At 61.0% G+C, this 230,686-nt stretch carries 187 protein-coding genes and 6 pseudogenes (2 of these 193 running past the window's edge); 98 read left to right on the top strand and 95 right to left on the bottom strand.

The features are described 5' to 3' along the window. From AC1RZR_RS31295 to AC1RZR_RS31265, 7 genes and pseudogenes are all read right to left on the bottom strand, one after another. Positions 1-998 (bottom strand): annotated as a pseudogene (locus AC1RZR_RS31295) (ABC transporter ATP-binding protein) (it extends 522 nt beyond the left edge of the window). A 2-nt stretch (positions 999-1,000) separates the two neighbouring features. Further along, positions 1,001-2,095, bottom strand: a complete 1,095-nt coding sequence (locus tag AC1RZR_RS31290; RefSeq protein ID WP_477272060.1) for a BMP family ABC transporter substrate-binding protein — start codon at positions 2,093-2,095, stop codon at positions 1,001-1,003. A gap of 34 nt (positions 2,096-2,129) precedes the next feature. Beyond that, the gene (locus tag AC1RZR_RS31285; RefSeq protein ID WP_481827037.1) at positions 2,130-3,509 is read right to left on the bottom strand and encodes an amidohydrolase; all 1,380 of its coding nucleotides are present in this window, start codon (positions 3,507-3,509) and stop codon (positions 2,130-2,132) included. Position 3,510: 1 nt separating this feature from the next. Continuing rightward, the gene (locus tag AC1RZR_RS31280; RefSeq protein WP_481827036.1) at positions 3,511-4,170 is read right to left on the bottom strand and encodes a glutathione S-transferase family protein; all 660 of its coding nucleotides are present in this window, start codon (positions 4,168-4,170) and stop codon (positions 3,511-3,513) included. Next, positions 4,167-5,012 (bottom strand): aromatic ring-hydroxylating oxygenase subunit alpha, encoded by an 846-nt coding sequence (locus AC1RZR_RS31275; protein WP_481827035.1) that lies wholly within the window; start codon positions 5,010-5,012, stop codon positions 4,167-4,169. The genes AC1RZR_RS31280 and AC1RZR_RS31275 overlap by 4 nt, the downstream gene beginning before the upstream one ends. Continuing rightward, positions 5,009-5,659, bottom strand: a complete 651-nt coding sequence (locus AC1RZR_RS31270) for an aromatic ring-hydroxylating oxygenase subunit alpha (RefSeq protein ID WP_481827034.1) — start codon at positions 5,657-5,659, stop codon at positions 5,009-5,011. The genes AC1RZR_RS31275 and AC1RZR_RS31270 overlap by 4 nt, the downstream gene beginning before the upstream one ends. A gap of 160 nt (positions 5,660-5,819) precedes the next feature. Beyond that, positions 5,820-6,089, bottom strand: coding sequence for an acylphosphatase (locus AC1RZR_RS31265; RefSeq protein ID WP_353019029.1), 270 nt, complete (start codon positions 6,087-6,089; stop codon positions 5,820-5,822). Positions 6,090-6,317: 228 nt separating this feature from the next. Here AC1RZR_RS31265 and AC1RZR_RS31260 point away from each other — a divergent pair, with 228 nt between their 5' ends. From AC1RZR_RS31260 to AC1RZR_RS31235, 6 genes are all read left to right on the top strand, one after another. Next, the gene (locus tag AC1RZR_RS31260; protein WP_477271038.1) at positions 6,318-7,244 is read left to right on the top strand and encodes an ArsR/SmtB family transcription factor; all 927 of its coding nucleotides are present in this window, start codon (positions 6,318-6,320) and stop codon (positions 7,242-7,244) included. A gap of 182 nt (positions 7,245-7,426) precedes the next feature. Next, positions 7,427-8,938, top strand: coding sequence for an arabinosylfuranosidase ArfA (gene arfA / locus AC1RZR_RS31255; RefSeq protein WP_481827033.1), 1,512 nt, complete (start codon positions 7,427-7,429; stop codon positions 8,936-8,938). A 47-nt stretch (positions 8,939-8,985) separates the two neighbouring features. Beyond that, positions 8,986-10,077 carry an ABC transporter ATP-binding protein gene (locus AC1RZR_RS31250; RefSeq protein ID WP_481827032.1) on the top strand — a complete coding sequence of 364 codons (1,092 nt, stop codon included), beginning with the start codon at positions 8,986-8,988 and terminating at the stop codon, positions 10,075-10,077. A 1-nt stretch (position 10,078) separates the two neighbouring features. Then, positions 10,079-11,014, top strand: a complete 936-nt coding sequence (locus AC1RZR_RS31245) for a carbohydrate ABC transporter permease (RefSeq protein ID WP_477271032.1) — start codon at positions 10,079-10,081, stop codon at positions 11,012-11,014. Continuing rightward, a complete protein-coding gene (locus AC1RZR_RS31240; RefSeq protein ID WP_477271030.1) occupies positions 11,011-11,859 on the top strand; it encodes a carbohydrate ABC transporter permease in 849 nt (282 codons plus the stop codon). The genes AC1RZR_RS31245 and AC1RZR_RS31240 overlap by 4 nt, the downstream gene beginning before the upstream one ends. Before the next feature lie 101 nt (positions 11,860-11,960). Next, positions 11,961-13,274, top strand: a complete 1,314-nt coding sequence (locus AC1RZR_RS31235) for an ABC transporter substrate-binding protein (protein ID WP_477272058.1) — start codon at positions 11,961-11,963, stop codon at positions 13,272-13,274. A gap of 536 nt (positions 13,275-13,810) precedes the next feature. Here the strand turns inward: AC1RZR_RS31235 and AC1RZR_RS31230 are convergent. The 3 genes from AC1RZR_RS31230 to AC1RZR_RS31220 form a co-directional block, all read right to left on the bottom strand. Then, positions 13,811-14,641 (bottom strand): SDR family NAD(P)-dependent oxidoreductase, encoded by an 831-nt coding sequence (locus tag AC1RZR_RS31230; protein WP_477271028.1) that lies wholly within the window; start codon positions 14,639-14,641, stop codon positions 13,811-13,813. 171 nt (positions 14,642-14,812) lie between these two features. Continuing rightward, a complete protein-coding gene (fabF, locus tag AC1RZR_RS31225) occupies positions 14,813-16,081 on the bottom strand; it encodes a beta-ketoacyl-ACP synthase II (protein ID WP_481827031.1) in 1,269 nt (422 codons plus the stop codon). A 46-nt stretch (positions 16,082-16,127) separates the two neighbouring features. Continuing rightward, a complete protein-coding gene (locus AC1RZR_RS31220; RefSeq protein ID WP_481829162.1) occupies positions 16,128-16,706 on the bottom strand; it encodes a TetR/AcrR family transcriptional regulator in 579 nt (192 codons plus the stop codon). Between the two features lie 130 nt (positions 16,707-16,836). Between AC1RZR_RS31220 and AC1RZR_RS31215 the strand changes: the two genes are divergently transcribed. Both AC1RZR_RS31215 and AC1RZR_RS31210 read left to right on the top strand, forming a co-directional pair. Then, complete coding sequence (locus tag AC1RZR_RS31215; RefSeq protein ID WP_481829161.1) at positions 16,837-17,901, top strand: efflux RND transporter periplasmic adaptor subunit; 1,065 nt, start codon at positions 16,837-16,839, stop codon at positions 17,899-17,901. Continuing rightward, on the top strand, positions 17,901-21,029 hold the full coding sequence (locus tag AC1RZR_RS31210; RefSeq protein WP_481827030.1) for an efflux RND transporter permease subunit: 3,129 nt from the start codon (positions 17,901-17,903) through the stop codon (positions 21,027-21,029). The genes AC1RZR_RS31215 and AC1RZR_RS31210 overlap by 1 nt, the downstream gene beginning before the upstream one ends. 160 nt (positions 21,030-21,189) lie before the next feature. Here AC1RZR_RS31210 and AC1RZR_RS31205 read toward each other — a convergent pair whose 3' ends face one another. The 5 genes and pseudogenes from AC1RZR_RS31205 to AC1RZR_RS31185 all read right to left on the bottom strand — a co-directional run bounded on the left by AC1RZR_RS31205 (position 21,190) and on the right by AC1RZR_RS31185 (position 23,803). Further along, positions 21,190-21,444: an SDR family NAD(P)-dependent oxidoreductase gene (locus tag AC1RZR_RS31205; protein WP_481827029.1), complete on the bottom strand. Its 255-nt coding sequence runs from the start codon at positions 21,442-21,444 to the stop codon at positions 21,190-21,192. Positions 21,445-21,458: 14 nt separating this feature from the next. After that, a pseudogene (locus tag AC1RZR_RS31200) lies at positions 21,459-21,792 on the bottom strand (uracil-DNA glycosylase family protein); the annotation flags it as partial. Then, entirely contained in the window at positions 21,732-22,343 is a 612-nt protein-coding gene (locus AC1RZR_RS31195; protein WP_481827028.1) for a glutathione S-transferase, read from the bottom strand. The pseudogene AC1RZR_RS31200 and the gene AC1RZR_RS31195, both read right to left, overlap by 61 nt. Before the next feature lie 68 nt (positions 22,344-22,411). Further along, positions 22,412-22,885, bottom strand: a complete 474-nt coding sequence (locus tag AC1RZR_RS31190) for a methyltransferase family protein (protein WP_481827027.1) — start codon at positions 22,883-22,885, stop codon at positions 22,412-22,414. 24 nt (positions 22,886-22,909) lie between these two features. After that, a complete protein-coding gene (locus AC1RZR_RS31185; protein WP_481829160.1) occupies positions 22,910-23,803 on the bottom strand; it encodes an NAD(P)/FAD-dependent oxidoreductase in 894 nt (297 codons plus the stop codon). A gap of 278 nt (positions 23,804-24,081) precedes the next feature. Here AC1RZR_RS31185 and AC1RZR_RS31180 point away from each other — a divergent pair, with 278 nt between their 5' ends. Both AC1RZR_RS31180 and AC1RZR_RS31175 read left to right on the top strand, forming a co-directional pair. Further along, complete coding sequence (locus AC1RZR_RS31180) at positions 24,082-24,729, top strand: TetR/AcrR family transcriptional regulator (protein WP_481827026.1); 648 nt, start codon at positions 24,082-24,084, stop codon at positions 24,727-24,729. A 35-nt stretch (positions 24,730-24,764) separates the two neighbouring features. Next, on the top strand, positions 24,765-25,628 hold the full coding sequence (locus AC1RZR_RS31175) for a class I SAM-dependent methyltransferase (protein WP_481827025.1): 864 nt from the start codon (positions 24,765-24,767) through the stop codon (positions 25,626-25,628). 85 nt (positions 25,629-25,713) lie between these two features. On the opposite strand, the gene AC1RZR_RS31170 is transcribed toward AC1RZR_RS31175, so the two are convergent. The 7 genes from AC1RZR_RS31170 to AC1RZR_RS31140 form a co-directional block, all read right to left on the bottom strand. Then, positions 25,714-26,526, bottom strand: coding sequence for an SDR family NAD(P)-dependent oxidoreductase (locus AC1RZR_RS31170; protein ID WP_481827024.1), 813 nt, complete (start codon positions 26,524-26,526; stop codon positions 25,714-25,716). Positions 26,527-26,546: 20 nt separating this feature from the next. Next, positions 26,547-27,524 (bottom strand): sugar phosphate isomerase/epimerase family protein, encoded by a 978-nt coding sequence (locus tag AC1RZR_RS31165; RefSeq protein WP_481827023.1) that lies wholly within the window; start codon positions 27,522-27,524, stop codon positions 26,547-26,549. A gap of 26 nt (positions 27,525-27,550) precedes the next feature. Beyond that, positions 27,551-28,318, bottom strand: a complete 768-nt coding sequence (locus AC1RZR_RS31160; protein WP_481827022.1) for an SDR family NAD(P)-dependent oxidoreductase — start codon at positions 28,316-28,318, stop codon at positions 27,551-27,553. A 12-nt stretch (positions 28,319-28,330) separates the two neighbouring features. Further along, on the bottom strand, positions 28,331-29,437 hold the full coding sequence (locus AC1RZR_RS31155; protein ID WP_481827021.1) for an ABC transporter ATP-binding protein: 1,107 nt from the start codon (positions 29,435-29,437) through the stop codon (positions 28,331-28,333). Between the two features lie 82 nt (positions 29,438-29,519). Next, on the bottom strand, positions 29,520-30,425 hold the full coding sequence (locus tag AC1RZR_RS31150) for a carbohydrate ABC transporter permease (protein ID WP_481827020.1): 906 nt from the start codon (positions 30,423-30,425) through the stop codon (positions 29,520-29,522). Continuing rightward, positions 30,418-31,353 (bottom strand): carbohydrate ABC transporter permease, encoded by a 936-nt coding sequence (locus tag AC1RZR_RS31145; protein ID WP_481827019.1) that lies wholly within the window; start codon positions 31,351-31,353, stop codon positions 30,418-30,420. The genes AC1RZR_RS31150 and AC1RZR_RS31145 overlap by 8 nt, the downstream gene beginning before the upstream one ends. Before the next feature lie 79 nt (positions 31,354-31,432). Beyond that, positions 31,433-32,701 (bottom strand): ABC transporter substrate-binding protein, encoded by a 1,269-nt coding sequence (locus tag AC1RZR_RS31140; protein ID WP_481827018.1) that lies wholly within the window; start codon positions 32,699-32,701, stop codon positions 31,433-31,435. 205 nt (positions 32,702-32,906) lie between these two features. Between AC1RZR_RS31140 and AC1RZR_RS31135 the strand changes: the two genes are divergently transcribed. Then, positions 32,907-34,052, top strand: a complete 1,146-nt coding sequence (locus AC1RZR_RS31135) for an ROK family transcriptional regulator (RefSeq protein ID WP_481827017.1) — start codon at positions 32,907-32,909, stop codon at positions 34,050-34,052. 27 nt (positions 34,053-34,079) lie between these two features. Here the strand turns inward: AC1RZR_RS31135 and AC1RZR_RS31130 are convergent, their stop codons facing one another. Together AC1RZR_RS31130 and AC1RZR_RS31125 are read right to left on the bottom strand one after the other, a co-directional pair. Next, on the bottom strand, positions 34,080-35,147 hold the full coding sequence (locus tag AC1RZR_RS31130; protein ID WP_481827016.1) for a LacI family DNA-binding transcriptional regulator: 1,068 nt from the start codon (positions 35,145-35,147) through the stop codon (positions 34,080-34,082). Between the two features lie 81 nt (positions 35,148-35,228). After that, positions 35,229-36,419, bottom strand: a complete 1,191-nt coding sequence (locus tag AC1RZR_RS31125; protein ID WP_481827015.1) for a hypothetical protein — start codon at positions 36,417-36,419, stop codon at positions 35,229-35,231. 183 nt (positions 36,420-36,602) lie between these two features. Between AC1RZR_RS31125 and AC1RZR_RS31120 the strand changes: the two are divergent. Beyond that, positions 36,603-37,058: pseudogene (locus tag AC1RZR_RS31120) on the top strand (carbohydrate ABC transporter permease); the annotation flags it as partial. Positions 37,059-37,118: 60 nt separating this feature from the next. Here AC1RZR_RS31120 and ctlX read toward each other — a convergent pair. Further along, positions 37,119-38,048: a citrulline utilization hydrolase CtlX gene (gene ctlX, locus AC1RZR_RS31115; protein WP_481827014.1), complete on the bottom strand. Its 930-nt coding sequence runs from the start codon at positions 38,046-38,048 to the stop codon at positions 37,119-37,121. Positions 38,049-38,064: 16 nt separating this feature from the next. Further along, entirely contained in the window at positions 38,065-39,114 is a 1,050-nt protein-coding gene (gene ocd / locus AC1RZR_RS31110) for an ornithine cyclodeaminase (RefSeq protein WP_481827013.1), read from the bottom strand. Between the two features lie 138 nt (positions 39,115-39,252). On the opposite strand from ocd, the gene AC1RZR_RS31105 reads away from it, so the two are divergent. Beyond that, positions 39,253-39,696, top strand: a complete 444-nt coding sequence (locus tag AC1RZR_RS31105; RefSeq protein ID WP_477270990.1) for an Lrp/AsnC family transcriptional regulator — start codon at positions 39,253-39,255, stop codon at positions 39,694-39,696. A 67-nt stretch (positions 39,697-39,763) separates the two neighbouring features. Here AC1RZR_RS31105 and AC1RZR_RS31100 read toward each other — a convergent pair whose 3' ends face one another. The 7 genes from AC1RZR_RS31100 to AC1RZR_RS31070 form a co-directional block, all read right to left on the bottom strand. Further along, entirely contained in the window at positions 39,764-39,988 is a 225-nt protein-coding gene (locus AC1RZR_RS31100; protein WP_477270988.1) for a MarR family winged helix-turn-helix transcriptional regulator, read from the bottom strand. A 242-nt stretch (positions 39,989-40,230) separates the two neighbouring features. Then, positions 40,231-41,568, bottom strand: coding sequence for an HlyD family type I secretion periplasmic adaptor subunit (locus AC1RZR_RS31095; protein ID WP_481827012.1), 1,338 nt, complete (start codon positions 41,566-41,568; stop codon positions 40,231-40,233). Between the two features lie 19 nt (positions 41,569-41,587). Next, positions 41,588-43,261, bottom strand: coding sequence for a type I secretion system permease/ATPase (locus tag AC1RZR_RS31090; RefSeq protein ID WP_481827011.1), 1,674 nt, complete (start codon positions 43,259-43,261; stop codon positions 41,588-41,590). Positions 43,262-43,454: 193 nt separating this feature from the next. After that, the gene (locus AC1RZR_RS31085; protein WP_481827010.1) at positions 43,455-51,701 is read right to left on the bottom strand and encodes a beta strand repeat-containing protein; all 8,247 of its coding nucleotides are present in this window, start codon (positions 51,699-51,701) and stop codon (positions 43,455-43,457) included. Positions 51,702-52,391: 690 nt separating this feature from the next. After that, on the bottom strand, positions 52,392-53,216 hold the full coding sequence (locus AC1RZR_RS31080; RefSeq protein ID WP_481827009.1) for an alpha/beta hydrolase: 825 nt from the start codon (positions 53,214-53,216) through the stop codon (positions 52,392-52,394). Next, positions 53,213-54,694, bottom strand: a complete 1,482-nt coding sequence (locus AC1RZR_RS31075; RefSeq protein WP_481829159.1) for an NAD-dependent succinate-semialdehyde dehydrogenase — start codon at positions 54,692-54,694, stop codon at positions 53,213-53,215. Before AC1RZR_RS31075 ends, AC1RZR_RS31080 begins: the two co-directional genes overlap by 4 nt. 25 nt (positions 54,695-54,719) lie before the next feature. After that, a complete protein-coding gene (locus tag AC1RZR_RS31070) occupies positions 54,720-55,949 on the bottom strand; it encodes an iron-containing alcohol dehydrogenase (RefSeq protein ID WP_481827008.1) in 1,230 nt (409 codons plus the stop codon). A 172-nt stretch (positions 55,950-56,121) separates the two neighbouring features. Between AC1RZR_RS31070 and AC1RZR_RS31065 the strand changes: the two genes are divergently transcribed. From AC1RZR_RS31065 to AC1RZR_RS31050, 4 genes and pseudogenes are all read left to right on the top strand, one after another. Further along, positions 56,122-56,820 carry a GntR family transcriptional regulator gene (locus AC1RZR_RS31065; RefSeq protein WP_477279311.1) on the top strand — a complete coding sequence of 233 codons (699 nt, stop codon included), beginning with the start codon at positions 56,122-56,124 and terminating at the stop codon, positions 56,818-56,820. Positions 56,821-56,985: 165 nt separating this feature from the next. Further along, a complete protein-coding gene (locus AC1RZR_RS31060) occupies positions 56,986-57,579 on the top strand; it encodes a DJ-1/PfpI family protein (protein WP_477279313.1) in 594 nt (197 codons plus the stop codon). A 68-nt stretch (positions 57,580-57,647) separates the two neighbouring features. Continuing rightward, positions 57,648-57,828: pseudogene (locus AC1RZR_RS31055) on the top strand (dehydrogenase); the annotation flags it as partial. A gap of 257 nt (positions 57,829-58,085) precedes the next feature. Then, the gene (locus AC1RZR_RS31050) at positions 58,086-58,982 is read left to right on the top strand and encodes an aminoglycoside phosphotransferase family protein (protein ID WP_481827007.1); all 897 of its coding nucleotides are present in this window, start codon (positions 58,086-58,088) and stop codon (positions 58,980-58,982) included. Positions 58,983-59,371: 389 nt separating this feature from the next. On the opposite strand, the gene AC1RZR_RS31045 is transcribed toward AC1RZR_RS31050, so the two are convergent. The 6 genes from AC1RZR_RS31045 to AC1RZR_RS31020 form a co-directional block, all read right to left on the bottom strand. Beyond that, positions 59,372-60,112 (bottom strand): ribonuclease activity regulator RraA, encoded by a 741-nt coding sequence (locus tag AC1RZR_RS31045; protein WP_481827006.1) that lies wholly within the window; start codon positions 60,110-60,112, stop codon positions 59,372-59,374. A 23-nt stretch (positions 60,113-60,135) separates the two neighbouring features. Beyond that, complete coding sequence (locus AC1RZR_RS31040; RefSeq protein WP_481827005.1) at positions 60,136-61,299, bottom strand: mandelate racemase/muconate lactonizing enzyme family protein; 1,164 nt, start codon at positions 61,297-61,299, stop codon at positions 60,136-60,138. Positions 61,300-61,331: 32 nt separating this feature from the next. Next, on the bottom strand, positions 61,332-62,429 hold the full coding sequence (locus AC1RZR_RS31035; RefSeq protein ID WP_481827004.1) for an ABC transporter ATP-binding protein: 1,098 nt from the start codon (positions 62,427-62,429) through the stop codon (positions 61,332-61,334). Positions 62,430-62,439: 10 nt separating this feature from the next. Further along, entirely contained in the window at positions 62,440-63,330 is an 891-nt protein-coding gene (locus tag AC1RZR_RS31030) for a carbohydrate ABC transporter permease (RefSeq protein WP_481827003.1), read from the bottom strand. Next, on the bottom strand, positions 63,327-64,286 hold the full coding sequence (locus AC1RZR_RS31025) for a carbohydrate ABC transporter permease (RefSeq protein ID WP_481827002.1): 960 nt from the start codon (positions 64,284-64,286) through the stop codon (positions 63,327-63,329). The genes AC1RZR_RS31030 and AC1RZR_RS31025 overlap by 4 nt, the downstream gene beginning before the upstream one ends. Positions 64,287-64,365: 79 nt before the next feature. After that, the gene (locus AC1RZR_RS31020; RefSeq protein ID WP_477279485.1) at positions 64,366-65,844 is read right to left on the bottom strand and encodes an ABC transporter substrate-binding protein; all 1,479 of its coding nucleotides are present in this window, start codon (positions 65,842-65,844) and stop codon (positions 64,366-64,368) included. A gap of 215 nt (positions 65,845-66,059) precedes the next feature. On the opposite strand from AC1RZR_RS31020, the gene AC1RZR_RS31015 reads away from it, so the two are divergent. The 5 genes from AC1RZR_RS31015 (at position 66,060) to AC1RZR_RS30995 (ending at position 71,037) form a co-directional block, all read left to right on the top strand. Further along, positions 66,060-66,770 carry a GntR family transcriptional regulator gene (locus tag AC1RZR_RS31015; protein ID WP_477279327.1) on the top strand — a complete coding sequence of 237 codons (711 nt, stop codon included), beginning with the start codon at positions 66,060-66,062 and terminating at the stop codon, positions 66,768-66,770. A 54-nt stretch (positions 66,771-66,824) separates the two neighbouring features. Then, entirely contained in the window at positions 66,825-67,991 is a 1,167-nt protein-coding gene (locus AC1RZR_RS31010; RefSeq protein ID WP_481827001.1) for a mandelate racemase/muconate lactonizing enzyme family protein, read from the top strand. A 49-nt stretch (positions 67,992-68,040) separates the two neighbouring features. Next, positions 68,041-69,399 (top strand): mandelate racemase/muconate lactonizing enzyme family protein, encoded by a 1,359-nt coding sequence (locus AC1RZR_RS31005; protein ID WP_481827000.1) that lies wholly within the window; start codon positions 68,041-68,043, stop codon positions 69,397-69,399. Positions 69,400-69,501: 102 nt separating this feature from the next. Then, complete coding sequence (locus tag AC1RZR_RS31000) at positions 69,502-69,828, top strand: NIPSNAP family protein (protein ID WP_481826999.1); 327 nt, start codon at positions 69,502-69,504, stop codon at positions 69,826-69,828. Between the two features lie 9 nt (positions 69,829-69,837). After that, a complete protein-coding gene (locus tag AC1RZR_RS30995; RefSeq protein WP_477279335.1) occupies positions 69,838-71,037 on the top strand; it encodes a mandelate racemase/muconate lactonizing enzyme family protein in 1,200 nt (399 codons plus the stop codon). 49 nt (positions 71,038-71,086) lie between these two features. Here the strand turns inward: AC1RZR_RS30995 and AC1RZR_RS30990 are convergent, their stop codons facing one another. After that, positions 71,087-72,097, bottom strand: a complete 1,011-nt coding sequence (locus AC1RZR_RS30990; RefSeq protein WP_477279337.1) for an AI-2E family transporter — start codon at positions 72,095-72,097, stop codon at positions 71,087-71,089. A gap of 975 nt (positions 72,098-73,072) precedes the next feature. On the opposite strand from AC1RZR_RS30990, the gene AC1RZR_RS30985 reads away from it, so the two are divergent. The 4 genes from AC1RZR_RS30985 to AC1RZR_RS30970 all read left to right on the top strand — a co-directional run bounded on the left by AC1RZR_RS30985 (position 73,073) and on the right by AC1RZR_RS30970 (position 78,119). After that, complete coding sequence (locus AC1RZR_RS30985; protein ID WP_481826998.1) at positions 73,073-74,221, top strand: extracellular catalytic domain type 1 short-chain-length polyhydroxyalkanoate depolymerase; 1,149 nt, start codon at positions 73,073-73,075, stop codon at positions 74,219-74,221. Between the two features lie 1,027 nt (positions 74,222-75,248). Next, complete coding sequence (locus AC1RZR_RS30980; protein ID WP_481829158.1) at positions 75,249-76,232, top strand: SMI1/KNR4 family protein; 984 nt, start codon at positions 75,249-75,251, stop codon at positions 76,230-76,232. A 408-nt stretch (positions 76,233-76,640) separates the two neighbouring features. After that, a complete protein-coding gene (locus AC1RZR_RS30975) occupies positions 76,641-76,811 on the top strand; it encodes a hypothetical protein (RefSeq protein WP_477279341.1) in 171 nt (56 codons plus the stop codon). Between the two features lie 945 nt (positions 76,812-77,756). Beyond that, on the top strand, positions 77,757-78,119 hold the full coding sequence (locus AC1RZR_RS30970) for a hypothetical protein (protein ID WP_481826997.1): 363 nt from the start codon (positions 77,757-77,759) through the stop codon (positions 78,117-78,119). A 547-nt stretch (positions 78,120-78,666) separates the two neighbouring features. Here AC1RZR_RS30970 and AC1RZR_RS30965 read toward each other — a convergent pair. Next, positions 78,667-78,876 carry a hypothetical protein gene (locus AC1RZR_RS30965; RefSeq protein WP_481826996.1) on the bottom strand — a complete coding sequence of 70 codons (210 nt, stop codon included), beginning with the start codon at positions 78,874-78,876 and terminating at the stop codon, positions 78,667-78,669. Positions 78,877-79,048: 172 nt separating this feature from the next. Between AC1RZR_RS30965 and AC1RZR_RS30960 the strand changes: the two are divergent. Then, positions 79,049-79,658 (top strand): annotated as a pseudogene (locus tag AC1RZR_RS30960) (cysteine hydrolase family protein). Between the two features lie 722 nt (positions 79,659-80,380). Beyond that, a complete protein-coding gene (locus AC1RZR_RS30955) occupies positions 80,381-81,781 on the top strand; it encodes a phospholipase D family protein (protein ID WP_481826995.1) in 1,401 nt (466 codons plus the stop codon). Between the two features lie 93 nt (positions 81,782-81,874). On the opposite strand, the gene AC1RZR_RS30950 is transcribed toward AC1RZR_RS30955, so the two are convergent. Then, positions 81,875-82,357 carry a pyridoxamine 5'-phosphate oxidase family protein gene (locus tag AC1RZR_RS30950; RefSeq protein ID WP_481826994.1) on the bottom strand — a complete coding sequence of 161 codons (483 nt, stop codon included), beginning with the start codon at positions 82,355-82,357 and terminating at the stop codon, positions 81,875-81,877. A 363-nt stretch (positions 82,358-82,720) separates the two neighbouring features. On the opposite strand from AC1RZR_RS30950, the gene AC1RZR_RS30945 reads away from it, so the two are divergent. The 11 genes and pseudogenes from AC1RZR_RS30945 to AC1RZR_RS30895 all read left to right on the top strand — a co-directional run bounded on the left by AC1RZR_RS30945 (position 82,721) and on the right by AC1RZR_RS30895 (position 91,907). After that, positions 82,721-83,239, top strand: a complete 519-nt coding sequence (locus AC1RZR_RS30945; RefSeq protein ID WP_481826993.1) for a hypothetical protein — start codon at positions 82,721-82,723, stop codon at positions 83,237-83,239. A 15-nt stretch (positions 83,240-83,254) separates the two neighbouring features. Further along, positions 83,255-83,668: a phage holin family protein gene (locus AC1RZR_RS30940; RefSeq protein WP_481826992.1), complete on the top strand. Its 414-nt coding sequence runs from the start codon at positions 83,255-83,257 to the stop codon at positions 83,666-83,668. Then, complete coding sequence (locus tag AC1RZR_RS30935) at positions 83,649-84,323, top strand: hypothetical protein (protein ID WP_481826991.1); 675 nt, start codon at positions 83,649-83,651, stop codon at positions 84,321-84,323. Before AC1RZR_RS30940 ends, AC1RZR_RS30935 begins: the two co-directional genes overlap by 20 nt. A 228-nt stretch (positions 84,324-84,551) precedes the next feature. Then, positions 84,552-85,556: a YihY/virulence factor BrkB family protein gene (locus AC1RZR_RS30930; protein WP_481826990.1), complete on the top strand. Its 1,005-nt coding sequence runs from the start codon at positions 84,552-84,554 to the stop codon at positions 85,554-85,556. Positions 85,557-85,855: 299 nt separating this feature from the next. Further along, positions 85,856-86,494: a DUF1326 domain-containing protein gene (locus AC1RZR_RS30925; protein ID WP_481826989.1), complete on the top strand. Its 639-nt coding sequence runs from the start codon at positions 85,856-85,858 to the stop codon at positions 86,492-86,494. Positions 86,495-86,503: 9 nt separating this feature from the next. Continuing rightward, entirely contained in the window at positions 86,504-87,211 is a 708-nt protein-coding gene (locus AC1RZR_RS30920) for a copper chaperone (RefSeq protein ID WP_481826988.1), read from the top strand. Beyond that, positions 87,208-87,366, top strand: coding sequence for a copper chaperone (locus AC1RZR_RS30915; protein ID WP_481826987.1), 159 nt, complete (start codon positions 87,208-87,210; stop codon positions 87,364-87,366). Before AC1RZR_RS30920 ends, AC1RZR_RS30915 begins: the two co-directional genes overlap by 4 nt. 531 nt (positions 87,367-87,897) lie before the next feature. After that, positions 87,898-88,107, top strand: a pseudogene (locus AC1RZR_RS30910) (Arm DNA-binding domain-containing protein); the annotation flags it as partial. A gap of 146 nt (positions 88,108-88,253) precedes the next feature. After that, positions 88,254-89,468: a glycosyltransferase family protein gene (locus tag AC1RZR_RS30905; RefSeq protein WP_477279365.1), complete on the top strand. Its 1,215-nt coding sequence runs from the start codon at positions 88,254-88,256 to the stop codon at positions 89,466-89,468. Between the two features lies 1 nt (position 89,469). After that, positions 89,470-90,714 (top strand): glycosyltransferase, encoded by a 1,245-nt coding sequence (locus AC1RZR_RS30900; RefSeq protein WP_481826986.1) that lies wholly within the window; start codon positions 89,470-89,472, stop codon positions 90,712-90,714. Continuing rightward, positions 90,711-91,907 (top strand): glycosyltransferase family protein, encoded by a 1,197-nt coding sequence (locus tag AC1RZR_RS30895; RefSeq protein WP_481826985.1) that lies wholly within the window; start codon positions 90,711-90,713, stop codon positions 91,905-91,907. Before AC1RZR_RS30900 ends, AC1RZR_RS30895 begins: the two co-directional genes overlap by 4 nt. A gap of 93 nt (positions 91,908-92,000) precedes the next feature. Here AC1RZR_RS30895 and AC1RZR_RS30890 read toward each other — a convergent pair whose 3' ends face one another. Beyond that, entirely contained in the window at positions 92,001-92,675 is a 675-nt protein-coding gene (locus AC1RZR_RS30890; protein WP_477279371.1) for a class I SAM-dependent methyltransferase, read from the bottom strand. Between the two features lie 80 nt (positions 92,676-92,755). On the opposite strand from AC1RZR_RS30890, the gene AC1RZR_RS30885 reads away from it, so the two are divergent. The 4 genes from AC1RZR_RS30885 (at position 92,756) to AC1RZR_RS30870 (ending at position 97,446) form a co-directional block, all read left to right on the top strand. Beyond that, complete coding sequence (locus AC1RZR_RS30885) at positions 92,756-92,983, top strand: hypothetical protein (RefSeq protein ID WP_481826984.1); 228 nt, start codon at positions 92,756-92,758, stop codon at positions 92,981-92,983. 17 nt (positions 92,984-93,000) lie between these two features. Continuing rightward, positions 93,001-95,715 carry an ABC transporter transmembrane domain-containing protein gene (locus AC1RZR_RS30880; protein ID WP_481826983.1) on the top strand — a complete coding sequence of 905 codons (2,715 nt, stop codon included), beginning with the start codon at positions 93,001-93,003 and terminating at the stop codon, positions 95,713-95,715. 303 nt (positions 95,716-96,018) lie between these two features. After that, positions 96,019-96,468, top strand: coding sequence for a cyclic nucleotide-binding domain-containing protein (locus tag AC1RZR_RS30875; RefSeq protein ID WP_477279377.1), 450 nt, complete (start codon positions 96,019-96,021; stop codon positions 96,466-96,468). A gap of 123 nt (positions 96,469-96,591) precedes the next feature. Beyond that, positions 96,592-97,446, top strand: coding sequence for an MBL fold metallo-hydrolase (locus AC1RZR_RS30870; RefSeq protein WP_477279379.1), 855 nt, complete (start codon positions 96,592-96,594; stop codon positions 97,444-97,446). Position 97,447: 1 nt separating this feature from the next. Here AC1RZR_RS30870 and AC1RZR_RS30865 read toward each other — a convergent pair whose 3' ends face one another. Further along, on the bottom strand, positions 97,448-98,212 hold the full coding sequence (locus AC1RZR_RS30865) for a polysaccharide deacetylase family protein (protein WP_481826982.1): 765 nt from the start codon (positions 98,210-98,212) through the stop codon (positions 97,448-97,450). Then, a complete protein-coding gene (locus tag AC1RZR_RS30860) occupies positions 98,209-99,297 on the bottom strand; it encodes a glycosyltransferase family 4 protein (protein WP_481826981.1) in 1,089 nt (362 codons plus the stop codon). The genes AC1RZR_RS30865 and AC1RZR_RS30860 overlap by 4 nt, the downstream gene beginning before the upstream one ends. A gap of 69 nt (positions 99,298-99,366) precedes the next feature. Here AC1RZR_RS30860 and AC1RZR_RS30855 point away from each other — a divergent pair, with 69 nt between their 5' ends. The 8 genes from AC1RZR_RS30855 (at position 99,367) to AC1RZR_RS30820 (ending at position 110,297) form a co-directional block, all read left to right on the top strand. Beyond that, positions 99,367-100,545 carry a DUF3095 domain-containing protein gene (locus AC1RZR_RS30855; protein WP_481826980.1) on the top strand — a complete coding sequence of 393 codons (1,179 nt, stop codon included), beginning with the start codon at positions 99,367-99,369 and terminating at the stop codon, positions 100,543-100,545. Positions 100,546-100,659: 114 nt separating this feature from the next. Further along, positions 100,660-102,003, top strand: coding sequence for a nucleotide sugar dehydrogenase (locus AC1RZR_RS30850; protein WP_481826979.1), 1,344 nt, complete (start codon positions 100,660-100,662; stop codon positions 102,001-102,003). A 253-nt stretch (positions 102,004-102,256) separates the two neighbouring features. After that, entirely contained in the window at positions 102,257-103,597 is a 1,341-nt protein-coding gene (locus AC1RZR_RS30845; protein WP_481826978.1) for an adenylate/guanylate cyclase domain-containing protein, read from the top strand. A gap of 145 nt (positions 103,598-103,742) precedes the next feature. Then, positions 103,743-105,638 carry an ABC transporter ATP-binding protein gene (locus AC1RZR_RS30840; protein WP_481826977.1) on the top strand — a complete coding sequence of 632 codons (1,896 nt, stop codon included), beginning with the start codon at positions 103,743-103,745 and terminating at the stop codon, positions 105,636-105,638. Further along, the gene (locus AC1RZR_RS30835) at positions 105,635-107,533 is read left to right on the top strand and encodes an ABC transporter substrate-binding protein (RefSeq protein WP_477279393.1); all 1,899 of its coding nucleotides are present in this window, start codon (positions 105,635-105,637) and stop codon (positions 107,531-107,533) included. The genes AC1RZR_RS30840 and AC1RZR_RS30835 overlap by 4 nt, the downstream gene beginning before the upstream one ends. Positions 107,534-107,535: 2 nt before the next feature. Further along, positions 107,536-108,534, top strand: coding sequence for an ABC transporter permease (locus tag AC1RZR_RS30830; protein ID WP_477279395.1), 999 nt, complete (start codon positions 107,536-107,538; stop codon positions 108,532-108,534). Next, positions 108,531-109,712 (top strand): ABC transporter permease, encoded by a 1,182-nt coding sequence (locus AC1RZR_RS30825; protein WP_477279397.1) that lies wholly within the window; start codon positions 108,531-108,533, stop codon positions 109,710-109,712. The genes AC1RZR_RS30830 and AC1RZR_RS30825 overlap by 4 nt, the downstream gene beginning before the upstream one ends. A 105-nt stretch (positions 109,713-109,817) precedes the next feature. Continuing rightward, the gene (locus AC1RZR_RS30820; RefSeq protein ID WP_477279399.1) at positions 109,818-110,297 is read left to right on the top strand and encodes a class I SAM-dependent methyltransferase; all 480 of its coding nucleotides are present in this window, start codon (positions 109,818-109,820) and stop codon (positions 110,295-110,297) included. Between the two features lie 37 nt (positions 110,298-110,334). Here AC1RZR_RS30820 and AC1RZR_RS30815 read toward each other — a convergent pair whose 3' ends face one another. Then, positions 110,335-111,750 carry an adenylate/guanylate cyclase domain-containing protein gene (locus tag AC1RZR_RS30815; protein WP_481826976.1) on the bottom strand — a complete coding sequence of 472 codons (1,416 nt, stop codon included), beginning with the start codon at positions 111,748-111,750 and terminating at the stop codon, positions 110,335-110,337. 189 nt (positions 111,751-111,939) lie between these two features. On the opposite strand from AC1RZR_RS30815, the gene AC1RZR_RS30810 reads away from it, so the two are divergent. The 3 genes from AC1RZR_RS30810 (at position 111,940) to AC1RZR_RS30800 (ending at position 114,795) form a co-directional block, all read left to right on the top strand. After that, on the top strand, positions 111,940-112,764 hold the full coding sequence (locus AC1RZR_RS30810) for a hypothetical protein (protein ID WP_481826975.1): 825 nt from the start codon (positions 111,940-111,942) through the stop codon (positions 112,762-112,764). Between the two features lie 74 nt (positions 112,765-112,838). Then, positions 112,839-113,363 (top strand): GNAT family N-acetyltransferase, encoded by a 525-nt coding sequence (locus AC1RZR_RS30805; RefSeq protein WP_481826974.1) that lies wholly within the window; start codon positions 112,839-112,841, stop codon positions 113,361-113,363. 43 nt (positions 113,364-113,406) lie between these two features. Next, complete coding sequence (locus AC1RZR_RS30800; protein ID WP_481826973.1) at positions 113,407-114,795, top strand: hypothetical protein; 1,389 nt, start codon at positions 113,407-113,409, stop codon at positions 114,793-114,795. Between the two features lie 88 nt (positions 114,796-114,883). Here the strand turns inward: AC1RZR_RS30800 and AC1RZR_RS30795 are convergent, their stop codons facing one another. Continuing rightward, the gene (locus AC1RZR_RS30795) at positions 114,884-116,653 is read right to left on the bottom strand and encodes an adenylate/guanylate cyclase domain-containing protein (RefSeq protein ID WP_481826972.1); all 1,770 of its coding nucleotides are present in this window, start codon (positions 116,651-116,653) and stop codon (positions 114,884-114,886) included. Between the two features lie 228 nt (positions 116,654-116,881). On the opposite strand from AC1RZR_RS30795, the gene AC1RZR_RS30790 reads away from it, so the two are divergent. Further along, entirely contained in the window at positions 116,882-120,181 is a 3,300-nt protein-coding gene (locus AC1RZR_RS30790; RefSeq protein WP_481826971.1) for an ATP-binding protein, read from the top strand. 19 nt (positions 120,182-120,200) lie between these two features. Further along, entirely contained in the window at positions 120,201-120,881 is a 681-nt protein-coding gene (locus tag AC1RZR_RS30785) for a peroxiredoxin-like family protein (protein WP_481829157.1), read from the top strand. 29 nt (positions 120,882-120,910) lie between these two features. Here AC1RZR_RS30785 and AC1RZR_RS30780 read toward each other — a convergent pair whose 3' ends face one another. Further along, complete coding sequence (locus AC1RZR_RS30780) at positions 120,911-121,213, bottom strand: glycosyltransferase family 2 protein (protein WP_477279414.1); 303 nt, start codon at positions 121,211-121,213, stop codon at positions 120,911-120,913. Continuing rightward, on the bottom strand, positions 121,210-124,125 hold the full coding sequence (locus AC1RZR_RS30775; protein ID WP_481826970.1) for a trifunctional glycosyltransferase/class I SAM-dependent methyltransferase/polysaccharide deacetylase: 2,916 nt from the start codon (positions 124,123-124,125) through the stop codon (positions 121,210-121,212). The genes AC1RZR_RS30780 and AC1RZR_RS30775 overlap by 4 nt, the downstream gene beginning before the upstream one ends. A gap of 670 nt (positions 124,126-124,795) precedes the next feature. Between AC1RZR_RS30775 and AC1RZR_RS30770 the strand changes: the two genes are divergently transcribed. Continuing rightward, positions 124,796-127,024 (top strand): mechanosensitive ion channel family protein, encoded by a 2,229-nt coding sequence (locus AC1RZR_RS30770; RefSeq protein WP_481826969.1) that lies wholly within the window; start codon positions 124,796-124,798, stop codon positions 127,022-127,024. A gap of 400 nt (positions 127,025-127,424) precedes the next feature. Here AC1RZR_RS30770 and AC1RZR_RS30765 read toward each other — a convergent pair whose 3' ends face one another. The 11 genes from AC1RZR_RS30765 to AC1RZR_RS30715 all read right to left on the bottom strand — a co-directional run bounded on the left by AC1RZR_RS30765 (position 127,425) and on the right by AC1RZR_RS30715 (position 141,524). Continuing rightward, the gene (locus AC1RZR_RS30765; protein ID WP_481826968.1) at positions 127,425-129,044 is read right to left on the bottom strand and encodes a GMC family oxidoreductase; all 1,620 of its coding nucleotides are present in this window, start codon (positions 129,042-129,044) and stop codon (positions 127,425-127,427) included. After that, positions 129,041-130,555, bottom strand: coding sequence for an FGGY-family carbohydrate kinase (locus AC1RZR_RS30760; RefSeq protein WP_481826967.1), 1,515 nt, complete (start codon positions 130,553-130,555; stop codon positions 129,041-129,043). Before AC1RZR_RS30760 ends, AC1RZR_RS30765 begins: the two co-directional genes overlap by 4 nt. A gap of 22 nt (positions 130,556-130,577) precedes the next feature. Further along, on the bottom strand, positions 130,578-131,420 hold the full coding sequence (locus AC1RZR_RS30755; RefSeq protein WP_477279424.1) for a class I fructose-bisphosphate aldolase: 843 nt from the start codon (positions 131,418-131,420) through the stop codon (positions 130,578-130,580). Next, positions 131,411-133,123: a glycerol-3-phosphate dehydrogenase/oxidase gene (locus AC1RZR_RS30750; RefSeq protein ID WP_477279426.1), complete on the bottom strand. Its 1,713-nt coding sequence runs from the start codon at positions 133,121-133,123 to the stop codon at positions 131,411-131,413. Before AC1RZR_RS30750 ends, AC1RZR_RS30755 begins: the two co-directional genes overlap by 10 nt. A gap of 21 nt (positions 133,124-133,144) precedes the next feature. Beyond that, positions 133,145-134,140, bottom strand: coding sequence for an aldo/keto reductase (locus AC1RZR_RS30745; protein ID WP_477279428.1), 996 nt, complete (start codon positions 134,138-134,140; stop codon positions 133,145-133,147). After that, complete coding sequence (locus AC1RZR_RS30740) at positions 134,137-135,117, bottom strand: sugar-binding transcriptional regulator (protein ID WP_481826966.1); 981 nt, start codon at positions 135,115-135,117, stop codon at positions 134,137-134,139. The genes AC1RZR_RS30745 and AC1RZR_RS30740 overlap by 4 nt, the downstream gene beginning before the upstream one ends. A 23-nt stretch (positions 135,118-135,140) precedes the next feature. After that, on the bottom strand, positions 135,141-136,064 hold the full coding sequence (locus AC1RZR_RS30735) for an ABC transporter permease (protein WP_481829156.1): 924 nt from the start codon (positions 136,062-136,064) through the stop codon (positions 135,141-135,143). A gap of 82 nt (positions 136,065-136,146) precedes the next feature. After that, positions 136,147-137,682, bottom strand: coding sequence for a sugar ABC transporter ATP-binding protein (locus AC1RZR_RS30730; protein ID WP_481826965.1), 1,536 nt, complete (start codon positions 137,680-137,682; stop codon positions 136,147-136,149). 98 nt (positions 137,683-137,780) lie between these two features. Then, positions 137,781-138,812 carry a substrate-binding domain-containing protein gene (locus AC1RZR_RS30725; RefSeq protein WP_481826964.1) on the bottom strand — a complete coding sequence of 344 codons (1,032 nt, stop codon included), beginning with the start codon at positions 138,810-138,812 and terminating at the stop codon, positions 137,781-137,783. 381 nt (positions 138,813-139,193) lie between these two features. Beyond that, positions 139,194-140,081, bottom strand: a complete 888-nt coding sequence (locus AC1RZR_RS30720) for an ATP-dependent DNA ligase (protein WP_481826963.1) — start codon at positions 140,079-140,081, stop codon at positions 139,194-139,196. Between the two features lie 300 nt (positions 140,082-140,381). Beyond that, complete coding sequence (locus AC1RZR_RS30715) at positions 140,382-141,524, bottom strand: helix-turn-helix domain-containing protein (RefSeq protein ID WP_481826962.1); 1,143 nt, start codon at positions 141,522-141,524, stop codon at positions 140,382-140,384. 305 nt (positions 141,525-141,829) lie between these two features. On the opposite strand from AC1RZR_RS30715, the gene AC1RZR_RS30710 reads away from it, so the two are divergent. Together AC1RZR_RS30710 and AC1RZR_RS30705 are read left to right on the top strand one after the other, a co-directional pair. Further along, positions 141,830-142,132 carry a hypothetical protein gene (locus AC1RZR_RS30710; RefSeq protein ID WP_477279440.1) on the top strand — a complete coding sequence of 101 codons (303 nt, stop codon included), beginning with the start codon at positions 141,830-141,832 and terminating at the stop codon, positions 142,130-142,132. A gap of 116 nt (positions 142,133-142,248) precedes the next feature. Further along, the gene (locus AC1RZR_RS30705) at positions 142,249-142,479 is read left to right on the top strand and encodes a hypothetical protein (RefSeq protein WP_477279442.1); all 231 of its coding nucleotides are present in this window, start codon (positions 142,249-142,251) and stop codon (positions 142,477-142,479) included. Positions 142,480-142,574: 95 nt separating this feature from the next. Here the strand turns inward: AC1RZR_RS30705 and AC1RZR_RS30700 are convergent, their stop codons facing one another. The 7 genes from AC1RZR_RS30700 to AC1RZR_RS30670 form a co-directional block, all read right to left on the bottom strand. Beyond that, positions 142,575-142,913: a slr1659 superfamily regulator gene (locus AC1RZR_RS30700; protein WP_379092880.1), complete on the bottom strand. Its 339-nt coding sequence runs from the start codon at positions 142,911-142,913 to the stop codon at positions 142,575-142,577. 18 nt (positions 142,914-142,931) lie between these two features. Next, positions 142,932-143,492, bottom strand: coding sequence for a slr1658 superfamily regulator (locus AC1RZR_RS30695; protein WP_477279445.1), 561 nt, complete (start codon positions 143,490-143,492; stop codon positions 142,932-142,934). Between the two features lie 3 nt (positions 143,493-143,495). After that, the gene (locus AC1RZR_RS30690; protein ID WP_477279447.1) at positions 143,496-145,862 is read right to left on the bottom strand and encodes a SpoIIE family protein phosphatase; all 2,367 of its coding nucleotides are present in this window, start codon (positions 145,860-145,862) and stop codon (positions 143,496-143,498) included. After that, positions 145,859-146,992, bottom strand: coding sequence for a methyltransferase domain-containing protein (locus AC1RZR_RS30685; RefSeq protein WP_481826961.1), 1,134 nt, complete (start codon positions 146,990-146,992; stop codon positions 145,859-145,861). Before AC1RZR_RS30685 ends, AC1RZR_RS30690 begins: the two co-directional genes overlap by 4 nt. Positions 146,993-147,033: 41 nt before the next feature. Beyond that, positions 147,034-147,558: a ubiquinone biosynthesis methyltransferase UbiE gene (locus AC1RZR_RS30680; protein WP_481826960.1), complete on the bottom strand. Its 525-nt coding sequence runs from the start codon at positions 147,556-147,558 to the stop codon at positions 147,034-147,036. A 59-nt stretch (positions 147,559-147,617) separates the two neighbouring features. Then, positions 147,618-149,327 (bottom strand): putative bifunctional diguanylate cyclase/phosphodiesterase, encoded by a 1,710-nt coding sequence (locus AC1RZR_RS30675; RefSeq protein WP_481829155.1) that lies wholly within the window; start codon positions 149,325-149,327, stop codon positions 147,618-147,620. 290 nt (positions 149,328-149,617) lie between these two features. After that, positions 149,618-150,418, bottom strand: a complete 801-nt coding sequence (locus AC1RZR_RS30670; protein ID WP_477279453.1) for an IclR family transcriptional regulator — start codon at positions 150,416-150,418, stop codon at positions 149,618-149,620. A gap of 293 nt (positions 150,419-150,711) precedes the next feature. Here AC1RZR_RS30670 and AC1RZR_RS30665 point away from each other — a divergent pair, with 293 nt between their 5' ends. The 4 genes from AC1RZR_RS30665 to AC1RZR_RS30650 are packed head-to-tail and all read left to right on the top strand — an operon-like array spanning position 150,712 to position 155,170. Continuing rightward, positions 150,712-151,713, top strand: coding sequence for an ABC transporter substrate-binding protein (locus tag AC1RZR_RS30665; RefSeq protein WP_481829154.1), 1,002 nt, complete (start codon positions 150,712-150,714; stop codon positions 151,711-151,713). Positions 151,714-151,740: 27 nt separating this feature from the next. Continuing rightward, complete coding sequence (locus AC1RZR_RS30660) at positions 151,741-153,240, top strand: sugar ABC transporter ATP-binding protein (protein WP_481826959.1); 1,500 nt, start codon at positions 151,741-151,743, stop codon at positions 153,238-153,240. Continuing rightward, positions 153,237-154,202, top strand: coding sequence for an ABC transporter permease (locus AC1RZR_RS30655; protein WP_481826958.1), 966 nt, complete (start codon positions 153,237-153,239; stop codon positions 154,200-154,202). The genes AC1RZR_RS30660 and AC1RZR_RS30655 overlap by 4 nt, the downstream gene beginning before the upstream one ends. Beyond that, a complete protein-coding gene (locus tag AC1RZR_RS30650; RefSeq protein WP_477279459.1) occupies positions 154,199-155,170 on the top strand; it encodes an ABC transporter permease in 972 nt (323 codons plus the stop codon). The genes AC1RZR_RS30655 and AC1RZR_RS30650 overlap by 4 nt, the downstream gene beginning before the upstream one ends. On the opposite strand, the gene AC1RZR_RS30645 is transcribed toward AC1RZR_RS30650, so the two are convergent. Then, complete coding sequence (locus AC1RZR_RS30645; protein ID WP_481826957.1) at positions 155,144-156,085, bottom strand: amidohydrolase family protein; 942 nt, start codon at positions 156,083-156,085, stop codon at positions 155,144-155,146. The two genes, AC1RZR_RS30650 and AC1RZR_RS30645, sit on opposite strands and share 27 nt — an antisense overlap. A 76-nt stretch (positions 156,086-156,161) precedes the next feature. Here AC1RZR_RS30645 and AC1RZR_RS30640 point away from each other — a divergent pair, with 76 nt between their 5' ends. Genes AC1RZR_RS30640 through AC1RZR_RS30625 form a run of 4 tightly spaced genes read left to right on the top strand, consistent with a single transcriptional unit; the run spans position 156,162 to position 160,126 of the window. Then, positions 156,162-157,487, top strand: coding sequence for an alanine racemase (locus AC1RZR_RS30640; RefSeq protein WP_481826956.1), 1,326 nt, complete (start codon positions 156,162-156,164; stop codon positions 157,485-157,487). A gap of 48 nt (positions 157,488-157,535) precedes the next feature. Continuing rightward, a complete protein-coding gene (locus tag AC1RZR_RS30635; protein WP_477279465.1) occupies positions 157,536-157,880 on the top strand; it encodes a RidA family protein in 345 nt (114 codons plus the stop codon). A gap of 3 nt (positions 157,881-157,883) precedes the next feature. Further along, positions 157,884-158,894 carry a succinylglutamate desuccinylase/aspartoacylase family protein gene (locus AC1RZR_RS30630; protein WP_481826955.1) on the top strand — a complete coding sequence of 337 codons (1,011 nt, stop codon included), beginning with the start codon at positions 157,884-157,886 and terminating at the stop codon, positions 158,892-158,894. A 50-nt stretch (positions 158,895-158,944) separates the two neighbouring features. Beyond that, positions 158,945-160,126: a hypothetical protein gene (locus AC1RZR_RS30625; protein ID WP_481826954.1), complete on the top strand. Its 1,182-nt coding sequence runs from the start codon at positions 158,945-158,947 to the stop codon at positions 160,124-160,126. 265 nt (positions 160,127-160,391) lie between these two features. Here AC1RZR_RS30625 and AC1RZR_RS30620 read toward each other — a convergent pair whose 3' ends face one another. The 4 genes from AC1RZR_RS30620 to AC1RZR_RS30605 form a co-directional block, all read right to left on the bottom strand. Further along, a complete protein-coding gene (locus tag AC1RZR_RS30620; RefSeq protein WP_481826953.1) occupies positions 160,392-161,363 on the bottom strand; it encodes a hypothetical protein in 972 nt (323 codons plus the stop codon). Positions 161,364-161,491: 128 nt separating this feature from the next. Then, positions 161,492-162,103, bottom strand: coding sequence for a class I SAM-dependent methyltransferase (locus AC1RZR_RS30615; protein ID WP_481826952.1), 612 nt, complete (start codon positions 162,101-162,103; stop codon positions 161,492-161,494). Between the two features lie 33 nt (positions 162,104-162,136). Then, on the bottom strand, positions 162,137-163,573 hold the full coding sequence (locus tag AC1RZR_RS30610; RefSeq protein ID WP_481826951.1) for a glycosyltransferase family protein: 1,437 nt from the start codon (positions 163,571-163,573) through the stop codon (positions 162,137-162,139). 275 nt (positions 163,574-163,848) lie between these two features. Beyond that, a complete protein-coding gene (locus AC1RZR_RS30605) occupies positions 163,849-166,653 on the bottom strand; it encodes a glycosyltransferase family 2 protein (protein WP_481826950.1) in 2,805 nt (934 codons plus the stop codon). A 530-nt stretch (positions 166,654-167,183) separates the two neighbouring features. Here AC1RZR_RS30605 and AC1RZR_RS30600 point away from each other — a divergent pair. From AC1RZR_RS30600 to AC1RZR_RS30545, 12 genes are all read left to right on the top strand, one after another. After that, a complete protein-coding gene (locus AC1RZR_RS30600; RefSeq protein WP_481826949.1) occupies positions 167,184-167,315 on the top strand; it encodes a hypothetical protein in 132 nt (43 codons plus the stop codon). Positions 167,316-167,746: 431 nt separating this feature from the next. Beyond that, positions 167,747-168,061 carry a hypothetical protein gene (locus AC1RZR_RS30595; RefSeq protein WP_481826948.1) on the top strand — a complete coding sequence of 105 codons (315 nt, stop codon included), beginning with the start codon at positions 167,747-167,749 and terminating at the stop codon, positions 168,059-168,061. Between the two features lie 91 nt (positions 168,062-168,152). Then, positions 168,153-173,174 (top strand): DUF4347 domain-containing protein, encoded by a 5,022-nt coding sequence (locus tag AC1RZR_RS30590; RefSeq protein WP_481826947.1) that lies wholly within the window; start codon positions 168,153-168,155, stop codon positions 173,172-173,174. A gap of 189 nt (positions 173,175-173,363) precedes the next feature. Further along, entirely contained in the window at positions 173,364-175,664 is a 2,301-nt protein-coding gene (locus AC1RZR_RS30585) for a peptidase domain-containing ABC transporter (protein ID WP_481826946.1), read from the top strand. Then, a complete protein-coding gene (locus AC1RZR_RS30580; RefSeq protein ID WP_481826945.1) occupies positions 175,661-177,091 on the top strand; it encodes an HlyD family type I secretion periplasmic adaptor subunit in 1,431 nt (476 codons plus the stop codon). The genes AC1RZR_RS30585 and AC1RZR_RS30580 overlap by 4 nt, the downstream gene beginning before the upstream one ends. A gap of 47 nt (positions 177,092-177,138) precedes the next feature. Beyond that, positions 177,139-178,872, top strand: a complete 1,734-nt coding sequence (locus AC1RZR_RS30575; protein WP_477273132.1) for a tetratricopeptide repeat protein — start codon at positions 177,139-177,141, stop codon at positions 178,870-178,872. 273 nt (positions 178,873-179,145) lie between these two features. Then, complete coding sequence (locus AC1RZR_RS30570; protein WP_477273134.1) at positions 179,146-179,766, top strand: cupin domain-containing protein; 621 nt, start codon at positions 179,146-179,148, stop codon at positions 179,764-179,766. 178 nt (positions 179,767-179,944) lie between these two features. Further along, a complete protein-coding gene (locus tag AC1RZR_RS30565; RefSeq protein WP_481826944.1) occupies positions 179,945-180,826 on the top strand; it encodes a substrate-binding periplasmic protein in 882 nt (293 codons plus the stop codon). A 116-nt stretch (positions 180,827-180,942) separates the two neighbouring features. Continuing rightward, positions 180,943-181,782 (top strand): amino acid ABC transporter ATP-binding protein, encoded by an 840-nt coding sequence (locus AC1RZR_RS30560; protein ID WP_481829153.1) that lies wholly within the window; start codon positions 180,943-180,945, stop codon positions 181,780-181,782. After that, a complete protein-coding gene (locus AC1RZR_RS30555) occupies positions 181,779-182,456 on the top strand; it encodes an amino acid ABC transporter permease (protein ID WP_477273140.1) in 678 nt (225 codons plus the stop codon). Before AC1RZR_RS30560 ends, AC1RZR_RS30555 begins: the two co-directional genes overlap by 4 nt. After that, positions 182,453-183,130, top strand: coding sequence for an amino acid ABC transporter permease (locus AC1RZR_RS30550; protein WP_477273142.1), 678 nt, complete (start codon positions 182,453-182,455; stop codon positions 183,128-183,130). The genes AC1RZR_RS30555 and AC1RZR_RS30550 overlap by 4 nt, the downstream gene beginning before the upstream one ends. Positions 183,131-183,193: 63 nt before the next feature. Beyond that, positions 183,194-184,516 (top strand): NAD(P)/FAD-dependent oxidoreductase, encoded by a 1,323-nt coding sequence (locus AC1RZR_RS30545; RefSeq protein WP_481826943.1) that lies wholly within the window; start codon positions 183,194-183,196, stop codon positions 184,514-184,516. A gap of 537 nt (positions 184,517-185,053) precedes the next feature. Here AC1RZR_RS30545 and AC1RZR_RS30540 read toward each other — a convergent pair. The 5 genes from AC1RZR_RS30540 to AC1RZR_RS30520 form a co-directional block, all read right to left on the bottom strand. Next, complete coding sequence (locus AC1RZR_RS30540; protein ID WP_477273146.1) at positions 185,054-185,296, bottom strand: hypothetical protein; 243 nt, start codon at positions 185,294-185,296, stop codon at positions 185,054-185,056. A 277-nt stretch (positions 185,297-185,573) separates the two neighbouring features. Then, complete coding sequence (locus AC1RZR_RS30535) at positions 185,574-186,293, bottom strand: Crp/Fnr family transcriptional regulator (RefSeq protein WP_379092791.1); 720 nt, start codon at positions 186,291-186,293, stop codon at positions 185,574-185,576. A 187-nt stretch (positions 186,294-186,480) separates the two neighbouring features. Beyond that, positions 186,481-186,762, bottom strand: a complete 282-nt coding sequence (locus AC1RZR_RS30530; RefSeq protein WP_477273148.1) for a hypothetical protein — start codon at positions 186,760-186,762, stop codon at positions 186,481-186,483. Between the two features lie 341 nt (positions 186,763-187,103). Further along, on the bottom strand, positions 187,104-189,410 hold the full coding sequence (locus AC1RZR_RS30525; protein ID WP_477273150.1) for a mannose-1-phosphate guanylyltransferase/mannose-6-phosphate isomerase: 2,307 nt from the start codon (positions 189,408-189,410) through the stop codon (positions 187,104-187,106). Positions 189,411-189,437: 27 nt separating this feature from the next. Next, the gene (locus tag AC1RZR_RS30520) at positions 189,438-190,958 is read right to left on the bottom strand and encodes a phosphomannomutase/phosphoglucomutase (protein ID WP_481826942.1); all 1,521 of its coding nucleotides are present in this window, start codon (positions 190,956-190,958) and stop codon (positions 189,438-189,440) included. A 216-nt stretch (positions 190,959-191,174) separates the two neighbouring features. On the opposite strand from AC1RZR_RS30520, the gene AC1RZR_RS30515 reads away from it, so the two are divergent. The 3 genes from AC1RZR_RS30515 (at position 191,175) to AC1RZR_RS30505 (ending at position 194,490) form a co-directional block, all read left to right on the top strand. Continuing rightward, entirely contained in the window at positions 191,175-191,510 is a 336-nt protein-coding gene (locus tag AC1RZR_RS30515) for a hypothetical protein (protein WP_379092779.1), read from the top strand. Positions 191,511-191,684: 174 nt separating this feature from the next. Continuing rightward, positions 191,685-193,526, top strand: coding sequence for a GumC family protein (locus AC1RZR_RS30510; RefSeq protein ID WP_481826941.1), 1,842 nt, complete (start codon positions 191,685-191,687; stop codon positions 193,524-193,526). Positions 193,527-193,695: 169 nt separating this feature from the next. Next, positions 193,696-194,490 carry a sugar transferase gene (locus AC1RZR_RS30505; RefSeq protein ID WP_477273157.1) on the top strand — a complete coding sequence of 265 codons (795 nt, stop codon included), beginning with the start codon at positions 193,696-193,698 and terminating at the stop codon, positions 194,488-194,490. Between the two features lie 13 nt (positions 194,491-194,503). Here the strand turns inward: AC1RZR_RS30505 and AC1RZR_RS30500 are convergent, their stop codons facing one another. The 3 genes from AC1RZR_RS30500 to AC1RZR_RS30490 all read right to left on the bottom strand — a co-directional run bounded on the left by AC1RZR_RS30500 (position 194,504) and on the right by AC1RZR_RS30490 (position 197,203). Then, entirely contained in the window at positions 194,504-194,740 is a 237-nt protein-coding gene (locus AC1RZR_RS30500; protein WP_477273159.1) for a hypothetical protein, read from the bottom strand. 265 nt (positions 194,741-195,005) lie between these two features. After that, positions 195,006-196,316 carry a polysaccharide biosynthesis/export family protein gene (locus AC1RZR_RS30495; RefSeq protein ID WP_477273161.1) on the bottom strand — a complete coding sequence of 437 codons (1,311 nt, stop codon included), beginning with the start codon at positions 196,314-196,316 and terminating at the stop codon, positions 195,006-195,008. A gap of 14 nt (positions 196,317-196,330) precedes the next feature. After that, positions 196,331-197,203 carry a glycosyltransferase family 2 protein gene (locus AC1RZR_RS30490; RefSeq protein ID WP_477273163.1) on the bottom strand — a complete coding sequence of 291 codons (873 nt, stop codon included), beginning with the start codon at positions 197,201-197,203 and terminating at the stop codon, positions 196,331-196,333. Between the two features lie 243 nt (positions 197,204-197,446). Between AC1RZR_RS30490 and AC1RZR_RS30485 the strand changes: the two genes are divergently transcribed. After that, positions 197,447-198,679 (top strand): glycosyltransferase, encoded by a 1,233-nt coding sequence (locus AC1RZR_RS30485; RefSeq protein WP_477273165.1) that lies wholly within the window; start codon positions 197,447-197,449, stop codon positions 198,677-198,679. Here the strand turns inward: AC1RZR_RS30485 and AC1RZR_RS30480 are convergent. After that, positions 198,672-199,706 (bottom strand): glycosyltransferase family 4 protein, encoded by a 1,035-nt coding sequence (locus tag AC1RZR_RS30480; RefSeq protein ID WP_481826940.1) that lies wholly within the window; start codon positions 199,704-199,706, stop codon positions 198,672-198,674. The two genes, AC1RZR_RS30485 and AC1RZR_RS30480, sit on opposite strands and share 8 nt — an antisense overlap. 532 nt (positions 199,707-200,238) lie before the next feature. Here AC1RZR_RS30480 and AC1RZR_RS30475 point away from each other — a divergent pair. The 4 genes from AC1RZR_RS30475 (at position 200,239) to AC1RZR_RS30460 (ending at position 204,994) form a co-directional block, all read left to right on the top strand. After that, positions 200,239-201,276, top strand: a complete 1,038-nt coding sequence (locus tag AC1RZR_RS30475) for a glycosyltransferase family 4 protein (RefSeq protein ID WP_481826939.1) — start codon at positions 200,239-200,241, stop codon at positions 201,274-201,276. A 267-nt stretch (positions 201,277-201,543) separates the two neighbouring features. Further along, entirely contained in the window at positions 201,544-202,998 is a 1,455-nt protein-coding gene (locus AC1RZR_RS30470) for a polysaccharide pyruvyl transferase family protein (RefSeq protein ID WP_481826938.1), read from the top strand. Between the two features lie 3 nt (positions 202,999-203,001). Continuing rightward, the gene (locus tag AC1RZR_RS30465; RefSeq protein ID WP_477273173.1) at positions 203,002-203,979 is read left to right on the top strand and encodes a glycosyltransferase family 2 protein; all 978 of its coding nucleotides are present in this window, start codon (positions 203,002-203,004) and stop codon (positions 203,977-203,979) included. Positions 203,980-204,064: 85 nt separating this feature from the next. After that, positions 204,065-204,994, top strand: coding sequence for a glycosyltransferase family 8 protein (locus AC1RZR_RS30460; protein ID WP_477273175.1), 930 nt, complete (start codon positions 204,065-204,067; stop codon positions 204,992-204,994). Between the two features lie 178 nt (positions 204,995-205,172). On the opposite strand, the gene AC1RZR_RS30455 is transcribed toward AC1RZR_RS30460, so the two are convergent. Continuing rightward, positions 205,173-206,630 carry an oligosaccharide flippase family protein gene (locus tag AC1RZR_RS30455; protein ID WP_481826937.1) on the bottom strand — a complete coding sequence of 486 codons (1,458 nt, stop codon included), beginning with the start codon at positions 206,628-206,630 and terminating at the stop codon, positions 205,173-205,175. Between the two features lie 202 nt (positions 206,631-206,832). Between AC1RZR_RS30455 and AC1RZR_RS30450 the strand changes: the two genes are divergently transcribed. The 6 genes from AC1RZR_RS30450 to AC1RZR_RS30425 all read left to right on the top strand — a co-directional run bounded on the left by AC1RZR_RS30450 (position 206,833) and on the right by AC1RZR_RS30425 (position 213,830). Next, a complete protein-coding gene (locus tag AC1RZR_RS30450; RefSeq protein WP_481826936.1) occupies positions 206,833-207,951 on the top strand; it encodes an acyltransferase family protein in 1,119 nt (372 codons plus the stop codon). A 286-nt stretch (positions 207,952-208,237) separates the two neighbouring features. Further along, a complete protein-coding gene (locus AC1RZR_RS30445; protein WP_481826935.1) occupies positions 208,238-209,668 on the top strand; it encodes a DUF4214 domain-containing protein in 1,431 nt (476 codons plus the stop codon). Positions 209,669-209,688: 20 nt separating this feature from the next. Next, positions 209,689-211,020, top strand: a complete 1,332-nt coding sequence (locus tag AC1RZR_RS30440) for a glycoside hydrolase family 140 protein (RefSeq protein ID WP_481826934.1) — start codon at positions 209,689-209,691, stop codon at positions 211,018-211,020. A gap of 20 nt (positions 211,021-211,040) precedes the next feature. After that, the gene (locus AC1RZR_RS30435; protein WP_481826933.1) at positions 211,041-211,304 is read left to right on the top strand and encodes a hypothetical protein; all 264 of its coding nucleotides are present in this window, start codon (positions 211,041-211,043) and stop codon (positions 211,302-211,304) included. Positions 211,305-211,443: 139 nt separating this feature from the next. Beyond that, entirely contained in the window at positions 211,444-212,505 is a 1,062-nt protein-coding gene (locus tag AC1RZR_RS30430) for an NAD-dependent epimerase/dehydratase family protein (RefSeq protein WP_481826932.1), read from the top strand. Positions 212,506-212,510: 5 nt separating this feature from the next. After that, positions 212,511-213,830, top strand: a complete 1,320-nt coding sequence (locus AC1RZR_RS30425; RefSeq protein ID WP_481826931.1) for a DUF4910 domain-containing protein — start codon at positions 212,511-212,513, stop codon at positions 213,828-213,830. Here the strand turns inward: AC1RZR_RS30425 and rfbC are convergent. Then, positions 213,825-214,376 (bottom strand): dTDP-4-dehydrorhamnose 3,5-epimerase, encoded by a 552-nt coding sequence (gene rfbC / locus AC1RZR_RS30420; protein WP_477273191.1) that lies wholly within the window; start codon positions 214,374-214,376, stop codon positions 213,825-213,827. The two genes, AC1RZR_RS30425 and rfbC, sit on opposite strands and share 6 nt — an antisense overlap. 344 nt (positions 214,377-214,720) lie before the next feature. On the opposite strand from rfbC, the gene AC1RZR_RS30415 reads away from it, so the two are divergent. The 4 genes from AC1RZR_RS30415 to AC1RZR_RS30400 all read left to right on the top strand — a co-directional run bounded on the left by AC1RZR_RS30415 (position 214,721) and on the right by AC1RZR_RS30400 (position 217,938). Next, positions 214,721-216,016 (top strand): methyltransferase domain-containing protein, encoded by a 1,296-nt coding sequence (locus AC1RZR_RS30415; protein ID WP_477273193.1) that lies wholly within the window; start codon positions 214,721-214,723, stop codon positions 216,014-216,016. Beyond that, positions 216,013-216,828 (top strand): sugar phosphate nucleotidyltransferase, encoded by an 816-nt coding sequence (locus AC1RZR_RS30410; protein ID WP_477273195.1) that lies wholly within the window; start codon positions 216,013-216,015, stop codon positions 216,826-216,828. Before AC1RZR_RS30415 ends, AC1RZR_RS30410 begins: the two co-directional genes overlap by 4 nt. Then, positions 216,825-217,478, top strand: a complete 654-nt coding sequence (locus AC1RZR_RS30405) for a PIG-L deacetylase family protein (protein WP_481826930.1) — start codon at positions 216,825-216,827, stop codon at positions 217,476-217,478. Before AC1RZR_RS30410 ends, AC1RZR_RS30405 begins: the two co-directional genes overlap by 4 nt. Before the next feature lie 181 nt (positions 217,479-217,659). Further along, positions 217,660-217,938: a hypothetical protein gene (locus AC1RZR_RS30400; RefSeq protein WP_379092710.1), complete on the top strand. Its 279-nt coding sequence runs from the start codon at positions 217,660-217,662 to the stop codon at positions 217,936-217,938. A gap of 219 nt (positions 217,939-218,157) precedes the next feature. On the opposite strand, the gene AC1RZR_RS30395 is transcribed toward AC1RZR_RS30400, so the two are convergent. The 4 genes from AC1RZR_RS30395 to AC1RZR_RS30380 form a co-directional block, all read right to left on the bottom strand. Continuing rightward, complete coding sequence (locus tag AC1RZR_RS30395; protein WP_481826929.1) at positions 218,158-219,579, bottom strand: glutamate-1-semialdehyde 2,1-aminomutase; 1,422 nt, start codon at positions 219,577-219,579, stop codon at positions 218,158-218,160. Between the two features lie 398 nt (positions 219,580-219,977). After that, on the bottom strand, positions 219,978-220,736 hold the full coding sequence (locus tag AC1RZR_RS30390; protein WP_481829152.1) for a LuxR C-terminal-related transcriptional regulator: 759 nt from the start codon (positions 220,734-220,736) through the stop codon (positions 219,978-219,980). 489 nt (positions 220,737-221,225) lie between these two features. Next, positions 221,226-222,005 carry a Crp/Fnr family transcriptional regulator gene (locus AC1RZR_RS30385; RefSeq protein WP_481826928.1) on the bottom strand — a complete coding sequence of 260 codons (780 nt, stop codon included), beginning with the start codon at positions 222,003-222,005 and terminating at the stop codon, positions 221,226-221,228. Positions 222,006-222,437: 432 nt separating this feature from the next. Continuing rightward, the gene (locus AC1RZR_RS30380; RefSeq protein WP_477273206.1) at positions 222,438-222,662 is read right to left on the bottom strand and encodes a hypothetical protein; all 225 of its coding nucleotides are present in this window, start codon (positions 222,660-222,662) and stop codon (positions 222,438-222,440) included. A 435-nt stretch (positions 222,663-223,097) separates the two neighbouring features. On the opposite strand from AC1RZR_RS30380, the gene AC1RZR_RS30375 reads away from it, so the two are divergent. Further along, positions 223,098-224,525 carry a hypothetical protein gene (locus AC1RZR_RS30375; RefSeq protein ID WP_481826927.1) on the top strand — a complete coding sequence of 476 codons (1,428 nt, stop codon included), beginning with the start codon at positions 223,098-223,100 and terminating at the stop codon, positions 224,523-224,525. Positions 224,526-224,924: 399 nt separating this feature from the next. Here the strand turns inward: AC1RZR_RS30375 and ccoS are convergent, their stop codons facing one another. The 8 genes in view from ccoS to ccoN are tightly spaced (at most 46 nt apart) and all read right to left on the bottom strand, a layout consistent with a single transcriptional unit that may run on beyond the window. Beyond that, complete coding sequence (gene ccoS / locus AC1RZR_RS30370) at positions 224,925-225,071, bottom strand: cbb3-type cytochrome oxidase assembly protein CcoS (protein WP_477273210.1); 147 nt, start codon at positions 225,069-225,071, stop codon at positions 224,925-224,927. Next, positions 225,068-227,362 (bottom strand): cation-translocating P-type ATPase, encoded by a 2,295-nt coding sequence (locus AC1RZR_RS30365; protein ID WP_481826926.1) that lies wholly within the window; start codon positions 227,360-227,362, stop codon positions 225,068-225,070. Before AC1RZR_RS30365 ends, ccoS begins: the two co-directional genes overlap by 4 nt. Positions 227,363-227,367: 5 nt before the next feature. Continuing rightward, on the bottom strand, positions 227,368-228,174 hold the full coding sequence (locus AC1RZR_RS30360) for a DUF2189 domain-containing protein (RefSeq protein WP_481826925.1): 807 nt from the start codon (positions 228,172-228,174) through the stop codon (positions 227,368-227,370). Positions 228,175-228,220: 46 nt separating this feature from the next. Then, on the bottom strand, positions 228,221-228,433 hold the full coding sequence (locus AC1RZR_RS30355; protein ID WP_477273216.1) for a hypothetical protein: 213 nt from the start codon (positions 228,431-228,433) through the stop codon (positions 228,221-228,223). After that, positions 228,430-229,311 (bottom strand): cytochrome-c oxidase, cbb3-type subunit III, encoded by an 882-nt coding sequence (ccoP, locus tag AC1RZR_RS30350; protein ID WP_481826924.1) that lies wholly within the window; start codon positions 229,309-229,311, stop codon positions 228,430-228,432. The genes AC1RZR_RS30355 and ccoP overlap by 4 nt, the downstream gene beginning before the upstream one ends. Next, complete coding sequence (locus AC1RZR_RS30345; protein ID WP_379092680.1) at positions 229,302-229,472, bottom strand: cbb3-type cytochrome c oxidase subunit 3; 171 nt, start codon at positions 229,470-229,472, stop codon at positions 229,302-229,304. Before AC1RZR_RS30345 ends, ccoP begins: the two co-directional genes overlap by 10 nt. Beyond that, positions 229,469-230,209, bottom strand: coding sequence for a cytochrome-c oxidase, cbb3-type subunit II (gene ccoO, locus AC1RZR_RS30340; protein WP_481826923.1), 741 nt, complete (start codon positions 230,207-230,209; stop codon positions 229,469-229,471). Before ccoO ends, AC1RZR_RS30345 begins: the two co-directional genes overlap by 4 nt. A gap of 5 nt (positions 230,210-230,214) precedes the next feature. Beyond that, positions 230,215-230,686, bottom strand: the 3' end of a protein-coding gene (ccoN, locus tag AC1RZR_RS30335) for a cytochrome-c oxidase, cbb3-type subunit I (RefSeq protein WP_477273223.1). It continues 1,181 nt past the right edge of the window; the window shows 472 of its 1,653 coding nt (coding positions 1,182-1,653); the start codon falls outside the window, past its right edge; it ends in the stop codon at positions 230,215-230,217.

The raw sequence follows: 230,686 nt of genomic DNA, 5'->3' as shown, positions 1-230,686 counted from the left end.
AAGCCCAGCCGGCGGCGGGCCGCCGCATTGAGCGCGCCAACATCCTTTCCCATCATGTGGATGCGATCGGACTTCTCGCGCGGCAGCATCGTCTCGCCTGAGATTAGCGCGGCGAGCTCGCTCTGCCCGTTGCCCGAGATGCCAGCGATTCCGAGAATCTCGCCCGCCCGGACCGTCAGGCTGACGTCGGAAAGCTCGGCGGCGAAGGGATCGTCGGGCCGATGGTCGAGGCGGACGATTTCAAGGCGCTTTTCCCCGCCGGAATGTGCAATGGCCGGCATGGGCTTCGGCATGTCGCGGCCGATCATCATGCGGGCGAGGTCGTGTGCGTCGTGGCCGCGGGGATCCACATTTCCTGTGATGCGACCGCCGCGCAGGATGGTCGCGCGGTCGCATACCGCGCGGATTTCCTCCAGCTTGTGCGAGATGAAAAGAATGGACACGCCGCCGTCGCGCAGCCGCCGCAATGTCTCGAAAAGCTTCTCCACCGATTGCGGTGGCAGGACGGAGGTCGGTTCGTCGAGGATCAGGAGCTGCGGTTCGGTCATCAGGCAGCGGATGATTTCCACCCGCTGCCGCTCTCCAACCGAGAGCGCGTGCACATGAGCGAACGGATCGACCTCCAGGCCGAAGTCGCGACCGAGCTTGCGGATGCCTTGCGCAAGGTCCGATTTCCTCCCGGGCACGACCAGCCGGACGTTCTCCACAACCGTCAGCGTCTCGAACAACGAGAAATGCTGGAAGACCATGCCGATCCCCTTGCGCCTCGCATCCGCCGGGGACGCGAGCGCAAGGGACTCTCCTTTCCAGATCGCTGTTCCCGCGTCCGGCTGCTCGACGCCGTAGATCAGCTTCATCAGCGTCGACTTGCCCGCTCCGTTTTCCCCAAGGATCGCATGGATCGAGCGCGGAGCCACATCCAGATCGATGCCTCGATTTGCATGGATCTGGCCGTAGCTCTTGGAGATGCCGCGCAGCGACAGCAGCGGGACGGTCATTGTCACTTCGGCAGTGGCGTGGTGACACCCTTGACATGCCAGTCCATGGCGACGATCTCGGCCACGGTCATCGTCTTACCGGCGGGGACGCCTTCGCTGCCGTCGGCCCTCGCGATCGGACCGGCAAAGGGCGAGAAACTGCCGTCGGCGATCTTAGCTTCGACTTCCTTGATCTTGGTCATGATGTCTGCCGGGATGCCCGGGTTCCAGTCGACGACTTCGACGACCTTGTCGCCGACACCCAAGAAGGCGCTGGCGCCCTTGAAGGTACCGGCAAGGTGGGCGTCGACCGAGGCTTTGAAGAAGGGCGACCAATCGGTCGCCACGCAGCCGAGATAGGTCTTGGGCGCGTATTTCTTCATTGACGAGTTGAGGTTGAAGGCGGGGATGCCGGCTTCCTCGCAAGCCGCAACGACCGAAGGCGTGTCCTGCGCGTTGGAGAAGATGACGTCGCATTTCTGCGCCAGCAGCGCCTTGGCGGCTTCCTGCTCCTTGGCCGGATCGAACCAGGAGTTCACCCATACGATCGAAACCTCGACATCGGGCTTCACGGCTTGCGCACCCAATGTGAACGCGTTGATTGATGTGATCAGTTCGGGAATGGCGAAGGCGGAAACGGAGCCGAGCTTGCCGGTCTTCGAAAGCGCGGCTGCCGCCATCCCCATCAGATAGGTGCCCTGGGAGTATTGTGCCGCGAAGGGCGAGAAGTTCGGCGCCACCTCGAAACCGGAAGCATGCAACACGGTGACGTCGGGATTGCGGCGCGCGATCTGCAGGGCGCCGTTCTGATAGCCGAAGGAGCCGGCGATGAGGACCTTGTTACCGTCCGCGACCGCCTTGTTCATGATGCGGTCGGCGTCGGGACCTTCCTGAATGTTTTCGAGGATGGTGACCTTCACCTTGTCGCCGTAGGCCGCCTTGACCGGATCGAGCCCGTCGGCCAGCGCACGGCCCCAGCCAACGTCGCCAACCGGCGAGGGGACCACCAGCACGATGCCCAGTGGTCCGTCGGCGGCGAGCACGCGGCTGCCCACCGCGGCGACAAGCCCGGTAGCGGCAGCGCCCTTCATCAATGTTCTGCGGGTAAGATTTGTCAGCATGTCGGTTCCCCTTGCTTTTGGTTTTTGGTTGCTAGAATTCCACGGTGGCGAGCGCCGCCTCGGCTTGCGCGAACAGCCTTGCCTCGTCGAGCCCCGGGAACTCTCCCCGTGCCCAGACGATGCGGCCGTTGATCATCGTCATGTCGGTCGGCGCGCCGATGCCTACCTTGGCCAGCAGGCTCAGCGGATCGTGCCGCGTGCCGACATAGTCCATGCGCCGCGTGTCGATGGCGAACAGGTCGGCGGCCATGCCAAGCGACAGCCTGCCGATGTCGCTGCGCCCGAGCAGCGCCGCGCCCCCGGTCGTTGCATAGCCGAGAAAATCGCCAGGCGGCGGAACCGGGTGGTCACGTGTCGACGCCGACAGGCATTGCAGCATGTAGGCGGAATGGATGCAGTGCATCAGGTTGGAATTGTCATTCGAGGCTGCACCGTCGCAACCCAGCCCCACTCTGAGCCCGAGGGCCGACATCGCCGGTATGTCGGTGATTTCGGCGCCGACGAGATAGACCGGCTCCGGGCAGTGCGCGACGCCGGTGCCAGTGGCAGCCAACTTGCGCAGTTCGTCATGGGTCAGCTCCCAGCAATGGGCATAGAAGGCATCCGACCCGCAGAAACCTATCTCCGCGCAATAGTCCACCGTGCGCAGGCCGTGGCGGGCTTGCATCACCGGGCTTTCGCCTTCGCCGACATGGGTGTGCATGCGCACCTTGCGGTCGCGCGCGAGGGTCACCGATTCCACGAATGTCTCGCGATAGCAGTTGACCGGCTGGCACGGCGCGACGACGACCTGGCGCATGCTGAACCTACCGTCATCGTGATAGGTATCGATCAGCCGGGCGCAGTCGGCGATGAACTCGTCCGTCGTTTCCAGCATGGCGTCGGGAATGGTCGAGCCTTCCGACTTCGGCAGCGTGTTGCCGCCACGTCCGGCATGGAAGCGCATGCCAAGCAGTTCGGCCGCCTCGAACTGCCGGTCGATGAGCCTTTTGCCGGCATGCCGCGGAAAGCAATACTGATGGTCGAAGGCCGTGGTGCAGCCGTGCTTTATCAACTCCGCCATGGCCGTGACCGATGCGTGATAGAAGCACTCCTCGTTCAGCCGAGAAAAGATGGGATAGATGCGGTCGAGCCATTCGATGACCGACAGCTTCGTCCAGTCCAGGTCGGCGCGGTTGCGCACGAAACACTGAAAGAAGTGGTGATGGGTGTTGACGAGGCCAGGATAGACGAACCAACCGGTGGCGTCGTGGGCGACGGTCCCGACAGGCAGTTCCCCTTTGTCCAGGCCCTCGCCGATGGCCCGTACAGCCGCGCCGTCGGTCAACACGTCGACGTTGCGGCGGATGCGCGGACCGTTGCCATCGTCCACGATCACCGCGGCGCAGTTCGTCAACAAATAGCCCGCCACGTCAGGCCTCGTCTACTTCAGGGACGGGCTCGGGCTTGAGCTCGTGCAGCCGATGGATGCCGGGCATCTCGATGAAACCCTCGATGGCGCGGATCGCCCGCGACCAGAGCCGGATCGCGGGATAGGGATCGAGCGAAACGCCCCCGTCGGGCGCCAGCGCCACATAGGGAAAACAGGCGATGTCCGCGACCGTCGGCCGGTCCAATGCGAGGAAGCGCTGGCCGCGGATACTCTGTTCTACGAGACCAGCTTCCAATTCGCGCAGGGCCGCCGTTCCCTGTCCCTGAAGGGCATCGATGTTGCCCGGGCGCAGCAGCATCTCGTGCAGGCGCGCCGCCCCCAGGCTTGCGGTCAGCCGATGCGAGAAAGAAATCCACTGCTGGACGCGCGCCGCATGCATGGCAGTATCGTTGCCCAACCATTGCGGTGCCGCCGTCGCGGCAAGGTAGACAAGCATGGCCGAAGATTCGGTCAGGACGAGGTCGCCGTCCTCGAGGATCGGGATCGAACCCGCCGGATTTAGTGTCATGAGTTCCGGACCGCGATGCTCGGCGCCGGGATGAAAATCGACGGGCCGGAGGCTGAGCTTCACTCCTGCCAGCGCAGCCATCAGGCGCACCTTGTAGCAGCTTGGCGACAGCACGTAATCGTAGAGCTTCATTGCGCCACCAGTTGCGCGCCGTAGGTGTAGCCATGGCGCTTCAGCCAGCGCCGGTAGGCAACCGAAGTCAGGTCGGCTCGCGTGGGTATCTCCATGCCGGGGTCGAGCGGCAGCAGCCCTGGTATCTGGTTTTCGAGGATCGACCGGTCCTGGACAAAGATCGTCTGCTGGAAATGGATCAGGTCTGTCATCGGCGTCTCGTCGTCGAACAGCGCCATCCATGGCCACACGTCGCACAGGTCTTCGGCAAGCGGCTGCACGAAAAGCGTAATGACGTCCCATTCGCCCGGGCGCGGCGGGCAGGTCTTGTAGAGGATTGAGCAGGTCGGCGCGGGCACGCGATACATATATTCCGTCGTTATGCCGCCTTCCGCCGATTTGGCGGCCTGCGGCTGGTAGAACTTCACCTGGGTCGCCCAAACCTCGTCTTCGTCCTCCCGGATCTCGACCTTGTAGTTCTGGACCTCTGTGTGCGGTTCGGAGCCCAATATATCGGTATGGACGAACGGAAAATGAGCAATGTCCAGGAAGTTCTCCACGGCGCGCAATGGCGAGCAGCGCACGCGAACCACCCCGACGTCGACGAGCCGGCGGCCGGGCTGATCGGCCTCGGGGATCGCAAACAGCGGCTTTTGCGGATCACCGAGCGATGACCAGACATGACCATAGCGGATGCAGGCCGGCAGCGCGCGTTCGTTGCGGCCCGTGACCTTCGCGTTTCCGTCTTCGCCGCGCCTCACCACGATCGGCTCGCCCATCAGGGCCGTCTTGCGTCCATGCACATCAAGCTGGCTGGCGAGGCCGACCGGATACCATTCGTCGATCATCGCGTTACGGGTCATTGGGCGATCCCGCTGCGCGAAATATGCTCGGCCGCCCGTCGCAGCGCCTCGGCGGCCCTCGACGCGGCGATACGCTGGGTCGGATTGCTGTCTTCGTCCACCAGAACATGCATCAGCGTCCGCGCTTGCCCTTCGGGGGCAAGCAGCAGCTGGACGGTCTGGGCATTGTGCGTGTAGTCGAGCAGGCCTGCGGCGGACTTCGTGCCCGCGGCCGCCTCCAGCGCCGCGATGTCCGTTTCCGCCATCATCGAGCGCAGGGGGGCAAGGCCGTCGAACCGCGGCGGCCCGGCGGCGGGTTCGCCAGCGGAAATCCATATGATACCGTCGCCCTCCTCAACGGGCTGCATCGCGACACGAATCGTGTCCGGCGGCGTCAGTCCCGGATGGGCCGGGATGCGCAGGCAGTTTCCCTCCTGGGCATAGCTCCAGCCGTGATAAATGCAGGACAGGGTCTCACCGCGCACGAAGCCGTGGGAAAGGCGCATGCCGCGATGGGGGCATCTGTCGGCAAAGGCCGCCGCACGGCCGGAGCGGCTTCGCCAAAGGGCAACTGGTCCGGCTGGCGATTGCGCCGGCATTACGGTTCCCGCCGGCAAGTCCGCAGAGAGGGCAATAGGCATCCATGAGCCGGTCGGATAAGGCGGCATACATCAACTTTCAAACAACACCAGTATCTTCCCGCGCGCAGCTTCGCGGTCAAGGATATGCTAATAGACCGGGTTACGTTTGCACAACATTTCCTCACTGGCAACAATGCCCAAAAAAGGTGCATGGTGCCTTTGGCGGGCAGAGGCCGCAGGCCGGAAACTAGGCCGATTCGCTCTCGATCGGCGCCCGGCGGATGGCTTCGACCCAGACATCGATTGGTCCAAGAGAGCACCCCATCTCCATCATGTCGATGAGCTCGGCCGGACCGGCAATGTCGAGTTCGATGCGGTCGGGACCGGCAACGCATATTGCCTGCGCGAGCCCGAGCTTGGCGGCGTGACGCTCGATCCACGGAAGGAAGGATGCCGCCTCGACATCGCCGAGGATCGTCATGCGCTCTCGCCACGAATAGCGATTTTGCTCGCTCATAGAACCTCGGCAATGAAACAGATTAATCATATACCTATCTACATTGTGCTCAATCGCTGAAGCACCTTTGGGCGCGAGTAGGGGAAGCGGCGGCAATGGCGCCGTTTCGATGGCTGCAGCCGCTTATCAACTAAAGTGACATTGGTTCAGTCAGCGCATTGATTAAATCAGATATCCCGATATACAAGATAATTTCGGGTACAGATTTTAGCGTAGACTGGCAAATCAATGAGTCGCAATTTTCTAGTGATCGAGCCTGAGGAGGGCATCGCCGTCCTCAAGGGGCTGGCCTCTTTGGCACGCATCTCCATGCTGAAACTGCTGCATGAGAAGGGGCCGATGAATGTCAACGACATCGCTGCCGTGCTGTCGCTGCCGCAATCGACGGTCTCGACCAATATCCAGGTGCTCGAGGATGCGGGCCTGATCCGCACCGAGAACCAGAAGGCGAAGAAAGGCAGCCAGAAGATCTGCTATCCGACCGCCGAGGAAGTGCTCGTGGTGTTCAAGAGCGAGTATCGCGCGGTCAAGAACAATGCCATCGAAGTGTCGATGCCGATCGGGCTCTACACCGGGTTCGAGGTGACGGCGCCCTGCGGCCTGTGTTCTCCGGACGGCATCATCGGCCTGCTCGACGTGCCGAACACTTTCCTCGATCCGGACCGTATGAAAGCCGGGCTTTTGTGGTTCACGCGCGGCTTTGTCGAATACCAGTTCCCCAACAATGCGAAGCTCGCCAATGCCGAGATCACCGAGCTCGAAGTGGTGATGGAACTGTCCTCGGAAGTGCCGGGCACCAGCGCCGACTGGCCGTCCGACATCACGCTGACGATCAATGGCGTAGATGTCGGCACCTGGACGTCGCCCGGCGATTTCGGCGACAAGCGCGGCGTCTTCACGCCCGCCTGGTGGAAGCTCAAGGGCTCGCAATATGGCAAGCTGAAGAACTGGCGAATTTCCACCGACGGCACCTATGTCGACGGCGTCAGGATTTCCGAAACCAGCCTCGCCGCGCTCGATCTCAAGGGCCATCATTCAATCCGCATCCGCATCGGCGTCAAGGACGACGCCAAGCGCCCGGGTGGAATTAATATTTTCGGCAAGGGATTTGGAAATTACGATCAGGACATCCTGCTCAGGATCAAAACCGGTTGATATCATCAAACCGGGTTTCGAAGATAGCGCAGCAATTTCAGCCTCTTGCTTCTATTGACAGCCAATGCCTCCGTTCAATTGTCAGACATTTGGCTGTTTTTGACTTGACGAATAGCCGTTGCTTCCCTTTGATATCGAACAAGATGATTTAAATCATAATTTGTGATATATGGGAGGAATGCATGAAGGCAGCCGTCACGGCGCATCCGCACTATGTTGTCTCGAAAATCGATCCTAGGCTCTATGGATCCTTTATCGAGCATCTCGGGCGTGCGGTTTACACCGGCATCTATGAGCCGGGGCACCCGACGGCAGATGCCAATGGCATGCGTCAGGACGTCATCGATCTGGTCAGGGAACTCAATGTTCCGATCGTCCGCTATCCCGGCGGCAATTTCGTGTCCGCCTACAATTGGGAAGACGGCATCGGCCCCAAGCAAGAGCGCCCGGTGCGCCTCGACCTCGCCTGGCACACATCGGAAAGCAACGAAGTCGGTCTGCATGAATTTGCCGACTGGTGCGCCTCCGCCAACACCGAGATGATGCTTGCCGTCAATCTCGGTTCGCGTGGCCTCGATGAGGCCCGCAACTTTCTCGAATACGCCAATCATCCCGGCGGCAGCAAATGGAGCGACAAGCGCATCGCCAACGGCCGCAAGGAGCCCTTCGACGTCAAGCTCTGGTGTCTCGGCAACGAAATGGACGGCCCCTGGCAGATCGGCCACAAGACCGCCGACGAGTACGGCCGCCTGGCCCACGAGACCGCCAAAGCGATGCGCGCCTTCTCCAAGTCGCTGCAACTCGTGGTCTGCGGCTCTTCCAATGCCAGGATGCCGACCTATCCCGAGTGGGAAGCGACGGTTCTCGACCACACCTACAACGAGGTCGACTACATCTCGCTGCACATGTATTTCGACAACGAAGCCAATGATGCGCCGAACTACCTCGCCATGAGCGAGAAGCTCGACGATTACATCGTCGCGGTCTCAGGCGTCATCGACTACATCAAGGCCAAGAAGCGCTCCAGCAAGCAGGTCTACATCTCGTTCGACGAATGGAACGTCTGGTACCATTCCAAAGAGCAGGACAAGAAGATCCTCGGCGGCAATGATGGCTGGCCCTTTGCCCCGCCACTGCTCGAAGACATCTACAATTTCGAGGACGTGCTGCAGGTCGGCCTGATCCTCAACACCTTCATCCGCCGTTCCGACGTGGTCAAGATCGCGTGCATGGCGCAGCTGGTCAACGTCATTGCGCCGATCATGACCGTTCCCAATGGCCCGGCATGGCGCCAGACGATCTACTATCCCTATCTCTATGCGTCGATCTACGGCCGCGGCAATGCGCTGGATCTCAAGGTGGAAAGCCCGACCTACAAGTCCACCGTCGCGGGCGACGTTTCCTATGTCGACGTCACCGGCGTGCATGACACGCAAACCGGGCATGTCACCTTCTTCGCCGTCAACCGCCATTCGAGCGCGGCAATCGAAACCGTGATCGACATCAATGGCTTCGGCGAGGCCGATATCGTCGATCACCAGGTGATGACGCATGCGGATCTGAAAGCCGTCAATTCGGCCGGGAACCCCGGCAATGTCGGCCCCAGGAAGGGGGAGGGCGCCTCAGTGGCTGGCGGCAAGCTCCGCCTGTCGCTGCCGGCCTATTCCTACCAGATGATCCGCCTGAAGCTCTGACTTCAGGCGATCATCGGAAAGTGCATGCGCCGAGGAGGAGCGTCGACGTGACAGCCGATATCGAGATCAGGAATGTGAGCAAGCATTTCGGTGCCATGTCGGTGCTGGAGGACCTGTCGCTTTCCATCAAGGCACGCGAATTCATCGTGTTCCTTGGACCGTCCGGCTGTGGGAAGTCGACGCTGCTGCGCATGATCGCCGGCCTCGAAACCGTCGACAGCGGCGAGATCGCCATCAACAACGAACGCATCGATCATCTGCCGCCGGGCAAGCGCGGCATTGCCATGGTGTTCCAGTCCTACGCGCTCTATCCGCATATGAGCGTGCGCGACAACATGGCCTTCGGGCTTGAGAATATCGGCATGTCGCGCGAGGTCATCGATGCGCGGATCAACGAAGCCGCCCGCATCCTCGAAATGCCGCATCTGCTCGAGCGCAAACCTGGCCAGCTCTCGGGCGGCCAGCGCCAGCGTGTCGCCATCGGCCGTGCGATCGTCAAGGAACCGAAGGCCTTCCTGTTCGACGAGCCGCTCTCCAATCTCGATGCGGCTCTGCGCACCCGCACCCGTCTCGAACTTGCCCAGCTTCACCAACGCCTGCAATCGACGATGATCTTCGTCACCCACGATCAGGTCGAGGCGATGACGCTCGCCGACCGCATCGTCGTCATGAACGACCGCAGGATCGAGCAGATCGGCTCTCCGATGGAGATCTACGAACGCCCCGCGACCAAGTTCGTCGCCGGCTTCGTCGGCGCCCCGGCGATGAATTTCGTCGAGGCGACGCTCGACAGATCGGGCGGCAACGCCGCGGCCAAATTCGCCGACGGCATATCGGTCCAGACCGGGATCGACTCCAGCCAGTTGGCCGATGGCAAGTACAGCTTCGGCATCCGTTCGGAGGATGTCCGCATCGTTACCGCCGGACAGGGCAATGCCGACGGCGTGGTCGATGTGCTGGAGCGGCTCGGCGAACGCACCCTGGTCTACGCACGGCTGGGTGACGGCCGGCAGATCGTCGGCTCCGATGCCGGTAACAGCCGCGTCGCGGTCGGCCACAAGGTCGGGCTCGCGTTCGACGGCCAGAAATCACATCTGTTCAACGAGACCGGCCGCGCCTGGCACGCGAGGGAGGCCTGATATGGCTGACCGGCTGACGATACCGCAGACCGCGACGCCGGCCGCGAGCGCCAGGGCGCCAAGCATCGATATCTATGCGCCACAATGGCGAAACTTCATGTTCGTCGCACCATTCCTGTTCTTCTTCACGACGCTGCTCGTCTTCCCGCTCCTCTGGGGAATGTGGCTGAGCTTCCACAAGGCCGACACCTTCTCGTCCGGAAATTTTGTCGGGCTCGGCAACTATGTCAGGTTGTTCCACGACAAAGTGTTCCTGCAATCGGTCTGGAACACCTTCTACTTCGTGCTCCTCACGGTGCCGACGCTGGCGCTGATAGGCCTTTTTCTGGCACTTTGCCTCAACCGCCGCACCCGTACTGCAGCAGTGCTGCGGACCCTGTTCTTTTCCTCCTCCGTGCTGTCGGTCACCATCGTCACACTGATCTGGCGCATCGTGTTCATTCCGAATGTCGGTCTGCTGTCGACGATCTACGGATGGTTCGGCGCCACCGCTCCGGCTTTCATTTCCGATCCCAGCCTTGCGATGATCGGCATCGCCATTGCCACCATCTGGTGGTGCATCGGCCTGCCGATGATGCTCTTTCTCTCGGCCCTGCAGCAAATCCCGCAGGATATTTACGAAGCAGCAGCGCTGGACAATGCCAATCGCTGGCAGACGCTGCGCTCGATTACGCTGCCGTCGATCAAGCGCACCTTCATCCTGGTGATCATTGTCCAGATCGTGCTGCAATTTCAGCTGTTCGGCCAAGCTTGGCTGATGACACGCGGCGGCCCGAACAACCTGACCAAGCCGATCGTGCTCTACATCTACGATACCGCATTCCGGCGCTGGGATCTGGGCTTGGGTGCCGCGGCATCGGAGGTCCTGTTCATCCTCATTCTGATCGCGGCCATGGCCCAGTATCTCGTCACGCGCAACAGGGCGGATCAGGCATGAGAGCGCCAGCCATTTCCACCAAGGGACGTGCATTTGGCGACCGCGTGTTGTTGGCTCTCGTCATCCTGCTTTCGATCGTCATGATCGCGCCGGTGCTGTGGGTGATAGGCCTGTCGCTGAAGGAAAATGTCGAGCTGATGGCCGATCCCAATTCGGTCTTTCACGCGCCCTATACGCTCAAGAACTACCTCAATACCATTGGCACCTCGTCGGTATTCGTCTGGGTGCTCAACAGCATCATCGTCTCGGGCGGATTGACACTTGGCACGCTGGTTTTGTCGTCGCTCGCCGGCTACGGTTTTGCACGGCTGAACTTCCCCGGCCGAAACATCCTGTTCGTCATCGTGCTGTTCGGCCTGGCGGTTCCCGAACAGGCCGTGCTTGTCGCCCGCCACCAGATCTTCAGCATACTGAAGTTCCACAACACCTATCACGGGCTCGTCCTCCCCGGCCTGTCGGCTTCGTTCGGCGTCTTCCTGATGACCCAATATTTCAAGGCCATCCCGAAGGAGCTGGACGAAGCCGCCTTGCTGGACAATGCCAGCCGGTTCAGGATTTTCTGGAAGGTGCTGCTGCCGCTCACGGTGCCTGCACAGGCAACGCTCGGCATCTTCACCTTCCTCGGCGCGTGGAACGACTATCTGTGGCCGCTGATCTCGGCGACCAAGAAAGACATGTACACGCTGACCGTTGGCATGGCCTCGACGCAGACCAATTTTGCCCAGTCCGAAGGCATCGGTTTCCTGATGGCGCAGGCGGTGTTCGCCGGCGCGCCGATCCTGATCGTCTACCTGTTTTTCCAGAAATACATCGTCACGGCCGTCTCCGGCGCTGCGGTGCGATGACGGGATTGCCTCACGGCGAGGGAGTGCGCCGCGGCGATGGAAAGCATGACGCCAATCCAGGGTGGAGTGGCGGAAATTCAGTAGGAGGAACTGACATGAATATGAAGAGAATGCTATTTGCCGCGGTCTCCGCGGGGGCAATGATGCTGGCCAGCCCGAGCCTGGCGGCGACGGAACTGACTGTGCAGCGCTTCTTCGGTGCCTGCGATGCCGATTTCGGCACCAACACCGATGTCACCAAGGCTGTCGGCGAATGCGGCATCATCACTTCGCTGATCAACAAGTTCAATGCTGACAATCCCGATGTGCACGTCAACGTCTCCACCGTGGAATGGCCGGGCTATGACCAACTGACGGCGCAGTTCGCTTCGGGCGATGCTCCCGACATCGTCACGATCCATGAATCGGCGCTTTCCGACTACCAGTCCAAGGGCCTGCTGATGCCCCTCGACGATCTCTTGAAATCCGTCGGCGTCACGCCTGACGCCTTTACCGATGCAGCGCGTGAAGGCGCCACGAAGGACGGCAAGATCTACGGCTTGCCGATCGACAGTTGGACGATGCTCTATCACATCAACATGGATCTCTTCAAACAAGCCGGCCTCGTCAATGCCGACGGCACCCCGATGCTTCCGAAGTCGCCCGAGGAACTGCTCGCCCAGGCCGAACAGTTCAAGCAGAAGACCGGCAAGCCCTACTTCGTCCAGAACCTGGCCAATGAGACCGCACTCTACACGCGCAATCTCTACACCTATCTCTTCCAGCAGGATTCCGACTTCTTTGCCGACCCGAAGCATGTGAAATTGAACACGCCGGAGGCCAAGAAGGTCGTGGAGATGTACAAGGCGATCTTCGACAAGGGCTACACCACCAAGGACCTCGACTACGGCGGCGCGATCAATGCTTTCCTTGCAGGTGACGGTGGCGTCCAGCTCAACGGCACCTGGGTTGTCGGCGACAACAACGCCCAGTCGGAAACCAAGGGCACGGCGCTCAACAAGGGCGGCTATGCGGTCTACCCGTATCCGCAGCTGTTTGGCGGCGCCCATGCGCAATATGCCGACGGCCACACCTGGGCAGTCTCGCAGAAGGACCGCACGCCTGAACAAACCGCAGCCATCGGCAAGTTCCTGAAGTTCTTCGCCGACAACGACTTCGAATGGTCGCGCACCGGCCACCTGCCGGCATACAAGGCCATCATCACCTCTGACGCCTTCAAGGCGCTGCCGCATCGCAACACGATCGCCGCCGTCGCCGATCTCGGCAGGCCGCTGCCGTCAGCGGTGCAGCGCCAGTTTGCGATCCAGGACATTGTCGGCGAAGAGATGAGTGCCGCAATCACTGGCCAGAAAGACGTCGACGCCGCGCTTGCCGACATGGAAAGCCGCGTCAACGAATTGCTCGCCAACATTTGACCGCGGAGGCGAATGCACCGCTCCACCCCACGGCTGGAAACAGTCATGGGGTGGAGCGAGCAGTCCCCCTTGTCCACGCAGGGCCATTCCAGCCTTCCGAAAGCCCGCGCAATGAGATGCAGCCAGCACGCTGGCGCCAAGGACGCGTTGCGATGCCCGAACTGACGGAGACAAAAGCTCGTTGAATTCTACGAGGTCGGATTGCCTTGCTACTCGGCCCATGCCGCGATCCATTCCGCGATCGCCTCGGGGCCTCGATGTGTGGGAAGTGACCGACGTCGGGGACGACCTCCATCGCGTGCCGGGCGGCGAACCGATGTCGGTCGTCGACCTGCGCGGGGAGGATGCAGCCGTCGAGGGGCTGAGACATGCGGCGCGTCGCCCCAAGCATGCCGGGTCGCAGGATCGCCCGGTAGTACTTTAGAGGCGCCGGCATACTCGCCCGCAGGTGCTCGTGTAGCTCCGCCCATCGCACACCGTCGGAAGGGAGATCGCGCGCTGGTCGGCATAGTGTGAGGTGACGACCGACATCAATTCTATCCCAGGATTGTTTTCATGGTGGCCCGCTGCATTGAACGTGGCGTCAGGCGATTTGAAAATGCAACGATGTTGTTCATGAACCCGGCAACCACGGACGCTTTCCCTTGTGACAGCGCTCGGAGGCCGATTTCGGCGACAGGACGGGGCTTCATCGTCAGAAGGCGCAGCATGGGCGAGACGGGAGCGCCGGCCGCCGCATCGAAGCCCGTTTCGGTGTGTCCTGGGCAAAGACTGGTGACGACCACCCCTTGCGGACGAAGTTCGTCGTGCAGAGCTTCTCCAAAAGCCAGCACATAAGACTTTGTCGCTGCGTAAGCAGCAAAGGTGGGAACAGGCTGGAGCGCCAAGAGACTCGCAATGAGAAGGATCTGCCCGGATCCCCGGGCTGCCATGGCCCGCCCGAAAACATAGCTTAGTTCGGTGAGCGCCGTGATGTTGAGCTGAATCATATCGGTGGTGCGCTCAAGTGGCGTTTCTAGAAATTCGCCATGCAACCCGTATCCGGCATTGTTCACCAGAATGTCGATCTGTAATGCCCTCTCATCCAGGCTTTTTTTCAAACCGGCCGCGGCGCCAGGCGCGGCAAGATCGATTGGCTCCACAAGAATATCGACGCCGTATTTTCGGCGAAGGTCGACGGCGAGGTTTTCCATTGGCTCCTTTCGCCGGGCTGCGAGCACGAGATTGACCTTCTGCGCTGCCAGAAGTTCAGCGAATTCGAGACCAAGGCCGCTTGATGCGCCTGTGATCAAGGCCCGTTTTCCCGGCGCGCCGTCCAACCTTCCAACAGAGGAGGTTTGTGTTTTCGTATCAGCAGCGTGTTGCATCTGTTCTCCTATCAATTGAGGGGGAGCCTACGGCGATGCTGGCTCGCCTTTGGCATTGCTTTCGTGTGAAGAAATTCGGAAGTCTCGCCGCAGCAGGACAGTCGTCGGATTGCCAAGCGGTCCGCGGTAAAATTTCAATCACCGGTCACTCCGGTGCTCGCGCCGGTCTGATCATCCCGTCCAGCGCCTGAACAAGGCGCTGGCGTTCACACCGCCGAAACCGAAGCCATTGGAGATTGCATACTCCATCTCCAATGGCCGGGCCTCGTTTGCGACGAAGTCGATGCCGTCGGCGGCCGGATCGGGAGCGCTCAAATTGAGTGTCGGCGGTGCCACCTGGTCCCTGATCGCCAGGATCGAGAAGATGGCACCAAGCCCGCCGGCCGCGCCAAGCAGGTGTCCGGTCGCGGATTTCGTTGCGCTGACGGCTATCGCGAAATCGCGCCCGAATACGCTCTTGATCGCTTCGATCTCACCCAGGTCGCCGACTTGCGTGGAGGTCGCATGCGCATTGAGATGACGAACCTCGCGCGCCGAAATCCCTGCTTGCGCAATCGCGATGTCCATGGCCCGGCGCGCGCCGTCGCCGTCCTCAGGCCCGGAGGTGACGTGGTGGGCATCCGCCGTCGTGCCGTAGCCGACGAGCTCGGCGAGCGGCGTTGCACCGCGCGCCAGAGCGTGGCTCAACGCCTCGATGACCAGCACGCCGGCGCCTTCGCCCATGACGAAGCCGTCCCGCGACATGTCGAAGGGACGCGAGGCTTGAGCCGGCGCCCAATTGAAGCCGGTTGAAAGGGAGCGTGCGGCAGCAAACCCACCGAGACTGACGATGTTCATGCATGCTTCCGTGCCGCCGCACACGGCAATATCAGCCTCGTTCGCGCGGATGAGACGGGCCGCGTCGCCGATCGCCTGGATACCGGCCGCGCACGCCGTCACCGGTGCGCCGAGCGGACCTTTGAAGCCGTAACGAATCGAGATGTGGCCCGCCGCGAGGTTCACCAGGAAGGAGGGCACCGTGAAGGGTGAAAGACGCCGAACACCGCGCTGATCAACTGTGCGCACGGCCTCGGTTATGGCCGGGAATCCTCCGACCCCCGAAGCGATAATTGTCGCGGTGCGAAGCCGATCCTCTTCCGAGACTGGCTTCCATTTCGCCTGCGCAAGCGCCTCTTCCGCCGCCGCCAGCGCAAAGACAATGAACCGATCTACCTTGCGCTGATCCTTCGCGGACAGGATGACATCAGGATCGAAGCCGGCTTCAGGGTCCTCTTCCCGGGAAAGAACTGTTCCGCCGATCTTCGCCGGCAGGCTTTCCACCATTTCGTCAGGAAGCCTGCGGATGCCCGAACGACCGGCCAGCAGGCGCGACCATGACGCTTCGACATTGGCAGCAAGGGGCGTGACCGCCCCCATGCCGGTAACAACAATCCGTCGCATCTATTCTCCTATCACTTGGGTGCGCGGACAGCGCTGCCGACGCCGTTCAAGCGGCGACTGCTTCGCGAACCTGATCGGTTGCCGCATCCAGAAAGCTCTGCGCGAGGTTGGGGTCGTTGACGACCCGCGAGACGAGCACCGCGCCGACCATCGTCGAGAGAATGGCCATGGCCTTGGCGCTGGCTTCCTCGCCGTCGGCTTCGCCAACCCAACCGCTGAGCATCTCGAGGTATTCCCTGATCCCGGCCTCGAATGACGCCTTCACCTCGGCGCCCTGTCTGGCAGCATCCGAGCCAAGCGCAACGACCGGGCAGCCGTCCATCCTTTCTTCGCGATGTCCCTTGCTGAGGTAAAAGTCGATCACCGCGCCAAGCGGATCCTCGGGTTTCGCCGCGACCGCAGCCGACCATCGGTTGGTGGCGCTCGCCATTGCACGCCTGGATGCCTGCGCTGCCAGATCGTCCTTTGATTCGAATTGCTTGTAAAAGGCGCCCTGCGTCAGCCCGGCACCCTTCATCAGATCCTTGAGGCCGATGCCGTCAAAGCCGCGCTCGCGGAAAAGGCGGCTTGCCACATTGATGACGGCCTCGCGGTTTTCTGCGGCTTGAATTCGGCTCACTCGCATGATCGCTCTCCTTTTTTGATTGCGTTCGTAATCTATAACCGATATAGAAGTCGAACGCAATCTATTTTGAGATGAGGCGACGAGCGTGAAAAAGAGAACCGTTATCGTATTGGGATCGACCCTGATGGCGATGTCATGGGCGGCGGCATTCGCCACGTTTGCTACTCCTGCGCACGATGCTCCTTTGGTGACTGACCCAAGGCAAGAAGCGCCTTTCGTCAGACTTGTGTCGGCAGCGCCGGTCACCGGATCAGAACGTGGCTTCACCGGCATCATCGGGGCGAGGGTGCAGAGCAATCTCGGCTTCCGAGTTCCAGGCAAGATCGTGGAACGGTTGGTGGACGTCGGTCAGGAGGTTAAAGCCGGTCAGCCGCTCATGCGGATTGACGATACCGATCTGCGCCTTGCGCTTTCGGCGAAACGCAATGCCGTTGCGGCAGCGCGTGCAACAGTCGCTCAAACACAGCCGGATGAACGGCGATACGCCAGCTTGCTTGGCAGTGGATGGGTTACGCCGCAGCGCTACGAGCAGGCGAAGGCTGCGATGGATACAGCCCAAGCGCAACTTTCCGCCGCCGAAGCCGACGCACGGGTCGCCGAGAACGAGGCGGCCTACGCAGTTCTGTTGGCGGACGCGGATGGGACGGTGGTTGAAACGCTTGGCGAGCCGGGGCAGGTCGTTGCAGCCGGCCAGCCAGTGATCCGGACCGCCAAGGCAGGCCCGCGCGAAGCAGTTGTCGCGCTTCCCGAAACGATCAGGCCGGCGATCGGCTCGGCAGCCGAGGCCAGCGTGTATGGTGGCGATGAGCGTCGCTACTCAGCGCATCTGCGGCAGTTGTCGGACTCCGCCGATGCCCAGACCCGCACCTATGAGGCGCGCTATGTGCTCGACGGCGAGGCTGCCGCGGCACCGCTTGGCGCGACGGTAACCATTCGGCTCGCAAGCCAGGTGAAACAGCCAGAGGTCCAGGTGCCACTGGGAGCCGTGCTTGATGACGGCCGCAAGACCGGTGTTTGGGTGTTGGACAGCGCCACCTCAACCGTACACTTTCAGGCCGTCCAGCTTGTTCGCGTAACCAGCGAAACCGCTGTGATCTCCGGATTGAACTCCAACGTTCCCATTGTGTCGCTCGGCGCTCACCTCCTGCAGGAAGGCGCTCTCGTCAGGACTGAGTCCGAAAGCGGGAGCAAGTGATGAGCTTCAATCTTTCCGCGCTCGCCGTTCGCGAACGCGCCGTCACCCTGTTCTTCATCCTCTTGTTGGTGGCCGCCGGCGCCTACGCCTTCCTCATGCTCGGCCGGGCCGAGGACCCGAACTTCACCATCAAGACCCTGACGGTCACGACGGCATGGCCGGGCGGGACGGCCCGCGAGATGCAGGACCTTGTCGCCGAGCCGTTGGAGAAGCGGCTTCAGGAGCTCACCTGGTACGACCGGGTCGAGACCACCACGCGGCCGGGCTACGCCTATATGACGGTCACGCTGAAGGACAGCACACCGCCATCCGCCGTGCAGGAAGAATTTTACCAGGCCCGCAAGAAGCTGGGGGATGAAGCCCGCAACCTGCCGCCCGGCGTCTACGGCCCCTTCGTGAACGATGAATATTCGGATGTGAGCTTCGCCCTTTATGCGCTGAAGGCCAAAGGCATGCCCATGCGGGAACTGGCGAGGCAAGCCGAGGTGATCCGCCAGGACCTCTTGCACGTGCCCGGCGTCAAGAAGATCAACATCCTTGGTGAACGTCCCGAACAGATATTCGTCGAGTTTTCCTACGCCAAACTGGCAACCCTCGGCGTGTCGGCACAGGACATCGTCGCTGCCCTGCAGCGGCAGAACACTGTCACGCCCGCAGGCTCAATCGACACCCTGGGGCCGAGGCTCTTCATTCGGGTCGACGGCGGCTATGACAGCGTTCAGGCGATCGCGGACACGCCGATTGTCGCTGGGGGGCGGACGCTGAAGCTCTCCGACATTGCCGAGGTCAGCCGCGGCTACGAAGACCCTCCCACATATCTCATCCGGCGTCAGGGCGAGCCCACCATTATGCTTGCAGCCGTTATGCAGGAAGGCTGGGATGGTCGCGCGCTCGGCAAGGCGCTGGAAGACAAGACTGCCACGATCGCACAGGCACTGCCGCTCGGTATGACGCTCGACAAGGTAAGCGACCAGGCCGTCAACATCACTTCGGCGGTCGACGAATTCATGTTGAAGTTCGCGATGGCGCTCGGTGTCGTGCTGCTGATCAGCCTGCTCAGCATGGGCTGGCGCGTCGGCATCGTGGTGGCCGCGGCAGTTCCGCTGACACTTGCGGTGGTCTTTGTCATCATGCTGGAGACCGGCCGGTTCTTCGATCGCATCACGCTGGGAGCCCTTATCCTGTCGCTCGGTCTCCTCGTCGATGACGCCATCATCGCCATCGAGGTGATGGTGGTGAAGATGGAAGAGGGCATGGATCGCATCAAAGCGGCCGCCTATGCATGGAGCCACACTGCGGCGCCCATGCTGTCGGGTACGCTTATAACGATCGCGGGCTTCCTGCCGGTGGGGTTCGCCCGCTCGTCGGCCGGCGAATATGCCGGCAACATCTTCTGGGTCGTGGGATTCGCCCTCATCGTCTCCTGGATCGTCGCGGTGGTCTTTACACCCTATTTGGGCGTCAAGATGCTGCCAGCGATCAAACCGATCCCGGGTGGGCACCACGCGATCTACGGCACGCCGAACTATCAACGCCTGAGACGACTCATCACCTTTGCAGTGCGCCACAAGTTCGTGACCTGCGCAGTGGTCGGCATCGCCTTCCTGCTCTCCGGTGTAGGCATGGGCGCTGTGAAGCAACAGTTCTTTCCGACTTCGGATCGCCCTGAAGTGCTGGTGGAGGTTCGTCTGCCGGAGGGGACCAGCATCGAGACGACGACCGCTGCGGTCGAGAAGCTCGAACATTGGCTGGACAGCCAGCCCGAGGCCAAGATCGTCACGAGCTACGTCGGTCAGGGCGCTCCGCGCTTCTTCTTCGCCATGGCTCCGGAACTACCTGATCCTGCTTTCGCCAAGATCGTCGTGCTGACCCCCGACGCCGAGGCGCGTGAGGCGTTGAAGCAACGGCTCCGAGAGGCAGTAGCGCAGGGGCTTGCGCCCGAGGCGTATGTCCGCGTTACGCAGCTCGTGTTCGGACCCTACACGCCGTTCCCGGTCGAATTCCGGGTCATGGGTCCCGATACCACACAACTTTACAGCATTTCCGAAAGGGCCCTCGACATCATGCGGGGGGTGCCGGACGTGCGGCAGCCCAACCGCGACTGGGGCAATCGCACGCCTGTTCTTCGCTTTGTCCCGGATCAGGATCGCTTGAACCTCCTCGGCCTCTCGTCGGCTGAAGTGAGCCAGCAACTGCAATTCCTTCTTACCGGCATCCCCGTCACAGAGGTGCGCGAGGACATCCGCAATGTCCCTATCGTGGCACGCAGCGCCGGCAACGAACGGCTAGATCCGACGCGGCTGGCGGATTTCTCCCTGATGAGCCGTGACGGTCGGCAGGTTCCCCTCGACCAGATCGGCCATTCCGAAATTCGCATGGAGGAGCCGATCCTGAAGCGCCGCGACCGTATGCCCGTCCTCACGATCCGCTCGGACATCAACGAAGCGACCCAACCCCCTGAGGTCTCCCAGCAGATCATGACTGCGCTTCAGCCGCTGATCGCCTCCCTTCCAGCCGGTTATCGCATCGAGCTGGGTGGATCGATCGAGGAAGCCGGCAAGGCCAACGCGGCCCTGGGCAAGGTCTTTCCGCTCATGATCGCCATCACGCTGATCGTCATCATGTTCCAGGTCCGCTCCTTCTCGATGATGGCAATGGTGTTGCTGACGGCGCCACTTGGTCTTGTCGGCGCCGTGCCGACATTGCTCGCCTTCAACCAGCCCTTCGGGTTCAACGCTATCCTGGGGTTGATCGGCCTCGCCGGCATCCTCATGCGCAACACACTGATTCTGACCGAACAGATCAAGGAGAACCGCGCGGGCGGCCTAGACGCCTACCACGCTGTCATCGAGGCCACAGTGCAACGCACGCGGCCCGTCATTTTGACCGCCCTCGCGGCCGTGCTGGCCTTCATCCCCCTCACGCACTCAGTCTTTTGGGGATCGATGGCCTACACGCTGATCGGCGGCACGGCAGTTGGCACGGTCTTGATCCTGCTGTTCCTTCCCGCGCTCTATACGGCGTGGTTTCGGATAAAGCCGACTGCGGATGAGATCCCGACTGCAAATGAGATCTATGAGGTTTCGACGAAGCAACCGGAACTACGAACAGCGATGGCAGCGGAGTAGGAGGCCTGGATGCTTCTTGCCGCCCTGGGTCGCATTCACCTTGCCCATCAAGATCGCCGAAATCATGGCGTGAGCGGGGGCATGAGGCCCAATAGGTTAAGCCGGCTCTTCGAGAAAAGCTGCGTGCACGCCCAGTACCTGCGTGCGCTGGGAAGCGAGCTCATCGCGCAGGGAGTTCGACAACGACCACATGGCAGCATTCGAGCCAGGATAGGACCGAGAGCATGTTGACGATTGCGCCGCCACCGTTGGCCGCCAGGATCGGTGCGAACGCCTTCGCGACACGAAGCGGGCCATAGACGTTGACGTCGAACATCTCGGCGACACCGTCGAAGCCACCGGTCAACAGGGGCTCCGGCACCAGGGTGCCGGCGTTGTTGACAACGATGTCCACGTCGGTCGCGATTTTCGCCAAATCCGAGATTGCCTGAAGCCCATCGGCACGATGGCGAATTTCTCAATGTCGTAGAATTCGTCGCTGGTCACTTCAAGCCAGCTGCGCAGGCGGTCGCCTGAGGCATCGGTGAAAGGCATGCCTGACAGGTACACCTTGGTTCCCGGCGCCTGGCTGGCGATCAGGATGCTGGTTGGATGATGGCCGCAGCACCGGCCGCGGCTCATGCGGCAGCGGTTTGCCGACGGGATTTTCGACGCAGATGCGGCAGGCCCGAACCGTCGCTGCAAAACTGTCCAGTTCCACGCTCAAGCGGCAGCACTCGGCCGGCTGGAGACCGCCTGATGCCAGCGCAGCACATTGGTGTATTCCTCCGGCACCTTGATGCGTGCCGGCTTCATGAAGTCGACCGCGATCAGGCCGGTGATATCGGCAATCGAATAGCTGTCGCCGGCGACGAATTCCCGGCACGCCAGCTCGTCGTCGAGGATTTTCAGGAATGCGACCGCCTTCGGTTTGTTGGCCTCGCCCCATTCGGGGATCTGCGGAATTTCCAATTCCTTCATGGCCGGATGGATATGGCGAAAGGCCTGCGCGACGGAACTGAGCAGGTTGAACTCCATCCGCCTCTGCCACATCTCGACCTGCGCCTTGCCGAGCGCGCCACGCCCGAACAGGGCGGGCTCGGGGTGCAACTCCTCGAAATAGCGGCAGATGGCGACGGATTCGGTGATGATGGTGCCGTCGTCAAGCTCCAGCACTGGCAGGCGTTGCAAAGGATTGCGCGAGCTGACCGTCTGGCTCTTGTGCTCCAGCGCGCCCATGTCGACCGACACCAAAGGAACCGCGATCCCCTTCTCGGCAAGGAAAACGCGAACCCGCCGCGGATTGGGCGCCCGGTCGCCGTCGTAGAGTTTCATTCGCTTCTCCCTTTTTCTTCCCAGCCAACGCTGGTTTCGCGGCCCCGCAGGCGGCAGCGGTGGAATAGTCAGAGCCATCGGCGAACCTCGGCCTTGTAGCGGCGGTAGTCGTCGCCGAACTTCGCTTCGAGATAGCGCTCCTCGCGGGCGATCACCTGCGTCTGGATCGCGATCAGCACCAACGGGAGCAAGGCGAAGGCGATCGGCCCGTCGAAGCCGATCGCAAGGCCGGCATAGATAAGCGCCATTCCGAGATACAGGGGATTGCGGGTCCACCGATAGGGACCGGTCGTTGCGATGAGGGTCGTTGGCTGCGACGGCGGAACGTTGGTGCCCAGCCGCCGGAACAGCCCCGCCGCCGCAAGCATCATCGCCGCGCCGGCAACGAACAGCAGCGCGCCCGTCGCGACCAGCAACCACCAGTCGATGCCGAAAGAGCGGAGGGTGACGAACCGCTCCGCCGCCAGCCCCAACAGCAGCGCTCCCAGATAGAGGAAGGGCGGAGGGAAGCGCACACCCGCGCTGTCCGGTTCGACGGCCATGCTCATCCTCCAATCTGTGTCTTCTCAAACCAGCATCGACTGCTGGGCGGAGATACCCGCCGTCGCGCCGTGCGATGTTGCCGTGGTGACCGAGGCCATGGCTGGGTTGGCGAGGTCGCCGGCGGCGTAGATGCCGGGCGTGCTGGTTTCGCGGCGCTCGTCGACCTTGAGGGCGATGCCGAGGGGCGTGTCGACCGTGGCGAGTCCCAGTGATTCATGCAGGCTTGCGGACGGCTTGTTGCGCGGATGCGCGAACAAGATATCGACAGCGACATTGGGGGCGGTATCGAGCTTGACGGTGGCACTATGGCCCCCGTGACGGGCGATTTCGGTGATCCGGCCATCAACGACAGGTATGTTGCGGCGCGCCAGATCGGCCCGGATATCGGGGGCAATGTCGTGACCATCGGCGAAGACCGTCAACGTGTCGGTCCAATCGTGGTACAGCCTGACATAATTGTGCGACGGCGGGCCGGACCAGACAAGGCCCCAATGCTGGCCGGCGACTTCAAAGCCATCGCAATAGGGGCAGGGCACAATGGATGTGCCCCAGCTTTCGGCAAAGCCCGGAACATCAGGCATCTGGTCGGCAACGCCATAGCTCAGGATCAGGCGGCGCGCGCCAAGGCTTTCGCCATCGCCAGTGAGGACGGAGAAATCGTCGATGGCGCCGGAGATGCTGTCGGCCCGGGCATTGACCAGCCTGACCGTGGGATAACGCGCCAGCTGCTGCCGCGCCTCGGCCAGGATGCCCAGCGGTGGCTTGTGATCGTGGCCAAGCAGACCATGCGAGTGGCCGGCGAAGCGATTGCGCGGCAGGCCGGTATCGAGAACGGTGACCTTGCGGCGGGCACGGCCGAGCTGCAGGGCGGCGGCGAGGCCGGCAAAGCTGCCGCCGATGATGATGACGTCATCCATGGTGATGGGCTCCGTGTTGTGGATGGAGGGGTTGGGCTGGGCCTGGCGCGAAATACCGTCCAACGGTACGCGCTCGAGACGGGCAGCGAGCAGAGCTTCGGCATCGACGAGAAAGTCGCCCATCACTGTGTTGACCGGCCGGACGATGCCGCATTCGATATCGCCGGCGGCCCGGGGAAACTTGATTTGGAGGACACCTACGCATTGGCTTGCACCTTTTGGATACTATATGGTATCGTAAATTAAGAATTAAGATACTGTCAAGGACTGGAATTATCGTGACCGAAAACAGCCAGGCTCGGCGCGGCCGGCCCGCCAACGAGGCGCTTGGCCAAACGATAGTCGACGCCGCGTGCGAACTCTTTGTGGAATTGGGTTTTCAAGCGACGACATTGGACAAGGTCGCCCAGCGAGCGAGGATATCCAAGCTCAGCATTTATCGGCACTTCGAGAACAAGGAGGCGCTGTTCGGCGCGGCCATCGCGGCCCACTGCCATCAGTTTGCACCACAGGCTCTTATTGAAGGCGTCGACGGTTCGGCCGAAGATCAGCTCATCGCGATGGGAACATCCCTGCTTCGCACGCTGTTGAGCCCGGACGTCCGCAGTGTCGAAGCCATGATCATGGCCGACAAGACGAATCAAAAGTCGTTAAGCAAGCTCCATTACGAAGCCGGCCCCGCCTATGTCATCGCCCAAATCGAGGCCCTGTTGCGTCAGTTGCACGCGAAGGCGGTTCTGAACGTGCCCGATCCTCTCCGGTCCGCCCGCTTGTTTGCCGCGCTTATCAAAGGATCCGATCTCTTGATTATCGCACGCTTCGATCAGGCGAGAGCAGAGGACGACAACGAAATAGAATCCTATTGCCGGTCCGCCGTCGCCATGTTCGTCGCCGCACACGGTGGGAACGACCACGCGGGCGGATAGCCTGGTTAAGAACGGATCAGAACAAAGGATATGGCATGACAGAGAAAAATGTTTATCAGGTAGCCGACTGGAAAGGCCAAAGCGGGGAGCGCTGGGTCACTTACCAGGCCCGGCTCGATGCCATGATGGCGGTGTTCGGCCAGGCCGCGATCGAAGCCGCCGCGCCCGCCATGGGCGAACGCGTGCTGGACGTCGGCTGCGGCGCGGGGGCGTCTAGTCTGGATCTGGCCGCCCGCGTCGGCGCGGGGGGCCATGTGCTAGGCGTGGACATATCCGAACCGCTGATCGGCAGAGCGCGCGCGCTAGCGCCGCAGGATACGCCGGCCGTGTTCCAGGTGGCCGACGCCAGCAGCACCGAATTGCCCCAGGGCGCTTTCGACATACTGTTTTCGCGCTTCGGAGTGATGTTCTTTGACGATCCTACGGCGGCCTTCACTCATATGCGCCGTGCGCTCAAGCCGGGCGCGCGGGTCGCTTTCGTCTGCTGGCGCGGCATGGCCGAGAACGATTGGGTGCGCTTGCCGATGGGCGCAATGAAGGGCATCCTCCCGCAGATGACGCCGCCCGGTCCCGAAGCGCCCGGCCCGTTCTCGTTTGGCGACCAGGGGCGGGTGGCGCGTATTCTAACGGTGGCTGGCTTCACCGATGTCGCTATCGCGCCCTTCGATGCCTCCATCCCGTTCGGCAAGGGGGAGACGCGGGACGCGGCGCTCGACGACGCGGTGAAGATGACACTCGAGGTCGGCCCGCTGGCGCGCTCGATCGCTGATCAGCCCGACGATATCCGCGCCCGCGCCTCGGCTGCGGTTCGTGCCGTCTTCGCGGGCTGCCCCGGCGAGCGGTCGGTGATGATCGATGGCGCGGCGTGGATCGTCACCGCCCGCAATCCGGCAAGCTGACAGGGATTAACAGGGGTACAGGCTCTGATCGCCGCAAAGCGCTCCGAGCGCAACCCGGAAATGCGGCCAGCGGTGCGGCGGCCACTCAACCTGGAAAGATAGTAAAACCGCCATCGACGCGGATGACCTGCCCGTTGATGAAGCGCGCGCGCGGACCGGCTAGAAAGGCCACCGCCTCGGCGATCTCTTCCGGCTCCGCATACCGGTTCAGCGATTTCCTGCTCGAATCCATGCGCTCCGGATCGACCACGCGGGTCGCCTGGAACCGTGCCGTCTTGGTGGCGCCGGGGCTGACCGCATTGATGCGCACGCCGTCGTCGATCAGTTCCTTGGCGAGGCAGCGCGTGTAATGCACGACCGCAGCCTTCAACGTCGAGTAGACGACCTCGGGCGAGCAGCCGAGGTGTGCCGCCGCCGACGCGATGTTGATCACGGAGCCGCCGCCACGCTGCTTCATCGGCGGCACGAAAGCCTGGCAGACCAGCATCGTGCCGATCAGATTGTTCTCGGTGAGCACGCGGATGTCGTCCAGTTCGATGTCGAGGGCGTTGTTCGGGTTCGGCTTGCCGCCCTTGGCGCCGATGTCGCCGCCGGCGCAATTGACCAGCACATGCACGTCGCCGAGATCGGCCTGGATCTTGCGCTTCATCTCGGCCACTGCCTTCTGGTCGCCAATGTTGCCGGTCACCGACGTGACCTTCGTCCCATGCCGCTTCAGGCGCTCGACCACCTCGCCGAGATTGGCGAACTCGCCGTATTTGGCCGGCGCTGTTTCGTCCATGTCGTGGATCGCGACATTGGCGCCGAGTTCCGCCAGGCGCTCGGCCATCACCCGGCCGAGGCCACGGCCGGAGCCGGTGACGAAGGCGGTCAATCCATCGAGTTCACGTGTCGTCATCGGATTATTCTCCACTTTCATCAAACCAAGTCGCGCATGTTGGCGGCGCTGCGCCGGATCATATCGAGCTCATAGGAAACCAGGGAACCGTCGTCTTCGCGCTCCCAAGGCGTGCGGTAGTCGGCATCGTCGGGTAGCCGATTGCGCTGCGCTGCCGCCAAGCAGGCGGCAAATTCGCGCGCCGTCTTCTCGGGATAGCCGTGCCACCAGTCGTCGCGCAGAAAGCGGACATGCCGCGCCTCCAATGCGCCCGGTTCGAGAACGGCGGTCATGCGATCGTGGTGTTGGCCGAGAATTGCGATCAGCTCGGGAAACGGCACCGCGCCATCGCCGATGGCACAACGGATCAGTCGGTAGCCTTCAGTCGTGAACTGCACGCGGTAATCCTTGAGGTGGACATGGCGAACATGCGGTGCGATCCGTCGCGTAAAATCGAGCGGCGCTTCGCCGACCGGGAATGTGTTGCCGGTGTCGAAGGTGACGCCGACGCCTTCGCCGCCGAGTGCGCAGAAATCGACAAGTTCCTGGCTGGTGAAGTCCTGGTGGTTTTCGATCGCAAGGACATGGCCTTCGGCAATCGCGCGGGGACCCCATTCCTTCAATCTCTCTCGAATGATGCCGGCGTACTCGCTCCATGTCTCGCCGGCAGCGTTGCGGTCGCCGCATAGAACCGGCGTCAGCGCCGTTCGGATGATTTTGGCCCGCAGCAGACGCGCGGCCCGAAATGCGTCGTCGAGCGGTTCGCCCACCAGAAGGCCGCTGCTGACGATCGGTGTGATCCCAAGGCTGGCGAGCCTTTCGCGCAGCGCGATCACCGCGTCGTCGGAAAGCTCGGTCAGCCATGGCACCCAGATCTCCAGCACCCGCGCGCCGAGTTCCGTCGCAAGCGCGATGAAACCTTCCAGCCCCGCCGGCTTGGGATTGGCGCGTGGCGTGCCGCGGGCCTGGAGGCCGAGATGATAGGTCAGACCGTAGGGGTTCAGGCCGACCTGGAGCATGGAGCGATCCTTTGATTCGGGTGAGGTCATCGCAGGCCGGCATCCACGGTGATCGACTGCTTGGTGATCATGCGGCTGTCGTCGGCGGCGAGGAACAGCACCGTGCGCGCGATCTCCTCGCCGAGCAGAACCCGGCGGATCATCTGGCGCTGCACGACCTGATCGACGGACGCCTGCGTCTTGAACCAGAGCTGCCGTTGCCGATTGGTGATGACGGCACCCGGCTCGATGGCGTTGACGCGGATGTTGTCGGGGCCAAACGCCTGCGCCAGCGCGAATGTCAACCCGACCACCGCAGCCTTGGCCGCCGCATAGGGCGCCATCTCCGCTGCGCCGAAACGCCAGGCGATCGAGGAAAAATTGACGATCGAACCAAAGCCCAACGCCTTCATGTGCGGATGCACGGCCTGGGCGGCAAAGAAGTGGTGCCTAAGGTTCACGTCCTGGGCGTGGTTCCAGGTCGCCTGCGTGATGTCGGCGACTGGCTGGCGATTATCATCGGCGGCGTTGTTGACCAGCACCGCGACCGGTCCGAGGCGGTCGTGCACAGTGCCGATCGCAGCCTGGAGGGCGGGGATATCGGTCACGTCGCAGCGCATGAACAGTGGCGCGTGCGGTGCCTTGGCGGCGAGTTCGCGCGCGAGCTCCTCGCCGGCCTCCTGCTGCAGATCGAAAAACGCGACGCGTGCGCCATTGGCGGCGAAGGCGCGGACCGTGTCGGCGCCGATGCCCGACGCGCCGCCGGTGATCAGCACGACACGGTCGGCCAGGCTCGGATAGGTGGCGAAGGACACTGCGAAACTCTTTCAGATCAGGCGTTGGGTCGTCGGGTCGAACAGGCAGGCACGCGCCATGTCGATTCCGAGCGTCACAGTCTCACCCATACGCGGCGTGCCGTCGGGGTCGAAGCGGCCGGTGATCTCCCTGCCGCCCAGGCGCAGAACGGCCATGGTCTCCGCACCTGTCGGCTCGACCAGTTCGACCACGGCATCGATTTGCGCGATGCCAGGCTTGCGACGCGCCAGATCGGGATCGAACCGGTAGATGTGCTCCGGCCGGATGCCGAGAATGAGCTGTCGCGGCGTATCGGATGGAAGGGTCTGGACGATCGGCAGGCTGACCGTCTTGCCGTCGGCGGCCTGCAAGGCGACAGTCGGGCGACCGCCTTCTTGGCTCAGTTCGGCCGGCAGAAAATTCATCGCCGGCGAACCCATGAAGCCCGCGACAAACATGTTGGCCGGACGGTTGTAGATCGTGGCCGGCTCATCGAATTGCTGGACCGAGCCCTGATGCATCACGGCGATGCGCGATGCCAGCGTCATCGCCTCGACCTGATCGTGGGTGACGTAAACCGTGGTCTTGCCGACGCGGTGGTGCAGCTTCTTGATTTCGGTACGCATGTCGACGCGCAGCTTGGCGTCGAGATTGGAGAGCGGCTCATCGAACAGGAACAGCTTCGGATCACGCACCAGCGCCCGGCCCATCGCGACGCGCTGGCGCTGGCCGCCCGAAAGCTGTCCGGGCTTTCGCCCAAGCAGCGGTTCGATCTGCAGGAAAGCGGCAACCCGCTTGACGGCCTCGTCCTGCTGCGGCTTCGGCACGCGGCGGCTTTCCATGCCGAAGGTGATGTTCTCGCGCACCGTCATCGTCGGGTAAAGCGCGTAGGACTGAAACACCATGGCGATGTCGCGGTCCTTCGGCGCAACCGAATTGACCAGCCGGCCGTCGATGCGGATCTCGCCGGAGGTTACGGTTTCCAGCCCGGCGATCATCGCCAGCAGGGTGGACTTGCCGCAGCCGGACGGCCCAACCAGCGCGATGAACTCGCCGTTCTGCGCCTCGAGATCGATGCCCTTCAGCACCTCGACCGCGCCGAAGTTCTTGCGCAGGGATCGGATGGTCAATGTCGACATGCGATGCCCTTCTTGGCGGACGGAGCGACAGGCGACATGAGACAGGCTCCGCTCACTTGATCGCGCCTCACTTGATTGTGGCTCACTTGATCGCACCTTGGGTCAGGCCACGGACGAAATATTTGCCGCCGAAGAGATAGATCAGCAGCGGCGGCAGCGCGCCGATCAGCACGGCGGCGCTCATGACGTCATAGGCGCGTACATTCGTGCCGCTTGCGGTCAGCGCGACGAGTGCGGCCGTGATCGGCTGTTGCTGCCCGGAGGTGAAGACGACACCGAACAGATATTCGTTCCAGATTCCGGTGAACTGCCAGATCACCGTGACGATCAGGATCGGTGAGGACAGCGGCAGAATGATCTTGCGGAAGATGCGCCAGAAGCCGGCGCCGTCGATGCGCGCCGCCTTGATCAAATCGTCGGGGATGCTGACATAGTAGTTGCGGCAGAACAGGGTGGTGAACGAAATGCCCTGGATGACGTGGATGAGAACAAGCCCGTAGACCGAATTGCTGAGGCCCAGATTGCCGAGGATGAATGCCCATGGCATCAACGAAATCTGGCCCGGAATGAAGACGCCGAGCAGCATGCAGGTGAACAGCGCTTCCGAACCCTTGAAGCGCCATTTCGACAGGATGTAACCGTTCATCGCGCCGACCACCGTCGAGATGATCGTCGCCGGGATCGTCATTTTCAGAGAGTTGTAGAAGTTGCGCTGCATGCCCTCGCAGGTGCCGCCGATGCAGTAGGTACTCCACGCCTGGCCCCAGGCTTCGAGGCGGAAGCTGCGTGGCAGCGAGATCAACCCGTTGCGCGCGATCTCCTGCTGATCGCGGAATGAATTCAGCACCACGACCAGCAGCGGGACCAGGTAGATCGCCGCGAAGATGACCAGCAGCCCATAGATAACGAAGCGGGCGAGGAAATGCCGGCGCGCCGCAACTGCCGCAGCGCGACGATCGAGCGACTGGTCCAGCACGACGTCAGCCATGGCCGGCTTCCTTGCGCCGCCGCCAGACCACCCAGAACGAATAAGGCACCAGCACCACGGCAAGAGCGGCAAGCATCATGATGGCCGCCGCCGCACCTTCGCCGATCTGGCCGCGTTGGAACATCAGATCATAGACGTAGATGGCGGGGAAGGTCGTCGAGATCCCCGGGCCACCTTTGGTGAGGGCCGCCACGAGGTCGAAGGTCTTGATGGCGAACTGGATCTGGATGACTGCGACCGCCAGGAAGATCGGCGCAATCGTTGGCAGAAGCACTTTGCGATAGATGCGGAAGGTCGATGCGCCATCGATCTGCGCGGCCTTGACGAGGTCCTGATCCACCGAACGCAGGCCGGCCAGGAAGAGCGCCATGGCAAAGCCCGAGGCCTGCCAGACACCGGTGATGATCACCGCGTAGATCGCATAGTGTCGGTCGCTGGCGAGTGCGAAACTGAAGCTCGTCCAGCCGAAACCGCGCACCAGCGCCTGGATACCGTCGACCGGGTTGTAGAGCCAGCTCCAGACCGTGCCGGTGACGATGAAGGAGACGGCCAGCGGATAGAGAAAGATCGTGCGCCAGACCGCTTCGCCGCGCACGCGCTGGTCGATCAGGATTGCCAGCAGCAGTCCCACGGCCATCGAGCCGACGATGTAGAAACTGCTGAAGAAAAACAGGTTGTTGTAGGCGATGTTCCAGCGCCGGTTCGCCCACAGTGACGCGTAGTTGTCCAGGCCCACGAAGCCGTAGGTCGGCAGCAGCGAGGAGTTCGAGAGCGAGATGTAGAGCGTCCAGCCGGTGAACACGAAGACGTAGACGAAGCTCGCCACAAGGGAGGGGCCGAGCACCAGCAGGGGCACTGCGGAGCCCAGCCGTTCACGCCAGGGGCGGGCGGGCGTAGGAACCGACAGGATCAGGTCGTGATTTGACATTCAGAGCACTGGACTGGCAGAGCGCGGGACTGGGATGGAGGATGGCCGGGTGCGAATAGAAGCGCCCGGCCGTTCCCGTCTATTTCTGTGCTTCTGCCGCGTCGGCCATCGCGTTGGCGCCGTCCTCGGCTGACATGTCGGGCGTCGCCACGAACTCGGTGATGGAGTCCATGATCGCGCCGCGCATCTTCTGCGGGATGGTCATGTTGTGCGCCATCGAGCGGACCAGCGTGCCTTCCTTGATCGACGCCTGCAGATCCTTCTGCGAGAGCTGCTGGCACGGATTGAAGCCCTTCGACAGATCAATATCCAGGCGTGAGGGGATCGAGCCCTTGGCCTGGTTGAAGACCGTCTGGAAGTCGGGCGACAGGATCAGGCTCGCAAGCAGCTTCTGGCCGTCGATGTAATCCTGGTCCTTCTGCTTGAAGAACACGACCGAGTCCGAGTTGAGGATGAAGCCGGGTTTGCCCCAATCGGTCGGCGCCTGGGCGCAGACATAGTCGGTGCCTTCCTTGAAGCCGGCGGCGGTCAGCAGGCCGATCGTCCAGTCGCCCATGATGTGGAACGCCGCGTCGCCCTTGCCGACGAGCGCCGACATCGAATCCCAGTCGCGGCCGACCATGCCGGGATCCATGTACTTGCTCGTCATCAGGCGCATCTGCTCGAAGGCCTTGACCATCCCCGGGCTGCGCATGGATTCGACATCGCCTTGGACGAAGGCCTTGCGATAGAGATCGATATCCTGGCCGTAGAGCACGACCTCGAACACCGTCGAATCCGTCCAGTCGGCGGTCGAATGCGAAATGCAGATCTTGCCTGAGGCGACGATCTTGTCGCAGGCCGCATTGAACTCGGCCCAGGTCTTGGGCATTTCCGCCACGCCGGCCGCCTGCATGACCTTCGGCGAGGCCCAGAGCCAGTTGATGCGGTGGATGTTCATGGGAGCGGCGACCCATTTGCCGGTCGGCTTCATCACCGGAAGCAGTTCCGGCGCGACCACTTTCTCCCATCCTTCCGAGGCCGCCAACTCGTCGAGATCGGCGGTCATGCCGGTCTCGTTCCACTCGGCGATTTCCGGGCCTTTGAGCTGCACGGCAGGCGGCGCATTGCCGGCGATCACGTCGGCACGCAGTTTGGCAAGCGTGTTGGCCGTGTGACCGGCGATCGAGGTCTGTTCCCATTTGCCGCCCTTGGCGGTGAACATCTCGCCGAGCTTGGCGATCGCCTGGGCGTCCGATCCGGTCGACCATTGGTGCAACAGGTTCGTCTTGGGTTCGGCGAAGGCGGCCCCGGCGACAAAGGTGCACGCAGCAGCAGCGACCGCGAAGGCGGTCATGACGGATTTCATGGTTTCACTCCCACATATGGTTGCACGGTTCGTATCGACCGCTTATGGCTGCGGTTTGAAGCCGCCGCCGGCGAGATGCGTTAATCTCGAGTTCTTTCCAAGATGACATATTGGAGCTATCAGTCAACGATGTTTATGTTGATCTATGACAAAACCTTCGCTTAGAACCTGGCTGATCGACAGACCGTCCGCGTCGCCGGAGAGCATGATCGTGCGATGCCTGAGTGAACGCGGCGTACTCTCCGCATCGCAGATCGCACGCGTTACCGGTCTGGCACGCTCGACTGTCTCGACCGCGCTCAACGGCTTGAGAAAGTCGGGGATGGTGATCGAAGCTCCGACCAGCAGCGATGGCATCAGAGGTATCGGCAGGCCAGCCGCGGCGGTTACGCTCAATCCGACAGCGGGCACCTGCGTCGGAATTCACCTGGCTCTTCAGCAGATACGGCTCATCGTCGCCGATGTCTCACATTCCGTCATTGCTGAACAAACTATCCCCATGGCTCTGGACTACCAGCCGCAACAGGCGGCCCAGATGGTCAAATCGGCAATTGCCCAATCTTACGAGGAAAACGGTCTGCCGGCGGCGGGACTCCTGGGGGTTGGGGTTTCCGTCTCCGGCCCTGTCAGCCGCGATGGAGTGGTGCTGCGCGCGAGCATGGTTCCAACATGGGCCGGCGTCAACATACGAGATGTGTTCGGGCCTGTCCTGGAACAGCCGATCTTCGCCGACAACGAGAGCAACTGCTCGGCCATTGCGGAGCTGATGTGGGGTGCGGCCATCGGCCAGGACGATTTCGTTCTGTTCAAGATTGATCTGGGTGTCGGTGGGGCCATTGTCCAGCAAGGCCGGCTGGTGACGGGCATCGCCGGCGGCGCCGGCGAATTCGGGCACATCAGCATCGATCCCGGCGGCGATCTTTGCCGGTGCGGCAATCGCGGATGCCTGGAGCTCTATGCAAGTTTTGCCCGGCCACTGGAACAGATTTCGCGTGTCGTGCGGCGGCAGGTCACAATGGACGATGTCATCACCATGGCCGAGCAGGGCGACGTCAGGGCGTTGCGGATGATCGAGGATACCGCCGAGATAGCCGGCCGGGGTCTCGGCCTGATCGGCTCGGTGCTCAATCCGCCGCTTATCATCATCGGCGGCCACATGGCTTTGGCAGGCGACATTCTATTGACGCCGCTGATCGCGTCCTATGAACGCCACACGCTCATCAAGTCCCGCGATATCGCTCCGGCCCTGCGCACGCGCATAATCGTCGGCAAGCACACCGAGAACGATGCGTTGCTGGGCGCGGTCGGTCTGGTGCTGAGACACCAGACGAAGGAACTGTCGCTCGGCTGATCGTCAGGATCAGTCACTTGTGCCAGGTCAGGCGACGCCCGTGGGTGCGCACGGGGTCGTTTTTCGCACTGGGCCAACAGTGGCGCGTTCGACCAATTGCACGCCGATGTTGACGCGCACGATGTTTGCGCCCGGATCTGCAATGCGTTTCATCAGCATCTGTATGCCGGCACGGCCCAGCTCGACGCGGTCGATGCGGATGGTCGTCAAGGGCGGGCGGCTATGAAGGGCGACCGCGATATCGTCGAGACCGATGACGGAAAAATCCTCTGGAACCGAGAAGCCCCTGCTTTGCAGCGCCTGCATGACGCCTAGCGCCACGATGTCGGTACTGCAGAAAAAGGCGGTCGCATCGGCCAGGCGGCCGTCCTGCAGCACTTGGCGGACAACCTGCTGCGTTTGAGATTCCTGGACGCCGAATTTGGACAGGTCCAGGACATGGCGCTGCGGATCGAAGCGGATGCCGGCTTCCTCGAGCGCAACCTTGAAACCCTCGAGCCGGCGGCGCAAGGACAGGCGATGCGGCAGTGTGACGTGAACGATCTCGCGATGCCCGGCGCTCAACAGGCGCTGCGTCGCGAGCCAACCCGCTGACCAGTTGTCGGGCAGGACACTGTTCAGGCGCATCGTGCGGTCCATGCCGTTGATGAGAACGGCCGGCAGTTTGCTGGCGACGATCCGCTCCAGCGCCTCCGGCTGGTCAAGGCCGATGGCGGCGACCGCTCCGGTCCTGCCGGCCTGCAGCAGGTCCTCCACATCGGCCACCACCGAATCGAGGGAAACCAGTCGCACGTCGATCCTGAGCGAATGGGCGGCCGCCTCGTCCAGGGCGCCACGGATGACGTCCTCGTAGAACTGCGACCGTGAATAGAATTCCGCCGGCATGAGCATTGCGACGCTGTCGACACCTGCCTTATGCAGCGACCGTGCGGTCTTGCCCTGGTAGCCGTAGCGCTCGGCGATATCGAGGATCTTGCGCCGGCTCTCCTCGCCAACGCCGCTCCTGTTGTTGAGAACCTTCGAAACGGAAGCCACCGAAACGCCAGCCGCATCGGCAATGTCGCGAAGGGTCGGGGCGCTGGAGTTGTCGTCCATCAGGAATGATGCTTCCGATGCCGCGTTTGCTGATTTCCTGATCGTCGTGCCGGCAGGTTACTGCGCATTGCCGTTGATTCTCTACCAAAAGAACTGGGTATGCCCAAGCGAACGCATCAAGGCTTCCATGAAATAGTAGTCGCCGTAAGGAAGCATGTTGTCCGAAAAGCCGGCAGTGACATGCGCAGCACCATGCGCCAGCAGGCCCTGCGCTTCCGGATCTTCGGTGAGATCGCAACTGTCGAGCAGTCCGGCAAGCAAGCGCGCCCCGAACGCACGCCAGCGCGCGGCCTCTTCCGGCTCGCACCGGTGGGCAAGCATATACACGCCGGCGGCCATGATCGCGCCGGCGGAACTGTCGCGCGGCGCGTTGACTGCATCGGGCGCCGAATAGTCCCAGGCCGGGACGCCGTCGGTTTCCATCAGCGCCTCCGCCTTGGCGGCAAGGCGGCGGGCCGCGTCGAGGTAGAGCGGGTTGCCGGTGGCGGTGGCGCACTGCGCGAAACCATGGATCAGCCAGGCCTGCCCGCGCGACCAGCATGAACCGTCGGCATACCCCTGATGGGTCTCGCCACGTAGGGGCTCGCCGCTGGCCGTGTCGAAAACGAAGGTGTGGAAGCTGGTGTCATCGGCGCGCACCACATGTTTCAACGTGGTTGCCGCATGTCCCTCGGCGACATCGTTAAAGTCCATGCGTCCGGTCTCGCCATGCGCCCAGTGGAGCAGCGCGAGGTTTTGCATCGTGTCGGCAATGATGCGGCCATTGGCAAATTCGGCCCGCGTCCCGCCGTGAATGGAACGCGCGTTCCAGGCCTGGAGATAACGACCTTCCGGTCGATATCTGCCCAGCAAGGCTGTCGCGGCCTCGAGCGCCATCCGATGCGCTTCCCGATCACCGGTCATCAGCCAATCCGAGACGCAGCCCAGCGAGAACTGAAAGCCCAGATCATGATCCTGCGCGTTGTGGTTGGCCAGAATACCCCGGAACACAGGGCGGCGAGCCCGGGCAGCGTTCAGGAAAACCGGATCGCCCGTCAGTTGCAGCGCCAGCCACAATTGTCCCGCCTGGAAACTGATCACCCAATCATAGGGGCCGCAATAGCTCCATGTGTTGTCGGCGAGGCCGATCTTGGGATTGCGCAGGCCGATGACGGGCATTGTGGCGCGCAGCCGGTCGATGCAACGGGCCAGCGCCTGCTGGCGGCGGTCGCGCTGGGGGTCCGGATGGGTGACCTCAACGGCCTGGAAATAGCTGCTTCGCTCGACGCCCATTTTTGCTGACCTTTTCGATTGCAAGCCCTTTCGCATGGCGGAGAAATTTCCGTCAATAGAGAAACTTTCTCTTGACGACAAAACTTTCGAATCCTGGTTTGCCGACGTCGGAGGCGTCCGGTTTGGAAAGTCGCCGTTCGTGCCAGCAGCACAGTGCTGTCGCGTCGTTGGAAGAGGGATGGCATGTCGGCTGTCGCCGCATTCGAAGTGAAGGCACCTCGCGACCGCTCTGGTCTGAGAGAGCAGTTGGCCGGCTATGGTTTCCTCGCGCCCTGGCTCATCGGCTTCTTCACCTTGACCCTCGGGCCCGCGCTGGCCTCGCTTTACTTCTCCATGACCGACTACAGCGGCATGTCGGCGCCGAACTGGGTCGGCGCCGACAACTACCTCCGCATTGCTACCGACGATCCGCGTTTCTGGACGGCGATGAACGTCACCTTCACCTTCGTCCTGTTGTCGGTTCCGCTAAAGCTGCTTTTCGCACTGGCAGTAGCGGTTGCGCTGAACAAGGGACTGCGCGGCCTTTCGCTGTTTCGCGCCATCTTCTATCTGCCGTCACTCGTCGGCGGCAGCGTCGCAATTGCGGTGCTCTGGCGGCAAGTCTTCGCCGGCGACGGCCTGCTCAATCAGGCGCTGAACGCGGGAAACTTCAGCCCAAATAGCACGATGATTGCGATCGCCATGCAGGCCCCACTCCGCTTATGTGCGCGGCGCCAGATGTATACCGGCAAGCGTGCAGCGCACCGATCCACCGGCGCGTTCTATGGTCGGGATATCGAGCGGCACCAGTCGAGCGCTTTCACTGATTGTGGCGATCTGCTGCGGCGTCAGTGCCGACAATGCGGTCGAGGACAGCGCAAGGATGCGCCCGTCATTGCCCTGCAGTTCGATCGCATTGCCGGCGAACCTGGCGATCTGGTCATTGGCAAGGGCGATGACCTCGCGGCCCGATCGCTCGAAGCGGCCGACGATTTCCCGCCGCCTGGCTGGATCGGTGATCATGCCCAGACCGATCATCGCAAAATCGGTGGCGACACACATCAACACATTGGTGTGGTAGACGGCCACGCCATCCGCGCCTTGCGCCGAAAAGGCCATCGGCTCGAAATTGAACTGGGTGCAGAAACGCTCGAGCGCGATCGGGTCGGTGCGGTCGGAACGAACCGCATAAGCGACCCGGTCAATGTGATCGAGCACCATAGCGCCGGTGCCCTCGAGAAAGAGGCCATCCGGTTCGAGCCCCGAGTAATCGATGACCTGCACCCGATATTGGGACTTCAGCATTTCGATAATGTCAGCGCGCCGTTCCCGCCGCCGGTTCGGCGCCTTCATCGGATAGATCGCCACGTGGCCGCCCGCATGAGTGGAGAACCAGTTGTTCGGGAAGACGGAGTCCGGCGTATCGGTGCCGGTGTCGTCGAACAGATGAACGGCGACGCCCTGCTTTCGAAGCACCTGAGCCGCGTGGGTGATTTCCGCATGGGCCGGCGAAGACAGGTCGGCGCCGGTATCATCCATGCGCTGAAAGCGGTTGTCGGACGCGGTCTGCGTGTTGACGGTAAAATGGTGCGGCCGGATCATCACCACGGCGGAAGGGGCCTGGACGGAGAGAACGGAGCGTTTTTTCATGAGAGGCTCCTGTTGTTCAGCGGGCGCGTTGGAACATGCCGAACAGGTCGCGCGGGTCGTCAGGATCGGCGATCATGTCGAGGTCTTCATAGAGATCGGTGCCGACGATGCGCTCGCGCAGATAGCGCAGCGCCGAAAAGTCCTCGATGGCAAAACCGACGCTGTCGAAAAGGGTGATCTGTCGAGCGTCACGGCGCCCGGGCACCTCGCCGGTAACGACGCGCCAGAGTTCGCTGATCGGATAGTCGCTGCCCATCTGCTGGATTTCGCCTTCGACCCAGGTCTGCGGCGGGTACTCCACGAAGGTATCGGCGCGCAGCAGGATGTCGCGGTGCAGCTCCGTCTTGCCGGGGCAGTCGCCGCCGATAGCGTTGATGTGGACGCCCGCACCGATCATGTTGTCGGTGAGGATGGTGGCAAACTGCTTGTCGGCGGTACAGGTGGTGATGATGCCGGCCCCTTCGATGGCGGCTTGCGCCGAGCCGCAGGCCACGACGGTGAGCCCGGAACCAGCGAGATTGCGGCGGGTCTTTTCGGTGGCGCGTGCGTCGATGTCATAGAGCCGGACGGTGTCTATGCCGCACACGGCCTTGATTGCCAGGGCCTGAAATTCCGCCTGGGCGCCATTGCCGATTATCGCCATGGTTCGAGCCCCCTGCGGCGCCAGATGTCGCGCGGCCATGGCCGATGTCGCGGCGGTCCTGAGCGCCGTCAACAGCGTCATCTCTGTCAACAGAACCGGGTAGCCGGTGGAGACGTCGGCCAGCAGCCCGAAAGCGGTGACGGTCTGCAGGCCTTCGGCGGTATTCCTGGGATGCCCGTTGACGTATTTGAAGCCGTAGGTCTTGCCATCCGAGATCGGCATCAGCTCGATGACGCCGTCGTGCGAATGGCTGGCGATCCGAGGCGTTTTCTCGAAGCTCTCCCAGCGGCGAAAGTCGTGTTCGATCAGGTCGCAGAGTTCGCGCAGCATGGTCTCGATGCCAATGTGGTGCATGAGGCGCATCATGTTCTTCACGCTAACAAAGGGCACAATTGCCTTTTGTGAGGGGAGTTGAGCGTTCATGATCCGGCCCTGCCATGGTTGACTTGCGAGAACTCTACGGTGCTCGGGTTGCTGGCCGAAATCTCAAAACCGATATAAATTGGTCAGGAGATTGATCAATTTGATCACTTGAACTGCTAAAACGGATAGGTAAGGGCGGTGAACGACGAGATCGCGAAGTACGTGCCGGACAGCCTCGACCGCAGGATCATCGGGCACTTGCGGATTGATGGACGTGCGTCGCTGTCCAAACTCGCCGACGCCCTGGGCGTGGCGCGGGGCACCGTGCAGAACAGGCTGGAGCGCCTCATCAAAACGGGCACGCTGATGGGTTTCACGGCGCGCGTCAGGGAGGACTACGACGAGAATGCGGTGCGTGCGGTCATGCTGATCGAGGTGGTCGGAAAGTCGACGACGCAGGTCATCCGCAAGTTGCGAGGAGTGCCGGAAATCCAGACCCTCCACACGACCAACGGAAAGTGGGACCTGGTCGCGGATATCCGGGCTTTGAGCCTGGCGGAGTTCGACCGGGTGCTGCGTCAGGTCCGCATGATCGACGGCGTGTCGAACAGCGAAACCAGCCTGTTGCTGAGCAGTGTGTGAGCGGAGCCCGCGCTGGTGGGCAGTATCCCATGTCCGCGGCCATCATCGCGAAATGGCGATGGGGGATCTAGCTGATCTGCTTGATCTCAAGCATATCGCGAAGCCTCTGGGCGTCTTCGTTTCCATACGACCCTTCAACGCGCGCTTCGTGGTCCTGCACGCGCCGGTTCTGGCTTTCCAAGGGGGCAGCGCCCTTGTCGGAAAGAGACATCCGCACTTTGCGACGGTCGTTCGGATCAGGATCGCGGTAGGCCAGCGCCTCCTCGACCATGCGGTCGACGAGTTTCGTCAAGGTGGATGATTGATCGCCAGCTCGTCGGCCAGCTTGCCCATGGTCGAGCCGCCGCCCTCGGACAGGGCCATCATCAGCCGCCACTGGTATCCTTTCTAAATAGCCTGACCAAACTGAAACGCGCCGGGCGATGGATGTAAAGCGCCATCGGCGTGGCATAGGAGTTCTCCGCCGTCTTTGCGCGTTGCGAGCCTGACCACCCGTCGAAATTGGAATCGCGAATAGGTTTGGCGCGGACCCCGTTATTTCTGGCGGAAGGCGGAGTGGAACGACACAACTAGCGGGCCCAAAATGTAATCGAGTGCGGTGCGTTCCTCGGTAACGATCATGACTGACGCTGGCATGCCCGGATAAAGAGCAATCTGTGGGGCTGCTGCCAATTCCACCCGATCGACCGCTACGTCGGCCAGATAGTAGGGAAACCCAGTTTTACTGTCGGTGATGCGATCCGCCGAAATGCGGGTGATGCGTCCGTGAATTATTGGTATCGAGCGCTGCTTGTATGATGTGAAACGAACTTCGGCCGCCATGTCGGGTCGCACGTTTGATATGTCCTCGACGCGAACCTGCGCCTGGACGATCAACGAATTCTCAGTTGGCACGATGTCAAGGATCGTCTGGCCCGGCGCGACGATCGCTCCGATCGAGAACACGCTCAGATCCATCACCTGGCCGTCATAGGGTGCGCGGACTTCGGCTCGGTCCATGGCAGCCTGGGCGGCAAACATCTTGGGCACAAGGTCGGCAAGGTTCGATTGCGTATCGATCAGCATGGCCGACAGCTTGGCCCGACGTTCATTGGTCAATTGCGCGATCTGGCTATCGAGTTCGGCTTTGCTCTGTTGGCTGCCTGCGATTGCGCCGAGGTTCTCGTCGATCAGGCCCTGCAAGTCCGAGGCGGATCTCTCCAGTTCCAGAATGCGCGGGCGGGTCGTCAATCCGGCCTTGAGCAGCTTTGATAGGCTGGCCTTTTCGTCGACCGTCGATTGCAGCTGGGCCTGGTAGGATTCAACCCGAGCGTGCTTGCCCTGGATCTGCTCCTCGAGTTCGGCAATCCGCCGCTCGAGGATCTGCCTGGCGCCGGCCATCGAGGCGCGCTGGGTTTCCAGGTCGGCGATCTGGTTTGCCATCGCATCCCTAAGGTAGGCCTCGTGTTCCTTGAGGATGTCCTTCGGGAAGGCAACCGCCTCGCTGCCGTCCAGTTCAGCCCGAATCCTGGCATCGGTTGCGCGCAACAGCGCATACTGCTGGGCATAGAGATTGAACTCGGACCGAATTCTGGTGTCGTCCAGCACCAGCATTATCTCGCCCTTCCTGACGACGTCGCCGTCCTTGACGCGGATCTCCTTCACCGTTCCGCCGTCGAAGTGCTGCAGGCTCTTGCGATTGCCTTCCACCTTAACGACAGCATCGGCGAGCACGGCGCCGTTCAGCGGGGCAAAAGCCGCCCAGCCGCCGAAGATGCCGAAGAAGGCAACGATGATGAGAAGGCCGATATAGGCCGGCACCCGGATCGAATCCGGCGCCAGGATACCGGTTTCGCCGGGCAGGCCCCGGTAGGTGAGGGCGCCGTCGCTCATCGATCTCTCCGGCCACGGCTCATTGGGTTGCCACCGCCATTGGAGCCGCCCGCTGGTTGAGCAGCGCCACGATCTCGTTTCTCATGCCGAAGGCCTCGACGGCGCCATCGCGCAACAGAAGAATCTTGTCGACGTTCGCCAGGGTCGAGGGACGGTGCGAGACGATGATCACCGTGCTGCCGCGGCGCTTGAGCTCGATCGCGCACTCGCTCAGCGCGCGATCGCCATCGGCGTCGAGATTGGAGCTCGGCTCGTCGAGAATGATCAGGTTCGGCGTTCCGAATACCGCACGGGCAAGAGCAATCCGCTGCCGATATCCTCCTGACAGCACTGCGCCGCCTTCGCCGATCTGGGTCTCGTAGCCTTGCGGCAGGCGAATGATCATCTCGTGCACGCCGGCGAGCCGCGCGGCGGCTATCACCTCCTGGTCGACATTGGTCTTGAAGCGGCCGATGTTGGCGGCGACCGTATCGGAGAAGAGTTCTATATCCTGCGGCAGGTAGCCGATGTGGTCGCCGAGCGCGTCGTGTCCCCATTGCGACAGGTCGGCCCCGTCCAGCCTGACGGTGCCACGGCTGGGTTGCATGACGCCCGCGAGATGACGAGCCAGCGTCGACTTGCCGGCGCCGGAAGGGCCGACGATTCCCAGCGCCTCGCCTGCGTCCAGCCGGAATGATACGTCCCGGAGAAGCACTTTCTGCTGGCTGGCAATTGCAAAGCTGACCTGCTCGACCGAAATCTTGCCGGTGGGCTTCGGCAGGTTGAACGATCTTTCGTTCTGCGCGCCACCGTCGACCAGTTTGTGAACCCTGGTCAGCGCCGCCCGCGCCAGGACCAGGTTGCGCCAGAGGCCGACGATCTGCTCGACGGGCTGCAAGCCTTTGCCCAACAATATGCTGGCCGCGAACATCGAACCGGCCGTGGCCTGCCGTTCGATCACCAGATAGGCGCCGAGGCCGAGGATCAGCGACTGCATGGTCAGGCGCAGGAATCGGATCACCCCCGACATCAGGGCGGCGCGGTCGCTGGCTTGCGTCTGACGCCGGAGCGCCAAGCTGCGGTCGCGTCCCCAGCGGCGGATGAGGCCGTCGATCATGCCCATGGCGCGAATGACTTCCGAGTTCCTCAGGCTCATCTCGGTGAAAATGTAGTTGGCCGTTGCCAGGTCGCTGGCCTGCTTCAGCGGGGCGCGCACCAGATATTCGTTTATGACCGCCATGGCGACGAGCAGCAGCGACGAGCCGAGCGCAAAGAAGCCGAGCCAGGGGTGCAGCAGGAAGATGATGGCGATGTAGATGGGCGACCATGGCAGGTCGAACAGTGCATTGATGCCCATACCGGTGATGACCTGCCGGAACGTGTCGAAGTCACGCACCGGCTGGCTCTGCGAGGAGCCCGACTGCGAGGTCTCCACCGACGCGGCCACGATCCTCGCCGACAGCAGCCGATCCAGCCGCACGCTGGCGCGGGTGAGGATAGTGGCGCGCATGAGATCGAGGCCAGCCAGCGCAAGAAACGCCGCCAGCAGCGCGATGGTCAGCATCACCAGCGTGGTCTGGCTGCCGCTGGTCACCACCCGGTCGTAGATCTGCAGCATATAGAGCGGCGAGGCGAGATAGAGCAGGTTGATCGCCAGGCTGAAGCCCGCCGCGATCAGGAAATAATGACGGCACGCCAGAAGGGCGTCCTTCACGATTTGAGATTTTCTAGCGAGACTCAAATACCCAGCGGAGAACCGCCCCCCTATCCACCCGTAAGCCGATACTACTCCCGATCCTTCCACCGGCCACGCAGCCCGTCGATATTCCTGTCGTAAACCTTAACGCGTAAGCTGGATCAGGAACCGGCAATGGGAGGTGAGCCGCGTCGCGGCTCACCTCCCGGTTTCAAAGCACGAAGTCGCTCGCCGTCAGACCTAGGCCGATGCCAGTCAGCGTGATCTGGAATTCGGCGCCTGTGTTGCCGGTTACGTCGGCACGAACGATTGTGTTGCCGCCGCTTTCCGACCACGTGATGCTGTTGGCGACGGTATTCACATTCTGCCCTCCGAACAGGAAAGCCTGATCGCCGGCGGCTCCGCTGGCATCAATTGAAGACAGGTCGATCTTGTCGACCCCATGCACGAAGTCGGTGATGGTGTCGAAATTGCCGGCCGGCGCGGAATCCGTGACGGTTGGTCCATAGTAGAATGTGTCGGATCCCGCCCCGCCGGTGAGTGTATCGGCGCCGACGCCGCCAACGAGCCGGTCATTGCCGTCGCCGCCATTCAGCGTGTCGTTACCACCTTGGCCGAACAGCGTGTCATTGCCGGCCAGGCCGAAGATCTGGTCCGCCCCGCCATTGCCGTAGAGGACATCGTCGCCGCCTACGGGGTTGCTGAGATTGTCGCTCGAGTTGCCATTGCTGCCGGTGATGACCTGGAACGTCTCGGAATACTGGTAAGCAGGCCCGACCGGATCGCCGACCTGCGTTGACTGCACGGTTATGGAATACGCCTTGCTCGGCGAGAGGTCTCCCGAGCTCAACGTGTTGCCGGTGATCGAAAACAGTCCAGGGTCCGATTGCGAGGTGATGCTGTAGACGAAGCTGCCGGGGTCGGGATCGGTTGCGGACAGTGTTCCCGTGAACTGGAACGAGCTGAAAGTCACATTGTCCGTCGTAGTGCTCGGTGTGAGCTGGATGTCCGTCGGAGCAAAGCGCGGCGGCGCATCTGCAGTGCCGAGGATGTCGATGGCGACCGAGGTGTGGGTGCCGTCGGCGCTGACCACGTCGAAGTTCTCGGTATAGTGCTGGCCTGCGACGAACTCGTCATGCGCCGAGGATGCCGTGTAGGTCCAGGCGCCGGCCGCATTGATGGCGAAGGTGCCGTAGCTGCCCCCGGTTCCAGCCTGGACGACGAAGGTAGCCGGGCTGTCGACATCCGAGATGGTCAGCGTGCCGGAGGTGCTGATCGCTGCTGCGGAGTTTGCTTCCGTCAAGTTCACCGAGGCGGACGAAAGCACTGCCGCATCGTTGGTGCCGAGAATGTCGATGTGGACCGAGGTGTGAGTGCCATCGGCGCTGACCACGTCGAAGTTCTCGGTATAGTGCTGACCAGCGACGAATTCGTCATGGGCAGAACTTGCCGTGTAGGTCCACGCACCTGCCGCATTGATGGCGAAGGTGCCGTAGCTGCCCCCGGTTCCAGCCTGGACGACGAAGGTAGCCGGGCTGTCGACATCCGAGATGGTCAGCGTGCCGGAGGTGCTGATCGCTGCTGCGGAGTTTGCTTCCGTCAAGTTCACCGAGGCGGACGAAAGCACGGCGGCGTCGTTGGTGCCGAGAATGTCGATGTGGACCGAGGTGTGGGTGCCATCGGCGCTGACCACATCGAAGTTTTCGGTATAGTGCTGACCAGCGACGAATTCGTCATGGGCAGAACTTGCCGTGTAGGTCCACGCACCTGCCGCATTGATGGCGAAGGTGCCGTAGCTGCCCCCGGTTCCAGCCTGGACGACGAAGGTAGCCGGGCTGTCGACATCCGAGATGGTCAGCGTGCCGGAGGTGCTGATCGCTGCTGCGGAGTTTGCTTCCGTCAAGTTCACCGAGGCGGACGAAAGCACGGCGGCGTCGTTGGTGCCGAGAATGTCGATGTGGACCGAGGTGTGGGTGCCGTCGGCGCTGACCACGTCGAAGTTTTCGGTATAGTGCTGACCAGCGACGAATTCGTCATGGGCAGAACTTGCCGTGTAGGTCCACGCACCTGCCGCATTGATGGCGAAGGTGCCGTAGCTGCCCCCGGTTCCAGCCTGGACGACGAAGGTAGCCGGGCTGTCGACATCCGAGATGGTCAGCGTGCCGGAGGTGCTGATCGCTGCTGCGGAGTTTGCTTCCGTCAAGTTCACCGAGGCGGACGAAAGCACGGCGGCGTCGTTGGTGCCGAGAATGTCGATGTGGACCGAGGTGTGGGTGCCATCGGCGCTGACCACATCGAAGTTTTCGGTATAGTGCTGACCAGCGACGAATTCGTCATGGGCAGAGCTTGCCGTGTAGGTCCACGCACCTGCCGCATTGATGGCGAAGGTGCCGTAGCTGCCCCCGGTTCCAGCCTGGACGACGAAGGTAGCCGGGCTGTCGACATCCGAGATGGTGAGGGTGCCGGAGGTGCTGATCGCTGCTGCGGAGTTTGCTTCCGTCAAGTTCACCGAGGCGGACGAAAGCACGGCGGCGTCGTTGGTGCCGAGAATGTCGATGTGGACCGAGGTGTGGGTGCCGTCGGCGCTGACCACATCGAAGTCCTCGATGTAATGCTGGCCGTCGACGAACTCATTGTGGGCCGAGCTCGCGGCATAAGACCAGTTGCCGTCGGCATCGATCGAGAAGGTACCGTAGCTGCCGGCGGTAGCGGCCTGGGCGACGAAGTGCGGATCGCTGTCGACGTCCGAGATGGTCAGCGTGCCGGAGGTGCTGATCGCTGCTGCGGAGTTTGCTTCCGTCAAGTTCACCGAGGCGGACGAAAGCACGGCGGCGTCGTTGGTGCCGAGAATGTCGATGTGGACCGAGGTGTGGGTGCCGTCGGCGCTGACCACATCGAAGTCCTCGATGTAATGCTGGCCGTCGACGAACTCATTGTGGGCCGAGCTCGCGGCATAAGACCAGTTGCCGTCGGCATCGATCGAGAAGGTACCGAAGCTGCCGGCGGTAGCGGCCTGGGCGACGAAGTGCGGATCGCTGTCGACGTCCGAGATGGTGAGGGTGCCCGACGTCGAGATGTCGGCCGCATCATTGGTCTCTGTGAGGTTCACAGATGCCGAGGACAAGACGGCGGCGTCGTTGGTGCCGAGAATGTCGATGTGGACCGAGGTGTGGGTGCCGTCGGCGCTGACCACATCGAAGTCCTCGATGTAATGCTGGCCGTCGACGAACTCATTGTGGGCCGAGCTCGCGGCATAAGACCAGTTGCCGTCGGCATCGATCGAGAAGGTACCGAAGCTGCCGGCGGTAGCGGCCTGGGCGACGAAGTGCGGATCGCTGTCGACGTCCGAGATGGTGAGGGTGCCCGACGTCGAGATGTCGGCCGCATCATTGGTCTCTGTGAGGTTCACAGATGCCGAGGACAAGACGGCGGCGTCGTTGGTGCCGAGAATGTCGATGTGGACCGAGGTGTGGGTGCCGTCGGCGCTGACCACATCGAAGTCCTCGATGTAATGCTGGCCGTCGACGAACTCATTGTGGGCCGAGCTCGCGGCATAAGACCAGTTGCCGTCGGCATCGATCGAGAAGGTACCGTAGCTGCCGGCGGTAGCGGCCTGGGCGACGAAGTGCGGATCGCTGTCGACGTCCGAGATGGTGAGGGTGCCCGACGTCGAGATGTCGGCCGCATCATTGGTCTCTGTGAGGTTCACAGATGCCGAGGACAAGACGGCGGCGTCGTTGGTGCCGAGAATGTCGATGTGGACCGAGGTGTGGGTGCCATCGGCGCTGACCACATCGAAGTCCTCGATGTAATGCTGGCCGTCGACGAACTCATTGTGGGCCGAGCTCGCGGCATAAGACCAGTTGCCGTCGGCATCGATCGAGAAGGTACCGTAGCTGCCGGCGGTAGCGGCCTGGGCGACGAAGTGCGGATCGCTGTCGACGTCCGAGATGGTCAGCGTGCCGGAGGTGCTGATCGCTGCTGCGGAGTTTGCTTCCGTCAAGTTCACCGAGGCGGACGAAAGCACGGCGGCGTCGTTGGTGCCGAGAATGTCGATGTGGACCGAGGTGTGGGTGCCGTCGGCGCTGACCACATCGAAGTCCTCGATGTAATGCTGGCCGTCGACGAACTCATTGTGGGCCGAGCTCGCGGCATAAGACCAGTTGCCGTCGGCATCGATCGAGAAGGTACCGAAGCTGCCGGCGGTAGCGGCCTGGGCGACGAAGTGCGGATCGCTGTCGACGTCCGAGATGGTGAGGGTGCCCGACGTCGAGATGTCGGCCGCATCATTGGTCTCTGTGAGGTTCACAGATGCCGAGGACAAGACGGCGGCGTCGTTGGTGCCGAGAATGTCGATGTGGACCGAGGTGTGGGTGCCGTCGGCGCTGACCACATCGAAGTCCTCGATGTAATGCTGGCCGTCGACGAACTCATTGTGGGCCGAGCTCGCGGCATAAGACCAGTTGCCGTCGGCATCGATCGAGAAGGTACCGAAGCTGCCGGCGGTAGCGGCCTGGGCGACGAAGTGCGGATCGCTGTCGACATCCGAGATGGTGAGGGTGCCCGACGTCGAGATGTCGGCCGCATCATTGGTCTCTGTGAGGTTCACAGATGCCGAGGACAAGACGGCGGCGTCGTTGGTGCCGAGAATGTCGATGTGGACCGAGGTGTGGGTGCCGTCGGCGCTGACCACATCGAAGTCCTCGATGTAATGCTGGCCGTCGACGAACTCATTGTGGGCCGAGCTCGCGGCATAAGACCAGTTGCCGTCGGCATCGATCGAGAAGGTACCGTAGCTGCCGGCGGTAGCGGCCTGGGCGACGAAGTGCGGATCGCTGTCGACGTCCGAGATGGTGAGGGTGCCCGACGTCGAGATGTCGGCCGCATCATTGGTCTCTGTGAGGTTCACAGATGCCGAGGACAAGACGGCGGCGTCGTTGGTGCCGAGAATGTCGATGTGGACCGAGGTGTGGGTGCCATCGGCGCTGACCACATCGAAGTCCTCGATGTAATGCTGGCCGTCGACGAACTCATTGTGGGCCGAGCTCGCGGCATAAGACCAGTTGCCGTCGGCATCGATCGAGAAGGTACCGTAGCTGCCGGCGGTAGCGGCCTGGGCGACGAAGTGCGGATCGCTGTCGACATCCGAGATGGTCAGCGTGCCGGAGGTGCTGATCGCTGCTGCGGAGTTTGCTTCCGTCAAGTTCACCGAGGCGGACGAAAGCACGGCGGCGTCGTTGGTGCCGAGAATGTCGATGTGGACCGAGGTGTGGGTGCCATCGGCGCTGACCACATCGAAGTTTTCGGTATAGTGCTGACCAGCGACGAATTCGTCATGGGCAGAGCTTGCCGTGTAGGTCCACGCACCTGCCGCATTGATGGCGAAGGTGCCGTAGCTGCCCCCGGTTCCAGCCTGGACGACGAAGGTAGCCGGGCTGTCGACATCCGAGATGGTGAGGGTGCCGGAGGTGCTGATCGCTGCTGCGGAGTTTGCTTCCGTCAAGTTCACCGAGGCGGACGAAAGCACGGCGGCGTCGTTGGTGCCGAGAATGTCGATGTGGACCGAGGTGTGGGTGCCGTCGGCGCTGACCACATCGAAGTCCTCGATGTAATGCTGGCCGTCGACGAACTCATTGTGGGCCGAGCTCGCGGCATAAGACCAGTTGCCGTCGGCATCGATCGAGAAGGTACCGTAGCTGCCGGCGGTAGCGGCCTGGGCGACGAAGTGCGGATCGCTGTCGACATCCGAGATGGTGAGGGTGCCCGACGTCGAGATGTCGGCCGCATCATTGGTCTCTGTGAGGTTCACAGATGCCGAGGACAAGACGGCGGCGTCGTTGGTGCCGAGAATGTCGATGTGGACCGAGGTGTGGGTGCCGTCGGCGCTGACCACATCGAAGTCCTCGATGTAATGCTGGCCGTCGACGAACTCATTGTGGGCCGAGCTCGCGGCATAAGACCAGTTGCCGTCGGCATCGATCGAGAAGGTACCGAAGCTGCCGGCGGTAGCGGCCTGGGCGACGAAGTGCGGATCGCTGTCGACGTCCGAGATGGTGAGGGTGCCCGACGTCGAGATGTCGGCCGCATCATTGGTCTCTGTGAGGTTCACAGATGCCGAGGACAAGACGGCGGCGTCGTTGGTGCCGAGAATGTCGATGTGGACCGAGGTGTGGGTGCCGTCGGCGCTGACCACATCGAAGTCCTCGATGTAATGCTGGCCGTCGACGAACTCATTGTGGGCCGAGCTCGCGGCATAAGACCAGTTGCCGTCGGCATCGATCGAGAAGGTACCGAAGCTGCCGGCGGTAGCGGCCTGGGCGACGAAGTGCGGATCGCTGTCGACGTCCGAGATGGTGAGGGTGCCCGACGTCGAGATGTCGGCCGCATCATTGGTCTCTGTGAGGTTCACAGATGCCGAGGACAAGACGGCGGCGTCGTTGGTGCCGAGAATGTCGATGTGGACCGAGGTGTGGGTGCCATCGGCGCTGACCACATCGAAGTCCTCGATGTAATGCTGGCCGTCGACGAACTCATTGTGGGCCGAGCTCGCGGCATAAGACCAGTTGCCGTCGGCATCGATCGAGAAGGTACCGTAGCTGCCGGCGGTAGCGGCCTGGGCGACGAAGTGCGGATCGCTGTCGACATCCGAGATGGTCAGCGTGCCGGAGGTGCTGATCGCTGCTGCGGAGTTTGCTTCCGTCAAGTTCACCGAGGCGGACGAAAGCACGGCGGCGTCGTTGGTGCCGAGAATGTCGATGTGGACCGAGGTGTGGGTGCCGTCGGCGCTGACCACATCGAAGTCCTCGATGTAATGCTGGCCGTCGACGAACTCATTGTGGGCCGAGCTCGCGGCATAAGACCAGTTGCCGTCGGCATCGATCGAGAAGGTACCGTAGCTGCCGGCGGTAGCGGCCTGGGCGACGAAGTGCGGATCGCTGTCGACGTCCGAGATGGTGAGGGTGCCCGACGTCGAGATGTCGGCCGCATCATTGGTCTCTGTGAGGTTCACAGATGCCGAGGACAAGACGGCGGCGTCGTTGGTGCCGAGAATGTCGATGTGGACCGAGGTGTGGGTGCCATCGGCGCTGACCACATCGAAGTCCTCGATGTAATGCTGGCCGTCGACGAACTCATTGTGGGCCGAGCTTGCGGCATAAGACCAGTTGCCGTCGGCATCGATCGAGAAGGTACCGTAGCTGCCGGCGGTAGCGGCCTGGGCGACGAAGTGCGGATCGCTGTCGACGTCCGAGATGGTCAGCGTGCCCGACGTCGAGATGTCGGCCGCATCATTGGTCTCTGTGAGGTTCACAGATGCCGAGGACAAGACGGCGGCGTCGTTGGTGCCGAGAATGTCGATGTGGACCGAGGTGTGAGTGCCGTCGGCGCTGACCACGTCGAAGTTTTCGGTATAGTGCTGACCAGCGACGAACTCATTGTGGGCCGAGCTCGCGGTGTAGGTCCAGGCGCCAGCCGCGTTGATGGCGAAGGTGCCGAAGCTGCCAACGGTTCCCGCCTGGGCGACGAAGGTTGCCAAGCTGTCGACATCGCTGATCGTCAAAGTGCCGTTGGTGCTGATTGCTGCCGCCGTGTTGCCTTCAGTCAGGTTGACCGAAGCGGACGAGAGCACCGCAGCGTCGTTGGTGCCTGTGATATTGACGACAATATTGTAGGTGGCGGTTCCGTCCGCCGATTTCACCGTCAGAGTGTCGGTGACATGCTGGTCTTGCGTCAGCGGGTCGGCAAGCGCCTGGTTGAGCGCATAGGTCCACGCACCGGTCGTCGTATTGAAGGCGAAGGTGCCATAGGTGCCCTGGAGACTTGCCGGGTTCTGGAAATGGTTCTGATTGATATCGACATCCGTCAGGATCAGCTGTCCGTGAGCGCTGGGCTCGTTGAGCGTTCCGTTGCTGACGCCGCCGGCTTCGACCACAGTCTGGTCAGCGCCTGCGGCCGCGGTGATCGTCGCGCCATCATTGCTGCCCTGAATGTTGACCGACACGCTGGCCCAGCTCAGCGTTCCATTGCCGAGCTTGATCGCATAGGTGAACGTCTCGTGGATGCTGTCAGTAGCACCCATGGCCTGCAGGCTGGCGAAGCCATGTTGCTGCAGATACTGGCTAAGGTTCATCTCGACCTTGCCATTGTTGATGCGGATGAAGACGCCCCCGCCAATGTCCTCCCAGGCAGAGACGCCGCTCACTTGGGCGTCCGCCGTCGTCAGGTCGATCGGCGCGTATTGCTTGGTGGCAGTCGAGGCGGAAGTCCCGTCGTCAATCGAATAGAGGGTCTTTGCGTTTCCACCCAGATCATTCTGCATCACGTCCAGCAGGATGATGGACTGAGCTGCCGAGACGATGACAACCGTGTCCTCGGTGTAGTTGAGAACGTCGTCCTTCGCCTGCGGCGTGTTGGAGAACGACGTCGTGGTGCCACCGGCTCCGGTGATCTGAGTAGCCATTTTTTTACCCCTGTTGTTTAACGACAGACGCCCCCGCGCCTGTCGACCGTATTGAAAGACCAGCCGCTTCCTACCGAAAAATCATTGCGCGCCTGACATGCAGATTCCGGCAGACATCAATCCTGTCAGCGCACCCGAAAGCCCCAACACTGTCGCCTTGCGACAGCCAGCACATTGCGTGGCCGGTCGCGGGCGAGTGGTGGCTCAAATGATGATGGCTACGACGATACCCTTCGCCGCGCTGTGTTTCCCAAGCCCAATGGCGTCGTCTAACTCGTTGTTGCATGTCGAGTGTAGTTTTGTGCGACGCTTATATTAGGGGATTATTAACTCTCTTGGGGGGGGCGTCAACGTCCAACTTAGCGGAACAGTTAATGGCTGACCAAAATAGCCCTGCGGTCGTACCGGCTGGAGGAATGGTGATACGCCATTCATCGGCTGACCCGCGCCCTTCCGTCAGGTGAAATGCGCTATCACTTGGCTTTGAAGGAACGGAGGCGGTTCGAGCTAGGTGGCTTGTCGTCGTGATGAGTGGACCATCACGCCCGTGCCGACGCGATGGTCCTCCGTTTCCACCCGCCGCCAGACAGACCAATTGACGGCGGCATGGCAGTCCAATTATTTCAAGCTTGAACTGTTTTATCCCAGCCGCTGGCGGAAGCGCGACGTTTGTTGATCAGTCGCCAGGGGTCAGGTGGTCGCGAGGCGGGCCAACAGTGACGCGGCATCGGTGCCCGCCACGCCAAGGTCGCGGACGCTGCTCATGTGATTGGCCGCCGAAAGGGTGGTGCGTGAAACAGCCAGCCCTTGTTTTTCCAGGTGGTTCGCGAAGACCGTGGCCTGGCTGTGGAAGGGCGGCGTTTCATCGGCGCCGACCGAGATCTCTATGGTCACGGATGGATCGAAGCTGTGGTTGATCGGCGAGAACCGGCGGGCTTCTTCGTTGGTGATCGCGATCTCGGCGGCAAGGAACGACATCTGCAATGGCTTCAGGTCGTAAAGGCCGCCGAGCAGCAGCGCAGCTTTGATGCCGGAAGGCCGGTTGTCGCCGTCGAAAAGCAGTGTTGCCAGATGCGCGCCGGCGGAATGACCGCTGACGGTCAACAGGTTGGGATCGCCGCCATGGTCTGCGATATGGTCAAGCACCCATCGCTTGGCGCGGCGCACCTGGTCGACGATCCTGGCCATCCTGACTGCCGGCATCAGCGCATAGTCGACAATGATTGCGATCGCGCCTGCGTTCGTAACGGTCTCGGCGACATGGGAATAATCACGCTTGGAGAACATGCGCCAGTAGCCGCCATGGATGAACATGTGCACCGGCAGGCGGTCCCGTTTGCCCTCGGGAAAGAACAGATCGATGGTTTCGGTGGCGTCATCTCCGTAGGCGACATCGGCGATCATTGAAACATTCGCCCTGGTATCCTCGCTTCTGCGCACCATCTCGGCGACGATGTCGTCGAACTGGACCACGTGGTCGCGAATGCGAAACGGATCCTTGGCGTGCCCGCTCATAGGGTTACGGCGATGTACTTCGCCTCCATGAACTCGGCAACGCCATGCTTCTGACCGCCTTCGCGGCCCAGCCCGCTCTGCTTGACCCCGCCGAAAGGAGCCGCCGGATCCGACATCAGGCCGCGGTTCAGGGCGATCATCCCCGACTCGATCTTCGACGCCACGCGCATCCCCCGGGCCAGGTCACGCGTGTAGACGTAGGCCGCGAGACCGTATTCGGTGTCATTGGCCCTGGCGATGGCGTCTGCCTCGCAGTCGAAGCGCATGACCGGAGCCACCGGACCGAATATTTCCTCGTGGAGCATTGCGGCGTCGGAAGGCACGTCGCGAAGCACCGTCGGCGGGTAAAAGTAGCCTTTGCCTTCGGCGATCGCTCCTCCGCACAGAACCCTGGCGCCACGGGCGACCGCGTCCTGGACGAGCCGGTCGATGTTGTGCACGGCCTTCCTGGTGATCATCGGACCGCACTCGGTCTGCGAATCGGTGCCGGGGCCCATGGTGAGGGCGGCCATGCGTTTGCTCAACCCATCCGTGAAGGCATCGTGGATGCCGGCCTGCACGTAAAGCCTGTTGGCGGCCGTGCAGGCTTCGCCGGCGTTGCGCATCTTGGCCACCATCGCACCGTCGAGCGCTGCTTCCAGGTCGGCGTCGTCGAAGACAATGAACGGTGCGTTGCCGCCAAGCTCCATGGAACAGGAAATGACGTGTTTTGCGGCTTCGGCAAGGAGCGCGTGGCCGACGCCGGTCGAGCCGGTGAAGGACAGCTTTCGCACGCGTGGATCGGCCAGCATTGCCGCCGTGACCGGCCCGGGGGTCGAGGTCGTCAGGACGTTAACGACGCCGGGCGGCACGCCGGCTTCCTCGTAGAGCGCTGCAAGCGCGTAGGCCGTCAGCGGCGTCTCGCTGGCGGGCTTCAGGATCACTGTGCAGCCGGCCGCCAGCGCCGGCGCGATTTTGCGTGTCGCCATGGCGGCCGGAAAGTTCCATGGCGTGATGAGCACGCAAATGCCGATGGGCTGGTAGTCGACAATGATCCGGTTCGCACCCGAGGGCGCAAGGCCGAACTCGCCGCTGATGCGGACCGCCTCCTCGGCATTCCAGCGAAAAAACTCTGCCGCGTAGGCTATTTCACTGCGCGCATCGCGCAGCGCCTTGCCGTTCTCCAGCGAGATCAGCGCAGCCAATATCTCCGCCCGTTCGGTCATCAGTTCGAAGCAGCGCCGCAGGATTTCCGAACGCCTGCGTGGCGGAGTCTCCCGCCAGCCGTCCGCTGCCTTCGCGGCCGCGTCTACAGCTGAGGCCCCGTCGGCAAGCGTGGCATCGGGAACCGCCGCGATCACGGCTTCGGTTGATGGATCGACTACTTCGATCACACGGCCCTCTGACGAGGGCTGCCAGCGTCCGCCAATGTAGAGACCGTGCGAGGCCGTGGCGTAGTCGAACATGTCTTGATCCTCGTCGGATATGCCTGCGGCCATATTCATGGGATGAGCTCCTGATCGATCACATCATCGTGGCGGACATGTCGCCGTCATAAGCACACCTGACCAGCCGTCGCATCTGGGCGAGGTCAAACGGACGCGGATTGTTCTTGATCAGCCGGTCGATGCCGAGCGCCTGCTCAGCCGTCCAGTCGATCTTGTCCTCCGGAAGACCAAGTTCAGCCAATGTCGGTGTGATGCCGATGGCACCAAACAGCCGGCTCACCTCACTTATGGTGGCATGCGCCAGTACATAGGCATCGTCGCCGCTCTGCTGGGGAAGTCCGAGCGCGGCTCCGACTTCGGCAATCTCCGCAGCCACGGCGGGAAGGTTGTAGGTCATCACATATGGCAGCATGGTGGCGACGCCCAGACCATGTGGAGTATGGGTAAGCGCTCCGACGGGATACTGCACCGCATGCGCAGCGGCCGTTCCCGCCGTGCCGAATGCGCAGCCTGCGGCCATCGCTCCCATCATGACGTCGGCGCGCGCATTCTCATCCGATCCATCGCAATATGCCTTTTCCAGACTGCGACTGAGCAGCCTGATAGCCAGAAGCGCGAAATGGTCGGTCAAAGCGCTCTTGCCGATGAAGACATGCTGCTGCGGCAAATTCGGATCAGCGCCGCGTTTGCCCGCTGTGAAGGCCTCGATTGCGTGTGTCAGCGCGTCGGCGCCGGCGATCGCCGTCAGAGACGGCGGACAGGTCGCCGTCAGATCCGGGTCGCAAAGCGCCACAGCGGCGATGAGATGAGGACTTGCTATGCCCACTTTCAACGTCCGGTCCGGGTCGGAGATCACGGCTACGGGGGTCACCTCGGAGCCTGTCCCCGCCGTAGTCGGCACTGCGATCACGGGAAGGGTGGGGCCCGGTACCTTGAACTCGCCATAGTAGTCCTGAAGCCTGCCGCCATGGCTGAGCAGAAGTGCTGCGCTCTTGGCCATATCGAGGCAACTGCCCCCGCCGATTCCGATCACCATGTCCGGCTTGTAATCCTTCGCCTCCGCAATGCAGGCGGCGACGCTGTCGCGAGGCACATCCGGCAACGTTCGATCGTAGACCAGTGTGTCTATTGCAGCTTTGTGCAAGCCAGCAAGAATTTCGGCGAACTGCGATGTCGCCGCGAAACGCTCGTCGGTGCAGACGAACGCGCGTCGCCCAAATTTGGCGGCGACGTCAGGCAGCACGTGGCGCTGGCCTTTGCCGAACAGAATCTCGCGCGGCAGGCGCGCCGCTGCAAACAAGGCCATGCACAGGGTCCTTCGACGACGGATTGGGGCCAGAGAATTAGCTTAGTCCAGGAGACCGGTCCCGACGCTCCGGGTCATTCTCATGCGATATCCTCTATAAAATCGTATAGGATATAGGATTGAATTGGTCGGAGCATCGTGTTAGTGAGCGCTTCTGTCAAGAGGCAAAGCAATGCAGCATCCGGACCTGACGGTTGACAATGAAGCCCGCCCGCCCGGCCATATCCAGCGCGCCAACAGCCTGGCTGGCGACGTTTACGAGGCAATCTTCGCGCAACTGATGTCATTGAGAATTGCTCCCGGGTCGCGCATTACCGTCGACAATCTCGTGAAGGAATTCAACGTCTCGCATACCCCCATTCGCGAAGCGCTTGGGCGGCTGGAGGGTGAGGGCCTTGTGGTGAAGACCCACCTGATCGGCTATCGGGCGGCCCCGCAAATCACCCGCCGGCGCTTTGACGAGCTCTACGAGCTGCGCCTTCTGCTTGAACCTGCTGCCGCGGCCAAAGCCACTGCCACACTGGACGACGAACGGCTGACCGTGCTGCAGGAGGCGGCTGGCGTCATGGCCCGACGGGTAGGCAAGGACGAACGCCTGCGTTATTCGAACTTCGCCCGGCAGGATGCGATCTTCCACGACAAGATCGTCGAGTTCGCCCAGAACGAGCTCATTCGAGAGACGCTGAATCACCAGCATACCCACTTCCATATCTTCCGCTTGATGTATCACTCGCGGGTGACCGAAGAGGCGCTCGACGAGCACGAGGCCATTCTCGCTGCCTTCTCCGCGGGCGATCCGGACGCCGCCGAAAAAGCCATGCGTGTGCACATCGAGAATTCGCGGGACCGGCTCCTGCCTGCGTTCGAGTAGCCAATGCGATGTCGCTTGTCCGGGGGCCGTCAAACTCAACTCGCTGATCACCAAGGCCAACAACAACGAACATTATTTCCCCGACTCCGTTCTGACCGATTTTTCGATCCCTAGCTGGCGAGGCGCCAAGCGCGCCTCGCCAGCCACAAGCCGAGAGGAAGACCCATGCCAGGCAAAAAAATCCTGATGCTGACCGGTGAGTTCACCGAGGAATATGAAATCTTCGTCTATCAGCAGGCGATGGAAGCGGTGGGACACACGGTTCATGTCGTGTGCCCCGACAAAAGCGCCGGAGACATCATCAAGACATCGCTGCACGATTTTGAGGGCGATCAGACCTACACCGAAAAGCCCGGTCACAATGTGCTGATCAACAAGACCTTTTCTGACGCCGAGAAGCAGCTGAGCCAATACGACGCCGTCTATTGCGCCGGCGGTCGTGGCCCCGAATACATCCGCACCGACAAGCGCGTGCAGGCGATGGTGCGCCATTTTCACGAGGCCAAAAAGCCGATCTTCACGATCTGCCATGGCGTCCAGATTCTGGTTGCGGTCGACGGCGTCGTCCGTGGCAAGAAGGTGGCGGCGCTCGCGGCTTGCGAGCCAGAGGTGACGCTGGCTGGCGGCACTTACATCGATCTATCCCCCACCGATGCCTATGTGGATGGGACGATGGTTTCGGCCAAGGGTTGGACCGCGCTTGCGGCATTCATCCGCGAATGCCTGAAGGTGCTGGGAACGGAAATCCGCCACGCCTGAGACTTTTGCCCCGACGCATTCCTGAGGGTATGCGTCGGTTTCCCTACGCGGTACCGACTTCCGTCGACAAACGGGAAATGATGCGGATCGGCAGCCGCAACGCGACGCACAGCGATTTCCAGCACGTCATTGCGCGCTGGAAATATACCAATCGATCAGCTCGTCACCCACCGCACGACCCTGCGTGACAGCCCCCGCGACATCGCGCTAGTGGCGCGGCAAAAGTCAGGTCTGATCAAGGCCGTTATCGACGGGCGGGACGAAGCTGACTTGCTCGGACACGATCATGATATCGCATGGCTGGTTCCTCGCATTTCGCCACTCCTCGAACTCTCCGCGGGGCTGGTGGAAACCGACGGGCTGTCGAGCGGCCATTGCAGCGGCCGAGAGGCCTGAGGCGACCCAAGACGGACATCTGGCCCTGCGTGGCTTCGCGGAAGCGGTCGTGCAATCGACGCTTGTATCCGTTATTTGGCGGGGAGTTGGTCGGGGAGACACCCAGCAGCATGATGCACAGCGATCAGATCCATGTCGATGCAGATATCGTTCGCGAGATGATCTTCGACCAGTTCCCAGAGTATCGCCACGAGCGGATCGAAGAGCTTGGCGCGATCGGTACGGTCAATGCAATCTTCAGGATTGGATCGAGTGTAGCGGCAAGATTCCCCCTGCGCGCAATGGAACCAGCCGAGTGCGCCAATATGCTACGCAACGAAGCCGCGGCCATGACCGAGTTTGCTGCGTATTCTCCGTTTGCCTGTCCTCGACCGATCGGGCTTGGTCAGCCGGGTCCGCTCTATCCGTTGCCTTGGGCGATGCAGAGTTGGATTGAAGGTGACGTTGCCACGCACAATGGGCTTTCTGCTTCCACGACCTTCGCACTCGACATTGCCAACCTGATTGCGTCGCTACGTGCAGCGAACACACATGGCTGTCGTTTTGATGGGCAAGGGAGGGGCGGCAGTCTTCCTGACCACGACGACTGGATGTCGATCTGTTTCAAGAACAGCGAGGGTCTCTTGGACGTATCTCGGCTCCGTCGCATTTGGGCTCGGCTGCGTGAACTGCCGCCGTCCGGTATCGAGGTTATGAGCCACCGCGATCTTATTCCGGCCAACCTCCTCGTGCGTGGGGACCGCCTTGTTGGTGTGCTCGACAGCGGCAGCTTCGGACCGGCCGACCCGGCCTTGGATCTTGTTGCCGTATGGCATCTTTTTGATCGCAGTCAGCGCGAAACCGTGCGTACCCATCTTGGATCAAGCGAAGTCGAGTGGCAGCGCGGAGCGGCATGGGCCTTCCAGCAGGCAATGGGCTTGGTCTGGTATTACCGCATAACCAACCCCGCCATGAGTGCTCTTGGCCGCTCCACGCTCTGCCGCATTATCGACGATCTGGAAATCTGATCCGAACCTGGGCGTCCAGCCTGGAAGTGGTCCAAGAGAGCGAGCCGCTGCGCCAACATCTCATCACGATATACCGGGAGTGTGGCTTCAGCCCTTTAGTGAGTGCATCGCGCAGGCCGAGGCTGCCGGGGAATTGATAGCACGTTCCCCCCCCGTATCTGGCGGAGTTTCTTCTTGCCTCCTGGAGAGGCGCGATCCTGCGCATGAAAGTGGAGCGTTCAGGCGAGCCGCTGAGACGGTTCAAGGATATCGCCTTCGCTACCGTTTTTGGCCCGCAGCGCGGTATTCTTCCGATCTGACACCGAGGCTGGCAAGAACGGACATGAGCCCCGCTTACCTGTCCGTCCAAGAATTACACGTGTACGAAGACACGGCCATCGTCCCGTCTATTAAGATTTGGAGTTGGCTTTTCGCCATTCCTCGTACTCTCCGCGGGCGTCGTCATGCAGCGGATAATAGCGTTGCAACGGGGCGCCCTGCATGAGCTTCTCTCGCGAGAACTCTTCCCAATCGTGATGCTTCTTCGATTCTTCAATCACTTTTGAGGCCATCGCGACTGGAACTACCACCACTCCGTCATCGTCGGCGACGATAATGTCGCCAGGGATCACCGTGACGCCGCCGCAGGCAATCGGAACGTTGACGGCGTTTGGATAGATGCTGGTCTGCACATGGTAGTTGGGCGTCCAGCCGCGCAGCCATAGGGGCAGATCGAGCTTCTCGACATTGGGCCGGTCGCGCATGCACCCGTCGATGACGATGCCAGCGCCGCCTCTGCCTTTGAAATAGGTCGACATCATATCGCCGAAGACACCCGAGCTCATGTCGCCGCGCGCGTCGACGACGACCACATCGCCCTCCTGCGCGTGATAGAGCACGTGCCGGTGCAACTGCGTCTCCGGGTCGGCGTATTCTCCCTCGCTGAAGAGGTCCGGCCGCTGCGGCAGGAACTGCAGCGTCAGCGCCGGCCCGACGATCGACTTCCCATGGTTCTGCGCCACCGGACCGACCATGTGCGGATTGCGGAAGCCCATATGCCCAAGCGTGCCGGCAACCGTCGCGGCGCCGATCTCCCTGAGCGCATCGATCAGATCTTTGGGCGGCCGCGTGATGTCGGGGGTATGCGTCATTGTGGACTCCGGTTGAAAGGAAGCTACCAGTTCGTAACAGAACCATCGCGGCGCTTGAGGTGAGGCGCTTCCCAGAAACGGAAACTCTCCGCCTGGATCGCCTCCTCATTGACCTCGACGCCCAGGCCCGGCAGGTCGCTGACCGGATAGTCGGGGCCGTCGAGTTGTGGTTGCACCGGGAAGAACTCGGAATTATCAAAGCCCAGCTTTCTTTCCGGCGCTCTGGTCTCGAGCCACGCGAAGTTGGGTACCGCGGCGGCGAGATGCACGGTCGCGGCCGTGCACACTGGACCAAGGGGATTGTGCGGCATCAGGTCCACATAGTGCGCCTCGCTCCAGCCAGCGACCTTCATCGCCTCGGTGAACCCGCCGACATTGCAAATATCGAGCCGGTTGAACTGATGGATGCCGCGCTCGATGTAGGGAAGGAACTGCCACTTGCTGGCAAATTCCTCGCCGATGGCAAAGGGGATGTCGGTCATCGTACGTAGGGATTCGTAGGCCTCCGGTGTCTCGTCGCGTATCGGCTCCTCGAGGAAATCGAGCACGCCGCGGCCGAGCTTGTTGCAGAAGCTCGCCGCCTCTGCCACCGACAGCCGATGATGATAGTCGATGCCAAGCACGACGTCGTCGCCCAGCGCCGCGCGCGCCTTGTTCAGCATGGTCGCGGTAACGCCAATCGACTCGCGAGGCTCGAAGATGTCCTTGCTGTTTTGCCCGACGGGGAAGAAGCGGATCGCCTGCCATCCCTGTGCGCGCAGTTCGCGGGCTCGTTCGATGGCAACATCGCCCTCGGCCTCGTCTCCGGTCGAGGCGAAGGTGGGGATGCGGTCGCGCTGCTTGCCGCCGAGCAGTTGGTAGACCGGCACTCCCAGCGCCTTGCCCTTGATGTCGTGAAGGGCGATGTCGATGGCGGAAATCGCCGCCTGCAGAACGCGCCCGCCTTCGAAGTACTGGCTGCGATAGACTTCCTGCCAGATCCGCCCGATCTGCATGGGATCGCGGCCGATGAGAAACTCGCGATAGTGCTCGACCGCGCCGGCCACGGCCCTCTCGCGACCGCTCAAGCCACTCTCGCCCCAGCCGAAAATGCCATGGTCGGTCTCGACCTTGACGAGCATCTGGTTGCGCGTTCCCACCCACACCGGATAGGGCTTGATCGCGGTGATCTTAAGCTTCGTAGTCATCCACGCCCACGTTCCAAAAGCATCTATAGGTGTCAGTCGGTCTTGAGTGCCATTTCAGTCTCGCCGTCGAACAGATGCATGCGCTCCTGGTCGAACTCGAGCCAGATCTGCTCGTCGGGCGCGACGGCAATGGTCGGCGGCACGCTGACGTTGACGATGGCGCCGGACAGGAACGCCTGCACGAAGGTGGCGTCTCCGGTCGGCTCCACCGTGTAGGCCTTTGCCGGGACGCTGCCTGGCACCGCACTCTTGTGGAGCTTGATTGTTGAGTGACGTGCGCCGAGCACGACTTTCTTGGTCGTTGCCCCCGCGACTTTCTGGGCGTTGCGCGGCGAGAGCTCGAGGCTCCAGCCCTCCGCGCTGGTCAACACGGTGTTGCCGTTCGCTGTCGATGCCTGCAGCGGAATAAGGCTCATCGCCGGGCTGCCGATGAAGCTTGCGACGAACATGTTCATCGGATGGGCAAAGACCTGCGCCGGTGAATCGTATTGCTGCAGGAAGCCGCCGTTCATCACCGCCATCTTGTCGGCCATGGTCACGGCTTCGAGCTGGTCGTGCGTCACATAGATGATCGTCGCCTTGAGGTCCTGGTGGAAGCGCTTGATCTCCGACCGCATCTGCACGCGCAGCTTGGCATCGAGGTTGGAGAGCGGCTCGTCCATGAGGAACACGGCCGGGTCGCGGACGAGGGCACGGCCCAGGGCCACACGCTGCTGCTGCCCGCCGGAAAGTTCGCGCGGCTTGCGCTCGAGCAGGTGCGTCATGTCGAGCACTCGCGCCGCGTCCTTGACCTTCTTGTCGATTTCGTCCCTGGGCAGTTTTCGCATCTGCAGCGGGAACGCCAGGTTCTTGTAGACCGACTTCTGCGGATAGAGCGCATAGTTCTGGAACACCATCGCGATGTCCCGGTCCTTGGGGTCGAGGTCGTTGACCACCCGGTCGCCGATGACGATGTCGCCCGACGTGATCGGGATCAGCCCGGCGACGAGATTGAGCGTGGTTGTCTTGCCGCAGCCTGAAGGACCGACGAGCGCAACGAACTCGCCGTCATTGACCGTCAGCGAAACATTGTTGACAGCTTTGAAGCCGCCATAGGTCTTGACGAGATCTTTGAGGACCACGTGGGCCATCGGCAACTCCCTAGTGTTTGACCGCGCCTTCTGTAAGGGCGCGTACGAAGTATCGCTGCAGGACGAGGAACAACACGACGACGGGCACGCTCATCATGAAGCTGGCCGCCATCAGCCCCGGAAAGTCCGTCGTGTTTTCCGAGAAGAAGCGCTGGATGCCGACCGGCAGGGTCAACTGCTCGTTCTTGGAGAGGAAGGTGTAGGCGTAGATGTACTCGTTCCACGCGCCGATGAAGGAATAGATCGCGGTGGCGATGATTCCGGGCGTCGAAAGCGGCATCACGATCAGGATGAAGGCCTGGAACCGCGTTGCCCCGTCAATGCGCGCCGCCTGCTCGAGCTGCACCGGGATGTTGTCGTAGAAGCCCTTGAGTAGCCAAATCGCCAGCGGCAGGCCGAAAGTGAGATAGGTGAGGATCAGCGAGCCATGCGTGTTCACCAGCCCGAGCATGCGCATCAGTATGAACAGCGGCACGAGAAAGATCACCGCCGGGAACATGTTGCGCAGCAGCACGGCGAAGAACAGGAAGGTCCGGCCGGGGAAACGGAAGCGCGAAAACGCGTAGGCGGCAGGGACAGCCACGATCACCGAAAGGACTGTCGTGACCGTCGACACGAAGAGGCTGTTCCAGAAGAAGCGGAGGAAGTCCTGGCCGACGCTGTTCTGCGGATCGAGCAGCTTCTGGTAGCTGGCGAGGGTAGGCTCGTCTGGCCACCATTGCGGCGGGAATTGCATCGCCGCGAAGCCGGACTTGATCGAAGTGATCAGCATCCAGATCATCGGCAACGCGGTGTAAAGCAGCATGAACACAAGGAAGATGCGCCCGGCCCATCGCCATCCGTCGACGCGCATGCGGCGACGGGTCTGAACCCGAGGGGCTGTCTTGGCAATCGTGCTCATGCGCTCCCCTCTTTCCGTTCGTTGCCGCTTAGCGCACGGACATAGAAGTAGCCCAGCGTCATCAGGATGAGGAACAGGAGCACCGAATAGGCCGATGCCACGCCCCAGAGCTGTCGTCCGAAGGCGAGCTCATAAATGTGGGTGATCCAGATATGCGATGCGTTGGACGGCCCGCCGCCGGTCATGATCCAGGGGATGATGAAGGAATTGAAGTTGGCCACTGCGAGCAGCAGGATGGTCACCGTCGAGACGCTGCTCAGATGCGGGAAGGTTACGTGCCAGAAGCGCTGCCACGCACTGGCCCCGTCGACTTTTGCGGCGCTCAGCAGCTGTTCGGGGACCGTCTGCAGGCCGGCCATCATCATGATCATGGCAAACGGAAACTCGCGCCAGATATTGACGACGATCAGGGAGGGCAGCACCGTGCTGACGTTGTCGATGAAATTCGGCGGTCGGTCGGCCAATCCGAGGCCGACCAGCACCGCACCGATGACCCCGAAGTCCGAATGGTAGATCCACTTCCAGATGTAGGAGGCGGCGACGGCGCTGATAACCCAGGGAATGATCAGGATAGCGCGCAGGACGCCACGGCCGATAAAGTCGCGGTGGAGCGCCAGCGCGCAGCCAAACCCCAGGACGAAGGAGATGAAAGTCGAAGCCAGTGTCCAGATCATCGTGTTCCAGGTGACTTTCCAGAACACGGGACTGGTGAGGATGTTCGTGTAGTTGTTGAGGCCGACGTAGATCTTGTCGCGCAGCTGTAGGCCAGGCGGCGTCTTAAAAAATGACAGTTCGATTGTGTAATAGATCGGATAGGCGATGACGATGAGCATCACGGCGATCGCCGGGAGCACGTACGCGTAGTCGGCGCGATGCTCCCATATCTTCCACAGCACGCCGGACCAACCGGATTGCAATCTTCGGCGAGCCTCGGCCTTACCGGTCACGATCGTCACTGTGGCGCGCCCTTATTTTCTTTGGAACGAACCGGCTGCACCATTGGTGCGGCCGGTCGGATCGTATGTCGGGTTCAAACTAGAGTTTGCCCTCTACCAGGCTCTTTACCTTTTCGGCCGCGTCGTCTGCTGCCTGGTCGACGGTCATCGCTCCGGTCAGGGCGTTCTGCAGCATGTCCGGGACGATGATGTTCATGATCTCGGGAGACTGCGGCAGCGCTGGAAACGGGATGCCGTATGGCAGCATCGACGTCGTGACATCGAGGAACTTGATGCTGTCCAGACGTTCCTTCATCCATTTGGTCTTGAAGCCGTTGAGGTTGCCCGGATTCGAGCCGGCGTAGGCCATCTTCAGCGACCATTCAGGGCTCGTCCACATGCAGATGATAGCCTTTGCAGCCGGCTCGTCCACCTTGCCGCCCTCGACATATTCGGGCTTCAGGATGTGAATGTTCGAGCCACCGAAGACGACGGCGCGCTTGCCGTCTGGGCCAGTCGGTATAAGGCCGTAGCGCATGTTGTCGATGACGGTCTGCGCCTTGTCCTTGTCGGTGCCCGTCGCCTTTTTCTGCAGGTCTAGCATGACGTTGTAGTCGGACGGGTGCGAGACCATCATGCCGAGTTGGCCGGCTAAGAACAGCGGCTGGTTATCGGCCTGCTGATTGGTGAGTGCTGACACCGGGACCGACTTGTCGCGAACATACATATCGTACGAGGCTTGCAGCGCCGCCTTGCTCTGCGGGCTGTTGAGTTCGACCTCCTTATAGGTCGGGTTTGCTTTGGCTTCGTCGAAGACGCCGCCGCCATAGGCCCACAGCTGTGGCATGAATCGGTACGGCGTGTTGCCGGCATTCTTGCGAGCCACGAGGCCGTAGCCGGAAATGCCGAGCTTATCGTGAATTTGCTTGGAATACTTGACCACGTCGTCCCAGGTCGCCGGAGCCTTGTCCGGATCGAGGCCGGCTCGCTTGAAGATGTCGGCGTTCCAGATGAACGCCATCGTCTCGTTGTTGGTTGGAATACCGTAGGTCACCCCGTCCCAGGTCACCGCCTTCATGGCGCCGGGCCAGAAATCCTCGGTCGAATACCCCACATCCTCGGGCTTGAGCGGCTGCAGATAGCCCTTTGCGGCGAACTCGGTACCACCCAGGATTTGCAGGCGGACCGCCATCGGCGCAGCATTGCCAAGGAGCGCCGTGCGGAACTTGTCGAGGAGGTCGTTGTAGGTGAGGGCCTGTTCTTCGAGCTGGATGTTCGGATAGGTCTTGCGGAAGGTCTCGAAGAAATCCTTGTAGTACTGACGCAAGAGGTCGGGGTCGCCCTCGAACACGCCCTGATACCAGAAGGTCAGTCGCCCCTTGTAGTCGAGCGGGGTGACTTTGCCGCAATCGGCCGCCGTATCAAAATCCTGTGTGCCCGCAATGGAGCGCACATACTCCGGCGACCACTTGCTCAAATCGACCGGCGGCGCACCCAGCGCCGACGCGGACAGCGATACCACTAAAGCAGTGGAGACGGTGCCGCGCAGGACGGCACCACCGAGTGTAATCCTCGTCATAGGTATCCTCCAGGTTCTCTCCCATGCCGCTTTGCGTCGAGGCAAGCGGTCTTTGCTCGTTCGATCGCGGAACGCCTTGCTGTTCTGTGTATCCTTTCGAGCAATTTGTACGTTTTCAGATCGCCGATTGTCTGTCAACGCGTATAAATCGTACATTGTTTATGCAAACCGTGCGTGATATCGATTAAACTGTGTATTGATATGGGGAGCCGGCCTTGGCCGAAACAAGCGATTTTAAAGCAGAGCCACCCGCGGGGATTGACCCCATAGGGGCCTCCAGCGAGGGCGCCTCGCTTTATGAGCTGATCAGGGAAGACATCATTGAGGGGCGGCTCGCCGCCAACGAGCGGCTAGTGGTGACCGATCTCGCGCGGCGTCACGGCACCTCGACCAACCCCGTGCGCGAGGCTCTGCAGCTGTTGCGCGGGGAGGGCTTCGTCACCTTTGTCGCCAACCGCGGGGCTCGAGTCCGGCCCATAGATCAGGATTTTGTCCGGGATATCTACGAGATCGGAGTCCTGATCGAGCCAGCCCTGACGCGATGGTTTGTGAATATGGCCACCAGCGAGGACATTGCCGAACTCGAACGCATCCAGGGCCTGATTGAAGAGAACAACTTTGCCGACACGTTCAGGCACAGTGAGCTGGATACCGCCTTCCACACCGTGATGTACCAGCGGCACTACAACCGTCATGCCGCCGAGCTTTGGTGGAAGCATCGCGAAGTGCTGCGAGCCGTGAGCCGGCGTTTCAATTTCACGCTCGCACGGCGTGCCGCAATCCTTCGCGAGCATCGCGAACTCATCGCACTCGTGAAGGCGGGAGAGGCAGACAAGGCCGCCGACCTCATTGCCCGCCATGTCGAGGGTTCCGGCCGGCATGTTCTCGAACAGATGCGTGCGCGTAACGCCGCACGGGCCGGATAGAATCTCCAATCTGGAACGTCGTTGGCGTGACCATCAGATAAAGGTAGTTGAGGGATGAAAATCACGAGCGTTCGGCCGTGGCTGATCAAGTCCGATGCTTCATATTGGGGAGAGTACCTGTTCGTCGAAGTGACGACCGATGAGGGGGTGAGTGGTTGGGGAGAGATCACAACCACCACCAGGCTCGCCAACCGCGCTCTCTGCACGATCATTCGGCAGATCGGCATCGCCGTGACCGGCGCGGATCCAGCGCGGATCGAGCACCTCTGGCACAAGATTTTCCGCAGCTTCACCTATATGGGCAGCCGCGGCGCAGCGGTCGAATGCGTGAGCGCCATCGACATCGCCCTCTGGGACATCAGGGGCAAAGTCCTTGGCAAGCCGATTTACGAACTGCTGGGCGGACCGGTACGCGATGAAATCGCGCTCTACACCCATCCCAACCAGGCCAAATTTACCAGCAAGGAGGCTGTGGTCCGCGAAATTCGAGACATCGTCGAGTCCGGACACACCGGGCTCAAGTTTGACCCTTTCCCCCACCAGGGTCGCACCGCAGATGGCCCGTCCCGCGAACAGCGGGACGGCTACCTCGATGGCAGCATGACCCGCAAGGACGAGCGAGAAGCGGCCGAACTCACGGCGCTGATCCGCGAAACGGCAGGCCCCGATATCGACATCCTGATCGACGCGCATGGCCGCTTCGACGTTCCCACCGCCATTCGCCTGTGCCGTAGCCTCGAGGAAGCCGGCCAGATCGACTGGTTTGAGGAGCCTTGCCCGCCAGAGAGCCTCAACGCCCTCAAGCAGGTGCGTGAGAAGGTCAGTGCTGCCATCTCGTGGGGCGAGCGCGGCCACACAAAGTGGGATTTCGTGCCGGTGCTCGAGAACAAGCTCGCTGACTACGTCATGCCTGACGTCACCTGGACCGGCGGCATTACCGAACTGAAGAAGATTTCCGCCCTGTGCGAAGCCTATTACATCCCGGTCTCGCCGCATGATGCCGCAGGGCCGATCAACGTGGTCGCGGGAGCGCAGGTGATGATGACCGTTCCCAACTTCTACAAGCTCGAAACATCCGAGTGGAACCTGGGCAAATACGATCACCTCATCGACAGACCGCTCGATATTTCGAATGGCAGCCTCAAGTTGACGTCGAAGCCTGGTCTCGGTGTCGAGATGAACCGCGACTACCTGCAAGCCCATGAGATTGAGCTGAGTTAGCAACGCTCCATTCGGGGCGACAACCTCCCGACCAGAACGAGGACAAGTCATGCCAAAGACGGGTGGAGCCGGCGAGGCTCTCAATCGGGTCAACACGAACTCCAAACCATCCGACCTTCGCATCACCGACATGCGGGTGACCGAAATCGTCGGTGCGCCATTCACCTCGGCGCTGCTCAAAATTTACACCAACCAGGGTCTCGTCGGGCTTGGCGAGGTGCGTGACGGCGCCAGCGCCACCTACGCGCTGATGCTCAAAAGCCGGCTGCTTGGCGAGAACCCTTGCGACATCGATCGGCTGTTTCGCCGCATCAAGCAGTTCGGCGGGCACGGTCGGCAAGGCGGCGGCGTCTCGGCGGTCGAGATCGCACTGTGGGACCTCGCAGGCAAGGCCTATGGCGTCCCGATCTACCAGATGCTCGGCGGCAAGTTCCGCGACAAGGTGCGCGTCTATTGCGATACCGACGCAGAGAAACCGAGCGGCACCGAAACCGGAAAGCGCCTCGAGGAGCGCATGAACCGCGGGTTCACCTTCCTCAAGATGGATCTGGGCTTGATGCAGATCGCCCATGTCGCAGGCGCCGTGACCGCGCCCGCCGGCGCACTCGAAGGGTTTCAGGCCAATCCGCGCGGCCGTGGCGGCGCGCTCGAGGCGCGCAAGGCGCGCAATCTCGCCTACGATGCGCAGAACGTGCAGCACCCGTTCACAGGCCTGCATTTCACCGAAAAGGGGATCGACCTGCTCGAGCAGTATATCCACGAGGTTCGCGAGGTGATCGGATACGAGATCCCGCTCGCCATTGACCACGTCGGCCACATCTCGCTGCAGGACGGCATACGCCTGTCGCGCCGTATCGAGAAATATGTTCCCGCCTGGCTAGAGGACGTGATTCCATGGCAATACACCGAACAGTACCGGCAGCTGCAGCAGGCTACCACGGTGCCGATCTGCACCGGCGAGGACATCTACCTCAAGGAGGGCTTCGGGCCCCTGCTAAAGAGCGGCGGCCTCTCCGTTATCCACCCGGACCTGCTCACCAGCGGAGGCATCCTGGAGACCAAGAAGATCGGCGATATGGCGCAGGACCACGGTGTCGCCATGGCGATCCATATGGCCGAAAGTCCGATCGCCGCAATGGCCGCCGCGCATGTCGCAACCGCGACCGAAAACTTCATGGCGCTCGAATACCACTCCGCCGATGTCGAGTGGTGGGACGACATCGTAACAGGCCTTCCCAAGCCCCTCGTCCAGGGCGGCTTCATCACTGTTCCGGACAAGCCGGGTCTGGGGATCGACGACGTCGTCGACGAGGTGATCGCCCAGCACCTGCAGCCTGGTGTCACCGGCATCTGGCAGCCCACGCATCACTGGGACGATGAGTATTCCTGGGACCGCACCTGGAGTTAGCCTAGACCCCCTGCCTTCATTCCCCCAGGCTCACAGGGCCAACGACCGACATTCGTGTCGACCTCTCCCAAGGGAGAGGCAAAGAAAGAAACGGACGAAACCATGATCTACGAACTGCGTATCTATGACTGCCTGCCGGGCAGGCTGCCGGCTTTGCTCAAGCGCTTTTCCGACCAAACGCTGGGCATCTGGGAGAGGCATGGCATCCGCCAAGCCGGGTTTTTCACCACGGCGATCGGCGAAAACAACAATCGCCTCACCTATTTCCTCGCCTGGGAATCGCTGGCCGAGCGTGAGGCGAAATGGGCGGCTTTCGTCACCGATCCGGCATGGCACAGGGCCCGGGACGAGTCTGAGCGCGACGGGCAGATCGTTGCCAATATCAGCAGCCAACTGCTCACGCCGACAGCTTTCTCGTCTGTGAAATAGAACTGCGCCATGAAGATCATTGACCTGCGCTGCGCCGTTATCGGCAAGCATCCGATCGTTCGCGTCGTCACCGATGAGGGCCTCTATGGCCTGGGTGAAGTCGAGTATACCAAAAGCTATCTCAAGCCCTTTGTGCTGCATTTCCGCGAGGCGCTGATCGGCGAGGATCCGACCGACGTCGAGCGAGTGATGCTGAAGATCCGCCAGCGCGGTTCGTTCAAGCCCTATGGCGCCGCGGTGAGCGCTATCGAGCATGCGCTGTGGGACATTGCCGGCAAGGCGGCGGGCGTGCCGGCCTACAAACTGCTCGGCGGCAAGGTGCGCGACAAGGTGCGCGTCTACAATGGCTCGATCCGCCAGAAGCGCTCGGGCGATCGGCCGGAGGATTATGCCGCTGATGTCAAATGGATGATGGAACAGCCGCAGAACTTCTTCATGGTCAAGCAGGGAATCTCATTCCACTCCAACATGAAGGACAGCATCGAGGGCTTCCATTACGGCGTGACGCAGAAGAAGGCCGGCTATCACGGCGCCATGGATCAGGGCGTGATCAGCGAGCGTGGTTTCAATCACATGCTGGACTGCGTGATCGCGATGAAGGAAGTGCTGGGCGACACGGTCAGCCTGGCGCTCGACTGTGGCCCGGGCTGGATGCTGCCCGATGCGATCAAGTTCGCCCGTGCGGTCGAGAAGTACAATTTGATGTGGCTCGAGGACATGCTGACCGGTGACTACGTGCCCTGGGTCAATCCGCAGGCCTATCGGGAACTGACGACCTCCACCTCAACGCCGATCCATACCGGCGAGCAGATTTACCTCCGGCACAATTTCAAGGAGCTGATCGAAACGCAGGCGGTGCGCGTCATCGGTCCGGACCCGGCCGACATCGGAGGCATCGCCGAGCTCAAATGGGTAGCCGAGCACGCCTACATGCACTCGATCCTGATGGCTCCGCACGGTACCGCAAACGGCCTGCTCGGCCTTGGCGCGCTGATTAACGTCTGCGCCACATTGCCCGCAAATTACATCGCGTTCGAGTATCCGAGCGCCTCCGACCCCTGGTGGGAGGATCTGGTAATCGGCTTGCCGCCGCAGATCGTGAAGGACAGCATGGTGGATCTGCTCGAAGCGCCGGGGTTGGGCCTCGATATCGACGCCGAAGCGGCCAGAAAATATCTCAGGGAAGAGGATACGGGCTTCTTCGACTGAAACCATCCTTGCAGCCAAATGAGATTGGAAAGTTCGGACGACCTTGCGTTCAGATTAGCTGGCGCAGTGCCAATTCCTCTTTGACGTATGCATAGTAGATTGGAGCTGCGATCAGGCCAGGAATGCCAAAGGCGGCATCCATGACGAGCATGGCGAGCAAAAGCTCCCAGGCCCGGGCATGAATTCGTACGCCAATGATCCGAGCGTTCACGAAATACTCCAGCTTGTGAATGAAGACGAGAAACAAAAGCGATCCGAGCGCCATGGCGGGCGACAAGCTGAAACTCACCAGCACGATCACTGTGTTGGAGATGAGGTTGCCGATTACGGGCAAAAGCCCCACGATGAAAGTGATTGCGATTATCGTTTTCAGGAATGGCATGTGAACGCCGAAAACTGGCAGTGCCAACGCCAGGTAGATCGCAGTCAACAGCGTGTTGAGCGCCGAGATCCTCACCTGCGAGAAGACAATGCTGCGAAACGCGTTGCCCAAGATCACAACACGTTCTTCAAGCGCAGCGGCCAATGGTCCCGGCTCGCTGCTACGGGTCCCCCGGCTGTAGGCGATCATTCCGCCGATAATCATGCCGGCAATGGTGTGTGTGAGGAAGACGCCCACATCGCGACCAACAAAGCGAAGTTGCCAGGCGTTTTCGCGCAGCCATTTGGATGCGGCGTTCTCGAATTCCTCGACGTTGGCGGGAAAATAAGCGCTAACCCACCCAGGGAGATGGGCGCGTGCTGTCTCGACCGCCCCCGCCATCCTTTGCAGGAGGAAGAACAGGTTCTCCGGGCCGGCCGTTAGCCATGACGACACTTCAAGGATAATCAATATCAACGCAATCGCAATTACCGCAGCCACAAGGGTCAACGCTACAGCCTTGCCCAGCCGGTGATCGGCAATACCTGCACGCTTCATCAGCGGTGCCGTCGAATTGACCATTTGGGCGATGAGCAGCCCCGCAAGCAGGGCTGAAAGAAGATCGAGCGTGATCACGGCGCAAAGCGTCAAGAGTGTCAGGACAAGCGAGACCGTGCCGAGGATTGAGCGATCAACCAACGTCACTTCCAGACAATGTCATCATTCCCACGAGCTCCGTTCACTCCGTCAATCTGAAGGAACTGCAAAACCGTGAATTTGTCGATGGAGATTAACCGGTTGGAGCGGTGACGGTACTTTTCGAGGCGGGTTTGGCGCGCCGTTAAACGCCGCAAAGAGCAAAAATCGTCCGATTGGTCCCGATAGTTGGTGAAACCAAAGGATTTTTGCGGCGATTTTCCCTTTAAAATCAAAAGCGTAACTTTTTGACGGCCTCAGTATCGGATTTTCCCAATCCGCATGAAATATTTTCCACTTATTTCAATGGGTTATATGCTGTCTGAACAATCGAGTGGGAATGATTTAGGCCTTACTCAAACGCCGCGATTGGATTCGGCATCGTTCGATTTGGATGCACAACTGCATCGGCAATAGGACGAGCCGGTGCAGCCTGATCATGTTCCCGGTGATTTGCGGCGCGAAATCGAACAGTTCTTTCACGCTCTGAGGTGCCGTGGGCGCGACCCACTCACCACATTGCAGATCGGTTCCAGCTAACCTCATCAACATTCGGCAAGGACGATGGTCGGTATCATGGACTCGTTTCCGTCGTTACTTATGCACTGTTTTCCCGGCGGCTTGCCGGTTTTGCCCAGTGGCAGCGGAGGTTCTTGCGTCCTTCGAATGCGCCGCTAGAGCGGGTCCAGCGCCTGTCGCCTTGCGCATGTCCCCTGTCTCCTTTTTGTCATCCGCTCTCCTGCCGGTCAGGCCCGAGAACATCTTGCCGAAAAAACCCATTTCGTCCTCCTACAGTCCGATCCGCGCCATCGAGGCGCTCTATGCATGAAGCTCCTCCCAAGACTTTGGTTCCTTCGCACAGCGTGCACTGCCAATGTCTTGCGCGGCCGGCTATGACCCGACGTAAGCTTGCTATTGTGCACTGCAGCAACGATCTTTCAGGGACCATTTTTTGAGACGCTCAGCGAGGATACCGATTTGCGAAACATCTCAGATACCATCGCTCGTCTGGCCGCGATGCGGAGCCGGCCCGGTCTATCTACGCACCGTCATAGCGATCATCTCTCGGACATGGCAGAGTTTGGGTCTAACCCCGGCGCCTTGCAGGCACGCTTCTATATTCCCGAGAATCTACCGAAAGGGGCCGCACTGGTCATCGTCCTGCACGGCTGCACGCAGACCGCGGCGGGCTACGATTATGGGTCCGGGTGGTCGCAGCTGGCGACCGAGCAAGGGTTTGCAGTCCTGTTCCCGGAGCAGCGGCGCGTGAACAATCCCAATCTCTGCTTCAACTGGTTCGTGCCCGAAGATGTCACCCGCGGTCGCGGCGAAGTGCTCTCCATCCGCCAGATGATCGAAACTATGGTAGTGGAACATCGGCTCGACCGCCGGCGCATTTTCATTACCGGGCTCTCTGCCGGTGGAGCAATGGCAAACGCAATGTTGGCAACCTACCCTGAAGTGTTCGCGGGCGGCGCTATCATTGCGGGACTGGCCTACGGCAGCGCGTCGACAATCCCGGAAGCCTTCGATCGCATGCGTGGCCATGGGAGCCCATCGAAGGCTGAACTTCAAAGGCGCCTGGCGGAAGCCTCCTCGCACACCGGGGCTTGGCCGAAGATTTCAATCTGGCAAGGCGCGGCCGACACCACGGTGGTGTCGTCCAACGCGGACTCCATTCTCGCCCAATGGCAAGGGGTTCACGGCGTGGGCGCCGGCCCCAACCGGAAAGAGACCGTCGATCGACGGATACGGCAGGTGTGGTGCGATGCAGACGGCAACGAGTTGATCGAGAAATGCACCATTGCCGGCATGGGCCATGGCACCCCGTTGCAGACGGTCGGTGCGGATGGGTTGGGCGTTGCTGCGCCATTCATGCTGGACGTCGGCATATCGTCAACACGCCAGATTGCGGGCTTCTGGGGGCTGACAAACCGAAGTGAAGCCAAAACGGAAGAGGCTCCGGGAAGGCAGACGGGCAAAGCAGTGAGAACTTATACACCCGCGGAACATCCGCGAGCAGTTCGCGCCGGTGCTGCTGAGGAGCCACAGCCTCGAAGCGGTTCGGCCGCAGGCATTGCCAAGGTGATTGAGGACGCTCTGCGCTCAGCCGGGTTGATGCGTTAGCTGAGAAGCTCTTTGGCTGGCCCACAACGACACATTGGATGGGAGACGACTTCCCGGCGATGATGAAGGAATGCGGCGACGAAGCCATTGCCAAACAGCACGACAATTTTTGCAAAATGACCAAGCACCTCGGCGGCGCGAACTAGGCCGCAGCCAACGCTGTATCGCGAAGTGGCGTGCTTAGAAGCGCCATTTCGTTATGGCGTGCGTCCGTTACTCCGTGGGCCGGCCGCCGAAAGGTGGTGGCGGCTTTTTTCGGACTTGGGTAATGCGGGCTCGTTTCCTGAAGCGCTGCGTCTAATCAACGAGCACGATGAACGGCTTGTGCTTCGGCCGTTCGTGCCAAATGACCTGTCGCAGTTCGCGCATGTCGACCATTTGGCCGCAAATTGGACAGGAATAGAAATTGTCCTGTTCGTCGGAATCGTCGGCGTCGTGACGCTTACCAGGAATAGGCGGTCCAACGTTGGATGGCTTCGTCATGTCGTTGGAACAGCTACTGCCGAAAAAGGTTCCGGAACCATTTTGGCGAATGCTAATTCAACCGCGGGCTTGCGAGTCAGTTCATGCGTTTGAAGTTCTTCCCGCCTTTGATGCCGACCTTGGTGGAGAAGCCTCCCGAGGGTGACCACTGCATTCACGAGGTCGAATTCGGCCAAGTATCGCGATCTAGCGAGGCCAAAAGCTTGGCGCCGAAAGCGCCATCGTCGACGGCGAGATCATCGTGCTAAACGATGCCGGCCTGTCGGACTTCAGTGAGCGGACAAAATATGGAACGTCCAACAGACAAGAACAGAACCAAAACGGTTACGTCAGACCGTTGCGTGTGGCCCGCAAGACTTTGGTCCTCGGCTGGGTAGGCTCAAAGCCGCGATGCCCAGTCGGGCGCGTCCGCTTGCATAGTCAGATAAATGCCGACCAGGATCAGCACCGCCAGCACGGAGTGATTTGGTCGATATCTCGTACCCAGACCGGGTTGCGCTAACTGCTTATACCAAATCAAGGAAGGGGCTATGAGTCGCTATTGGTGATCTCTGGTATAGGTGTCTGCTATGAAGGTAATCATGAACAACCGTTACCAGCCAGACTCGGATTTCTTCTGAATGGTGGCAAACGAATCCGGGCCGAGACTTGCGATGCCTTCTGGGCTTGTGTGGCGGCGCCGATCAATCGCGCCGGAATGTCCGTGATGGATCGGAGCAGGCGCAATGTGCTGATCGGTGCGTCTATCTTCGGAGCCCTGAGCCTTGCGGGGCTGCTTCCTACCATGTGCGCAATGCGGCAAATCAGGACAAAATCCCCCATGGCCGAAGCCAGCCATCCCATACGGCCGCCGGGACAGGCCAAGCCGTTGCTGGAGGAAGATATCGCGCCGGTGCTTGCGCGCCTCGATGCCTGGTATGCTGCCCATCTGCCGCCAGACAAATATGTGTTCAATCCGCCGGCCACGGACGCGCAACTGGATGCGTTCGAGCGCCTGATCGGCCTGAAGATGCCGCGCGCCTATCGCGACCTATACCGATGGCACGACGGCGAAAACGACGACCGTTGGGGCCATATCTATGGACTTCCGCTGCTGCCGCTGCATCAGGCAGGGGCGGAATGGAAAGCCTGGGTCGATGTGCTCGCCGGTTTCGGCGGCAATCGCTATGAAATTCCCGGGGGGGCGTGGCCTGAACACGCGGTTGACCCGGCCTATCTCAATCCGCGCTGGATACCGCTGACCCATGATGGCTCAGGCAATCATATCGGTCTCGATTTCGATCCCTGGCCCAGCGGTCGCGTCGGCCAGGTCATCCTCTTTGGGCGCGACGAAGATGTGAAGGCAGTGCTTGCGGAATCCCTCGGCAAGTTCCTCGAGTGGATCGCCGGCCTGCTGGAAAGCGGCAATTTCAGATTGGAAGCAGCGGAAGAGCCAGTGCTGCGCCGGTTCCGACTGAAAGCCCCCCCATCAAACGACTTCCACGAAGGCGCACGAAGCCTTCTGGGCGCACCTGGCGCCTTCCTATGACGGCCCGCATTTCGGTGACGCACGTATTTCGGTGACAGTTTTACTTACCCCCGAGCTGCGCGCCGGCGCCTTGCGGCGGGCCGTCCACGTTGAACTTCAATACCCGGTTCCGCACAAATCTGAAGCGTCACGCCGCCGATCCGAGCCGGTTCCGTGCGCGTCCCGCTGCCCCTCACATTGGCCGCGTCAAAGTCCGTACGAAGCGGGATTAGGCATGGCAAACTCCACATCGTTTGCCGGTATTGCAAGGCCGCAGGCCGGGATCGCCGGCCGGTGTTTTTCATTGTCATCCCCGACTGCGAAGGTTTGCATAGGTACCGCGACCGCGACCGGAAGCGACTTTCGAACAAAGGTAATTCAGGGAACAAGCGCCGGACGGTGGAGTTAGACAGTCAAGGAGTTTCTCCTATGGCTGACGAACAGGACAGAACACCCAGTGTGCCCGACAACCCCGTGGTCAGGCGCCTGATTAAAGAGGCGCATATCACCGAACAGCAAGCTCGCGATCTTATCGCCGTTTTGGGATACGATTGGCCTTCACTTATGCGGGAAGCACGCTTCCTAACCAGAAAACGATAGCTCGTGCCGCCAGCGGCACGCAAGATGCGCCATCCGTGGCGCGAGCGTTAGGCGCACCACGCGGCATCGTTAGCGAGTTTAGATGTCCCGCAACGGATCAATTGCGCTTGGCACCGTAATTGCTCTGTTTCATTAGAACAGCGGGATTCCCCTCTATATGGTCGAAAGTGCTCCTAAGATCGGCTGCAATCGATGCAAAGTGCCCCTCAGCGGCCTCCGTGATCCGCAAGGATCCGACCTCTTAACTTGCCCCAATTGCCGGATTTCCGACACATACGACAACGTCATGCTTGAACTTGGTCAGCGCACTGCGGACGCACTTAGGCGCGCGCTCTACCGACCCGTTCCCCCAAGGGTCTATCGTTTCGCCCTTCTGTTTCGGGCGGTGATCCCGGAGTCGACGAGTTCAACGCAACAACACCACAGTGCGGCTGGTGACAAAGCGCGATCCCTACCGGTCAGGCTGAAAAGGAATCGAACCCAGCAGCGGCGCTCTTGAGTATTTCCACCCGATTCCGGCTCGGCGACAAAGCACCAGGACGCGCGGGGCGGGGCGGCCCAGCAGCCATTATTGCCAGGGGTGACCGGCAACTAAGCGCTGGGCCTGACCGGCGGGGCGGGTTGAGAGCGGCGCCGGCTGGCGAATATATATATGCTTCTGCTAATATAAGGGGCACTTATCCTTATGAACGATGGAAGCAGCAAAAGGTGGAGCGCCGACCGGCGTCAGACAAGGCAGGTCGCTTTCCGCGCGAAGTCCGCATACCGCGAAAGCGCGCTTTAGGGCCGGCAACCAAGGACTTCAGTCTTAATTGCATGATTGCTAATATAATATATAGGCTTATCAGCGCGGGGGTTTTTCCCGCCGAGTGGCCGGTGCGGCGAGCTTCACCCAAGCATCCGATCGCACCGGCCATTTCAGCGTCGATATCGGGAATTGTCAGATTGGATGCTGCACGCATTAGCTTCGAGGCCAGGCGACGGGCAGACTCGGTTGCGCCGCCGCCCAGATTTAATCCTTTCTGGGCAAGTGCGGCGGAGGCGGCGATAGCCGGCAGCGTGGTTGCTGTTTGTTGTTGGCTTGGCGGCGGCAGTCACATGGCAGGTGCGATCTGCATAAGCATGATTTTGGCATTTGCGCTGCCGTATTTCTATCTCCGGAGAAAGGAGCGGAAGAACAGTGAGGCCTTTGATACGGAGTACATCAGCTTGTTGGAACGAGAGAGGGCAAGAGAGAAAAGCTTGGCTGCCGCCAAAACCAAGTCGCTTCCGGTAACAAAAGCAAGCTTCCCCCGCACATATCGCTAGATGGCTCGAACGAAGCCCCATACAACTGGGCGGCTTGACGGCCGCGAGCCAAAGCTTCGGCACGCCTCGCTGCAAGATTTCAGGAAAGAAAGCTAGCGGACCCTTTCTGCAATCCTTGAAGGACGACGAGACCTGACGGCCTCAAGCTGTTGCCGTTCATTGGTATGAGCGTTTCGAAAAATCCCAACAACCATCGACGCTATTATTTGAGCTTCTCGACTTAAAGGGTCGAGGTGTTCGTCTGCGCAAACCTGATCGAACACGCGTTGGCAAATAGCCATATCGTGAGTGCTAAGACAGATGCGATTGAAACGCTGGCCCATAACGCGAACCCTCAGGCCCGCCATCATTGCAAAGCAGCGGACCTCACAGTCGACCGGACGAGGTTGGGCGAAAGTTTCGGTCGCTGAACCAAAATAACGCGCTCGTTCAGTGACGTTCCCGGCTGGCAAAATTTCGTACAGTGGGCGCTTACAGCCGCACAACCTTTTCGAACTGCAGGTGCACTCGCTGGCCTCCCCAACGGCGAGAGCGAACGATTCCAATGTCAGAGTTTGCGCCGGCGAGTTCTAGACGGGGCCCTTAATGTTTGAGGCGGATCAAGTAAGCGTAGCCGCTGGCCAGCTGCAAAATCCTTAGCATCTTGTTCGAGCTCGAATTCACGCTTGATGAGTTTTCCGTGCTCAATGATTTGGACGATCCACTGACCGCCAAAATCCACTACCGAAATGCGGACAGGCCTATCATCCTTTTTCATGGGCGCTTCGCACCCTTCCTTCAGTATCTCGTTATGTTCTAACTAGCTAATAAGCCGGTGAACTAGACTCCGTTCCATGTGCAGGCGGCTGGCATCTCCATTGGCGCGGAACATTCTTCGGGTGCTGAAGTTCCACCCGAAACGGCGCACCAAGCCCGGTCGGGAGGAACCGATGTCCATGCACGGTCTGGAGTATGGTCCGCTGGGCAATCGATGCATGCATATCTGTGTGGACATGCAGCGGCTGTTTGCCGAGCCATCACAATGGGCGACGCCCTGGATCAGCGTCGTCCTTCCCCAGATAGAGCGGCTTGTCGAAAAGCGCGCGCCGCAGACGATTTTCACGCGCTTCCTTCCTGCCCGCAAGGCGGGGCAAGGCATGGGAACATGGAAACGCTATTATGAGCGCTGGGCCTCCATGACGATCGAAAACATCGGTCCCGAAATGGTCGAACTGTTGCCGACACTCGCCGGCTACTGTCCGCCGGCCGCGACAATCGACAAGCATATCTACTCGCCTTGGCTCGAAGGTCGCCTCAGAGCCTTTCTGATGGAAAACGAGGTCGACACGCTGATCATCACCGGCGGCGAAACCGACGTGTGTGTTCTGGCCACGGTTCTCGGGGCGATCGATTTCGGGTATCGCGTGGTTCTCGTCACCGATGCATTGTGCAGCTCGTCCGACGCAACGCATGATGCACTGCTGACGGTCTATTCACCAACGCTTCGCACAGCAGGTGGAGACGGTCGACATGGAGACGGTTCTCTCAAGCTGGGCTTGATATGTCGCTTGGCGGCGGCCATGGATTTCGGCGGGAACCATTCTGTCACCCGGCTTCGTTTTCGGATCGACGAACGAATAGGGGAACTGGCTGTCGGGATGGGCAGGGTGGCACAACCCTCGATGCGCTTACCCGGATCGCCACCTTGTCCCGATATTGATCTTCCACGCCACGGATAGGGCTCTGAAGCGGCGGGCTTGGCTGTCAGAGATTGCTAATATATGCCCGGAACATTCTTATCGCGGTGAAGTTCTGACTGTGCCTTGGTTTACTCCCCGTGGCCAAGGTGCGGAAGTTGCCTCTACAGCTTCCACAGCCCGTCTCGGGGTGGGGCAAAACAAACCGAGGCGGGCAGTTTCATGTTCAGCGACAAGGTGTTGAGGAACGCTGCATACCCGGCAGGCGATACAATGGAACTTTAGAGACAGCTAATGGTTCTAAAGTCAGCAGGGGCAAACCAACACCCCAGCAAGTCCCGCTATCCCTAGGGACGGCCCGCCGCTGCCGTGAATGGAGCGGCGGGCAGATCCTGGGAAAACGCAGGCAGACTCTTGGGGTTAGAGACGCCGGGCCAAGCACAGAAGTGCGTTTGATCGCCGCCAGCAACGTCACGCGTCGGACCTCCAGGAATTAGACAGCCTGTCATGCAACCAGATTACCCCTGAAAGGTTCTTGCTATGATTTGAGCAGGGGCGGCTTCACCGTCAAAAGGTAGCCAATTCATGGACGTCTGCATCGCCCGAACAACGCAGGACAATATCAAAGCGGGTAAGAACGGCCTGCTGCTCATTTCAGACAATTGTGATGCCTTCGCCGCGCGCGTTCTTGCGGCGAGAAGCGCAATTCGCACTCTCGATCTGATGTACTACCTCTGGCATGACGACCACACCGGCCGCTTGCTTTTGCAGGAAGTTTTCCGGGCCGCTGAGCGGGGCGTGCGCGTGCGGATGCTGCTTGACGATGTCAATCCGCGCAAAAGCGATTCTGCATATCTGGAGCTGAGCAGCCATCCAAACATCGAGCTGAAGTTGTTTAACCCGAGCGGCGTCAGAGCACGCGGCATTGTGCGCACTATGGAAGTTCTCCTTCGGCTTTTTGCATTGACCCGCAGGATGCACAACAAGGCGTGGATCGCCGACGACAACATCGCCATCGTCGGCGGGCGCAACGTCGGCGATGCCTATTTTGATGCAGCAGAAACCAACTTCCGCGACCTCGACGTGCTGCTCCTCGGTCCCGCCGTGCAGCAAACCGCCCAGATTTTTGAGACCTTCTGGGCGTGCCAGGACGCAAAAGAAATTGGCGCGCTCGGTCCAGCCGCTGCGACTACGCATGCCCATTTATTTGAAGGAAGCGATGCTGAGACCGAGTCAAAGCTTTTAGACGGGATCGGTTACCATGGGACCATCGCGGAGTTTATCGCGGCCAGCAACGACGTCCATTGGGTGGAACGTGTTCGCGTAATTTCCGACCCGCCGGAGAAGGTGCGCGGTTGGAGACGGCGCAGTTGGCTGTTGAAGGAGTTGCTTCCCATCATTCAGTCGGCGCGCAATTGTCTGGAAATTGCGTCTCCCTATTTCATTCCAGGCAAAAGGGGTTCTGCGATCTTGTCCGACCTTGTCAGCAACGGGGTGGAGGTCGTGGTTCTGACCAACTCCCTGGCAGCCACGGATGTCGCTGCAGTTCACGGGGCCTATGCAAACTATCGCAAGCGATTGCTGCGGAATGGCGTCAAACTTTTTGAGCTTCAGCCCTTCAGCCGGCAGCCGGCGATCTCGGTATTTGGTTCCAAGGGCGCCAGTCTGCACACAAAGGCTTTCAGCGTCGACGACAAGACGGGTTTCGTCGGCTCCTTCAATTTCGATCCGCGGTCTGTGTCTTTGAACTCGGAAATGGGAGTGCTTTTTGAGGACGAGAAATTGGTCGCTGAACTGCGGCATCGGTTTCACGCAGAGATATCACCGGAAGCGAGCTATCGGCTCGAACTGAAAAACAATGCGCTCCACTGGCACGGGTGCGACGAAGGCAGATTCCAACATTATACTCACGAACCCGAAGCAGGTTTTTTTCGCCGTATCCTTGCCGCTTTGGTCCGCCACCTTCCCATCGAGTCCCAGCTTTAGGCAGCAAAGCGAGCCTCGGCGCCTGCGGTGTCAGGCCGATGTCAACGCGCCCCGCAACGATCGGGCTAGGCGCCCACAGCGCGGTCGTCAGAGTCAAAGCTCGACTTTGGCAACGTTGTCCTTGTACTCGTCTTTGGGATCGAACCCGAGCAACATCTTGATCCCTGCCATTACGCTCGACCCGTCCAGCCAAATCTCTGCTTCGTGCGGATCGAACCGCAAAAGGGCCAACCTAGGATCCTCTTTACCGCCCTCAAACCATGCGGCCACAAAGCGATTCCAAAGCCGATCGATCGTCGCGCGGTCGTTGTCCAGCCTCAGGGTCCCCTGCACTGTGGCGAACAGATCGTGACCCTTGGACGTGAAGGTCGCGGTCGCTTTGCCGCCACCAGCCAGACCCTGAACGAGCTCGGTATCTTTCGCCGTAAAGAACCAGATCGGACCACTTCCCTCAGTCTGTGTCTGTGCCGTCATCGGACGAGGAATGACCTTGGAGTTATCGAGTCCGATTATCATCGTCATATCGGACTTCAAGGATGCCCAGAATTTGGTTTTGAGTTCGGCGGCGGTTGGCATAGGCGTTCCTTTCGGTTGGCGAAAGGGGACAAACGACCGTTGAGCATGTCAGTTCCGACAGACGCGGACGATTAGTGCAAAAACGTTTGGCCCGCCTCTGACGCCGTTCGCCGCAACATCGCCGCAACCATTACTCGGCAGCCGATTGCTGAATCCCGGATGAGATCGACGGGCTGCAGCTCAAGAATAGACCGGCCAGTGCGCCTCCCTGACTGCGAAGGGGCGAGGCCTTCGAACGGGCAGGGGCGACGCTGTCTAGGTGCCGGCTTCCCAGGAGGGCAGGCACAAACAGGAATATTCTGCGAAGGCAGGAACCGTACGCGAATGGCGAAGTTCAACTCCAAACAACAGGAGTGAAATATCGTGAACACGTCAGACACAAACGACTTCACCGGATCGGTGCCAACCAACGAGAATGAATGGCCGGCCGCCGCCACGCGTGCCGGCAAAAGCAAGGAAGCGCTCGGCAAATTGAAGACAAGCGCGGCCGAGACCGCGACTCACTTCAAAAGCGCTGCGGCCTCGGTATCGACCGATGCCAAGGATTATGCCGGCTCAGTTGCTGCCGATGCTGCGGGTGCGTTCAAGGAAGCGGTCGAGACGAACAAGACCGCCGGCGCCGATGCGATTGCCAACATCGCGCACTCCGTCAAGGAGGCCGCTGACGGGATCGAAAAACAATCGCCTCAGGTGGCGAGCATGGTGCGCAGTGCGGCCGAAGGTGTGGAACGGATCTCCACCGACGTCAGAGATCGCAACGTCGGTGAACTGCTCGACTCCGTTACGAAATTCGCGCAGCGCCAACCAGCGGCGTTCTTTGGGGTCGGGATCCTCGCCGGCGTGATGCTCACTCGCATCATGCGCAGCTCGGATCGTTCCTGAGAGAGGCTTGCTTAGATGGATGATGGTATCGATCGCCGGCCCTTCGGCAGCATCGTCAACGAGGCGCTCGAAAAATTCGCCTCGTTGATGCGCTTGGATGTGCGCATGCTTAAGGCGGAAATGAAGAGCAAGACTTCGACAATCGTCTCGTCCGGCGCATGCGGGATGGCGGCCGTTGCCCTGTTTGTTCTGGCATCGTTCGCAATGGTCCAATTCCTGATCCTGGTGATGATCTATCTTGGCATCAGCGCCATATTGGCCTGCCTGATTGTTGGCGTGGTCCTGTTTGGCGGAGGCTTGCTTTCCCTTTACCTGGCGAAGCGGGCGCTGGTCGGATGGACTATCACTCCCATCCAGACCGTAAACCAGGTGCGCAGCGATCTCGCTGCATTGAAGCAGGGGATACGCTATGGCACCACGCAACGATGATCTCCGCGAGATAATGGCTCAGAGCCGGGGCGAACGTCAGGCCCTGTTCGGGCCTGTCAGTGAAATAAGCCGCCGCCTGCAGCCCGGGTATTTGGTCGACGTGACCACGCGGTATGGCAAGGACAAGGTTGCCGGGGTCGTGGGTGGCGTCTCAGATGCCATCAAGGAAAACGGCGGCACAGCTGCTGTGGTAGCACTTGGCGCGGTGGCGCTATTTGATGCCGGCAGAAGAAGTGCGGACGGCCGTACAGCGCCAACGAACCCCAATGGATTCCCTTGGGCGAGCGAAACACATGTGGGAGGGAAGGGCCCCAGCGGTGCGACCAATCCGAGAGTGCAACCCCCGCGTCAGGCTGTCACCAACGCGGCTCGGACCAAAGTGCTCGCCGGATCAGTTGGAGGGCTGTTGATTGGCCATGTGATTGGCCGGTCGTTTGATCCAACCCCAACAGAACGTCAGCTGTTTGGCAAAGCGTCGGGCGAAGTCCAGGAAGTGGCCTCCGAATTTGTCAGTCAGCATTTGCATGGCGCAAAGCTTGTGGCGGCCCAGGCGTTCGGTTTCGCGAGATACACTGCCGCGTTCCTGGCGATAATGGCGGCGGTTAGCGATCATTTCGGTCGCTCTGAGGGTACCGGCGATCCGCCCACTCACTGATTGATGGTGGGCGGCGTGTAGCAAACCACGCGCCGGTGTTGCGCCCGCTGGTTCCACCGTCAATGCCGAGCGCTCAGGTTCGAAATCGGGTGAGTGCTCAGCCCTTCGAGCCTCAGACCCACGGAAGACGTTTCTCTACAATATTCCTGAACCCGCGGGCGCGGCAAAATCGGAACATCCAAAGTTCTGGCGCATTGCTGATGGACGCCATCTGCCTACGGACTCAAAATGCGACCCTCGATCACAAATGTATGGGACTTGGTGAGAGAAAGCGTAGTCGGGTTCGTCAACGACAATGCTCTTAGCCATGGCGCGGCAATGGCTTTTTACGCCACCACGTCGCTAGCCCCAATCCTGCTAATTGTGGTCGCTATTGCAGGCCTCGTCTTCGGTCACGATGCAGCCCAATTGGCTTTGTCTGCGCAAATCTCGGGGCTGATGGGGCCAGAAAGCGCAGATCTTCTTCAGACCGCGCTGGAGAGCGCCTCGAGCAAGTTGTCCGGAACCTGGGCCGCGGTCATCGGAATAGTGGCGTTGTTGGTGGCCGCATCGGGCGTCTTTGGCGAAATGCAGCAATCGCTGAATTCGATTTGGAAGGTCGAGCCTCGGGGGAGTTCGTTGTCGCGTCTAGTCCGGGCCCGTGCAGCAAGTCTGGGTCTGGTCGCTGCGCTGGGTTTCATGTTGCTCGTGTCTCTCGTTGCGAGCGCGGCGATCGCGGCACTGGGAAACATCATCAACGCTCACCTGCCGTTTGGCACAATCGTCCTCGGCATGATCAACGTGGTCGTCTCGTTTGTCCTGATCTCTGTTATGTTCGCGGCAATCTACAAAGTTTTGCCAGATCGAACCCTCGAATGGCGCGACGTAGGGATCGGTGCTGTGGCGACCGCTGCACTGTTCACCCTGGGAAAATCACTTATCGGCTGGTATATCGGCACCAGTGCGATCGCGTCGTCATATGGGGCCGCCGGTGGACTGCTCGTCATACTCCTGTGGGTGTACTACTCATCGGAGATCTTCCTTCTCGGCGCCGAATTCACCCGCGCCTATTGCGTTCGAAATGGCAGCAGGTCCGATCTGAATGCACTGGTTCATAGTGCTTCCCCTGCCCAACGCCTCGTTCCATTTCGTGCAGAGAAAAAGTCCAACTCCGGTGGCGTGGTCGCGCTCTTAGCGGTGGCATGCGCAAGCGCAACGTTGACGACCCTGATGCTGGGTCTTCGACGCCCGTAATGTGTGTTTTGTCGAAGCCCAAGCAGGCAAAGTCCGGTTGGCAGGCGTAGCCTGCCATATGACTCGCGGAACGATTCCTCTCCGGACAAGCGGCGTCACCGATCCTGTCTCCGGAACGGTCGTCGTCGATACCTGGACCTGAAGTGGCCCCTGCAGGCTTGGTGTGCACTGCTCGACCACCAATGTGGGACCCGTCCATCAAGATCAGCGAGCGACGCACGAACTACTGGAGTGCGCTCAGCCTTAGACGTATAAATGGCTCCTAATAAATGGCTCCTAAATTTTGGTGAGGAAGGGCCATGAATGCAGTGCCTCAATGGCGGCTCGCAGGCGACTGGTTCGACATCTGCAGCTGCGACATCCCTTGCCCTTGCGAGTTCGCCCAGCCGCCAACCGGGAATCACTGCCAGGGCGTGCTCGCCTGGCATGTGCGCGAGGGTCAGTATGGCGACGTGAAGCTCGACGGCCTGACGCTGGTGGCGCTCGGCGAGTTCGAAGGCAATCTATGGGCCGGCGAGGCAAGGGCCGTGATGGGCATGTATCTCGACGAGAAGGCGAATGAGCCGCAGCGCGAAGCCCTGCAGGTGATCTTCGGCGGCCACGCCGGCGGCTGGCCGGCGGGCTTTGCCGCCAATGTCGGCGAGATGCGTGGCATGGAGTTCGTTCCGATCACCTTCGAGGTGGCGGGCGACCTGGCCACCTGGCGGGTCGATATTCCTGGCCTCGTCGTTGGGCGCGCGGAAGCGCTTTCCGGTCCCACCACACCACCCGGCAAACGGGTGCAGACGATCAACCCGCCCGGCTCGGAGGTCGGCCCGGGCCAGGTTGTCACCTGGGGGCGTTCCGTCGAGGTGAGCACCAAAGGCTTCGGGCTCGACTGGACTGGCACGGCCCGCTCGAGCAAGCATATTCCGTTCGACTGGACCGGCCCGAACTAGGGCATGACAATGGCTGACGCGTTCCTCAGGAAATCGCGGCGGTTCACCCGGAATCTGCGTGGCACGCCGCTCGGCCTTCTCGCATCGCTCGTCGTTCTGACAGCAGCGGCGTGGGCGCTCACCTTCTACCAGACCTTCAGCATGGATATGCCCATGGGCATTGCGGTGCGCGGCGGGATGGAGGGTATGGAAGGCATGTCCGGCATGGCGATGGTCGGAATTGCGGCCGACGGCTGGTCACTCGCCGGCGTCGCCACCTTTCTCGCTGTATGGACTGTGATGATGGCGGCTATGATGCTGCCTGCTGCTGCGCCCATGATCTTTATGTTCGCGGCGGCGCAGGCTAGGCGCGGACAGCAGGTGGCCGTCCCGACATGGATCTTCGTCGCGGGCTACATGCTCGTCTGGGCGATGGCGGGCCTTGTTGTGTATATCCTGGTCCAGTTCGGCAGCGAGTTTGCGACGAGCCTCGATCCGCCTCAGCGTTCGAAATGGGCGCCGCTCGCGCTCGGTGTCACGCTCGGTGTCGCCGGACTCTACCAATTCACAACCCTCAAGCACATTTGCCTCAGCCATTGTCGTTCGCCGCTCGCTTCGTTGCGCAGCACTGGCGGGACGGGTGGGTTGGCGCGGTCAAGATGGGGCTGCGCCACGGGCTGTATTGCTTCGGCTGCTGCTGGGCGCTGTTCGCCGTGCTGGTCGCGGCCGGCGTCATGAGCGTCGCCTGGATGCTGCTTTTGACGCTGGCCGTCTTCGTCGAGAAGCTGCTGCCCCGTGGCCGCCGCTTCGAAGGTAGTTTGGGCGTTGCGCTAGTGGCCCTCGGGATCGTTGTATCGCTCGGGGCGATCGAAATGCCTTGGATGGGCGGCTAGACGAGCAGGAGCATAAGCATCTCTGCTGTGCCGGCAGACGCTTTCGACGGCAATCCATTCGCATCGCGCTGGTTTTTTAGTATGCTGTCGCGAGGCACGCTCGAGGATCCGGTCTGACGGTAGTCGACGATCGTCTTCTCGAAGGCAAGATGACCAAGGTGGAGCAGGTGCGAGAAGTCGCCATTGGGGGCGGGACCTGACATTTGCCAACGGCAGCTTCTGGCCAAAAGCTGACACTCGACTCTTCAGACTGAATCTCAGATTTCGGCCATTTCACCACCAGGGCAGGCGTCCGAAAGTTTGAAGATCCACTGATTGTTTTGTTGCAAAGACGACGTTTCCTCCGGGCTCACCAATTGGACCCTGCAACGAAAAAAATGCCCTAGGTTGCGGCAACGGTACTCGGGGGCAAGTCACGAACAACGAGGCCCATGATGGTATTTTTTCCTTAAGGCGTTGAAAGTAGAAGACATTTCCTGCCAAGGCGCCTCGGAATTGTACTGACGGGCTACTTTTCAGAAGGTAGTAGGCATGTTGACGGACTCCGCCCTTAAGGCAATGAAACCAAAAGAGAAAATCTTCAAAAATGCGGACCGTTACGGCATGTATGTTCGCGTCATGCCCAGTGGCGCGATCTCGTTTCGGCTCGATTACAGGCTCAACGGACGCCGTGAGACGGTCTATCTAGGCAGGTATGGACGGGACGGAATCCCACTTGCCCTGACCCGAGAGAAGTGTATCCGTGAGCTTGTTGTCTGAGCATATCGACGCGCTTGTGTAATACGAATTGAAAATTGCGCCCTCATGTTTCAAAACAGGTCGGTAGACCCGCGAGGATGGTTTTTGCCCACGGCCCTCAAGGCGAGAATTCTAGAAGACGTTCAACAATGACCCAGCACGCACAAAACGCTCGAATTCTCATGTACAGCCACGACACGTTCGGGCTCGGCCACTTGCAACGCTGCCGGACGATCGCGCATTCGCTGGTCGAGGATTTCCGTGGACTTCAAGTGCTTATCATTTCGGGTGCGACTATCGCTGGCGCCTTCGACTATCGCGCCCGTGTCGACTTCGTGAAGATCCCCAGCGTCATCAAGTTGCGCAACGGCGAATACACGTCGCTGGAAAAGGATATCGATCTGCATGAGACGCTAAGGATGCGCCAGTCGATCATCCGCCACACAGCCGAGACCTTCCGGCCGGATATCTTCATCGTCGACAAGGAACCGCTCGGCCTGCGCGGTGAGATCGAGGACACGCTGTCCTACCTCAAGACGCGGGGCACCACGCTCGTGCTAGGCCTGCGCGAGGTGATGGACGCGCCGCATCTGCTCGAAGCAGAGTGGGCACGCAGGGATGTGATGCGCAAGATAGGCCTGTTCTACGACAAGGTCTGGGCCTATGGTCCGCCGGATTTCTACGATCCGTTGACCGGCCTGGATGTGCCGCCGGCTGTCAGGGCGAAGATGAAGTTTGTCGGTTTCCTGCAACGGAGCCTGCAGAAGAACGAGTTGCCTGGCCACCGGCCCGAGGGCGACTATATCCTCGTTACCACCGGTGGCGGCGGTGATGGCGCCGAACTGATCCACGACGTCATCGATGCCTATCAGCAGGATCCGCAATTGCAGCATAGGGCGCTAATCGTGCTTGGGCCTTACATGCCGGCGCGCAAACGCAACAAGCTGCTCAAGAAGGGGGCCAAGATCCCCTATGTCAAGATCATCGAGTTCGACAACCGCATGGAAGAGCTCATTGCCGGCGCCAAGGCGGTCGTGGCGATGGGCGGTTACAACACCTATTGCGAGATACTGTCTTTCGACAAGCCGGCGCTGATCGTGCCGCGCGTCAAGCCCCGCGAGGAACAACTGATCCGAGCACGGCGCGCAGCCGAACTCGGCCTCATCGAGATGCTTTTACCGGAGGAAGCAGAAGATTCCCAGCGGTTTGCCGATGCATTGAAGGTGCTGCCGGACCGGCCCCGCCCATCGCAGAGCAATCCGCATCTGACGATGGAAGGGCTGCCTCATATTTCCGAAATTGTCGCAGAACTGCTCGACCGGCGGGCCGGCCATCACCTTTCGGTCATTGAAGGCATGAACTGAGTTGCAACAGCGCAAGATAGTCGTGGTTCTGAAGGGCTATCCGCGGCTGTCGGAAACCTTCATCGCGCAGGAACTGCTCGGTCTGGAGCGTGCGGGGTTCGATCTGATACTCTTCGCGCTCAGGCGGCCGACCGACGCGAAACGCCACCCCGTGCATGACGAGATCAAAGCGCCCGTCCATTATCTGCCGGAATATCTGCATAAAGAGCCGCTGCGCGTGGTTCGCTCGCTGTTCGCTTATCTGCTGCGGCCGGGCTTCTGGCGCGCGCTCAGATCGCTGGCGGCCGATATTCCCCGCGACTTTACCCGCAATCGCGTGCGTCGCTTCGGGCAAGCGCTCGTGCTGGCGGCCGAATGGCCGGAAGACGCGGGCTGGCTGCATGCACATTTCGCGCACACGCCGGCATCGGTGACGCGCTATGCCAGCCAGCTTCGTGGCCTGCCCTGGAGCTGCTCGGCCCATGCCAAGGACATCTGGACTTCGGCGGACTGGGATCTGGCTGGCAAGCTCGCCTCGGCGCGCTGGACGGTCACTTGCACGAAAACCGGTTTCGACCGTCTGAAAACACTCGCTAACGGCAACTCGTCTGTGCATCTGAGCTATCATGGGCTCGACCTTGATCGCTTCGGCAGTTTCGGCGAGGCGCGAAAACAGCATGACGGCTCGGCACCGAACGAACCGGTTATCGTTCTGAGTGTCGGGCGCGCCGTTGAAAAGAAAGGTTACGATACCTTGCTGGAGGCCCTTGCCCTCTTGCCAGGTGATTTGGCGTGGCGTTTCGAGCATATCGGCGGCGGCGAGGAACTGGAACGGCTCAAGGCGCTGGCGCAAAAGCTCGGACTGGATGGTCGCGTCTCTTGGAAAGGCGCGCTTGCACAGGAGGAGGTGCTTGAGCACTATCGCTGCGCCGACATCTTCGCCCTAGCCTGCAGGATCACCGCAAATGGCGACCGGGACGGTCTTCCGAATGTTCTGGTGGAGGCGGCTAGCCAGCGGCTTGCCTGCGTGTCGACCGATATTTCCGGCGTGCCGGAGCTTTTATCGCCGGATGAAACCGGTCTGCTGGTTCCCACGGAAAACCCAGTTGCGCTCGCACAGGCGCTGGAGCGCCTGATCCGTGATCCCGTGTTGCGTGCCAGCCTCGGCGACGCCGCAGAGCGGCGCGTGCGCGGCAATTTCGATCATATGGCAAGCATTGGACAGCTCAAGGAACTGTTCGAGCGGGAGTGGCGGGCCGCCGAATGAAGCGGCTGCGCGCCTTCTTCTATGTCCAGCACTTGCTCGGTATCGGCCATCTCGCGCGCGCCAGCCGCATTGCGGCGGCTCTGGTTGATGACGGATTTGACGTAACCGTCGTGACCGGCGGAGCGCCGATCGCGGGGTTTCCGGGACCGGGTGTAAAATCTGTAGCCCTGCCACCTGTCACTTCCGGTGATGAAGGATTTTCCGGACTTGTCGACCTGCAGGGCAAACCCATCGACGATGATTTCAAGAAATGGCGTTCAGAGATGCTGCTGCAGGCATTCCGGGATTGCAGGCCTGATATCGTCATTGTCGAGGCGTTTCCATTTGGACGCCGGCAGATGCGTTTCGAACTCTTGCCGCTGATCGAGGCCATCGACTCGACGTCGCCCAGACCGCTGCTGGCGACGTCCGTCCGGGATATCCTTCAGGAGCGGGTCAAGCCGGGCCGAAACGAGGAAACGGTCGAACTCGTCAACCGGCATTTCGACCTTGTTATGGTCCACGGCGATCCGGCTTTCGCAACCATCGACAAGACATTTCCACTGGCCGGGGCGATCACGGCCGAGGTCACCTACACGGGGCTCGTTGCCGCGCCGCCATCGGCTGCGACCTCCGAGCGGTTCGACGTTCTGGTGTCGGTTGGCGGCGGGGCTGCCGGAAAGAGCCTTGTCAAGTCCACCATCGCAGCGGCGCGGAATGCCAACAACGGTTGGAAATGGTGCTTGATCACCGGCCCAAACCTGCCGAAAGACGAATTTGACGCGATCGCACGCGATGCCACGCCGGGTCTATCCATCTTCCGGTTCCGCGAGGGTTTCGCCAGCCTGCTGACCGGCGCCCGCCTGTCAGTCTCGCAGGCGGGTTACAACACGGTCTGCGATGTCCTGCGCGCCGGTTGTCGCTCCCTGCTCGTTCCATTTGCAGCCGGCGGGGAAACCGAACAGACGGTCCGCGCCCTGATGCTCGAAGAACTCGGTCTTGCAACGGTGCTGATGGAAAAGGACCTAACGCCTGAAAGTTTGGCGCAAGCGATCGAACAGGCGCTTGTGGGACCGACGCCATCCGCGCACCGTCTCGATCTGGAAGGCGCGCGTCGCTCGGCGCAAATCCTGCGCGAGCGGTATCGAACATGGTCCCTAAAAGTGGGGCCGGATTTCGGAAAAGTTCATGATCATACAGACGATAGATCCTAACACGCGTCGCGAGATTCGTGCGACGCGCCGCACGCCCTTGTTTTTATCCATGTCGTTGTCCCAAAACCGCCACGCACTTTTGGGCGAAGTGCATTAAACAGTTCCAATCAGCATGAAGCGCGTATAATTTTTTGTCGGCAGTTCGCCGGAGAACCGCACCTCCCTTAGCGCCGCCATTGCTTCGAAGGCTGCAAGTGAAGCCACGCAGTTGATGTGCGTCGGCTCGCTGAAATAATCGTTCGATTGCAGCAGTACATTCATGCCCCGCGGAAGCAGAGCAAGCCAGGCGCGCAGATCGGCTATGTGTTCGCAACTCGTGTTGACAACCACGTCGGGCTGCCCGGCCGCATAGTCGAGTGCGTACATATCTGCCGTCAGAGCCTGGAACCGGTCGCCGGCTTCCCGGTTGAGGGTCCGGGCGACCGGCGCGACTTCGGGATCGATGTCGATGCTATCGACTGCCGCGATGTCGAAGCGGGCGTCGTTGAAAAGCATTGCCGGCAATACGCCGTACCATCCACCCAGAACCCATATGCGCCCGAACCGGCCGCCGCAGCTTTCGAACAGCCTGTCGAGCGCCCACATCTTGCAGGCGACCTGCTTGTGGTTGAAGGCGTTGGCGATATCGGCCTTCGGATGCTTACTGATGACGCGCGCCAGCCCTGCCACGAGAGGGCAGTTGACATAGGCAGCAATCCCCCGCGTGAGGTCCAAGGTTTGCTCGTGCCAGTCCGTGCCGGCATTGCGTGGTTGCGTGACATCCATCATATTCGTCTTGTATGTTGGGATTTCGGGCGACACAACGCAATCTTGGCTCCTGCAACGCTGTTCGATTGGCGGACGTGATTATGCTGCAAGCCGCTTCGCCATTGGCCGGTGCCGGAGACAGTCTGGTGCATCTGTCCGGACCGACGGCGTTCATCCGCCAGCACCAGCCGCGCAGCTGCGGCCTCGTGCTGTCAAAACCCTATGGGAGCCGCGAACCGCTTGGCTTCGAGCTTGTTGCTGCCGACGAAGAAATCGCCGATATGCCATTCGCCAGCGGGTGCTTTCACATCCTGCATCGTTCCAACTGAAGGGTCCACAGTCGCATATGGAACCCAGCCTAGCCCGCTATATCTGGACGCACACCAAGAAGCAGCAGCTCTGGATATTGATGATCGTCGTGCTTTCGATGATCCCGTATTTCATGTCCTTCGACCTGCCGAAGCTGATCGTCAACGGCCCGATCCAAGGTAGCGGCTTCGAGCAACCGGGCGCGACCCGGCCATTCATGAGGCTACACTATAACCTCCCGTTCATTGGGGAGGTCCAGTTCTTCTCCGGTTTTCAGCTCGACCGCAAGGAGACGCTGTTTGCTCTGAGCGTTGTGTTCCTCTTGCTGGTCATCATCAACGGCCTGTTCAAACTCTACATCAACACCTACAAGGGCCGCCTCGGCGAACGCATGCTGCGGCGTATCCGCTTCGATCTGGTCGATCGGGTGCTGCGGTTTCCCCCGGTTTACTTCAAGCGGGTGAAATCCGCCGAAGTGGCGACCATGGTGAAGGACGAGGTGGAGCCGATGGGCGGCTTCATCGGCGATGCCTTCCTGCAGCCGGTACTGCTCGGCGGCCAGGCGCTGACGGCCATGCTGTTCATCATGGTCCAGAACGTTTGGCTCGGAATGATAGCGGTCGTGATCGTGGTGATCCAGATCGTGCTCATCCCGCGAATGCGGCGGCGACTGATCGTGCTCGGCCGCGAGCGGCAGTTGACGGCGCGCGCGCTTTCGGGCCGGGTTGGCGAAATCGTCGACGGCATCGGCACGGTTCACGTCCACGATACATCAAACTATGAGCGCGCCGACATAGCTGCCCGGCTCGGGCTCATCTTCAAGATACGCTTCGATCTTTACCAATGGAAATTCATGGTGAAGTTCCTGAACAATTTTCTCGCGCAGCTCACGCCGTTTCTGTTCTACATGATCGGCGGGTATCTGGTCATCCAGGGGCGGCTGGACGTCGGCCAGCTCGTGGCCGTGATCAGCGCCTACAAGGACCTGCCCGGACCGATGAAGGAACTGATCGACTGGGATCAGGCGAGGCAGGATGTCCAGGTCAAATATCAGCAGGTCGTTGAACAGTTCACCGTCGACGATCTCATTGCGCCGAGAATCGGGGCATTGACGATCGACAATCCCGATCCGATGACCAACCCCCTGTCGGCGATCAGTCTGTCCATAGCAGACGATGGCGGCGCCATGCTCCTCGACCGTATCTCCCTCCAGGTCAAGCCGGGTGAGACGGTGGCCCTGGTCAGTACCGCAACTGGTGGAGCGGAGGCGCTTGCAGAAGCCTTCGCGCGGCTGAACTGGCCGGATAGCGGAAGGGTCACTTCGGGCGCCGACGACCTGCTTGAACTCCCTGAAGCAGTGACCGGCCGGCGCATGTCCTATGCCTCGTCGGATGTTTTCCTGTTCCAGGCAAGCCTTCGCGATAACCTGCTCTACGGGTTGAAGCATGCGCCGCTGACATCGGTGACTTATGACGGTGCTGCGGCAGACCAGCGCCGCTGGAACGTGCACGAAGCGCGCCGGTCGGGCAATCCGGAGCTTGATATCCGCAGCGACTGGGTCGACTACGCTTCCGCCGGCGCTGCCGGTCCGCACGACCTCTTTGAAGCCGTGCGCCGGGTGCTCGACGCGGTTGTTCTGTCGCGCGATATTCTGGACCTTGGCTTGCGCTCTTCGGCCGACCTCACGCGTCACACGGAGCTTGCCAGGCGGATCGTCGAACTGCGTGCGGCGCTGCGAACCCGGCTGGAACACGAAGGGTTGAGCGGACTGGTGGTTCCTTTCGAACCGGGCGCCTACAACAAGGAAGCAACGATCGGCCAAAACCTGCTCTTCGGCGCCGCCGCCGGCCCCGAACTGGCCGACAGGGCCCTGGCGGCCAATCCCTATTTTGCTTCTGTGCTGAAACAAGCCGGCCTCGACCGCACGCTCTACGAAATGGGCATGGAGATCGCCAAACAGGCGATCGAGCTGTTTGCCGACCTGCCGCCCGATCACCAGTTCTTCCAGCAACTCGCCTTCATGAGCGCCGAGGAGATACCCGCCTACGAAACCTTGCTGCAACGGCTCAAGAACCGTCCCCACGAGGCGGTTTCGGAGAACGACCGCGCCATGATCGTCACCTTGAGCTTTGCCTATATCGAGCCCCGGCACCGCTTCGGCCTGCTGAGCGACGAGCTGATGAGCAAGATCGTCGCTGCACGAAACCGGTTCTATGAAAACCTGCCGCCCGAGCTGCAAAATGCAATCGAACGGTATGATCCTGCCAAATACATCGCCGCGGCCACCGTCATGGACAATGTCCTGTTCGGGCGTGTGGGCAACAACCATCCCGATGCGCCGGACCGCATACGCTCCATCGTCTATGACATTCTTGACGAACTGGGGCTTTATGCCGAACTTCTGGATGTCGGCCTGGACTTCAACGTCGGCTCCGGTGGCAGGCGGCTGACCGGTGGACAGCGACAGAAGCTCGATGTTGCCCGGGCCCTGCTCAAGCGTCCCGATTTTCTCATTCTCAACCGGCCGCTGTCGGCGCTCGACCAGCGCATGCAGGATAAGGTGCTGCGAAACGTGCTCGATGAAGCCAGGCGCGACGGCAATTCGCCGGCAATTGTGTGGGTCGTGACGAATCCGGCAATGGCGATGATGTTCGATCGCGTTGTCGTCTTCGACTCTGGTCAACTGGTGGAAGACGGAACACACGAGACACTTTTGGCAGGGAACGGTATCTTCAAGGAACTGCTGTCATAGAGCAACGGACATTTCAGATGGGATCATTGTGCCGGTGGGAATTTGCTGCAGGGTCAAGGAATTCGGAGAAGGGCGTAGCGGGACTACATCCGCGCCGAAACCCGAAGGATTTGCCGCAAATTCATCCGGCTCTTCAGGTTTCCGGCTGGCGGACGCCCACTTTGTCAGGCGGCATCGCCCGATCGCACGACATCGGGCTCGCCACCGCGTGGTTCGCCTACGCCATCACGGAAACAGAATTGATTCCATCTGGGCGTCCGTTGCTCTAGTCTGGCAAACGCGAGTTTGGGAGGGTTTGCGACAATGCTGCTCAAGGATGAAGTTGGAATGCTGCAACGCATTCCCTTGTTTTCCGGCATCGAGTCGACAAAGCTCAAGCTCCTTGCGTTCACATCCGATCGCGTGAGCTACAGCGCCGGCCAGATCCTTTTCCGGCAGGGCGACGAGGGAGACGCCGCCTATGTCATCCTTTCAGGCAGGGCGGATATTCTGGTCGATTCCGACAGCGGACCGATAAAAGTTGCCGAACTGGTGCCAAATTCGATTGTTGGCGAGATCGCCATATTGTGTAACAGCTCTCGCACTGCCACCGTCAGAGCGGCAAGTCCGCTGGAAGCCTTGAGAATCCGCAAGGATCATTTCCTGAGGCTTATGAAGGAGTACCCGGAAATGACCATCGAGATATTGCGGGTTCTTGCCGACCGCCTAAGCCATACGACCGCGGATCTGATCGACGCACGAAGCGCCAAATAACGAATGAGGTGAGCTCAATCCTCGCTGTCGTGATGGCACCTCGGAAGGTCACCCGAAGAAAACCTGTCTCGCCTAGCAGCAGTTGTTTGGCTACGATGGGCGGCGGGGACAGCGAAGGGTAGCATGGACGACGACGTTTTCCTGGTCAGGTTTTGGGGCGTACGCGGCAGCATTTCGGTATCGGGGCCAGAATTCTCTCGCTATGGCGGCAACACAATCTGCATTGAGATGCGATGCGGCAAGCATACGCTTCTGTTCGACGCGGGCTCTGGCCTACGACCTGCCGGCGGGGCGCTTCTGGCGTCGGGCGTGACCGATTTCGACCTGCTTTTCACCCATTGCCATTACGATCACATCATCGGACTGCCGTCTTTTGCGCCGATCTATGACCGGAGCGTCAAGGTTACGCTTTGGTCCGGGCATCTTGCAGGACGCATGACGACCCGGCAGATAGTCGATGAGTTCATGCGTCCTCCGTGGTTTCCGGTGACACTGGAGATCTGCAAGGCAAGCCTCGACTGCCGCGATTTCGTATCCGGAGACGTGCTTCGGCCGCGCGAAGGGGTTGTGGTGCGAACGGGCAGTCTTGTTCATCCGGGCGGCTGCATAGGCTACCGGGTCGAATGGGGCGGCCGCGTCGTGGCGGTGATCACAGACACTGAGCACGAGCCGGACAAACTCGATCAGGCGGTACTCGGCCTGATCGGAGATGCCGACCTCGTCATTTACGATTGCACCTACACCGAGGAGGAAATGGAACGCCGCCGCGGTCACGGGCACTCGACATGGCAACAGGGCGTCAAGCTCTGTGAGGCGGCCGGTGCGCGGGGGCTTGCGCTGTTTCACCACGATCCGACACGCACCGACGAGGAACTGGACGAGATCGAGAAATTGGCCAAAGACAGGTTTGCCGGCGCTTTTGCCGCGCGGGATGGCCAGACGCTCAAATTTCCAGTCTCATTGCGCAAAAAGCGCTGAGCTATTTTCCTCTACCGGCGCCGCGCCCGATCAATGTCCTGATCGGAAGCCATGTGCAGGCCTCGGTCTGCGCGGTGATGGTGAACAGCCGTTCGAGGAAAAGCCAGGCCGATTCATCATGTACGAGATGGTGGGTGAGCAGGCCGACCGGTTCGCCGCCGTCGAATGCTTGCTGCAATTGCGCGATGATAGCCTGAACCAACAGGCCATGATCGCGGCAGCCGCGCGTGCCATGCCAATCCATGATGTCGACATTGCTGTTGATGACCGCCAGTGAAGCCGGCCTAGGCGGCCCATAGACCGACAATGCCGCAAATCCTATCGATCCAAGGTCGGTTACCAAGCCGGCGTCGATCCTGTTCCAGGGTGGCACCAGCATCGGAACGGCACGTGCGCCGTGCAGGCCGGTTACATGCGACAGCCCGCGAGCCAGATCATCGAGCACCGCCTCGCGTGGCCGATGCGCGCCGAGTTCCTGCTTTTTCTGGTCCTCGGGCGCATGATTTCGGTGCGCCCAGCCATGGATGGCGACCGTGGCATGCGGTGCCTCGTCAAGCCGGGCGACAAGCTTCTCATCAGTCAGGGCCGGAATGACGGCCAGAGTGACCGGAACCGCGAATTCTCCGGTGAGGTCGAGCAGCCGATCAAGCGCAGGCGTCGGATCCACGGCGTCATCGTCGCGCAGCCAGAACTCTGCCTTACGGTCCGCCCGTTGCCGTCGCGCCAGTTCTTCAACCAAGGGCTGCCAGATCTGATCGGATGTCATGAGACGGGGATCTTCGAAAGAAGTTCGGCCAGACGCGCCGTTGCAACACCGAGGGAGCGTTCTTCCAGGACGAAACGTCGGGCTTCTGCGGCCATGATGGTTCTTTCATCGTTACGGGCCAGAAGCCTTTCAATGGCAGATGCGAACGCCGCCACATTGCCCGGCGGGGTGAGAAAACCGGTCTGGCCATTCCGCACGACCTCCGGCACGCCGGCGATGTCCTGAGCCACCACGGGAAGGCCGGCGGCCTGTGCTTCTAGATAGGCAACGCCATAGGCCTCGCCGCAACCCGGCCAGACGTAAATTCCCCCACCGAAGAGGACATCCGGCACGGCGGCCGGCTCAATCGCGCCAAGCCATTCGATACGGTCGGCGCGTAAGCCGGCGAATTGCGCTTTGACCTCGTCACGGGCAGGCCCGTCCCCGACGACCGACATGGTCCAGGGCAGGTGGCCGATCGAACCGAGCGCTTGCGCCAGCATGCGATAGCTTTCGACTTTGTCGCCCGAGCGCATCATGGCGACGGCAATGAGGCGCGTCGGACAACCCCGTGCCGGCATTTCCCGGAATACCGATGTGTCGATGAAGGGCGAAAGCATGCCGAGAGCAGCGTCGGGAATCGCATCTGTCAGTCCCTGACAATCCCTTTGCGTGAAGCAGATGTTCAGCGCCGCCTGTTCGATGGCTCGCGCCACCAGCGCTTGCGTATCGGCCCACAAACCGACGTTGCGCCGCCTCGAATAGGAAGCTTCCGCTGTCACGTAGGGGACAGCGAAGGCCGACGCCAGCTCGGGCCCGATCAGGTCGGGCGCCTTGTAATAGGGATGATAGGAGAACCAGAGATCGGGCTTGCCGTCACGATCCCAAAGCTTGGTCAGCCGTGCGGCTTCCTCTCGGGCCTCAATCTTGAGCGCATCGAAACTTTTCGAGTCGGGTTCGCGTAGATAGATGCGTAGTTCGGATGCTAGTTCGACGCTATGCCCTCCATGCTCCATCGCCTTGATCAGCATCCGTGCCATCTGGCGGTCGCCGGAGGCAACGGGATGATTGGGTGACTTCAGCGGCGCGTAGAAGGCAATTCGCATTGCCGGACCCTATCATCGGAAAGCCTGCGCAAGTCAATTTCGAAGCATGATCGACCTTCAAGCAGTGGAATGTGCTATCTGATGCTCATGGAAACAGCTGCCGCGCCCGACCCGTTTGTCGCTTCTTTGCCGGTCTTCGCAAAGTTCGAAAGCGTTGCCGATATCGACAACTATCGGCCTCTCCCGGGTGGCTGGGCGCTGGCCACCGCCGACATCGTCGGCTCGACCAAGGCGATCGAGGCTGGGCGCTATAAAACCGTCAATATGGCCGGCGCCAGCGTCATTTCGGCGCTGCTCAATGCGCTGGGTCGGCAAGATCTTCCCTTTGTCTTCGGCGGCGACGGCGCGCTCGTGGCGTTTCCCGGCTCGGCGCTGGAGATCGCCCGCAACGCGCTGGCGGCTGTCCAGAGATGGGTGGCGGACGAACTGGACCTGACCTTGCGTGCCGCGATCGTGCCGATAAAGGATATAAGGGCGCAAGGCCTCGACGTTCGCGTGGCGAGGTTCCAGGCCTCCGAAGCGGTCTTCTATGCCATGTTCGCCGGCGGTGGCGGCAGTTGGGCGGAAGCCGAGATGAAAGCGGGGCGGTACCGGATCGATCCTGCACCGGCCGGCGCGCGGCCGGATCTGACCGGCCTCTCCTGCCGCTGGAACCCGATCGAAGCCCGGCATGGCGACATCGTCTCGATCATAGCCATACCGGGGGCGTCGCGCGACTTGCGTGGTTTTCAGTTTCTGGCTTCCGACATCATCGCCCTTGCCGGCAGGCAGGAACGCGATGGCCACCCGGTTCCGGTGGACGGGCCGGCCTACAGTCTTTTGCCCGCCGGCCTCGATATCGAGGCGCGGGCCGTGGCGCCGGCAGGATGGCGGTGGCTATCGAAGCTGTGGATAGTGTTCCTGATGACGCTTACGGCTGTCACCGATAGATATGGCTGGACGATCGGCCGTTTCGATCCGAAGATCTACAAACGCGATGTGGCCGGCAATTCGGATTTTCGGAAGTTCGACGACGGCTTGAAGATGACCATCGACGTTGACGTGGATGTGTTGCAACGGATCGAGAGCCGGCTGAAACAGGCGGAAGAGGCGGGCATCTGCAACTATGGCCTGCACCGCCAGAAATCGGCCCTGATGACATGCCTCGTCGCCTCGCCGCTGCAGCGCGATCACGTTCATTTCATCGATGGCGCCGCTGGCGGCTATGCGATGGCTGCCGCCAGCCTGAAGGCGAAGGTGCCGGTCTGATGACGGCTTGCGGAAATCGATCTTCCGCAATATGCCTCGGCCATGGTTCTTGGCACCAGGTGAGCCTCGCCACGGGAGCGGACAGCCTGTCCGAATTGACGGGAAAGCAGATTTTTGGACGCCTCACTATCGACATATGACCGTCTTCTGAACCGGATTTCGACGCGCGCCGCGCAAGTCGGCGTGATCGGACTGGGCTATGTCGGGTTGCCGCTGGCGATTGCGATCGCACGCGCCGGCTTCCCGGTTTCCGGCTTCGACATCGAAGCCCAGAAGGTCGAGGGTCTGAACAACGGCCAATCCTACATTGAGGCGGTGACGTCGACAGCCCTTGCTGGCCAGGTGGCGAGCGGACGGTTCCGCGCCACTGCGGATTTTGCCGAACTGGGCGTCTGCGATGTCATCATCATCTGCGTTCCGACACCGCTGACGAAACACCGTGAGCCGGACCTCTCCTTCATCAGGAACACGGCAGCTACCATCGCGAAGCATCTGCGTCTCGGCCAGCTGATCGTGCTGGAATCGACCACTTATCCCGGCACCACCGACGACGTGATCAAGCCCATACTGGAAGCAACCGGCTTGCAGTCGAAGATAGACTTCTTCCTCGGCTTCTCGCCCGAACGCGAGGATCCCGGCAACCGCAGCTTTGAAGTCGCGACGATCCCCAAGGTCGTGGCAGGCGACGGCATTGAAGCGGCGACGCTCGTGCAGGCTTTCTACCAGGGCGTGGTCGAAACCGTCGTTCCGGTTTCCACCACGGCGACCGCCGAGGCGGTCAAGCTGACGGAAAACATCTTCCGCTCGGTCAACATAGCCCTCGTCAACGAGTTGAAGGTCGTGCTCGGTGCGATGGGCATCGACATCTGGGAGGTGATCGAGGCGGCAAAGACCAAGCCCTTCGGCTACATGCCTTTCTATCCTGGCCCCGGACTTGGCGGGCATTGCGTTCCGATCGATCCCTTCTACCTGACGTGGAAGGCGCGCGAATTCGAACTGCCGACCCGCTTCATCGAGCTGGCGGCAGAGATCAACACAGCCATGCCGCGTCATGTGGTCGATGAACTGGCTAAGGCACTGGACCGGCGCTGCGGCAAGGCGCTCAGCCGCTCGCGCATTCTCATCATCGGGCTCGCCTATAAGAAGAATGTGCCCGACATCCGCGAAAGCCCCTCATTGCGGCTCATTGAACTCATCGAGGAATGGGGCGGCAAGGCGGAATTCCACGATCCGCATGTTACCGAGATCCCGACCACACGGGAGCATATGGCGATCAAGGGGCGTCGCTCGGTCGAATTGACCGAGGCGGCCTTGAGGGATTTCGATGCTGTCGTCGTTGCAACCGACCACGACGCGATCGACTATCGGGCGATCGCTGATCACGCTCTTCTGATCATCGACACACGCAATGTTTTTGGCCGTCTCGGGCTAGCCCGAGAGACGGTGGTGAAGGCCTGACGGCGCCTGAGCCAGCGAATTTTTGCCCGATGTCAGGATCGGTGTTGCACTCCGCCCGCAGCCTCGCCACATAGTGCGCCAGGAGATAGATGCAGCTACGCCTGCAAGGACAGTCATTCGGGAAATCCTTCGCCGGCTTTTGCCGCCGAAGCAGGCTTCATTGACTTCGAGGGCCCTATGTTTGGGTCGTTGGCGGACTGCGTTGTAGCGGATCAAAGGAGAATGGCTCGTCTTCGACGGGTTTCGAGATAGCATGAGCACAGCGCAAGCAGAAATTTCCACCACTCTCATGGATAAGGTTGCCGATTGGCTGGCCCAATCTGCTCTGGCAGGCAACGACCTGGAAACATTGGTAAAAGGCTTTTGTGAACGGCTGGCTGCTGCCGGCCTGCCGCTGAAGCGGGTGCATTTGAGTTTTTCGATGCTTCATCCGCTTTATGACGCGCTTGGCTTCACCTGGTTTCGCGGCCAGGGCATGGAAGTGGAAGGCTTCCGCAATGAGGGCGGCGTGCCGTCGGACAGGTTCCTGACCAGCCCATACTACCATCTGCTCAGCAACAAGCTCGACCATCTGCGGCGCCGGTTCGACCCGTCGGTGCCGTCGGAGTTTCCCGTTTTCGATGAACTCAGGCTGATGGGCGTCACCGATTACATGGCTTTTGTCCATCCCTTCAGCGGCAATGCCAGTCAGGGCATGATGGGGTCTTGGGCCACCGACAGTGCTGCAGGCTTCAGCGACAGCATGATTTCGGCGCTGCTGCGCATCCAGAACCATCTCGCTATCGCAACCAAGATGGCGGTGCTAACCAAGCTCGCCGACAACATGATGACCACGTATCTCGGCGGCGACGCCGGCAGGCGCGTGCTGGACGGCCAGATCAAGCGCGGCGAGGGCGATACAATCCGGGCCGCACTGGTCATGGCCGATATGCGCGGGTCGTCAAGGCTTGCCGAAACCTCCGGCCGCGAAATCTATATCGATACGCTGAACCAGTTTTTCGATGCCGTTGCTGCACCTTTCAATCGCAAAGGCGGGCAGATCATGAGTTTCATAGGGGATGGCTTCATTGCCGTCTATCCTTGCGAAAGGCACCGCTCGCAGTCCGAGATCGCCTGCCAGGCTGCTCTTGCGGCAGCGCACAAGGCCACCGCGCGCATAATGGATCTCAATCTGCGCAGAAAGAAGCAGGGGTTGAGCGACATAAACTTTGGTATCGGCCTGCATGTCGGCAATGTGATGTTCGGCAATGTCGGACTTACCGACCGGCTCACATTCTCTGTCTTCGGCTCGGCCGTAAACGAGGTCCAGCGCCTCCAGACCCTGACCAAGAAATATCCGCACAGCGTTCTCGCCAGCAAAGACTTCGCCAGCTATTGCGGCGCCAACAGCTGGCTGACGCTAGGCAACGAGGAACTGGCGGGCATCAAGCAGAAGCTGACGGTGCTTTCCCCCGATCTGTCGGGTGCTCTCGCACTCGATGAAGACGGTGCGCTGGAGCCGATTCACGACCGAATATCGGACGCCGAGCAGGTCATGCTGCTTCATCGCGATGCCGCGCGGCTATCGGCGGGCGACCCGAGGAAGCTCCAGTAACCGCCACGATCTGATCCGAACACCTTGGTATCCGCCAGCGAACTGGCGGCCGTTTCGAATCCAAGTTGCTCTAGGCTGGCAATGCGCTAGTCTCGCTTTCTGGGACTGCCGCCCGGCAGGCTGCCAGAGTGGGGCTGGTGCGAGAATGAATTCGGGTGTTGATCTGCTGCGGATCGAAGATGTTGGCATCTCTTTTGCCATTATCGGGGGACCGTTGCATGCCGTCAGGCGTGCAAATCTTCGCGTCCTGCCCGGCAAGGTTACCGCGCTTGTGGGCGAGTCCGGTTCCGGAAAATCGGTTCTCAGCCAGGCAGTGATGGGCATTTTGCCGAAGACAGCCCATGTCCGCGGCCGTATCCTGTTTTCCGATCCTGAAAAGCCCGGCACGACGCAGGATATCCTGCAGATGTCGCGTGACGGACCCGAAATCCGGGCGTTGAGAGGCAGCCGCATCGGCAAGATCTTTCAGGAGCCGATGACATCGCTGTCGCCGCTGCACACGATCGGCAACCAAGTCAGCGAATCCCTGCAGATTCATGCGTCCATGGCTCGGGCGGAGCGCAAAGCTCGGACCGAGGAAATGCTTGGACTTGTCGGTTTTCCCAATCCCAAGCGCGCCTATGACATGTATCCCTTCGAACTTTCCGGAGGATTGCGTCAACGCGCCATGATCGCCATGGCGCTTATCTGCCGGCCCGCCCTGTTGATCGCCGACGAGCCGACGACGGCGTTGGACGTCACCATCCAGGCGCAAATCCTGCAATTGCTGCGCGAGCTTCAGACCAAGCTGAACATGGCGATGCTGCTGATCACGCACGACCTCGGCGTGGTCGCCAATGTCGCCGACGAGGTGGTGGTCATCTACCATGGCGAGATCATGGAAGCGGGACCTGTCGAGGCGATATTCCGCCGGCCAGGTCACCCCTACCTGAAGGGCCTGATGGCAGCCGTTCCGCATTTCGACCTGAAGCCTGGCGAAAGGCTAAAGGCGCTCCGTGAGGTGCCGGTGAATGTCGGGAACCTGCTCGGCAAGCAGACGGCGCCGGCATCGAAAGGGCCGGATGACATCCTGCTGTCGGTCAGGAACCTGGAAAAGACCTTCACCACCCGCAAGTCCGGATGGTTCGGCGGGGATCATCAAACCTCTGTTCGCGCCGTGGACGGCGTGAGCTTCGATATCAGGCGGGGTGAGTGCCTGGGTCTGGTCGGCGAAAGCGGCTCCGGCAAAACCACAGTCAGCAAGATCCTCATGCGGGCTGTCACCCCTAGCGGCGGCTCTGTGATCTTCAACGGCCGCGATGGACCGATCGACGTCTTGGAAGCCGAGGGACACGCCCTGCGCATGCTGCGTGCGAAAATCCAGATGGTCTTCCAGGATCCGGTTTCGTCGCTTTCCCCTCGCATGACGGTGGAGAACATCTTGAGCGAGCCGCTGGAAATCCATCAACGTGGCAATGCCGCGTCCCGACTCGCCACGGTCAAGAGCCTGATGCAGGCAATCGGGCTCGATCCGCGCTTCATCAAGCGTTATCCGCACAGTTTCTCCGGCGGGCAGCGTCAGCGTATCGGCATCGCGCGCGCGTTGGCGCTGGGGCCTGAACTCCTGATCTGCGACGAGCCGGTTTCAGCACTCGATGTCTCTGTCCAGGCGCAGATCCTGAACCTTCTGAAGGACCTGCAGAAGGAACTGGGCCTGACCTACCTGTTCATATCCCACAACCTGGCGGTGGTGGACTACATGGCAGACCGCATCGCGGTGATGTGCGGCGGGCGGATCGTCGAGCTTGCGCCGCGCGAAATTCTGCTTAGGAAACCGGTCCACCCCTATACGCGCTCACTGGTCGCCGCAGTACCTTTCCCCGATCTCGACAGGCCGATGGATTTCAAGACCCTGAATCTCAGCGGCGCTTCCGACACCAGCGCATGGGGACCGCAATTCCGCGACGAAGGCGACGAGGATATGCTGTCGCCGCTCGATCTTGGCGGTGGCCACCTCGTGCTGGCCCGACGTTCGGCAGATGTCAGCGAGCTACGCCATTGATCAGCCGGCGCACCGTCCTTGGCCTCATGGCATCGACATTCCTACCGGGCACGTTGCACGCCGGCGATCTGGAGCCGGAATTTCTTCAGCCGCAGCTGAAGGCCAGGGCGCTGCCGGCACTCGCCGAACGCCTGCCCAAGAGCCCGCGCGCGGTGAATCTCGCTGCGATGGGTCGGCAGCCCGGCCAGTATGGCGGCACGCTGCGTACGATCATCGGCAGCCAGAAAGATATCCGGATGATGACGATCTATGGATATGCTCGCCTGGTCGGCTATGACGAAAAGCTCAACATGCAAGCGGACATTCTCGAAAGTTTCGACGTAGCGGATGATCGCGTCTTCACTTTCAAGATACGGGAAGGGCATAAATGGTCTGACGGTAGCCTGCTGACGCCGGAGGATTTTCGCTATTGCTGGGAAGATGTCTGGCTGAACGATGAGCTTTCGCAAGGTGGGCTTGCCCCGACCCTGCTGGCGGACGGCAAGCCGCCACGCTTCGAGATCGTCGATCCGTTGACGGTCCGCTATAGTTGGGATGCGCCCAATCCCGACTTCCTGCCCAAGCTCGCTGCTGCTTCGCCGCTATCGCTTGTTCTGCCAGCCGCCTATCTCAAGCAGTTCCACAAGAAATACCAGGATCCATTCCGGCTCGCCGGCCTAATGAAGGAGAACCGGGCCAAGAAATGGACGCTCCTGCATATCCGCATGTCGCGGCAGTATCGCCCGGAGAATCCTGAGCTGCCGACGCTCGATCCCTGGCAGAACCGGACCAAGCCGCCGGCTGAGCAGTTCGTCTTCGAGCGCAACCCGTTCTTTCATCGAATAGACGAGAATGGCCGGCAACTGCCCTATGTTGACCGGATTATCATGAACGTCAGCTCGTCGGCGATCATTTCCGCCAAGACCGGTGCGGGCGAGAGCGACCTGCAATGCATGGGAATTGACTTCACCGATTACTCCTTCCTGAAGGATGCGGAGAAGCGCTACCCGGTGAAGATTCATCTCTGGAAACGCACACAGGGTTCGCGGCTGGCACTCCTGCCCAATCTGAATTGTGCCGACCAGGTGTGGCGCGGCCTTTTTCGCGACGTGCGCGTGCGCCGCGCACTTTCGCTCGCCGTGGACAGGCGCGAGATCAATATGGCTGTGTTCTACGGATTGGCGCAGGAAAGTGCCGATACGGTCCTGCCCGAGAGCCCGCTCTATCGGCCGGAATTCGCGAAAGCCTGGGTCGCCCATGATCCCGACCAGGCCAATGCCCTGCTCGACGAGGTCGGGCTTCAGGCGCGTGACGATGACGGCCTGCGGATACTTCCCGATGGACGCCCGGCGCAGATCATAGTGGAGACGGCCGGCGAAAGCACGCTGGAAACCGACGCTCTCGAACTCATCACCGATCACTGGCGCAAGATCGGCGTCGCCCTGTTCATCCGGACGTCGCAGCGCGACATCTTCCGCAGCCGTGCGGTTGGCGGCCAGATCATGATGTCGATGTGGTCGGGTATCGACAATGGCGTGCCGACCGCCGACATGAACCCGAACCAGCTGGCCCCCACCATCGACGACCAGCTGCAATGGCCGCTCTGGGGTGCTCACTACTTGTCTCGTGGCAAGCTCGGTGAGGCGCCCGATCTCCCCCCTGTGGTCGAGTTGATGGCTTTGCTCAAGCGCTGGAACGCATCGACCGAAGCCACGGAGCGCGCCGAAATCTGGAATTCAATGCTGTCGATCTACACCGATCAGGTATTTTCGATCGGCACGGTGAACGGAACGCATCAGCCGGTTCTGGCGTCCTCGCGGCTGCGCAATCTGCCTGACAAGGCGCTCTACGGCTACGACCCGACGGCCTATTTCGGCGTCTATATGCCGGATACATTCTGGCTTGGAGAGTCCTGAGCGTGCTTCGATATCTTGTCTGGCGCATCGCCGTGATGGTTCCAACGTTGCTGATCATATCGGCGCTGGTGTTCACGATCATCGAACTTCCCCCAGGCGACTATTTCGACAGCTATGTCGCCGAGCTGCGGGCTCAGGGCGAGGGGGTGGATTCGGATCGCATCGAGATGATGCGCAAGGAATATGGTTTCGACAAGCCGCCGGTCGTTCGCTACTTCTACTGGGTCGGCGGGATGCTGCACGGCGATTTCGGCTATTCCTTCGAATATGAGCTGCCGGTTCGCGACGTCGTCGGGGACCGAATGTGGCTGACCGTGCTGGTTTCCTTCGTCACGATCATCTTCACCTGGCTCATCGCCTTTCCAATCGGCATGTACTCCGCAACGCATCAATACAGCTGGGGCGACTACGGCCTGACTTTCTTCGGCCTTCTCGGCCTTGCCATTCCGAACTTCATGCTGGCGCTGATCCTGATGTATTTCGCCAACATCTGGTTCGGCACGTCCATCGGCCATCTCATGGACCAGCAATATCTCGGCGAGGCGATGAGCTGGGCCAAGGCGAAGTCGATCCTCGCCCATCTCTGGATCCCGGTCCTGATCATCGGCACCGGGGGCACGGCAAGCATGATCCGGCGGCTGCGCGCAAATCTGCTCGATGAGCTACACAAGCAATATGTCGTGACCGCGCGCGCCAAGGGCCTTCATCCCTTCAAGGCGCTTGTCAAATATCCGATGCGCATGGCACTCAATTTCTTCATTTCCGACATCGGCTCTATCCTGCCGGCCATCATCTCCGGCGCCGAAATCACGGCGATCGTGCTGTCTTTGGAAACGACCGGGCCGATGCTGATCAAGGCGCTGCAAAGCCAGGACATGTATCTGGCAGGGTCGTTCCTGATGTTCCTCGCCTTCTTGACGGTGATCGGTGTCCTGATTTCCGACCTGGCGCTGGCGCTGCTTGATCCACGAATTCGTTTGCAAGGCGGCAGCACCAAATGAACACGAACTCGCCGCTGCCCGCTCCGGGTGCTCCACTGCAACACTACGTTTCCAGCGCGCCCATTGACCTGCAGTCGGTCGAGGCGATGACGCCGGAGCAGGCGAAAGTCTATCAGGCGTCGCAATTGCGGCTGATGTGGTGGAAATTCCGGAAGCACCGGCTTGCCCTGGTATCCGGCATATTCCTGGCAGCGCTTTATTTCGGGATACTGATCTGCGAGTTCCTGGCGCCCTACAATCTGCACACGCGCAACATGGACTACATCTATGCGCCGCCGCAGCGGGTGCACCTGTTCCACGACGGCCAGTTCGTAGGGCCGTTCGTCTATGGCCGCCAGATGACGCTGGATATGGACACGCTCAAGCGGAACTACATTGAGAAACAGGATGATATTCAGCGGATCCATTTCTTCTGCAAGGGCGACAGTTACCGGTTCTGGGGCCTGATCGAAGGTAACAGGCATTTTGTCTGCCCTGCCGAAAACGGCCAGCTCTTTCTGGCCGGCACTGACAGGTTGGGGCGCGATGTGCTCTCGCGCATTATCTATGGCGCACGCATTTCACTGACAATCGGCCTCGTCGGCATCAGTTTCAGCTTCCTGCTCGGCATTGTCATCGGCGGACTGGCCGGCTATCACGGCGGTATCTTCGACCTGATCGTTCAACGGATAATCGAAGTTCTGCAATCGATCCCCAGCATTCCGCTATGGCTGGCTCTGGCGGCTATCATGCCGATAACCTGGAGTCCGGCGCTGATCTATTTCGGCATCACCGTCATCCTCGGGCTACTCGACTGGACCGGACTGGCGCGGGCCGTGCGTTCAAAGCTTCTGGCCTTGCGCGAGGAGGATTACGTTCTGGCCGCGCAATTGATGGGCGCCAGGAGCAGCCGCATCATCGGGCGGCATCTCATTCCCGGCTTCATGTCGCATCTGATCGCGACGGCGACGCTCTCCATCCCCAGCATGATTCTGGGCGAGACGGCGCTGAGCTTCCTCGGGCTCGGCCTGAGGGCGCCGATAACCAGTTGGGGCATCCTGCTCACCGAGGCGCGCAGCGTCAACGTGATCGCGTTCTATCCATGGCTGCTCTTGCCGATGCTCCCCGTCATTCTCGTCATCATGGCGTTCAACTTCCTCGGCGACGGCTTGCGGGATGCCGCAGACCCCTACAAGTGAGATCGCCATTCCGCCGCGCGCCATCCTTGTCGGCAGCCTGTTCGGTTATTGCAATGTTCATTGTTCGCCTCTATGTGCGGACTGGTTCAGGACGTACAATCGCATATGACTCGCCTCGACAGTTTCATCCGCAGGATGACCGCACAGCGCGACATTCTCGATCATGTCTGCACCGAGGTGGCGAAGATGGAGGGGCCCGTGGTCGAGCTCGGCCTCGGCAATGGCCGCACGTTCCACCATCTGCGCGAGCGCCTGCCCGGACGCCGGATCGTGGCGTTCGACCGCGCACTTGCCGCACACGCCAGCTCAATTCCCGAAGCTGAAAACCTCGTGCTCGGCGAAATACGCGAGACAGCGAGCAGGTTCATTGGCATCGATGCCGCTCTTGTTCATGCCGACATCGGCACCGGCTATGAAGATCGCGATGCAGTGACCTCTACTTGGCTTCCCGATCTGACGGCGCGCCTGCTTCGCGTCGGCGGCATTGCGGTCAGCGGCACGCCGCTCGATCATCCGCAGTTGCAACGCCTCCCGCTGCCGCCTTCGGTGCCCGCCGATCGTTATTTTATCTGTAGGCGCGTGTGAGGGGCCGAGACGACCCAAGTCTTCAGGGGTCAGGTCTTCAGGGGATCGTATAGACTGCTATCTCCCGCTCAATGCCGCGCAACGAGACCTCGTGGGGCACGGGCGTCAGCGCGTTCCTGTGCAATAGATCGGCGGTGAGCTTGTCGTCGACCACCGCACGAGTGGCGAAGATCGCCTGCGCGTTGGCAAGGTTCTGGACCCGCGAAGCAATGTTGACCGTCTGGCCGAAATAGTCTTGTCGCTCGTTCATAGACACGGCGATGCAGGGGCCGGCATGGACTCCGATCTTGAGCAGCAGATCCTCGCGTCCGCTCTTGTCGTTGAGCGCACGCATCGCATCGCGCATCCTGAGGGCCGCAGCAATCGCACGATCAGGCGTCGCGAAGGTCGCCATCACCGCATCACCGATCGTCTTCACCACCGCGCCTGCCTCTGCCGCGACGATCTCGTGCAGAACCTGGAAATGCGCGTGCACGAGATCGAAGGCTGAAAGGTCGCCCACCCGCTCGTAAAGCGCGGTCGATCCGCGCAGGTCGGTGAACAGGAAGGTCAGGCTGGTGATCTTCAGGCGCTGGTTGATGTCGAGCGTATCCGTGCGATAGAGATCGCGGAACGTATGGTTGGTGAGCAGGCGCTTGGCGGTCAGGAAGGGCCGGCGTTTGCCCAGCAAATCATGCAATGCCTTGCCGGCGATGAAGACCGTCGGCAGCACGCGGGTGTCGGTCCTGTTTTCCAGCGAAATGCGCATCGGGCCCGGTTGCATCTCCAGCGTCTGGCTCTGGACATGGTCGCGGTCGAAGACCAAAGACAGGCTTCGGCGTTCCTTTGCTGGTTCGCCCTTCGCGTCGATGAACTGCGCTGAATGGGTGACCGGCTCGAATACGATGATGAATTCGGACGGAAGCTGTATGAGCAGAAACGCCTTTTCACCGGGCGCAAGCTCGATATCCTCCAACGAGAACGCCTCTATCTTTTTGGCGAAATCCTCTTCCGGCAGATCGACGCCGGACCCCCAGTAGATCTGCCGGAAATATTCCACCAACGGCAGTTCGTGTGGATTGTGGGCGGCAATCCTGCGCACGCGGGGGCTGACGGTGAATGTCACCTCGACCATCTCGTCGAGGGTCGGCGAATAGCCCTCGGAGCACAGCGCGCAGGTGTATTCGTCCTTCTGCAGGGTTTTCAGCGTGGCGTTGGTGTCGAGCACGCCGCCACAGCCGGGGCACAGGACATTCCAGGAAATGTCGAAGATACCCACCCGCGCAGCGTGGAGAAAGGCGCCTATGGTGCGTTCCTCGTCGAGGCCATGCTTGCCGGCGAAGGCTGGCGCATTGATGCGGCAAAGTTCACGGTCCTGGCCCTCCGCGATGGTTCGCTCGATCGCGTCGACTGCCTGTGGATCGACATCGGTCGATTGCCGCAGAAGCGAGAACAGATCCTGAGCTTCGTTCATCGTGCAGGCTCCGGAAAATGCGCGCCCGAGGCGGGCTGTCCGGACCCCTCTTTGGTCCGAGTCGCCATTTTACTTCGAAACGGACCGTACGGCCATTCGAATAGACAAGCCTGGTGACAGTCCAATTTCCATTCGCGCTAACCGGCACTATGATGGTCCATGGGGAATTCATCGTTGGGGCTCTCTCCCATGCCGACATCCGACAACCCGCCATTTCCGGCGGCCCTGCGCCTTTTCTCTGCGGCGGTCATCATCGTCCTGATCGTCGGCGCCGGCCTGTTTTTCGCGCCCGTCCTGGTCAAGCCGCGCTGGCCTTGGGCCGTCACGCCGTTCAATGCCCGCTTCCTCGGCGGCTTCTACACCGCCGAAATGGTCGTGATGGCGGCGCTGCTGTTGTGGAATCGATGGTCGCCCGGCAGGCTCGTGCTCGTCATGGCCTTCATCTTCACCGTCATCGTGTCGGTGGCCTCGTTCCTCAATCTCGGCTATTTCAACTTCGAGCGCAAAGCGCCCTGGCTCTGGTTTTTGGTCTATCTCGCTTCGGTCGCGATATCGGGGCTGTTCCTGTGGCGGGCCAGGGCCCGTCCTTCGGCAAGAGGCGTGACCTTAAACCCCGCATGGCGCGGCTACCTTCCGGTGGAAACGGCGATCCTCGGGCTCTATGGCGTCGGCCTGTTGCTGTTTCCCCTGACATTCAGCGGCATCTGGCCATGGCCGGTGGATGCCTTCCACGCCCATGTCTACAGCGCCATCTTCCTCGCCGGTGCGGGCGGCACATATCTCGTCTGGAGAAGCGCGCCACGCGAGGAACTGCTGGTGCTTGGCTTGGCGCAGTTTCTGGTTGGCCTGCTTGCCATCCTTGGCCTCGTCATCACCGACGCTGCGGTGCACCGGATCGACTGGACGGCGACCGGGACATTGTACTGGCTCGCCCTTTTCTGCTGGATCGGCATCAGCGGTGTCTTCAAACTCTACGCCGCCTCGCGGTATTTCAGCGGGCAATCGGCATCATAGGTTGCAGAGACGGCTGGATTTTCAGGGGACGTCCGGTGCATCGTGCCGGGCCGATTGCCTTCGCCGGGAACGCCATGACCAGCACGACCTCGCCATCCTCTGAGAAAATCCAGCCGCAGCTCCGCGCCGTCCGGCCAAGTGATGCGGAGGCGCTTTGCGCCATCTTCAACATGAAGGGCTTTCGCTGGGGCACGCTCAGGATGCCCTTCGAGATGGTGGAGCAGGTCGAGCGGCGCATCGCCAAGTCCGGCCAGGAAACCACCTGGATCGTTGCGGAGCTGGACGGCAAGGTCGTCGGCCATGGCAGCCTGGTCGTGCAGAGTTCGCCGCGCCGTTCGCATAGCGGCGAGATCAATATCGGCCTTGATGATGCCTTTGTCGGCAAGGGCATCGGCTCTGCCATACTTGGCGCGCTTCTTGACGTGGCCGACAACTGGCGCGCCCTGAAGCGGGTCGAATTGACCGTCTATGCCGACAACGAACCGGCCGTCCGTCTCTACACAAGCCACGGCTTCGAGGTCGAAGGCCGGCATGTCAAGGCCGGTTTTACCGACGGGCAGTACCACGACCTCCTGAGCATGGCCCGGCTGCGGTTCTGAGGTCTCCCTTGGCGTTTACACCGCAAGCGGCTAGACGGGACCAATGACCGCCGTCTTCGACCAAACCCCTACGCCTCCGGCGGAAATTCTGGCTGTGCTGTCGCAGCTCTGCCCGGAAGTCGTGCGTGATATCGAGCAGAACTGGAATGCACCGGTTTCCGATTACGCGCGCCATCTGTGGCGGCCGGTGGCAAGGCCTGCATCGGGTCCGGCGATCGCTGCCCGTTCGATCCTGCGCGACGTCCTGCATCAGCGCCTTGGTGCGATCATGCAGCCGGAAGAGATCGGCAAGGCCCTCGAAGAGTTCGAGCACAGACCGGTGATTCAGTCCGGCCTGCACTGCCTGCTGCTGATGGACCGGATCACGTTCGATGCCCTTATGCTTGCCTGGCTCGGCGCGGTCGAAAGCGGGCTGTCGGCCTTCGTCGGCTTCATGGGAACGACGATGACCTTGGAGACAATCGGCCGGGAGGGGCCGGGATGGCTCGATGTCGGCGACGACAAGGTCAATTTGTTTGGCATGGGGCGCCACAAACTGTGCCGCAAAAGCGCCTGCGTGGCCGGTCCCGTCTCCCTGAACACGCGCGCGCTCGCAGCGGTGGGCGATGAAACGGATGCCAGCCGCTGGCTGGGCATACTGCTTGCCAGCCAGGACAAGGTGTTTGTAACCGCCGCCGATGCGCTGACCGCCCTCAACGAGGACCTCGTCGCCGATTGGGATCGTTCCGGCATGGCCCGGCCGGTTTTCATCGATGATCGGCTCGCCGCGGCTGCCATGGCGCGGCATCTGGAAGATGACGGCAGCCTTCTTTCCAGGCTGCTCGTGGAGCCCGCAAGGCGTCAGCGTCTCGACCGTGCCTTGCAAGAGGCCGCATCGGGCCCATTTGGCAGATTCCTGCCCAATAGCACGGCCTATTTCTGGGGCATCCGCGAGGAGCGCGTGCGCAAGCTCGTCCTCGAGAACGGGCACCTGATCGAGCCTGACAGGCCGCATGGTCTTTCCATCCCGTTCGAGCGGCCGCATCTGAGGCAGGCGCTGCTGGACGGCGTGCTGCTGCCGAACCTGTTCCTGATGTTCCTCGTCCTTGCCATACTGCCGCGCGTGCGGGTTGTGGGCGGCCTGAGACAGATTGGCTATGTCGCGCTTTTCCACTCGATCCTGCTGGCTGCGCTGGACGAAAACGCGCCGGACGAGCGCGACCTGGCTGCCGAGCTGCAGATTCGGGAAAATGCCTGGGGCATGCGGGTCATCGATGAAAAGATCTCCGTCCGCGAGCAGCTTGCCGGCCTGCCGGAAGGGTCGCTCTTCCCGGACCTGCTCCGGCAATACCGTTTGCGGACACTTGCCGAGACGACCGACGACCTGAAGCTGGTTCGCGAAAACGCCCGATGGCGCAAGATCGGCCGGGCAGAGATCAAGGCGGCGACCTGAGGCTCGCTTCAGGCCTTATTTCAGGTGAATTTCCTAGTGCGCAACCGCAAGCGACGGCGATCTGTCTGACCTGACATGGCCTCACCTGTCATTGCACGACACCGGCCTTGCGGAGCCCGTCCACCACGAGTTCGAAATCGGCAGGGTTCTTGTAGGGCAACACTTTGCGACGGTATTCCAGCGAATAGTCGGGATTGACGCGAAGCACGTCCTGCCATGCCGCGCGGGCCTCGGCGAAACGGCTGAGATGGCCGTAGCAGGCGGCCAGAAGCGCGCGCGAGACATCGGTGACAGCGTTGCGAGCCAGTCGTTGCATCAAGAGGCCAACGGCCTCGTCGTACCTTCCCAGTTGAAACGCTGCCAAAGCCTGGAAATGCAGAAGCACATCCGGAAAGTACGGATTCAAGATCTTCCCCCGGGCGAAACTCTCGAGGGCCTCCTCGGGTCTGCCCGAATAGTACAGCGCCTCGCCGAGGATCACGTGCCCCTCGGCGAAGTTCGGATTGAGGGCGATCGCGTGCTCGGCCTCGCCGATGGCCCCATCGTGCCGTCGTGTGTACAGCTTGGCTATAGCCAGCGCCCAGTGCGCCCAGGGATCGCTGTCATCCAGCGTTACCGCTCGCGTTGCGACCTCTTCCGCTTGCGCCATCGATTCCGGCGGCGAGGCACTCCACCTGTTCAGGTAGTCGAGTCCGTGCGTGAGGGCGAGGAAAGCGTGGGCGGAGGCAAACTTCGGGTCCAGGTCGATGGCACGTTGCAGGAGGTCGCGGGCTGCGACGTTGGTCTCCTTCGTCAGCCGATGCCACAGCTCCCGGCCCCGCAGGAAACAGTCATACGCCTCCGCGTGGCGCGGGTGCTCGGGCGCCAGCCGCTGACGGTCACCCTCAGTCAGATTGAGCGCCAGCGCAGCGACGATCTGCTGCGTCACGTCGTCTTGCACGGCGAATATGTCGGTCAACTCGCGATCGAACCGCTCCGCCCAAAGATGGCCGCCCGAGGTTGCATCGATGAGCTGCGCGGTGATGCGCACCCTGTTCCCCGACTTGCGTACGCTGCCCTCAAGTACATGCCGCACGCCGAGCTTGGTGCCCACCTCCTGCACATGGACGTTCTGGCCCTTGAAGGTAAACGACGAATTGCGCGCAATGACGAAGAGCTGCGACAGTTTGGACAGCGCCGTGATGATGTCCTCGGAGATGCCGTCGGCGAAGTAGTCCTGTTCAACGTCACCGCTCATGTTGGCGAATGGCAGGACGGCGATTGACAACTTCGGCGGCGCTGCCGTCGCCGGCCGGCTCGCGGTTTCCGGGGTCGCGGCAGCCCTGGTTCCGGCGCTGCCGACTTGCAGCGAATAGACCCGGATCGGCTCGGCGATGTTCTTGAGCTGCGTGCTGCCCAGATCGCTGACCGAGAGGTCGAGCCTCGCCTTGACCTGGCGATAGGCATCTTCGGACAGGCAGATGGCGCCGGGCGCCGCGACGCCCTCCAAACGCGAGGCAATGTTGACGCCGTCGCCCATCAGGTCGCCGTCGCTTTCTTCGACCACATCGCCCAGATGGATGCCGATCCTGAACTCGATGCGGCGGTCCTGCGCCACGCCGGCATTGCGCTCAACCATACCATTCTGAACCTCAACGGCGCAGCGCACGGCATCCACCACACTGCGGAACTCTACCAGCGCCCCATCCCCGGTGCGCTTGATCACCCGCCCGTTGTGCACGGCGATGATCGGATCGATCAGGTCGCTGCGCAGTGCCCGCAACCTCGCCAATGTACGATCTTCGTCCGCACTCGCGAGCCGGCTGTATCCGACCACATCTGCAGCCAGGATTGCGGCCAGCTTACGATTCTCGCTCATCGGTCCGTCTCCTCGTCCCTACGATAGCAGGAAGGCGGAGGGTACGAGGAAACTTTTGCAAACGACGGCCACGCAGCCGCCTGAACGACAGGACTCACACTGATCGCCCGATGCCCATTTGCGCAGCCGCTTGCTGGTCGACGGCTAACGGTTCATCCTTGTGAACACCCTGGTCGTGACGCGCGTAGGGAGATCACGCGGTCACGGCCCCTAGTGAGGTCTTGTTCGATGGACTGCTCGGGCTGCGGTTTCGAGGTTGAGAGCGGATACGCTTTCTGTCCAAGGTGTGGCAAGCGCCAGCCCGTGCCATGCGCCAGTTGCGGCTACCCCTGCGCACCCGATTTCGAGTTCTGTCCGAAATGTGGGGCAAGCGTCGGTGCGCCGGCAAAAGCCGTCGAACGGCCTGCTCCGACACCGAGCCGGACCATCGTACCGCCTTCTCGAACGCCGTCGCTGCTTGCGAACGTCGAAACCGACGATGGGCGGCATCCCGTCTCCGACGCCGATCGCCGGACGGTAACGGTCCTGTTTGCCGACCTTTGCGGCTTCACGACACTCAGCGAGCAGCTCGACCCCGAGGTCATGCAAGCGCTGCAGAACGAACTGTTCAAGGAATTGACGGCGGCCGTGCGAAACTTCGGCGGGTTCGTCGACAAATTCATCGGCGATGCACTGCTCGCTCTGTTCGGTGCGCCGGTCGCACATGAGGACGATCCGGAACGTGCGCTTCGCGCCGCTCTTGACATGATCGCCCGGACGGCGCGGCTCGGCGAAAGCGCCCCCCACTCCGGCTCGCCCTTGTTGCTCCACATCGGCATAAACACCGGCCCGGTCGTCACTGGCGGATTGGGCATCGGCACCGCCAAATCCTATTCGGTGACCGGCGACACCGTGAATACGGCGCAACGCCTGCAATCGCTGGCAGCCCCGGGTGAGGTGCTGGTGGGCGAGCTCACTCACAGGCTGACCCGGCATGCCTTCTCCTACGAGCCGCTGGGTGATGTCGTGCTTCGCGGCAAGGCCGGCAGTGTGCTCGTCCATCGGCTGGATGCACCGCTTGCGGCGCCGCGTGCGGCGCGTGGGCTCGAGGCGCTCGGCCTCAGCGCTCCGATGATAGGCCGTGATGCGGAGCTGCATAGAATGCTGGCGAGCCTTGACCAGGCGTGCGGCGGCTCGGCCCAACTTGTCCGCCTCGTTGGAGAAGCCGGTATCGGGAAATCGCGACTGGTAAAGGAGTTCGTCGCCCGCGTCGGCGACGAGGATCGTTTTCGCAACCTCGCCGTGCGGCAGGCCACCTGCTCACCGCTGGGCGAACGATCATTTGGTGCCTTGGGCGCTGTGGTGCGCAGCGCTGCCGGAATGATGCAGAACGACACTGGGGACGAAATGCGGGGCAAGCTCGCAGGCTTGCTTACCGATCTCGGTCTCCAGGGCGAGGAAGCGACGCGGCTGATGCCTTTGCTCTACCATGTGCTTGGCCTTGGCGACCCCGATGCCACCTTGCAGCATGTCGAGCCCGAGCAACTGCGGCGGCAAATTCTCTACGCAGTCCGCACAATCATCGAACGGCGGCTTGCGTTGTCGCCGCTGTTGATTGTCGTTGAAGACCTGCACTGGGCCGACGCCGTGTCGCTCGAGGCACTGCGTTTCGTGATGGACAGGTTGGAACGCACGCGGTTGATGTTGCTGGTCACGCATCGTCCGGCGCCGGACAACGACCAGCTCGACTCAAGTCGGGTCAGTCACACAGCGCTCAGGCTTTCGCCGCTCAACAGTGACGACGGACGCAGCCTGCTGGCGGCGCTTTTCGGCGAGAGCTGGGTAAACTCCGCAGGAAGGCTTCCCGACCAGATCCTCGAGCGCGCGGGCGGCAACCCCCTTTTTGTAGAGGAGATCGTTCGCGGCCTTATCGATCGCGGTGTACTGATGCGCGAGGGCCAGCGATGGCGGACTGTGGCAGGCGAAGTCGCAACCGGCATTCCTGCCACTATCCAGGCAATGTTGCTTGCTCGCGTCGACCGGCTGCCCCAAGAGGTGCGCCGGTTGGCCCAGGAAGCCGCGGTAATCGGCCCGCGCTTCGATGCCACAGTTCTGAAAACCGTGACATCCGACCCCGGCCGGCTAGAAGCCGGCTGCGAACTGCTTTGCGATGCGGAAATCATCGAGGAAGTTGCCGGATCAGGCTCGGTCTCGTCGCAAAGCTACCGCTTTACGCAAACATTGCTGCAGGATGTGATCTACCAGAATCTGCTCCTGCAACGCCGAACCGACATCCATGGGCGGGTCGGTGCTGCCTTGGAGCAACTGTGCGGCGACAAGCCGGAACGGCTCGAGGATTTGACCGTGCTCGGTCATCATTTCGCACAGAGCGCCGAGCGGGAGAGGGGCGCGCATTACCTGCAGGCGGCGGGCGATCGCGCTCGCATGATATACGCCAACGACGACGCCCTTCGTTTCTACGAGCGAGCACTGACTGCGTTGGACGCGATCGGGCAAACGCCGCTCAAACTGGCAATTGCAGAGCGCATTGCCGATTTGAGCGGCCCGGTAGGCCGCCGCGAGATCGCGCACCACCACTACGAGACGGTGTTGCAGGCATACCGCGAGTCAGCCGATCGTGTCGCTTCGGCGCGAGTTTTGCGTAAGATCGGTCGGCTGCTTTGGGATGTCGGCAAGCGGGACAACGCAGAATCCCGCTATGCTGAAGCGGCAGCGCTCCTCGATGGAGCGGATGCCCCGATCGAGCAGGCGCATCTCTGGCAAGAACGTGGCCGACAGGCGTTCCGGAGCGGAGACCACGCTCTCGCGGCAAAATGGGCAGACGCGGCGCTGGATTGCGTACGCACTCTGACAACGGAGCATGTCTCCGAGGTAGGGCGTGATGCCACTCTTGTGACCGCCGAGGCACTTAACACCAAGGCTGTCGCGCTGGCTCGCCTTGGGCGAAACCGTGAAGCCGTGCATGAGGTTGAGCGTAGCATTGAATTGGCCGAAGTCGCCGGTCTACTGGGCGCCGCCTGCCGCGGCTACACCAATCTTGGCGTGCTTTACACGACCATCGATCCGGCACGGGCGATGGAGGTCTGTCGGCGCGGTCTTGAAGTGGCGCGCCATATTGGTGATCTGGGTTTCCAGGCGCGCCTTCTCGCCAATCTGGCGGTCGCTTGTTGTACTTTCACGGATCGCTGTCCAACGGAGGGCGTGCCTGCTGCCGAGAAGGCCATCGAGATCGACCGGGCGCTCGACCAGCGCGAGCACCTGCCGGTGCCGTTGATCGTGCTTGGGCAAATCCATCAGTGCAACGGCCGTCCGGAACTGGCGGTTGGCTTGTTCCACGAAGCACTGGACGTAGCCCGCGAAACAGGCGAACCCCAACTGCTGTTTCCGTGCTATGATGGTCTTGCAACGCTTAATCTCGACCTCGACAATCTGGCCGAGGCCGAACGCTACTTTTCCCTGGCGCAGGGTATTTGCGCCCAGCACGGGCTCGACCCGGAAGCGCTTGTGGTGCTGCCTTTTCTCGACTAGCCGGGTGGGGAGGTTGGCAATGTCCGCGCATAGTGACTTGGTACCGCTTCAACCGGGCGACCGTGCGCCGAACTTGGTACTCGACGCCATTACCCAGGAAGGCAAGATCGCGCTTGACGACTTTCGCGGACAAAAACCGGTTCTGGTCGGCCTGTTTCGAGGTCTGCATTGTGCGTTTTGCCGGCGCCATATCGCCGCCCAGGCGCGGCTTGATCCGGAGCTGCGCGAAAGGGGCGTGGAGAGCCTGACCGTGGTCAACACACCGATCGAACGGGCGCGTCTCTATTTCCGCTACCACCCGATGCCGAATCTGCTTGCGGCCTCCGACCCTGAACGCGCTTCACATCGTGCTTTTGGACTGCCCAATCTCGAATTCACCCAAAACGAGACGAACTGGCCGTACAAGGTCTCGATGGCGGCGGTAAAGGATATGCGGGTCGACATACCAGGCGAGTTGCCCGGTCCTATGGATCCTTTAGCGGCCGGCGAAATCCTCGACAAGAGGGACCACTACGAAATGACCGAAGCCGACGAGCAGATGATGGCAACCGGACATGGACAACTGGTCGGTCAGTTCCTACTGGACCGGCAGGGCATCGTCCGCTGGAGCTTCACGGAGGTTCCGGAGGGTGGGCGATACATGTTTGGGGCGCCAAACCCGCAGGAGCTGATGTCAGCCGTGTCCCAAGTCGCCCAATAGACTTGCGATGTCCTTTGTGGATGGCTCCTTTATCGTGGGGTCACTGCGACAGCACGCCTTCCAACCGTCAGAATGCCGTCATTGGGGAGCGGCACCGTCGACATGGGTAATCGCGAAGCGACGTGTGCCCAGGCGGCCACACCGGCGTTTGCCCGCTCGATCAGCCGCGCGCGCGTATCGATCTCCGCGTGACATCGGGCGATCGCGGCAGTCTGGCCGCGTGAGCCATGGTCAACAACAATAATCTCGAGCGCGCGCACGCTGCGGAGCGTCTCGTCGATTGTAACGTGCGCATTGTGAGCGGGAATAATGACACAAGTTTCACCGTTCACTCGAGCACGGCCTCGACAATGGCAACAAAGTGATCGAGCGAGCGATCCCCGCGAATCTCGATGCGCGGAAGGTCGATGGGATCGCAATCGAGGTCCGCCGGCCCGTGTTTGCGGCCGAAGCCGATTCGATAGCCGCACTCCTTGGCCAGCCGGCCAAGCCGTCGGTCGGTGACGGAGAAGGGTGCCGCGAACGCCGTGGTTGGCCGACCGGTCCACCGTTCGATGAACATACGAGAGCGCAGAAGCTCGGCGGCCAGGTCAGAGCTCGACAGACCATCGATCGCGCAATGCGTCGCCAGATGGCTTCCGAAGAACGCGCCTTCGCCGGAGAGGCGTCGGATGGTCCCGGCGTCCATAAGCTGCGTCGGCGGACCGCTGTCGGCGTCCCACCTTGCACTTTCACCGACCAGGTCCGTCACCAGGAACACTTCCGCGGTCAGGTCGTTCGCGCGCAATGTCGGCCAGGCATGGTCGGCAAAGTTCTGGAAGCCGTCATCGAAGGTGATGAGCACTGGGCGGCCAACGAAAGGGCGACGGTTGGCGACGAACCATTCCAGCTGCTCTGAATTAATCGCATGAAAGCCATTGGCGCGCAGCCATGCCATCTGGCTGCCGAATGCGGCCGGGGTGAGCCGAAAACGGGCGAGCGCGGCCGGACCATCATCGGAGACGCTGTGATACATGAGGACAGGGATACGCTGCCGCCGCTCGCTACGGGCGACGTCGCGGCGCAAGGCCCGCGCCCCGCCCCAGACGATATTTCGCGCGACCCCAATTTCGACGGGCGCGCGGATTGGCACATGATCTATCATCGGTTCCGTCGCCACGTCGGCTGGTGACAGGCGGCGGAAGCGGTCTATGCGATAGAGCTCGGTCTGGATCGATTGCTCGAGGACGAGGCCTTCGGTCCCTGCCAGCGTCTCTGAGATCACTTGTGCACCGAAAGTGTTCCAGTCGAAGCCCGTCCTTTCAACATTGTCACGCAGCACGAATGCGTGTGCGCTGATGAAGCTGCCGCCAGGCGCCAACGCGTCAACGAGTTTTTTGGCGATGCGCCGCAACTCGGCGAGATCATCCAGGTAGTAGAGCACTTCCGAACAGACGATCAGATCCATCTCACCCGGCAGCGTGTCCGCAGAGAAATCCAGTACGCCAAACTCAACATTCGGCTGATCGCTGCATCGCTCCCGCGCCCGCCCGATGGCTACGGCGGAGATGTCAGTTGCGGTCAAATGGCCCACACGCGGGGCCAGCTGCCGCGTGAAGTGGCCCTCCGCGCAGGCCAGCTCAAGCGCCCGTCCGATGGGACCGGGAGGCAGAATTTCGAGCTGCCGCTCATATTTTTCCTGCTCATAGGGCGCACCGTAGTTCCAGGGATCCTCGGTCGCGAAATGGCGATTCCAGAACGACGTGCGATCATTATCGTGCCCACCCGCGGCCCGTGCACGGCGTGGCGCTCCAAGAGGCTCTGCAGGTTCGGCGCTCGACCGAACCAGCCACCGCGCTTCCGCGACTAATCTTGCGAGTTTGCCGAAGTGGCTGTCCCGATCAGACCGGCGTCCCGCTATGGACGACAATGCCTCGGCTGCAAACATGTTTGACTTGTCGGCACCGGCGGCCTTTTGCGGTGCAAGCCGCTCAGGGGGCACGAAATCCAGGGTCAATTCAATCCAATGACGCCTTGTCACTTTCCCCAGTACGCCGAACTGCACGAGAGCCTCGATCTGGCCATCCATCATCAGATAGGCATAAATTTGATCGATTCCTTCCGGAACTTCGGTCGCGGTCGGATTTCGAGCGTCGACGCGAATTCCAAGTGTCCGCGCCAGCCTGCGCGGCGCGGCAAGATCGTCGACGTCGAGAAGCATTTGCTCAAGGTGATACTGGACGCGGCGACCCGCCGCGGGATTGTCCCAGACCTTGGCGAGTTCGATGATCAACTCGGTGAGGGAGCCGCCGAACCTGTCCCACCTGGCAGCCAATTGCGCCGGCACCGATAGGCTTCCTACCATAAGGCCATCGAAGGCCACCTTGGCGATCTCACCCGCCCACTTGCGCCCTGCCGGCAGTGCGCGCAGGGACTGCGGATTGATCGGGCGCGAGCCGCAGCCGCAATCCGACGCAGCGTTCCACAACGCGAACCACGCGAGTGCTTCTGAAGCGGTGCGGCCGTTCGCCTCGATCGCTCCATTGGCGTGTGCCGATGCTGGGTGTTTGACCCTCGGATCAGGAGAAAAGCCGCGGGCGATCACGATTTCCGCATCTATCAGCATCTGCGTCGAATTGCGGGAGAGCGAGTTGGGGCTGATCCGATAGAAAGCGAGCGGCTCGTCGGCCATCACCCAACGTTTGCCTAGACGTGCGAGGCGCTGCCACAGATCCCAGTCCTCGCAGGTGCGCAGCGACACATCGAAACCGCCCAACTCGACAATTGTCTCCCGGTCGACTAGCAGCGCGTGAGTGCGAATGGCACACTGGCGGGCGAATGTTTCGAAGGGCTGGATCGCGACCTCCGTTGAGATGCTCGACGGGGTGAGTTCGCCATCGGGCATCACGCGCCGAGAACCGCAATAGGCGGCCACTGCATCTGGAGCGGTTTTCAGCGCGGCCAGCATTTTTGCAAGGAAGCTGGCATCCACCCAATCGTCGGCATCCAGAAACATGAGCCAGCGGCCGCGGGCTGTCGAAATCCCGCTATTGCGCGCGCCGGCGGCGCTACACGCGCAAGAGCTCAACGTCCGAAATCGGGCATCGTGCTCCACATAACCGGCGATGATCGCGGGGGTGCGGTCCGTGGAGGCGTCGTCGACGATGATCGCCTCCCAATCCACTATTTCCTGATCGAGAAGGCAATCGAGTGCGCGCTCCAGCGTTGCCTCTGCGTTGTGCGCGGGAACCACGATTGAAACCAAGGGATTGTGCGCCACGCCGTCTTACCCGCGCCTGGTTCGAAGGTAGAACAATGGTCCCGAAACATAGCCGGCGATGTCCCGCCAAAGGAGACGGTCTTGCCCGCGGATGCTGGCAAGCGTTGCGCCGATGGTTTGCTCGGCATCGAACATCGGTACCACACCGCCTACGGTAGCATCGTCCTGGACCATCGAGCTTTCGTTTTCTTCGGCAAGAGTTGGCGAATGTCAAAGACGAATGACGGCATCGGATGGCAGCACCGCTCTGTCAAGATCGGGGCGAATTGGACGCAGGCAAAAAAGACTCGAAGACAGGCCGAATGGCGCAAGCGCTCATGCCCCTCATAGTATATGAGCCCGGGATCCTGGTGCCGGGCGTTCTACGCCCAGCATCACGGACGCCCGGTTCATAGAACGGCTGGGGCCTGGACCGCAGTCGGAATGCCCTGACTCCCGGCGGCTAAACACCGCCAAGTACCGGCGCAACGCTCTGGCTCGCAACGTGACGTCTTGCACCGCAACATCGCTTTCTTCAAGGTAGGGCAACAACGGACTAGATGTCGTTGCTTGCCGATTTGACCGGAAGGTTAACAGCACGATGCCACTCATGATTCGACGATTGGGAGCCAGGAACCTGGCGCGCCCGGCACGATGTCTCGGAGATCTGACGGCGATGTTTGTCCTGATTGCCAGGCCGCTCGTCTTTGGGATCGCCCTCCTGTTGGCCGGTCAGGCACAGGCGCAGGCGCCGGCGACCGTCCCGCCTGAGAGGGTCAAACAGCTGTTCGAGCTTCTCAACGATCCGTCCGTGAAGGCCTGGGTGGCCGAACAACGAAATCAGGACGCCGGATCAACGGGTGCGCCTGCCGAGGCAGGAGCTTCGCCGACCGACGCATCGTCCGGCGCCGTGGCCGCACCAGGCCAGATGAATACGATGGCATCCTCGACGCTCGATCGGATCAGGCATCATATCGAAAGAATCGTGCGAACTTTGCCTCTGCTACCTGGCCAGTTTGCGCGCGTTCGGGCAGAGACCATGGACGATATGTCCAGCAAGGGGGCTGCCGGCGTATTGATCCTGACTGCGATGTTCATCGCTGCCGGCCTGGCGCTCACTTGGGCAACGTACAGGCTCACTCGTTCATTTCGCCTTTGGATTATCGCGCAATCGAAGGATACGCCAATCGGGCGAGCCAAGAAGATTGGTGGTCGCGCGCTTTATTCCAGCATGCTGATCGTTTCATTCGCACTGGGCAGCGCCGGCGCGTTCATGTTGTTCGACTGGCCAATGCTTATCCGCGAGATTGTACTGACATTTCTGATGGCGGCAGTCGTCACACGGGGTGTGCGCATGTACGTCATGGCCATGCTCGTCCCTTCTTTCATGAAGGTCGAGAACGCCGTCGAGGTTCGCGCTTTGCCGATCACCAACGAAACGGCTGACCATTGGTCTTATTGGCTACCCTGGATCGTCGGCGTCTTCGCCTTCTTCGGCGCCGCTTTTATCCTCTTGCCCGGTCTCGGCATCGATCAGGACGGAATGATGGTCCTGTCACTGGGCGCCGATTTCGTGCTGCTGTTGGTCGTGCTGCTTGCCATTTGGCGTCGGCCAGGAACGCAACGAGCCGGTGCGCGCCAAAGCGGTCACACGGAAGCGACATGGCTATTGACGGCTTACTTCGTCGTCCTGTTCCTACAGCGCATCGCCGGCCTCTATACCTACTTCTGGTTTACCTTCGCCGCATTCTTCCTGCCTTTGGCAATCTTGCTGACGCGGCGCGGGGTTAATTTCGTCCTGCGGCCTGGTTCGGAAGAAGTCGGTCGGCCTACGATCCCAGCAGTGACGATCGCTGTCGTCGATCGCGGAATCCGGATGATTTTGATCCTGGCGGCGGCTTACTTTCTCGCGCGTGTCTGGGGTCTGAACATGCAATCCATGCGGGACAGCGATACGACGACGGCGTTCATATTGCGCGGCTTGATCAATGTCGTGGTCATTGCCCTCGCAGCCGATTTCGGCTGGTCGATCATCAAGGCTTTGATCGAACGAAAGCTGGGCATCGAAATGCCGCACCCTGTGACCAGCGACGAGGACGTCCCGATCCTCGATTCGCAGCAGGCGCGGCTGCACACCCTCTTGCCGATCCTCCAGAACATGCTGCTCGCATTGATCGTCGTGATGGCGGTGCTGATGATGCTCGCCTCTATGGGTATCCAGATCGGCCCACTGATCGCCGGCGCCGGCGTCGTCGGCGTCGCGGTGGGCTTTGGCGCACAAACCGTCGTCAAGGACGTCATTTCAGGCGTGTTTTTTCTGCTCGATGATGCGTTCCGTGTCGGCGAATATATTTCCTCGGGCAATTACAAGGGTACCGTGGAAAGCTTTTCGCTGCGCTCTGTGAAGTTGCGCCACCACCGTGGCCCGCTGTTCACAATACCTTTCGGTGAACTCGGGGCGGTCCAGAACCAGAGCCGAGACTGGGTTATCGACAAATTCAACATCACCGTTGGCTATGACACCGATATCGACTTTGCGCGCAAGCTGATCAAGCGGATCGGCCTCGAACTGGCGGAAGATCCCGAGTTCAAAAACTGGGTGCTCGACCCAATCAAGATGCAGGGGGTACAGGAGTTCGGCGAGTACGGCATCGTGTTGAGGGTCAAGGCGACAACCAGACCGGGAGGCGCCTTCGGCATGAAACGCAAATTCTATGTACGCCTGCGCCAAGTCTTCAAGGAGCAGGGCATCGAACTGCCATTCCCGACCGTCCATGTCCAGGGGCTACAGAACCCACATGGGGCAGAGAATGCGCCATTGGAGGAGATCACACCCGAGTTGAAAATGGCCGTCGCGCAGTCGCACACCAATCGGCGCAGAAAAAAAGCCAGCACAACGGAGTAGGAAAGCTATGAGACCTGCCGGGCACAGCGCGGCTTTCCGCGCCAGTGGCTGGGATACTCTTTTAAGCGCCGCGTCACTCAATAGGGGGATTTTGATTGCGCGAGGCCGGATCGCTTGACCGATACTGTCCATGAGGGAGGTAGCATGGAGATCGACAGGCAGCAGGTTTGGCGGCGGGCGGACTTTCTTCTCGAAGATCTTTCGTTTTCCCCAGGCGCCGGGCAAGAAATAAGGCGCGCCCGCGGGAGGCCAGCCAACAGGTCTGCGCACAATCTCTGGCTGTTCGCCAATCGGGAGGCGGCAGGGCAGCCAGCAGCCATACCCGCAGCTCGCAGTGATTTCCGACCGCGGCAGGGCGGGATGACACGACGTGCTCCGGACGCGGCACGTCGCCCGAGCATCATTGGCGTGGGTCCAGCAGGATCATCTCCGCTGCCTTCTCGGCGATCATGATGACCGGCGAGTTGGTGTTGCCCGAGACGATAGTTGGCATGACCGAAGCATCGACCACACGCAAGCCGTCAAGGCCATGCACGCGCAGGCGATCGTCGACAACGGCCAAGGTGTCGGAGCCCATCTTGCAGGTGCCGACGGGATGGAAGATGGTCGTGCCGATGTCGCCGGCCTTGCGGATGAGGTCTTCGTCGCTGTCATATTGCGCGCCGGGCAGCATCTCTTCCGGCGCAAAATGCGCCACCGCCCGAGCCTTCATCATGCTGCGGACATGCCGCAGTGAAGCGACGGCGACGCTGCGATCCCCCTCGGTGGAGAGATAGTTCGGCCGGATCTTCGTTGCCTCACGCGGATCCGACGATCCCACATGCACCTTACCGCGGCTTTCCGGGCGCAGATTGCAGACCGACACGGTGACCGCCGGAAAGCGATGCAGCGGCTCTCCCAGCCGGTCGGTACTCAGCGGCTGCACATGGTACTCAAGATCCGGTGTTGCCAGACGCGGGTCGCTCCTGGCAAAGATGCCGAGTTGGCTTGGCGCCATCGACAACGGCCCGCTGCGCCTGAGTGCGTATTCAAGCCCCATCGATGCGCGGCTGAGCATATTGTGGTAGCGCTGGTTGAGCGTGGCGGCGTTTGAGACCTTGAAGACTGTGCGGATCTGCAGATGGTCCTGCAGGTTTTCGCCAACGCCCGGTAAGGCATGGCGGATATCCACGCCAATGCCCGAGAGCAGGTTCGGCCGGCCGATCCCGGAGAGTTCGAGGATCTTCGGCGAGTTGATGGCCCCGGCGGCAAGGATCGTTTGTCCGGCACGGACACGATGCAGGTGGCCGTCGTGGCGGAACAAAAGCCCGGTGATGCTCCGGCCTTCGAACTCAAGGCGTTCCGTCTCCGCGCCAAGTACAATGCGCAGGTTCTTGCGCGCCGCAATGCCGCGCAAGAACGCTTTCGATGTGTTCCAGCGCACGCCCTTCCTCTGGTTGACCTCGAAATAGCCCGAGCCTTCATTGGTGCCGGTGTTGAAGTCGTCGGTGCGGGGAATTCCGAGTTCCTCGGCCGCGTCCCGGAATGCATCAAGGATCGGCCATGACAGGCGTTGCCGCTCGACCCGCCATTCGCCGCCGCTGCCGTGCATGGCGCCCTTGCCGCCGTGATAGTCTTCCGATTTCAGGAAGTAGGGCAGAACGTCGTCCCACGCCCAGCCGACATTGCCTGCTTGGCGCCAGCCATCGTAGTCGGCGGCCTGGCCGCGCATGTAGATCATGCCGTTGATCGACGAACAGCCGCCAAGCACCTTGCCGCGCGGATAGTTGAGGCTGCGGCCGTTCAGACCGGCCTCTGGCTCGGTCTTCATCATCCAGTCGGTGCGTGGGTTGCCCATGCAGAAGAGGTAGCCGATCGGGATATCGACCCAGTGGTAGCGGTCGCTGCCGCCGGCCTCGAGTAGCAACACCTTGTTGCGCGGATCGGCGGAGAGCCGGTTGGCCAGCACGCAGCCGGCCGAGCCGGCACCGACGATGACATAGTCGTAGCTGCCGAACGGAGACGGTGAAGCTTCGGTCACGTGCGTGCCTGCTGTCCGGCGATGCGCTCCCACATCGGGGTCATCGCCTGGTTGATCTCGCCGTACAAGCGATAGCGCCGCCCGTATGCGCCGGCAACCGCTGCATTCGGCACAAAGTGCCGTGCAGCCGCCGTCATGGCTGCGGCGCCGGCGCTGTAGTCAGCGAAGATGCCGATCCCGGTGCCCGCCGCGATCGCCGCTCCCAGGGCTCCGGTCTCGCGGCTGCGCGCGACGGTGACCGGCACGCCGAGCACATCGGCGAAGATCTGCGGCCAGACGCTGCTGCGCGAACCGCCGCCCGAAAGCACCACATGGTCGAAATCGGCGCCCGCTTTGTGCAATGTCTCGACATGGCGCCTGTGCTCGAAGGCGACGCCCTCGAACAGCGCACGCAACAGATGCGCCCGGCCATGCCAGCCGGCGATGCCGTAGAAGCCGGCGCGCGCGTGGCCATTCTGCTGCGAGCCGTAGAGGAAAGGATGGTAGATCGGGACGTCATCTTCGGGATCGACGGTGGCGACGAGCTCACTGCACAATTCGAAAGGCGACTTCTCGGCGTCGCCGCCGTGCTCGAGGAATTCGCGAACGATCCACTCGAGATTGGCGGCCGAGGTCGCGCTGGATTCGATCGCCAGATATCGCTTGCGATCGAAAGTCGACAGCATGAAGATCGAAGGGTCTCGGATCGGCTCGTCGGTGATGACCTGGTTGATGCTCCAGGTTCCGGCAATGACTGAGACAGCACCCGTTTTGGTAACGCCAGAGCCGACCGCGCTGGCGACGACATCGAACAGCCCGGCCACCACGGGCGTGCCGGCGCTCAGTCCTGTCACGGCCGCCACCTTGTCGCTGACATACCCCGCGATATCGGCCGATTCCAACACCGGTGGCAGCAGGTCCATGCAGTCATCGAGCCCGTAGGCGGCAAGCAGGTCCGGCTCGTAGCGCCGGTCACGCATTTGCAGCAGCCCGCAGCCCGACATGTCCGAGGTGTCGCTGCTGCGCGCATCCGTCAGGCGATTGACGATGAAATCCTTGCACAGGAAAACCGTGCCGATCCGGGCGAACAGCGCCGGCGAAAAGCGCTTGAGCCAGGCAAGCAGCGTCGGTGTCTGCGCCGCCCACGGCCGTTGCAGGCAGTGAGTGTAGGTGCGGTCGCCGACATTCCGCTCGGCCCATTCGGCAACGATGCCGACGGCGCGCGTGTCGAGCGACTGGATGCCGATCAGCGGTGCGCCCTGGCGATCGAGCGCATAGAGCCCGTTGCCGTGGCCAGCACAGCCGATGGCGACGATCTCGCCGGCGTCGATGCCCGCCTGGGCGATGCACTGGCCGATGACCGAAACCGCATTGAGCCACAGTTCGTCGAGGTCGCGCTCGACATGTCCGGGCTTTGGCATGCACGAATGGCCGTCGCGGACAGCAAGCGCCAGCTCGCGTCCCGACAGGTCGAAGAGAATGGCCTTGATGACGGTGTTGCCGGCATCGAGGCCGAGAATGTACTTACCCATTGGCTCCTCCCGATGCTGCCACCTATGCCTGCTTGTACAGGTCCCAGGCGACGGCACCATCGGCATCGTCATGAATGATCGCCATCAGCCCGCGCACGACAGCGCTCGGATTGTCATGCTGATAGATGTTGCGGCCATAGACCATGCCGAACGCGCCTTGCGCCATCAAGGCAGCTGACTTGTCGAACACCGCACGCAGATCCTCCTTGCCGCCGCCACGCACCAGCACCGGGCAGCGCGCGGCCTCGACGACGCGGTGGAAGTCGTTGGGATCGGTTGTCGGATCAGCCTTGATGATATCGGCCCCCATCTCACGTGCCAGCCGGGTCAAGGTAACGATCCTTTCGGCGTCGCCGTCGACCATGTAGCCTCCATGTTCAGCGACCGGCAGCATGGCCAGCGGCTCGATCATCAGCGGCAGGCCATATTTCTCGCAATCGGCGCGGACCCGGGCGATGTTCTGCACGCATTGCCGGAACAGGTCCGGCTCGTCAGGCAGCATGAACAGATTGACCACGACGCAGGCCGCATCCATTTCCATGGCGCCGAGCAAGGGCTCGGCTTCGTTCTGCAGCACCGCCCACATCGCCCGGTGACGTGTCCTGTTGTAGGGGTTCCCCATGTCGATGCGCATGACCAGTGCCGGCTTGTCCTTGCCTGGCACGGATTGCAGAAGGTCGGCCTGGCCGTAGTTCATCTGGATGGCGTCGGGGCCGGCCTTGACCAGTTGAGCGACGACGCCAGCCATGTCTTCGAGCCCGGCAAGAAAGCTCGGTTCGTTGCAGACGCCGTGATCGATGGCGACGTCGAGGCAGCGGCCACCGCCGAACAGCCGGTTCATGCGGACTTTGTTGTTCACGCGCATAGGGCGCTCCTTTTGTCGTTCGTCTGGGAGAGGGTTGAAAGGTCGATGCCGTGCTTGTGGGCGAGCAAGGCGAGGAAGGCAGAACGCTCGATGGCGGCTTGTGCTGCGTCCCAGCCTTTGCTGGCGGCGAGGATGTCGAGCACAGCGTCGACGAGATCGAGGTTGAGGCCGCCCGAGATGGCAATGGTGGTGCGGCGCAGGAACAAATCGGCCAGGCACTCGACCTGTTCGCGCTCGACAATCAGGTGGATTTCGCCAGCGGAGTAATCCGACTGCGCCAGCATCGGGTCAGAGGCGAGGTTCGTTGCGAAATCCTCGGCCGATGTGCCGTACCGCTGAAGCAAAGTATGCGCGCGTTCGATCGTGAGACCATGCTTCGCCGCCAGCTCGGCGCACCATTTTTGCGGATCGGCGGGGAAGTCGCGACCGCCGCCGATGGCAAGGTTTTCCGTGCCTGAGCTGCGCGTGAGGCCAAGGCGTTCCAGCGCCATGTCGGCCGCCATTTCGCCGAAGGAGCGGAAAGTCGTCCACTTGCCGCCGATCATGCACAGCATCGCTGGCAGATGGCCGCCCGCTTCGACGAATTCGCAGAAATGATCACGTGGGATACGCCCCGTGAAGCTGTCGTCGCTGGCGGGCAGGGGGCGTACGCCGGCGAAGCGGAAGACGATCTCTTTGTCGGCAACGGCGATCGAGGGGAAGACGAAGGCGAGCGACTGGAGGATGTAACTTCGCTCGTCGTCCTCACAGCGCACCTGGTCGGGATCGTCGATGCGAATGTCGGTCGAGCCGACCAGCACCTTGCCGAGATAAGGAAACAGGATGCAAATGCGTCCATCCTCGTTTTCGTAATAGACCATGTGTCCGCCAAGCGCGTCGTAAAGCTCGGCATTGTCAACGATGAGGTGCGAACCCTTGGTGCCGCCCATCATGCGTGGCGCGACCGCACCGATGGCCTTGTTGGTCAGGTCGATCCAGCCGCCGGTGGCGTTGATGATCAGCCGTGGGCGGATAGGCAGCGTCTCGCCTGTCAAGATGTCGGTGAGGGTGAGGCCTGCCTCTGTCGAATTGACTGCTGCATAGTTCAGCGCACATCCAGACCATCCTGCTGATATGGCGTCGAGCAGCATCTCCAGGCCAAGGCGCTCGGGTCGGCTGACCCATGCGTCATAGTAGGTGGCGGAGTTGCGGATCGATGGATTGATCGCCGGCCATGCCTTCAGGGTCTCGGCTCGTCCCCTGAACCGGTGCGTCGGCATCAGGCGCCTGGCCTTGGCGAACAAGTCGTACATGGTGAGCCCGGCCTTGATCACCAGCGCGCCTCGCCGGCTTGGCCGCCGTGTCAGCCCAAGGAAGCGGACGGCACCATTGGCGATGCCCGAGAAGGTATCGAATATCGGCACCGTCGTTGGTAGCGGCGCGACATAGTGCGGCGCGTTCTTCAGCAGCCGGTCGCGCTCGATGAGCGACTCGCGCACCAGTTTGAATTCGCCGTTTTCGAGGTAGCGCAGGCCGCCATGCACCATGCGCGACAAAGCGGCACTCGCACCGCTGCAATAATCGCCCTTTTCCGCCAGCACGACATCGACGCCCTGCAAGGCCAGTTCGCGAAAGACGCTGATGCCGTTGATGCCGCCTCCGATGACGAGCACGGCAATGTCCGGCCGGTCGCGCAGACCGGCGATTGTATGGCTACGGGTCATCGGGGCTGTTGCCTTTTTTGCTCAGGCATCCATTGCGGTGAGATGCGCGGCTGCGGCAGCATCGATTGCCGCAATCTCGCCTGCCTCGAGCGTCACCTCGCCGGCTCGCGCATTGTCGAGCGCCTGTTCGGGGGTGCGCGCGCCACACAGGGCAAAAGTGATGCCGGGCTGCGCAAGCGTCCAGGCGATGACGATCTGCGCCATTGATGCCTGGCGGCGTTCGGCAATCGGGGCGATGGCCTGCTTGAGCAGCGCCACCTTCTGCCGGTTGGCCATCGAGAAGCGCGGATTGTCCTTGCGCTGGTCGTCGCCACCGAATGTGCGTTCAGGATCGATCCTGCCGGTGAGCAGGCCCAGAGCCAGCGACGAGTAGCTGAGGGTGGCGATATCGTGCCGGCGGGTGTCCGGCAGCAGGCTGCCTTCGATCTCGCGATCGATCATTGAATAGCGTTCCTGGATCGCATCGAGCTGGCCGGCGTCGATATAGTGGCCTAGATCCTCGGCGCTGACATTGCTGGCGCCAATAGCCCGGATCTTGCCGGCTGCCTTGAGCTTTTCCAGTACCGCCACCGTGTCGGCGATGGGGGTGGTCGGATCCTGCCAATGGGTGATGTAGAGATCGATATGATCGGTGCCGAGACGGCGCAGGCTCTGCTCGACCTCATAGGCGATGCCGTCGGCGCCGAGATAACGATGCACCGGCTTGCCGTTCTGGTCGAAGAAATAGCCACCCTTGCCGGAATGCCAGTTCAGTCCGCATTTGGTTGCGATCACGACTTTGTCGCGTTTGCCCTTGATGGCGGCGCCGACGATCGCCTCGCTGCGGCCAAGGCCGTAGGCCGGCGCGGTGTCGATCAGGCTGAGGCCGGCGTCGATCGAGGCTTCGATCGCCCGCACCGACTCACGCTCGTCGGTGCCGCCCCACATCCATCCGCCAATCGCCCAGGTGCCCAGGCCTACGGCCGACGCCGATATGCCGGACTTGCCGATCTGTCGCTGGATCTGTCGAGAATTCATGCTGCCTCCTGTTGGGCCAACTCGAGGATCTGGAGCCCGGTGGCCTCGTCCGTGACGATGGTGTCGAGATGGTTTCCGCGCATCGCGCTCAGGATCGGCGCGACCTTGCTGGGTCCGCTTGCGATGCCGATCGAGCGCGGGATCGTCGCGAACTCGTCAAGCGTCAACGAGACCAGCGAACGGTTGAGCGAGTAGTTGCAAAGCCTGCCCTGGCGATCGATGAGATGAGCAAGCAATTCACCTGTCGCACCGGATTCTTCGATCGCCTGGCGGTCGGCATTCGAGGACGGATGCAGATCGTAGTAGCTCGAATCGTCGGTCAGGATGGAGCCGACACCCACCACCGCGACATCGGCCTCGCGCGCCTTGCGAAACACGTCGGCGACGGAGCTGACGCCCATCAGCATTTCGCGCTGCTGTGCGGTATCGGCAAACAGCGGCGCATGGATCTGATAGGCGCGGCCGCCGAGCTTGTCGGCCATAAGCGAGGCGACGTGATTGACGTCGGTGTAGTGCTTGCCTTGCACCAGGCCGGTCGCGGGGATGATTTCGACATCGTAGCGGCGACCCGGTTTGAGACCGGCGACCAGTGCGCTGACGCCCTTGCCTCCGGTGATCGAGATGGTGTCGCCGTCCTTGATGGTGTCGAGCAGCAACCGCGCCGCCGCCTCGCCGACCCGCTGCAGGGCAGTGTGAGGATTGTCGGAGACCGACGGCTCGACGACCGCCCGCTCGATACCGCCGAGCGCCACGAGCCGCGCCTCCAGGTCGACCAGATGGTCGATCGGCGATTTGATCTTGATCTCGACGAGACCGAGCTGGTGGCCGCGCTTGATCAGCCGGTTGACGGTGGCGTGCGAGATGCCGAGCTCCCTGGCAATCTCGGCCTGGGTCTTGCCTTCGACATAATGCAGGACAAGCGCCTGGTGCATCTGGCGGACAGCGGCAATGTCGTCGCGGGTGTTGGGAGGGGCCATGGTCTTGCTCGGTGCCTTGGAGTTCAGGACTTCTTGCGGTGCAGGAAGTGATCGATCGATACGGCTGCGAGCAGGATGCATCCCTTGATCATATCCTGCCAATAGACGGAGATATCGAGCAGGATGAGCGAGCTCGTCACCACCGAGAGCAGTGCCATGCCGAGGATCGCCCCGAAGATGGTGCCCGAGCCGCCATTGAGCGAGGCGCCGCCGATGACGGCCGCGGCGATGATGTTGAGTTCCATGCCGGCGCCGAAGGTCGGTGTTGCCGCGCCAAAGCGCGCCATGTAGATGACGCCAGCCAGCCCGGCGAGGGTTGAGCACAGCACCGTGACCCAGAATTTTACCTGCTTGGTCCTGATGCCGGAAAACTGCGCGGCCTTCTCGTTGGAGCCGGTGTAGAACACCTTTCGGAAAGCCGTGGCGCGGCGCAGCAGGAAGTCGAAGATCGCCACCACGACGACGAAGATCAGAATGACATAAGGGATGTTGTTGAAACTGCCCTGGCCGATGGCCTTGAAAGCCGGCGGCAGGGTGAACAACGACAGCGGCGTGCCTTTGGTGACCACCAGGCACATGCCGCGCACGATGACCATGGCCGCAAGCGACGTGATGAAGTGATTGAGCCCTATCACCGTGACGAAGAAGCCCATCGCCGCGCCGATCAGCGCGCTGACGCCGATGCCGATCAGGCTTGCCGTCCACGGGTCGAGCCCGGCGAGGAACAGCGCACCGGAGACCACCATGGAGAAACACACGACCGAGCCGACCGAAAGGTCGATGCCGCCGACGATGAGCAGGATGGTCATGCCGACGACGACGATACCCTCGATGGAAAAACTCATCAGCATGGCGCGGAAATTGCCCCATGTCAGGAAGTGCGGCGAGGCAAAGCTCATGGCAATGCACAGCGCCAGGATGATGACGATCAGCCCGGCCTCGCGCATCGATGCGAGCTGAGCAAAATTGATACGCCGCACGTCGCCGGCGGCCCCGATCTCGGCATTCACGAGCACTTCTCCTGATTCCCTAGATGACATTCTCGGCCTGCCTTTGGTTTGAACTGTCCTGGACGCCCGAGGCGAGCATGATGATGGCCTCCTCGCCGAGCTCGCTGGCAGCGAGTTCTCCGGCGATCCTGCCTTCGCGCACCACCATGACGCGGTCGCAGAGGCCGATCAGTTCCGGCAATTCCGACGAGATGACGACGACGCCGACGCCGCTGCCGGCAAGCTGGCGCAGCAAGCGGTGGATCTCGACCTTGGCGCCGACATCGATGCCACGCGTTGGCTCATCCATGATGATGACCTTGGGATCGATGGACAGCTGCTTGGCGATGGCGACCTTCTGCTGGTTGCCGCCGCTCAGCGTCGAGACGGCAGCCTCGATGCCAGCCATGCGCACGCCAAGCCTGCCGGTCAGTTCTCGCGCCTGACGATCCTCGGCCTTGCGGTCGAGCAGGCCGAGCGGTCCGGTCACCCTGCCGAGGTCGAGCGCGGAGATGTTTGCTGCAATCGGCAAATCGAGGAAGACACCGGAGCCTTTGCGGTCCTCCGAGAGGTAGAGCAGCCCAGCCTTGACCGCATCGCCGTAGCCGCGCAGCCGCAACTGCTTTCCGTCAAGCGCGACGGTTCCTGACGTCATTGGCCTCAGGCCGCAGATCGTTTGCGCGATCTCGCTGCGGCCGGCGCCGATCAGGCCGCCTATGCCGAGAATTTCACCGGCGCGAAGCTGCAGATCGACATCGGCGAAACGGCGGTCGTCGGAAAGTCCCTCGACCGACAGGATCAGGTGTCCCGGCTCTTTCGGTGCCAGCTTGTCGGGGTAGAGTTGGGTGATTTCGCGGCCCACCATCTTGCGCACGATGTCGTCCGGCGAGACGGCGGCGATCGGGTCGGTCGCCACGTAGCGGCCGTCGCGGAAGACCGTAACGCGATCGCACAGCGAGAAGATTTCGGCCATGCGGTGGCTGATATAGACAACCGAAATGCCGCGCTCCCTGAGCCCGCGCACGATCGAGAACAGGCGCTTCGCCTCGCCTTCGGTCAGCGCCGCGGTCGGCTCATCGAGCATGAGCACCTTGCAGTCGAGCGTCAGCGCCTTGGCGATCTCGACGAGCTGCTGATTGGAAATGGAGAGGTCTGCGACCCTGGTGCGCACTGGAATTGGCGCGAGCAGGTTCATGACCTTCTGGGCATCAGCGTAGAGCTTCTGGAAATTCATCAACGGCGCACGCCGGCTGTTTATCGCGGCCATGTAGATGTTTTCGGCGACGGTCGCGTCCTGACAGAGCGCGATCTCCTGATGGACAAGCGCAACGCCGAGACGTTGGGCGGTCGCGGGTGAGTGGATCGAGACTGCCTGGCCGTCGATCAGGATGTCGCCCTCGTCGGGCTGCAGCACGCCCGCGATCATGTTCATCAGCGTCGACTTGCCGGCGCCGTTCTCGCCACACAGCGCATGGATTTCGCCGCGCCTCAGCTCGAACTGTACGTCGCTCAACGCCTTGACCGGGCCAAACGCCTTGGAGAGGCCGCGGATTTCAAGAATGGGCGCTTGGATCACGCCATGCTCCTGCGATGGGCGCTTGCGGGGAGGAAGGAGGCCGAAGCCTCCTTCCGGTTTGGTGCGACCTGCGGAGGTCGCGAAGACAGGATCGAGATTTATTCCTCGATGCCCTTGGTGCCGCGACGCTTGAGATACTTGTCCCAGTAGAAGTCGTCGGCATTGTCCTTGGAGACGATGGAGAACCCATTGTCGACGAAGGGGACGCTCATCGGGTTGAAGCCCGAACGCTTGGCATCGTTCATCGGGTCGATCAGGTCGGGATGCTTGGCCATCCACAACAGCATGAAGCCCATATAGCCCTGCATGCCCTGGTTGGGATTGACCGATCCGAAGATCTCGCCGGCCTTGATCATGTCGAGGATCTTGGCGTTGACGTCGGCGAGCATCACTCGGATCTTGCCGCCGCCTTCCTTGGCAGCCTGGGCAGCACCGATGGCCGAATTGGCCTCCGGCATGAAAACGGCGCCGAGGTCGGGATGCGCCTGGGCCAGGCTCAGAACGGCCTGATACGCCTTGGTCGGATCCTGGTTCGAGGCGGCGCGGCCGACGAGTTTCATGTCGGGCCATTTGGCTTCCATGCGCGCGACGAAAGCGTTGACGCGCTTGTCGTGGTTGTCCTGGCCGGGGTTCTCAAGCACGGCATATTCGCCCTTGCCATCCATCGCCTTGGCAACGGCGTCGGCGGCATAGGTGCCCTCGGCATTGTTGTCGGAGGTGATGTAGGAGACACGCTTGGAATTGGGCGAGTCGGCGGCGAAGGTCACCACTGCGGTGCCTTGTTCGATGGCGCGGTTGATAGGCTCGATGAACGGATCGGAGTTCATCGGATGCACCAGTATGCCGGCCGGCTTCTGCGCCAGCGCCTGGTCGAAGGTAGCGATCTGCTTGTTGACGTCGTATTCGGGCGTACCGGTATAGGCGGTCTCGCAACCGAACTGCTGGCCGGCCTGCTTGAACATTTCATAGACCGGGAACCAGTATTCGACGCCCGAGACCATGACGTTCATGACATATTTTTCACCCGGCTCGCACTTAAACGGGTTGGGGGTTTCGGCAAGCGCCTGAGCCGAACCCAAACAGGTCGACGCAGCCGCCGCGATTGCGAGCGTGCTCAGAAATTTGCGCAAGTTTCCTCCCTTGGCCGAAGCCATCCTCAATGACGTCGCGGGCGCCCACGGCGCGTCGCTATGTGGTTTGATTGACGTCGGACTTCCTCCCGAAAGCCGACGATCCAGAGATTACAGGCTCCTCGCCGACAGTCAATAAAATTCATATAGTGAAATATATTTCATGAAATTGACGTGAGAGATAACGGGGTCTGTGTCTGCCTCTCCGGCACAGGCGACGGCGCTCCGAGCTCCACCTGGGAACCTGAGAGCTTGCCGGTTTCCGCAATTGTGATTGGTTGCTGAAATCAAACGGGAAGCGGCGAGATCGCTATTTGACGCCAAGGCGGGTGTCAGCGCTTACCAGTCTCGTGGCGGGCACTACTGCGGCCCGCCGCGCGATTAGTCTTCCCGCACATCGTTCAGCGTCGCATGGCGAAGGGGGCCTTCGCCCTTGAGATAGCGGACGCGGCCAACAAGCCCCGGCTCCACCCATTGCGCCCCAGGTTTCTTGACGCCCTTCGGCGGCGGGCCGGCCATCTTTTCGACCCGCTGCCACAGCCGGTCACGAATTGACGGGTTCAAGTCGATGACAGCGCTGCCGACATACCGTCTTTCGCCGTCAAGCGTGGCCATCAGGGCCATTGGAGCCGTACCAGGCTCGCAAACGACGCCCAGCAAATCGAAATCGGCTTCCTCGAAATATTTGGCCTTCAGCCATGTTGTTGACGGTCCGCTCCTGTAGCGGCTGTCGGCGCGCTTCGAGATAATGCCCTCAAGTCCCATCTTCTCGATGGCGCGGAAGATCGCTAGCGCATCGCCCTCGAAATGCTCGCTGTACTGGATCTTGCCGACGCCAGGCTCAATCAGCTGCCACAGCGCCTGCTTGCGCTGCAGCAGGGGCAAAGGGGCAAGATTGCGACCGTCGAGATGGAGGATGTCGAACGCGACGAACACCAGCCGGCTCGGCTCGTTCCAGATCGCGGCTTCCAACGCAGGAAAATCGGCAGCGCCCCGGTCGTCGGTTACAATGACCTCGCCGTCGAGGATGGCAGCTCTGCATGGCAGTTCGACTGCCAGCGCGATGGGCCAGTATTTTGTCGTCCAGTCATGGCCGTTCTTGCCGTAAAGACGCACGCCGCCTTGATCGATGATGATCTGCGTCCGGTAGCCGTCGAACTTGACCTCGTGAACCCATCCCGCATCTTCGGGCGGTTGCTCCACCAGAGTCGGGATCTGCGGCGGAATGAACTCCAGCCGGCCGCCGCTGACCTTGGCACGCTTACTCAAGACGAACACCTTTGACCGCGTAGCGGGAGGCGTGATCGGCACAGGCAGCTCGACGCCGCGCTATTTGGACGCCTGCCGCCTGTGCCGAGCCCCCGCCAGACCATCGTGAACATCTACGCACGAGGCCGGAATGTCGTTACCTTCGCATCCAGATACTTCTCCTGGCGTACATTTCTTGCTGTCGGCGCGGCGCTCTCGTGTCCCCAACTGGCCTAAGCCATTTCAGGTTGCCGCTGGCCCATGCAGTCCCGACGCGCGAGTGGCGGCACTGCCCGACTCAACGACCCGCCGATCCCGTACTCAGCTTCCCAGCGCTTTGAGCCAACCTTCAAAGGAAGGGGCCTTCGCGTGTTCAGCAGGCGAAACGGAGTGGGCGGGGCGCGGAAACACCACCGTGCTGCGGCCTTCGCGGGGGCTGTAACCAAATTCCTTGCTGAATGCTCGGCTAAAGTTGGCCGCTGAACTGAACCCGAAAGCCTCAGCAATTTCAACAATTCGCCGGCTGTCCCCCGGATCGCTAAGCGCAATATGGGCTGCCAGGAGTTGGCGACTCTGTATGTAGTGGAGAACACCACCGCTTGGTTCGAACAGCTGATAGAGACGAGAGCGCGAGACGCCAAGCGCCCGGCACATTGAATCCGGTGTCAGACGAGCCGCATCCAGATTGTGGTGCACGTATCGACGTGCTCGCTCCATCAGTGCGACACTCGCCAATTGTTCTGCTGCGGCAGCATGTTCCGCCGGAGGCCCGAGGCAGGCGATGATCATGCTGCGTGTTGCGTGTACGATGCGGGGCAGATCGTCGGCGGTCAGGCTGCCCAGTCTTGCTTCTATGCTATTGACGTAGCCGACCATCAGGTTGGCAAAGTTGCCGGACAGAATTGAATTGTTCTTTGCGTCGAGGGTTGCCGTCGCATCAGCGAACAAATCACGCGGCAAATAGAGAAGGATACTTTCAGATTCCGTTGCCCTCCCGCGAAACGGGTAGCCAAGCGATCTGATCTCCAACTTGCCCGGCTGGCTTTCTGCAACACGGCGATCGACCTCCGTCCATGACTGGCCAGTATGTGGCAAGACGATATTCCAATGGTCGATCGAACTGGACCGAAGCTTCGCGGCAGAACGCACATAACTATGTGCCGCTGCGCGCTGTTGAGCGATCAGCATGCCACCGAGGTTCCAAACCGTGTGGTCGGCGGGAAAGCCATCGTCTGGCGATTTGTCATCTGGCAACTTGACCTCGACAAGCGGGGCCATATGCGCCTGCCAGGCGGCGAATTGATCCTCTGGTGGCAGTTCGAGCGTTGAAAAGGACAAAGGTTCGAGCGCCGGCACGAGCGGCGGAGCAGCCTCATTGTGAGGTTGACCGTCGCGCGGCCAACGACGTCGATCACCGTCGGGCGACTGCCTCGCAGGGGCCTTGTGTTGCCTTTTAGCGTCCATCGCGTGGTGCCATATCCGATTCCGGTATGCCCATGCCCCTCGCAATCATGTGGTGTATCTCAGGCATCTGGCAAGGCTTCGAGACTGTTATCTACTGCCCAATTGAATCAAGCCGTTCGGTGAACAGGCAGCCGCAACCCTTGTTGACGGCAATGGAACTGGAGTCGACAGATCTGGCGATCACGCTGAATTACAGCAAGAAATGCATTCCACGATAAGTTTCTGGATGCGAAGATAACGACACTCTTCAGCTTGGTGCTTATAGAATCTCGCATTGTGAAAGCGTAGTTGAGGAGACCTCCGAAATGAACGCAAAGCTCAACAGCGAATCTCGTCGCAAGATAATTCTTGATGGATACGTTAACAACGAACCATTGAAGGATATTGCGGCCAAGATAGGTTGCTCACTGGCGAGTTTAAAGGTCAGCGCCAGTAAACTCGGCTGCACTCGAACCCCGAAGGAAGCGGCCGAGTTTCGGCGCGGCTTTCGCATCCCGGAACATAAACGGCAAGATTACTACCAATTGATGATCGCTGGACAGTATAAAGCTCGCGAGTGTGCGCAAATTTTGGGACTATTAGCAGTGCAATCATCAGGAACAGAGTAAGCGGACTACAATAGACCCAGCGCGATATTATCACTTAGCATTCCATGGCCTCGGTAGTTCCTCAGTAAAAAGCCCGCCGCAAAGCACGGGCGGCGGGCCCTGAAAGGTTCGCGCAGATGCTGCGTCGGCGCTTCAATCGCACCTGCCTCAGTCCTCACGATCTGGATATCTGCGAACGCGTGTTCGATCAGGTCTGCGCGGATGAACAGCTCGACCCTTTGGACCCGGACACCGAAATTTTGGCGGTGATGGTTGTGGCCATGTTTCGAAATGCTCACACCAGCGAATGCGAACTGTTGGAGGCGGTCAGGTCTCGTCGGCAAAAGCTCGCGGGAACCGCGCACTGACGCGCTTGTCTCATCCCGGTCTTGCAATCATGCCGGCGTTGTCTGAGCCATGCCCTGACTTCGGCGACCTGCTTTGTTGCCTTCGCAGCCAACTGTCAGGTCAAAAAAAGCTCCACGGCGGGATGCAATTTCTTGAGATTTGGCAGCGATTTCGACTGCCACGGTATTTCGGAAGTTCCGCGCACAATGAGTTGGACATTGGAATGCTTGCGGGCTTCTATTGTGAATTTCGCCAGGAGGTTGATGCCGGACGAGTTGAGAAACTCAAGGTCTGTTAAATTGAGCGTGACGGAAGCAGGTGTCGATGAAAGAACGTCGATCATCAAAGATAAAATGGGTGCATAGGCTTCGACGCTGGCCAATCGCATGACGCCATCGAAATAAATATCGCTCTCCTCAGTCCACACGCGATAGTGTTCTGTTGCTATTTCCATGTTGAGACTTCATTTCACTTAGCTATGAGTTTGCGGGACCGGAATTGAAGCATATGTTTCCAGCCAAATACGATCACTTTCGTCGGTCGGGCTGAAGGTCCAGGCCAGACGTGCACCATAATCGCTCATCAACGTTAGCAACCCAAGACCGGAGCGGGTCGTCTCAGGGTCTGCCGCATTCGCTTCGATCCACCGGATCAAGAGCTCGCCCGGATCGCCTACGGTGATCTCCGAAAGGAGATTCTGAAACTCCACGGCTGTCTCGCCGTCGACGACGTTCGAAACCTTGACCTTGAAATTCCCCGAATCAATCGACGATTCGATCATGATCTCGCCCGGCACACGAAACTTGACAGCGTTTTCAATGAGTTCGTTAACCAAATAACCGATGCAGTGTCGTACTTCCCTGTAATCGTTGCGAGAAGACTGAAATCGCAACGCGAAAAGGTCGGCGATGAAGTCCGAGGTGGTAGCACAATGATGCCAACTCAGGTCGAGTGGACCATCGAACAAACGCACCCGACTGATACTCTCTCTCATGCCGATTGCAAGGTCGGCTGGTCCGAAAAGCGTAGCCATTTCCTACCGATGCCTCATGACGATAAGGGTGATATCGTCATGGATCTTCTGGGTTCCAATATGGACCATGAGATCTTCGACAATTCCGGCTTTCAGCTTCTCGGCGCAACCGCCGTAATGTTGGCGCACGCTTTCGCAAAGGCGATCAAGACCGAACAGCCTTCCTTCCAGGTCTTCCGCCTCGGTGACGCCGTCGGTGTGGAGCACGATCACGTCGCCGCTGCTGAACGGAATGTCGTGCGTCTCGATAAACGGCAAGATGTCGAGTTCGAGGCCGACCGGTAAGCCCAGATCGAGCGTATCGATGCGCTCGACTTGCCCGTCCGCGCGAATGACGAGGACCTCCTCATGCTGGCCTGACAAAGTCACATGTTCATCTTCATAGTCAAGGAAGGCCAGCGAGAGATGCTTGTCAGTGTTCGTCCGTTCTATGTTCTTGTAAATCGCACGGTTTAGCCGATCCAGGAACTGGCGTGGATTGTCCTCACCGGTCTCTTGCAGCGCGCGCGCAACGGATTGGACCATCAACATCAGGACGCCGCTCTCAAGGCCGTGGCCGGTCACGTCACCGATCCCGATTTTGACACGGGGCCCGTCTTGCAGGACATCGTAGTAGTCGCCGCCGACCTCGTCGGCCGGCCGCATATAGGCTGCGATCTCAAGGCCAGGGATTGCTTCGAGCTCGCGAGCCCTCGGCAAAACCATCAACTGGATCTGGCGCGCAACCGCGAGTTCGGCGCCGAGGCGAACGTTCTCGCTTTGAAGTTTGTCATTGAGTGCGGAGATCTCCTGGCTCGCGTCTTCAAGCTCCCTGGTGCGTTCGTCGACGAGTTGCTCAAGGTTTTCGGTGTGAAAGCTGATTTGTTCGGCCATCCCGTTGAACGCGGCACCCGCCTCTCCAACTTCATCGCGCGTCGGAATGTTCACCCGGACCGAATAGTCTTTCGCCTGAAGGCGCCTTGCGGCGCCGGCAAGCGCACTGAGGCCGGCGGTGATCCGCTTTGAAATCCGGAAGACGACAGCCAAGACGATCAGGAGCGAAACGATGATCGCGCCTATCTGGTACAGCAGGATACGGTTGGTTGCGCGAGAAATGCTCTCCTGGGCCGCGAACAGTGACGCATAGATCTCTCGTTCCGGAACAACGATTCCGACCGACATTGCTTCGCGTTCTATCGGTCCCGAACTCCACAGATTCGTCGGATGCAGTGTCTTGAGAACAACAATGTAAGGAACGCTCTCGCCGTGTTGGTCGATGGCGATATGCTGAATGACGCCGTCATTGTCCTGTCCGAGAGGCAACGAGGCGATTGCCCGTTGCGTACTTTTCCGCAGGGATCGTTCGAGACCGGTGACGCCTTGGGCAACCTTGTCGTTCGATGAAATCAGGCCAATAATCGTCTCGCCGGCCGGTTTGATCGCCACCACGTTGCCGTTCGACATCGTCAGGAAGCCGAAGCCGGTTTGCGCTATCTTCACGCTCTCGACGATCTCGGCGAGTTGATCAAGGGTAATGTCGGCTCCCGCAATACCGGCGATGTCGGTCCGATCCCGCGTCCACAGCGGGTGGAAGAAGCTGACGATAAGCTTGCCGGTGATCGCATCGGTGTAGGGCGCAGTCTGCGTGATATCGTCGGCAATCGGACGCGAAGCCGGATCCCTGGTCCATTGCCGCCAGGACGCGTAGATCCCGGGAAAGAAAAACTCCCAGAAGTCTGCCTTGTTGTGGCCGGGATAGAGCCGATCGAAGGTCTGGGCCTGATCACTATAGGGTGCCGTCCTGAAGATTGGTCGCTCCTTTGGGCCGATATAGTACATCTGCAGCTTGGAGGACCCGCTGGCCAGGAGGCTCGGCGCAACGAGATCCAGTACAGCGCTGTTGTCAATTTCCCGCTCGACGGCGGGAAGAGGACGGTGGTCAGCGCCGAGCAGGTAGCCCCACACGCTCACAACGGACGGCCCACCACGAAGGTTCTGCGCCCATCCGCCTTTGGCGTCGTAAATCGTCGTCACGGAGCCAGGCGCCTCATGCGCCAAGGTCTCTCCGACTTGCTTCTGTCTCGTTGGATCGTCGATCTGGGCCTGCAGGACGCCGGCCAGCACCTTGACGTCTGCATGCACGCGGTCCAGCAGAAGGTCCACCCGTGACGCTGTCGAATCGGCATAAGAGCGGATGTATTCCTGGTTCGCGTTTGTCAGACCTTCGCCGACCTCTGACGTGGCATCCCGCGACAACCTTTGAACGTTCCAAAGTGCCAGGCCGCCGCTTACCAGGAGGTCAAACAGAACTGCGCCACCCACGACCAGCATGAATTTCGCCCGAAAGGAGCGTAGGCCGAAGCGTGGTGTCCGCTCATCACCGGTGTTCATGGTTGCTTTCGTCCAGATGCGACCCAGATCGGCCAACCCGCATAGCCCTTCGGATGGAGTGCCGCGAAAACATGATCCCTGAAGCCCTGACGGAACCGCCTGATGAACTCTGGAGTGTCGCCGCGTTTGACCGCCATCTGTCCCGCGTAGACGTTCTCCCAAGCCGCAATGACATCCGCGAAGTCCTGCGGGTCGCCGTCGAGGTTGGTAACAGTGAAAGACTCTACACGTACGTCTGCGAATCCCGCTTCCGTCAGATACCGTCGGCTCTTGGGTCCAAGCTCGACGTCCATATCGAAATACTTGAACAGTTTTGCGACCTCGTTGTAGGTCCACTGAATACTTTCACCGCGCGGCTCCCCGAGGCAGTGCGAGTTCTTCTCGTTGGTGATGTAGACGCGCCCACCCGGTTTGCATATCCGATAAAGTTCCTTGAGAATGAGCTCCGGCCGATTGAAGATCTGGAGCGAGTGTCGGCACGTGACGAGGTCGAACTGATCGTCCTCGAGCAGCATTTCTGACGCATCGCCATAGATGTATTCAATCCCTCGGATATCGAAATCCGCGGCCACGCTTCGCGCATAGGCGAGACTTGATCTGGAGTGGTCCAGGGCGACGATCCGCGACGGCTGGAACTCCTTTTGCACGAGTGCGGCGAAATCGCCGATTCCGCAACAGATGTCGGCCATCGTGATGCCGGGCTGCATACCGTGCCGCGGCAAGATCGCGCGTTCGTGGCGCCAAGTTATCCTCGTCTGCGTGCGGAGGATCGGAATGAATTCGCCTTCTTCTAGGAAGCTCTGACCCGGATAGAACTCGCTGTCATATTCCTCGACCCTAATGTTCGGTCCAATTCCGCACAAGCGACCGAACTTGCGAGTTGTCCATCCGACGACACTTGACGTGATGATCACGAATTTGAGGTCAGGTCGAGCGCGACAGGAGTTGATGATCACCCGCGCGAAGGCGTGGAACGCAGTGTTGTTCATTTGCGTGAGGCGCCTGATGTTTATGTAGAGAACGCCGCGTACTCGGCCGATGGACTCCTTCAGCAGGGCGATGCTGGGCGCAAGCTCGTCGATCGCCTGAGGCCGAACCACCCCCGAGATGGAGAACTCCTGATTGTTCATGTCGTATTGCGCTTTGAAGCGCGGGAACAAGCCGTACGGGGTCAATTTGCCTGGCCCTCGATGGGAAGGTCCACCACAAGCGTAATAGCACCAGCGTCGGCTTCTTTGCCGAGCCGCAGTGTGGCGTTATAGTCGATAGCCAGTTCAAAGAGCACCACTTCCGGGCTCGGCGCGAGGTCCTCGGAAAGCGAGTTGCGGTATCGCTCCCGAGCCTCGGGGGCTCCGACCCGCAATAAGGCGTCCTTGTAAAATTGTCGCTCGTCGGGCGTGCAGGGGAATATCAATTCAACCCTATCCGTCTTGCCATGACGAGACACCCTGCACACGAAGCCGCCGGCGGGATGTCGCGTACGGAAGGTAACCTCCAGCAATTCATTGAGCGCCGAAGAGAAGAGATTTGAATGCAGCACCGAGTCAGTTCGGTTGTGGCTGATCACGCGCGCCAAGTAAGTCGCTATGTGATCGCAATGGAACCAAGCCGAGAGGAAAGCTTTGATTTCCATATCGATCTGGATCATGGGCTCGAAGGCCGCTTCGGCAACGACACTCTGCGAAGCAACATTCATGGGCTTTTCCTCGCTTACTTCCATTTTGCACGGACCGGGTACTACTAAACGCGTCCGCCTTAGTCGCCGCTCGAACCCAGTCTCGCGCCAACGTCGCGGCCTTGGTTCTGGAGGCTGGACCGTCCGATCTCGTCCTCCCACGCCAAGACCGGTTCCAGCGGCGTCCGCCTGATGAAATCAAGCGTCGCCTCGCCCCCCATCGGCCGCCCAAGAAAATGGCCCTGGAGACGATCGCAGTCGTGCTCGATCAGCCACTGTGCCTGTCCCCGCGTCTCGACTCCCTCGGCGGTGACGCTTATTCCCAGACCGTGTGCCAAGCCGATGATGGACTGCACGATCGTCTGACTTTTCCAATCTGTCTCCAGCTCATCAATGAAGTACTGGTCTATCTTTAAACTATCGAAGGGGAAGTTCTTCAGATAACCCAATGACGAGTAGTGGGTACCGAAGTCGTCGAGTGAGATCCTTATCCCCAAGACGTTCAGAGTATTGAGCGTATCGAGGTTGTCGGTGGTCTGCTCGAGAAGGACGGTCTCAGTTATCTCGAGCTCGAGCCGCTCGGCTCGGATTCCCACGCTATCGACGATCTGGGCAACCGTGTCCGTGAGCGAGCCGCTCAGGAACTGCACCGGCGACAGATTCACCGCGACTGTTAGGGCGGAAGGCCACGTCGTGGCCTGGCGGCAGGCTTCCTCAAGTACCCACCGTCCAATCTCGTCCATAAGGCCGTCAGCTTCAGCGATCGGGATGAACACGCTCGGAGGAATGATTCCGATTTCGGGGTGACGCCACCGCACAAGTGCTTCAAAGCCCACCACTGACGAGTGTGGGCGAACGAGCGGCTGATATTCGAGATAGAGTTCGCCCCTTTCCAGCGCCGTTCGCAAGCTGCGCCTTAGATTCTCGCGCTGTTCCAGCAGGAGCGCCATCGAACGGTTAAAAATTCGGGCGCAGCCGCGCCCATCTCTCTTGGCCGCGTAGAGAGCGATGTCCGCGGCCTTCATCAACTGCTCGCTCTCCGTCCCGTGCTCCGGTCCGAATGCGACACCAATGCTCGCGCCGACGAAGACGGGGATGCCGTTGATGATGAACGGCGCCTTGAGTGCGTCGATCAACGACCCGGCGAGGAGCGCGGCATCAGCAGGCTGTTGCTTTCCCGACTGGATGACGGCGAACTCGTCTCCGGCATACCGGTACGCAGATTCACCGACTTGCAGCGCGTCCCGGATCCGGTTTGCCGCGAGTTGGAGCAAGGTATCGCCGGCCCCATGGCCGAGGGTGTCATTGACAGCTTTGAAGTCATCAAGGTCGATCTGCAGGAGGGCGGCCTTTTCCGTTGATCCGTCGACCTTTGACAAAACCTGTTGCAGATCCTCGCTAAACCGCCGCCGGTTCTGCAGGCCGGTCAACACGTCGTGGGTCGCCCGATGCAGAAGTGTCACACGCTCTGCCTCCTCCGCGGCGGACCGTCCAGCGTAATCCGCTGCTATGGATTCGCTGATTCCGATCCCATCCGCCGCGCGGAATACGAATACGGACCTGGGCGCCTCGCCGCCCGACGGGGGCAGGTCGACGCTTGTCTGAGCGCCGCCGCTGAGCACACGATCAAGCTCATGGCGAAGCTTGGAATCAAGAAAGCCAGGATAGACGTCCCAGACCCTGGCGCCGGCTTTTACGGCGCGGCCGTGGACACTTTTCAACTTTGCCGCGTAGTGTGTCAGGCGAAAGTTGCTGTCATAGAAAGACACTAAGTCAGTCGTGCTCGCCAAAAAATCAGCGAGACGTAATTCGCTCGCAGAAGAAAGATAGTTCGAGGAAAGCTGTTCCCCGTTCTCTTCCAGCACTTTGGAACGTGAGAACCAACTCCATAGGCGCGACAAGTCCGCATCTCCTTGGCGCTATCGTGCGATAAGATAGCACAAACTTGGGAGCGGTTGCAAACCTCATGGTCTATCCTAATCGGATTGCGGCCCTTTCCGACGCCGCGCGTCCAACCTGGCGCGCTTGCTCGCCTAGCGTCTGCCGGCTTTGGCGGAATCAGACGCCTGACGATCGATCTTCAGCCTCCTGCGAGCGACAACCCTCGGGCGCGCTCGCGCAGAAGCGCAAGCAGTTCGTTGCGCCGCGGCTCCGGCGTGTCGACAGGCAGCACGAAGCACAAGGTCCTGTTGATGGCGCCGTGGCCATCTTGGATGGGCGCTGCCATGCACCAGGTGAAGCGGTCGGCCAGGGCGGCGGTCTCGCTGAAACCCTGCCGATGCGCCAGGGCGACATCGGCAAAGAACTCGGCGGGTGAAATGATGCGGCCGTCGGGAAGCTTGTAGTCGCCGGGCGGAATGAAGTTCTTCAGTTCCTGCTCGCTCATATGGCCGAGCAGCAGCCGCCCGGACGCCGTCCACGGGATCGGGACCTCGACGCCAACATCGCTTGAAATCCGGAACGGGCCGGGCGAGTCGCGGCAATCGAGGACGACGTATTTGTTACCGCGCAGACCGCATAGCTGGACGGTTTCGCCGGTCTCCGCGGCCAGCCTGTCCAGGGTTTCGATGATGCGCCGGTAGTGGGCGTTGTGATGCGAGTAGGCCCAGCCGAACAGATGCATCGCCCGCCCGAAATAGACGTAGCCTTCCGTGCCGACGTTCTCGAGCATTTCGGCTTCAAGTAGGCTGTTGACGATTTCGTAGGTGGTTGAACGCGGCGCGCCAATCATTTTGGCCATGTCGCCGACGCGCATCGGCGCACGGTGGCGCAACAGGGCTTCAAGCAGCGTGATGACGCGATCGATGCCGCGGCGGCGTTCGCCATTGCGCGGTTCTGCGCCGGCTTCCTTTTCGATCACATCAGTATCGCCGTCGCTCATGTCAGCCGCATCCATCCAAAAATCAGTTCGGTCCTCGTCTCAAGACGCTTGAAAGATGTCAAGGCGCGGTCTAGCATCCATTTTGTCCGATATACAGACACATTGTCTGAAATACCAGACAAACTAACGAGCCTGACGCAGAAAGTCCCGACGAGAACAGACGGTTTCCGAGGCTCGGCAACCGGCGGGTTTCTTCGTCCCGATGCCGCACGTCGAGGCCACAACCTCAGAAGGGAACAGTCATGATGAAATCGTCGTTCTTTACATCCGCCAGCGCCCTTTGCCTCGGTCTCATGCTGAGCCTGGGCGCCGGTTCGCAGGCCAGCGCCGCCGCAAACTGCATCAAGGGCGACCGCAAGGCGCCGTACACGATCGGCTGGGCCAATATCTATTCCGTGCCGACCTGGATGAAGCAGACGCAAGGTACGATCGAAGCCGAAGTCGAAACCCTGAAGAAGCAAGGGCTGGTCGACAAGCTCGTCGTGACCGACGCTCAGGGCGACGCCAATGTCCAGATCCAGCAGATCCAGTCGATGATCGACTCCGACGTCGACGCCATCATCCTGATTGCCGGTTCGTCGACCGCGCCGGCACGCGTGCTGGCCGACGCCTGCGCCAAGGGCATCGCCATCATCAACTTCGACAGCCTCGTCGATACCGACAAGGTCACCGCCAAGGTCAACACCGATTCCTCCCAGTGGGGCGACCAGGCGGCCAAGTTCCTGATCGACGCCATCGGCGGCAAGGGCAAGATCCTCATCCTCAACGGCCCTGCTGGCGTTTCGGTCAGCGATGACAGGCGCAAAGGCGCCGACGCCGAGCTCAAGTCCCATCCCGACGTGACGGTCCTTGCCGAGACCAACACGCCCTACAATGTCGCGCCGGCCCAGGAAGCCGTCACCAGCCTGCTCTTCGCCAACCCCGAGATCGACGGCATCCTGTCGCTTGGCGGCGCCCTGTCTGCCGGTGCCGTACTCGCCCTCGACAAGCAGGGCCGCGACCAGGTGCCGATCACTGGCGAGAACGCCCGTCAGTTCCTCGAACTGTGGAAGGAAAAGGGCCTGAAGAGCTGGGCTACCATGCAGCCGAACTGGCTCGGCGCCTTCGCCACCTACACCGCCGTCCAGGCGCTGGAAGGCAAGGACGTGCCGGCTTTCGTCAAGATCCCGCTGCCGGTGATCGACAATTCCAACATCGACGAATACCTCGCCCGGGCCAAGGATTTCCCGGCTGACGGTTACATCTATTCGCCTTACGATGAAGAGCTGTTCAAGAAGCTGCTGGCTCAGAAATAAGCCTGAAGGGTTGTAGCATTGACAACCATGGCTCCGCTGCTCGCGGCGCGGGGGGTGTCGAAGTCCTTCTTCGGCAACCCCGTCCTTCGCGACGTTTCCATCGCTCTCCAGCCGGGCCGCGTGCATGCGCTGCTCGGCGAGAACGGTGCTGGAAAGTCGACGCTGATCAACCTCTTGTCTGGCGCCTTGCGCCCGGACGGCGGCACCATTGAGGTCGATGGCCTCGCGGTTTCGCGCATGACCCCTGCCCATGCGCGGCAGGCCGGGATTGCCGTCGTCCAGCAGGAGCTCAGCCTGACGGCCAGTCTCTCCATCGCCGAAAACATCGGCCTCGGCGCCTATCCCAAGCGGTTCGGCCTGATCGACTACAACGAGCTTGCCGCGCGGGCGCGGGCGGCGTGCGATCTTGTCGGGCTGCACGAGCCGCTGTCGACCCCGGTCGGACATCTGTCGCTCGGCCGCCGGCAGATGGTGGAGATCGCCAAGGCGCTCTACCGCAACCCGCGCGTGCTCATTCTCGACGAGCCGACATCGTCGTTGTCGGCAACTGAAACAAAAATCCTGACCGATCTGCTGGAGCGGCTGCGGGGCGAGGGCATCGCCATTCTCTACATCTCGCACCGGCTGAACGAAGTCATGACGCTGTGCCAGCATGTCACCGTGCTGAAGGACGGCACCTGCACGGCCGACCGCAGCCTGGTAGGAACCGATGCCGCCGGGCTGGTTCGGCTGATGGTCGGCCGCGACCCCGGTGACCTTTTTCCCCGATGGCAGCCTTCGGCATCACCCACCAACGCCATCTCTGTTCGAAATTTTTCGGCCGGCCTGATGCGCGGCGTCGATCTGGATATCAAGACGGGCGAGGTGCTCGGGATCGGCGGCCTGGTCGGGCAAGGGCAGGAAGATCTGCTGCTCGGCCTCTACGGCGCCATTCCGGCACGGACGGCATCGGCGACCGTCAATGGCGCCACCGGCCTGCCGGGCGGCGTGCCGAAAGCCAACACGGCCGGCCTCGCCTATGTGCCGGCCGACCGCAAGCGTGAAGGCCTGCACCTGATCCATCCCATCATCACCAACATGATGCTGCCCGCCTTCGCCAGGCTGCCGGCGCTAAAGCTGCGCAGCCGCCGCGCCGAGCGCGAGACAGCAAGAGGCCTTGCCGCCCAGCTCGGTATCAAGGGCGATCTCGCCCGGGTGGCGCAGGCCCTCTCGGGAGGCAACCAGCAGAAAGTGGCGCTGGCGAAATGGATGCCGCACGACCCGCTCGTGCTTCTCCTCAACGATCCGACACGCGGCGTCGATGTCGAAACCAAACGTGAAATCTACATGATGCTTCGCAACTTCGCCGCCGCCGGCAAGGCGGTCGTGCTTCTCAGTTCCGATACGCCCGAACTGGTGCATCTCTGCGACCGCGTCGCCGTGGTTCGCGAAGGCCGCATCGTCGCCATGCTCGAGCGTGGGGCACTGAGCGAAGAAGCCATCGTTTCGGCCGCGATGGGCGCGGAACAGCAGAAGGTCGCGGCATGAACACACCTCTTTCCGCAACGCAGGCAGGCGTGCTCTACTGGCCGGTGCAATTGCGCCGCAATGTCGGCGTGCGCAGCCTGTTCGCCGTCGTCCTGGTGTTTCTCGTCGCCTATGGCGTCCTTTTCCCAGGCCTCTTCACGGCATCCGGCTTCGCCAAATTCACCCAGAGCTGGTTTCCGCTGGCACTGGTCGCCATGGCGCAGGCGATCCTGATGCTCACCGGCGGCATCAGCCTAGCCATCGGCGCGACCGTCAGCCTGGGCGCGGTCATCGCCGCCACGACGATGGCCGGGCCACTGGGCGTCGCCGGCGGTACCGCCGTAGTGGCGCTGACCGGCCTCGGCATTGGTGCTGCGACCGGCTTCATCGTGGTGAAGCTTCGCCTGCCGGCGATCGTGGTGACGCTTGCCGGGTCCTTCATTATCGGCGGCGCGGCACTGCTCATCCTGCCGAGGCCGGGCGGCGCCATTCCCGCGTGGCTGTCCGACCTGCTTGCCGGCGACACGCCTGCGGCATTCGTGCTCCTGGTGCTCATCGTTGCCCTGTGGAAGATCTACCTCGCCACGCCGCTTGGCTTGAGCCTCTATGCCGCAGGCGAGAATCCGGTCGGCGCCTATCGCTCCGGAGTGCCCGTCGATGGCGCGCGCATCGCTGCCTACGCAATCAGCGGTCTGCTTTCCACCGGTGCCGGCCTGTTCGTCGCCGCGCAGACCGGTTCGGGCGACCCGGTGATCGGCACAGCCTTCACGCTGAACTCGATTGCCGCCGCGGTGCTCGGCGGCATCGGCTTCCTCGGCGGCCATGGCACGATGCGCGGCGCGCTTGCCGGCAGCCTGCTGCTCAGCCTGATGATCAGCGTCATGTTCTTCCTCGGCTTCACGCCGGTCGCCCAGTATGTCGCCCAGGGCCTCATCATCATCGGGGCGGTCGCCATCCCGCAATTCCGCAAGGTGCAGCAATGACAGCATGGAAAGAAAGCGCGGGCGGCAAACGTGCCTTGACGGTCCTGCGCAGCCGGCCATTCCTCACCGTTGCCATCGTTGCCGCAGTCTGGATCGTGGCGAGCTTCGCGTCACGCGGCTTCGGCGCCTACGGCCATCTCCGCTACCTGATCGAGCTCGGCGCCGTCATCGGCCTGGTTGCCGCGGGCCAGACCTTCGTGGTGATCGCCGGCGGCATCGACCTTTCGGTCGCGGCGATCGTTACGGTCAGCGCCGTCAGCCTGCCGCTTCTGTCATGGCAGGCGGATGCAACCGGCCTCACCGCCATCCTCGCCGTTCTCTTGTTGACGACGGCAATCGGTCTGGTCAACGGGCTGGGGGTGGCCCTGCTGCGCGTCCACCCGATGATCATGACTCTGGCCATGGCGACCTTCTTGCAGGGCCTGCTGATCATTATCGCCGGCGGCAGCGCGGTGACTGCCGAGAATCCGCTGGTCCACTGGCTCGGCAATGCGCGGCCGGCCGGTATTCCGGCCGGCGTGCTTTTGTGGGTGGCTGTATCCGTGATCGTGCTGACCACGATGCATGCCACGTCGCTCGGTGCCCGGATCTTCGCCATGGGCGCCAATCCGCTCGCCGCTGCCCTGTCCGGGGTCCCGGTCACGTCCACGACGCTCGCCGTCTACGGCATCAGCGGTTTCTGTTCGGGGCTTGCGGGCGTGCTGGTCCTCGGCATGAACGGACAGGGTTATGTCGGGATCGGCGATCCGTACCTGCTCGCCTCGATTGCCGCCGTGGTGCTTGGCGGCACCTCGATCCTCGGCGGGCTCGGCACCTATGCCGGTACCATTCCAGGCGCCGTCCTTCTGGTCACCATCACTGCGCTGATCACCGTCGTCAATGCATCGCCCGGCTGGCGCAGCATCCTGTTCGGCTCGCTGATCCTGGGTCTGCTGCTTCTCTCAGGCCGGGAGCAGGCGCGCCGATGATACATCGTCCAGCCGGTAGATGCTTCTGGCGTTGCCGAAGAACAGCGCCGTCTGCTCGTCCGCGGAAAAGTTCCCCGCAATGGTTTTGAAACTGTCGTATATGTCATCGAACGACGCATGCAGGCTGGCGACCGGGAAGTCGCTGCCAAACATGGCGCGGTCGCTGCCGAAGCAGTCGATGCAATGCAGGACGACCGGCCGCAGGCTGTCGAGCGTCCAGTGATGATCATAGGCAACCAGGTCCGAAATCTTGATGGCGACGTTCTGGTGTTGCGCCAGGGCGCGCAGCCCCTCGCGCCAGAGCCGCATTCCGTCCGCATCGCGGTGGATCGGGCTGCCGCAATGGTTGAGGACGAATTGCTGGCTCGGAAAGGCCGCCGCAAGGCGGGTGGCATCGCCGAACTGGCGCGGGAACACCATCATGTCGAAGGCGAGCCGGTGATGGCGAAGCAAGGCAAGGCCGGCGCGCCATGCCGGCTCGTCCATGATGCCGTCGCGGGCGGCGAAACGCCTGGCGGGATCAGGGTCCCAGCTCAATATGTCGCGCACGCCAACGGTGCGATCGAAGGCGGCTTGCGCCTCGATCAGTGCAGCCGCCTCGGGGCTTGCCAGTGGCACGTGGACGACATAGCGGGCCGCCACGCCTTGCGACTTGTCGAGTGTCTCCAACCATCGCGTCTCGCCGACGCTGTCATTGCTCGCCCAGCCGGCTTCGACATGCACGGTGGCAACGACATTGTGCCTGACGGCGTCGCGCGCATAATCCTCAGGCAGATAGTTACGCCTCAGCGGACCAAGCTCGCCCAGTCCGCCGCGCTCGCCGGCCGTGGCGGCGAGCCAGGGATGCCGGCCGAGGCCGAGATCCCAAAGATGATGGTGGGCGTCGATGATCGGTCCGGAGTAGGGTTCTGGCACGCGTGCCTCTCATGCTGTGACCGGCCATCAGTATCAATTCCGGCCGGTTCTGCGACGGCGAAAGGGTTAGCATCGGATGACTGAAAACTCACCAGTCCCGCCGCTTGGCGTGCGCGAAAATTTTCGGCTCGACGACCGCATCCGCGGCGTGCCTCCCGGCACAATCGGGCTGGACAGCAGCCTTGTTGCAGCCGAGCGCTGGCATCCAGCCGGTGGACGCATGTCGTTGCCGGTGTTGACCCTTGACGAGGCGGCCTTCGCCGTCAACCGTGACCTGTTCCTGCGCTACGCGCGCGAACAGGGCGTTGCAGTCGCGCCGCATGCCAAGACGCCGATGGCGCCCGACCTCGCCCGCTCGCTGGTCGAGGCCGGAGCCTGGGGCACGACGGTCGCCGATATTCGGCAGGCCACGGTGATGCTCAAGGCCGGTCTTTCCCGCTTGATCATCGCCAACGAGGTTGGCGGTAGCGGCGGTGCAAGCCGCCTGGCAACGCTCGCCGGTGCCTGGCCGAATGCCGAGCTTTTCGTGTTTGCCGACTCGGTCGATGCCGTCAATGCACTGGCCGGAGCCTGGCGTGCCAATGCGGCGCTCGCTCCCTTGCGCGTACTGGTAGAACTGGGCGCGGGCAGGGCGGGCGCCCGCACCACCGCGCAAGCCGAGGCCATCGCCGATGCGATCGCGGCTGCCGATGGGCGGCTGCTGATCGCCGGCGTCGCGACCTATGAAGGTGCTGCGGCGCAACCCGACCCCGGCCGCACCGACGCGGTGATATCAGAGCTGCTGGCGATGATGTCGGACATGTTCCTGCGGCTGCGCGCGCGCCTTGGCGGCGAGGCGCCGCTGGTCGTCACGGCCGGCGGTTCGGTCTTCTTCGACAAGGTTGTCGCCGCGCTGTCCCTCGACGTTTCGCGCGACGGCAACGCGACGCTGGTGCTGCGCAGCGGCGCCATCTTCTTCCATGATCATGGCACCTACGACCGTTCGCTTGGCGCGCTCGATGGCCGCCGGGGTTTTGCCGTAGGCGGTGTCGAAGCGTCGGCACGACATTCGTTCCATCCGGCGTTGCGCCTGTGGGCCGAAGTGCTGTCGCGGCCGGAGCCCGGCCTCGTCATCTGCGGCATGGGCATGCGCGACGTTTCGTTCGATCAGGGCTTTCCAACGCCGTTGACGACCTTCCGCGCTGGCAAGCCGCTGCCTGCGCCGGCCGTGCGCGCCGAGGTGGTCAAACTCAACGACCAGCATGCCTTCCTGTCTGTTGCAGAAAGCGACGATATCGCTGTCGGCGACGTCGTCGAGTTCGGCATTTCGCACCCCTGCACCTGCCTCGATCGTTACCGCGTGATCTTTGGCGTCGATGTGGCGGGGTACGTCCGCCACGCCTTTCCCACCTATTTTGGCTGACCAGATGTTGCTTCGGCCACCAGGAAGAGAACCTCGAAAGGATCCGATATGATCAAGTACTTCCAGTCCGGCTCACGTATGTCGCAGGCAGTCGTCTATGGCGGCCTCGTCCATATAGCGGGCCAGGTGGCCAATGACCGCAAGGCCGGCATCGAGAGCCAGACCAGCGACGTGCTGGCCAAGGTCGAGGCGCTGCTGGTCGAAGTCGGCAGCAGCAAGTCCAAGCTTGTGGCGGTCAACATCTTCCTGCCGCAGATCGGCGATTTCGAGGCCATGAACAGCGTCTACGATGCCTGGGTGGATCCACAGCGCCTGCCGGCGCGCGCCTGCGTCGAAGCGCGCCTCGCAGATCCCGATCTGCGCATTGAAATCACCGCGGTCGCGGCGGTCTAAGCCATGCACACAGGCCTTAGTCATACGCTCGATTTCGACCGGGACGGCAAGATGCTCAGCCATCTAAGCATTCCGGTCTCGATCGACCGCTCGCCCTACTTCCAGGTCAAGGTGCCGATCTGCCTCATCCACAACGGCGAGGGCCCATCGCTGCTGCTGATGGCCGGGAACCACGGCGACGAATATGAGGGCGAACTGTCGCTAGCCAAGCTGATGCGCCGGCTCGACCCCAGGCAGATCAAAGGCCGCATCACCATCCTGCCGATGGCCAATGTACCGGCGGTGATGGCCGCCAAACGCTGCTCGCCGCTCGATGGCGGGAATCTCAACCGCGCTTTCCCGGGCGACCCCTCGGGTACGCCGACAAGCCGGCTGGCGGATTTTCTGGAGAGGGACCTGTTCCCTCGCCATGACGTCGTCTTCGACATCCATTCGGGCGGCACCTCAATGGAACATCTGCCGACCGCACTTGTCGAGCGCAACATCGATCCCGACCGCCACAGTCGCGGGGTGGAGTTGATGCGGACGCTCGGCATGCCTTACGGGTTCGTGGCCGACAATGGTCAGACCTCGCCGACTTCCATGGGCGCGGCGCGGCGTGCCGGCGCCATCGGCGTCAGCGGCGAGTTCGGTGGCGGCGGCACCGCCACGGTCGATACGATGGCGATCACGGCTCGTGCGCTCGACAGTCTGATGACAGCACTTGGCGTGGTCGACGCGCCGGTTCTCGGGCCGGCGTCAAAATCTCCGGCGCCGACACAGCTGCTTTCGCTGTCGCGGCACAGCCAGGGTCTCTATGCCACAAGGCGCGGCTGGTTCGAGCCTGCGGTCACGCTGGGCGACAGCGTCAACGCTGGACAATTGGCCGGCTGGTATCACGACCTCGAACGGCTTGATGTTACGGAAGAAGCGCTGCATTTCGCCGAAAGCGGCATCGTGCTGTCGCGCCGGCTGCAAACGATGTGCGAGGCGGGCGACTGCCTCATGCAGGTCGCCGAGCCGATCGAGGGCTGACAATAACGCCATCTCCGGCCATGCGTCGGTATCAAGACTGAGGATATTCCATGCAACAACTGTCCATGTGGACCTACCCCTGGGATATCCAGGATTTGGGCCTGGAGGCGGTCGAGCGCGATCTTGTCGAGCGCGCCGGGCTCAATATGATCAGTCTCGCGACCTCATACCACGCCGGCCGATTCCTGCAGCCGCGCAGCCCGCGCCGCAAGGCCTATTTCCCGGAGGACGGCACGATCTATTTCAAGCCGACGCTATCGCGTTGGGCCGGGCTCGCTATCCAGCCGAAGCTAGCTGATGTGATCACCGAAGGCGGCGACGTGCTTGGCGATCTCGTCCGCAGGCGCGAGGCTGGCGGGCTCGGCGTTTCCAGCTGGACCGTCTGCCTGCACAACACCCGCCTCGGCATGCTTCATCCGGAGGCCGTCACCCGCAACGCCTTCGGCGATGCCAACTACTATAATTTGTGCCCATCGCATCCGGATGCGCGCGCCTATGTCCGCGCGCTGGTTGCGGATATCTCGTACAGCTACAGGCCGGACAGGATCGAACTCGAAAGCCCGTCCTTCATGGGCTTCGCCCATGAATACCATCACGAGAAGGACGGCGTCGGGCTGACGCCCGAAGACGATTTTCTGCTGTCGCTGTGCTTCTGCCCGTCCTGCCTGGCTCGCGCGGCCAGCTCGGGAGTTGATGGCGAGCCCGCGCGCAAGCTCGTCAGACAATGGATTGCAGAAACTTGCGAGCGCGCCGTGCCCGAGCGACGCTTTCCCGATTTCCCGGCCAGTGGCCTTGACGCCTTTGCACCATGGCCGGAGCTTCATGCCTATCTCAAGTGGCGGTTCGAGCCGGTGACCAGCCTGGTCGCCGAACTGCGCGAAGTGGCCGACCCTAGGACATCTGTCGTCATCATCGATCTGAAAGACGGTTGGCTTGGCGGCTGTGATCTTGCAGCACTTGGCAAGGTCTGCGACGGGGCGATCTTGTGTGCCTACGACATGCAGGCCGGCGACGTCGCCAGCCTGATGGCGGCCGGCCGCGACGCGCTTGGGGCTGAGAAATTCCTCGGTGCCGGCTACCGGCTGTTCTATCCGGAAATGGCCGGTCCCGACATCCTTGCGGCCAAGGTGAAGCCGGCGCTGTCGTCCGGTGTCGATGGCATAAATTTCTATAACTACGGCCTCGTACCCGCCGCGCGGCTCGACTGGATCGCCGCGGCCCGGCGGCGTTGAGCCCAGCACCAGCGATCCTCGACAACCAGGTGTCTGGCATCGTCGTGGAAATAGGTGCCGAGGTCACCTCGCTGAATGTTGGCGATCGGAACTCGCCCAGCGAAACAAAGCTGATGAGATCAACACCACGTTGAGCGCACCGACGGTCCAGAGATCGCGCTTCCGGCTAAGCTTTGGAAGGTTATTCAGACCACTGCAGGCTGGTTCAATGTCGAAACCGGGCCCATGCGGGCGTGCTAGTCAGTTTCGAGCGTGCTTGCGCTCTTCACTTGGCTCGTTGCGGAACGTGTAACAGGTCGCGCAAGCGCTGCGGCAGGTGCGGTGAGGCCTGCAATTCGGCACAGCTCTTTTCCCATAGCCCGAGATACTCGTCGATCGGCAGACCGGTGCGGCCGGGCCAGCGGTTGAGTGCTCCCAGCGCCTCGACGCAGTCCGGCGCGCGGTCGTATTCGGCGAGAATGGTCAGCGACATCGCCTGGGCGAATGGATTGAGCGCGGGCATCTCGATCTCGCCGCGATGGTCGCCGAACCACGCCGCGGCGTCGCGGGCGAGTCCCTGAGTGTCGGCGAGCGCGGTATAGCCTCGGATGATGTTCTCGCGATACTTGGCAATGGCATCGCCGAAAGCGTTGTCGCCGGCGAACGGCGGGTTCGCCTTCCAGTCCTTCGCGAGGCGTCCGAGGCCACGCAGGGAGAATGCTTCAACCATCGCTTCCTCGAGCCACTGGCAGGGCGGCGCCGGCTTGGCATCCGGCTGCCAGCTGTTGGCAAACACATGGCCGAGTTCGTGGCCGAACTGGTAGGCGAGCTTCGACCAGTCGCGCTCACCGATATCGACAATGATCCAGGCCATGCTGCTGCCGTCCGGATGCAGCCAGACGGCCGGCGTGCCGGAAGTGTGCTGGTCGACACGCAGCTGCGTCGGCTGGCGGTCGGAGAGCAGGCGGACGCCGTCAAGGCATGCATGCCGCATCCGCTCGACGACCTGATCAGCCGCGCCCTCGAGCATGCTGCCCCAGTCGCCGGCAAGCTCGATGGGCGCGGTGAAGAGGGTTGGCGATGGGCGGGCCTTGGCAGATTTGGGAGACATGGCAGCGTAGCCTTTCCGCGAGTGACTCAACAGAGTAGCCAAGCCAGTGGTCAATGAGACGGCAGCCAGCATGCCAAACTGTCGCCTGTTCGTCAGCTGATGCGCCTTGGTCCAAACATACATATCGAGGTACGGCCGGAGCGTCATCGGGAACTTTCTCCTGGGGTGTAGCACAACCCCACAACTATCGAACAACGCTCAAGGTGGTGTGTGAGTTGCCATGTTGCCTTCGCAGCAGCGACGTGCATTTGAATTGGTAATGGCACTGAGTTTTCTCATGCGCCGATTTGCGTCATGTCCCACAGGCACATCGCCTTCGATGCGTAGTGTTCCTCTGGCATGACCAGGAGTGGCAGCGGCAACGAGAATGGCGGTTGCTGCAAGTTGAGAAATCCGAATCCGCCTGTTTCCGACGCGATGTCCTGTGCCGAGGTCGAATGGCTTGAGGTGAACAGCCAGCGCGCGCCGCACTTCTTGAAGTTGCGCAGCGCGCGCCAGATATCGGGCTCGGTCAGATGCTGCAGGCAATCGCGTGAAAAAATGAGGTCGACGTTCGGCAGTGGTTCGGCAGCCAGATCGAGCACGCGGAATTCGCGATCCGCGTATCGCATGCGATTCGTTTCGATGACGTCCGGAACGATATCGCAACCGATGTAGTGCGTTTTGCCCAAGTCGACGAAGCGCATCCAGTTGAAGTCGCCGCAGGGCGCGTCGAGCATGGACTTCACATCCAGTGCGCGCAGAAGCATCGGCAATACGGTTCGCACGCGATGTGTCGTCGCGTACGCTGAACCGAGTCCGGAGCGCGATTCCGAGGAGCCCCACTCGTTGCTTTGGTAAATGCGCGCGAAGGCTTCGCGGGAATCATCGGGCGTGCTTTGCGTCATCTAATGCACCTCATCGGTAGCTTGCATCGAATTTCACGCGCGGATGTCGCCCCGCATTTGGCGCCCATGGGCACGCTCAGCCTCAGTTAGTTGCCGCTTGCGCAGCACCACATGCATCTCGTCGACCGCCCGCGGGCCACGCAAAATCTCGTCATGTGCAACGCCCCGTGCTGCCAGCTCGTGCCCCAAGGAACTATAGTGAAAGGTCTGCTCAATCAAATCGAATCGAGCTTCGGTCCAGCCGAGATACCAGTACCATTCGCAATAGTAGAGCCAACTCCGTTCATTAAAAGCATGCACGTGAGTGGGGTCTTGCCAAGCACCGTACGACAGATCATAAGGGACTGCTATTTTGAGAATGCCGCCATTTGCCAATAATGCCAAGCAATTTTTCATAGCTGTAACAAGGTTTGGAATATGCTCAAGTACATGTGACGCAGTGATGCTCACAACCAACTCAGGTTTAAGGCGAACAGCGCCAAAGCGCGTTGATGTAAATTCACGGTTCAATAGCTCCGGATCTGATATGTCGGCGACAATATCAGGATTCCATTGGCCACTAATGTCGATATTAAGCAAGTGTGGATCGTACATCTTGCCACTACCGATCACCATATCGCCGGGAAGGCGCGGCAAATCACTCCAGGCGAGTGCCTCAGGAAGTATTTTTTTGGCGCTGCGTCGACTAAACGCCTCGAAGCCTGCTGCTGCTATCTTCTGACGTCGATCTGGGTCGTTGACGAGCGCCTCGGTTACATCGACAAGGTTCTCGTAAGTGGCTGCGACAAAGGCGCTGGCCAAATCGGCATCCACCAGTTCACCCGAGTTTACTTCACTTACTACAGCGCGCTTATTCGCCAACAGATCGAAAATGCGAATGATTTCAAGCTGTCCACTATCATAGAAGTGCAAATTGAGTACCACTTTCGACCGCGCGATAAGCCGGTCAAGCTGGTCGCCGAATACGTTGTACACTGCCTCAACGCGCAACCCTCGCGCGCGCATTTCATCAAGTATTTTAGATCGTCTGTCATTAAAAGATCCATAGAATAAAACATCTATGTCGTGATCTGTATCAAGTATTCTTGAAAGTTCACTCACATAGAACAGTCTAAAGTAATATACGCGTCTAGATATTCTATCAGATAAAAATAGTGAATTGGATTCGCTAAAATCCCAAACAGGGAATCGACGAAGTATATTTGTATATTCATCTGATATCCAATCAGATGTATGATTTTCAACGTTAAATATAACAGAATTAGTTGGCAAATTGGCTAAGCCAACTTCGCCATACAGGTTGGCGCCCAGTACGATCGCCCGCCCGTTGAATCCCTGCGGCAATTCATGGACGATATCAGTTTCGATGGAAATCTCACGCAGCCCATCGGCGAGCATCTGAATCAAACTCGCGAGCACCTTCACCATCCCTGGGTGAACGAGAAGTGTGATGTGACTTGCGATATTCACGCCGTTCTCCCGAGGGCTTAGTATCTTACCTGCTACAATTTCTGCGGCCCCCGACGCTCCAGGCGAGTAGACCCCTGTTGTGTCGGCCCCACCGAAGCTTGCCAGCGAAGGTTCTGGCCTTCGCCGGCCTCGGCACCTGATCGAATATGACTCGTCGCGTCGACATTGGCATGCGACAGCACGGAGGTTCCAACGCCCCGTAGGCTGGCTTTGTCGGTACCTTCCTCGCGCATGTGCGTCGCACTATGGCGGTCTGTTGTGCTTCCAATGACAAACTAGATCTGCTCTCGGTGATTTGCGTCTGTCCGGTCTGACGGCGGTTCGTCATCGTGAATGACCAGTGGCGGCATGCAAACGAACGCTTTCATGGAGTCATACGCCGCGGACATTGCGCAATCGATGCCCTCATCCTCTAGGACTACTCCAGTCTCAGGAAACGTAATAAATCTCTTTCGTAGGGGCAGGCATTTTTCAAGAAGTACTTGAGCGCCCCTTGGAGTTACTGAATAGGCCATCGCACCAAAGGAATGGGTCAGCCGTATAAGAGATCTCGAATAGTTGTCGGATTGAAATTGAGCCGGGACCTGTTTGTGCTTTCGCTCGTAGAACTCCAGCTTGGCTTTGGAAAAATCGAAGTCCAACCATAGGAACAGAGGATCAAAATTGAAGCCCCACTTTACCATATCCCAGTTCTCTGGAGCGATGGACAGAATGCGAGTCGACTCCTCAAGAAAATTGAACGACGAGTAGACGTCGTCCTCGAAAATGGTAATTGGGCGCCTCTCGGCTACCGCTAACTTCCACAAATTGATGTGGGATAGAGCACATCCCAATGCGCCCGGCAGATACTCGCAATCCTCGGCAATCACTCCATCATCCACCAAGGCTCTTAAGGCAGGTCTATCGAGGGATGCTGCGTCGACGGCCGATACACGAATTGTATTGGTAGCTAGATGAGGATTCCTATCTTGATATTTGCGCCAGCGCTCAACGCTACTGTCCAAGTTTATGAGGTGAATTTCCGGCGGCTCGACAGATCGAGCCGGCATCGGCCCGGAGCCAGAGGGCGTGGCGGCAGTGAATGCGGGGGTATCGCCCGCACCGTGCAACAGCGCTCGAGCGCGCTCGATCCCGTCACTCACATGATATTGGCCGTCGCCGAAGGTGATGTAGCCATAGACTTGTCGGTTATCCATGTACTGGACGACGCCGGCCTTCCTGGCGCTGTCGGCAAAGATGACGTACTCGTACCGCGACGTGCCATCCTCATATGTCAGTTCGATGAGCACGTCGGCGCGGACAAGATAGGTGCAGTGCACGAGCGGCAACTCGATAATGCCGCGCACGTGGCGGTTGAGCACCCATCCATATTGATCGCACGGCATATAATAGCCGTTCGCATCGATCTCGGCGTGATAGTTCGAATAGTATTGGCCGGGCGAGATGGAGCGAAGCAGGGGAGCGACGATTGGCAGGTCGAGCGCCACAAGTTCTCGCAGCGTGGCAGGCCGCACGAAATTGTCGACGTCGACAACGAAATAGAAATCGCAGCCGTGCTCGAGAGTTTTCCGCAAACTTATGTTGCGGATTCGGCCGAGCACCCTGAAGCGCGTCTCGTTCCATTCGTGCTCGCCGAATTGCTCGACCCGATCGGCTACGTCCGAGGTGTCGATTTCGACCGCCGCATAGAGGTGGCCCACACGCTCCAGCCATTCGCGCAATATGTGCTCGGTCCTGTCGGTGTTGTTGTTTGTCCTGATGTACAGGACGATCGACGCCTTCGGGTAGTCGAGCGCCTCGATGCACTCGAGGTAAAGCGGCAGTGCCGGCTCCTTCTGCTTTGCCAGGATTGCCACCAGGATGCGCGGCGTGCCCTTCATGCGCGACCGCAACGAACGCCGCCGGACTAGCTTGTGCTGGTCGATCAGGCTCTCGGTCCCGAAAGCCCCAAGTTTCGGCGGCTCATGAAACGGAAGCTTGTCGGTGGCGAAACGCGCGTTGGCCACCACACGCTTCGCCATTTCCGCCGGCAGTTTTTCGCTGGCGAGCAATTTCAGACAGGCGTCGAGCGATTCCCGGTAAGCACCTGTCCAGTAGGCATTGACAGCAAACTCGTCGAGCAGTCCGTAATCGTAGACCCAGGGCTGTATGAAAAGTCCGGCCGGTTGAGCAAGGTCGAGCCCTCGACGCGCAAATTCCGTTCCTTGCGCATTCCGGCCCTGGTTGCGGCAATAGAAGCTCGCGGCGTGAAGAGCCTCCGCGCGGGCGGGAACGATCTGCGCCGCACGCTCGAAGACGGCAACGACCTCGTCGAATGGCCGTCCCAGCGCTGCCATGAGATTGCCCGCCTCGAGCAGGCTGACATAGATCTCCTCGTCCCAAAAACCCAGTTCGGCACGCTTCAGATAGTTCGCCAGCGATTTTTCACGTTCACCGGAATCCCTGTAGCTCTGCGCCAGATAGAAGGTGTACCGCGAAACCAGGAAGGGGTCGGTCTCCGTGGCAAGCGCATTTTCAAGAACGGCCGCGTCGTCCTGGTACTTTCGCGGGTTCTGGCTGCGTGCTCCGCCACGCCCCGTCGCCACGTGAAAACCCTTGGCGGTCTCGCGTGTGAGATGGCCGGGAGGGGCCTCGAGATATTCGTGCAGCACGCCCTTGAAGCAGAACGGCAGCCGGTTGCGGCAGATCTGCGGGCGATAAAACGAAATGCCGCCATGGGACACCTCGACGTCGTACAGATCGTGTTGCATCTGCGACTTGAACGTGACTGGATCGAAGCCTGCGTCCTGGACCACGACGTCGTCCGCGTCGATGATCATGGCGTAGTCGACCGTCTCGACTTCACGCAGCCGCTCAAGGGCAAAGGTCCGGTTGTACGCGAAGTCCCGCCAGGGCTCGTCGATGACTGCGCCATTGACATTGTGCGTGGTCAGGAAGTTGCGGATGAGATCCTGCGTGCCGTCCTCGGAACCCGTGTCGATGACGAGGACATAGTCAACGATAGGAAGCGCGCTGGCGAGGCATTGCAGGATGACCTTTGCCTCGTTCTTGACGATCATGCACAGGCCGATGGTGCTCATGTTAATCCCTTGGCGGAGCGGCGTTCGTTACGCGCCTTTATCCATCCCTTATACCTCATGCACATCACCCCGCCGCCTTGGCCATTTGCATGAGCTCTGTTGCCAGGATCGATCGTCCCTTCCCAGTCACGCGCTATCTCTGCCCAATCCATTGTTAGCCAGCGCTTTCCGTCACAGCAAGGGTCTCGCAGTTGCCCTGGACCAGGGGTCTGCGAACGAACGTTCCCGTCGGCTCAATCGCTGACGCACGGAATCCGCCGCGACATCGAGGGTTCGACGCGAACCAAAGGGGCGCCTTAAGCGTCGGATTTTTCGATGCGTTTGGCCCATGCGCGCCATGTCGATGTCGACCGAAAACTAGTTGCTTGTGTCCACAATTAACAAATTGTTAACTTGGTTATTTACAACTTGCTAATTTTAGATTTTACTAATGCCTTGTGCTGGGAGGGTAGCCGTGGACCGGGCAGTGGGCCTGTCTGTCTGCGCAGTCTGCTGAGCCAGGAGAGTGTCTGGAGCTAGTCACGTCGTGCGTGAGGGCGCACGGAGTGTCGGGTGGCGTGCTGGAGAAGATGTCGTACTGCCTTGAACTCAAGGCCGGCGTTTTTCTCAACCTGATGTTCCCTCGCAAGCAGTCGGTTCCCTCGCAAGTCGTCGTCGAGTAATCGAGACATGCGTTGCGGGAGTTGGCTGTGGTTGGTGTGATACCGAGTCTGAAACGATGCGGCCGCGACGCAGGCTCCCGCTTCGATCAACCCCTTAATTATCCGCAGCTGGCTGGCAGCAATGATTGGCCAGCGATTGATCGGTATTCCCCGGTGCGCTGTGGGTTACCGGGCGCCTGCGGATTGTACGCTCACCTCAGCCAGGACAAGTGGCGCGCCGTTCGATCGAGCGGCGCGAAGAGGCCGTCAAATCTTCCCCGCCCGTCTCGTAGACTTGCCCGTCATACGCCGAGGCGCGCGGGGCCAATAGCAGCCGCGACCGGCCTCGGCGAACGCGCGCGCTTGGCTGCGATTGAAACCAGCGATTGAAACCCCAAGGGTACGAACCAAGAGAAATCTGCGGCACGGCGGCCGCGACCAAGGAGAAGATGATGAGCTTCACGGCAGGTTTTGCGGTCATGGAAGTCACCGTTCGGGGCGTTCTGCCGATCGGCGACACGATCGAAAATGTAAATTATTTCATTCTGGACACGGCCAAGAGCGCGATCGTCGGTCAGGTCGTTCTTCCCAGAGCCGTCAAGCGAAGCCTCGCTGTCGCTCTCACCGTCAAGGTGCCGAGCACCGCCGGCTCACTTGCCATTGGGACGTTTGACGATGGCGGGAATTTTGAGGCCGTCAGCTTCCTTCGCGTAGAGACCCCGGCCGTAGAACGACCCGACGGCGCGGTCGGGCCGTCAGGACGATGACGGCCCCCAAGCTCCTTGTCCCCAGCGCTCGCCGGCCAGGCCGGTGGGCGGTTTTCCGTTGAATTGAATTCGAAGCCAACAGGAGCCAGTCATGGCCCGCGCCTCTGAAATCCTTTTTGTCGACCCTTCAGTTTCCGACCTCCAGACTGTTCTCGGCAATGTGCGACCCGAGGTTCGAGCGATTGTGCTCGACGGCCGCCGGCCGGCGGCGCAGCAGATCGCTGGCGCACTCGCAGGGCACACAGGGCTCGATGCGGTGCACGTCATCGCACATGGCGCGTCTGGCCGGGTCAGCTTCACTGCAGGGGAGTGGTCATCAGCCACACTGAAGGCAGAGGCCGAGGACCTTGCCGCAATCGGCCGGGCGCTTGCCGCGGACGGCGAGCTGCGGCTGTGGAGCTGCGAAACGGCATCGGGGAATGCTGGCGAGACCTTCGTGGCGGCGCTGGAAGAGGCCATCGGCGCGGACGTCTGCGCATCGAGATCGCTGGTTGGCGCAGCCGCCCTGGGCGGCGCCTGGGAACTGTCCGCACGCGCGGGCATGTTGACGCCCCTGCCGCCGCTGACCCCGGATGGGGTGGCAAGTTACGCCGGGGTGCTTGTACCAGGCGATCTGACACTTACCGGCTCTATATCCGCCGGTAGCAGTAAAAGTATTAATACATTTTACCTTATAGACACAACTGCCAATCCAGATACTGTTGTTGGCAGCTTTGTTCTTCCATCTTCGGCTAATAACGCAGCGTTTAATTTTGCTTTAACTATAACAATTCCAGACACGACTCATGATTATACTATATATGATAGCGGTTTCAATTTGTATGGCACGCTTATACATGGTGTCACTTTTACCTTCACGCCTGACCCTACTAACAATGGCAAAAATGGCGATACGTTTAATGGGGGTAGTCTCACCATCACTAATCAAGTAGGCGCCACGGGTCCGACTGGAGGAACAGGCGCGACGGGCGCGACGGGCGCCACCGGAACGGGCACGACCGGAGCCACGGGCGCTACGGGCGCCACAGGCGCTACGGGCGCCACCGGAACAGGCACGACCGGAGCCACAGGTGCGACCGGAACTACAGGCGCCACCGGTGCTACTGGTGCGACAGGGACAACCGGAGCCACTGGTGGTACCGGCGCGACTGGCGGCACGGGTTCGACCGGCGCGACCGGCGATACCGGCGCGACGGGCTCGACTGGTGGTACTGGAGCAACAGGTGGTACCGGCGCCACGGGTGCGACCGGCGATACCGGCGCGACGGGCTCGACTGGTGGTACTGGAGCAACAGGTGGTACCGGCGCCACGGGTGCGACCGGCGATACCGGTGCGACGGGCTCGACCGGTGGTACCGGGGCAACAGGTGGTACCGGCGCGACTGGCGCCACGGGTTCCACCGGCGCGACGGGCGATACCGGTGTGACGGGCTCGACTGGTGGTACCGGGGCAACAGGTGGTACCGGCGCGACTGGCGCCACGGGTTCGACCGGCGATACCGGTGCGACGGGCTCGACTGGTGGTACCGGAGCAACAGGTGGTACCGGCGCGACTGGCGCCACGGGTTCCACCGGTGCGACAGGCTCGACTGGTGCGACTGGTGAAACTGGCGCGACCGGCTCTACAGGAGCAACTGGTGAAACCGGCGCGACCGGCGGTACCGGTGCGACCGGCTCGACTGGTGCGACTGGTGAAACCGGCGCGACCGGCTCTACAGGAGCAACTGGTGAAACCGGCGCGACAGGCTCGACCGGTGCGACAGGCTCGACTGGTGCGACTGGTGAAACCGGCGCGACCGGCGGTACTGGCTCGACCGGCTCGACCGGAGCAACTGGCTCCACCGGCGCGACAGGCTCGACCGGTGCGACAGGCTCGACTGGTGCGACTGGTGAAACCGGCGCGACCGGCGGTACTGGCTCGACCGGCTCGACCGGAGCAACTGGCTCCACCGGCGCGACAGGCTCGACCGGTGCGACAGGCTCGACTGGTGCGACTGGCTCCACCGGCGCGACCGGCGGTACTGGCTCGACCGGCTCGACCGGTGCCACAGGCTCGACCGGTGCGACAGGCTCGACTGGTGCGACTGGTGAAACCGGCGCGACCGGCGGTACTGGCTCGACCGGTTCGACCGGAGCAACTGGCTCCACCGGCGCGACAGGCTCGACTGGTGCAACCGGCTCGACTGGAGCAACAGGCTCGACAGGCTCGACAGGCTCGACCGGCTCGACCGGTGCCACAGGCTCGACTGGAGCGACTGGCGAAACCGGCGCGACAGGCGGTACTGGCTCGACCGGTTCGACCGGAGCAACTGGCTCGACCGGCGCGACAGGCTCGACCGGTGCGACAGGCTCGACTGGTGCGACTGGCTCCACCGGCGCGACAGGCTCGACCGGTGCCACAGGCTCGACTGGTGCAACCGGCTCGACTGGAGCAACAGGCTCGACAGGCTCGACAGGCTCGACAGGCTCTACTGGTGCGACTGGTGAAACCGGCGCGACAGGCTCGACCGGTGCCACAGGCTCGACTGGAGCAACCGGCTCGACTGGTGCGACTGGCTCGACTGGTGCCACAGGCTCGACTGGTGCCACAGGCTCGACCGGCTCGACTGGTTCGACCGGAGCAACTGGCTCGACCGGTGCGACAGGCTCGACTGGTGCGACTGGTGAAACCGGCGCGACCGGTTCGACCGGTGCTACAGGCTCGACTGGTGCAACTGGCTCGACCGGAGCAACTGGCTCGACCGGTGCGACAGGCTCGACCGGAGCAACTGGCCAGACCGGTGCGACAGGCTCGACTGGTGCGACTGGCTCGACCGGAGCAACAGGCTCGACCGGCTCGACCGGTGCCACAGGCTCGACCGGAGCAACAGGCTCGACCGGCGCGACCGGCTCCACCGGTGCGACCGGTGCCACAGGCTCGACCGGTGCGACAGGCTCGACCGGAGCAACTGGCCAGACCGGTGCGACAGGCTCGACTGGTGCGACTGGCTCGACCGGAGCAACAGGCTCGACCGGCTCGACCGGTGCCACAGGCTCGACTGGTGCGACCGGCGCGACCGGCTCCACCGGTGCGACAGGCTCGACCGGCGCGACCGGCTCCACCGGTGCGACCGGCTCGACCGGTGCCACAGGCTCGACTGGTGCGACCGGCGCGACCGGCTCCACCGGTGCGACAGGCTCGACCGGCGCGACAGGCTCGACTGGAGCAACCGGCTCGACCGGCTCCACCGGTGCGACAGGCTCGACCGGAGCGACAGGCTCGACGGGTGCGACTGGTGAAACCGGCGCGACAGGCTCGACCGGTGCCACAGGCTCGACTGGTGCCACTGGCCAGACCGGAGCGACCGGCTCGACCGGAGCAACCGGCCAGACTGGTGCGACAGGCTCGACGGGTGCGACTGGTGAAACCGGCGCGACAGGCTCGACCGGTGCCACAGGCTCGACTGGTGCCACTGGGCAGACCGGAGCGACCGGCTCGACCGGAGCAACCGGCCATACCGGAGCGACAGGCCAGACTGGTGCGACCGGCCAGACCGGAGCCACCGGCCAGACCGGAGCGACAGGTGAGACCGGAGCAACCGGCCAGACTGGAGCTACCGGGGCAACCGGCCAGACCGGTGCCACAGGCTCGACCGGAGCGACAGGCTCGACGGGTGCGACTGGTGAAACCGGCGCGACAGGCTCGACTGGTGCCACTGGCCAGACCGGAGCGACCGGCCAGACCGGAGCAACTGGCTCGACCGGAGCGACAGGCTCGACGGGTGCGACTGGTGAAACCGGCGCGACAGGCTCGACTGGTGCTACTGGCCAGACCGGAGCGACCGGCCAGACCGGTGCCACAGGCTCGACCGGAGCAACTGGCTCGACCGGAGCGACAGGCTCGACGGGTGCGACTGGTGAAACCGGCGCGACAGGCTCGACCGGTGCCACTGGCCAGACCGGAGCGACCGGCTCGACCGGAGCAACCGGCCAGACTGGTGCGACAGGCTCGACGGGTGCGACTGGTGAAACCGGCGCGACAGGCTCGACCGGTGCGACTGGCGAGACTGGTGCGACCGGCCAGACCGGAGCAACCGGCCAGACTGGTGCGACTGGCGAGACTGGTGCGACCGGCCAGACCGGAGCAACCGGCCAGACCGGGGCAACCGGCCAGACTGGTGCGACTGGCGAGACTGGTGCAACCGGCCAGACCGGGGCAACCGGCCAGACCGGGGCAACCGGCCAGACTGGGGCAACCGGCCAGACTGGTGCGACCGGCCAGACCGGAGCAACCGGCCAGACCGGAGCAACCGGCCAGACTGGTGCCACTGGCGAGACTGGTGCGACCGGCCAGACCGGAGCAACCGGCCAGACCGGGGCAACCGGCCAGACTGGTGCGACTGGCGAGACTGGTGCGACTGGCCAGACCGGAGCAACTGGGTCGACCGGAGCAACTGGCGAGACCGGAGCAACCGGCCAGACCGGGGCAACCGGCCAGACTGGTGCGACTGGCGAGACTGGTGCGACCGGCCAGACCGGAGCGACCGGCTCGACTGGAGCAACAGGCTCGACTGGGTCAACCGGCTCCACTGGTGCAACTGGCGATACGGGAGCGACCGGCTCGACTGGCTCGACTGGCTCGACTGGCGCAACCGGCTCGACTGGTGCAACCGGCTCGGCTGGCTCGACAGGTGCGACCGGAGCGACCGGCTCGGGCGGTGGGACCGGTGACCGCGACCATGGCAACAACGGCTTTGGCAATGGAGATCAGGATGCACCTGGTGGTTCCGGGAACAATAACAATGCCGAAAACGGCCCTGGTCACAAAGCCAACGTCACGGCCAATACGCTCGGACTCAAGGACTCCAAGCACTTCCTGCAGTCCGGCCCGACCAGTAGCGACACTCACGGCCATACCTCGTTCCAGCAGCTCGTCGGCCTGGCTGGAGGTTCGGTGACGACCGATCTCTTGAACGTTCTCACGACGATCAAGGGCTTTGGTCAGAACCAGCACAAGACATCCGGCGCAACGTCCGACTTGACTTCGGACAAGGGCAAGCAAGGTGCCGGATACGCCAGCACGGACGACACGCTGAAGAAGGCAATGAAGGATATTCTGAAGCCGAATGACTGAGTGCAGGTTGAATAAAGAACGCGCGGACCTTGCGGGAACGCAAGGCCCGCGCGTTCACTATTTCCAGGCGGGCAAAGGGCTCGTACGGCCGGCCTGTTCGGAATATAGTGGGTTTTGCCGGAAGTCCCGGCTGGGACGGCTTGCGCGGCGAATACTTGAACCCTCGCTTGTGGGCCGGAGGGCAAGTGCATGGTGAACGTACCTCTGAACGCTGAAGCCGGGCCAATCCCGATCCGCGCAGACGTGGACGCGACTGGCAAGGTTGGCGGCGAGAGCGAGGCGGGGAGGATTCCCGGCGGACCCGCCGAGTTCGACCGGATCGCGCCGCGCCTCAAGGCGATGCTACGGGTGGCGCGCTATCATGGCGTCGAACTCGACCCGAACGAGTTCAGGGTGGCGAGCGCCAGCCCAATTCCAAACGCGGCTGATCTCTCGCAATGGGCCCAGAACGGCGGCATGTGGTCGCGCGCTCTTCGCATCCGCTGGTCGCATCTCCTGCGCTTCGAGCACACGGGGCCGGTCGTCCTGCTGTTCAATGACGGTGGCGCAGGTCTCCTCACCGGGGCCAGCCCGGAGCGGAATGTCGTCTTCCTCAAAAGCGCGGACGCGCCCGACGACGCCGAGCCCATCGCCATCGACGAGTTGAGGTTGTCGCAGGTGTGGGCGGGTGAGGCGGTGCTGTTGCGTCCGGCGCGATCCTACATCGCGGCCGATGCGCCTTTCACCCTCCGCTGGTTGATCGACCTGGTACGGTTCGAAAGCCGTTCCATGCGTGACATCGGCATCGCCTCGTTCACTCTCAGCATCCTTACCGTTCTGCCGCCTCTTATCGTCATGACGCTGGTCAACAAGGTGCTGCAGTTCAACAGCGTTTCGACCCTCGTGCTGTTGTCAGCCATAATTGCCGTCTTGTTCGTTTACGAGACGCTGCTCGGTCACGCCCGACGGCTGATCATCAACGTCGTCGGCGCCCGGTTGGACACCAAACTGAACTTGCATGTCTTCAGCAGGCTCCTGCGTCTGCCGCTCGACTATTTCGAGCGTCATCCGGCCGGCGAGACGATGTACCACCTCGCACAGATCTATCGCATCCGCGAGTTCCTGACCGGAAAACTCCTCTCCACGTTCCTGGATCTGATCACGCTCTGCGTGCTGATCCCGGTAATGTTCTACATCAACGCGACGCTCGGCTGGATGGTGCTTGCCTGTGCCGGCCTGATCATGTTGATCATCTTCGCCTATCTCGCGCCACTGCGCCGCAGGTACCAGCAGGTGGTCGACGCGGAGACCTGGAAGGCGGCGGCGCTCGGCGAAACCGTCGTCGGTATCAAGACGGTGAAGGCGCTCGGTCTCGAACCGCAACGCAAGGCGCTTTGGGACGAGCGGGTGGCGGATGCGGGCAGGGCGCGCCTTGCCTTCGGGCAGCTCGCCAACTGGCCGCAGACGCTTGTCACGCCGATCGAGCGTGCGATGGTCCTCGGCACGATGCTGATCGGAGCTTATCTCGCGATGAGCGACACGTCCGGCTACATGGTCGGCAGCCTGTTCGCATTCATGATGATCGCCCAACGCGTCGCGCAACCTCTCGTCGGCCTTGCGCGACTGGTCGAGGACTTCGAAGAGGTCGGCGCGGCAATCAGCGAAGCAGGATCCGTCCTCAACCGACCGCTGGAAAGCAGTTCGAATTCCACCGGCCTGAGGCCGAAGCTCGTCGGCGAGATCAGTTTCCGTGACCTGACCTTCACCTACATCGGCACCAAGACGCCTGCGCTTGACCGGGTCAGCTTCGACATTCCGGCAGGGACGATGTTCGGTATCGTCGGGCGCAGCGGATCAGGAAAATCGACAATTGCGCGGCTGCTGCAGGGGATCAATCGCGATTACAGCGGTTTTCTCAAATTGGACGGCGTCGACCTCAAGGAAATCAACCTGCGTCACCTTCGCCAGGGGCTCGGCGTGGTCCTCCAGGACAATTTCCTTTTCCGCGGGTCGATTCGTGACAACATCATCGCCGGGCGCCCCGGCTTGACTCTGTCCGACGCCATGCGAGCCGCTCACCTTGCCGGCGCCGAAGAATTCATCGAACGCATGCCGAACGGTTATGACACCTATATTGAGGAAGGGTCGCCCAACCTGTCGGGTGGCCAAAAGCAGCGGCTGGCGATCGCGCGCGCGCTCATCCACGATCCGACAGTCATGATCCTCGACGAGGCGACCAGCGCGCTTGACCCGGAGAGCGAGGCGGTGGTCAGCGCCAATCTCATGCGCATCGCCAAGGGGCGCACGATGATCATTGTTTCGCACCGGCTTTCCTCGCTCACCGGGTGCGACCAGATCCTGGTCATGGATCAGGGCAAGGTCCTTGATGTCGCGCCGCATGTAACCCTGCTTGAACGATGCGCGCTTTACCGCCAGCTTTGGTTGCAGCAGAACCGGCATCTCGACAGCCGTCACGGTCGTCTGGCGGCTGTGCCGCCGCGACTGGTTTGAGCATCGGCTTCGGGGCGCCCATGACCATTATCACCCATTCCAGCCTTCCCGCCCGCCGGCGCCGGACAGAACCGAGCGATCCGACCATGCCCGTCATCCTGGAATTCCAGTGGCCGTCGACGGCTATCGCCAATGCGCCCGTTCCGCGGATGGCGCGCGGCATCGTCTGGATCATCACGAGCATGGTCGTCGCCCTGATAACACTTGCAGGGCTAATACCGGTTGATCAGGTAGTCACCACCAGAGGGCTCGTGGTCTCGCAAACGCCAAACATCGTGGTGCAGCCGCTCGAGACAGCGATCGTCCGCTCGATCGAGGTGCGCGAAGGGCAGCGCGTGCGAGCCGGTCAAACGCTTGCTCGCCTCGATGCGACTTTCGCCTCGGCTGACCTCACTGCGCTGGCGACACAGGTTTCGACGCTTGAAGCCGAAGTGGCGCGGCTGAAAGCAGAGGCCGACGGCAAACCCTTCAACTATGACGGCCTGGACCCGAGTTGGACCCTCCAAGCGTCGATCTTCGATCGCCGCAAAGCCGTCTACGACGCCAAGCTGGCGAGTTTTGACCGGCAGAGCGACGAACTCAGTTCGGTGATCTCGCGTTCCCAGTCCGATGCCGACGGCTACCGCCAGCGGCTGGCCGTCGCGGGCTCGATTGAACAGATGCGCAAGCAACTGGAAGCAAGACAGGTGGGGAGCCGCCTGAACACGCTCCTGGCCGAGGACAACTCGGCGGAAATGTCCCGAGCGCTCGGCAACGCCGAGCAGACATCGGAAGCCGCCAAGCGGCAGCAGGCGACGGTGGCCGCCGACCGCGATGGCTACATCCAGAGCTGGCGCGCGGAAGTCTCGCAGGGTCTGTCGGAGGCGGGCTCGCGTATGTCCGACGCCCGTGAGCTTCTCAACAAGGCGAAGCTGCGTAAACAGTTGGTCGAGCTGAAAAGCGAGGCAGACGCCATCGTTCAGTCGGTAGCGAAGGTTTCCGTCGGCTCGATCCTGCAGTCCGGCGACCGATTGATCACACTGGTTCCGGACGACGCGGTGCTTGAGATCGAGACGAACATTGTCGGTCGGAGCAGTGGGTTCGTCCACGTCGGCGATCCGGTGGCCATCAAGTTCGACACCTTTCCATATTCGCAGTATGGCATCGCTCATGGCACTGTGCGCGCGGTCAGCCCGGATTCCTTCTCGGCGCGGGAACAAGCGCGCGACCCGAACAGCTCGTTGGCCATGCTGCCCCCGGACGCTGACCTGTTCTATCGCACGCAGATTTCCATCGATGAGATCGCCCTCCATGGCGTGCCCGCCAGTTTCACGATCAGCCCTGGCATGCCGGTGACCGCTGACGTCAAGGTCGGCCGCCGCACCGTGCTCAAGTACATTCTCGGCGCCATGCTCCCGGTAGGCCAGGAAGCGATGAGGGAGCCATAGGCTTGGGCAACCGTGCGCGACAAACGGAGGTATGAGTTCTCGCATCGATGGCAATCCTTGACCGGCTGACCGCCCTTGCCTCTCCAGCGCTGGCATTGCGCCGGGCGAACCAGCTTTCTGACAGTGGCAAGCCTTCAGAAGCCTTTCCGCTCATGGCAATTGCGGCACGCGCCGGGATCGCCGAGGCCGAATACCGGGTGGCTCGTTGCTATCTCGAGGGTTTGGGTGTGCCGCCAAGCCGGTCGGAAGGCGCGCGTTGGCTGCGGCGAGCGGCCGATCATGGCAACCCCGAGGCCCAGTCGCTTCTCGCCGCGCTTTACGTGGCTGGACTGGTGGCGCAGGAGCCCGACGGCAATCGCATCGGATCGGAAAGCTTGTTCGAACGGGATTCCTCGCGGGAACCGGAATTCGCGGCAGCGCTCGGTCTGGCGAAAAAAGCAGCCGAAGCCGGCTCCGCGACCGGGCAGGCAATCCTCGCCTATATCCTTAGCAGAGGCCCCGAAGCGCTGCGCGACCTCGATGCGGCGCATGGTTGGTATGAGAAGTCTGCGGCGGCCGGCTGCCCTGAGGGATGCCTGGGCCTTGCTCTTTCCCTCGCCCAGCGCAGGCAACCTGCGCAGACGGTCAAGGTTGCCACTGAGATTCGACGCGCTGCCGACGCCGGCCTGCCGACCGCAATCTACCTCCTTGGGGTCCTGACCGAGCATGGGCGCGGCGTGCCGGTTGATCGGGCGGCAGCCGCGCGACTGTATCAGCTTGCCGCGGAGAAAGGCCTTCCCTCGGCCCAGTTCCGGTTGGGATTGGGGCTCATCGATGGTGGCCTTGCAGATCAAGATATCGCAGCCGGCGAGGCGTGGATGCGGCGCGCCGCATTGGCAGGAAATATCGAGGCAGCCTATCGTCTCGGCGATCGGCATGTGAAGAGTTCGCAGCCGGACTATGCGGAGGCCGCAACGTGGTATCGGCGGGCGGCCGATGCAGGCCATCAGGCCTCCGCCCGTGCCTTGGCATCGCTCTATCTCTCGGGAAATGGTGTCGCCCAGGACGTCGAAGAGGGAGCGCGCTGGCTGCGCACTGCCGCAAATGGCGGAAATCAGGAAGCGCAGGTCGACTTTGCCAATCTGGTCCTCGGAGGAGCAGGCGAGCCGGACGACCGTACCAGCATTGCCGGATGGTTCGAGGCGACGGCCTCATCGGGCGATCTGATTGCAGCGTTCAACCTCGGGCTCTGTTTTGCCCAGGGTGTCGGCGTGCGAAAGGACGAGGAGCAGGCGGCGCAATGGGTGAGGCGCGCGGCCGAAGGCGTGGTCGAGGCGCAATATGCGTACGCGCGAATGCTTCAGGATGGGCGCGGCGTGGCTGCCGACCAGAAGCAGGCCCGTTTCTGGTTTGAGCGGGCGGCCGACGCTGGCATGGTCGACGCGCAAGTGGCGCTTGCCGAAATGCTCCTCAACGGGCGCGGCGGCGCATGCTTGCCCGTGGCTGCCGCGCAGTTGTTCAAACGGGCAGCCGCGGCCGGCCACGCCGGGGCTATGTTTGCGATCGGCGCGCAGTTCGGGAGCGGCCAGGGTCTGTCGCTCGACCCGGCGGCAGCGCAGAAATGGTTCACCGCCGCCGCCGAGCGGGGACATGGCCATGCCCAACTCATGCTCGGGCGCTATCTCTCCAATGGCCTTGCCGGGGAACAGAACCCGGTAGCGGGTCGCCTTTGGCTGGAGCGAGCGGCTGCACAGGGTATTCAGGAAGCCGCCGACGAACTCTCCGAGTTCGCCTCGGGTTGAGGCCGGCCCTGCTGCTGGTTGTCCAGGCTCCACTGTGGTGGCCCAACCGGTTCCGCTTGTCGGGCAGCATGCTATGGGGTATTCATTAAAGTGAAAATTGCGTCAACTTACTAGCCGAGGCGGCCTGCGATGGGTCGTTTGGAGCGGCTTGTTTTCGTCCGCAACACTCAACCGAGATCTGTCGAATTGGCTGGGGTGACGCTGGCTGCGAATCGCCGAAAAAGGGTTCAATCAATGAAGGCCAATAGCCGGGGCGCAAAGCAGAGCAGGGCCATGACCGACCAATCCGCGACCATAGCCGAGGCTGTCTCGACCAATGCCGTCTCTCTGGGCGAGCGGGTTCGCAGCCTCAGGATTGCAAGCAACCTCACGATTGCGGAACTTGCCGAGCGGGCCGGTTTGTCATCAGGCATAATCAGTCAGATCGAGCGGGGCCGATCCAATCCGTCAATCCGCACGCTGCAGAGCCTGCGCGCGGCGCTTGGCATGAACTTGTGGGAATTCCTGCAGTCGTCCGATCTCCCTGCGGCGAGCAGTGCCGAACGGGAAATTCCGGACTTCATTTGCCGCAAATCTCAGCGCCAGACGCTGATTGTGGGACAAACCAAGCTGGTCAAGGAGTTACTGTCACCGCGCAATGATCAGAATTTGCGCTTCATGATCGTAACGCTGCCACCGGGCAGCGAGAGCGAGGATGTCCTCCAGAGCCAGGGCCAAAAGGGTGGCTATATGCTCTCGGGGCGCGCTCGTCTGCAGGTCGGCGACAGGTCCGGCGACCTGGAAGAAGGCGACAGCTTTCAGTTCCCCGCCGACATTCCCCACAAGATCGTGAACCCGTACGGCGAACCCGCTCGTGTGGTGTGGATCATGAGCATCATGGATGCGCATCTCTGAAAAAGGCGTGCTCCTTCCGAGGCGCCTCTGCGAATCGAGCCGTTGCGTGCTCCTTCATTTTGTGCAATAAAATGAATACAACAATAATTTAATGAACAAGAGGGTTAGAATGCACAAGATCGGGACGCAACTATCTCGGCGCTGTCTGCTTCAGCGGACCGCCATCGTGGGAGTGGGCATGATGGCCGCGCCTCTGCTCGGCCGGGCCGCCCTGGCGGCTGCCTCCAAGTTCAAGACGGTCGAAGACGGCGTCATTACCATCGCCATGAGCGGTGCCATGCCGATGACGGGCTATGAGGACGGGAAGATCATGGGCAGCGACGCCCAGATGATCGCCGCCATCGCCAACAAGCTTGGTCTCGGCGTGAAGCCGGCGATCATGCAATGGTCCGCCACAATCGAGGCGATCCGGAGCGGCCGGGCCGACATCATGGTCGGCAATATGTCATGGACGCCAAAGCGAGCGGACGCCATGCTGCTGACCGACGCCATCTATTACGCCGGCAACCTCGCCACCATGCGGCAGGATATGCCTTTCAAGGACTCGATCGGCATCGAGGACTTCAAGGGCTATAGCCTGGGCACCAGCGTCGGTTACAATTTCGTCCCCGATCTCAAGAAGATCCCCGACGCCAAGGAAGTGAAGCTCTATGACACCGACGACGCGGCGATCCGCGACGTGCAGGCGGGTCGGCTTGACTTCGCGTTCCTCGACGGTCCCGAGGTCGATTACATGGTGCTGAAAAATCCCGATCTCAAGCTGAAGCAGGTCCCGCTCCGGTCGACCGAAGGTTATCCGCTCCTGACCGACAAGGGCATCGCCGTGATGGGAATGAGTCTGGAAAACCCGGACCTGCTTGATGCTTTCAACGCCGGCATCAAGTGGCTCTGGTCGTCAAAGACCAATGCCGATATCCTTGCCAAGAACGGCATGACGAGCCCGGACTATCTCGTGGCGCCGGCTAAAAATCCCCGCGTTGGGGTGGACCGGGATGGCGGCGGCAATATCCTCGGACCAGCGGCGCATACGCCGAAAGACTTCACTTCACTGTTTGCGTGAGCTCGGTTGCCGGCGCCGGAGGGCCAGGTGAGCCCGCCGGCGTATCCACATCGATAGGCAACGGACGGCGCAGAAACCCGATATGCGCCAGTGCGGCCGAAGACGGAATTGCGCTGATGCACGACCCAGTCCAGTCGATAGAAACCAACAATGCCGCAACGGACGGGGCTGCGGCGGATCAACCGATCGTCCGGATCCGAGGCCTTCGCAAGAGCTATGGCAGCCTCGATGTCCTGAAGGGGATCGACCTTGACGTGCGCCGCGGCGAAAAGGTCTCGATCATCGGGCCGAGCGGCTCCGGCAAAACGACGCTGCTTCGCTGTATCAACAGAATTGAGAAGCCGAGTGGGGGCCATGTCTACGTGGACGGCCAGCTCATTGGCGAGAAGCTCGTCGGCGACCGCTATATCGACATGGAAGACCGTGAGCTTGCTCGTCTCCGAGCGGGCATGGGGATGGTGTTTCAGCGCTTCAATCTGTTCCCGCATCTGACCGCGCTGCAGAACATCACGATCGGGCCGATGAAAGTCCTCAGGATGCCGGCAACGGAGGCGGAGGCAGCAGCCCTTGCGCTGCTGGAAAAGGTTGGGCTCGCGAACAAGCGGGACGCCTACCCCGAAATGCTGTCTGGCGGCCAGCAGCAGCGCGTCGCGATAGCCCGCGCGCTGGCGATGCGCCCCAAGGTCATGCTTTTCGACGAGGCCACTTCGGCGCTCGACCCGGAACTCGTCGGTGAAGTGTTGAGCGTCATGAAGCAGCTTGCTTCGGAAGGCATGACCATGATCATCGTCACCCACGAGATGAAGTTTTCCGAAGAGATCTCGGACCGCGTGATCTTCATGGACCACGGTGCGGTGGTTGAGCAGGGATCGCCGGGGGAGATTTTCCGAACGCCCTCGCATCTGCGGACGCAGACTTTTCTGCGCGCAGTGCTAGGCCGGCAGGCATATCAATGACGGCGGCGGACTGGCCGGCCTGGATCACGCATCTGCCCCATTTCTTGGATGCGCTGCTGAGCGGGGCGGTCATAACTGTCATCGTGACGGTCGGCGGGTTCGTCGGGTCGGTTGTCTTGGGCATCCTGTTCGGCGCATTCTCGACGTCGCAGTCGTTGCTGCTGCGCACCATCGCCCATATTTACGTCGAGATATTCCGCGGTCTGCCTCTGCTCACCGTGCTCTTCATCATCTTCTTCGGCCTTGCGACCATCGGGATCCGGCTCGACCCCATCTCCGCGGCGATCACCGGCTTCAGCATAAATGGCGGCGCTTACCTTTCGGAAGTATTCCGCGCCGGCATCCAATCAATCCACAAAGGACAATCCGAGGCGGCGCTGTCCATCGGCATGACCCGGATGGTGGCATTCCGCTACATCATCCTCCCGCAATCGATCCGCGTCGTCCTGCCACCACTCGCCAATTTCGCGATCGGTCTTCTCAAGGATACCTCGCTGGCCTCGGCGGTGGCCGCGCCCGAGATGATGTTCAACGCCGGCAGGCTGGTATCCGAGACATTCTTTGCCACCGAGATCTACCTGCTGGTGGCGGCACTTTATCTCTGCATGAGCCTGCCGCTGTCATTGGCAACGCGGCTACTCGAGCGCCGCATGGCACGGGCGCACGCACAATGACCCTGGTCGAAGCCGAAACCCTCGCAACTGAGTGGATGCCTCAGCTCCTCGTGGCCGCCGGTTACACCTTGAAGATGGCAGCGGCAGCCTACATTCTCGGTGCTGTCGCGGGTTTGTTCCTGGCGCTCGCCAGACGATCTGAGCGGCGGATCGTCTCGATCCCGGCCTTGGTCTACATCGAGTTCGTTCGCGCAACGCCGACCCTGACACAGATCTTTCTGATCTATTTCAGCCTGGCGCTCGTCGGGATCGTGCTTCCGGCATTCGAAGCCGCGGTGATAGCCCTCGGCCTTCACTATGCCGCTTACATGGCAGAGACCTACCGCGCGGGAATCGAGGCCATCCACCGCGGGCAGCACGAAGCCGCGCAGGCCATCGGCATGACCCGCGGGGAGACGATGCGCTACATCATCCTGCCCCAGTCCTGGCGGATCATTCTTCCGCCAATGGGCAACTCCGCCATATCGCTGCTGAAAGACACGTCGGTCGCCTCCCTGATCTCGGCGCCCGAGCTGATGCTGCGGGCCCATGACCTGACGAGCGAGTACTACATGCCGATGGAGCTCTATCTCACCGTCGGCGCCATGTACCTGATCATGACCTACCCGCTTTCGCTCCTGGTTCGTCGCCTGGAGCGGATGGCGGCGAAGGATCACAGGGCGTCGGGAAACTGACGCATGCAGACACGATCCGGCCGACGGGCTGCCAATCACACAGACGAGTAACGGCTACCGCACATGTCTCCAACAGTCCTGCGCATTTCCAGTGATGAGGTCTTGCCTGCCGCCATGGACGTCGTCGTGATCGGCGGCGGCATCGTCGGTTCGGCGGCCGCCTATTTTCTGGCCAAGCGCGGGATCTCGGTTGTGCTGGTGGAGAAGGGCTATATCGGTGCCGAGCAGTCGTCCCGGAACTGGGGCTGGTGCCGCCAGCAGAATCGCGATGAGCGTGAGCTGCCTCTGGCCGCCTATGCCCTGCAACTCTGGAACCAGCTGCAGCAGGAGACCGGCCGCGATCTCGGTTTCCGACGGTGCGGGCTGACCTATGTGACGAACGACCCGCGGCAACTGGCGGAGTGGGAGCGGTGGCGCGAGACCGCCCGCAGATTCGACGTCAATACACGGATGCTGAGTGCTACCGAGGCAACCGCCGCGACGGCGGGGACCGGTCGAAGCTGGCTAGGCGGCGTGCACTCGATCGACGACGGCAAGGCCGAACCGGCGCTCGCCGCGCCCACTCTGGCGGAGGCTGCCCGCGGCCATGGTGCGAAAATCATCCAGCAATGCGCAGCCCGCGGGCTCGATGTCAGCAACGGTCAGGTGATGGGGGTGGTCACGGAGCGAGGCCTGATCAAGGCCGGTGCGGTGCTCTGCGCCGGTGGCGCCTGGGCTTCCACATTTTGCCGCCAGCAAGGCATTGCTTTCCCGCAGGCAAGCGTGCGTCAGAGCATTCTGCGAACGAAACCGGGGCCGCAGCTGCCGGAAGCGATCTATACCCCGGATTGCGCTCTCACCCGGCGTCTCGATGGCGGCTACACCGTCGCGATCAGTGGGAAGGCAACCCTCGAGATCACACCGCAAGGCCTGCGCTACGCGCGCTCATTTCTGCCGATGTTCAAGCAGCGCCTGAAGTCCATCGAGATCGGCATCGGGCGCTCGTTCCTTACCGGGCCAGAGGCGCTCGCTAGCTGGCGGCTCGACGAGGTCTCACCTTTCGAGCGCATTCGCGTCCTCGATCCGGCACCCAACCCGCGCACGATCTCGAGGATTCTGGCCAGAGCCAGAGCCCTCTATCCCGGCCTTGCCAATGTCGAGATGGCCGAAAGCTGGGGCGCCTATGTCGACTGCACGCCAGATGCTGTGCCCGTCATCTCTCCAGTCGCCGCGCTGAAGGGGTTCTTTTTGGCGGCGGGGTTCAGCGGTCATGGATTCGGGATCGGACCAGCATCGGGGCGGTTGGCGGCCGACCTAATCGCCAACGACACACCCGTCGTCGATCCTGGTCCATATCGTCTGTCGCGGCTGTTGGACGGCTCCAAGGTCGAGGTTGGCGGCATCTGATGTCTGGAGTGCCCACTTCCACAGTCAGTTGGCGAATCATTCCGTATTGGAACGTACCCATTGCAGGACAGCGACCGGTCGAAAACAGGCGCCGACGAAGCCCCTAGCCCAGAAGTGGCCCGCAATGGGTCAATAGGCTTGGCACCGCAATTGCATTGAAACGTGTGGGGTGGGGTAAGAACCCGTCGCTTCGCAAATGGGGCGGCGGGCTTTCGATCAGTGAGCGATTTGGTTGGAGCGGCCCGGCACCCCTTGTTGGGATGGGCTAGGACGCCGGGCCTGACCGATGGGATGCTTGTGAGGACATGCCGCCGGCTGGAGAATTTATGCGCCTCTGCTAATGTAAAGTGAAGCATGGAATGAACGAGCGCAAAGGTCTGGCGACGACCGACAAACGATAACGACCTGCATCGTGAGCATGTTCGAGAAACCGCTCTGCCTCACCGCGCTGACGACCAGGGAAAAGGAAAGGCGCAAGCGCTCGCCAAGGAGATCGATGACCAAAGTCAGGATCCAGAAGATCACCCCAAGTAAGCGCTAGTTGCCCCCTGCTTGGCTGAATACAACCGTCCCGTCGTCTTTGCGAACTTCCACTGCGACGATGCCTTCATGCTGCTTTCGACCAGGAAACGTCGCCAGCGCATGATCTCTTGCGGCTTTCTCGGCATCGAAGGGCGTCTTTTCAACGATCCCCTGTTTCCCGTACCAGATCACTGTATAGGGCACCGCTGACACGCTCCTGCAAATCGACAGAATGCGCGCCGATGCCAGCACGTGCAAGCCTCGCCCCCGCAAGGGCGCACGTTTGACGTTTCAGCAGGAAGATAGCCGGCGCCGCTCGCTTGAGGTTGCTCGGCAAAAAGCTGCAGATCTGATGGGGCCGTTCAGTCGACTGCATGACGTGCCGCCGGCATGCCGATCTCGAGATTCAGGCGCTCGTTGCCGCCTGGGCGAAGACTACGGCTGCATGCATTGGGATCTGATCACGGTGCTGTACTGCCAGCCATGCCGCGAAGCCGGAGAACTTCGGGGCCTTGGCGTCGGACTCCGATAGGCCTTAGCTTTCGATATACTCGTGCTCGAATCCAGAAAATTTCGTCAAGGCCGGTTGATCGAGCACGTGAACATGGCCTTGGCGGAATTCTAGAAGCTTGCGCTCGCGCAGTTCCCGCAGCATTCGATTGACATGAATCGGAGTGAGGCCGAGAGCGTCCGCGAGATCGTACTGGGTGAGAGGGCATTCATAGCTGTTGCGGGTAACCGAGCCAATTCGTTCCAGGCGCGCCCTCAGTTCGAGGAAGAGATGCGCTGTCCGCGCCAGGGCGCTGCGTCGTCCTACATTGGTGAGATGTTGAGCAATGACCGCTCCGTTGTGCACGAGGGTTTCGAGAACAAGGGAGAAGAGATGGGGCGACTGCATTGCAGCAAGGGTAAACGTCTTGGTCGAAGCCACCAACACCGTAAGTTCGGTTTGAGCCACAAACGTTTCAAGAGCGCTGCCCGAGTACGACTGAGGCAGGACGATATCGCCTCTCAGTGCAAAATCCAGAATTTGTCGCTGCCCGCCCGCGAGTTCATGAGAAATGCACCCCCAGCCCGACTCGACTATGAACACGCGATCGCTGTCCTCGCCCTGATTGACGATGACCGTCTCCGCCAGATAGCGCTTTGGCGTGAATCCCAGCGTCTTGATAAGCGCCGTATCGTCGTCGTTAAGTCCGACATACGATGGACGATTTTCATTTCCGCGCAAAAATGGATGTGAAGCGTACGTCATCTACAACCCCGCCCGATATCTACCCCAAAATACCTCCCTCGGATAGAACATACATCAAATTTGATGTGATGAGTATCCGTTCAGTGGCCACTATCGATTGGTGTAGCGACGGCACTTTTCGTTGAAAATGTACAGGTTCCACCGGCTCGCCGACGCCACGATTCGAAATCGGCACAGGGCGGCACGGCTAAGTTTTGTTTCTCTTGAAATTTTCCCGCATGGACTCGACTATTTCGCTGGCAATGAGACAGCTGCGATTGTCCACTTGATCGGCGGCATTTCGTAACGTCGTCGACGCGTCCCTGAGCAATCCTCTGATCTCTGCTGCTGACAAAAGCTCGGATGCTTCGAGTTCCAGCAGCACGGATTCACTCACGTGCAGCGCAGCAAGCGCCACCGCTCTCGGCCTGGTAGCAAGCAGTTTTAGAAGGTCACCGCTGGGCTTGGTACGCGCTTTTTTTTTTGCCATCGTTGCGTCTCAACCGTTCGGAAGAAGATTCATAGGCTCAAAATTACAACGCCCCGACGAGTTAACCGCAGTTCCAAGATCGGAAGATGTCGTTCAATGCTTCTCTTTGGGCATATCCTACGAGCATACTATCCCGCTTTGCAGCCGCGACACAGAGGTATGGGATACCGAATTCGCCGTAGCTACTACTCCCTACCACCTCGGCCCCATGGCGACCGCCAGCACGAAAGCGACCGCTGCCGGCGCGCACGCCAAGGCCGCCACCTGGCGGCCATAAGGTGCCAGGAGCCCACTTTTTGCGGCCCACGGCAGCACGACCATCGTATCCCAAGATCGGCGCATTAGCGGCGACTCCGTACCTGCTTCAAACCTGTCTTGCTCACATCCAACGCTGGAAGCGGGAAAGGTTCGACCTGTCCTCCAGTCTTGTCCAGATACTGCATCAACGCCGTCACCAGGTGGTAGAAGATGCTCGCGGGGACCTCCGTCGCCTGTGACCTTCCGCGCTCGTCAATCCTGTCGACCCACAAGCCAAGCGGTGCGGGGTCGATATGCCATCTGAACAGGCGGGCGACACGAGCTTCGATCTCGGGTTTCAGATCAGGCCCGCCAATGCCGTCCAGGGCGACGGCTGCCTTGACGGCTTCGCATTGCGGCCAGCTGCGGGAGAGCCGGTCGAGAGGCATTCCCTGCCGCGATACGGCAGCGTAAGCCAAACCTGTGGCCCGGTTCAATCCGCTGGCGACAGCCGACGAATAGAGCTTCCTTGCGTAGGCGACCAGGTCCTTTTGCCCGCTCGCCCGCGCGAAGTCGACTAGCAGCGAAGCCCATTCGAAATGATGCCCTGGTTCGGTCCACTGTCCTTTGTCTCCCGGCAACGGCAGCCAATCGACGTCGAAATGTTCCCCGAGCGTCCAGCTTTCCTGGTCGAAGAAATGGCACCGGAAGAGATCGATGACGCGCGCCGCCCGACGCAGATATGCGCGGTCGCCGGTGACGCTGTGCCAGGCAAGAAAGGATTCCAGCATGTGCATGTGTGGGTTCGAAGACCGCACCCCGTTCCAGCCAGGGCTCTCGAGGAACCCGCTCAGACTGTCGTCCTCAAGATGGGTGTCGACGAAATGAAATGTCTGTTGTGCAAGCCGCAGGGCATCCTGATGGCCGCATCGATGAGCATGAGCCAGCGCCAGGAGTACGCAGGAATGGTCGTATGCGTCCTCGGTCGGGTCCGCCACGCTGCCGTTGGGATTAAGAGTGCGCACCCAGCCGCCACGGTCGGTGCGGCCGTATTTCGCGATGAAGTCGATCCCGTGGTCGATGAGTTTGTCGGCCGGTCCAGCCCAGCCGCGTTCCTTGGCGACGGCGAAAGCGTAAATCTGGCGAGCCATCGTGCGCATGCGCTTGGGTTTGCCCAACGGCCTTGCATCGAAGCCGAGAGCCTCGTGGAAGCCGCCATATACATCGTCGACACCTGCAGTGGACCACAGCGGCAGGGTTTCTTCGAAGAGCCAGTGTTCGACGCGCTTGCGCCATGAGCCACTGATGACGACCCGGTCTTCCGAGGCGGTGAATTTCGTTTCGAGGCGTCCGCTCTTCTCGAGCTGTTCGACGACTTTTTTCACGTTCTGGCTGTGGCTGACGGGGGCGACGAATACCGCGTCCGGCGTCGCCACTATCGCCACATCCTTCATCCCGACGACGGTCAGCAGTCTGCCCTGGCTTCTGAAGTAGGAGTTGTTGCAATCCATGGCGACGATGTCACCCATTACGACGTTGCCGTCGCAGTCCGTCGGGCTGGCTTCCAGCAGCGATTGCCACGATCCAAGGTCGTTCCAGCGGAAGGAAGCGGTGACCATCGCGATGTCGCGCGCATGCTCCATGACCGCGTAGTCGATCGACGTCGAGGGGACAGCCGAGTAGAAGCCCTGTGGCAGGTATAGGCCCGAGACGTCGGCCCGCGCGGCCTTATAGGCCCGTTCCGCCGCGTCCCAGATGTCTGGCTGGAAGTCGAGAAAAGCCTTCCGCATGGTGTCGGCACGAAACAGGAAAATGCCGGCGTTCCAGTAGAATCTTCCTGAAGACAGGTATTGGCAGGCCGTCTTGGCGTCTGGCTTTTCGACAAAGCGCGAAACTGAGGCTACTCCGTCGTCATTTGCCGTGGCCTCGATGTAGCCATATCCGGTTTCGGGATGCGTCGGCTTGATGCCGAATACGATGATACTTCCTGAGTCGGCGGCAGGTACGCCCGCCTCGACGGTTTCCCAGAATTGCGTTTCGGTCGTTATCTGATGGTCTGAGGGGACCACGAGCACAAGCGCGTCGGCGCCATGTTCGGAGATCGTTTGCAGGGTGGCTATGGCGACCGCGGCGGCGGTATTGCGGCCGACCGGCTCGAAGATGGGTCTGCCGCCGTTCAGGCCGAGCGGAACTATGTCCGAGATGAGGCGGTCGGCATGCCGTTCGGAGGCTATCAGGTAAACCGGCGTCTCGCCGTCCGGCCGCGCCTTGAGGCGCCGAACAGTCTTGGCAAGCATGGAGCCATCACCCGAGAGGTCATGGAATTGCTTGGGATTGTCTTCGCGCGAGAGCGGCCACAGCCGTGAGCCGACGCCCCCACTCATGACAAAACTTACGATCCGATCCGGCATGGTCCAATTCCTCTCAGCCAATTCCTCTCAGAATGTCTGGTTGTAGGCTCCGACCTCTGGATTGTGGCGCAGCACGGCATCGAGAGCCTCGAACATCTCGCGACGTCGCTCCGGCGAGACGGGGCTTTCCACCACCACGACGATTTCCGGTTTGTTAGACGAAGCCCTGACCAGACCCCATGTGCCGTCTTCGGCAACGACACGCACCCCATTCACCGTGACGAGATTGGCCAGCGGCTGGCCAGCGAACTCGATCCCGTCCCCCTTCATTTTCGTGAATTCCCCGACAACTTTCGCGACCACGCCGTATTTCACCTCGTCCGGGCAGTGGGGCGACATCGTCGGGGTACCGAAGGTCAACGGCAGATCACGGTAAAGGTCTGCGAGTGTCTTGCCTGGGTTGCGGTCGAGCATCTCGCAAACGGCGATCGCGGTGAGGAGCCCGTCGTCGTAGCCGCGTCCGATCGGCGGGTTGAAGAAGAAATGTCCCGACTTCTCGAAGCCAGCGATGGCGTTGAGTTCGGCAACGCGCCTCTTGATGTAGGAGTGCCCGGTCTTCCAGTAATCAGTCCTTGCACCGTTTCGCACGAGAACGGGATCTGTCATGAAAAGCCCCGTCGATTTGACGTCCACGACGAAGACGGATTTCGGATGCAGTCCGGAGATGTCTCGCGCCAGCATGACGCCGACCTTGTCTGCGAAAATCTCATTGCCCTCGTTGTCGACCACGCCACAGCGGTCGCCGTCGCCGTCGAAGCCGAGCCCGACATCGGCACCCGTCTCCAGAACCTTGTCCCGGATCGCGTGCAGCATCTGCATGTCTTCGGGATTGGGATTGTAGCGCGGAAACGTGTGGTTCAGCTCTACGTCCAGTGGGATGACTTCGCAGCCGATGCCTTCCAGCGCCTGCGGTGCAAAAGCGCCCGCTGTGCCGTTGCCGCACGCCGCCACCACCTTCAGCTTTCGGCCGAGGTTCCTTCCGGCTGTCAGGTCTTCGATGTATCTCTCGCGAAATCCGGGCACGAATTCATAGCTTCCCCCGCCTATGAGATCGAAATCGCCGTCCAGCACGAGCGCCTTCAAAGCGGTCATCTCCTCGGGCCCGAATGTCAGAGGCCGTTGCGCTCCCATCTTCACTCCGGTCCAGCCATTCTCGTTGTGGGAGGCCGTAACCATGGCCACCGACGGAGCGTCGAGCGCGAACTGGGCGAAATAGGCCGTGGGAGAAAGTGCCAGGCCGATGTCCTTGACGCGTGCGCCAGCCGCCATCAAGCCGGAGACCAGCGCCATCTTGATCGCCATGGAATAGCTGCGGAAATCATGGCCGGTAACGATGTCCGGCCCGACACCCATTCGGCGGATCAAGGTGCCGAGCCCCATGCCGATCGCCTGCACGCCCATTAGATTGATTTCGGGTTCTTTGTCCGAGCCTGGCTGCCCGAACCACCAGCGCGCATCGTATTCCCGGAAGCCAGTGGCTTTGATCAGAGCACTGGTTTCGAAGGCAAATGTGTTTGGCCTGGCTTGGCCGACTATGGTCACGGTCACGGTTTCCGCTCTGCAGTTACAGGGAACAGTCGTAGCATGCTGTCGGACGCAGTCCCCTTCATGAATTCGAGTAGCCCTAACGCCCTGGTTCGCGCGCCCTCATCCAATAGGAGCATGCCCGCCGATGGCCGAAAGGATGTCTCGTCCAAGCACGGGGGTCTTGTATTCTGGAAGGTGCGTCCTGCTCGGGCGCTGACGAGAAAGGTGGGCTGCAAGATGCCGCTGACCGCATTCAGGTTCCCGTTCCGCGAGGATGTCGACGAAAGGCGGTTCGGTCGCCTGGCTCGCCTTCTCGAGGTCATTCAAGTGGAAATCGAAAGGGAATCCGCGGCACTGCGTCCGTCCGTGGAAAGGATGACGGACTGCGCCGCGTTCGCTTTGGAGGCGATGGAAAATGGCGAGAGCCCCGAACGCATATCCGCGCGGATCGATGTCCTCGCGCGGAACCTGGCACTCAACCGCGGACGGCAGGCGTTGCTGGAACAGCAGATGTCATTTGTCGACAGGACGAGAGCAGGGCTGCCGCGCGTTCTCCCTTCCCATAGGGCGTAGGGTCCATACGCCAATTGGCGGCGTTTACCTTCCGGGGCGCAGGCGTAATCTTTCGCGGCAGTCTGGGATCGCGGGGCCTCGGCTTTCAATGAAAACATCGGCCGAATGCCATGGACCGCCTGCATGGGGACGGCGTGCGCGCAGGATTTCCCGGCACGCCTGCAGGAGAGTTGAATGAACCGCATGTTCCCCAATCAATGGCCCCCGACAACGGACCAGCAGGCTTCCGCCGGTCAGGAGTTTATTAGCCTCTCCGACATAACCGAATTTCTGCGTCACTACGTTGGAACCATCATCGCCTGCCTTGCTGCGGCTCTCCTGGTGGCCGGGTTCTACAATTCGACCACCGACTCAACTTACATCGCCAGCGCGCAGATTCTGATCGAACCGAAATTGCCACAACACCTGCAGGAGGGTGGCGAAGTAGATCTGTCATTGGATACCGCCCAGGTGGAAAGCCAGATAGCAGTGATGCAGTCGGAAAAGATCGCCAATATGGTCCTCGACCAGTTGAAACTGGTCAACGATCCCCAGTTCAACCGTCCGCAGACTCCGATTTTTCTGGAAAGATTCAAGAGGATAGGAGCAATCCTGCTCGACGCTTTCGGGCTCAGGAAAGACGCCTGGTTCACGTCGCTTGGAGAGCATTTCGGCCTAGACGTGCCTGAAACACCTGCGAAGCTGACCGATTACCAAAAGTCCCGGCGCAGCATGCTGATTTTCCGCAACGGCCTCGACGTCCGCAGAGTCGGCGTTTCCTACGCGATAGACATATCCTTCACCTCTCTCGATCCCGAAGGTGCAGCCAGGGTTGCGAACGCCACGGCCGATGCCTTCGTGCGTGAACAGATCGAAACCAAGGCCGACGCGGCAAGGGAAGGCGGCGCGTGGCTCGAGATGCGCCTCAAACAGCTGCGCACCCAGATGAACGGGGCCATGGCGAAGGCGCAAGAGTTCCGGTCACGGCACGATTACAGCGTCGGCAATGAAGCCAACGAGGAAGGTGGGGCGAACGCGGTGCCGACGCTCGAAGAACTTGAGGTGACTGCTGAAACCTACCAGAAGATGTACGAGAGCTTCCTGCAAGCCTACACCAACTCGGTAAGCCAGCAGTCATACCCGGTCGCCGACGCAAGGGTGATCACAGCTGCGACGGCGCCGCTCTATCCGAGCACTCCAAGGCCGAAGTTGATGCTAGCCTTCGCGGCGGTCGCCGGGCTCATTCTCGGCATCGGACTTTCGTTTGCGAGGCATACGTTCGACTGGACCATAAGGTCGCCACGACACATCCGGGACAACCTGGATGTCGAATGTATCGGCGAACTGCCGCCCATCAGTTGGAGAAGCGAATCCGGCCACCTCGACGAAGTGGCAAAATATCCGCACTCCCGATACAGCCACAGTCTCAGAAAAGCGCGAACCGAAATCAGCCTTGCCGAAACCAGCCGCCCGATCAAGTTGCTTGGGTTGACGGCTGCATCCAACGACAGTTCGAAGAGTTCGGTCGCCAGCAATCTTGCCACGCTTTATTCGATGTCTGGCCTGAAGACGTTGGTAATTGACGCCGACGTCAGGCGACCGATCATGACCCACCGGCTGCTCGGCCCATCGAGCGCCCTCGATAAACCGGTCCAGGACCCTGTCCGGCTCAACATCGTCCGCGCTCCTGGGCGGCCCTTCGACTTGCTTCCAAGTTCGGTGGTGGACGCCGGGCACCTGCTGGCACCAGGCAACATGGAGGCGTTCCTCTCGGATCTGACCGCTCGCGACCTTGCCGGCTACGAACTTGCCGCCTACGACATCGTCATCCTGGACCTGCCGACGCTTGCCTCGGGAGCTGACGAACTGATTGTCGGATCCGTCCTGGATGGCGTCGTCGTCGTTGCCGAGTGGGGCAAGACACATGTCCAAACGCTGCGGGAATTCGTCAGGACGCTGCAGGCCAGCAGGACAACCATCCTGGGCGTGCTCCTGACGAAGGCCCGCGCGATGAAGTCCGAGCACCGCAGAGCATGAAACTAGTGGCGAGATATTCCTCCTTCGGAAGTCGCAAAAGCGTGAAGGGGGATCATTCCTTGGGATTAGGGGGATAGCCCCGGAGCGTCACGCTACCTCCTTTGCCTTTCTTGCCGACAAGCCCCGACCTTGGAAGACTGACTAGAACAATTCAAACAGCAACCGTCCCATGACAACAAACGCCTTCGAGTCGCATCAGGGAACCCCGATCTGGGTTCAGCCACCTCTATCCGTGGCGGCTGACAGCCGAACGGCAGTCATGCACGTTCTTCCTGCACCCGACCACAACAGTGCCGGGGCAGTGTTGACAGACCTGTCGCCCACCATCAGGGCGGGAACGACGAACCCTCCTATCGGAGGTCTCCTGAAGCGGATCATGGACCTGGTCATAGCGGGCACGGCCCTTATCATGGCAGCGCCAGTGATGATCGTCGTTGCCCTGCTGATCAGGATGACCGCAGGAGGCCCGGCAGTGTTCTCGCACCGCCGTATCGGGTTCGGCGGAAAGCCGTTCGATTGCTACAAGTTTCGCTCGATGGTTGCCAATTCGGAAGAAGTTCTGAAAGCATATCTCGATGCCAACCCTGATGTCTGCAAGGAGTGGGAGGAGACCCACAAGATCAGGAACGACCCGCGCGTCACCCTCCTTGGGTGGATGCTCCGCAAGTCGAGCCTCGACGAACTCCCCCAGCTCTTCAACATCATCCGCGGCGACATGAGCTGCGTCGGTCCAAGGCCCATCGTGAAGGACGAACTCAAACGCTACGGCGACCACCTGGGCGAATACCTTCGGACGAGGCCGGGACTCACCGGTCTCTGGCAGGTGAGCGGAAGAAGCAATATGGACTACGCCAACCGCGTGGCGCTGGACAGCCAGTATGTGCGGAACTGGTCTGTTTGGCTCGACATCGTGATCTTGTTCAGGACGGTTTTCGCAGTGATGCGCTTCGACAGGGCTTCCTGAAGTCCCGACCCGGTCACCCTTCCTTCCGCCTCCAGTGGGCGGACAGGGACAGGCCGATGAGATAGGCGCAAGCCAGCACGAATGCCAGGATCAGGAATTTGGTGACGGTCACATGACCTGGCAACCCAAGGCCATTCCAGGCAAAGCTTCCGATCACAAGCAGCGCAGTCGCCGCGATCAGGGCGGGAGCCTTGAACCGTAGTCCCATCAGAACGCCTGCCGCCGATACAGCCATTGCACTCATGAGCACCGACATCTCCAGTGATACCCGCAGGACTGATTGCCTCACTACGGCAGGGAAGGTTTCGTCAGCGTGTGCCCACTGATATGCGGCCTCAAAGTGCATGGCAAGTGCCAGGGTATTGCGTAGACGATCCGGTTAAGCGTCGCCCCCAGTTTTCTTGCGCCCTTGTGTTCTTCGTACTCCCAGGCGGCTTCCGGCCGGTTTCAGCCTCCGAAGTCCATGCCAATGGGGACAGCGAACTGCCGCCCTCGCTGAATCAATACAAGCTTGATCAGTTGGTGCCCTGAACCGGGATCGTCTCCGCCTGCACGCTGCCGCCTGCAGGTAGGGCAGCCAAGCCGGATTGCGGCGGCGGGATCTCGATCTTCACGGTATCGCCTGGCTCGATCGGCGTCGTTTCCTCGGCCGCGAGCTCCTCCGAGCCGCTGTCCGTCGTCCTCACGATCTTGAAGATCGGCTTGGCCCTTTGGGCGCGCTCTCTAAGGGCGAGCAGAGCAGGGGCCGTGACCTCGGTTTCGTGCAGCAACTGCACTGCGGTGTCGGCCTTGCTGGTTACTTCATTGAGCTGCAGCTGCGTCTCGCGCAAGGACGCGGCGACTTCGCTGGCTTGGGTGTTGCCGAGGTTGAGGATCTCGATGTCGGTCTTGCTTATCTCCTGCCTGACTCGCAAGACCGAGGTCTCGGCAGCCAACCTGTCGCTCTGCATCTGTGCGACCGTTCCCTGCAGAGAGAGTTCCCGCGGTGCAACCGCCAGCCCCTTCTGGACAAGGGCCGAAACACCCGCGAGTTCCTTCTGGATAAGTTCAATCTGTTGATCATGGAAGGCCAGCTGCTGGCCGAGCGAGGTCAGTTCCTTTTCCAGGAAATCCCTGAGTTCGCGGAGGGAACGGAGTTGCGTCGTCATCGCTTCCTTGCGGACGGCGAAGATCTTGCGCTCCTGGTCCATCGCCACCGCGACCGTCTCGTTCGAAGCCCTGTCTTTCAGTTGCACAGGGAAAGCGATGTCGTCGCTGCCAGCCAGTTCCGATTCCAGCCGCGCTTTGCGGGCGAGCAGACCGACGCTGCTCAGCGCCAACAGACCCACGTCGCCCTGGCCCGCGATGACTTCACGCTCGAGCCTCGACATGTCTTCCTCGCGTGTTCGCAGGCCGCCGGCGATTCCCAGCGCCTGCAAAACCGTCAGTCCGGGCCTGAAGGGAAACTCGCCAGGCTGCGTGACGTAGCCGACTATGTAGAACGGCCTGTACTGGACAATCTCGACGGCGACATCAGGCTGGCGGCCGAGGCCCATGTGCTGCATCAGGCGGTCGCCGATCGCGCGGGCGAGATCCCCGGGGGCGGTGCCCTGCGCCCGTATCTGGCCGACAAACGGAAGGAAGAGCGTGCCGTCGGCACCGACAACGAAACTGTCGTTGAGAGCCGTCCATTCGAAGATCACGTCGCGTGATGCGCGCCATTCGTAAACCTTGAGCCTGACCTTGTCCTGAGGTCCGAGGAGATACTCGGCAGCCACCGTCGGCAAGGGGCAGACAGCCGCCGCCGCCAATGAAGCCGCCGCCACCGTCACAAGCCATTTCCGCATTGTCTTTCCCGCTGTCAGATTTTCAGGATGTATTCGGGTTCGATTCGTCCGATGGCGATGTGCAGGATCGCCAGCATGTTGCCCCTGAGCCTGCCCCTGCGATCGATATACGGCTCGGGCCGCAGGCTCTTTGCGAGGTTGGCCGCAATATTCCTGAACATCAGGGGAAGCGCGAAAGAGGCCGGAACGGAGCCCTTCTTGATCAGGTAGATCGCATTCGCAACCTGGGAGTAGCCGAACCGTTTTCCGCTGACCCGCCCAGTCTTGATACCGAGGTGGACGCCCGTGATTGCAGTCACGCAGACGACGCGACCTTTGGATCTCATTTGGCTGGTGAAGTCGATGTCTTCCTGCCAGCCGTACAGGACCAGGCGCTCGTCGAAGCGCAAATCGCCCACAAATGAGGAACGGAAGGACATGTTGCATCCGTATGCACCGACATGGTCGACCACCGATGGTCCATCATGTTCCTTGCTCTTGGTTTCCCGCAAGGCGGCTTCGGCATCTTCCCAGGTGAGGCCGGCATTCGTGGCCCCGTCCCTGACGACCATGCCCATCACCACCGCCCATCCGTCATTTTCCACGAAAGCTTTCTCGACCTGCTCCAGGTATGCGGCGGACGGAACGAAATCGTCGTCGAAGAATGTGATGATGTCGAAGCGCCCCAGGGAAGGTACGAGAGCCCTGTTCCGCTGGGCAGCCAGTCCCTTCGGTCCGAAAACGAGCGACACCGGGAAAGGGCAGCTTTCCGGCAGTTCGACATGCGTGGCGTCGGGCGCCGACACTATGACCTCGTCAGGAAGCCTCGTCTGGCCGCCCAAATACCCAAGCAGGCGCGCGACCTGTCCGCTGCGGCCAAGGGTCGGGATGATCACTATGAGTCTCATGCTCGATCCAGTTTCGGTTCCGCCGAACCTAGACCGGCGAGTGGACCGAAACAGCCTGCATAAAAGGAGAGGGAGAAGCTTGGCCTACCGCCGGACACAGGCTTTCGGAGTATCCCCGGTCAACGACCACAGCCATAAGTATTAGACAGGCATGCGCCTGCAGCAGTCTGTAACCGATCGGACAACTTGCCGGAGCAATGACATGGAATGGAGACTGCCGGCCTGATGAGGCTAGGGGGATCCATGCTCCACGAACGCTCTTCCGATTTGGCCATCGCGGCCAAGGTCGATGTACCCATCGAGGAGTTGCCAGCGGCGACGGCGCTTGGCGTCGACAGGTACGCGAAGATAGCGATCGTTCATGACTGGTGCCCGAATTTCCGGGGAGGGGAAAGGGTTCTGGCGCAAATCTGCAAGCAGTTCCCCAATGCTGAAGTCTTCACGCTTTTCGATTTCCTGCCGCTCGAGGTGAAGGAGCAATATTTCCACGACGTGGAATTCCATACGTCCGCGGCCAACCGGATCCCGATGGTCCAGAAATTCTATCGATCCCTCTTCTTCTTTTGCCCCTTCCTGATCGAACAGTTCGATGTGACAGGCTACGATGCGGTGATCTCGTCTTCGGCCGCATTTTCGCGTGGCGTGATCACCAGGCCGGACCAGCCGCATCTCTGCTATGTGCACAGCCCCGTCCGCTACGCCTGGGACGAGCAGTTTTCCTATCTTCAGCAAGGACGGCTTGGCTTCGGCCCCAAGGGAATGCTCTATCGGTACATGCTCCATCGCCTGAGGACATGGGATACGAGAACCGCGCACGGTCCGGACCTGATGCTGGCGAATTCGAATTATGTCCGCTCCCGGATCCAGCATATTTACGGACGCGAGGCGCGCGTCGTTTTCCCACCGGTCCCACTGGCAGAACTGCCCTGTGTGGAGGACAAGGACGACTACTACGTTTCGGCGTCCTTCCTCGCCCCCTACAAGCGCACCGACCTTGTCATCCAGGCCTTCAACGAGATGCCGTCGCGGCGACTGGTCATCGTTGGCGAAGGGCAGCAGTCAGCCAGCTTGCGGGCGCTTGCTGGCCCGAACGTCACCTTCTCGGGTTACCTGCCCCGGAAAGACTATGTGGACACCCTGGCGCGAGCGAAGGCGATGGTCTTTGCGGGCTGCGAGGATTTTGGCATAGCGCTGGCCGAGGCGCAGGCCTGCGGCACGCCTCTGGTCGCCTTCGGCCGCGGCGGGGCCGTCGACATCGTACAGCGCCTGGGATCATCCCCCGAGCCGACAGGGGTATTGTTCAAGGCTCAGACCGTCGATCACCTCAAGGAGGCAGTCGAACGGTTCGAAGAGAACAGCTACGCCATCGCGCCCCGCGCTTGCGCCAAGAATGCTGGACGTTTTTCAGAAGAGAACTTCGACCGCGCGATCCTGGAATCACTCGGGGCCGTCCAGGCACTTCACGAGATCATGTGAATTCGCGCGCCCTGACGACCTTCGTTTCCGTATCGACGCCGTCTGCGGCCGCCATCGCCTCGAGATAACGCAAGGCAGTCGCCCTCCAGCTGTATGCCGAGGCTCTCCCCCGTCCCTTGCCTATCATCTGCAGTCGCAAGGCCTGAGAACCGCGAAGCTGCACGAAACTGTCGAACCATGCGTCCTGGTCGTCGGGAGGTGCAAACAGGGCTGCGCTTCCGCAGACTTCAGGCAGGCTGGCGCGGTCGGAAACCACCACAGGGCAGCCGACGGCCATCGCCTCGAGGGCTGGAAGACCGAAGCCTTCTGTGAGCGAGGGGAAAGCCAGGCATAGCGAGTCCCTGAGCAGGGCCGCCAATTCGCCATCGGAAATGCGGCCGAGCCAGTGGATGTTTTGAGCTTCGGTCCTGGCTGATCCTGACCTAAAGACGCGCGAATCCGACATGCCGACGATCGCGATTCTGAGTCCGGCTTCGCCAAGACGATCAGCCATGTTCAGGAGGAGATCCACATTCTTGTGGGGTGCGGCACTGCCGATCAGAACAACGGTTTCCCGCGAGGCCGCCAGCCGTGTCTGTGCCGAGTGTTCAGGCTTCCACGTCAAAGCATGCTCATGGCCGTTCGGCGCTACGAAAGCCCGCTCTGCCGGGATGACGCCGCGGCGAACCAGTTCATTCAACGAGTAGTTGGAAACGGTCGAGATACCGCACGCCGTCTTGCCGAGGCCGGGCAACAGGGTCCTGTAAAGAAGCTTAAAGGCAAGGGAATAGCTCTGCGGGGCATTCCAGACGTTTGCATCATGGACGCAGACGATATGCTTGCGGGAAAGCAGCGGCCCGGTGTTGCAGAGGCTGAGCAGTCCGCTGCCATCGAGGGATGAGGGGAGCTGTGCCTGCTCCCAGACATGCCCGCTCGTGCGGCCGATCTCGCGACGTTCGATGAAAGCCAGGGGGATGTCCCCGGACCCGGACGGACAGTGCAGTCTGAGCTCGAGGCCGCGGGCGAGAGGCTCCTGTTCGGCGATCAAGGCGTCGAGAGAACGCACGACCTCGCGTGCATAACGCTGGACGCCTGTTGTCGGCTGGGAAAGAAAACGGCCATTGATCGTCCAACGTCGCGCCATGCCGTCCCCCTTGAAACCTTTAGTGTGGAGCCGCGAAGAGGCCAGGTCACCATGGCCATCGGGTCATCCGGATAAGCGCGAATCATCCGGATAGGCGAGGTTGGACAGCGTGCCTACCTCAAATGTTTGAGGGCCTGAGTGCTCCCGGGAATGCTAGTCTGGCCCAGGGTGCCGAAAGGACCGGGGAAGGGTGGACATGGGCAAACTCGAGTTCGACACGACAGAGTCGCCACCACCAAGACCGGCCAGACAGGTGAATGGACACCGAGCCGACACACTCCTGGCCAGATCTGCTGCCGACGGCGCCGAATTCCTGATCGGGCATTCCGCTCGGGTGTGCGTGGACCGGGAAGCGCCGAGGCGACGCTGGACAATAAACGGAGACTTCACGACGCTTCGGCCGACCGGAGTAGCCCGTTACGCCCGCGAGGTCACCTTGGCTCTCGACGCCCTCATTTCGGAAGGGCATCCCCTCGGTCGCGACCTGGAGATCGATCTCGTGGTGCCGCGCCCGCTTTCCGAACCTTTCGGCCTCAATGCCATCTCCGTCCGGGTCGTTCCCGAGTTCAACAGGCCGCGACTTCCCCAATTCTGGGTGCAGGCGCAGTTGCCCTGGCATGTGCCCGGAGGATTGCTGAGCTTCTGCAATCTCGCTCCGGTCGTGCTGAGGCGCCAGATCGCGTGCATCCACGACATGCACACTAGGCTCATGCCGTCGAGCTACGCGCGGGGGTTCCGGTGGGCGCACCGTCTGATCCTGCCGGCACTTGGCAGGCGGGCCGCCCGCATCACCACGGTCTCGCAACTCTCGCGCAGCCATCTGGTCGAGTTCGGGATCGCGCCAGAGGAAAACATCGTCGTCACCTACAACGGCAGCGACCATGCGAAGAGATGGGATTCAGCGAGATCGTCTCTGGCCGTCGACCGGGGCAGGCCGTATGTCCTTTGCCTTGGAAGGCGGGACCAGGAATACAAGAACATGGGGCTTCTCGCCAGGCTGGCCCCACTCCTCGACGCGATGGGTCTCGACCTCTGGATGCCAGGCGATGTCGACGAGACCACGGTCCTGAGGTACGTCCCGGAAATGCCCGGAAACATCGTCCTCCCTGGCCGAATAGGCGATGACGACTTCAAGAAGGCGCTCGAAGGTGCCCTGTGCTTCCTGTTCCCGTCACGGATCGAGGGCTTCGGGCTGCCCGCTGTCGAGGCGATGGCTTCGGGCTGCCCGGTCGTGGCCTCGACGTCGCCGTGTCTTCCCGAAATCTGTGGGGATTCGGCCCTTTATGCCGATCCCGACGACGTCCAGTCGTGGGCCGAAGCCATCCGCCTGCTGGCGCTTGCTCCTGACTTGCGGGAGCGGTTGGTCACCAAGGGGCACGCGAGGGCGAGCAGTTATTCCTGGCGCTGGATCGCGTGGAAATACCTCGAACTCATGATTCAGGTCGACGCCGATTTCGGAGAGTTCGGCAATTGACCGGCAGCCAGTCTGCGGCACGAAGCCTCTGAAGGACCGACCCTGCCGAGCTATTCAAAGCAGTCGCCGGAAGCTTCGACTAACCTGAAATAAGAGGCCTCCCAAAAGCACTGGTTCAGCCAAAAGGGTGTGTTGTTCTGCCCATAAGTTGAAGCGAGGAAACGCGGACGAGATTCTATATTAGGGTGACTAGCATTCATGCAACGAGGGAGGTGTTGGCACCGTCGTCCGAGAATGAATGTGGATTTTTACTCACCGAAATTGAGAGTGAACGGTTCGTTTATGCAGTCTCAAAATGCACAAGTTGAAACCGCGCTTGAACGTCATGTCCAAGAGCAACGACGGACCAAAGGCCGCGACCTTGCGCATGCAGCGCGAAGCACAAGGCGACTGCGGATCGCCCTGATAGGGCAGTTCGGTGTCGGCAACTTCGGCAATGACGGCTCGCTTGAGGCAATGATCGCTACGCTTCGGCGGATTTGCCCCGAAGCCGAACTGGCCGTGATTTGCACATCGCCCGAATCCGTCGCGAAAGCGTTCGGCGTGGAGACCATCAAATTGACGCGGCCGGAGATCACGTCGCGTTGGTTAAAACGAGCGAACCGCATGCTCGGTCGAGTCCCATACAAGATGTTGGGACCGATCCGGGCCTTCCTCAAACTCCGCGGCTTTCATGCTGTTGTGCTACCCGGAACCGGTGCGTTCGATGATTTTGGCGACACACCATTTGGAATGCCCTACCTTTTTCTTAAGTGGCTGCTGATGGCCAGGTTACGTGGCTGTGTCGTCGCATTTGCGAGCATCGGCGCCGGGCCTGCTTACCACCCTCTCAGTCGTGTGTTCTTTGCCTGGGCTGCCCGATGTGCGTCATACCGTTCGTTTCGTGACGGAATTTCACGAGACTTCATCCGATCCCTGGGAGTCAATGTTGCAAACGATCGGACTTTCCCCGACCTTGCTTTTGGCCTTCCAATCCCAACCGTCAAGCGCGAGATTTCGGAGGCCACTGTCGTTGGCGTGGGCGTCATGAACTACCGCGGCCGCACAGGTCGAAGTGAAACAATTTATGACACTTACATTTCCAAGCTCGCGGAGTTTGTCGCACGGACTGTGATGCGAGGCTTTGCCGTTCGGCTGATCCTGGGCCAGGACAATGACGAGGTTGCGGTGGTGGATGTCATCGAACGGCTCCGCGGCCGGCTTTCCGACGCTGAATTGGCCCGGGTCGTTTTTCGTCGGTCTGCATCGCTCCACGACGTCATGGCGCAAATGCAGACGACTGACGTCGTCGTCGCCACCCGATTTCACAATGTTGTTTGCGCCCTCCGGGTGGGGCTCCCTGTCATATCTCTCGGATACCTCGAAAAGCACGACGTGCTAGCGGCCGACACGGGTCTATCGGCCTTTTGCACCAGCGTCGAAACTTTCAGCGTCGAATGGCTTGAGTCGCGGCTGGACGCGCTCCTTGCAGAGCGGGAGGTGCGAGCGCAGCAAGTGCGCGAAACCGTTTTGCGGTACAGGCAACAACTCTTGGACCAAGAAGCCCTTCTTCGAACACAGGTTTTCGCTCAGGCGGCGTCTCGTCCGAGTCAACGTGAAGCTGGGGAGACCGACATGAACGGCGCAAGGATTCGCGAAATCGACACCGAAGATCGGATCGCAATCTCGAGTAAACTGATGGATAGTCGTGTCACAGCGTCCAACAATTGTTGCAAGGATTGATCAATGCCACTGATTGACGTCGTTATTCCAAACTACTGCTACGGGCGTTACTTGCCTCAGTGCGTCCAGAGTATCGTGCGGCAGCAGGTGGATGATATCAGGATTTTGATCGTAGACAACGCTTCAACCGATGACAGTGTCGATGTTGCAACAGAATTGGCAAGACGGGACAAGCGCATAACAGTTGTCGCACGTGAAAAAAATCTCGGTTTGCACGCATCGTGTAATGAAGGTGTGGACTGGGCCAGATCTAAGTATTTCTTGATACTTTGCGCCGACGATTTGCTTGTCGAGGGCTGTTTTCGCCGAGCCCTTTCGGTTCTTGAACGAGAACCCGATGTTTCCTTTGCGTGTGGAGCCGAGTTGGTTTGGCATGAGGACCGTCCCTTTCCGGCATTGGAGAATTCGGCCCTCAATGCTTGGCGATTTCTGTCCATGGAATCGTTCGTTTTGGAGCGGTCGCTTCCAAGCGAGGTTCTATTTGGGAGCGGCGCAGCGCTGATCAGAACCTCAGAGCTCAAACGGGTCGGCCATTTCAGGTCGGAGGTATCCTATCTTGAGGATTTGGAAATGTATTTGCGTCTCTCGCTGGATCGCAGAGTGGCGATAACAGAGGCGATCCATGGGATAAGGCGGGTACACGGCGCGAATCTATCTGCGATATTCTGGCAGGACTTCAGGCGCGACATGATCGAGAAGAAGCTCACCTTCGATAGTTTTTTTTCGCACGAAGCAGCCGGCGTACCTGGGGTAGAAAAGCTGCGGCGGAATGTGTATCGAAACCTTGGAAAGCGTGCATACTGGTCTGGCTTGTCACACATCGCGCGCGGTCAGAGGGCAGCTGGCTTTGATCTACTCAGGTTTGCCGCTGAGCTCTCGCCCAGCCTGGCCTACATCCCGCCGGTCGACTACCTGGTCCATCTCCCCAATCCGCTAAGCCACATCCGCTCGCGCCTGGCGGAAGCATGGAGCCGGCATTGATGACGACACAACCAGCATGTGGTTGCCGGCGCACAGGCGTCGTCTCGGACAGGATGCCTTCTTTCATCCGCAGAGAGGATAATCGATGACTGAAAAGCGGATCGGTGTCGTTTACCTGACCGACGGCAGGCGCGACGACCTGACGTATACCAGCGTCGTGGCGTTGGGATTGAGCCATGCGCGGGAAATAGACATCCATATCGTTCAATCCGGATTCCGTTCTGCTCCCCCGCCGATGGTGCTGAGGGTCCTCCAGGCGAAAGGTCATCGGCTGGCGACCCACACCCTTTCGACGGTCGACCGGGGTTTTTCCGGTCATGGCCACATAACTTCGACGACATGTGAAAAAGCCGAAGCGATCGCTGCGGTTTCGGGCGAACATGATTTCGTCTGTTACATCGACAATGATACGCTTGCCATGCGGTCTCTTGATCTGGCCGCTTTCGCCCCGAAAACACAACCTCTCGCCGCCGTCCCCGATCTCTCCATATCCACAGGTTTCGACGATCCTGCATTCTTCGAAAACTGCGACAAACATGGCCTCGCGCGGCGCTACTTCAACGCCGGCCTGCTGGCCATCAATGTCTCCAGATGGATCGACTCGGGAATTCCCGAAAGGTACGATTCCGTCATCAAGACACATGCGGACTTTTGTCCCTATCGTGACGGGCCGTGCACCCATCTCGACCAATGTGTCTTCAACATCGCCGCCAATGGGGCATGGGAGACGCTTCCTCTGGAGTTCAACGTGCAGAAATCCGCGTTCCAGACAGCCCTTTGGGATCGGGCGTTGATCCGCCACTACACCGGGCCGGAGAAATTCCTTCCGGTAAAGGCGTACCGGATAGACAGGAAGGAGCGGTCCGTGCTCAGCCGCGTATCGCGTGACTGCGGGGAACTCGGTTTGGAAATTCCTCCTGCGTATCTAGGGCTGCCTTACTGGGCCAATGCGTTGCGCAGGAAAGCAGTCCGGAGCAAAATTTCGCGGCTGATTGGCCAGTTGCCTGCAGTTTGAGGCCCTCGGTCGCTGCCTGCATTCAGGCGGTTACCAGGGCTGCTTCTCCATGGAAATCTGCGAAACAAACGAGAGGCAAACGCTCGATGCCTCCGCAATGTCGCCGGTTACCTTTTCGGAGGTCTCCAGCCAGGCCGAAGATTCGTGGCGGCGCGGGCTCGCAGATGACGGGCCAAGATCAACCTGCCGAAGCCCATGCCCGCCGGAGTGCCGGCAAAATCTTGATGATCTCGTCAAGCAGGGGATGCCGGGTGATTATCAATCCGGCCGACCATCCCCCGAACGCCAACAATCCCGCTCCAGTGGCTTCCATGTTGGAGAGGCCGAAGCCGGAACCGGAAATCCCGATTGCTGCGAGGGGAGGGACCGCGCTCGCGAAGGCAACGACTGCACTTTTCCATAGCGCCGCAGCGATGTCCCTGCGTCTCAGTCCTAGCCTACGCCGGACGAAGCTCAAGGCAATATATGCCTGGAAGGGAACAGTCACCAGCATGCACCAGGCGGCCGCGTGCAATCCGCCGAAGACGACGGCTACGGAGAGGAGAATGCCGGATAGCGGGAAGACGATCAGTGCCCGGATGAACAAGTCGCGGATTGCTCCCAACGCGACCATTACGGGGTAATTGAGTTCGAAACTGAAGGAGAAAAGGAGGGCGACCGCAACGATTTGCACGAGCGGCGCAGCCTCGGTCCACTGGTGACCGAGCACGATGTCCACGATTGGGTATGCCAGAACCGACAGTACGAGGAGGGCGGGCCAGTGGAGCGCGGTGATGAGGGAAAGGGCGGATAGATAGGGACGTTTCAAATCCCTGCCTTGCCTGACCTCGGCCGAGAAGGCGGGCAGCACGACCGCCATGGCGCCTCCGATAACCAGCTTGTCGGGTATCTGGCCAATCCAGAGCGTCCTGCTGAAGAGGGCTGCAGCATTCGGCGATATGAAGCGGCCCAGCAGGAGTAGGGGCAGGGCGTCAAAGATGCGGAAAAGTATGGCCATAACGCCGTTGTATCCACCGAATGAGATCATTCCGCGCCAGTTGGCCAGGGACGGCTTGAACATCCAGAAATTGGGGCATAGGGCGAGGGCGAGGCCTGCGGCAAGCCCGCTGCCGATCAGCCATGCCCAGGCAAAGCTCATGTAGCTGAAGCCCGCCAATGCCAGCGCCATCGTTGCTGCAGAGTTTGTCACCGCTCCCGTTATGTCGATGGCGGCTACTTTGCCGAAGGACATTTCCCTCCGCAGGAGAGCGTTGATCAGGGTGAACAAGGCGTCGAGGAAGAGGCAGGCCGAGACAACCCTGAAGTAGGGAACGAGGTTCGGCTCGCTGTAGAACGAGGCCAGGAAAGGGGAAGCGACGACGAGAGCGGCGGCGACGATCCCGGTGAGGATGAACGTCACCGTGAAGGCGCCGCGGATATCCTCGCGGCTGAGTTCCCGGCGCTGGATGAGGAAGCTCGCACTTGAGAACTCCCTTAGGGACAGGGCTATCGCCATGATGGCCATGCCGATCACCGACACCCCGATCTCTTTGGGCGTCAATATCCGGGAGACCAAGGCTGCGGTGGCAAAATTCGTCACGAGCAGGACGTAGCGTTCGCCCACGCTCATCAGGAGTGCGCGTTTTACCGAAAGCATGCGTGTCCTTCCCGATCGGGGCGGCCCGGCCGCCTTGCATCCCGGACGGATAGTCCGACAAAGCGGGTAGAAGGTCATGACGTCCAATAGGCGAGGGAATGAGCACCGACTAAAGCGGTAGCAGGGAGATGGCAGCTCGAGTCATCGGACTTTCTGACCAGTTCAGGCCCTTTGGACCGGTCCCCTCCACCAGATGGATGCCTTGTACTACTACGGGACGCAATTACGGTGTGTCACCTTCTTCTCATACGGCGGCAATGGGATGAACCGGCAAAATCGCGATCTATATGGGCTTCAAATGCTTCGCGCTATCGCGGCCTTTGCTGTCATAGTTCGCCACACACTCGACATGTCGAATGGATCGGAAGCTGGCCGGTTCAGTCCTGACTGGATGACAACATCTGGTGCCGCAGGAGTAGATCTGTTCTTTGTAATCAGCGGGTTTATCATGGTCTATGTGAGCTTTCCGCCTGGTCAGCCCCCGGACTCGCCGATGCGTTTCATTGTCAAACGGGCAACGCGCATATTCCCTTTGTATTGGATTTGCAGTGCAGCCATTGCCGCAATCTGTGCAATCGGCTTCCTGAAAAGCAAGCATATAGACTTGCATACTATATTGAACTCGATATTGATACTTCCTGGAGACAAATTGATTTATGTCGCGTGGACACTTTCGTTTGAGATATATTTCTACATTGCTTTTTCAATATGCCTCAATTTTGGTAAGATGTTTATAACGTCGGTCTCGGTGATATTGCTGATGATCAGTGGAATTTTTTTCGGAAGAGAAATTCAGAATTCGACACTCGCTGATTTCGTCTCTAGTCCCCTCGTGCTGGAGTTTTGTTTCGGTGTCGTTTTGGCACTGTTGTTTTCTGCCAGCAGGAAATGGAGAGTCCCGTCAGCTCTCGGCGTGCTCGGGTTTCTTATAATAATTGTGTCCCCGATTTTCGTACCCCATCCCGATACTTTGTCTGACGCTTCGCGGGTGATCGTATGGGGTCTTCCGGCAACTTTGATAGCGGCCGCATTTCTCGAGGCAAAGCGACCGCAATCGAAAGCCGGGCGCGTAGCTGTCCTACTCGGCGATGCATCTTATGCCCTCTACTTAACACACGTCTTCGTCATGATAGCATATGGCTGGGTAATCAAGTCGACATTTGTGGGAGGAATGTCACAAGTTGTATTCGCCCCGGCAATTATATTCTTGTGCCTTATTGTCGGAGTTCTGACGCACGTATTTGTGGAAAGGCCAGCCCTCGACTTGGTCCGGAAGGTCACAAGACGCCAGCCGGCGCGGCGGCCGCTAGAGGCTAGCTAGAACCCAATCGAGCTGATCCGGTGCACAGCCGTCATGAACTTGCAGAACCGAGGAGCGGACCGAATGGGTTGGTCCGGCTTTCTTCCCCTCGACTACACAATGGTGCGCGCCTGTCAGGGTAGACGCCGATTAAAGGCGTGATTCCCCGTGATTCCCAATGGTTAGGTAGCGCCCTCCGAAAGGGGTAGCGCCAGCACTCCGTTCACCCGTATGGGCAAATTGCTTCCAGCGGCCGTAGTCTCGACTATCCAGCCTGAATCTGAAGCCCCACTGGGAGGCCCTTGCCATGTCGTTTCGTTTCGCGGTCGCCGCGGCCTGCCTGCTGGCGACAGCCCTGCCTGCGTCCGCCGATCTCCTCTGGGGCGTCAACGGCCATCCAATAACTGCCTATCCGGGCATCCCGATTGAAAGGCAGCTCGATTTCATCAAGGATCTCGGCCTGAAGTCATACAGGATCAACGTCACGGGCGAGGACAACGCAGATATGCTTGCCGACCTTGTCGGTGCCGGAAAGGCGAGAGGGATCGAGATTCTGCCGGTTCTTACGCCGGCCATCGATCTGGACAAGGACAGCCCGGACGAGCTCTATGGGAAGACCCGGAAACTGGCGATCGCCCTCGGCACCAGGTTCAAGAACGACATCCGCGTTTGGGAACTCGGCAACGAGATGGAGAACTACGCCATCATAAAGCCGTGCGAGAAGCGCGACGACGGTTCGAAATATCCGTGTGCATGGGGACCCGCGGCGGGAACGGGAGCGCTCGATTACTACGGCCCACGCTGGGTAAAGGTGAGCGCCGTCCTCAAGGGCCTGTCCGAAGGTATGACAGAGGTCGATCCCGGCATCAGGAAAGCGATCGGCACAGCCGGATGGGGTCACACCGGTGCGTTCGCGCGGATGAAGCAGGACGGGATCGTCTGGGACATCTCGGTCTGGCACATGTACGGCGATGACCCGGAATGGGCTTTCCGCGAAATCTCAGGCTACGGCAAGCCGATCTGGGTCACCGAATTCAACAATCCCTATGGAAGTCAGCGCAGCGAGCGGCTGCAGGCCGACGGCATCAAGCAGACAATGGTGCGGCTTCGCGGACTCAGTGAGAAGTACAAGGTCGAGGCCGCGCAAATCTACGAACTGTTCGATGAGACCTACTGGGCACCCAGCTTCGAAGCCAATATGGGGCTGGTGCGGCTCACCGCCGCATCCGATGGTAAATGGAGGGTCGGCGAGCCGAAGCCTGCTTATAGAACGGTACGTGACTTCACCCGTGGCCCGCAGCCGCTGCCCAAGCCGCATCGGAAGTGCGACCCCGAAACCACGGCCGCAAATAAGTCCGTATATGTGCGGCAGGCGAGCTTCGCCTATTGCCTCGTACTGGGGCATGAGGGGGACTCCGACAGCGTGAATCAGTGGTCGACAGCTCTTGAAAGCGGTGACAGGACGATCGCTGGAATGGTCGTGGAACTGATGCGCGGGGACGAATTCCAGTCCAGCTATGTTACGATCGGCCTGACCGATCGCGCCTATATCAGTTTCCTCTTCCTGCTGCTGCTGGACCGTCCCGCAGACGACTACGGGATTGAAACCTATGCCCGACAGCTGCGCGCGGGGACCTTGACACGCGAAGACGTGGCCTTCGGCATCATCGATTCTAGCGAGTTCAAGTCCAAGCACGCTGCCACCCGTGAAGTATCCACGGTGCCGACACCCGGGTGAACGAGAGGAGCGTCAAAGCAGTGCGCCTCGCGTCTGTTCTGATGGCCGGTGCCCTTTTGGCGGCTATGGCGACCGGAAGCTTGGCCTGTGAGCGCAGCGGTGGGACAAAGTTCCCGCTGCGGATCGAATCCGGGAAAAATTATCCGGTCGACAGGGAAGGCCATCCGTTCTTCATGCACGGCGACTCGCCCTGGTCGCTGATCGGCGACCTGACGGACGAGGATGCTTACCTCTACCTTGAGGACCGCAAGGCTCGTGGGTTCAACACCGTGCTGGTCAACCTCCTCGAGCACCGGTTTTCCCGCAACGCGCCCGCAAACGCGTATGGAGTGAGACCATTCGCCGACAACGAAGATTTCGTCGTTCCGAACGAGGCATATTTCGCCCATGCCGATCGCATCCTGCAGAGGGCATGCGAGCTTGGTTTCCTGGTGCTGCTCGCTCCGGCATATCTCGGATATGGCGGTGGTATTGACGGTTGGTATCAGGAAATGGCGGCTGCAGGGGCAGGGAGGCTTGCCGCCTATGGCCATTTTGTTGGACGCCGCTACCGACACTTCGATAACATCATGTGGGTCAACGGCGGGGACTACAATCCTGCGGACAAAGATCTGGTCAGGGCTCTCGCCAAAGGCATCTTGGACGAGGATCCCGATGCTCTCACCACTGTCCACGGCCCCTCCGATTCGGCGCCGCTCGATTTCTGGGGTCACGAAACCTGGCTGAAGGTGAACAACGTCTTCACGTATGGCCCGGTCTATAAGGCAGCGATCAGGGAGTACGATCTCGGCAGGGGTATGCCTTTCTTCCTGATCGAGACTGCCTACGAATTCGAATACGATGCCGACGAGTACCGGATCCGCATCCAGGCTTACCAGGCGATCCTCTCGGGCGCTTTCGGGCATCTCTATGGCAACAACCCGATATGGCATTTCGGGGGGCCTGGTCTCTTTCGGCAGACTATGGAGTGGAAGGAGGCCCTCGACAGTCCTGGCGCAAAGAGCATGGAGGTGCTTATCGCCTTCATCTCGTCGATAAAATGGTGGCTGCTCGAACCCGACAGCAAGAACAGATTGCTTGTCGATGGCATAGGCAAGGAGATGGGAAGGGCGGTCGCCGCGATGGCCAAGGACGGCTCCTACGCCGTCGTCTACATGCCCAGCAACGAAGGCGTCACCGTCGACCTCGCGCAGCTTTCGGCGACTTCCGTCCACGCCCGCTGGCGCGATCCCGCAAGCGGGGAATTAACGGACGTTGAAGGTTCCCCTTTCAAAGCGGAGCGCACAGCTTTCAAGCCGCCAGAGCTCAACAGCCGGGGATACCCGGACTGGATTCTGGAACTCATGCCTTAAGAGCTTATGGAGTAATGCCAATGAACGCCGTGCACGACCTGCGCGCAGTCACTGAAGGCCAGGTGTGCGCCAAGACCGCACGGCGAGCGGTGATCGCCGACTGGTGGGACCCGGCCCATCGCCGATTCGGTTTGTTCAGCTGCGGCAACCTTAGCCAGCAAATTCCCGGCGCATCATTCGCCACGGTTCGCAACCGGCTAGACGAAAGTAAAGGAGAGTCTCGCAGCCCAGGATGGATTCCTGCTCTCGACGGAGCTCTGACGGAAAGTCGCCGAAAGGATTAGGCGCGCACCACCCCAAAGAGGTAGCGGGCGGCAAGGCTTCGTCCAACGGGGCATCCTGATCGCCTATTGGCGTTCTCCCTCACTGTTTTCAGCCCAAGTAGCCTCTGCGCGATCATATCCGCTTGAGAAAAGGTGTGCGATGAAAGTCATGGTAACCGGCCATCAAGGCTATATCGGCTCGGTGATGGTGCCTATGCTGCTCCGCGCGGGGCATTCGGTGACAGGTTACGACAGCGATCTCTACCGGCGCTGCACCTTTGCTTCGGGCGGAGAGCAGGCTTCCGTTCCGTCTATCCAAAAGGACGTCAGGGACGTGCATGCGCGCGACCTCGAAGGGGTCGATGCCGTCATCCACCTGGCGGCTCTTTCCAACGACCCGCTGTCCGATCTCGATCCGGATATCACCTACGAGATCAACCACAAGGGCAGCGTTCGTTTCGCGAAGGCGGCCAAGGAGGCCGGCGTCTCGCGCTTCCTCTTCGCCTCGTCGTGCAGCAATTACGGACAGGCGGGCGAGGGGATGGTCGACGAAACGGGCGAGTTGAACCCGGTCACGCCCTACGGCTGGTCGAAGGTGCTTTCGGAGCGGGATATTTCCGAACTGGCCGACAGCAGCTTCTCTCCCACCTATTTCAGGCCCGCCACGGCCTACGGCGTGTCGCCCCGGCTCCGCTTCGACATCGTGCTGAACAATCTGGTCGCCTGGGCTGTTACGAAAGGCGTGATCCTCCTGAAGTCGGACGGGACGCCATGGCGGCCGATCGTCCACATCGAGGACATCTCCAGGGCGTTTATCGCCGGACTGGAAGCACCGCGCGAGACCATCCACAACGAAGCCTTCAATGTGGGACGCACGGATCACAATTACAGGATCCGTGACATAGCCGAAATCGTCGCCGAGGTCGTGCCGGGATGCCGGCTTGAATTCGCGTCCGATGCCGGGCCCGACAAGCGGTCCTACCGGGTCGACTTCGGCAAGATTGCGCGCGCTCTTCCTGCCTTCAAGCCGCAGTGGGATGCGCGCAGGGGTGCCGAGCAGCTTTACCGAGCCTACGGCAAGTCGAATGTCACCCTCGAGGAATTCGAGGGTCCGCGCTTCCAGCGTATCGGCCATATCCGGTATCTTCTGGCCAACCGGCTTCTGGATGAGCGGATGCGGGTCACTGAACCTTCGCGAAAGCTGGAGGCAGCTGCGGGTTAGCCGCAATGGAACACATAACCCCCGAGGGACTCGGCCCGCCCCCTTCTTCCACCGGCCTCGGCCAGGAAATCTATGCCTTGGCCGAACGTCTCTTCCCGATTTGCAGGAGCATAACCGGAGACGGTGTGCGACGAACGCTGGATATCCTGTCGGGGCGTGTTGACCTGGAACGGCATGAGGTGCCTACCGGGACGCAGGTTCTCGACTGGACCGTTCCAAAGGAATGGAACATTCGCTCGGCCAGCATCACAGGCCCGGACGGGCAGACGGTCGTGGATTTTGCCGACTCCAACCTGCACGTCGTCAACTACAGCGTACCCTTCAAGGGGATCCTGCCGCTCAACGAGTTGAAGGCGCATATCCATACCTTGCCTGAACAGCCGCAAGTGATCCCCTACCGCACCAGCTACTATGCTCCGACATGGGGCTTTTGCGTAGCCTACGACCGTGTGGCCAAAATGCCCGACGGTCTCTATCGCGTGGAGATCGATGCCGAACTCAAGGACGGCAGCCTCACTTACGGCGAATACCTGCACCGCGGGCAGACCGAGCGGGAATTCCTTCTTTCGGCGCACATCTGCCATCCGTCACTGGCCAACGACAACTGTTCGGGCCTGGCCCTGCTGGCAACCCTTGCGCAAAGCCTGAAGGCAAGAAAAACACGATACAGCTACCGCTTCCTGTTCGCTCCGGGCACGATCGGTTCGATCGCATGGCTGTCTCGCAACGAGGACCGGACACATCTCATCGACCACGGTCTGGTGCTGTCATGCGTGGGGGACGCGGGAAGCCCTGCATACAAGCGCAGCCGCCGTGGCGACGCCTTCATCGATCGCGCCATGGCTCACGTGCTGGGGCGTGAAGCCGGCGCGAAGTTGATGGATTTCTCCCCTTACGGCTATGACGAGAGGCAGTATTGTTCGCCTGGCTTCAATCTTCCGGTCGGCATGTTCCAGCGGAGCGTCCACGGCACCTTCCCCGAATACCACACGTCGGCTGACAATCTCGACTTCATCAAGCCGGAGCACCTTGAGGATTCCTTCCGGATCCTGACGGACGTGATCGACATCGTCGAAGAGGATTGGACGCCTTTGAACCTCTCTCCCAGGGGCGAACCACAACTCGGCAGGCGCGGCCTGTACGCCGCCCTGGGCGGGCAGGCGTCTTCGGGAGCAACCTCCATGTCCCTGCTTTGGATGCTTAATCTGGCAGACGGCCAGCATTCGCTGCTCTCGATGGCGGAACGCTCGGGTCTGCCATTCAGGGAATTGGCCGCTGCCGCGAGATTGCTGTCGGATCACGGTCTGCTGGCCTCGGCTTCATAAGGCTGCAGCGGCCGTTCGCTGCTTGAGCAACGGCCACGTCCTGTCCCTTTCCGACATCGCCGTCGGCATCAAGGGCCAGGCTATCGAAAAGGCAGGGTCGTTGTAGCGGACGCCCGTCGACGCATGGGGCGTATAGAACTGCGATATGAGATACGCGACCTCGGCATCGTCCGTAAGGGTCTGGAGCCCGTGGGCGAACCCGGCAGGTATGTAGACCTGCCTCATGTTCGAGGGCGTCAGCTCGAAGCCCAGCCAGCGGTGGCGTGTCGGCGAGTTCGGGCGCAGATCCACGACGACATCGAAAATCGCGCCGCGGACACAGGAGACGAGCTTCACCTCGGCGTACGGGTCGTCCTGGAAATGCAACCCCCGGAGTGTTCCCTTTTTGACCGAATGTGCGCGGCTGTGCTGGACAAAGCGCGTCGCCAGCCCGCAATCGGCCATCTCTTTTTCACAGAATAGGCGGGTGAAGGAACCGCGATCGTCAACCACCGGTGTCGGCTCGATCAGCCAGACACCCTTCAGCTCCGTTTCAGTAAACTGCATGTCTCCCTAAATCCCCAGTAGCCGGGCCCAGTAGTCGGGCAAGGATCGGCAGTCCGATTGTCGGCACCGCGTGCTCGGGCTGGAAGAGCTACCTAAGCCTTAGGTGACCTCTCCGATCGCGGTATGCCGGGCCGACCGCATTACCCCGTTCGGGGGTCTTTGCGGAGTCATTGCCCCTGCCGTTTCCCTATAAGGATTAAGGCACCCAACGGATTGGCAAATCGAACTCGGGGCGCGCCCCGTCCTAACCTGCGTTGCACTCCATACGGAGGCGTGGCGGGCACAGGTTCATCGTCAAGCCACTGCGTCTCCGTTTTTCAAACCACCGCGACAGGAGTAAGGAATTGAATATTCAGGCCGTCGAAATCGCTCGCGACCAGAACACGGCACGCCGCAATGTCAGCTGCAGGCTGTGCGGATCTCGCCTGCGTCACACCCTGGTCGACCTGGGCATGTCGCCTCCTTGCGAGAGCTTCCTGCAGGCAGACCAGCTTGACCAGATGGAACTCTATTATCCGCTCAATGTCCTGGTCTGCCACAGCTGCTACCTGGTGCAGCTCAAGGAGTATGTGAGCCCCGAGACCATCTTCAGCGAATACGCCTACTTCTCTTCCTTCTCGACAAGTTGGGTGGCCCACGCGAAAGCTTATTGCGGGGCGATCACGCAGCGACTTGGGCTTGGCGCCCACAGCTTCGCGGTGGAACTCGCAAGCAATGACGGTTATCTGCTGCAGCACTTCCTGCCGCTCGGCGTTCCCGTGCTTGGCGTCGAGCCGGCGGCCAATGTTGCGCGCGCTGCGGTCGAGAAGGGCGTGCCCACCCGGGTCGACTTCTTCGGGGTGCGGCTGGCACTTCAGATGGTGGCCGAAGGACTCCGCGCCGATCTGATCATTGGCAACAACGTCCTGGCGCAGGTGCCCGACCTCAACGACTTCGTCGCGGGAATAAAAATTCTGCTCAAACCAGAGGGCGTAGTCACTCTCGAGTTCCCGCACGTCGAGCGGCTGATGACGGAGAACCAGTTCGACACCATCTACCACGAGCATTTTTCATATTTCTCACTGCTGACGATCGACCTGATGGCGGCCCGCCACGGGCTGCGGTTGATCGACGTCGAGGAGCTGCCCACCCATGGCGGCTCGCTGCGTGTTTATCTTGCCAACGAGGGCAGCAGCTGGGCCACGGATGAAAGTATCGCCGAACTCCTAGACCGCGAAAAGAGGCATGGGCTTACGGAAGTGACGACCTACACCTCTTTTGGCTACAAGGCGCGGCGCGCGAAGCGCGACCTCCTCGCGTTCCTGATTGCGGCCAAAGACGAGGGCAAGACGATTTGCGGTTACGGCGCGCCTGGCAAGGGCAACACGCTGCTCAACTACTGCGCGATCGGCACCGACTTCCTCGACTTCACGGTGGACCGCAATCCTTACAAGCACGGCCGCTACACGCCGGGCATGCACATACCGATCAAGCCCATCGACGCGATCGACCAGGCCAAGCCAGACTACATCCTGATCCTTCCGTGGAACCTGAAGGACGAGATCATTCAGCAGATGCATCATGTCGCCGCCTGGGGCGCGAAATTCGTGGTGCCAATTCCTTTCGTGACAGTGCTCGATCCATCGGAGTTACGGAGATGAAAGTCGTCCTTTTTTGCGGCGGCCGCGGGACCCGGATCCGCGACTATTCCGAAAGCATACCGAAGCCGATGATTCCGCTCGGCCACCAGCCGATCCTGCGCCACGTCATGCAGTGGTATAGCGACTACGGGCATGACGAATTCGTGCTGTGCCTGGGCTACAAGGCCAACGTCATCAAGGATTTTTTCCTGAACACCCGGCCACAGACCTTTTCCGATTGCGTGGTTACGCATGGAGGCCAGGACGTGAAGCTGCTCGGTGACACGGTCAAGGACTGGAGCATCACTCTGCTCGATACGGGCATCTGGCGCAACATCGGAGAACGCCTCTGGGCTGCGAAGGATCACGTCAAGAACGAGAAGATGTTTCTGGCCAACTACTCCGATGGCCTGACCAATGTCGACCTCGACGATGTGATCGCGAAGTTCGAGGCCAGCGGCAAAATCGGCTGCTTCCTCGCCGTGCGCGCGCCGTTGACATACCATTTGGCCGACATCGCTGAAGACGGTCGCGTGCGCGAGTTCCGTACGACGGAGACGTCCGAGATCTGGATCAACGGCGGGTACTTCGTGTTCCGTCCCGAAATCTTCGACTACATGCGTGACGGCGAGGAACTCGTTCTCGAACCTTTCAAGCGATTGATCGATGACAACATGCTGATGGCGTACAAGCACGACGGGTTCTGGCGTTCGATGGACACGCTGCGTGATTGGCAATCGCTCGAAGACATGGTCGAAAAGGGTGACATGCCCTGGAATAGGAGGGTCACCGCAGAGAAAATCAGGCGCAGCATGGTAATGGCTGCATCATGAGAGGACTTGGCCTCGCACGTCGCGGCGAGGAACTCTCGATCCTCTGTCTTGGCGCCCATTCCGACGACATTGAGATCGGCGCGGGAGGCACGATACTCGGCCTGATCGCGTCGGGGGTCAAACTGGACGTCCACTGGTGCGTGCTGAGCGCAGCTGGCGAGCGGTCGGCAGAAGCCAGGGCTTCGGCCGAGGCCTTCCTCGAAGGGTCGCGCTCGTCCACGGTCGACGTTGCGGATTTCGAAGACAGCTACTTCCCCGCCCATAGCCGATCGATAAAGCAGTGGCTGATCGATCTAAGATCGCGGGTTCATCCCGACGTGGTGTTAACTCACGCCAGGTTTGATGCCCATCAGGACCACCGGGAGGTCAACCAACTGACCTGGAACGTCTTCCGTGATCACCTAGTGCTCGAATACGAGATTCCGAAATGGGACGGCGATCTTTGCCAACCCAATGCCTACGTGCCGCTTGCCGCCAAGGTGCTGGAACGCAAGATCGAACTCCTCCAGGAGCACTTCGGGACGCAGCGCTCCAAGGACTGGTTCGACCGGGAGACATTCGCCGGGCTTGCGCGGTTGCGCGGGATGGAATGCCGGGCGCCCGAGCATTTTGCCGAGGCCTTCACGCTTCGAAAGGCCAGAATTCTGTAGCGGTTTGCCCGTATTTTCTCGCCAAGAAACGAACGGTGGATGACCGAATGAAACGGGTGAAAGGGAGTTGCACTGACCGGGCGATCTGTTACTAAATTCGCTGCCGCTGGGTGAAAAACACCGGCTTTTCCTGTCTGCCTTTTCTGTCATCCATTTTGAAGTTGGAGGGATTTTTATCAAAATGGGCAATGCAAACATTGCGCCTGAATTCTCTTTCAGCGAAGCTCGGATCGGAACGGTCGAGGGCGGAGAATCCGGGGTTCTGGTGTGGAAATCCGACCAATTGGTCGCCGTCCTTACCCGGATCGACGAGGAAGCCTACTCCACGAAAGGCAAATGGTTCCTAGAGACAGGCTTCGGGCTGCTGAGTGGGCAGCACAAGAACTTCGATACGATCGAGGAAGCCGTTAGATGGGTGGGCATTTACACCTTCCCCGAGCCTGTTCCCACTGCGGATTGATCAGCGGATTCCACGGCAGCAAGGCTCCTGTGCAAGCCAGCGATGGCTTTCCGCCCGTGTCCTGTATCTCCCTCGCCTGAAGAGCTTTGACAGGCTGCACTGTGCTGCTTCCGCAACCGTGAGATCCTGTCCCATGGCCCCATGCGAAAACAATGCAGGATTCCCGTATGCGGGGCCTTCTTTGGTCCAAGAGAACGAGAAAGCAACGCCTTCGTGGCGTCAGGAGGTTGCCGCGAGCCGGGTTTCAGATTGCCCCATGGTCGCACTATTCGCGGCTTGAGGGTTCTCTGGAGTCGTCATATCAGCCCGGCCATCGCCATTGTTGAAACGGCGGAAGACAACCTGCGTGGGGCGGCCTACCAAGAAACGGCTCGTTCCCGATTCCAGGGCCTGCGCATACACCGCCAGTGCACCGTCGACGGCCTCTATCGTCTTCATGACGGCCGTGTCGTCGTGGGTGTAGCTGACGACGAGAGACGGCATGAGCACTCCACGCCTGATCGTCTCTTGCAGGAACAGCGAGCGGTATGTCTGCGACGGCTTGCCGTTGGGATCGAGCGTGGCATATGCCAGGCAGCAGGGACGGCCGACAACCTTGAAGTGCCCATCCACCCCATGCCGTCTAGCAGCCTCTGCGATCCCCTTCCTCAGTTTCGTCCCCTGACGGTGCAGGTGTTCGATCACGGCCTCGTTCTGGTAAGTCCGCATGGTCGCGATCGCTGCCGCAAGCGCATGGGTCTCCGCGCCGTGCGTGGTCGACAGCAGAAACACCCTTGGGCGGTCCGTATGCTCGAGCCCGCCGAGCCGCATGTATTCGCGTTTGCCCGCCAGGGCGGAGACCGAAAACCCATTGCCAAGCGCCTTGCCGAATGTCGACAAGTCCGGTTCTATGCCATAGAGCTTCTGCGCCCCGGCCGCATGCCATCTGAACCCGGTGATCATCTCGTCGAGAATGAGCAGTGCGCCCTTTTCCCTGCAGAGACGCTGGACTTCATGCAGGAATCCGTCCACCGGATCGTCGCCGCGGGAAGGCTCGAGGATCAGGGCGGCCAGCTTGCCCGGGTGCCTGTCGAACAAATCCTTTACGCTGGCAATGTCGTTGTACCGGAAAGTGACGGTGAGCTTTCGCACCGCCTCCGGAATTCCGGCATTCATCGGTGTGGTCCCGATGAACCAATCGTCTGTCGAAAAGAAGGGATGGTCGGCGCAGCAGGCAACGAGATCGCGACCCGTGTAAGCGCGGGCAAGGCGAACGGCTCCCGAAGTCGCATCCGATCCGTCTTTGCAGAACTTCACCATCTGCGCGCCGATGAGCTCCAGGAACGTCTCGGCGCAGTCGACCTCGATCCTGGCGGGCCGCGTGAAATTAGACCCACCTTGGAGGGCCGTCTCCACCGCTCTGACCACAGTCGGGTAGGCGTGCCCCAGCCCGACGGAACGGTTGCCCATGCCGAATTCGATGTACTCGTTCCCATCGACGTCCCAGACATGGCATCCCAACCCACGCTCGATGAACCCCGGCGCGAGGATGGGATACTGGTCTTCGCCTTTTGCGTAGGTGTGGCTACCGCCCGGGATCAGTTCACGACCGCGTTCCTGCAGGCGGACGGATTTGCGAAAACGAAGGCTTTGCTCAGACATGCCGACCACTCCATTCCGGCAGCAAGTCTACATGCTCGGCTCAGGATTTCGCGTTCTCCATAAGGTCATCGGTTAGCACTTATGGTGGATACACAGGCGGGCGCTGACGCGGGCGCTGACTTTGATAGCGAGTAAAAGGAACAGCTTTTCACGTGCTACAGAAATAGATCATCGCTACGGGTCCAGACGTTGCGGAGCACTCCGCAACTATCCACTTGCGGCACACTGTCAGGAGTTCGGGGCAACGAATCGCGTCGGAGGACGGCCGTGTGTCTCCGGCGGCTCCCGATGCCATTCGTGGCAACGGAAATCAATCGACCTTCACTGAATGAATGTGTAGTGCGGTACAAATACGACCCGCCAGGATTCACCCAAGGCGGGTCGTTTATTGTTTGCGATCACTCTTCGGCCAGAGCTCCTTCTGCGAAGAGATCATTGACCTTGTAGGCCACTTCCGTGCGGTTGCTCGCCTTCAACTTCTTCATGATGTTTCGGATGTGGACCTTCACGGTGCTTTCGCGCAGGTTCAGTTCGTAGGCGATGATCTTGTTCGCCTTGCCGCGCCGTAGTGCCTGGGCGACCTCTGCCTGCCTGAGCGTGAACATGCCCGTCAATGGCTGCGTGTCGCGGCTACCTGAACCTATAAGGTGCCGCATGGAAAGGACACTGCTCGCCGGGACGAAGATGCCTCCCGCTGCCGCAAGGTTGATCGCCTCGACACAGACGTCGATCCCGACCGAGGTTGGAATGTAGCCGCGTGCGCCGCATTCGAGAGCCGTCAGTATCTGTCCAAGGTCTTCGGTGTCGGCCAGGATGACCACGGGGACTGACTTGAACTCGGACGAAATATGCCTGATCTCGTCGGCTATGCCGTGATCGGTGACCTTCCGTCCGCCAAGGTTGAAGAGTATGGCTGCAAGTGGAGGGGCCGCCCCCTTTTTCATGCGCCAGTCTTCGATCGAACCCATGGCGACGACCGCCATGCCCAGTTCGTGGTCCTCGAGGGCCGATGCCAGACACTCGCGGTCCAGCGCCCTTCCGTCGAGGATGAGGAGGCTTTGCCTGCCTGCTTGTCCGTGGACATTTTCCGTTCCGCCGGATGGAACTCCTGACGGATTTGTCGAAGTGTAATTCTGCAGTTCTACTGAGGAACCCATACCTATACCCACCCTTTCCCACACACGCCGCCCTACGGCGGCAAATACAGCCCCCTGAAGTCTCTGGAGTTTTGAAGTTTGATACCCAGCCCGTTTGAAAGCTTGCGATCTGGATTGCCCAAATCGAAGCCTTCAGCAGTTCTTCGCTTCTGCCACTTAGAACAGCTTGGCCAGTCTATGGTCTATTTATAAGCGGTCTCTAACTTAAGTTAATTTTTGGTAAATTTTTGAGCCTGCCAAGAGACCGGAGCCAAGCCGGACCCTAAGCGCTGCGATCCGCCTGAAGACACAGGGATGGGGACCGCTTGGCCATTCTGCAGCGCAGCCCGTGATATCAGTGGCCCTGCGCCTTTTTTGTGGATGTGCTGTAGTATGTGGGTCGTCCCGTATTTCGGCAGCACGTTCCCCCCGTGCGATAGACGGAGCTGCCGTCGGTCACGACGCGAACGAACCACCAGATAGGTTAAACCAGAGCGAGAGGAATAACCCTTACTTGAGGTACTCAATGTCGAATCCGGCTGTGTTCACCAGCTTCTTGCGGTTGATCACCTCTACATGGCCTGCCCTGAAAGAGACGAGATCGGCCTTGCGAAGTTCCCTCAACGTCCGGTTGACGTGAACGGTGGTCAATCCAAGAATGTCGGCCAATTCGTGCTGGGTAAGGGGACACTCATATCTTCCATGGGTCGACAGACCAGCCTTGGAGAGCCTCTCATCCAGTTCGAGCAGGAAATGGGCGGTGCGGCTCATCGCGTTCCGCCGCCCCACATTCACAAGATGTTCGGCAAGGATGGCGTTAAGGCGGGCCAGGGAGCCGGCGATCTTGTTTCCGAGACGGCCTTCCGACAAGACGGCCTCGACCAGTTCCTTCCTGGAAGTTTCATAAACAGCCAGTTCGGTTATCGAAGCCAGCGACGCGAAACGGGGTCCGTCCATTGAACGGAAACCGACAATGTCCCCTCCGAGAGGAGTGTCGATGATCTGCCGCTCTCCGCTCGGTAACTCGCGGTAGAGGAGGGCCCAACCCGACTTTACGAAGAATATCCTGTCGTCGTCGTCATCCTGGCGACATATGACTGAGTGGGGTTTGTAGATTCTTGCGGCAACACCGAGAAAATCGTTGTTGCCCCAATCAGTTTTCGACAATGCCCCGCCCACGGGTTGCGAGCGTATGAACTGCAACAGCGTCTGCATGAAACTCCGCAGGATTGCGTCATTTTCCTGCAACCTATAATGGTTTCCGTCGAAAGGCCAGTTGTAGCCCGACATTTACTTTTGTCGGATACATCATGCCATCAGACAAGCCAATCACCCAGTTGCGGTTAGTTCGGCCGGCCCTCATCCGATAGGCGGAAGTGCCATCCGCCTGCATCCCCTGATAACACTACATCTTACCCCCAAAAGCTTGGTTGACCCTCCAAAAGCTTCGTTGACGGCATATGTTGCCAAGGCTGAACATTGGAGTGCCGGCGTCTGCTCAAGGCTTACGCGGCCTGTCCGTGGAGAACGCGTAGACAGGGTAGGGGAGTCACTGCCCGCCCCGGTGACTCCCCTGCCGCCCTGCGGCGAATACGCCGTCAGGCCAATTCCAGGACAAGTTGGTTTGGAACAAGCAGAATCCGCCTGCAGCCGTGGCTGACGTCGACAGGAACTATGAAGGCGTCACTGCAAGCCTTCGAGGACGCCCGTAAAGGCCTGGTCTCAGGCGTTTCCCTGGGGATCAGCCTCGCTCAGCCACTGCACGTCCAGAACCGTTCCGTCAGTCTGGATCACGACTTCGAAGGCGTCGATCAGCCTTTTGGCGGCTTTGCTGGCAATGTGGGACTCGGGGTACTTGGCCTTCACGGCCCGCGCGCGCTCGTACACTTCCTTGAGTTGTCTGAACTGCTTTGGCCCGAACGTGCGAAATACAACCTGAGTGGTCATACCGCTTCTCCTCCTCACGGACAAACTCTAAACAACCCGCCCGTTGCCCAGCGCTCCCACCTTCCCATGTTTATCACAGAGTTTCGCGATTGAAAGCAAAACATGTCTGCAATTGCGCAGTATAAGGTGACCATATCCTTGATCTAGACGTTCTTTGGTAGGTGTTGCGGATCAAGGGTTAGCCATTTGCAGGAGGCGTAGCCAGATTGCGAAAAGGCCGCCGTCGCGTGCCGCCGTGCATTTTACAACGCCACAGCCGTAACCGGGACATGCAGCCATTCAGCCTTAGAGCGTACCATGTCCTGCGGATACGGTGTCAGGCTACGTCCTTTGGCTCTCTTGTCCGGGATATCCATCTGCCGAAAGATGAGCGGTCGGACAGCTTCCTGCGTCCGCACAGTCCGGGGCCAAACCAAACGGGAGGCTCGATCGACAATGCAGGTCTCGTTGGTGGGGCTGCTGGTGTGCGCGGCCATTTTGGTCGTTGCCCGCTATTCCAGGGGAATGCTGATCATCGGCCTGATCGCTTCCCAGGCGTTCGGTGCGACGGCCATCGTCACGCTGACCTTCTTAGGTGGGTCGTCCCCGCTGATCTACACCATGTTTGCGGCCCTGCTCGTCATGGCCGCCACGGTCAGGCGTCGCATCTGGTTCGACCTTGGAAGTGTGTTCGGGAGCATCCGCCCGGTCTGGGTTCTCACAAGCCTCATGGTTTATGCAGTCATCGGGGCATGGCTGTTTCCAAGATTTTTCGCAGGACAGACCACCGTCTTCGTGCAGTCGAAAACCCGAGACGCCGTCGTAGAGGCGTCCTTGGCCCCGGTTTCGGCCAACATTTCACAGACGGGCTACTTCATCCTTGGCGGGCTCACCGCCATCGCGCTTTGTGTGCTGCTGCTGCACTCCCAAAGGATCGACCAAGTTCGCCGCGGCTTCTTCTTGTGGTGCGGTCTGCATACGGGCATGGGGCTGGTCGACTTTATCGGCAAGAATGCAGGACTGGGAGACTTGCTGGCCCCGATCAGAACCGCCAACTACGCGATCATAACGGGATCGTACGAGGCAGGATTCGTGCGGATCACGGGACCTTTTTCGGAGGCCTCTTCGTTCGCCGCCGTTTCCCTCGCCTGCCTGGCATTCTGCTACACGTACTGGAGAAAGACCAAGTCACGCCTTGCCCAGTGGCTGGCGGGCATCCTGCTCTTCCTGACCATTCTGTCGACTTCATCGACCGCTTACATCGGTCTTGCTCTCCTGTGCCTTCCGGTCGCCTTATCGATGTTGGTTTCAGTCCTCAGGGGGCGGGTTGAGCGCGAGGACATACTGGTAACCGCCCTGATGGCGATAGGCGTGGTCGCCATTATGGGCATCAGCCTCTACCACGCCGGAGCCTTGGAGCCTTTCGTCAGGCTGATCAACAGCACCATCATCAACAAAGCGGATTCTGCCTCGGGCCATGAGCGCACCTATTGGAACCTCAAGAGCCTGCAGTCCTTCCTCGACACCAGCGGCCTTGGCGTCGGTTTCGGCAGTTCGAGGGCGTCGAGCTGGCCGATCGCGATCCTTTCCCAACTTGGCTTGTTCGGATCGCTGATGATGGCGATCCTGCTCGGCGTCCTGGTCAGCGGAATAGGACGGATGCGGGAATGGGTGGACCCAGAAACTGATGCGGTCGTGACGAGCGTCAGGAACGCTTCTCTCGCTGGCATAATCGCCAGCTCTGTGTCCGGCGGCAGCGCCGATCCAGGCATCCTCTTCTTCATCGCACTTGCCGTCGTTTCCGCCACGAGGGTCCGTGCTCAGCGTACCATGGCAGCGTTTGGGCGAACCACCTGGCATCAGACAACGGCAGAGGCAATATGAAGGTCTGGCCGTGGAGGCAGAAGGTCGAAATGCTGTTCGCCATCGCCCTCAAGGTACGTTTTGTCGCGCCGGCGGGCCTGTGCAGCCGCGCGAAAGTGGCAGCACGATAGCCGAAGGTTGTGGCTTCAGCCTCCCTCATCATGCCGCCACGCTTGAAAACAATGGCTACCCACTCCCCTTCGCCTGGAACGGAACTCCCCTCCAACTCGGTTTTCGCATTCTCGGCCAGGGATTGTACGGTCGGCGCTTCGGGCCTGCCGCGCTCTAGCCAGGTTTCGCCTTCAGGCAGACCGACGCCGTCATAGGCTACAACAACGCGACCGCTATTATCGAATTATCAGTTCCAAAACCGAAACATTGTCTTGCCGGCGCAACACAAGTCGGAGTGCTTTGGGCTTGTCACTCAGGATCGTCGTCCAAAAGGATTCTCTGCGCCGCTCCGTCGAGGTCGTCATACTGTCCGGACCGCAAGGTCCACATGAAGGCCGCAAGTCCGGCGAGCCCCATCAAGACTGCGACCGGCACCAGAACAGTCAGGTAACTCATGATCCCATACCTATTGGCTGCAGGTCCGGATGAACGGATGCGGCTTGCCTGGCGGGCAGGTTTCCAGCGGGGGCATGACCCAAACGCAGGGCATTGGCCACCACCAACACAGACGAGAGCGACATTGCGGCTGCCGCAACGAGCGGAGTGATATACCCGCACACGGCAAAAGGCACCGCAATGGCATTGTAGCCGACTGCCAAGGCGAAATTCTGCCGGATCAGTTTTCCCGCATTGCGTGAAATCTCGTAGGTGTCGGCGACGCTCGCAAGGCTTTCCTTCAGGAACACGAAGTCGGCAGCATTGCGGCCGACATCGGCCGCCGTCGACGGGGCCATGGAGACATGCGCGGCGGCGAGGGCCGGCGCGTCGTTAAGTCCGTCTCCCACCATCAGCACCTTGGAGTGGGCAGCGGTGAGAGCCGCGATCCGCTCAACCTTCTCGGATGGAAGCATTTCCGCCGTGAAATCATCAATGCCGAGGTTCAAAGCCAGGTCTGCCACCGCAGACCTGCGGTCACCGGACAGGATCCCGACACCGAGGCCCTGCCGACGCAATCGCTCGATCGTCGAACGCGCGCCGCCTCGCAGGATGTCTTCAAACACAAGCCGCGCCAGTTGCTGCCCGTCCTGGACCAACAGCGACACCGAAAACCAACCGTCCGCGCCATCCGGCATCTTGCGGCCGAGCGCCCACTCCGGCCGGCCCAGGCGGTAGACGGAGGTTCCCATCCTGGCTTCGAGGCCACGGCCCGGGTATTCGACGAGATTGTTCATCGGGGCCGCTCCAACCTGGCCCGGCGATGCGGCAGCGAGAATTGCGACGGACATCGGATGCCTCGAACCCGATGCTATCTTGGCCGCAAGCGCGAGCGCACCGGGGTCAACGCTGGCGCTGTTGACGAGATGTGGACGGCCGAGCGACAGCGTGCCGGTCTTGTCGAACAGCACAGTGTCGACTTCGGCGAGGCGCTCGAGAGCAGAGCCATCCCTGACCATGACGCCTTTTTCGAAAAGGCGCCGGGCGGCAACGACCTGCACGATCGGAACCGCAAGGCCGAGCGCGCACGGGCACGTTATGATCAGAACGGCGATGGCGATCGAAACCGATGCGTGCCAATCCCTGGTGATGGAGAGCCAGCCCAAAAAAGACAGCAAGGCGATGGCGTGTACGACAGGCGAATAGAGCGCCGAGGCACGATCCGCCAGTCTGCGATAGCGCGCTCTGCCCCCCTCGGCGGCTTCCATCATTCTGATCATTTCCGCCAGAAATGAGTCCTTTGCCTCGGCGGCGGCTCTTATCGTCAGCGGCCCCGTCAGATTGAGAAGCCCGGCCTGGACCAGCGTTCCCACAATAGCGGGCCTGGGTGCCGATTCCCCGGTGACGACCGAACAATCGAGTTCCGAAGCACCGTCCATGACGATCCCGTCGACAGGGACCCTGTCGCCGGCGGCAATGAGCACGGAGGTTCCCGGCCGGATCTCGGCAATCGGGACATAGTGCCGGCCGTCGGCATCCACCACGATCGCTCCCCTCGGTGCGAGGCTCGCAAGCCCTACCACGGCCGAACGCGCTTTTTCCCGCATCACATGGTCGAGGGTGCGGCCGATGAGCAGAAAGAACAAAAGCGATGTCGCCGCGTCGAAATAGGCATGCGGCCCGCCGTGAATCGTATCGTAGAGGCTGAGTCCGAACGCCATCAACACGCCGATGGAAATCGGCACATCCATGTTTGTCCGGCCGTTTCGCAAGGCAGCCCAAGCCGAGGAAAAGAATATCCGCCCCGAATAGACAATTGCCGGTAAGGCGAGCGCCGCGGAAATCCAGTGGAACGCCTGGCGGGTTCCTCCTTCGGCTCCGGACCAGACCGAAACCGACAGCAGCATGATGTTCATGGCGCAGAAGCCCGCGACCGCGAGCGCCTTGATGAGTCGGGAATATTCGGGACTGCGCTGGTCGGCGTCCGTGGTGAAGACATGCGACTCGTAACCCGCAGCTCCTAGCGCGCCGATGAGATCGGGCGCCTTGTCGGCGCCCGGACGCCATTTCACGACGGTCCGTTTCATGGAAAGGTTGGCTCGGGCATATTCGACGCCGGACAAGGCCGACAAAGCGCGTTCGACCGTGGCCATGCAGGATGCGCAATGAATTTCGGGGACCGACAGGTCAGTTTGAAAAAGGCCACCGCCAAGATCGCGACTGACAAGCAAAAGCTCTTCGCGTGGACTGGCAACCCCACCCGCCGGGCCGATCTCCAGGGCGGCTTCGGCTCCGGGTGCGCAGCAACTCATGAGCGCTACTCCTTCAGCCCCGGCTCAACCGATATCGTCCTGTAGGCGTGCCATGTGGCATGCCCGAGCAGGGGAAAGGTGACAATCAATCCGACCAGCCCGGTTCCAAGACCAAGAAGGGTCAGCAGCAGTACGATCGCACCCCAGGTGATCATCACCGGACGATTGTTCCAGACCAGCGAAATGCTGGTGCCCATCGCGGTAAACGCGTCCGTACGCTGGTCGAGGAGCATGGGCACCGAAAAGGCGCTGATGGCGAAGGAGAATGCGGCGAACACTCCGCCAACCGCTGTACCGACAACCAACATTGCCCAGCCGATGGTGGTTGTGAAAAGCATCGGGGCAAGATGATCGAAACCGGGGAAGGGCCGCCAGCCGAAGAACAGGGCGTAGATGATGACCGCGGCACGCATCCACAGCAGCGCCAGGCCGAGCATGATGAAGCCGACAAAGAGAATCTGGGCGCCGGAAGCCGGCCGCACGAAGATCATCCTGGCCAGAGAGATGGCCCTGCCCTGTTCCAGCGAGCGGCTTTTTTCATAGAGGCCGACCGCTATGAGTGGGCCGACCACCATGAAGGCGGCGGTAGCGGGAAACAGGATGTAGTCGAGTCGAAACAGGAAAAGGCCGCCAACGATCAGCGCGGAAACGGCGAAGACCGCCAGCCCGTAGGCGAGACTGGGGGCCGGCGTCGACATCAAGTCGTGCCAGCCGGCGCGCAGCCAGCCGAACGCGGCGTTGGCCGGGAGACCCCGGTTGCGCGATCCGACGCGCACGAACTCTTGGTCATTGGCGAGATGGAGATCACTCATTTCCATGATCCTTCCTGTCGTTTCGTCGTGCCGCGCCTCTCGAGCGTCAGCACGACGAACTGGCCGCAGCGTAGCTGTTCTTCGCCGGGTCGCCGGGGTCCTTCAAGTGCGGCACGCAGTCCGCTTGCGACGCGAAGGACACGTACACCAGATGGAAGTTGGCGGCGGCGACCAGCGCCAGTCCCGCCGTGACCAGGATGAGCGCGACAGTTCGCGAGCGCGATCGCGGCCTCGACGGCAGGGCGGGATGGAGGCTCACTGGGGCACACTCCGGAGGGAAAGCACATAGAGAGCGAGTATCTTGCGCTGGGTGGCGGTGAGGCGCTGTTCCCAATGAGGCATGGTGCCCTGCCGGCCGCCATAGACTGTCGTGGTGACGGACTGGAGGTCGCCGCCATAGATCCAGTTGCTGTCGGTCAGGTCAGGCGCACCGAGGTCGTGCTTGCCTTTGGCATCGTCACCATGACAGGCGATGCAGTTCTGTTTGAAGACGTCCTGTCCTGCGGCAATGCTTTGCGGATCGGCATCGAGGCCGTCGGTGGTGCCGCCGAGTGACCGCACATAGGCGACGACGTCGGCCAGTTGCTTGCTCTCGATCACCCCATCGCGGCCAAAGGCCAGCATCTGCGCGGTCCGCGTATCGGGATGGGTCGAGTTGATGCCGACACGCAGTGTTTCAAAGATTGTTTTGGGATCACCGCCCCAGAGCCAGACGCCGGCGGTGAGGTTGGGAAATCCGGGGCCGCCCGTGGCTTTGGTGCCATGGCAAGCCGCACAATTGTCGCCAAACAGCGTGTGGCCGGTTTCTTCGACTGTCTTCATCATCGATGGATCGGCCTGAATGGCCGCAAAATCCATTTGATCGATCTTTTGGGTCCAGGCCGAACGCTCTAGCGTCGCGTCCTTTACCAGGCGGTCGACGCTGGTTTTCTGGTCAATTCCAAGCAGACCCTTGGTGTAGGTCTTGCCCAATGGCCAGGCGGGCATGAGGACCCAGTAGCATACGGCAAAAAGGATGGTGGTGGCCAGGAAGAAGAACACAATACGCGGAACCGGCGTGTAGAGCTCCTTGATGCCATTCCACTCATGACCGGTCGTGGCCTGTCCCGTGACGGGATCGCGCTCTCCTATTTCCATGGCTTGTCGTCTCCGTCGAGAATGCTGTCTTTCGCCCTTTCGAACCGCTTCTTGTTCGACGGCCAGAACGTGTAGACGAGGACGCCCACGGCCATCGCGATCAGGTAGAAAAGGCCCCAGCTTTTGGAGAAGGCGACGACGGCTTCGTGTTCCCAGCTCATTGCGCGGCCTCCGGCTGCACGGCAACCTCCGCCTGGGCGGCGCCGGTCAGGTGGCCAAGGATCTGCAGATAGGCGACCAGCGCATCCATTTCGGTAACTGTCGCTGGATTGCCGTCAAAGGCCCTGACTTGCGTTGCCTGCCCGTAGCGCTTGGTAACGCCGGCGGCGAAATCACCGTCCGGCGCGGTTTGGCCGAGCGCATCCTGGGTCGCATTGGCGATCATGTCGTCGGTGTAGGGAACGCCGACGTCCCGGAGGGCAGCCAGGTGCTCGCCGAGGTCGTCGATGCGCAGCGGGTTGTCGCGCAGCCAGCCAAATTTGGGCATGATCGATTCCGGAACCACGGTTCGCGGGTTGATCAGGTGGGCGACTTGCCAGGCGTCGGAATATTTGCCGCCGATGCGGGCCAGATCCGGTCCCGTGCGCTTTGATCCCCACAACATCGGATGATCGTATTTCGATTCAACGGCGAGTGAATAAGGGCCGTAGCGTTCGACTTCGTCGCGCAGTGTCCGGATCATTTGAGAATGGCAGGCGTAGCAACCCTCGCGCATGTAGATGTCGCGCCCGGCCTGCTCCAGCGGGGTGTAGACCCGCATATCCGGCGCGTTCTCGACCGTGTCGTCGATGGTGAACAGCGGGGCGATTTCCACAAAGCCGCCGATGCTGGAGACCAAGACGATGGCGAGGACAAAGCCGATGGCGCTGCGTTCGATTTTGCGGTGGAATTCTGGCATGATCCTCACTCCGCCGGCTGGGCGACAGGCGCCAGATGGCGCTGCGGCGCGTCATCGCCCGGTTGCAGCGCGGCTTGCGAATGGCCGCGGACCGTCATCAGGATGTTGTAGGAGCCGGTGATGGCACCGAGCAGGAACAGCAGCCCGCCGAAGGCGCGCGCGATGTAATAGGGATGCATCGCCACCATGGATTCAATGAAGGAATAGGTGAGCGTTCCGTTCTCGTTGTATGTCCGCCACATCAAGCCTTGCAGAATGCCGGAATTCCACATGGCAAAGACGTAGATGACCGTCCCTGAGATCGCCAACCAGAAATGCACCTCGATCAGTTTGGCCGAATACATCCGTTCCCGCTTCCACAATGCCGGGACCAGACAATAGATCGAGCCGAAGGTGATCAGCGCCACCCAACCCAGGGCACCGGCATGGACGTGACCAACGGTCCAGTCCGTATAGTGGGAAAGCGCGTTGACCGGA

The organism is Mesorhizobium bavaricum (assembly GCF_056781655.1).
Note: the sequence above shows the minus strand (reverse complement) of the source record. Positions and strands in the feature narration are given on the sequence as shown.

What these genes read in the sequence shown, in the direction of transcription:
- AC1RZR_RS31280 (WP_481827036.1), bottom strand. Translation starts at nt 4,170, where the DNA reads ATGAAGCTCTACGATTACGTGCTGTCGCCAAGCTGCTACAAGGTGCGC.
- AC1RZR_RS31275 (WP_481827035.1), bottom strand. Translation starts at nt 5,012, where the DNA reads ATGACCCGTAACGCGATGATCGACGAATGGTATCCGGTCGGCCTCGCC.
- AC1RZR_RS31270 (WP_481827034.1), bottom strand. Translation starts at nt 5,659, where the DNA reads ATGCCGCCTTATCCGACCGGCTCATGGATGCCTATTGCCCTCTCTGCG.
- AC1RZR_RS31265 (WP_353019029.1), bottom strand. Translation starts at nt 6,089, where the DNA reads ATGAGCGAGCAAAATCGCTATTCGTGGCGAGAGCGCATGACGATCCTC.
- AC1RZR_RS31260 (WP_477271038.1), top strand. Translation starts at nt 6,318, where the DNA reads ATGAGTCGCAATTTTCTAGTGATCGAGCCTGAGGAGGGCATCGCCGTC.
- arfA (WP_481827033.1), top strand. Translation starts at nt 7,427, where the DNA reads ATGAAGGCAGCCGTCACGGCGCATCCGCACTATGTTGTCTCGAAAATC.
- AC1RZR_RS31245 (WP_477271032.1), top strand. Translation starts at nt 10,079, where the DNA reads ATGGCTGACCGGCTGACGATACCGCAGACCGCGACGCCGGCCGCGAGC.
- AC1RZR_RS31240 (WP_477271030.1), top strand. Translation starts at nt 11,011, where the DNA reads ATGAGAGCGCCAGCCATTTCCACCAAGGGACGTGCATTTGGCGACCGC.
- AC1RZR_RS31235 (WP_477272058.1), top strand. Translation starts at nt 11,961, where the DNA reads ATGAAGAGAATGCTATTTGCCGCGGTCTCCGCGGGGGCAATGATGCTG.
- AC1RZR_RS31230 (WP_477271028.1), bottom strand. Translation starts at nt 14,641, where the DNA reads ATGCAACACGCTGCTGATACGAAAACACAAACCTCCTCTGTTGGAAGG.
- fabF (WP_481827031.1), bottom strand. Translation starts at nt 16,081, where the DNA reads ATGCGACGGATTGTTGTTACCGGCATGGGGGCGGTCACGCCCCTTGCT.
- AC1RZR_RS31220 (WP_481829162.1), bottom strand. Translation starts at nt 16,706, where the DNA reads ATGCGAGTGAGCCGAATTCAAGCCGCAGAAAACCGCGAGGCCGTCATC.
- AC1RZR_RS31215 (WP_481829161.1), top strand. Translation starts at nt 16,837, where the DNA reads ATGTCATGGGCGGCGGCATTCGCCACGTTTGCTACTCCTGCGCACGAT.
- AC1RZR_RS31210 (WP_481827030.1), top strand. Translation starts at nt 17,901, where the DNA reads ATGAGCTTCAATCTTTCCGCGCTCGCCGTTCGCGAACGCGCCGTCACC.
- AC1RZR_RS31195 (WP_481827028.1), bottom strand. Translation starts at nt 22,343, where the DNA reads ATGAAACTCTACGACGGCGACCGGGCGCCCAATCCGCGGCGGGTTCGC.
- AC1RZR_RS31190 (WP_481827027.1), bottom strand. Translation starts at nt 22,885, where the DNA reads ATGGCCGTCGAACCGGACAGCGCGGGTGTGCGCTTCCCTCCGCCCTTC.
- AC1RZR_RS31185 (WP_481829160.1), bottom strand. Translation starts at nt 23,803, where the DNA reads ATGGATGACGTCATCATCATCGGCGGCAGCTTTGCCGGCCTCGCCGCC.
- AC1RZR_RS31175 (WP_481827025.1), top strand. Translation starts at nt 24,765, where the DNA reads ATGACAGAGAAAAATGTTTATCAGGTAGCCGACTGGAAAGGCCAAAGC.
- AC1RZR_RS31170 (WP_481827024.1), bottom strand. Translation starts at nt 26,526, where the DNA reads ATGACGACACGTGAACTCGATGGATTGACCGCCTTCGTCACCGGCTCC.
- AC1RZR_RS31165 (WP_481827023.1), bottom strand. Translation starts at nt 27,524, where the DNA reads ATGCTCCAGGTCGGCCTGAACCCCTACGGTCTGACCTATCATCTCGGC.
- AC1RZR_RS31155 (WP_481827021.1), bottom strand. Translation starts at nt 29,437, where the DNA reads ATGTCGACATTGACCATCCGATCCCTGCGCAAGAACTTCGGCGCGGTC.
- AC1RZR_RS31150 (WP_481827020.1), bottom strand. Translation starts at nt 30,425, where the DNA reads ATGGCTGACGTCGTGCTGGACCAGTCGCTCGATCGTCGCGCTGCGGCA.
- AC1RZR_RS31145 (WP_481827019.1), bottom strand. Translation starts at nt 31,353, where the DNA reads ATGTCAAATCACGACCTGATCCTGTCGGTTCCTACGCCCGCCCGCCCC.
- AC1RZR_RS31140 (WP_481827018.1), bottom strand. Translation starts at nt 32,701, where the DNA reads ATGAAATCCGTCATGACCGCCTTCGCGGTCGCTGCTGCTGCGTGCACC.
- AC1RZR_RS31135 (WP_481827017.1), top strand. Translation starts at nt 32,907, where the DNA reads ATGATCGTGCGATGCCTGAGTGAACGCGGCGTACTCTCCGCATCGCAG.
- AC1RZR_RS31130 (WP_481827016.1), bottom strand. Translation starts at nt 35,147, where the DNA reads ATGGACGACAACTCCAGCGCCCCGACCCTTCGCGACATTGCCGATGCG.
- AC1RZR_RS31125 (WP_481827015.1), bottom strand. Translation starts at nt 36,419, where the DNA reads ATGGGCGTCGAGCGAAGCAGCTATTTCCAGGCCGTTGAGGTCACCCAT.
- ctlX (WP_481827014.1), bottom strand. Translation starts at nt 38,048, where the DNA reads ATGAAAAAACGCTCCGTTCTCTCCGTCCAGGCCCCTTCCGCCGTGGTG.
- ocd (WP_481827013.1), bottom strand. Translation starts at nt 39,114, where the DNA reads ATGAACGCTCAACTCCCCTCACAAAAGGCAATTGTGCCCTTTGTTAGC.
- AC1RZR_RS31095 (WP_481827012.1), bottom strand. Translation starts at nt 41,568, where the DNA reads ATGAGCGACGGCGCCCTCACCTACCGGGGCCTGCCCGGCGAAACCGGT.
- AC1RZR_RS31085 (WP_481827010.1), bottom strand. Translation starts at nt 51,701, where the DNA reads ATGGCTACTCAGATCACCGGAGCCGGTGGCACCACGACGTCGTTCTCC.
- AC1RZR_RS31080 (WP_481827009.1), bottom strand. Translation starts at nt 53,216, where the DNA reads ATGAGCGGGCACGCCAAGGATCCGTTTCGCATTCGCGACCACGTGGTC.
- AC1RZR_RS31075 (WP_481829159.1), bottom strand. Translation starts at nt 54,694, where the DNA reads ATGGCCGCAGGCATATCCGACGAGGATCAAGACATGTTCGACTACGCC.
- AC1RZR_RS31070 (WP_481827008.1), bottom strand. Translation starts at nt 55,949, where the DNA reads ATGGCCTTGTTTGCAGCGGCGCGCCTGCCGCGCGAGATTCTGTTCGGC.
- AC1RZR_RS31065 (WP_477279311.1), top strand. Translation starts at nt 56,122, where the DNA reads ATGCAGCATCCGGACCTGACGGTTGACAATGAAGCCCGCCCGCCCGGC.
- AC1RZR_RS31060 (WP_477279313.1), top strand. Translation starts at nt 56,986, where the DNA reads ATGCCAGGCAAAAAAATCCTGATGCTGACCGGTGAGTTCACCGAGGAA.
- AC1RZR_RS31050 (WP_481827007.1), top strand. Translation starts at nt 58,086, where the DNA reads ATGATGCACAGCGATCAGATCCATGTCGATGCAGATATCGTTCGCGAG.
- AC1RZR_RS31045 (WP_481827006.1), bottom strand. Translation starts at nt 60,112, where the DNA reads ATGACGCATACCCCCGACATCACGCGGCCGCCCAAAGATCTGATCGAT.
- AC1RZR_RS31040 (WP_481827005.1), bottom strand. Translation starts at nt 61,299, where the DNA reads ATGACTACGAAGCTTAAGATCACCGCGATCAAGCCCTATCCGGTGTGG.
- AC1RZR_RS31035 (WP_481827004.1), bottom strand. Translation starts at nt 62,429, where the DNA reads ATGGCCCACGTGGTCCTCAAAGATCTCGTCAAGACCTATGGCGGCTTC.
- AC1RZR_RS31030 (WP_481827003.1), bottom strand. Translation starts at nt 63,330, where the DNA reads ATGAGCACGATTGCCAAGACAGCCCCTCGGGTTCAGACCCGTCGCCGC.
- AC1RZR_RS31020 (WP_477279485.1), bottom strand. Translation starts at nt 65,844, where the DNA reads ATGACGAGGATTACACTCGGTGGTGCCGTCCTGCGCGGCACCGTCTCC.
- AC1RZR_RS31010 (WP_481827001.1), top strand. Translation starts at nt 66,825, where the DNA reads ATGAAAATCACGAGCGTTCGGCCGTGGCTGATCAAGTCCGATGCTTCA.
- AC1RZR_RS31005 (WP_481827000.1), top strand. Translation starts at nt 68,041, where the DNA reads ATGCCAAAGACGGGTGGAGCCGGCGAGGCTCTCAATCGGGTCAACACG.
- AC1RZR_RS31000 (WP_481826999.1), top strand. Translation starts at nt 69,502, where the DNA reads ATGATCTACGAACTGCGTATCTATGACTGCCTGCCGGGCAGGCTGCCG.
- AC1RZR_RS30995 (WP_477279335.1), top strand. Translation starts at nt 69,838, where the DNA reads ATGAAGATCATTGACCTGCGCTGCGCCGTTATCGGCAAGCATCCGATC.
- AC1RZR_RS30975 (WP_477279341.1), top strand. Translation starts at nt 76,641, where the DNA reads ATGGCTGACGAACAGGACAGAACACCCAGTGTGCCCGACAACCCCGTG.
- AC1RZR_RS30965 (WP_481826996.1), bottom strand. Translation starts at nt 78,876, where the DNA reads ATGAAAAAGGATGATAGGCCTGTCCGCATTTCGGTAGTGGATTTTGGC.
- AC1RZR_RS30955 (WP_481826995.1), top strand. Translation starts at nt 80,381, where the DNA reads ATGGACGTCTGCATCGCCCGAACAACGCAGGACAATATCAAAGCGGGT.
- AC1RZR_RS30950 (WP_481826994.1), bottom strand. Translation starts at nt 82,357, where the DNA reads ATGCCAACCGCCGCCGAACTCAAAACCAAATTCTGGGCATCCTTGAAG.
- AC1RZR_RS30940 (WP_481826992.1), top strand. Translation starts at nt 83,255, where the DNA reads ATGGATGATGGTATCGATCGCCGGCCCTTCGGCAGCATCGTCAACGAG.
- AC1RZR_RS30935 (WP_481826991.1), top strand. Translation starts at nt 83,649, where the DNA reads ATGGCACCACGCAACGATGATCTCCGCGAGATAATGGCTCAGAGCCGG.
- AC1RZR_RS30930 (WP_481826990.1), top strand. Translation starts at nt 84,552, where the DNA reads ATGCGACCCTCGATCACAAATGTATGGGACTTGGTGAGAGAAAGCGTA.
- AC1RZR_RS30925 (WP_481826989.1), top strand. Translation starts at nt 85,856, where the DNA reads ATGAATGCAGTGCCTCAATGGCGGCTCGCAGGCGACTGGTTCGACATC.
- AC1RZR_RS30920 (WP_481826988.1), top strand. Translation starts at nt 86,504, where the DNA reads ATGGCTGACGCGTTCCTCAGGAAATCGCGGCGGTTCACCCGGAATCTG.
- AC1RZR_RS30915 (WP_481826987.1), top strand. Translation starts at nt 87,208, where the DNA reads ATGAGCGTCGCCTGGATGCTGCTTTTGACGCTGGCCGTCTTCGTCGAG.
- AC1RZR_RS30905 (WP_477279365.1), top strand. Translation starts at nt 88,254, where the DNA reads ATGACCCAGCACGCACAAAACGCTCGAATTCTCATGTACAGCCACGAC.
- AC1RZR_RS30895 (WP_481826985.1), top strand. Translation starts at nt 90,711, where the DNA reads ATGAAGCGGCTGCGCGCCTTCTTCTATGTCCAGCACTTGCTCGGTATC.
- AC1RZR_RS30890 (WP_477279371.1), bottom strand. Translation starts at nt 92,675, where the DNA reads ATGATGGATGTCACGCAACCACGCAATGCCGGCACGGACTGGCACGAG.
- AC1RZR_RS30885 (WP_481826984.1), top strand. Translation starts at nt 92,756, where the DNA reads ATGCTGCAAGCCGCTTCGCCATTGGCCGGTGCCGGAGACAGTCTGGTG.
- AC1RZR_RS30880 (WP_481826983.1), top strand. Translation starts at nt 93,001, where the DNA reads ATGGAACCCAGCCTAGCCCGCTATATCTGGACGCACACCAAGAAGCAG.
- AC1RZR_RS30875 (WP_477279377.1), top strand. Translation starts at nt 96,019, where the DNA reads ATGCTGCTCAAGGATGAAGTTGGAATGCTGCAACGCATTCCCTTGTTT.
- AC1RZR_RS30870 (WP_477279379.1), top strand. Translation starts at nt 96,592, where the DNA reads ATGGACGACGACGTTTTCCTGGTCAGGTTTTGGGGCGTACGCGGCAGC.
- AC1RZR_RS30865 (WP_481826982.1), bottom strand. Translation starts at nt 98,212, where the DNA reads ATGACATCCGATCAGATCTGGCAGCCCTTGGTTGAAGAACTGGCGCGA.
- AC1RZR_RS30860 (WP_481826981.1), bottom strand. Translation starts at nt 99,297, where the DNA reads ATGCGAATTGCCTTCTACGCGCCGCTGAAGTCACCCAATCATCCCGTT.
- AC1RZR_RS30855 (WP_481826980.1), top strand. Translation starts at nt 99,367, where the DNA reads ATGTGCTATCTGATGCTCATGGAAACAGCTGCCGCGCCCGACCCGTTT.
- AC1RZR_RS30845 (WP_481826978.1), top strand. Translation starts at nt 102,257, where the DNA reads ATGAGCACAGCGCAAGCAGAAATTTCCACCACTCTCATGGATAAGGTT.
- AC1RZR_RS30840 (WP_481826977.1), top strand. Translation starts at nt 103,743, where the DNA reads ATGAATTCGGGTGTTGATCTGCTGCGGATCGAAGATGTTGGCATCTCT.
- AC1RZR_RS30825 (WP_477279397.1), top strand. Translation starts at nt 108,531, where the DNA reads ATGAACACGAACTCGCCGCTGCCCGCTCCGGGTGCTCCACTGCAACAC.
- AC1RZR_RS30820 (WP_477279399.1), top strand. Translation starts at nt 109,818, where the DNA reads ATGACTCGCCTCGACAGTTTCATCCGCAGGATGACCGCACAGCGCGAC.
- AC1RZR_RS30815 (WP_481826976.1), bottom strand. Translation starts at nt 111,750, where the DNA reads ATGAACGAAGCTCAGGATCTGTTCTCGCTTCTGCGGCAATCGACCGAT.
- AC1RZR_RS30810 (WP_481826975.1), top strand. Translation starts at nt 111,940, where the DNA reads ATGCCGACATCCGACAACCCGCCATTTCCGGCGGCCCTGCGCCTTTTC.
- AC1RZR_RS30805 (WP_481826974.1), top strand. Translation starts at nt 112,839, where the DNA reads ATGACCAGCACGACCTCGCCATCCTCTGAGAAAATCCAGCCGCAGCTC.
- AC1RZR_RS30800 (WP_481826973.1), top strand. Translation starts at nt 113,407, where the DNA reads ATGACCGCCGTCTTCGACCAAACCCCTACGCCTCCGGCGGAAATTCTG.
- AC1RZR_RS30795 (WP_481826972.1), bottom strand. Translation starts at nt 116,653, where the DNA reads ATGAGCGAGAATCGTAAGCTGGCCGCAATCCTGGCTGCAGATGTGGTC.
- AC1RZR_RS30790 (WP_481826971.1), top strand. Translation starts at nt 116,882, where the DNA reads ATGGACTGCTCGGGCTGCGGTTTCGAGGTTGAGAGCGGATACGCTTTC.
- AC1RZR_RS30785 (WP_481829157.1), top strand. Translation starts at nt 120,201, where the DNA reads ATGTCCGCGCATAGTGACTTGGTACCGCTTCAACCGGGCGACCGTGCG.
- AC1RZR_RS30770 (WP_481826969.1), top strand. Translation starts at nt 124,796, where the DNA reads ATGTTTGTCCTGATTGCCAGGCCGCTCGTCTTTGGGATCGCCCTCCTG.
- AC1RZR_RS30760 (WP_481826967.1), bottom strand. Translation starts at nt 130,555, where the DNA reads ATGGGTAAGTACATTCTCGGCCTCGATGCCGGCAACACCGTCATCAAG.
- AC1RZR_RS30755 (WP_477279424.1), bottom strand. Translation starts at nt 131,420, where the DNA reads ATGCGCGTGAACAACAAAGTCCGCATGAACCGGCTGTTCGGCGGTGGC.
- AC1RZR_RS30750 (WP_477279426.1), bottom strand. Translation starts at nt 133,123, where the DNA reads ATGACCCGTAGCCATACAATCGCCGGTCTGCGCGACCGGCCGGACATT.
- AC1RZR_RS30745 (WP_477279428.1), bottom strand. Translation starts at nt 134,140, where the DNA reads ATGAATTCTCGACAGATCCAGCGACAGATCGGCAAGTCCGGCATATCG.
- AC1RZR_RS30740 (WP_481826966.1), bottom strand. Translation starts at nt 135,117, where the DNA reads ATGGCCCCTCCCAACACCCGCGACGACATTGCCGCTGTCCGCCAGATG.
- AC1RZR_RS30735 (WP_481829156.1), bottom strand. Translation starts at nt 136,064, where the DNA reads ATGCGCGAGGCCGGGCTGATCGTCATCATCCTGGCGCTGTGCATTGCC.
- AC1RZR_RS30715 (WP_481826962.1), bottom strand. Translation starts at nt 141,524, where the DNA reads ATGGACGCTAAAAGGCAACACAAGGCCCCTGCGAGGCAGTCGCCCGAC.
- AC1RZR_RS30710 (WP_477279440.1), top strand. Translation starts at nt 141,830, where the DNA reads ATGAACGCAAAGCTCAACAGCGAATCTCGTCGCAAGATAATTCTTGAT.
- AC1RZR_RS30705 (WP_477279442.1), top strand. Translation starts at nt 142,249, where the DNA reads ATGCTGCGTCGGCGCTTCAATCGCACCTGCCTCAGTCCTCACGATCTG.
- AC1RZR_RS30700 (WP_379092880.1), bottom strand. Translation starts at nt 142,913, where the DNA reads ATGGAAATAGCAACAGAACACTATCGCGTGTGGACTGAGGAGAGCGAT.
- AC1RZR_RS30695 (WP_477279445.1), bottom strand. Translation starts at nt 143,492, where the DNA reads ATGGCTACGCTTTTCGGACCAGCCGACCTTGCAATCGGCATGAGAGAG.
- AC1RZR_RS30690 (WP_477279447.1), bottom strand. Translation starts at nt 145,862, where the DNA reads ATGAACACCGGTGATGAGCGGACACCACGCTTCGGCCTACGCTCCTTT.
- AC1RZR_RS30685 (WP_481826961.1), bottom strand. Translation starts at nt 146,992, where the DNA reads ATGAACAATCAGGAGTTCTCCATCTCGGGGGTGGTTCGGCCTCAGGCG.
- AC1RZR_RS30680 (WP_481826960.1), bottom strand. Translation starts at nt 147,558, where the DNA reads ATGAATGTTGCTTCGCAGAGTGTCGTTGCCGAAGCGGCCTTCGAGCCC.
- AC1RZR_RS30670 (WP_477279453.1), bottom strand. Translation starts at nt 150,418, where the DNA reads ATGAGCGACGGCGATACTGATGTGATCGAAAAGGAAGCCGGCGCAGAA.
- AC1RZR_RS30665 (WP_481829154.1), top strand. Translation starts at nt 150,712, where the DNA reads ATGCTGAGCCTGGGCGCCGGTTCGCAGGCCAGCGCCGCCGCAAACTGC.
- AC1RZR_RS30660 (WP_481826959.1), top strand. Translation starts at nt 151,741, where the DNA reads ATGGCTCCGCTGCTCGCGGCGCGGGGGGTGTCGAAGTCCTTCTTCGGC.
- AC1RZR_RS30655 (WP_481826958.1), top strand. Translation starts at nt 153,237, where the DNA reads ATGAACACACCTCTTTCCGCAACGCAGGCAGGCGTGCTCTACTGGCCG.
- AC1RZR_RS30650 (WP_477279459.1), top strand. Translation starts at nt 154,199, where the DNA reads ATGACAGCATGGAAAGAAAGCGCGGGCGGCAAACGTGCCTTGACGGTC.
- AC1RZR_RS30640 (WP_481826956.1), top strand. Translation starts at nt 156,162, where the DNA reads ATGACTGAAAACTCACCAGTCCCGCCGCTTGGCGTGCGCGAAAATTTT.
- AC1RZR_RS30635 (WP_477279465.1), top strand. Translation starts at nt 157,536, where the DNA reads ATGATCAAGTACTTCCAGTCCGGCTCACGTATGTCGCAGGCAGTCGTC.
- AC1RZR_RS30630 (WP_481826955.1), top strand. Translation starts at nt 157,884, where the DNA reads ATGCACACAGGCCTTAGTCATACGCTCGATTTCGACCGGGACGGCAAG.
- AC1RZR_RS30625 (WP_481826954.1), top strand. Translation starts at nt 158,945, where the DNA reads ATGCAACAACTGTCCATGTGGACCTACCCCTGGGATATCCAGGATTTG.
- AC1RZR_RS30620 (WP_481826953.1), bottom strand. Translation starts at nt 161,363, where the DNA reads ATGACGCTCCGGCCGTACCTCGATATGTATGTTTGGACCAAGGCGCAT.
- AC1RZR_RS30615 (WP_481826952.1), bottom strand. Translation starts at nt 162,103, where the DNA reads ATGACGCAAAGCACGCCCGATGATTCCCGCGAAGCCTTCGCGCGCATT.
- AC1RZR_RS30605 (WP_481826950.1), bottom strand. Translation starts at nt 166,653, where the DNA reads ATGAGCACCATCGGCCTGTGCATGATCGTCAAGAACGAGGCAAAGGTC.
- AC1RZR_RS30595 (WP_481826948.1), top strand. Translation starts at nt 167,747, where the DNA reads ATGAGCTTCACGGCAGGTTTTGCGGTCATGGAAGTCACCGTTCGGGGC.
- AC1RZR_RS30590 (WP_481826947.1), top strand. Translation starts at nt 168,153, where the DNA reads ATGGCCCGCGCCTCTGAAATCCTTTTTGTCGACCCTTCAGTTTCCGAC.
- AC1RZR_RS30585 (WP_481826946.1), top strand. Translation starts at nt 173,364, where the DNA reads ATGGTGAACGTACCTCTGAACGCTGAAGCCGGGCCAATCCCGATCCGC.
- AC1RZR_RS30575 (WP_477273132.1), top strand. Translation starts at nt 177,139, where the DNA reads ATGGCAATCCTTGACCGGCTGACCGCCCTTGCCTCTCCAGCGCTGGCA.
- AC1RZR_RS30570 (WP_477273134.1), top strand. Translation starts at nt 179,146, where the DNA reads ATGACCGACCAATCCGCGACCATAGCCGAGGCTGTCTCGACCAATGCC.
- AC1RZR_RS30565 (WP_481826944.1), top strand. Translation starts at nt 179,945, where the DNA reads ATGATGGCCGCGCCTCTGCTCGGCCGGGCCGCCCTGGCGGCTGCCTCC.
- AC1RZR_RS30560 (WP_481829153.1), top strand. Translation starts at nt 180,943, where the DNA reads ATGCACGACCCAGTCCAGTCGATAGAAACCAACAATGCCGCAACGGAC.
- AC1RZR_RS30555 (WP_477273140.1), top strand. Translation starts at nt 181,779, where the DNA reads ATGACGGCGGCGGACTGGCCGGCCTGGATCACGCATCTGCCCCATTTC.
- AC1RZR_RS30550 (WP_477273142.1), top strand. Translation starts at nt 182,453, where the DNA reads ATGACCCTGGTCGAAGCCGAAACCCTCGCAACTGAGTGGATGCCTCAG.
- AC1RZR_RS30545 (WP_481826943.1), top strand. Translation starts at nt 183,194, where the DNA reads ATGTCTCCAACAGTCCTGCGCATTTCCAGTGATGAGGTCTTGCCTGCC.
- AC1RZR_RS30535 (WP_379092791.1), bottom strand. Translation starts at nt 186,293, where the DNA reads ATGACGTACGCTTCACATCCATTTTTGCGCGGAAATGAAAATCGTCCA.
- AC1RZR_RS30530 (WP_477273148.1), bottom strand. Translation starts at nt 186,762, where the DNA reads ATGGCAAAAAAAAAAGCGCGTACCAAGCCCAGCGGTGACCTTCTAAAA.
- AC1RZR_RS30525 (WP_477273150.1), bottom strand. Translation starts at nt 189,410, where the DNA reads ATGCCGGATCGGATCGTAAGTTTTGTCATGAGTGGGGGCGTCGGCTCA.
- AC1RZR_RS30515 (WP_379092779.1), top strand. Translation starts at nt 191,175, where the DNA reads ATGCCGCTGACCGCATTCAGGTTCCCGTTCCGCGAGGATGTCGACGAA.
- AC1RZR_RS30510 (WP_481826941.1), top strand. Translation starts at nt 191,685, where the DNA reads ATGAACCGCATGTTCCCCAATCAATGGCCCCCGACAACGGACCAGCAG.
- AC1RZR_RS30505 (WP_477273157.1), top strand. Translation starts at nt 193,696, where the DNA reads ATGACAACAAACGCCTTCGAGTCGCATCAGGGAACCCCGATCTGGGTT.
- AC1RZR_RS30495 (WP_477273161.1), bottom strand. Translation starts at nt 196,316, where the DNA reads ATGCGGAAATGGCTTGTGACGGTGGCGGCGGCTTCATTGGCGGCGGCG.
- AC1RZR_RS30490 (WP_477273163.1), bottom strand. Translation starts at nt 197,203, where the DNA reads ATGAGACTCATAGTGATCATCCCGACCCTTGGCCGCAGCGGACAGGTC.
- AC1RZR_RS30485 (WP_477273165.1), top strand. Translation starts at nt 197,447, where the DNA reads ATGCTCCACGAACGCTCTTCCGATTTGGCCATCGCGGCCAAGGTCGAT.
- AC1RZR_RS30465 (WP_477273173.1), top strand. Translation starts at nt 203,002, where the DNA reads ATGCCACTGATTGACGTCGTTATTCCAAACTACTGCTACGGGCGTTAC.
- AC1RZR_RS30460 (WP_477273175.1), top strand. Translation starts at nt 204,065, where the DNA reads ATGACTGAAAAGCGGATCGGTGTCGTTTACCTGACCGACGGCAGGCGC.
- AC1RZR_RS30455 (WP_481826937.1), bottom strand. Translation starts at nt 206,630, where the DNA reads ATGCTTTCGGTAAAACGCGCACTCCTGATGAGCGTGGGCGAACGCTAC.
- AC1RZR_RS30445 (WP_481826935.1), top strand. Translation starts at nt 208,238, where the DNA reads ATGTCGTTTCGTTTCGCGGTCGCCGCGGCCTGCCTGCTGGCGACAGCC.
- AC1RZR_RS30435 (WP_481826933.1), top strand. Translation starts at nt 211,041, where the DNA reads ATGAACGCCGTGCACGACCTGCGCGCAGTCACTGAAGGCCAGGTGTGC.
- AC1RZR_RS30430 (WP_481826932.1), top strand. Translation starts at nt 211,444, where the DNA reads ATGAAAGTCATGGTAACCGGCCATCAAGGCTATATCGGCTCGGTGATG.
- AC1RZR_RS30425 (WP_481826931.1), top strand. Translation starts at nt 212,511, where the DNA reads ATGGAACACATAACCCCCGAGGGACTCGGCCCGCCCCCTTCTTCCACC.
- rfbC (WP_477273191.1), bottom strand. Translation starts at nt 214,376, where the DNA reads ATGCAGTTTACTGAAACGGAGCTGAAGGGTGTCTGGCTGATCGAGCCG.
- AC1RZR_RS30410 (WP_477273195.1), top strand. Translation starts at nt 216,013, where the DNA reads ATGAAAGTCGTCCTTTTTTGCGGCGGCCGCGGGACCCGGATCCGCGAC.
- AC1RZR_RS30405 (WP_481826930.1), top strand. Translation starts at nt 216,825, where the DNA reads ATGAGAGGACTTGGCCTCGCACGTCGCGGCGAGGAACTCTCGATCCTC.
- AC1RZR_RS30400 (WP_379092710.1), top strand. Translation starts at nt 217,660, where the DNA reads ATGGGCAATGCAAACATTGCGCCTGAATTCTCTTTCAGCGAAGCTCGG.
- AC1RZR_RS30395 (WP_481826929.1), bottom strand. Translation starts at nt 219,579, where the DNA reads ATGTCTGAGCAAAGCCTTCGTTTTCGCAAATCCGTCCGCCTGCAGGAA.
- AC1RZR_RS30390 (WP_481829152.1), bottom strand. Translation starts at nt 220,736, where the DNA reads ATGGGTTCCTCAGTAGAACTGCAGAATTACACTTCGACAAATCCGTCA.
- AC1RZR_RS30385 (WP_481826928.1), bottom strand. Translation starts at nt 222,005, where the DNA reads ATGTCGGGCTACAACTGGCCTTTCGACGGAAACCATTATAGGTTGCAG.
- AC1RZR_RS30380 (WP_477273206.1), bottom strand. Translation starts at nt 222,662, where the DNA reads ATGACCACTCAGGTTGTATTTCGCACGTTCGGGCCAAAGCAGTTCAGA.
- AC1RZR_RS30375 (WP_481826927.1), top strand. Translation starts at nt 223,098, where the DNA reads ATGCAGGTCTCGTTGGTGGGGCTGCTGGTGTGCGCGGCCATTTTGGTC.
- ccoS (WP_477273210.1), bottom strand. Translation starts at nt 225,071, where the DNA reads ATGAGTTACCTGACTGTTCTGGTGCCGGTCGCAGTCTTGATGGGGCTC.
- AC1RZR_RS30365 (WP_481826926.1), bottom strand. Translation starts at nt 227,362, where the DNA reads ATGAGTTGCTGCGCACCCGGAGCCGAAGCCGCCCTGGAGATCGGCCCG.
- AC1RZR_RS30360 (WP_481826925.1), bottom strand. Translation starts at nt 228,174, where the DNA reads ATGAGTGATCTCCATCTCGCCAATGACCAAGAGTTCGTGCGCGTCGGA.
- ccoP (WP_481826924.1), bottom strand. Translation starts at nt 229,311, where the DNA reads ATGGAAATAGGAGAGCGCGATCCCGTCACGGGACAGGCCACGACCGGT.
- AC1RZR_RS30345 (WP_379092680.1), bottom strand. Translation starts at nt 229,472, where the DNA reads ATGAGCTGGGAACACGAAGCCGTCGTCGCCTTCTCCAAAAGCTGGGGC.
- ccoO (WP_481826923.1), bottom strand. Translation starts at nt 230,209, where the DNA reads ATGCCAGAATTCCACCGCAAAATCGAACGCAGCGCCATCGGCTTTGTC.